General features: G+C 41.7%; 139 protein-coding genes, 1 other RNA gene and 1 riboswitch (1 of these 141 only partly in view). Of the genes, 95 read left to right on the top strand and 45 right to left on the bottom strand.

Annotated elements, in window-relative coordinates; all coding sequences use genetic code 11:
- Nucleotides 1-354 precede the first annotated feature (354 nt).
- Together def and ABWV72_RS04320 are read right to left on the bottom strand one after the other, a co-directional pair.
- Complete coding sequence (gene def, locus ABWV72_RS04325) at nt 355-873, bottom strand: peptide deformylase (protein WP_353368939.1); 519 nt, start codon at nt 871-873, stop codon at nt 355-357.
- Nucleotides 870-1,484 (bottom strand): YehS family protein, encoded by a 615-nt coding sequence (locus tag ABWV72_RS04320; RefSeq protein WP_353368937.1) that lies wholly within the window; start codon nt 1,482-1,484, stop codon nt 870-872. Before ABWV72_RS04320 ends, def begins: the two co-directional genes overlap by 4 nt.
- 256 nt (nt 1,485-1,740) lie before the next feature.
- On the opposite strand from ABWV72_RS04320, the gene ABWV72_RS04315 reads away from it, so the two are divergent.
- Complete coding sequence (locus ABWV72_RS04315; RefSeq protein WP_216047610.1) at nt 1,741-2,220, top strand: acyl-CoA thioesterase; 480 nt, start codon at nt 1,741-1,743, stop codon at nt 2,218-2,220.
- Between the two features lie 100 nt (nt 2,221-2,320).
- On the opposite strand, the gene ABWV72_RS04310 is transcribed toward ABWV72_RS04315, so the two are convergent.
- Nucleotides 2,321-3,484 carry a DcaP family trimeric outer membrane transporter gene (locus tag ABWV72_RS04310; RefSeq protein ID WP_353368934.1) on the bottom strand — a complete coding sequence of 388 codons (1,164 nt, stop codon included), beginning with the start codon at nt 3,482-3,484 and terminating at the stop codon, nt 2,321-2,323.
- A 242-nt stretch (nt 3,485-3,726) separates the two neighbouring features.
- Between ABWV72_RS04310 and acs the strand changes: the two genes are divergently transcribed.
- The 3 genes from acs (at nt 3,727) to ABWV72_RS04295 (ending at nt 7,280) form a co-directional block, all read left to right on the top strand.
- Entirely contained in the window at nt 3,727-5,667 is a 1,941-nt protein-coding gene (gene acs / locus ABWV72_RS04305; protein WP_353368932.1) for an acetate--CoA ligase, read from the top strand.
- A 117-nt stretch (nt 5,668-5,784) separates the two neighbouring features.
- Entirely contained in the window at nt 5,785-6,444 is a 660-nt protein-coding gene (locus ABWV72_RS04300) for a response regulator transcription factor (protein WP_216047607.1), read from the top strand.
- A gap of 122 nt (nt 6,445-6,566) precedes the next feature.
- Nucleotides 6,567-7,280, top strand: a complete 714-nt coding sequence (locus tag ABWV72_RS04295) for a heparan-alpha-glucosaminide N-acetyltransferase (RefSeq protein ID WP_353368930.1) — start codon at nt 6,567-6,569, stop codon at nt 7,278-7,280.
- Here the strand turns inward: ABWV72_RS04295 and ABWV72_RS04290 are convergent.
- Nucleotides 7,255-10,677 carry a PAS domain-containing hybrid sensor histidine kinase/response regulator gene (locus ABWV72_RS04290; protein WP_353368928.1) on the bottom strand — a complete coding sequence of 1,141 codons (3,423 nt, stop codon included), beginning with the start codon at nt 10,675-10,677 and terminating at the stop codon, nt 7,255-7,257. The genes ABWV72_RS04295 and ABWV72_RS04290 overlap by 26 nt on opposite strands.
- A 235-nt stretch (nt 10,678-10,912) precedes the next feature.
- On the opposite strand from ABWV72_RS04290, the gene ABWV72_RS04285 reads away from it, so the two are divergent.
- The 5 genes from ABWV72_RS04285 (at nt 10,913) to ABWV72_RS04265 (ending at nt 16,435) form a co-directional block, all read left to right on the top strand.
- Nucleotides 10,913-11,179 carry a DUF4212 domain-containing protein gene (locus tag ABWV72_RS04285; RefSeq protein WP_216047605.1) on the top strand — a complete coding sequence of 89 codons (267 nt, stop codon included), beginning with the start codon at nt 10,913-10,915 and terminating at the stop codon, nt 11,177-11,179.
- A gap of 10 nt (nt 11,180-11,189) precedes the next feature.
- Complete coding sequence (locus tag ABWV72_RS04280; protein ID WP_342806848.1) at nt 11,190-12,896, top strand: sodium:solute symporter family protein; 1,707 nt, start codon at nt 11,190-11,192, stop codon at nt 12,894-12,896.
- Nucleotides 12,897-12,994: 98 nt separating this feature from the next.
- Nucleotides 12,995-14,809: a DUF294 nucleotidyltransferase-like domain-containing protein gene (locus tag ABWV72_RS04275; RefSeq protein WP_353368925.1), complete on the top strand. Its 1,815-nt coding sequence runs from the start codon at nt 12,995-12,997 to the stop codon at nt 14,807-14,809.
- A gap of 95 nt (nt 14,810-14,904) precedes the next feature.
- Nucleotides 14,905-15,591 carry a 3'-5' exonuclease gene (locus ABWV72_RS04270; protein WP_353368923.1) on the top strand — a complete coding sequence of 229 codons (687 nt, stop codon included), beginning with the start codon at nt 14,905-14,907 and terminating at the stop codon, nt 15,589-15,591.
- 31 nt (nt 15,592-15,622) lie between these two features.
- Nucleotides 15,623-16,435, top strand: a complete 813-nt coding sequence (locus ABWV72_RS04265; RefSeq protein ID WP_353368921.1) for a hypothetical protein — start codon at nt 15,623-15,625, stop codon at nt 16,433-16,435.
- Here the strand turns inward: ABWV72_RS04265 and ABWV72_RS04260 are convergent.
- Both ABWV72_RS04260 and ABWV72_RS04255 read right to left on the bottom strand, forming a co-directional pair.
- Entirely contained in the window at nt 16,351-17,577 is a 1,227-nt protein-coding gene (locus tag ABWV72_RS04260; RefSeq protein WP_216047600.1) for a threonine/serine exporter family protein, read from the bottom strand. The two genes, ABWV72_RS04265 and ABWV72_RS04260, sit on opposite strands and share 85 nt — an antisense overlap.
- 189 nt (nt 17,578-17,766) lie before the next feature.
- Nucleotides 17,767-18,747 (bottom strand): YeiH family protein, encoded by a 981-nt coding sequence (locus ABWV72_RS04255; RefSeq protein WP_353368918.1) that lies wholly within the window; start codon nt 18,745-18,747, stop codon nt 17,767-17,769.
- A gap of 284 nt (nt 18,748-19,031) precedes the next feature.
- Here ABWV72_RS04255 and ABWV72_RS04250 point away from each other — a divergent pair, with 284 nt between their 5' ends.
- Together ABWV72_RS04250 and ABWV72_RS04245 are read left to right on the top strand one after the other, a co-directional pair.
- Nucleotides 19,032-20,198 carry a tetratricopeptide repeat protein gene (locus ABWV72_RS04250; protein WP_353368916.1) on the top strand — a complete coding sequence of 389 codons (1,167 nt, stop codon included), beginning with the start codon at nt 19,032-19,034 and terminating at the stop codon, nt 20,196-20,198.
- Nucleotides 20,179-21,129: a M20/M25/M40 family metallo-hydrolase gene (locus ABWV72_RS04245; protein ID WP_353368947.1), complete on the top strand. Its 951-nt coding sequence runs from the start codon at nt 20,179-20,181 to the stop codon at nt 21,127-21,129. The genes ABWV72_RS04250 and ABWV72_RS04245 overlap by 20 nt, the downstream gene beginning before the upstream one ends.
- An 83-nt stretch (nt 21,130-21,212) precedes the next feature.
- On the opposite strand, the gene ABWV72_RS04240 is transcribed toward ABWV72_RS04245, so the two are convergent.
- The 3 genes from ABWV72_RS04240 to udk all read right to left on the bottom strand — a co-directional run bounded on the left by ABWV72_RS04240 (nt 21,213) and on the right by udk (nt 24,002).
- The gene (locus ABWV72_RS04240; RefSeq protein ID WP_342806852.1) at nt 21,213-22,052 is read right to left on the bottom strand and encodes a 2OG-Fe(II) oxygenase family protein; all 840 of its coding nucleotides are present in this window, start codon (nt 22,050-22,052) and stop codon (nt 21,213-21,215) included.
- Between the two features lie 74 nt (nt 22,053-22,126).
- Nucleotides 22,127-23,335: a NupC/NupG family nucleoside CNT transporter gene (locus ABWV72_RS04235; RefSeq protein WP_342806854.1), complete on the bottom strand. Its 1,209-nt coding sequence runs from the start codon at nt 23,333-23,335 to the stop codon at nt 22,127-22,129.
- A 37-nt stretch (nt 23,336-23,372) separates the two neighbouring features.
- Nucleotides 23,373-24,002, bottom strand: coding sequence for a uridine kinase (udk, locus tag ABWV72_RS04230; RefSeq protein WP_342806856.1), 630 nt, complete (start codon nt 24,000-24,002; stop codon nt 23,373-23,375).
- 414 nt (nt 24,003-24,416) lie between these two features.
- Here udk and ABWV72_RS04225 point away from each other — a divergent pair, with 414 nt between their 5' ends.
- The gene (locus tag ABWV72_RS04225) at nt 24,417-27,530 is read left to right on the top strand and encodes a TonB-dependent receptor (RefSeq protein ID WP_353368913.1); all 3,114 of its coding nucleotides are present in this window, start codon (nt 24,417-24,419) and stop codon (nt 27,528-27,530) included.
- 146 nt (nt 27,531-27,676) lie between these two features.
- Entirely contained in the window at nt 27,677-28,828 is a 1,152-nt protein-coding gene (locus ABWV72_RS04220; protein WP_353368911.1) for an endonuclease/exonuclease/phosphatase family protein, read from the top strand.
- 28 nt (nt 28,829-28,856) lie between these two features.
- Here the strand turns inward: ABWV72_RS04220 and ABWV72_RS04215 are convergent, their stop codons facing one another.
- A complete protein-coding gene (locus ABWV72_RS04215; RefSeq protein ID WP_342806862.1) occupies nt 28,857-30,248 on the bottom strand; it encodes an ATP-binding cassette domain-containing protein in 1,392 nt (463 codons plus the stop codon).
- Nucleotides 30,249-30,351: 103 nt separating this feature from the next.
- Entirely contained in the window at nt 30,352-30,816 is a 465-nt protein-coding gene (gene argR, locus ABWV72_RS04210) for a transcriptional regulator ArgR (RefSeq protein ID WP_216047590.1), read from the bottom strand.
- 305 nt (nt 30,817-31,121) lie between these two features.
- Here argR and mdh point away from each other — a divergent pair, with 305 nt between their 5' ends.
- Nucleotides 31,122-32,057, top strand: a complete 936-nt coding sequence (gene mdh / locus ABWV72_RS04205) for a malate dehydrogenase (protein ID WP_353368908.1) — start codon at nt 31,122-31,124, stop codon at nt 32,055-32,057.
- 85 nt (nt 32,058-32,142) lie between these two features.
- On the opposite strand, the gene ppc is transcribed toward mdh, so the two are convergent.
- Complete coding sequence (ppc, locus tag ABWV72_RS04200; RefSeq protein ID WP_353368906.1) at nt 32,143-34,767, bottom strand: phosphoenolpyruvate carboxylase; 2,625 nt, start codon at nt 34,765-34,767, stop codon at nt 32,143-32,145.
- A 310-nt stretch (nt 34,768-35,077) separates the two neighbouring features.
- On the opposite strand from ppc, the gene bamJ reads away from it, so the two are divergent.
- Together bamJ and ABWV72_RS04190 are read left to right on the top strand one after the other, a co-directional pair.
- The gene (bamJ, locus tag ABWV72_RS04195; RefSeq protein ID WP_252728945.1) at nt 35,078-35,641 is read left to right on the top strand and encodes a BamJ family beta-barrel-assembly machinery protein; all 564 of its coding nucleotides are present in this window, start codon (nt 35,078-35,080) and stop codon (nt 35,639-35,641) included.
- Nucleotides 35,642-35,787: 146 nt separating this feature from the next.
- A complete protein-coding gene (locus tag ABWV72_RS04190) occupies nt 35,788-37,353 on the top strand; it encodes a SulP family inorganic anion transporter (RefSeq protein ID WP_216047586.1) in 1,566 nt (521 codons plus the stop codon).
- 223 nt (nt 37,354-37,576) lie between these two features.
- On the opposite strand, the gene ABWV72_RS04185 is transcribed toward ABWV72_RS04190, so the two are convergent.
- The 6 genes from ABWV72_RS04185 to rutR all read right to left on the bottom strand — a co-directional run bounded on the left by ABWV72_RS04185 (nt 37,577) and on the right by rutR (nt 44,469).
- Entirely contained in the window at nt 37,577-38,197 is a 621-nt protein-coding gene (locus ABWV72_RS04185) for a thiol:disulfide interchange protein DsbA/DsbL (RefSeq protein ID WP_216047585.1), read from the bottom strand.
- Nucleotides 38,198-38,227: 30 nt separating this feature from the next.
- Entirely contained in the window at nt 38,228-38,881 is a 654-nt protein-coding gene (locus tag ABWV72_RS04180) for a thiol:disulfide interchange protein DsbA/DsbL (protein ID WP_353368903.1), read from the bottom strand.
- 147 nt (nt 38,882-39,028) lie between these two features.
- On the bottom strand, nt 39,029-40,894 hold the full coding sequence (locus ABWV72_RS04175; RefSeq protein WP_353368901.1) for a TonB-dependent receptor plug domain-containing protein: 1,866 nt from the start codon (nt 40,892-40,894) through the stop codon (nt 39,029-39,031).
- A 70-nt stretch (nt 40,895-40,964) separates the two neighbouring features.
- A riboswitch (cobalamin riboswitch) is annotated at nt 40,965-41,193 on the bottom strand.
- 41 nt (nt 41,194-41,234) lie between these two features.
- Nucleotides 41,235-42,218: a serine/threonine protein kinase gene (locus ABWV72_RS04170; protein WP_353368899.1), complete on the bottom strand. Its 984-nt coding sequence runs from the start codon at nt 42,216-42,218 to the stop codon at nt 41,235-41,237.
- Nucleotides 42,215-43,645: a cytochrome c oxidase accessory protein CcoG gene (gene ccoG / locus ABWV72_RS04165; RefSeq protein ID WP_353368897.1), complete on the bottom strand. Its 1,431-nt coding sequence runs from the start codon at nt 43,643-43,645 to the stop codon at nt 42,215-42,217. The genes ABWV72_RS04170 and ccoG overlap by 4 nt, the downstream gene beginning before the upstream one ends.
- 146 nt (nt 43,646-43,791) lie before the next feature.
- Nucleotides 43,792-44,469 (bottom strand): HTH-type transcriptional regulator RutR, encoded by a 678-nt coding sequence (gene rutR / locus ABWV72_RS04160; RefSeq protein WP_216047580.1) that lies wholly within the window; start codon nt 44,467-44,469, stop codon nt 43,792-43,794.
- Between the two features lie 335 nt (nt 44,470-44,804).
- Here rutR and ABWV72_RS04155 point away from each other — a divergent pair, with 335 nt between their 5' ends.
- The 3 genes from ABWV72_RS04155 to ABWV72_RS04145 all read left to right on the top strand — a co-directional run bounded on the left by ABWV72_RS04155 (nt 44,805) and on the right by ABWV72_RS04145 (nt 46,543).
- Complete coding sequence (locus tag ABWV72_RS04155; protein WP_342806872.1) at nt 44,805-45,395, top strand: malonic semialdehyde reductase; 591 nt, start codon at nt 44,805-44,807, stop codon at nt 45,393-45,395.
- A 51-nt stretch (nt 45,396-45,446) separates the two neighbouring features.
- The gene (locus ABWV72_RS04150; protein WP_303500899.1) at nt 45,447-45,974 is read left to right on the top strand and encodes a flavin reductase; all 528 of its coding nucleotides are present in this window, start codon (nt 45,447-45,449) and stop codon (nt 45,972-45,974) included.
- Nucleotides 45,975-46,171: 197 nt separating this feature from the next.
- Nucleotides 46,172-46,543 (top strand): hypothetical protein, encoded by a 372-nt coding sequence (locus ABWV72_RS04145; protein ID WP_353368894.1) that lies wholly within the window; start codon nt 46,172-46,174, stop codon nt 46,541-46,543.
- A 34-nt stretch (nt 46,544-46,577) separates the two neighbouring features.
- Here the strand turns inward: ABWV72_RS04145 and ABWV72_RS04140 are convergent, their stop codons facing one another.
- Genes ABWV72_RS04140 through ABWV72_RS04125 form a run of 4 tightly spaced genes read right to left on the bottom strand, consistent with a single transcriptional unit; the run spans nt 46,578 to nt 49,830 of the window.
- Complete coding sequence (locus ABWV72_RS04140) at nt 46,578-47,819, bottom strand: ATP-binding protein (protein ID WP_342806876.1); 1,242 nt, start codon at nt 47,817-47,819, stop codon at nt 46,578-46,580.
- A 30-nt stretch (nt 47,820-47,849) separates the two neighbouring features.
- Complete coding sequence (locus ABWV72_RS04135) at nt 47,850-48,554, bottom strand: response regulator (RefSeq protein ID WP_353368891.1); 705 nt, start codon at nt 48,552-48,554, stop codon at nt 47,850-47,852.
- Entirely contained in the window at nt 48,551-48,910 is a 360-nt protein-coding gene (locus ABWV72_RS04130) for a DUF3019 domain-containing protein (protein ID WP_353368889.1), read from the bottom strand. Before ABWV72_RS04130 ends, ABWV72_RS04135 begins: the two co-directional genes overlap by 4 nt.
- Nucleotides 48,911-48,951: 41 nt before the next feature.
- Entirely contained in the window at nt 48,952-49,830 is an 879-nt protein-coding gene (locus ABWV72_RS04125; RefSeq protein ID WP_353368887.1) for a MipA/OmpV family protein, read from the bottom strand.
- Nucleotides 49,831-50,037: 207 nt separating this feature from the next.
- Between ABWV72_RS04125 and ABWV72_RS04120 the strand changes: the two genes are divergently transcribed.
- The 3 genes from ABWV72_RS04120 (at nt 50,038) to ABWV72_RS04110 (ending at nt 57,479) form a co-directional block, all read left to right on the top strand.
- The gene (locus tag ABWV72_RS04120; RefSeq protein WP_353368885.1) at nt 50,038-52,035 is read left to right on the top strand and encodes a beta-propeller domain-containing protein; all 1,998 of its coding nucleotides are present in this window, start codon (nt 50,038-50,040) and stop codon (nt 52,033-52,035) included.
- Between the two features lie 229 nt (nt 52,036-52,264).
- A complete protein-coding gene (locus ABWV72_RS04115) occupies nt 52,265-52,792 on the top strand; it encodes a DUF3016 domain-containing protein (RefSeq protein ID WP_216047573.1) in 528 nt (175 codons plus the stop codon).
- Between the two features lie 325 nt (nt 52,793-53,117).
- Nucleotides 53,118-57,479: an ExeM/NucH family extracellular endonuclease gene (locus ABWV72_RS04110; RefSeq protein ID WP_353368882.1), complete on the top strand. Its 4,362-nt coding sequence runs from the start codon at nt 53,118-53,120 to the stop codon at nt 57,477-57,479.
- A 93-nt stretch (nt 57,480-57,572) separates the two neighbouring features.
- Here the strand turns inward: ABWV72_RS04110 and ABWV72_RS04105 are convergent, their stop codons facing one another.
- Nucleotides 57,573-59,336 (bottom strand): acyl-CoA dehydrogenase family protein, encoded by a 1,764-nt coding sequence (locus ABWV72_RS04105; protein WP_353368880.1) that lies wholly within the window; start codon nt 59,334-59,336, stop codon nt 57,573-57,575.
- A 101-nt stretch (nt 59,337-59,437) separates the two neighbouring features.
- Nucleotides 59,438-60,124, bottom strand: a complete 687-nt coding sequence (locus ABWV72_RS04100) for an NUDIX domain-containing protein (protein WP_353368878.1) — start codon at nt 60,122-60,124, stop codon at nt 59,438-59,440.
- Nucleotides 60,125-60,318: 194 nt separating this feature from the next.
- On the opposite strand from ABWV72_RS04100, the gene ABWV72_RS04095 reads away from it, so the two are divergent.
- The 4 genes from ABWV72_RS04095 (at nt 60,319) to ABWV72_RS04080 (ending at nt 65,519) form a co-directional block, all read left to right on the top strand.
- Nucleotides 60,319-61,386 carry an efflux RND transporter periplasmic adaptor subunit gene (locus ABWV72_RS04095; RefSeq protein WP_353368876.1) on the top strand — a complete coding sequence of 356 codons (1,068 nt, stop codon included), beginning with the start codon at nt 60,319-60,321 and terminating at the stop codon, nt 61,384-61,386.
- 10 nt (nt 61,387-61,396) lie between these two features.
- Nucleotides 61,397-64,507 carry an efflux RND transporter permease subunit gene (locus tag ABWV72_RS04090; RefSeq protein ID WP_353368874.1) on the top strand — a complete coding sequence of 1,037 codons (3,111 nt, stop codon included), beginning with the start codon at nt 61,397-61,399 and terminating at the stop codon, nt 64,505-64,507.
- 70 nt (nt 64,508-64,577) lie between these two features.
- On the top strand, nt 64,578-64,868 hold the full coding sequence (locus ABWV72_RS04085) for a hypothetical protein (RefSeq protein WP_353368872.1): 291 nt from the start codon (nt 64,578-64,580) through the stop codon (nt 64,866-64,868).
- A 15-nt stretch (nt 64,869-64,883) separates the two neighbouring features.
- Entirely contained in the window at nt 64,884-65,519 is a 636-nt protein-coding gene (locus ABWV72_RS04080) for an esterase/lipase family protein (RefSeq protein ID WP_353368870.1), read from the top strand.
- Nucleotides 65,520-66,347: 828 nt separating this feature from the next.
- Here ABWV72_RS04080 and rpoD read toward each other — a convergent pair.
- The 4 genes from rpoD to rpsU all read right to left on the bottom strand — a co-directional run bounded on the left by rpoD (nt 66,348) and on the right by rpsU (nt 71,140).
- The gene (gene rpoD / locus ABWV72_RS04075; protein WP_353368868.1) at nt 66,348-68,177 is read right to left on the bottom strand and encodes an RNA polymerase sigma factor RpoD; all 1,830 of its coding nucleotides are present in this window, start codon (nt 68,175-68,177) and stop codon (nt 66,348-66,350) included.
- A gap of 287 nt (nt 68,178-68,464) precedes the next feature.
- Nucleotides 68,465-70,249 carry a DNA primase gene (gene dnaG, locus ABWV72_RS04070; protein ID WP_353368866.1) on the bottom strand — a complete coding sequence of 595 codons (1,785 nt, stop codon included), beginning with the start codon at nt 70,247-70,249 and terminating at the stop codon, nt 68,465-68,467.
- A gap of 126 nt (nt 70,250-70,375) precedes the next feature.
- Nucleotides 70,376-70,819 (bottom strand): GatB/YqeY domain-containing protein, encoded by a 444-nt coding sequence (locus ABWV72_RS04065; protein ID WP_216047563.1) that lies wholly within the window; start codon nt 70,817-70,819, stop codon nt 70,376-70,378.
- Nucleotides 70,820-70,924: 105 nt separating this feature from the next.
- Nucleotides 70,925-71,140 (bottom strand): 30S ribosomal protein S21, encoded by a 216-nt coding sequence (gene rpsU, locus ABWV72_RS04060; protein WP_008845199.1) that lies wholly within the window; start codon nt 71,138-71,140, stop codon nt 70,925-70,927.
- Between the two features lie 234 nt (nt 71,141-71,374).
- Here rpsU and tsaD point away from each other — a divergent pair, with 234 nt between their 5' ends.
- Together tsaD and ABWV72_RS04050 are read left to right on the top strand one after the other, a co-directional pair.
- The gene (gene tsaD / locus ABWV72_RS04055; protein WP_353368945.1) at nt 71,375-72,388 is read left to right on the top strand and encodes a tRNA (adenosine(37)-N6)-threonylcarbamoyltransferase complex transferase subunit TsaD; all 1,014 of its coding nucleotides are present in this window, start codon (nt 71,375-71,377) and stop codon (nt 72,386-72,388) included.
- A gap of 235 nt (nt 72,389-72,623) precedes the next feature.
- Nucleotides 72,624-73,454 (top strand): hypothetical protein, encoded by an 831-nt coding sequence (locus ABWV72_RS04050; protein WP_353368863.1) that lies wholly within the window; start codon nt 72,624-72,626, stop codon nt 73,452-73,454.
- Nucleotides 73,455-73,485: 31 nt separating this feature from the next.
- On the opposite strand, the gene plsY is transcribed toward ABWV72_RS04050, so the two are convergent.
- Nucleotides 73,486-74,112 (bottom strand): glycerol-3-phosphate 1-O-acyltransferase PlsY, encoded by a 627-nt coding sequence (gene plsY, locus ABWV72_RS04045; RefSeq protein ID WP_353368861.1) that lies wholly within the window; start codon nt 74,110-74,112, stop codon nt 73,486-73,488.
- 124 nt (nt 74,113-74,236) lie between these two features.
- Between plsY and folB the strand changes: the two genes are divergently transcribed.
- From folB to ABWV72_RS04025, 4 genes are read left to right on the top strand one after another with little or no spacing between them, the layout of a single operon-like run.
- Nucleotides 74,237-74,590, top strand: a complete 354-nt coding sequence (gene folB, locus ABWV72_RS04040; protein WP_353368859.1) for a dihydroneopterin aldolase — start codon at nt 74,237-74,239, stop codon at nt 74,588-74,590.
- Nucleotides 74,591-74,593: 3 nt separating this feature from the next.
- Nucleotides 74,594-75,097, top strand: a complete 504-nt coding sequence (gene folK, locus ABWV72_RS04035; protein ID WP_353368857.1) for a 2-amino-4-hydroxy-6-hydroxymethyldihydropteridine diphosphokinase — start codon at nt 74,594-74,596, stop codon at nt 75,095-75,097.
- Complete coding sequence (locus tag ABWV72_RS04030) at nt 75,094-75,894, top strand: undecaprenyl-diphosphate phosphatase (protein ID WP_353368855.1); 801 nt, start codon at nt 75,094-75,096, stop codon at nt 75,892-75,894. Before folK ends, ABWV72_RS04030 begins: the two co-directional genes overlap by 4 nt.
- Nucleotides 75,895-75,952: 58 nt before the next feature.
- Nucleotides 75,953-76,324, top strand: coding sequence for a histidine triad nucleotide-binding protein (locus ABWV72_RS04025; protein WP_353368853.1), 372 nt, complete (start codon nt 75,953-75,955; stop codon nt 76,322-76,324).
- Here ABWV72_RS04025 and ABWV72_RS04020 read toward each other — a convergent pair.
- Together ABWV72_RS04020 and ABWV72_RS04015 are read right to left on the bottom strand one after the other, a co-directional pair.
- Entirely contained in the window at nt 76,321-78,207 is a 1,887-nt protein-coding gene (locus ABWV72_RS04020) for a putative bifunctional diguanylate cyclase/phosphodiesterase (protein WP_353368851.1), read from the bottom strand. The two genes, ABWV72_RS04025 and ABWV72_RS04020, sit on opposite strands and share 4 nt — an antisense overlap.
- A gap of 229 nt (nt 78,208-78,436) precedes the next feature.
- Nucleotides 78,437-80,122 (bottom strand): dipeptidyl-peptidase 3 family protein, encoded by a 1,686-nt coding sequence (locus ABWV72_RS04015; RefSeq protein WP_303500911.1) that lies wholly within the window; start codon nt 80,120-80,122, stop codon nt 78,437-78,439.
- Nucleotides 80,123-80,394: 272 nt separating this feature from the next.
- Between ABWV72_RS04015 and ABWV72_RS04010 the strand changes: the two genes are divergently transcribed.
- Nucleotides 80,395-81,228 (top strand): HDOD domain-containing protein, encoded by an 834-nt coding sequence (locus ABWV72_RS04010; protein WP_216047556.1) that lies wholly within the window; start codon nt 80,395-80,397, stop codon nt 81,226-81,228.
- Nucleotides 81,229-81,322: 94 nt separating this feature from the next.
- On the opposite strand, the gene rdgC is transcribed toward ABWV72_RS04010, so the two are convergent.
- Together rdgC and ABWV72_RS04000 are read right to left on the bottom strand one after the other, a co-directional pair.
- Nucleotides 81,323-82,222: a recombination-associated protein RdgC gene (gene rdgC / locus ABWV72_RS04005; RefSeq protein WP_216047555.1), complete on the bottom strand. Its 900-nt coding sequence runs from the start codon at nt 82,220-82,222 to the stop codon at nt 81,323-81,325.
- 203 nt (nt 82,223-82,425) lie between these two features.
- Nucleotides 82,426-84,153: a sensor histidine kinase gene (locus ABWV72_RS04000; protein ID WP_353368848.1), complete on the bottom strand. Its 1,728-nt coding sequence runs from the start codon at nt 84,151-84,153 to the stop codon at nt 82,426-82,428.
- 298 nt (nt 84,154-84,451) lie between these two features.
- On the opposite strand from ABWV72_RS04000, the gene phoB reads away from it, so the two are divergent.
- From phoB to ABWV72_RS03970, 6 genes are all read left to right on the top strand, one after another.
- Nucleotides 84,452-85,141 (top strand): phosphate regulon transcriptional regulator PhoB, encoded by a 690-nt coding sequence (phoB, locus tag ABWV72_RS03995; RefSeq protein ID WP_216047553.1) that lies wholly within the window; start codon nt 84,452-84,454, stop codon nt 85,139-85,141.
- Nucleotides 85,142-85,195: 54 nt separating this feature from the next.
- The gene (phoR, locus tag ABWV72_RS03990; RefSeq protein WP_353368846.1) at nt 85,196-86,527 is read left to right on the top strand and encodes a phosphate regulon sensor histidine kinase PhoR; all 1,332 of its coding nucleotides are present in this window, start codon (nt 85,196-85,198) and stop codon (nt 86,525-86,527) included.
- Between the two features lie 14 nt (nt 86,528-86,541).
- The gene (locus tag ABWV72_RS03985) at nt 86,542-87,486 is read left to right on the top strand and encodes a PstS family phosphate ABC transporter substrate-binding protein (RefSeq protein ID WP_353368844.1); all 945 of its coding nucleotides are present in this window, start codon (nt 86,542-86,544) and stop codon (nt 87,484-87,486) included.
- A gap of 36 nt (nt 87,487-87,522) precedes the next feature.
- Nucleotides 87,523-88,359 carry a prolyl hydroxylase family protein gene (locus ABWV72_RS03980; RefSeq protein ID WP_216047551.1) on the top strand — a complete coding sequence of 279 codons (837 nt, stop codon included), beginning with the start codon at nt 87,523-87,525 and terminating at the stop codon, nt 88,357-88,359.
- 271 nt (nt 88,360-88,630) lie between these two features.
- Nucleotides 88,631-91,429: a beta-helix domain-containing protein gene (locus tag ABWV72_RS03975; protein ID WP_353368842.1), complete on the top strand. Its 2,799-nt coding sequence runs from the start codon at nt 88,631-88,633 to the stop codon at nt 91,427-91,429.
- A gap of 153 nt (nt 91,430-91,582) precedes the next feature.
- Nucleotides 91,583-94,234, top strand: a complete 2,652-nt coding sequence (locus ABWV72_RS03970) for a TonB-dependent receptor domain-containing protein (RefSeq protein ID WP_216047549.1) — start codon at nt 91,583-91,585, stop codon at nt 94,232-94,234.
- A gap of 260 nt (nt 94,235-94,494) precedes the next feature.
- Here ABWV72_RS03970 and ABWV72_RS03965 read toward each other — a convergent pair whose 3' ends face one another.
- Genes ABWV72_RS03965 through ABWV72_RS03955 form a run of 3 tightly spaced genes read right to left on the bottom strand, consistent with a single transcriptional unit; the run spans nt 94,495 to nt 99,739 of the window.
- Nucleotides 94,495-96,093 (bottom strand): general secretion pathway protein GspF, encoded by a 1,599-nt coding sequence (locus ABWV72_RS03965; protein ID WP_303500919.1) that lies wholly within the window; start codon nt 96,091-96,093, stop codon nt 94,495-94,497.
- 23 nt (nt 96,094-96,116) lie between these two features.
- Nucleotides 96,117-98,585: a LamG domain-containing protein gene (locus ABWV72_RS03960; protein WP_353368839.1), complete on the bottom strand. Its 2,469-nt coding sequence runs from the start codon at nt 98,583-98,585 to the stop codon at nt 96,117-96,119.
- A 2-nt stretch (nt 98,586-98,587) separates the two neighbouring features.
- A complete protein-coding gene (locus ABWV72_RS03955) occupies nt 98,588-99,739 on the bottom strand; it encodes a hypothetical protein (protein WP_353368837.1) in 1,152 nt (383 codons plus the stop codon).
- 903 nt (nt 99,740-100,642) lie between these two features.
- Here ABWV72_RS03955 and ABWV72_RS03950 point away from each other — a divergent pair.
- From ABWV72_RS03950 to ABWV72_RS03860, 19 genes are all read left to right on the top strand, one after another.
- On the top strand, nt 100,643-103,375 hold the full coding sequence (locus tag ABWV72_RS03950) for an HzsA-related protein (protein ID WP_353368835.1): 2,733 nt from the start codon (nt 100,643-100,645) through the stop codon (nt 103,373-103,375).
- Nucleotides 103,376-103,387: 12 nt separating this feature from the next.
- Entirely contained in the window at nt 103,388-104,128 is a 741-nt protein-coding gene (locus tag ABWV72_RS03945; protein WP_252728916.1) for an SH3 domain-containing protein, read from the top strand.
- Entirely contained in the window at nt 104,098-104,742 is a 645-nt protein-coding gene (locus ABWV72_RS03940; RefSeq protein WP_216047544.1) for an outer membrane beta-barrel domain-containing protein, read from the top strand. Before ABWV72_RS03945 ends, ABWV72_RS03940 begins: the two co-directional genes overlap by 31 nt.
- Nucleotides 104,743-104,779: 37 nt before the next feature.
- The gene (locus tag ABWV72_RS03935) at nt 104,780-105,292 is read left to right on the top strand and encodes a TlpA family protein disulfide reductase (RefSeq protein WP_216047543.1); all 513 of its coding nucleotides are present in this window, start codon (nt 104,780-104,782) and stop codon (nt 105,290-105,292) included.
- 56 nt (nt 105,293-105,348) lie between these two features.
- Entirely contained in the window at nt 105,349-105,594 is a 246-nt protein-coding gene (locus ABWV72_RS03930; RefSeq protein ID WP_216047542.1) for a DUF4266 domain-containing protein, read from the top strand.
- A gap of 13 nt (nt 105,595-105,607) precedes the next feature.
- Nucleotides 105,608-106,750 (top strand): DUF3570 domain-containing protein, encoded by a 1,143-nt coding sequence (locus ABWV72_RS03925; RefSeq protein ID WP_353368832.1) that lies wholly within the window; start codon nt 105,608-105,610, stop codon nt 106,748-106,750.
- Between the two features lie 8 nt (nt 106,751-106,758).
- Nucleotides 106,759-107,295, top strand: a complete 537-nt coding sequence (locus tag ABWV72_RS03920) for a hypothetical protein (protein ID WP_342806920.1) — start codon at nt 106,759-106,761, stop codon at nt 107,293-107,295.
- Nucleotides 107,296-107,346: 51 nt separating this feature from the next.
- A complete protein-coding gene (locus ABWV72_RS03915; RefSeq protein ID WP_353368830.1) occupies nt 107,347-109,266 on the top strand; it encodes a coiled-coil domain-containing protein in 1,920 nt (639 codons plus the stop codon).
- Nucleotides 109,263-112,208, top strand: a complete 2,946-nt coding sequence (locus tag ABWV72_RS03910; RefSeq protein ID WP_353368828.1) for a tetratricopeptide repeat protein — start codon at nt 109,263-109,265, stop codon at nt 112,206-112,208. The genes ABWV72_RS03915 and ABWV72_RS03910 overlap by 4 nt, the downstream gene beginning before the upstream one ends.
- On the top strand, nt 112,195-113,010 hold the full coding sequence (locus ABWV72_RS03905) for a tetratricopeptide repeat protein (RefSeq protein WP_353368826.1): 816 nt from the start codon (nt 112,195-112,197) through the stop codon (nt 113,008-113,010). The genes ABWV72_RS03910 and ABWV72_RS03905 overlap by 14 nt, the downstream gene beginning before the upstream one ends.
- Entirely contained in the window at nt 113,007-113,351 is a 345-nt protein-coding gene (locus tag ABWV72_RS03900; protein ID WP_342806926.1) for a hypothetical protein, read from the top strand. The genes ABWV72_RS03905 and ABWV72_RS03900 overlap by 4 nt, the downstream gene beginning before the upstream one ends.
- A gap of 123 nt (nt 113,352-113,474) precedes the next feature.
- Nucleotides 113,475-114,128 (top strand): MotA/TolQ/ExbB proton channel family protein, encoded by a 654-nt coding sequence (locus ABWV72_RS03895; protein WP_216047536.1) that lies wholly within the window; start codon nt 113,475-113,477, stop codon nt 114,126-114,128.
- 6 nt (nt 114,129-114,134) lie between these two features.
- A complete protein-coding gene (locus ABWV72_RS03890) occupies nt 114,135-114,674 on the top strand; it encodes an ExbD/TolR family protein (protein WP_216047535.1) in 540 nt (179 codons plus the stop codon).
- A gap of 13 nt (nt 114,675-114,687) precedes the next feature.
- Nucleotides 114,688-115,218 carry an ExbD/TolR family protein gene (locus ABWV72_RS03885; RefSeq protein WP_342806928.1) on the top strand — a complete coding sequence of 177 codons (531 nt, stop codon included), beginning with the start codon at nt 114,688-114,690 and terminating at the stop codon, nt 115,216-115,218.
- Nucleotides 115,215-116,219 carry an AgmX/PglI C-terminal domain-containing protein gene (locus tag ABWV72_RS03880; RefSeq protein ID WP_216047533.1) on the top strand — a complete coding sequence of 335 codons (1,005 nt, stop codon included), beginning with the start codon at nt 115,215-115,217 and terminating at the stop codon, nt 116,217-116,219. Before ABWV72_RS03885 ends, ABWV72_RS03880 begins: the two co-directional genes overlap by 4 nt.
- 331 nt (nt 116,220-116,550) lie before the next feature.
- An RNA gene (gene rnpB / locus ABWV72_RS03875) (RNase P RNA component class A) lies at nt 116,551-116,925 on the top strand.
- Between the two features lie 143 nt (nt 116,926-117,068).
- The gene (locus ABWV72_RS03870; protein ID WP_216046952.1) at nt 117,069-117,530 is read left to right on the top strand and encodes a DUF4190 domain-containing protein; all 462 of its coding nucleotides are present in this window, start codon (nt 117,069-117,071) and stop codon (nt 117,528-117,530) included.
- Between the two features lie 287 nt (nt 117,531-117,817).
- Complete coding sequence (locus ABWV72_RS03865; protein ID WP_216046951.1) at nt 117,818-118,447, top strand: hypothetical protein; 630 nt, start codon at nt 117,818-117,820, stop codon at nt 118,445-118,447.
- Between the two features lie 307 nt (nt 118,448-118,754).
- Nucleotides 118,755-119,207, top strand: coding sequence for a hypothetical protein (locus ABWV72_RS03860; RefSeq protein ID WP_353368822.1), 453 nt, complete (start codon nt 118,755-118,757; stop codon nt 119,205-119,207).
- Here the strand turns inward: ABWV72_RS03860 and ABWV72_RS03855 are convergent.
- Nucleotides 119,204-120,400, bottom strand: a complete 1,197-nt coding sequence (locus ABWV72_RS03855; protein WP_216046950.1) for a dipeptidase — start codon at nt 120,398-120,400, stop codon at nt 119,204-119,206. The genes ABWV72_RS03860 and ABWV72_RS03855 overlap by 4 nt on opposite strands.
- A gap of 507 nt (nt 120,401-120,907) precedes the next feature.
- Here ABWV72_RS03855 and ABWV72_RS03850 point away from each other — a divergent pair.
- The gene (locus tag ABWV72_RS03850) at nt 120,908-122,521 is read left to right on the top strand and encodes a glycerol-3-phosphate dehydrogenase/oxidase (protein WP_353368820.1); all 1,614 of its coding nucleotides are present in this window, start codon (nt 120,908-120,910) and stop codon (nt 122,519-122,521) included.
- A gap of 222 nt (nt 122,522-122,743) precedes the next feature.
- The gene (locus ABWV72_RS03845) at nt 122,744-123,520 is read left to right on the top strand and encodes a SapC family protein (protein ID WP_353368818.1); all 777 of its coding nucleotides are present in this window, start codon (nt 122,744-122,746) and stop codon (nt 123,518-123,520) included.
- Between the two features lie 47 nt (nt 123,521-123,567).
- Here the strand turns inward: ABWV72_RS03845 and ABWV72_RS03840 are convergent, their stop codons facing one another.
- Nucleotides 123,568-124,635 carry an aldose epimerase family protein gene (locus ABWV72_RS03840; RefSeq protein WP_353368816.1) on the bottom strand — a complete coding sequence of 356 codons (1,068 nt, stop codon included), beginning with the start codon at nt 124,633-124,635 and terminating at the stop codon, nt 123,568-123,570.
- Nucleotides 124,636-125,123: 488 nt separating this feature from the next.
- Here ABWV72_RS03840 and mraZ point away from each other — a divergent pair, with 488 nt between their 5' ends.
- The 19 genes from mraZ to mutT all read left to right on the top strand — a co-directional run bounded on the left by mraZ (nt 125,124) and on the right by mutT (nt 147,535).
- Nucleotides 125,124-125,582, top strand: coding sequence for a division/cell wall cluster transcriptional repressor MraZ (gene mraZ / locus ABWV72_RS03835; protein WP_216046946.1), 459 nt, complete (start codon nt 125,124-125,126; stop codon nt 125,580-125,582).
- Nucleotides 125,579-126,529 carry a 16S rRNA (cytosine(1402)-N(4))-methyltransferase RsmH gene (gene rsmH / locus ABWV72_RS03830; protein WP_216046945.1) on the top strand — a complete coding sequence of 317 codons (951 nt, stop codon included), beginning with the start codon at nt 125,579-125,581 and terminating at the stop codon, nt 126,527-126,529. The genes mraZ and rsmH overlap by 4 nt, the downstream gene beginning before the upstream one ends.
- Nucleotides 126,526-126,846, top strand: coding sequence for a cell division protein FtsL (gene ftsL / locus ABWV72_RS03825; RefSeq protein WP_216046944.1), 321 nt, complete (start codon nt 126,526-126,528; stop codon nt 126,844-126,846). Before rsmH ends, ftsL begins: the two co-directional genes overlap by 4 nt.
- Nucleotides 126,843-128,582, top strand: coding sequence for a penicillin-binding transpeptidase domain-containing protein (locus tag ABWV72_RS03820; RefSeq protein WP_216046943.1), 1,740 nt, complete (start codon nt 126,843-126,845; stop codon nt 128,580-128,582). Before ftsL ends, ABWV72_RS03820 begins: the two co-directional genes overlap by 4 nt.
- Nucleotides 128,582-130,105 carry a UDP-N-acetylmuramoyl-L-alanyl-D-glutamate--2,6-diaminopimelate ligase gene (murE, locus tag ABWV72_RS03815; RefSeq protein WP_353368812.1) on the top strand — a complete coding sequence of 508 codons (1,524 nt, stop codon included), beginning with the start codon at nt 128,582-128,584 and terminating at the stop codon, nt 130,103-130,105. Before ABWV72_RS03820 ends, murE begins: the two co-directional genes overlap by 1 nt.
- Nucleotides 130,105-131,496, top strand: coding sequence for a UDP-N-acetylmuramoyl-tripeptide--D-alanyl-D-alanine ligase (locus ABWV72_RS03810; RefSeq protein WP_353368810.1), 1,392 nt, complete (start codon nt 130,105-130,107; stop codon nt 131,494-131,496). The genes murE and ABWV72_RS03810 overlap by 1 nt, the downstream gene beginning before the upstream one ends.
- Complete coding sequence (gene mraY, locus ABWV72_RS03805; protein ID WP_353368808.1) at nt 131,490-132,572, top strand: phospho-N-acetylmuramoyl-pentapeptide-transferase; 1,083 nt, start codon at nt 131,490-131,492, stop codon at nt 132,570-132,572. The genes ABWV72_RS03810 and mraY overlap by 7 nt, the downstream gene beginning before the upstream one ends.
- 9 nt (nt 132,573-132,581) lie before the next feature.
- Nucleotides 132,582-133,886 carry a UDP-N-acetylmuramoyl-L-alanine--D-glutamate ligase gene (gene murD, locus ABWV72_RS03800; protein ID WP_353368806.1) on the top strand — a complete coding sequence of 435 codons (1,305 nt, stop codon included), beginning with the start codon at nt 132,582-132,584 and terminating at the stop codon, nt 133,884-133,886.
- A 20-nt stretch (nt 133,887-133,906) separates the two neighbouring features.
- Nucleotides 133,907-135,181 carry a cell division protein FtsW gene (gene ftsW / locus ABWV72_RS03795; protein WP_353368804.1) on the top strand — a complete coding sequence of 425 codons (1,275 nt, stop codon included), beginning with the start codon at nt 133,907-133,909 and terminating at the stop codon, nt 135,179-135,181.
- Nucleotides 135,178-136,266, top strand: a complete 1,089-nt coding sequence (murG, locus tag ABWV72_RS03790; RefSeq protein WP_353368802.1) for an undecaprenyldiphospho-muramoylpentapeptide beta-N-acetylglucosaminyltransferase — start codon at nt 135,178-135,180, stop codon at nt 136,264-136,266. The genes ftsW and murG overlap by 4 nt, the downstream gene beginning before the upstream one ends.
- Nucleotides 136,263-137,717, top strand: coding sequence for a UDP-N-acetylmuramate--L-alanine ligase (gene murC, locus ABWV72_RS03785; protein WP_342806948.1), 1,455 nt, complete (start codon nt 136,263-136,265; stop codon nt 137,715-137,717). Before murG ends, murC begins: the two co-directional genes overlap by 4 nt.
- Complete coding sequence (locus tag ABWV72_RS03780) at nt 137,714-138,661, top strand: D-alanine--D-alanine ligase (RefSeq protein WP_353368800.1); 948 nt, start codon at nt 137,714-137,716, stop codon at nt 138,659-138,661. The genes murC and ABWV72_RS03780 overlap by 4 nt, the downstream gene beginning before the upstream one ends.
- A complete protein-coding gene (locus ABWV72_RS03775) occupies nt 138,661-139,407 on the top strand; it encodes a cell division protein FtsQ/DivIB (protein WP_303500508.1) in 747 nt (248 codons plus the stop codon). Before ABWV72_RS03780 ends, ABWV72_RS03775 begins: the two co-directional genes overlap by 1 nt.
- A 21-nt stretch (nt 139,408-139,428) precedes the next feature.
- Nucleotides 139,429-140,658 carry a cell division protein FtsA gene (gene ftsA / locus ABWV72_RS03770; protein WP_216046934.1) on the top strand — a complete coding sequence of 410 codons (1,230 nt, stop codon included), beginning with the start codon at nt 139,429-139,431 and terminating at the stop codon, nt 140,656-140,658.
- Nucleotides 140,659-140,742: 84 nt separating this feature from the next.
- On the top strand, nt 140,743-141,909 hold the full coding sequence (gene ftsZ / locus ABWV72_RS03765; RefSeq protein ID WP_216046933.1) for a cell division protein FtsZ: 1,167 nt from the start codon (nt 140,743-140,745) through the stop codon (nt 141,907-141,909).
- Nucleotides 141,910-142,177: 268 nt separating this feature from the next.
- Complete coding sequence (gene lpxC / locus ABWV72_RS03760; RefSeq protein WP_216046932.1) at nt 142,178-143,092, top strand: UDP-3-O-acyl-N-acetylglucosamine deacetylase; 915 nt, start codon at nt 142,178-142,180, stop codon at nt 143,090-143,092.
- A gap of 286 nt (nt 143,093-143,378) precedes the next feature.
- Nucleotides 143,379-144,281, top strand: coding sequence for a peptidoglycan DD-metalloendopeptidase family protein (locus tag ABWV72_RS03755; RefSeq protein ID WP_353368796.1), 903 nt, complete (start codon nt 143,379-143,381; stop codon nt 144,279-144,281).
- Nucleotides 144,282-144,368: 87 nt separating this feature from the next.
- On the top strand, nt 144,369-147,089 hold the full coding sequence (gene secA, locus ABWV72_RS03750) for a preprotein translocase subunit SecA (RefSeq protein ID WP_353368794.1): 2,721 nt from the start codon (nt 144,369-144,371) through the stop codon (nt 147,087-147,089).
- 56 nt (nt 147,090-147,145) lie between these two features.
- Nucleotides 147,146-147,535 carry an 8-oxo-dGTP diphosphatase MutT gene (mutT, locus tag ABWV72_RS03745; protein ID WP_353368792.1) on the top strand — a complete coding sequence of 130 codons (390 nt, stop codon included), beginning with the start codon at nt 147,146-147,148 and terminating at the stop codon, nt 147,533-147,535.
- Here mutT and ABWV72_RS03740 read toward each other — a convergent pair.
- Nucleotides 147,507-148,160, bottom strand: a complete 654-nt coding sequence (locus ABWV72_RS03740; protein ID WP_353368790.1) for a hypothetical protein — start codon at nt 148,158-148,160, stop codon at nt 147,507-147,509. The genes mutT and ABWV72_RS03740 overlap by 29 nt on opposite strands.
- A 117-nt stretch (nt 148,161-148,277) precedes the next feature.
- On the bottom strand, nt 148,278-149,741 hold the full coding sequence (locus ABWV72_RS03735; protein WP_353368788.1) for a sensor domain-containing diguanylate cyclase: 1,464 nt from the start codon (nt 149,739-149,741) through the stop codon (nt 148,278-148,280).
- Between the two features lie 362 nt (nt 149,742-150,103).
- On the opposite strand from ABWV72_RS03735, the gene ABWV72_RS03730 reads away from it, so the two are divergent.
- Genes ABWV72_RS03730 through mazG form a run of 7 tightly spaced genes read left to right on the top strand, consistent with a single transcriptional unit; the run spans nt 150,104 to nt 156,681 of the window.
- Nucleotides 150,104-150,382, top strand: a complete 279-nt coding sequence (locus ABWV72_RS03730; protein ID WP_252728775.1) for a hypothetical protein — start codon at nt 150,104-150,106, stop codon at nt 150,380-150,382.
- Nucleotides 150,383-150,393: 11 nt separating this feature from the next.
- Nucleotides 150,394-151,122, top strand: coding sequence for a DNA repair protein RecO (gene recO, locus ABWV72_RS03725; RefSeq protein ID WP_252728773.1), 729 nt, complete (start codon nt 150,394-150,396; stop codon nt 151,120-151,122).
- Nucleotides 151,119-151,850 carry a pyridoxine 5'-phosphate synthase gene (gene pdxJ / locus ABWV72_RS03720; RefSeq protein WP_216046926.1) on the top strand — a complete coding sequence of 244 codons (732 nt, stop codon included), beginning with the start codon at nt 151,119-151,121 and terminating at the stop codon, nt 151,848-151,850. The genes recO and pdxJ overlap by 4 nt, the downstream gene beginning before the upstream one ends.
- Nucleotide 151,851: 1 nt before the next feature.
- Nucleotides 151,852-152,235, top strand: coding sequence for a holo-ACP synthase (gene acpS / locus ABWV72_RS03715; RefSeq protein ID WP_216046925.1), 384 nt, complete (start codon nt 151,852-151,854; stop codon nt 152,233-152,235).
- A gap of 2 nt (nt 152,236-152,237) precedes the next feature.
- On the top strand, nt 152,238-153,692 hold the full coding sequence (gene rlmD / locus ABWV72_RS03710) for a 23S rRNA (uracil(1939)-C(5))-methyltransferase RlmD (RefSeq protein ID WP_353368785.1): 1,455 nt from the start codon (nt 152,238-152,240) through the stop codon (nt 153,690-153,692).
- Between the two features lie 18 nt (nt 153,693-153,710).
- Nucleotides 153,711-155,867, top strand: coding sequence for a GTP diphosphokinase (relA, locus tag ABWV72_RS03705; RefSeq protein WP_353368783.1), 2,157 nt, complete (start codon nt 153,711-153,713; stop codon nt 155,865-155,867).
- Nucleotides 155,845-156,681, top strand: coding sequence for a nucleoside triphosphate pyrophosphohydrolase (gene mazG / locus ABWV72_RS03700; RefSeq protein WP_353368781.1), 837 nt, complete (start codon nt 155,845-155,847; stop codon nt 156,679-156,681). The genes relA and mazG overlap by 23 nt, the downstream gene beginning before the upstream one ends.
- Here the strand turns inward: mazG and ABWV72_RS03695 are convergent.
- A complete protein-coding gene (locus ABWV72_RS03695) occupies nt 156,670-158,763 on the bottom strand; it encodes a trypsin-like serine protease (protein ID WP_342806960.1) in 2,094 nt (697 codons plus the stop codon). The genes mazG and ABWV72_RS03695 overlap by 12 nt on opposite strands.
- 486 nt (nt 158,764-159,249) lie before the next feature.
- Between ABWV72_RS03695 and rplM the strand changes: the two genes are divergently transcribed.
- From rplM to ABWV72_RS03655, 8 genes are all read left to right on the top strand, one after another.
- Nucleotides 159,250-159,678 carry a 50S ribosomal protein L13 gene (rplM, locus tag ABWV72_RS03690; protein WP_216046920.1) on the top strand — a complete coding sequence of 143 codons (429 nt, stop codon included), beginning with the start codon at nt 159,250-159,252 and terminating at the stop codon, nt 159,676-159,678.
- Between the two features lie 12 nt (nt 159,679-159,690).
- Nucleotides 159,691-160,083, top strand: a complete 393-nt coding sequence (gene rpsI / locus ABWV72_RS03685; RefSeq protein ID WP_353368778.1) for a 30S ribosomal protein S9 — start codon at nt 159,691-159,693, stop codon at nt 160,081-160,083.
- A gap of 302 nt (nt 160,084-160,385) precedes the next feature.
- On the top strand, nt 160,386-161,021 hold the full coding sequence (gene petA / locus ABWV72_RS03680; protein ID WP_216046919.1) for a ubiquinol-cytochrome c reductase iron-sulfur subunit: 636 nt from the start codon (nt 160,386-160,388) through the stop codon (nt 161,019-161,021).
- 1 nt (nt 161,022) lies between these two features.
- Nucleotides 161,023-162,291, top strand: coding sequence for a cytochrome b (locus ABWV72_RS03675; protein WP_216046918.1), 1,269 nt, complete (start codon nt 161,023-161,025; stop codon nt 162,289-162,291).
- Entirely contained in the window at nt 162,288-163,022 is a 735-nt protein-coding gene (locus ABWV72_RS03670; RefSeq protein WP_216046917.1) for a cytochrome c1, read from the top strand. The genes ABWV72_RS03675 and ABWV72_RS03670 overlap by 4 nt, the downstream gene beginning before the upstream one ends.
- Before the next feature lie 152 nt (nt 163,023-163,174).
- Nucleotides 163,175-163,807 carry a stringent starvation protein SspA gene (gene sspA / locus ABWV72_RS03665; protein ID WP_342806964.1) on the top strand — a complete coding sequence of 211 codons (633 nt, stop codon included), beginning with the start codon at nt 163,175-163,177 and terminating at the stop codon, nt 163,805-163,807.
- Nucleotides 163,808-163,829: 22 nt separating this feature from the next.
- Nucleotides 163,830-164,237, top strand: a complete 408-nt coding sequence (locus ABWV72_RS03660) for a ClpXP protease specificity-enhancing factor (RefSeq protein ID WP_216046959.1) — start codon at nt 163,830-163,832, stop codon at nt 164,235-164,237.
- Between the two features lie 78 nt (nt 164,238-164,315).
- Entirely contained in the window at nt 164,316-165,137 is an 822-nt protein-coding gene (locus tag ABWV72_RS03655) for a DUF2989 domain-containing protein (RefSeq protein WP_342806966.1), read from the top strand.
- Nucleotides 165,138-165,180: 43 nt separating this feature from the next.
- Here the strand turns inward: ABWV72_RS03655 and ABWV72_RS03650 are convergent, their stop codons facing one another.
- The 4 genes from ABWV72_RS03650 to ABWV72_RS03635 are packed head-to-tail and all read right to left on the bottom strand — an operon-like array spanning nt 165,181 to nt 168,689.
- Entirely contained in the window at nt 165,181-165,756 is a 576-nt protein-coding gene (locus ABWV72_RS03650) for a BON domain-containing protein (RefSeq protein ID WP_353368775.1), read from the bottom strand.
- Nucleotides 165,757-165,760: 4 nt separating this feature from the next.
- Nucleotides 165,761-166,354, bottom strand: a complete 594-nt coding sequence (locus ABWV72_RS03645; protein ID WP_216046913.1) for a phosphoheptose isomerase — start codon at nt 166,352-166,354, stop codon at nt 165,761-165,763.
- A 45-nt stretch (nt 166,355-166,399) separates the two neighbouring features.
- Entirely contained in the window at nt 166,400-166,759 is a 360-nt protein-coding gene (locus ABWV72_RS03640; protein WP_252728771.1) for a YraN family protein, read from the bottom strand.
- Nucleotides 166,746-168,689, bottom strand: coding sequence for a penicillin-binding protein activator (locus ABWV72_RS03635; RefSeq protein ID WP_353368772.1), 1,944 nt, complete (start codon nt 168,687-168,689; stop codon nt 166,746-166,748). Before ABWV72_RS03635 ends, ABWV72_RS03640 begins: the two co-directional genes overlap by 14 nt.
- Nucleotides 168,690-168,774: 85 nt before the next feature.
- Here ABWV72_RS03635 and rsmI point away from each other — a divergent pair, with 85 nt between their 5' ends.
- On the top strand, nt 168,775-169,507 hold the 5' portion of the coding sequence (rsmI, locus tag ABWV72_RS03630) for a 16S rRNA (cytidine(1402)-2'-O)-methyltransferase (protein WP_216046910.1). The gene runs 107 nt beyond the window's last position; 733 of the gene's 840 nt are visible here — the first part of the coding sequence; it begins with the start codon at nt 168,775-168,777; the stop codon falls past the right edge of the window.

Below are 169,507 nucleotides of genomic sequence, written 5' to 3'. Positions count from 1 at the left end.
AAAGCACCCGCCTACAGGGTAGGGGAGATTATCTTTGTAGCATGGTCTTCAGGCCATGGAATCCATGTAAAACGATGCGGGGCTAAAGCACCCGCCTACAGGGTTGGGGGGGATTATCTTTGTAGCATGGCCTTTAGGCCATGGGATGATTGCAAAAAGCTACGGGGTTAAAACACCGGCCTACAGGGTAGGGGGGATTATCTTTGTAGGATGGTCTTCAGGCCATGGAATCCTTGCAAAACGCTGCGGGGCTAAAGCACCCGCCTACAGGGTAGGGGAGATTATCTTTGTAGCATGGCCTTTAGGCCATGGAATCCATGAAAAACGCTACGGGCAAAAACACCCGCCTACAGATTAAGCGTATTTATTCTGCCAAACTTCGTTTGCCATGACATCATCTGCTGATTCGATGTGGTCTAACCAAGTCTTTCCAATCAGGTGATCGTATTCGTGTTGGAATATACGTGCCAGAAAGCCTTCAAACAGTCGCTTCTCGATGTCACCATTTTCCGCTAAGTACTCAATTTCAATCCATGTAAAACGTTTTACCTTGCCCCGTAGTCCAGGAACTGACAAGCATCCTTCCCAATCTTTATTTTGTGTCTCACTACTTGCCAATACTTTTGGATTTATCAGAATTAAAGGTTCCATGTGCGGGGCATCGGGATATCGAGCATTGGGTCTTGAAGCTATGATCATTATCGCTCGGGGATCGAATACTTGAGGAGCAGCAATACCAATACCATTGGCATCTAACATGGTTTGTTTCAAAGCTAGTAAAAACTGAGTCAATTCATTGGTTAACAAATCAGCCGGCGAAACTGCAACAGCTGGTGTTTTTAAAATTGTCTCTCCAACTTGGGCTATTTTCATTTAGGATCAACCTTACCCCAAACCGAATTGGTTTCTTCAGGCGCAGGTTTGGCTTTGTCTTTTTGACTAATTGCTTGTCGAGGTTTATTTGGTTTTTGCGGTTTATGAGTTTTAACAACGGGGGTTGTGGCGGTCTTTACTGCATCTGGACGGTATTTAACTACCATTCCTTTAAGTAAGTTGCGCACTACCTGATCACCACTTTCTTTATAATTTCGATGATCTGCCTTTCTGAACATAGCGTTAAGTTCGCCTTTACTTAAACGAAAATTGGCTAACTTCAATATAGCTAACATATCTTCGTCTCTATAGCTCATGGCAATACGGATTTTACGTAAAATGTCGTTGTTTGATAGTCGTTCACTGCCTTTTAGAACAACAGGTTCAACACCTTCTTGTTTGCCACGTCTTTGAATAATCAAACCGTCTAGAAACAGACTGAGTATCTTATCTCGACAGAGCATAAACCCCGGCTCGTCTTCTTTTTTCATGAGCATTGATAAGTAGTCTTTTTCCATTTCATAGTTAGCTAAACTAAAAATAGCGATAGTCGCAGTGTCATCTAGTCTGAGCGCATAGCGAAGACGGCGTAAAATATCGTTGTGAATCATAAATAAGGCCAAATTTTGTTGATTAAGGTTATTCTACCTGAAACCGAAAAATAAACATCCTATCGACTGTAATTCGATTAATGCTGATGGATGAAGGTGCGTCGACCAATAACTTTAATGGAATATGTGGAGTTATTCGAGGGAGCAATACAAAAAGCCCTAATCCGAGCTGGGTTGGGGCGACAAAAATTAAATTGCACATTTTTTGTCAGCTAAAGTATAGTAAATTAACTATCTGAATTATAAGGCTTTGATTATGAGTGAGAATAGCCAAACTGAGTTTCGGTTTTTAGCAGAACCGACAGACGTTAATTTTGGTGGGAAAGTACACGGTGGAATGGTGATGAAATGGATCGACCAAGCTTCTTATGCTTGTGCGGCGCAATGGAGTAAACATTATTGTGTGACAGTATCTGCCAATGCTATTCGCTTTATTAAGCCAATTTTGGTTGGTCAAATGGTAACGGTCAGTGTGCGCATTGTTCACACGGGAAGAACCAGTATGCACCTTTATGTGGTGGTTCGTGCCTCGGATCCAAAAGAGGAAGAAGTCACAGTTACTAATCGTTGTTTCATTACCTTTATGGCCATCGATGAGTCTGGTTCCCCAGTGGAAGTGCCGCATTTCACGCCGCAAAGTGAAGAAGAAATCTTGCTTGAGCAAGTCGCTATTAGTGGTAAAGATTTCGCTAAAAAGTTAGACAAGCATTTTGAAGAAATGCTGGGCTGGAAATAGTAATAGTGGCTTAAAAAAGCCACTATTTTAGACTGACACTTAGGGGATAGCGTTAAACAACTACTGGTGAAGTCACACCCATGCTCCCCTTTTTGAGACGTTAGAACGCGTATTTCGCTGAAAACTGTAGGCGGCTCATATCGCCGTCAGCGCCAGTTTCAAGTTCACGTTTTGCATAGGCGTACTCTGCTCCAAAGGTAAGCTCTTTGCTTGGAGAGTAGAGTATATTTGCACGAGCGCTATAAGTCTGCTTGGTGGTGGATGTCCCTGTTAACGCGGTATCATTGTCTGCGCTAAAAATGGAATAGGTAAAGTTACTTCTCCACTGCGGATCCCAAATATGTCTGTAGGCAATACTAAAACCGCTTGAATCAATTGCTTCTAATTCATTATCAGCATTCAAAACTGCACCATTAACAGCATTTAGTGCTAAATAACGCCCCAAACCTTGACCATAATTGGCTGCGATTCGAATGTCGTCTTGGCCAAGGTTGAACTTGGCGGTCAAACTAATACCTGCACTAGTTGTTGAGGTATCAATATCATTTTCGCCTTGTTTGTTGACGTAGGATAACTGGCGTAATAGCCCTGCAATTGCAAAGTGCCCCCAATCTCCGTTAAAAGTATATCGTGCTGCCAAATCTGGTACAGGGTTATCGTCAGTGACAATACGAGTACCACCACTTAAAGGTGAAACTGTGGTTTCAGGGTTTTCCAACGAAACTTCAAAGTTTCCCGTTGAGTATTTAACCATGACTTGTCGAACAAATATTGTACCGTCCGTAGAACCGATGAAATCGAGGGTTTCAGGAAGTGCTTTGACATCCATAAAGGTGGTCCATGTCTGCCCAATTAACCAATCGTTATATTTAATAAAAGCGTGTCGTATTCTTGGTTCATAAGAATTACTTACACGTTCATTTCCATCTGGTGTTACTTGGAAGTCAAACTCTAGAACGCCGACAACTTTGTCGCCACTATCCAGATCGGTATTAGTGGTGAACCTAAAACGCGACTGTTTAATATGGGCATCAAATTGAGTCGACTCTTCTTCGCCGCCTACAGGTGTAAGGCTCGGAAGATAGAAGTCTCTACCAATACTACCAGAAGCTAGAGTGCCATCACTATAGCTACTGAACATGGCATCGGCTTTTAAATAGCCGCTAAATTGAACATTTGTTTTGTCTAATAGGTTGGCATTGGTTGCAGTACCATACAAAGTGCCAAGTGCTAGCGTAATTGCTGCTGTAATTTTAGTTTTCATGACTTTTCCTAGTGCAGTTTAATGCTCAGTAAACTTTGCACTAAGATTCACTTTTTACATATAAGCGGATGGTCTATCAGACCATAGTCGTATAGTCTAGAAACTGAATTTTGAATGAATAAAGTGGTAGTTTTTAATTAAGTAAGACCAAAGTCAGCTTCGGTAAGACCAAAGTCGCATTCCACTCTTTAATATTAACGTTACAGTATGTGCAGTTGCTAAAAATTGTGTTGGAGAACCCTATGACAGATTCATTATATCCGGTCCCAGAGACCGCTAAACTAAATTCCCATTTAACCCCTGAATTGCATGCACAGATGTATCAGCAATCAATAGAATCTCCGGATCAATTTTGGAAGGAGCAAGCGGCAAACTTAGATTGGTTTACTTTTCCAACTAAAATAAAAAATACTTCTTTTGCCAAAGATGACGTTAGCATTAAGTGGTTTGAAGACGGCGAGCTTAACGTCAGCTATAACTGCATAGACCGGCATTTACCAGCAAAGGCTAATGATATTGCTATTGTTTGGGAAGGCGATTCGCCAGATACCGACAGCAAAGTTACTTATCAAGAATTACATGACCAAGTGTGTCGTCTTGCCAATGGTATGAAAAAGCTAGGCATTCAAAAAGGTGACCGTGTTGCGCTTTATATGCCAATGGTACCTGAAGCCGCTGTTGCCATGCTGGCATGTACCCGCATTGGTGCTATCCATTCGATTATATTCGGTGGTTTCTCACCTAACGCAATCGCCGATCGAATTAATGATTCAGATGCCAAATTAGTTATTACCGCTGATGAAGGTCGCCGCGGTGGTAACTGTGTACCACTTAAAGTGAATGTAGACGATGCCCTTAAAGATAATCGTTGTCCGAGCATCGAGAACGTTATTGTATTTAAAAATACTGGTAACGATGTTGCTATAGGCGAGAAAGACATTTGGTGGCACGAGTTAACCGCTAAATGTGACGCTCAGTGTGAACCCACTGCAATGAATGCAGAGGACCCTTTATTCATTCTTTATACCTCAGGCTCTACTGGCACTCCTAAAGGCGTTGTGCACACTACAGGTGGTTATTTAGTGTATGCAGCAATGACCCACAAATACGTATTTGACTACCAAGATGGAGAGGTCTATTGGTGTGCGGCTGATGTGGGTTGGATTACTGGACATACTTATATTGTCTATGGACCCCTTGCTAATGGTGCTACAACGTTAATTTTTGAAGGCGTACCAACTTACCCAGATGTGCGTCGAATTTGTCAAATTGTTGATAAGCATGAGGTTAACATTCTGTATACCGCGCCCACAGCGATACGTGCGCTCATGGCCCAGGGGCAATTTGCTGCTGAAGGCACTACCGGTGACTCTTTACGATTATTAGGCTCAGTAGGTGAGCCAATTAATCCAGAAGCTTGGACATGGTATTACGAAACCATTGGCCGCAGTCGTTGCCAGATCGTCGACACTTGGTGGCAAACTGAGACGGGAGGCATCATGATGACTCCTTTACCCAGTATTACTGCCCTTAAGCCTGGTGCAGCTTCTATTCCATTCTTTGGCGTTCAACCGGCCTTAGTTGATGGTGAAGGAAATGAACTTAGCGGCGCCACTGAAGGCAATCTGATCATTAAAGACAGTTGGCCTGCCCAAGCAAGAACGGTTTATGGCGATCATCAACGCTTCGTGCAAACTTATTTTAGTACTTATGACAATGCGTACTTTACCGGTGACGGCTGTCGCCGTGATGAAGATGGTTATTATTGGATTACCGGTCGTGTTGACGATGTACTAAATGTATCAGGACACCGTCTTGGTACGGCAGAGATTGAAAGTGCCCTTGTATCTCACGATGCCATCGCTGAAGCTGCAGTAGTAGGTTATCCTCACGATATTAAAGGTCAGGCAATTTATGTGTATGTTACACCGGTAGCGGGTGTAGAAGTAACGGATGAATTAACGGCTGAAATACGTAAGTGGGTACGCACAGAATTGAGTCCTATCGCGGTTCCCGATTTGGTTCAGTGGACCAATGGATTACCTAAGACCCGCTCAGGTAAAATTATGCGCAGAATACTACGTAAAATAGCCGCTAATGAGTATGAGCAACTTGGGGATACATCAACATTAGCTGATCCCAGTGTGGTTGATAGCCTAATTGAACTAAGGTTAAATCGTTAAACTAGTCAATAAAGGGGCAATATTTGCCCCTTTATTACGTTAGTTCGAGATTTTTTGTTGATTTAAGCGTATTGTCCTGATTCAATTGGATCACTTTTTAGACACGCTGATAACACTATGTTCACATTGCTGATTGCTGACGATCATCCTCTCTATCGCGATGCATTGCGTATTGCGTTAAATCTATCTGAACATCAATTAACTATTTTAGAAGCCAGTGACTTAACTCAGACCCTTGATATCATCCAAAATAATGATGTCGATTTGTTGCTATTGGATTTGCATATGCCCGGTAGTAATGATCTATTTGGTTTGATTCACATTCGCAAACTATATCCTGACCTGCCTGTTGCTGTGGTATCCGGACTTGAAGATAAAAACATAGTATCCAAAGTGATTAATACTGGTGCGATGGGCTTCATTCCCAAAACAACGGGTTCAGAAGATATTGCCAATGCTGTTGAAACCATACTTGATGGTGATACTTGGATTCCTAAATCACTGGTCAACGAAATTGATGAAATTGATAGCGAATTTGCCGCTTTAGCCGACAAGGTATCCAGTTTAACCAATGCCCAATACAAGGTACTGTGTTTTATGCGAGACGGTTTATTAAATAAACAAATTGGCTTTGAATTGGATATTGCCGAGGCCACGGTGAAGGCCCACGTGACCGCTTTATTCAAAAAACTTGGCATCAACAATCGTACTCAAGCAGTATTAATTGCATCGCAACTTGAGCTTACGCCTCCGGCTCCTGATCTGTGTCATAAATAAAGTATTCTTTTTCAGTGCCGGAGTGATTCAAAATTGCGTCACACTTTTTTATGGAAAAGGATTAATCGCGAAATTTTAGCTAAATGCTACTACAATAGACCGACTTACTGTTTTTGAGTGTAATGATGTCTGCTAAACCTGCTTCAAAACGCATTTATACTGTTGATTTAATGCGCTTTTTTGCCATTGTCTTGATGGTTGTTTTCCACTTTATCTATGATCTTAAATTCTTTGGTTGGGTACCTTCAACTATCCCTGATGGCCACGGCTGGCGTGAATTTCGTTATGTCATATTGACCTTGTTTTTCTTATGTGTGGGCTTTTCTTTAGCGGCTGTGCATGGTTCTGGTTTTAAACAGAAGCACTTTATTAAGCGATTTATCCAGCTACTTCTAGCTTCTGCTGCAGTTACTATCTCATCGTTAATAATGGCACCAAATAATTGGATCTTTTTTGGTGTGTTACATTTCATCGCCATAGCCAGTGTAATCTGCGTACCTCTTGCTCGGTTTCCCTACGCCGCTCTTTTCGCTGGAGTCATCATAATAGCGGCATTCAACTTAGGTTGGGTAAGCAGTATTTGGCCATTTCAGCCGATACGTCACTTACTGCCGGGCTACACGAACGACTACGTAGGATTGTTCCCTTGGACGGGCGTGGTGTTTATTGGTATTTGGTTATGTTATCAACAGTGGTTCTTAAACGATCCTGCGCACAGATTTGCGCGCAGTAAAATCGTCTTATTTGCCAGTAAACACAGCCTCATTATCTACCTTATTCATCAGCCAATTATGTTTGCAATATTTGGCCTTATTGGGGTGTTCTGGCAAGCCTAAAGCTATTCAATAAAGCCCGTAATTTCGCAGGTTTAACGGGTTTACTTAAATAACTAATATTTCGTTTTTTACATAAATCTATTATTTCCGTCTGTTGATTTGCGGTCACTAGTACAGCATGCAAATTCTCTCCGTATTGGCTACGAAGTGCGGCAATAACATCGATACCATTTGCATTATTTGCTAAGTGATAATCAACCAGTATGACATCTGGTATACGCGAGTTTAAGTGGGTTATCGCTTGTGTAAGATCTAATGCCGTGATGACATTTACTTGCCATTTGTTCAATACGGTTTGCATGGCATCTAGGTTTTCGTCTTTATCATCAATGCACAAGACTTGCATATCCTTCAAACCCGTATTGTTGGTCGACGTGTTTTCCGGTTGTTGTGAATGTGATTGACCTTGCGGAATATCAAAGCTAAAACAACTTCCCTTATTCGGTGTAGAACGAACACTTACATCAATGGCCAATTTACTGGACATTCTGGATACCACCCCTAAACCTAAGCCAACGCCGTGCTGAGGGCTTCCATCGACCCGATAAAAGTCGTTAAAAATTCTATTTTGTTCTGACGCAGAAATGCCAATTCCGGTATCCCAAACTTGAATTAAAATACGTCCATTTCGTTTTCTGGCGCTTAACAGTACTTTGCCTTTTTTAGTGTATTTCACTGCATTTGAAAGCAAGTTTTGTACAATTCGATACAGGTGAGTTTTATCAGTATTGACCCAATAGGGTGGAATTTGAGTGCGCAGTTGCAACCCTTTTTGCTCGGCCTTCATGGCGAACTCGTCTATCAATGAACTCAATAACTTAGGCAGTAGTACATCTTCTAGGGTTAATTTCATTTCACCTTGATCGAGCCTAGCTATATCTAACAAAGTAGCAATTAGGGTTTCGCTGGAGTTCACACTATCACTAAGTTTTTGCAAAATTTCTTTGGCTTCAATGTCCACATCAATTTCACCCAAGGCTGACAAATATAACTTCGCGGCGTTTAAGGGTTGCAATACATCATGGCTAGCCAAGGCGAGAAAACGGGTTTTACTAGCATTGGCATCTTCTGCTGCTTTTCGCGCTTGTACTAAATCCTCTTCTAATTGCGCTCTTCGTTCTATTTCACTGCGTAGTTCGGCATTAATTGCTTGGACTTCTTCGCCTCTTTTCTCAATTCGACGCTCTAAGTTTATTTTTGATTCTTCCAACGCTTTTTGAATCTCAATATGGGCGGTAATATCGTTGAAACTGGTAACAAAGCCGCCGCCAGGAAGAGGATTTCCCACCATTTCAATCATTCTACCGTCGCTGCGTTGACGAATAAATTTATGTGGATGACCTGCTTTTAAGTGGGCAACGCGCTTTTGCACTAGTGCATCAACTTCACCTACTCCGCATTCACCTCGCTGCGCGTTATAACGCACTAAATCTTCGATGGGGGTGCCAACATTGACAAGGTCCGCGGGGTAATTAAATAGTTCAAGATAGCGCCGATTCCAAGCAACCATATTGAGATTTTTATCGATAACACTGATGCCTTGATCTAAACTTTCAATTGAGGTGAATAAAGCAGTGGTGTTGAATTGAATTGCTTGGGTTGTGTCATCGAAAAAATTAACCACTTCTTCAAAATCTAACTTTTTACCGCCCAGGGCACTATCGATGAGGGCTTTGGCACTTGATGCACCTAAGGCACCACCAAGTGCTCGTTCACAATATTCTAGAAATTCATGATCTGGAGATTGGTGGTCTTGTAGCTTTATTTTGGAACGATTCTCAAAATCCTCCATTAAGATTTCTACTCTGGACTCTCCAAGAAAAGTCGACAATAAAGTGGACAGGTCACCAATAGTGGCGGTTTTGCGCTGTTTTTTGGTCTCTTCAATGATTTCTTCTCTGGGGGAAACAAAGGCTTGCGATTGAATTCGATCGACCAATCTATCTTGAGCGAAGTGAGAAAACAGCAAATAACAACTTGTGTTGGCTAACAAACTAACCATTGCTGCCACACTAATCACTTCTGATTGCAGTTGGGTGGTGTTGACTTCGTTTAACATGGGGAACATAAGCCACATTACCCAAGTTATAAAACCGGCCAGCAAACCGGCGTAAACGCCATGGGCGTGACCTTTTTTCCAGTACAGTCCACCTAAAATAGCGGGTAATAGTTGCACGACTAATGAGAACGCCACTAAGCCAATTGAGAGGAGTGAACGGCTCCCAGTCATTTGTTGATGGTAAAAGTAGGCAAGGCCGATCAAGGTTGCGATCACTAACCGTCTGACTAATAAGATGGTCTTAGCGTAATTAAACTGTGGCGCGTTGTGGTTTTGGCGAGACAGCATTTTAGGCAAAATTACGTCATTGGTCACCATAGTACTTAACGTCAAAGTGGCAATAATGATCATTGCCATTGCGGCGGATAATCCACCTGTGAAGACCAGAATTTTAACCAATAAAGAGTCCGACAATATGGCTAAACTTAATACATAAGTATCGGGTTCTTGTGCTCCTATGAGGGTTTGTCCTGCTGCTGCAATGATAGGGATAACAGCTGCGGTTAAAGCTAAGTACAGTGGGAATAAAACCCGTGCGGTTTTAAGGTGAGATAACTTTAAATTGTCCACTACTGCCACATGAAATTGTCTGGGTAAACAAATAATTGCGGCGGCAGACATGAGTGTTTGAGCAAAAAATGGCAGGGTATAGAACTGCGCGGTGGAGTTAAATTTTGACAGTGCGTCACTAAATTCTTGGGGTTTGTCGGCGACCGCCCAGAAATAAGCCAAAGAAGCCACCACGATTAATGCGATGAGTTTAACACTGGATTCGAAAGCAATCGCTAGCATTAAGCCCCGTCGATACTCAGTCACATCCGAGTGTTGAGTTCCAAAATAAATTGCAAAAAATGCAATGAAAACAGAGGCAATTAACACAATCACTTCACTGTGTTCTTGTTCGGTAATTAATTGAAACGCAGAGCCAATGGCTTTGAGTTGTAAAGCCATATAGGGGATGGTTGCTAAAAGCGCGATAAAGGTGACTAACAAGGCGACAGTTTGACGCTTGCCGTAACGGGAGGAAATAAAGTCAGCAATGGTCGTAATATTTTGTCTTTTACTAACCAAAATTAACTTATAAATAAAGCGATAACCAAAAAGATAAACCAATATTGGCCCTAGCAAAATCGCAATATATTGCCATTGATTACGAGATGCTTCTCCCACCATGCCAAAGAATGTCCAAGCTGAACAATAAATTGCCAAAGCCAAAGAATACACTATTGGATGCGAAGTGATCGCACGGGCCAAAGGTGTGTTTCTATCTCCCCAACGAGCTATCCAAAATAACCCAGTTAGATAAATTAAGGCTAATAAAACCCAACCCAATGTCATTTAATTCTGTACCTAAAACACTATCGATATTAGTAATTTAGCACACTTTTGAAAAATTAATTGTTGTACTACGACCATAGTCTCATTTCACTACTAGTAATACATGGATAGATTAGAAAACGTTCGGAATGGCAGTCATTCTGATTTGAAAAATTCAAGGCTTTGGTCGGCACCAGTTTTTGCGTATGTGCCATTCCAAGGTTAATTGCCAGACTAAAAGCATGAGGAAACGAGCATGGCGTTTAAAACAGAAGAAGATAAAAAAGCCTATTGGCGAGACAATCTCTCGTTAATGTTAAAACTGCTGATTGTATGGTTTGTTGTATCGTTTGGATTCGGCATTCTGCTAGTTGATGTACTAAATGAAGTGAGATTTTTCGGCTTCAAACTTGGTTTCTGGTTCGCACAGCAAGGTGCTATTTACGTATTTGTGGCGTTGATTTTTGTCTACGTTCGTCAAATGAATATTTTAGATAAACGCTACGGCGTAGACGAAGAGTAGGAGAGCTCAGATGGACGTACAAATTTTAACTTTTATCATAGTCGGTGCTTCATTTTTACTTTATATCGGCATCGCAGTATGGGCTAGAGCTGGCTCAACCAATGAATTTTATGTTGCTGGAGGCGGGGTACATCCCATTGCTAACGGTATGGCTACAGCCGCCGATTGGATGTCAGCCGCTTCGTTTATATCAATGGCCGGTTTGATCTCATTTATGGGATATGACGGTGCAGTTTACTTACTCGGGTGGACTGGTGGTTACGTACTACTTGCCCTTTGTCTTGCACCCTATTTGCGTAAGTTCGGCAAATTTACGGTGCCAGATTTTATCGGAGACAGATACTACTCTCAAACGGCTAGAACGGTAGCGGTAATCTGTGCCATCTTTGTTTGTTTCACTTACGTAGCTGGACAGATGCGTGGTGTTGGGGTGGTATTCAGTCGCTTCCTTGAAGTGGATATTGTTTCTGGTGTAATTATTGGAATGGCAATCGTATTCTTCTATACCGTATTAGGTGGTATGAAAGGCATTACCTATACTCAAGTCGCACAGTATTGTGTACTCATCTTTGCATATCTTGTACCTACCATCTTTATTTCAATGATAGTAACAGGTCACATTTTACCGCAAACAGGATTTGGAGCGACACTCGCTGATGGTTCGGGGGTGTATATGCTAGACAAACTCGATGGACTCTCCCTAGAGTTAGGGTTCAACGAGTATACATCGGGTACCAAAAGTATGATTGATGTATTCTGTATCACTGCCGCGTTAATGGTCGGTACAGCTGGATTACCGCACGTTATTGTTCGTTTCTTTACCGTTCCTAAAGTTCGTGATGCTCGTTACAGTGCTGGTTGGGCATTGGCTTTTATCGCAATTCTTTATACTACCGCTCCTTCTTTAGCATCCTTTGGTCGAGTCAATATGATCGAAACCATTAACGGTACTGATCAAATGGGCACTAACTATAGTGAAGCCCCTAGTTGGATTACTAACTGGGAAAAAACGGGTTTGATAGTTTGGGATGATAAAAACAACGACGGTAAAATGTTTTACTCAGGTGATGAACGCAATGAAATGGACGTGGACCGTGACATCATGGTTATGGCTAATCCAGAAATTGCAAACCTTCCTGCATGGGTAATTGCTTTGGTTGCCGCAGGTGGTGTAGCCGCAGCACTTTCGACTTCAGCAGGTCTGCTTTTGGTAATCTCGACCTCAGTTTCCCATGATTTATTGAAACGAAACTTGATGCCGGATATTACCGATAGAAAAGAACTGTTTTATGCACGCTTAGCAGCAGGTGTAGCCATATGTATTGCTGGATACTTCGGGATTAACCCACCCGGATTCGTAGCACAGGTGGTCGCCTTCGCGTTCGGTCTTGCAGCTTCGTCCTTCTTCCCTGCTATTATTATGGGAATATTCATGAAGCGAATGAACGACAAGGGCGCAATTGCAGGTATGTTGGCAGGTATCACATTCACTACTGCTTACATTATCTACTTTAAATTTGTAAACCCAGCGGCAAATGTACCTGAGAATTGGTTATTTAAAATCTCACCAGAAGGAATCGGTACTATAGGTATGTTAGTTAACTTCGCTGTGGCATTAGTTGTATTGAAATTCACTGGCGATTCGCCAGAAGAGATTCAGCAACTAGTAGAAGATATTCGTTATCCGAAAGGATCAGGAGAAGCTTCTGCTCACTAAGTGAGACGGGTAAAACTCAAGATGAATTAAGCCCGATTGAAATCGGGCTTTTTTATTTTAAATTTAACAGTAAATTAAACCTAAAATTGGAGAGTAAAGTGACTAGCATTCCTCAACAATCGCTGGACTTCTTAAAAGCTTCTGCTCCTTTTGACCAGCTACCCGCTGAGAAGATCACTGCATTGGCAAAGCATATTACCGTTGCTTATTTGACCCAGGAAAATGCCAAGCAAATATTGACGGACAGAGATAATAATCTGTTTTTAATTAGTAGCGGCCAATTTACCGTTAAAGACTCCAACGAGGTTGAGCAAAATTTAAGTGAAGGTGACTTTTTTGGGGTTGGGAATTTACTTAATAAGTTGCACCATGCTATTGATATCAAAGTTGATAGTGCGGGTTTACTTTACTGCTTTCCGGCCGAACAGTTTGATATTTTATGTAATGAAAATCCGGCGGTGGCTAAGTTCTTTGAAACTTATCATTCAGACCAACTTTATAATGATGCCGTGTCAGATTCTAAATCTATGTGGTTGTATAAACCTATTAGCGAAGTCATCTCTGAGCGCGTAATCAGTAGTGATACAGATACCTCTATTTTAATTGCGACGCAACAAATGTCTGAAGCCAGTATTTCTTCATTATTGATCACCGAGGGTGACAAGTTAGTTGGCATTTTAACTGATAGAGACATTAGGAATAGGGTCGTTTCAAAGGAGGTAAGTGTTCACTTACCAGTGTCTGAGGTTATGACTAAAGAGCCTTTCAAGATCACTGAAAACAGAACTCTTTTTGATGCTTTATGCATGATGACTGAGCACAATATTCATCATCTTCCGGTTGTTGATAGGATAACTCACATTCCGTTAGGAATGTTAACTTCCAGCGATATGATTCGTCATCAACGAGGCAACATCTTATTTTTAATTGATGAATTGGCAAAGGCCAAAAATCTCTACGAACTCACTCGTCTTAGTTGGCAATTGCCGCATTATTTTGCCAAACATGCTAAACGCTTAGGTGATTTTGATGTGGCTGGCAAAGTGCTGTCTCAAGCCACTGATATTATGACTCGAAAGTTACTGACCTTTTACCAACAACAAAATGGTAACCCGCCATTTGATTTTTGCTGGCTGGTTTATGGCTCTCAAGCTCGTGAAGACCAAAATATGGGGTCAGATCAAGACAATGGGTTATTGTTGGAGCGACGACCTAATCCTCAGGAAGATGAGTACTTTGCGCAGATGTCACAATATGTGTGTGAAGGTTTAGGCAAATGTGGAATTAAACTCTGCGATGGTAACATTATGGCATCTAATTCAGAGTTGCGGATGAGTGTCGAAGATGCCGTGATAGAATCTGAAAAGTGGGTGAATCAACCTACTTTAGAGGCCATTTTACATTTTAATATCTTTTTAGATGTGCGCGCTGTTGCGGGCAATAAAGACTTGTTTTCAGCGCTTCAAGCGGCCCGAAAACCCTTGTTAAAACAGCCATTATTTCTGTCTGCTTTGGCGCGACATGCAGCAGAAGTTGCTGTGCCCTTATCCGTGTTCCAAAAAGGTCATCAACCTGAAGATTGCATAGACTTAAAAGTGCATGCCATTGCTATCATTAATAACCTAGTGCGAATCTATGCGTTAGCAAAAGGATTAGAAATGCCATCCACTTTAGGAAGGCTAGATAACCTAAAAGAAGGTTCGCAACTCACTGAAAGTGATGGCAATGACTTACGAGATATTTGGTTGTTTCTGAATCGGTTGCGATGGCGTCACCAGTTACAAAATAGCGTGACGAATAATTATGTCTCCATAAGTGACTTATCATCTATTCAACGTCACCAATTAAAAGCCGCGTTTAAAACCATTAAGAGAAGTCAGCAAGGTGTTTCAATGAAATTTGCTGGTGGTTAATGGACGCGCTGCGGTTTAGGTTAAAGAAAAGCGTTGAATAATAAAAAATACAGTTGAGCATGGCTAAACAGTCGACAAAATAGGATTAGTAATCAATGTGGCAAACACTGAAAAATTGGTTCGTACCCAAATCAACTATTCCAGAACATTTTCGACATGTGCCTTGGCAACAAATTCCATTTTTGTCGATTGATTTAGAGCTCACCTCACTTGACGCAAAAGAGTCCAATATATTGTCGGTTGGCTGGGTGGAAGGGAAAAAAAGTAGCATTGCATTACGCAGTTGTTATTACAAAGTGATTGCCACAAAAGCTTCTTTGAATCAAAGTCCTGTTATTCATGGTTTGTTGGATGAACATATTGCCCAAGGTGAGCCAGTAAAAGTTGTACTTGAGAAACTAAAACATTATGCCCAATCCCATGTGTGGGTGTTTCATAATACTAATTTAGATATGTCAGTGCTGAACAAGGTTTTTGCAAAACTAGGAATCCCGTTACCGGCAATCGTTACCTTGGATACATTGCAAATAGCCCTCTATCAAATACGTAAATCCAATCACGTGCCAGCGCCCAATGCTGCGACACTGACATCATGTCGACAGCGGCATAATTTACCTTTAGCTCCGGCGCATAATGCGTTAGATGATGCAGTGGCGACCATGGAATTGTTGTTTGCACAGTTAAGTCAGCTAGATCGTAAAGGCAAAGAACCCTTATCAGCCCTAACCGGAACAGGTGCTTTGAAAGTGTTTAAAGGCACCGCATCCACAGCGCGGGGCTAAAGCACCCGCCTACAAATCCAACAACGAAGCATTGCCTTTAGGCCATGGAATATCTCATACACATTGCGCGGCTAAAGCACCCGCCTACAAATCCAATAACGTAGCATGGCCTTTAGGCCATGGAATATATCTAACACATTGCGCGGCTAAAGCAGCCGCCTACAAATCCAATAACGTAGCATGGCCTTTAGGCCATGGAATATCTCAAGCACATTGGGCGGCTAAAGCGGCCGCCTATAAATCCAATAACGTAGCATGGCCTTTAGGCCATGGAATATCTCAAGCACATTGCGCGGCTAAAGCAGCCGCCTACAAATCCAACAACGTAGCATGGCCTTTAGGCCATAGAATATCTCAAGCACATTGCGCGGCTAAAGCAGCCGCCTACAAATCCAACAACGTAGCATGGCCTTTAGGCCATAGAATATCTCAAACACATTGCGCGGCTAAAACAGCCGCCTACAAATCCAACAACGTAGCATGGCCTTTAGGCCATGGAATATATCTAACACATTGCGGGGCTAAAGCACCCGCCTACAAATCCAATAACGTAGCATGGCCTTTAGGCCATGGAATATCTCAAGCACATTGCGCGGCTAAAGCACCCGCCTACAAATCCAACAACGTAGCATGGCCTTTAGGCCATGGAATATCTCAAACACATTACGAGGCTAAAACAGCCGCCTACAAATCCAATAACGTAGCATTGCCTTTAGGCCATGGAATATCTCAAGCACATTGCGAGGCTAAAGCAGCCGCCTACAGGGCTTTTTTGGTGGGCATGACGACGTTGGCAAAAATTAATCCTGCCACTAACGACATTAAAATTAAAAATGTTTCCTGACCGATATGATCTGCCTTAATAAAGTCCTGTCCGGAAATAAAGGAGTTCAAACCTATATACGTTTTTGAACCAGGTACCAACACAATCAAACCATGCATAGCAACAATAGTCGAAGGCGCATTCATGACTCTGGAAAATAAGTTTGAAAAGACCCCTAAAGCAAATGCGCCGACGAATGCACCTAATCCATTCTCTAAATAGGCAGAGCTCCATGTGGAAGCGCCGTATGCGATAAACGTCGATACAATAGCCCAAGGTACATGCTTCAAGCGGGTGCGAAATATCGCTACCAGACCTATGCTTAGCAGCAGCACCCCTAACCAGTTAACCCAAAAGGGTAAGGTATCGGCAACTTGCAATTCTTGTTGACCAAAGAGCTGGTAACCAAGGGTGATACCGATAAATGCGCCGAAATACAATTTGAATAATTGCATAATCGCATCCATCACTCTTGCGGTCCCAGAAACTAAGTTACGCGAGGATAATTCTGCAAGTCCAATAGTTAAGGACAGTCCTGGAACTAAAATAATCAGCGACGACAAAATTATCAGCCATATATTGAACCCTGACTCAAAATAATAATTAATTGCACAGGCGGAAAAACCAACCGTAAAAGACGCCACTGACTCTAACATTAGGTTGACGCGTTTTGAGCGTAGTGCCCAAAGTGTCCAGAAATAGACAATCACACCCAATACACCAGACCATAAAATTTCCGGCCAACCAGCCCCCATTAGCATAGCAAAGGCACTGGTTGAAGTACCAAAAGCTACCCCTGTAAGCGTTTTGTTGTAGGGGCTTTGCATAGTATCAATTTGATCCAAACGTTTGTCCGCATCTTGCAGGTTAATTTCACCTTTTAATAATTGATAAGCTAGTTCATCTGTCAGTGATAACGAATTCATATCCAATTCACCGGGATCAATTCGCGCGGCGTGGTTATATTCTTCTTCGTGTCGGTCGCTCCACAACACTATTGACAATGAAGTCGGGGTAGATATAAACGAAGCGTTTACACCTAAGTGCGCAGCAACTTCACTCAAATACGCTTCAAGTCGAAACGAAGGCGAGCCATATTTATGCAACATTTTGCCTAATTTGAGTATAAATCTGCGTATCTGGATAAATTCCGACTTGTCCACTGCTTTGCCACTTAAACCTTTAGGTTACGAGTATTCTAAAAATACTCAATTGAATCAATATCATAACTAACTTTTGTTAGGCTATGCTTAACTAATTCGCAAATTGTAGAGCCTACAAAGTTCCAACGCAATGGACATTTATTGTACTCTTCGGATAAAAAAAACTAATGCATAACTAGTCAACTTAGCTTACAGGATAAGTAGGCAAATTAAGATCAAGCTGGCAATCCAAATGGTTTCCATTATGAGTAATAAGATAGGTTTAGTTCCTACTTCAACTAATTGTTTTAAATTGGATTTCATTCCAATTGCAGCGATAGAAACGACTAATGCAAAGCGTGAAATATGAGACGCCGATTCTGTGACAGCAGAGGGGATTGAAAACACGCTATTGATGATCATCAGTACAACAAAAATAATCAGAAAACCGGGAATTCCAGGTGCTTTATTGGCACCAACACGTTTAAGTCTTAATTTTAAAACCAGTAGAATTGCAATTACCACAGGCATCAAAAATGCGACTCGTACTAATTTTGTTAGCGTGGCCAGGTCACCGCTTTGTTCAGACACCGAATATCCCGCTCCAACTACCTGGGCCACATCATGAATGGTAGCGCCTAAAAAAATACCGGTTTGTATCTGATCTAAATTAAATTGCGAGGCAATAATAGGGTAGAGAATCATCGAAAGTGTAGACAGCGCAGTGACACCAATTATGGTCAATAAAGTATCACGATCTTTGTGTTTGCTGTCTGGTAGTACAGCGGCGATGGCCATGGCTGCTGACGCACCACAAATACCTACGGCACCGCCTGTTAACACTCCAAAACGTTTTTGCATACCCAATAATCGGGCTAAAACCGTGCCGATTAAAATGGTCGTTACAATCGCGACAATTAACAATAACGCAGTTTTCCAGCCTAATGCCACTAGATCGCCAAAAGCGATGCGAAACCCAAGCATAGCGACGCCAAATCGCAATATATGGGTGGCAGTAAACTCAATGCCTGCTTTGCATTGAGATTCCTCATATAGGAATGACAATGCAATCCCTAACAGCAACGCAAATAACATTGAGGGGGCACCATAATGTTCGCTTAAAAATAGTGCGGCTAAACCAACTATTGTGGCCAGCATCACACCTGGTATCAAGGCTTTTAGTTTGTACATAAGAAGGGGGTTAGTTGGTTATTTGCGATCAAAATAAACTACTTCTAATTAGTGAGAGTTGCGACTAACGATTAGCACCATAAGATAGCATTTTTTGGACGTTTAAAGCCATCGAATTGTAGTAATAGCGTATCGATAGGTTCACATTTTGGATGTTAAGAATATCTATGAAAAGTTGTTTTTTGGGCATGTTAGGGTGGGGTGAATGGCCATTTATTGGGGATGAAAAATGTGGCTAAAATCGATTTTTGTACTATGGTTAAAGTAAGTTTTTGGAGTTATTTATGAAACTTTTTTTAATATTATGTACCACATTAATTGTTATGACTGGTTGTCAAACTACCACCAATCAGATGGTTATCGAGTCTCGCCATTTATTGAATGATAATGCGTTTCCAGATTATCAAGAAATAAAAATTGAAAGTGAAGAGGAGATTTTTGCACTAGACAAAGAGGCCAAAGATTTCATTCAAGAGCAGGTTGCAATTGTTAAAGATCCTGTTGATAGAATGGAAACCTTGGTGCGCCTGATATTTGACCGCTCAGAGTTTAATTTGTTGTATATGGGAAGTGCCAATACTGTGGCCAAAGAAACCTTCCAGCGCCGCGCTGCTAATTGTCTTTCGATGTCTATTATGACTTATGCATTAGCAAAAGAAGCTGGGTTCTCGGTACGTTTTCAAGATGTTCAAATTCCAGAATATTGGACCAGAAGAGCTGGGTATAGCTTACTAAATGGCCACATTAACTTAATGATCATGCCTCGTGAGCCTGGCGTAATTCATCTAATTAATACCGGTCTACAAGTGGATTTTGACCCGCAAAACCCACAAAAGAGCTTTCCGAAACAGATGGTCACTAAACAAGCCGTGACTTCGATGTTTTACAACAATAAAGGCGCAGATGCGTTGCTTTCCAAATCTTATACAAAAGCATATGCGTATTTCAAAAAAGCCGCTATTTTATCTCCCAACTTTATATCTACATGGATAAACCTTGGTATTCTCTATCGTCTAGTGGGCGATTATGAATCTGCCGAGAGCGTTTATCTGTATGCTCTTCAATTAGATGAAGACAACCTAACTGGTTGGGAAAATTTAGCCTTTTTATATGAAGTTACCGGCCGCTCGGAAAAAGCGTCTGCAATTGTGAATCGCATCGAAAGAGTGAGAAGTGATAATCCTTTTCATCATTTTATTCAAGGTGAACAATCATTTGAAAATGGTGAATTTGAGTTGGCTTTAAAACATTATAGAGATGCCTTGAGATTAGATAGAAGTAAACACGAAATTTATTTCGGATTGGCAAAAGCCTATTATGAACTAGGGGATGTACGTCGCAGTCAATTGTATTTTAAAAAAGCTAAAGACCGCGCACGTAGTCATCAAGACCAAGAACGTTACCAAGGGAAATTGGATTTACTCAGCCGTGATGATAGTAAAAAACACTAAGTTAATTGCAAGCTTGAGCTTGCTATGGCCATTGATTAGTTACGCAGATTGCAACCAATTTGAGTTAACCCATAATATCGATGGCGAGCGTTTATGGAAGGACTTTAGCTACTTAGCATCAGATGAAATGCAAGGGCGTAAAAATCAGTCCTCTGGTTCTAAACTCGCTCAACAGTTTTTAGTCAATCGATTCTCTGAAATAGGATTGAAATCTTTTTCAGAGGATCAAAAATATCGACTGCCTTTTCGCTATGAAACAACTTTCTCACACATTGATGGTGTGAATATTGGCGGCTACCTTATGGGCAGAACTCATCCGCAACAATTCATTGTCATAAGTGCGCATTATGATCACATTGGAACGCGCGGTACAAAAGTTTTTAATGGTGCTGATGACAACGCTTCTGGCGTTTCGGCAATGTTGGCGATAGCAGACAAAATTGCTCAGCAAGGATCTGAATATTCGATCATTTTTCTGGCCACCGATGCCGAAGAAAAAGGCCTATATGGCTCTAAAGCATTCGTACAAAATCCGCCCGTTGAACTGCGCCAAATTAAGTACAACCTTAATTTAGATATGCTCTCGCAGAATCAAGGCAAAAATCGATTGTACGTTTCTGGTGCACGATATCATTCACCATTTAAGAAGGTTGTAGCCCAAGCAATTGATGAGGCAGGATTGTGCTTAGTTAATCAACACAGAAGAAAGCAACGGGGCTATTCAATGGCAATGGGTTCAGATTGGCGCAAGGCCAGCGACCATGCTTCGTTTGGTAAAGTAGACATTCCGTATTTGTTCGTAGGTGTGAGTGAGCACGCTTATTATCATACTGAAAAAGACACGGTAGAAACCGTTGATCCTGAATTTTTTCAAGCTGCTGTAGAGACGAGTTTTAACATCTTGAGGTTAATGGATAAATTACCAGAATAGAAAACGGCGCAAAAAAAGGCACTTAACCTGAAAAGAAAAAGTGCCGTTATTTAGCTGCTTCGCGACAGACTATGAAATATATTTTAGGCTACGCCAAGCTCACGTAAACGTTCTTTCAAATAGCTATCCGCGGTGTGACGTTCTGATAAAACCACATCGGGACGAGGGTGTAAAAATAGTGGCAAAGAGATACGAGATTTAGTCATATCTGCGCCCGCAGGGTTAACTACTCTGTGGGTAGTAGAAGGAAAATAACCACCAGAGGCTTCTTGCAACATATCGCCAATGTTGATGATCAGGTTGCCAAAATCACTGGGCACATCAATCCATTCATCGCCAGTGCCTTTCACTTGTAAACCCGGCTCATTCGCAGCAGGCAAAATGGTCAATAGATTAATGTCTTCATGGGCAGCTGCGCGGATAGCATCGGCTTCTTCGTCACCTGTAAGTGGCGGATAATGTAAAATTCTAAGTAAGGTTTGCTCACTGTCTTTTATCATATTGCTAAGTGGTTGACTGTATAGTTTTGCTACATCAGCAGGAGAGTATTTTTCAACCCAAGTGAGTAATTCAGCTGCTAAATTCATGGCTGCCTGATAATAGGCCGCTGCTTCTTGTTTTAATTCCGCAGGGCATTTTCCCCAAGGGTAATAATGGAAATACTCTTTAATATCTTTTTTCTTAAACCCTTTAGCTGTTTCAGATACGCTGGTAGGGAAAAAACCATCTTGAGTTTCTTTATCGAACAAAAAGCTCTGTTTATCTTCGGAATCAAACCATGCTTGCCAATTTTTGTAAATCGACGACACCGATGATTTCGATATTGGATGATTTTTTAAGACTCCGAATCCCGTTTTATGTAACGACTCGACAAATAATTTATCTGCCCCTGGCGTTGTATAATCTACTGCTTCTAATTTCATAATATTTCCTGTGAATTACAGCAAAATCAATGTATTGCTGCAAATTTTGTATATTGTACTGGCGAGCAATTTACCTATAAAGTAACAAACAGACCTGCTAACGCGGCACTCATTAAGTTAGATAAGGTTGCCGCTATCACTGCTTTTAATCCTAAACGCGCAATTTCTTTACGTCGTGTAGGAGCAAGTGCTCCTATGCCACCCATTAATATAGCAATGGAAGAAAAATTGGCGAATCCACAAAGCGCAAAGGTAATAATCGCTTGAGATTTCACTGATAACTCTGCTTGATATTTAATGAAGTCCAAATAGGCAATGAATTCATTTACTACCATTTTTTGACCAATAAAACTGCCTGCCAAATTGGCTTCATCCCATGGCACACCTAATACCCATGCTAAGGGTTGGAATAAATATCCTAATATCACTTGTAAGCTTAGCTCACCTTGTCCAAACCAGCCGCCGATGCCACCAATTAAACCATTTAAGATGGCAATCAAGGCAATGAAGGCCAACAACATCGCCCCAACGTTTAAGGCCAACTGCAGACCTGAAGCGGCCCCCGTTGCGGCTGCATCAAAAACATTGGCGTAGCTGTCGTCATCTTTTTGCAATTCATCTAATTCATTTTTGTAGGTTTCTGTTTCTGGCAAAATAATTTTCGCCATCAGTAAACCACCGGGCGCGGCCATAAAGCTTGCCGCTAACAAAAACTTAATATCTACACCTAACTGGGCATAACCTACCATTACCGCACCGGCAATGGACGCCAAACCACCAACCATAATTGCGAACAGTTCTGAACTGGTCATTTGTGGAATAAAAGGTTTTACCACAAGAGGGGCTTCTGTCTGACCGACAAAAATATTAGCCGCTGCGGACATAGATTCTGGGCGACTGGTTTTTAAGAAGAACTGTAAAAATCCACCTATTAACCGAATAACCCATTGCATTACACCGATGTAATACAGAACCGCGATCAACGAAGAAAAGAACACAATTGCAGGTAATACGTTAAAGGCAAAAATAAATCCTAGTGACTTATTACCCAAAGGACCAAATATAAAATCAATACCTGCTTGACCCATATCCAAAACCCACTGCACGCCGGCAGACATTTTGAGCAGCGCGTCTTTGCCCGCAGGAACGTAAAGAATCAAAGCCCCTACAGTTGCTTGTATAAAAAAAGCTCCGCCAACTGTTCGCCAGTTGATGCTTTTACGGTGGGCTGACAAGCCATACGCTATGGCTATTAGCACCACAATTCCAAGTAAACCGATCATGGGATTTCCTTTTTATTATTATTTTTTTAGTTGATTTTTATTCATTAAGTAAAGCTTGTTGAATATGTGATTTAATCACATCCAACGCAATATAGTTTTCACCACCTTGGGTGACAATCACATCAGCGGTAAATCTACTTGGTGCAATAAACTGATGATACATTGGCTTCACGGTACTTTCGTACTGGTGAGCTACTGATTCTAAAGTTCTGCCCCGTTCTGCAATGTCGCGTTTTATTCTGCGTAAAAGGCAAATATCCAGTGGCGTATCAACAAAGATCTTCACATTGTATAAAGGTTCTAAGTCAGGGCTTGCCAATAACATGATGCCTTCAACAATAATTACCGGCGCAGACTCCAAAACTTCTCGCTGTTTAAGTCGAGTATGGGTTTTGTAGCAGTAAGTTGGGTATTCAATGGGTTTGCCTTCTTTCAAGTCCTTTAAGTGCTTAACCAGCAATTCATGCTCGAATGCTTTTGGATGATCGTAATTGTTTTTTTCACGTTCATGCATAGGCAAATGATCTTGGGCACGATAATAGTGATCTTCGCGCAAAATTTGCACAGGTCGACCCTGTTGAGCAAATTCATTTAGTAGATTTTCTGTAAACAAAGATTTACCAGAACCTGAAGCACCAGCAATCGCGATAATAAGTGGAGAAGCCATTTCGACCCTGAATCAATAAAAAACTTGGCAAAAGATACCAGTCATCGCAAAAAAAGTCAGTCTGAATAAAAAAAATTATACTAATTTGCTCAAAAATTAAGTATAAATTAGTCCTAGACTAAATGGTCTGATTTGTATGTGACTGTTTAGTCTAGATTTTATTGTTTTATACTATAAATTGGATTGACCAAGTGGTCAAGAAAGTAAATGAAAGGTTATAACGGTGTGGCTTTGGGGTTAATTTTAGAATTAAATTTTATTGCTGACACCTTAGTCATAAAAGTGTAATAATTGACCTGATACAATACGCCCGATTTGAAACTTAAGCATCTAAAGTTTCATGACGCAGCGCAACAAGACTGTGAATGAAAACTGGATGGGCAGAAAAGAACACACACTACTTAGGAAAACACAATGTTTAAAAAAACCAAACTGAATCGTATTGCGATTGCAGTGGCTATGTCTGTTGGCATGTCAACAGCAGCAATGGCTCAGGAAACTTCGTCAGGTATAACTGGTAAAATACTTACTCCAGCTGGGGCACCTGCGACTGGAACAACGATTACAATCATTCACGTGCCTTCTGGTACTACTAAGCAAGTACAAGTAAACAGTTCTGGCCAGTTCAGCACTAAAGGTTTACGCGTTGGTGGACCTTACAACATCATTGTCGATTCTAATGTTTATCAAGACACGACAATAAACGATGTTTACCTTAGTCTTGGTGAATTATATGGTATCAATTTATCTCTAGAAGATGACCAGCAATTAGAAAGCATTGTTGTTACTGCTTCTTCAGTCAGTGTTTCTGAGTTCGGTGGCACAGGCCCTTCAGCTAACTTTAACTTAGCTGACTTGGAAAACGCACCGTCAATCAATCGTGACATTAATGATGTTATTCGTGCTGACCCGCGTATTTATATTGATGAAGGTTTCAATGACGCAGTACAGTGTGCTGGTGCAAGCCCTCGTTACAACAGTTTAACCTTAGACGGCGTTCGCATGAACGATAACTTCGGTTTGAACAGCAATGGTTACCCAACTGAAAGAATGCCTTTTTCTTTCGATGCTATTGAGCAAGTTACGGTTGAATTAGCGCCTTTTGATGTTCAATACGGTGGCTTTACAGCGTGTAACATTAATGCGGTTACTAAGTCTGGTACGAATGAAGTTCACGGTAGTGTATTCTTCGATTTCACTAGTGATTCGTTCAAAGGTGATTCAGTTGAAGGTCAAGAACAAGACAATGGTAACTACACCGAAAAACGTTATGGTTTCAACGTTGGCCTGCCACTAATCAAAGACACTTTGTTCTTCTTCGGTTCTTACGAGAAAGTTGAAGGTGTTCAGTTATACAGCTATGACGCTTTAGGTTCACGTATAACACAAGATGAAATAGACCAAGTTACTTCTATTGCACAAAGTGTTTATGGTTACGATGTTGGCGGAACTCCTGGTAGTGCGCCAATTGAAGACGAAAAAATCTTAGCTAAAATAGATTGGAATATTAATGACGATCACCGTGCCTCATTGGTTTATAACTGGAACGATGGTTTCAGCTTAAGTCAGTCTGATGGTGGTTCAAGTACTTTATCTTTGTCAAATCACTTCTATGAGCGTGGCGCTGAGTTAACAAGTGTGGTTGCATCAGTTTATTCTGACTGGACTGAAAACTTCAGTACAGAATTACGTATTGGTTCTTCAAAACTTAAAAATCGCCAGAATTCATTGGATGCTGCATCAGGTTTTGCTGAAGCACAAATAAGTACTGCTGATGGTACTATTTATATTGGTCCTGATGACTCTCGTCAATCTAACGAACTCAACTACGATACAGATACCTTCAAGTTTACTGGTACTTATTATTATGAAGACCATAAAATTATGGCTGGTATCGAATACGAAAAACTAGACGTATTCAACTTGTTTATGCAGCACACCGTTGGTGAATATCGCTTTGACTCTATTGCAGATTTTGAAGCTGGTATTGTGAACCGTATTTATTACAACAACTCTGCTGGTACTAACAACCCTGCTGATGCCGGTGCATCGTTCGCAAACACGACTACTACTTTGTACATTCAAGATGATTTCGATTTGACTGATGATGTTCAAATGATGATTGGTTTGCGTTACGACAAATACAGCACAGATGATACTCCTACATTGAACCAAAACTTCCAATCTCGTTATGGTTTTGCTAATACCGGAACTGTTGATGGTCTTGATTTGATTCAGCCTCGTATTGGATTTAACTGGAGTGTTGCAGACAACCTAGAAGTACGTGGTGGTGTTGGCCGTTATTCTGGTGGTAACCCTAACGTTTGGATCTCAAATGCCTATTCAAATGATGGTGTAACTAACATTGGTGTGCGTGAGAGTGAAATTGAAAACTTTGATACATTGTTTAATACTGCATTGACAGGTCAAGGTCGTCCAATTTATGACATTCCTCAAGCTATGTACGACGCCGTTGCCAATACATCTATCGAAACGGGTGATGGTGGTGTGAATGCAACTGACCCTGATTTCAAAATTCCCCATGAGTGGAAATTTGCAATCGGTGGTACGTATATCACTGACAATGACTATGTATTCACAGCTGATGTAATGTATACCAAGAAAAAAGATTCACCGATTGTAACGGATCTTTCTTTGACTGAATCTGGTGAAGTTGCTCCTGATGGTCGTCCACTATATGCCTCAAATGGTCGTTTCGAAGGATATGACTTAATGCTGACTAATGTAGACGGATCAGACGGCGAATCTAAAGTTGTGTCTTTAGCGGTAAGCAAAGAGTTCGATTTCGGTTTAGATGCAAGTTTTGCATATGCATATACTCGTTCTACAGATGTGAGTCCAATGACGAGCTCTACAGCAGGTTCTAACTTCGGTAACCTTGCTACCTCATCATTGAACAACCCTGGTGTATTTACATCTGATTACGAAGTTCGTCACCGTTTCACATTGAACTTGAGTTATTCTCAAGAGTTCATGGATGGTTACGCAACCAAGTTTAGCTTGTTTGGTACTGCTAATGAAGGTGCGCCAATTTCATATACATATTCTAATTCTTCAAGTATGTTCGCTGATTCAAATGACTACAGAAGTTTGATTTATGTACCATTGGAAAATGATGATAGCGTAGTTTATGGTGATGACTTTGATTTAGCTGCCTTCAATGACTTTATTGCGTCAGAAGGTCTATCTCGTGGCGGTATCATGGGACGTAACTCTGTGAAAGCCGATTGGTGGGTGAAGTTTGACGTTCGCGTTGAACAAGAACTACCTGCGTTTTATGAAGATCATAAAGCCAGCGCTTTCGTAGTTATTGAAAACTTGGGTAACATGTTGAATGACGATTGGGGCATTTTCCGTGAAGGTTCTTTCCCAGCTGATGATATTATTACTGCAAGTATTAACGACCAAAACCAATACGTTTACGAAGAGTACAATGCTTCACCGCAAAGTATTAACCGTGGCGCTTCTCTTTGGGAAGTACGTTTTGGTGTTAAGTACAAGTTCTAAGTAATTAACTACTAGATTAAAAGCCGGTCTTTATGACCGGCTTTTTTGTGTTTGAAGGTAAGATATACTAATAGATTCGAGGTATTTAATATGCGGGTTGATAAAAAATGAAGTTCTTTTCGATAATCTTAGGAGTGCTAATCGCAATGCAATTAGTTAGCTGTGCTAATTCTCAACCAACAATTCGAGTGGCAACCTTTAATGTCAGTATGGAAGCGGACAATTATCGAGGGACAGAAGCGCAGCAAGACCAGCATGATCCGACTTTGTTGTTTAAGCATTTAGCCACAGGCGATAACCAACAGATAAAAAATATTGCACAGATTATTCAACGAATTCGGCCTGATATTATTCTGCTAAATGAGTTTGATTACAGCAGCGATCCGTCGTTGGGTCCTGACGCTTTTATCAACAATTATTTGCAGGTTTCACAGCAAGGACAGCGGGCTATTGATTACCCATATTTTTACTATGCACCGGTCAACACAGGGGTTGCTAGCGGTGTTGACTTAAATAACGACGATAAAATAGAAAATTCAGGTAGTGATGCCTTTGGTTTTGGTCGTTATCCTGGACAATATGGGATGTTGCTATTGAGCCGCTATCCCATTGATTTGCATGGCGCTCGAACTTTCCAAAAGTTCTTGTGGAAAGACATGCCTCACAACACTTTAGGGAAAATTAAGAACACCGATGGTAGTGCTTGGTATTCACCTGAGGCGATTCAAATCTTACGCTTATCGTCTAAATCCCATTGGGATATTCCGATTAACATAGAAGGTAAGACGGTACATGTTCTTGCGAGTCATCCAACTCCTCCGGTATTTGATGGGCCGGAAAATCGTAATGGTTTGCGAAATCATGATGAAATTCAATTTTGGAATGATTATTTAGACGCCGGTTCAAAAGCTGACTATATCTATGATGATAAGGGCAAAAGAGGCGGCTTCAGTGGCGAGCGTTTTGTTATATTAGGGGATTTGAATGCATCTGCAAATGAAGGCGATGGAGAACGCACTATGATGGCTGATTTACTTGCTCATCCCCGTGTTGCTCAACACGAATTACCCAAAAGTGCTGGTGCGAAAGAGTCAAACTTGAATAACCCTAATGCCAAATATCATACCGCAAAGTGGGGCTTAACTGTTGACTATGTGCTGCCATCTAAAGCTGGCCTTTCAATACTCGACTCAGGGGTATTCTGGCCCAGTAAAAGTGAGCCAGGTAGTGAATTAGTTGAAGAACGACAAGCATCATCTGATCATCGCCTAGTGTGGCGCGAAGTTGAGTTGAAATAACCTATATATTGTAGGTTAACCCTTGCGACTATCCAGCCTGCAATTCTTTGTGCTGGGCAAAGATTGGCAAGCGTTCATCTTCACGATGGCTAACCATGAGAATGGTTGCCAACTGTTTTTTAGCAATAGTTGTAATCACATCTAGTACCAAGCGCCGATTAATTTCATCTAAACCTTGTGTGGGCTCGTCTAACACTAAAAGTGATGGGAACTTAACTAAGGCTCGCGCGATCAATAACAAACGCTGTTCACCAAAACTAAGCTGTTTGAAGCTACTGTTGGCCAGTGGCCTAAGACCAATCAAATCTAGCCATGCTAATGCTTGTTGTTTCTGGCTAGAAGTGACGTCTTTATACAAACCAATGGAGTCCATGAATCCTGACAGTACCACGGTTAATGCATTGCAGCTTACTCGATACGAACGGTGGATATCAGGGGAAACTATCCCTAGGTGTTTTTTGATATCCCAGATGGTTTCACCGGTACCGCGCCTATAGCCCATAACAGTGACATCATTGCTGAAACATTGTGGACAGTCACCGGTAACCAATTGCAGTAATGTTGATTTGCCGGATCCATTGGGTCCGGTAATGATTGTGTGCTGGAACGTATCAATACTTAAATTGGCGGCTTTGAGTGCATGATTTTCGGTATAAATAACATTTGCGTTATTGATGCGCACTAGCGGTTTTTTATTGTGGCTATGTTTATCGGATATCATCCGCTCAAGTAATGATTTATCTAGTGCATCAAAAGCAAATATGGTGTCGATAGTGGCTTGCGCATCACTTACTGATAATCCACTCAAATCATGCAAACTATTATTTTCTACCAGCGCGAATGTTGTGATCCAGTCTGGGATGTCTTGACGATTACTGAGTAATATAATCAAGGTGATATCTTGGTGTTTTAGCTGACTTAACACCTGACTTAATTGCGCCCTTGATGATGGATCTAAATCATCAAATGGGTTATCCAAAATAATATAGGTAGCGCCAGATAATATCGCTTTTAAGATTAACAGCTTGCGCGACTCGCCAGTACTAAGCTGTCGAAAACCGGTATCAAGGCGATGTTCTAAGTGGAAGCTGGCAATAAATGGGTGGTCAAGTTTGTCTTGAGGTAAAAAGTCTTTTGCCGGAGTGCCAAAATCAATTTCATCGGTGATATCGGTTTCATCAATCTTTAATTCGTTTTCATATACGGCCTGCAAGGTTTCAAAAGACACCAGTGCAACTAAATCCCTTGCGGGTAAATTTAAGCTGCTGTATTCGGCATTATTTAATTTTCCTAACAGAAGTTGGTCGACAAATTGTTTCCCTGAACCATTTTTGCCTAACACCGCTACGGCGCTATGTTTACAAATTCGCCAAGATTTTACGGCTAATTTAGGATGATGAAAATGCTCGATAGTTATCATTGCTAAACAACTCACAATTATACGAAAGGATCTCTAAAGGGTAATGTCACGTTTTAATTTACAGTTGAAACGGGTAGCTGCCTATTTGTTAGAGTGAAAATCGTTAAACATTCTCAAATAGGGCTTCAACTTTTTTACGGGTTTCTTCAATATTGCTGATGTCAGCAGGTGCGATAAAAATCGTATCGTCTCCAGCAATAGTGCCTAATACACCATCCTTTTGACTAAGGGAGTCCAATAAGCGCGCGATGAGTTGAGCTGCACCTGGACTGGTACGAATGATTACCATGACATTGTTGTGCACAATATCTAATACTAATTGACGCAATGGGCTTTTTGCCGTAGGCATTCCCATCTCTGGTGGCAAACAGTAAACCATGTCACCGCGCGCATTGCGGGTGCGTACCGCGCCAAATTTACTTAGCATACGGGAAACCTTGGATTGACTAATACTGCCAAAGCCTTGTTCCGTTAGTGCATCAACAATTTCACCTTGAGAGCCAAAGCTTTCCGTTTTTAAAATATCTTTAAATGCTTTGACCAATTCTTCTTGTTTTGTATTAGACATGCCACCCTCGCTATTAACTGCTATAGTTTGACACAATCTAAACAGGGTAGGTAGCCTTGTTTACAAGCAGCAAAATACTTTGCATTAATATCATATAGTTAAAGTGTCTGTTTTGAGTTACTACTAAGTATTGAATTCGTAGCATCTAACCCATATATTCTGTTAAGCCTTAAAAACTAACTGAATGTTAGGCTAAAAGAGTTATATTGCAAAACAGATAGTGAACATTCACCACAATAAATTGTTTTTTCATGCGGCTTACTCTATGGTTTGCCGTCAATTTAATAGTCCCACAGGAGACAACTATGAAAGTAGCGGTATTAGGTGCTGCAGGCGGTATCGGTCAGGCCCTTTCTCTTTTATTGAAAACCCAGTTACCAGCTGGTTCCGAGTTAGCTTTATATGATGTTGCACCTGTTGTGCCAGGAGTGGCAGTTGATTTGAGCCACATCCCTACAGACGTAAAAGTTGAAGGTTTTGGTAAAGATGATTTAGCAACTGCGTTACAAGGTTGTGATATTGTTTTGATCCCAGCAGGGGTACCTCGTAAACCAGGTATGGATCGTTCTGATTTGTTCAATATCAATGCGGGTATCGTTAAGAACCTAGTTGAAGGTATTGCGGATAACTGTCCTGATGCATGTACATGTATTATTACCAACCCAGTTAACACTACTGTTGCGATTGCTGCAGAAACGTTAAAAGCTAAGGGTGTTTACAACAAAAACAAATTGTTCGGTGTAACTACTCTTGATGTTATCCGTTCTGAAACTTTTGTAGCTGAATTGAAAGGTTTGAGCTCTACTAGTGTGCACGTTCCTGTTATTGGTGGTCACTCTGGTACAACTATTTTACCTCTACTTTCACAAGTTGAAGGTGTGACATTTAGCGATGATGAAATAGCAAGTTTAACTACTCGCATTCAAAACGCTGGTACTGAAGTTGTTGAAGCAAAAGCCGGTGGCGGATCTGCTACATTGTCAATGGGTCAAGCTGCGGCAAGATTCTGTTTGTCTCTAGTAGCTGCTATGAAAGGCGACAACGTGGTTGAATATACTTATGTTGAAACCAACTCAGACGACGCAGTATTCTTCTCTCACCCTGTAAGACTAGGTCCTAACGGTGTAGAAGAAATTCTACCTTACGGTGAGTTGAGCGAATTTGAACAAAACGCAAAAGATTCAATGCTTGAAGGTTTGCGTGGCGATATTGAGTTAGGTGTTAAATTCGTAAAAGGTTAAGCATTTAACCTATTACCGAACCTAACAAAAAGCCCCTTGTAGTTAACTACAAGGGGCTTTTTTATGCAGGCTAGTTCAGCCAGAATTAACCTGTATTACGCATGCCCACAGCAATACCTGCGATGGTTACCATCATTGCTCTTTCCAATAACGCATCGTGTTGACTGTCATCTAATTTTCTTATTCTAGATAACAATTCAATTTGCAAGAAGTGCAAAGGTTGCAAGTAACCCGCTCTAATACTCATGGATTCTTTTCCTCGCGGATCCGTTTCCATTACAGTCTCTTGGCCTAATAATTTGAGCAAAGATTCAATGCTTTCATCTAACTCGGTTCTCAATGCTTCACCAAAATACTGCAATTCAGCCGGTACAAGACGATCATCATATTCTTTGCTTATTCTGGTGTCTGCTTTATTAAACACCATATCAAGCATCGATAAGCGGGAATGGAAGAATGGCCAATTTTCCAACATATCATCAATGATCTGCTGCTGACCTGATTGGTAGTAATCGGTCACTGCTTTCATTGAACCTAACCAAGACGGTAAAACCAACCGCGTTTGCGCCCATGCGAAAATCCATGGGATTGCTCTGAGACTCTCAATACCACCTGTTGGTTTGCGTTTTGCTGGACGACTACCTAAAGGTAATTTGCCGAGCTCTTGTTCGGGAGTTGCCACTCTAAAGTAGGGCACAAAGTTTTCATCATGACGTACTATTTTACGATAGTTATCACGACCTTCGTTGGCCATAGAGGTAATCGCTTCTCGCCACTCTTGTTTTGGCTTAGGTGGTGGAAACAATATCGCTTCTAGAATCGCACTGGCGTATAAGCCTAGGCTTCCTTTCGCAAGTTCCGGCATACCAAATTTATAACGTATGGTTTCACCTTGCTCAGTAACCCTAAAACCACCGGTGAGAGAACCTGGAGGTTGTGAATGGATAGCAGCATGTGCAGGTAGACCTCCACGTCCGATTGTACCTCCGCGACCATGAAACAAGGTCAACTTGGTTTCAAATTCATCGGCTAATTTAACCAATGCTTCTTGAGACTCGTATTGGGCCCACCCAGCGGCCAACGCACCGGCGTCTTTTGCTGAGTCAGAATAACCAATCATTACGTACTGTTTACCTTGAATATAACCTCGATACCAATCGATACTGAGCAATTGTTTCATCACAATTGCAGCGTTATTCAAATCATCCAAGGTTTCGAACAGTGGTGCTACTGGCATTGGCCATTTAACACCTGTGTCTTTAAGCAGTAACTGCACAGCAAGCACATCTGAGGGCAGACTTGCCATTGAAATAATATAAATCCCAAAACCTTGTTGGCTGTTTTTAGCAATAATGCGGCAGGTATCTAAAACCTCTTGGACTTCTGCCGAAGGTTCCCAGTTTTCCGGAATAAGTGGACGTTTAGATCCCAATTCTTTTAACAAGAACGCTTGTTTGTCTTCTTCGCTCCAATGCATGTAATCACCCATGCCAAAGTAGCGTGTTAACTCGCCAAATACTTGAGCATGGCGTTCTGAATCTTGTCGAATATCTAATTTAAGTAAGTGCACACCAAAACAATGTACACGTCTAATGGTGTCTAATAGTTTGCCGTCGGCGATAACTTGCATTCCACAAGCATGCAATGACTGATAGCAGGTTAACAAAGGTGCCAGTATGTCATCTTGACAAGTCACCCAATTACTATCATCAACTTGATGACCAGCTAAATAATTGTCGATACCTTCTTGCGTCTTTGCAAGTCTATGATAAAGGGGGCGTAACAATGCACGGTAGGGTTCTAGTTGGTCTTCACCGACTATATCTTTAAGCGCTTGATCGCAGTCACCCATAGAGAGTTCTACTTGCAGAGCATCAATATCTTTGGCAAACAGTTTCGCTGCACGTTTTCTGGCAAGCAACAACACCTCTTGGGTAATTTTAGAGGTTACATTTGGGTTGCCGTCACGATCACCACCCATCCAAGAACTAAATTGCACTGGTGAAGCGTCTATTGGTAATGAAATACCAAACTTGCTGTTAACCTTTTTATCCAATGAGCGGATAAACGCAGGAACCGCATCCCATAATGAGTTCTCAATAACTGAGAATCCCCAACGCGCTTCATCTACTGGAGTCGGGCGAACAGAGCGTATTTCTTCGGTATGCCAAGCTTGACTAATCAAGTCGGCAATGCGCGTTTCTATTTCGCTACGTTCTTCGTCTGAAAGCATGCTTTGGTGCATTTCACGTAAACAGCGAGCCAGCTCACCGTGTTTGTGAATTAATGTACGACGGGTAACTTCTGTTGGGTGTGCGGTAAGTACCAAATCGATCTTAAGTTGCTCAAATGCATCAGCAAAGTCACTTTGATCGATTTTTGCTTCATCTAAATGTTCGAATAACTTTTCAACAGGATCATCTGTTATCGAAATACTATTGAATTCCTGTTCGGCTATATTGGCTAAATTAAGGAATTGTGAAAACGCTCTGCCAACGGTCAGAAGATCTTCATTATTGAGTTCAGCAAATAGATCTTTTAATTGCTGAGTTGAGTCTTTATCGCCTAAATGGGATTTCCGTCCGCCGATACGCACTGATTCTATTCGTTCAAGCCACTCTTCACCAAGCTGAGCACGAATTGTGTCTCCGAGAGTCGCTCCTAGAAATCGTACAGATTCCTTCAATTGAACTGCTAGTTGCTCTTTCACACATCCTCCAAACTGAATATACAAATTAGAATTTTTGAGTTAATAAAATATGTTTTAGTTCGGGTACAAAGTTAAATCATACTTAATCTTAAGGTCATTTAGATGAGCTTTTATTATTATTTTGCAGCTTATTCTATGACTTTTATTATTTTACTAATTTTGTATCTAACCAATTAGCTTTTGGGGTACAAGGCAACACGTTAACTATGATACCATTCACTTTTTATCTTTCCCAATCAAAACAGGATATAACGTGTCAGAAAAATATAACAGTGTTGAGCTTCAAGCAAGCTATGGTATTGGTTACCAAATGGGCGAACAATTAGTATCTAACCCATTTGAAGGTCTTGATATTGAAGCAGTAAAAGCTGGTCTAGCAGACGCTTTTGCTAAGCAAACCCCACAAGTTGATAATCAAACTTTGGGAGCTGCATTTAACGAAATTCACCAACGTATGCAAGCTGCAAAAGCAGATCAGCATAAAGGTGCAATCGAAGAAGGCGCAGCTTACTTAGCAGAAAATGCTAAACGTTCTGAAATTACAGTTACACCTTCTGGCTTGCAGTATGAAGTATTGACTGCTGGTGAAGGCGAAAAACCTACTGCTACTTCTAAAGTACGTACACATTACCACGGTACTTTAATTAACGGTAATGTATTTGATAGCTCTTATGAGCGTGGCGAACCTGCAGAGTTTCCAGTAAATGGCGTGATCAAAGGATGGACAGAAGCATTACAAATGATGCCTGTTGGATCTAAATGGCGTTTGCACGTTCCACATGATTTAGCATACGGTGAACAAGGCGCTGGCGGCGCAATTGGTCCTTTCAGTACTCTAGTATTCGATGTGGAACTATTAGATATCGTTGCTTAGTATTTGCAAATATCGTATTTAAAGGTCGGATTTATCCGGCCTTTTTTTGTGTCTTTTAACAAACCGTTAAAAGATCTAAACCTGCTTAGCTGCTAAAATGAACGATTGAATAATTTAATTAATAAAATAAAAATTTGGGGTAGTAAATGATTGACCTGATAACCAACCGTGACAGTAACGTCAAAAATGACGTGCTATCAGGAATAACCGTTGCATTGGCATTGGTTCCTGAAGCGGTTGCATTTGCCTTTGTTGCTGGCGTTGAACCTATGGTGGGGTTATACGCTGCATTTATGATGGGCCTAATAACATCTGCAATTGGTGGCAGACCGGGAATGATTTCTGGCGCAACGGGCGCGATGGCGGTGGTCATGGTTGCCTTGGTCGCTCAGCATGGTATCCAATACTTATTTGCCGCGGTTATTTTAGCTGGAATATTACAGATTTTAGCGGGCATATTCCGACTAGGAAAGTTCATCAGGCTTGTTCCCTATCCGGTAATGTTAGGCTTCGTAAATGGTTTGGCTATCGTCATTTTCCTTGCCCAATTAGGGCAGTTCAAAATAGTCAATGAGTTTGGTGTTCAAGAATGGATGCAAGGCAGCATGCTTTATTGGATGCTTGGTCTGGTTGCATTGACTATGGCAATTATCTATTTTTTACCTAAGCTAACTACCGCTGTACCCGCTTCCCTTGTGGCTATTGTAACCGTAACGCTGTTAGTGCATGGCTTAGATCTAGAAGCTCGCACCGTGATTGATTTTGTACGCGGCATGTTACCTGAAGATCAAAAGGCCACAGCAACTTTAGCCGGTGAATTACCTAGCTTCAGTGTACCTATGGTGCCGTTGAACATGGAAACCTTGTATATCATTTTACCTACTTCAGTCATTCTCTGTTTAGTTGGTTTGATTGAATCATTGTTAACCTTGTCTTTAATCGATGAAATGACTGACACTCGCGGTCGTGGTAACAAAGAATGTGTAGGTCAAGGTGTTGCTAATACCGTCAACGGTTTCTTTGGTGGCATGGGTGGTTGTGCCATGATTGGTCAGAGCATGATTAACATCAACTCCGGTGGACGTGGTCGTCTTTCTGGTATTACCGCTGCACTGGTATTGTTAGGATTCATTTTATTCGCCGCACCGCTGATTGAAATGATTCCATTGGCCGCATTGGTGGGGGTGATGTTTATCGTAGTCATAGGTACCTTTGAATGGGCTTCGTTTCGCATTGTGCGTGGTGTAAACAAAGAAGATGCATTTGTGTTGTTCTTGGTCACGGGGATTACCGTTGCAGCCGATTTAGCGATAGCAGTGGTAGTAGGGGTCATTGTATCTGCGCTGGTTTTCGCATGGAAACACGCCACCCATATTAGTGCGAAAACCCATACAGATGAAGACGGTTGGAAAGTTTACGAACTTGACGGCCCCTTGTTTTTTGGTTCAGTTTTACACTTCAGAGATTTATTCGATCCGCAAAATGACCCACAGGACGTGGTCATTGATTTTAAAGATTCACGTATTTGGGATTCATCAGGCTTAGATGCAATTGATGGTTTGGCTGATAAGTACAAAATTCAAGGCAAGAAGCTACATATTCGGCATATTAGCCCTGAGTGTACTAACCTGTTAACCAAGGCTCAAGGCTACGTGGAAATGAATGTAAATGAAGATCCTCGTTATCGCATTGCCTCCGATAAATTGGGATAAATATATCCTCGGACTGAAGCCCGAGCTACAGATTTTGTAGGCTGGGCTTTAGTCCAGCGAAAGATTTAGGAATCTTAGTTGTGAGCAAGAATTTCATCTAACTAAATTACTAGCTAGTGAAACTGGACTGACACATCATTCAGGTTGTTTATTTAGACGGGTACAAAAAAGCCGGATGATATCCGGCTTTTCAAATGGACTTGAGGTTCTATCAAAGGTTGATTTATTTTTGGGTAGTTAACCAGGTAATTAACTCTACAAATTCATTCGGCGTCATTTTTGAACCGAAAATTGCCTGATATTTATCATTTACGATAAAGGTGGGTACGCTACGAACACCTAAAGTCAATTTATCGTTTTTGCGCACGGCACCGCGGATGCCATAACTATTGGCCAGTTTTTTCAACTTATCACTGTCACCGCCAGCTTCTGCATACACCTTTAAAATGTCTTCCATGGAGGCAATATTTTTGCGATCTTTATGAATAGCTGTAAATAAAGCGGTGTTAAATTCGTCAGCTTTACCTAATTGGCGTGCTGCTAACATAGCTTTGGTCGCTGCATTCTGAGTATCTTTTTCAGCACCTCCCATAAAGTTCACGTGGGCTTTGGTAAAGGTCACGTCACTTGGCAGTTTACTTTTTAAATCTTTGGCAATGCTCTCGAATGTGAAACAGTGTGGACACCAAAATGAAAATACTTCGCGCACCTGCTTGGTTTCACTTGGTATCTCTTTTAATACCGTGTAGTGCTCACCTTCTTCCCACTTAGATTGGGCCATTGCAAGAGTTGGAACTGCGCATACAAATGCTATTAAAAGATTGCGCGTTAATTTAAAAATCATATAAATAAAATCCTGTAAAAAATAAGGTTATTAACGTTGTTTAGATAACCAAACAACTAAATCCGCAATATCATCCCTTGTCATACCTTCTACAATTTGGGCTTGATACTTTCCGTTAACAATGAAATTTGGTACACCGCTCAAATGTTCACGATAGGTCTCTATAATTTGATTATTCTGCTTGAGTAGGTTGTTAATTTGGAAGCTAGATTCCACTTTATCAAACTCGGCAGTATCAACGCCTTTGGCTAGGAAAATATTTCTTAACTCAGGTGTGCCTGTAATAGGTTGACGCTGTAAATGAATATAACTAAAAATAGCACTATTCATTTCTTCTTCTTTGTCCATAGTTCTGCCTATTAACAAGGCTTTTGTTGCGGCATCTTGTATTTGTGTGCTGGTAAAACGCATAAAGTTAACATGCACCTTTTTAAATGTGACATCTTTATCTAACTTTAGTTTTATCTGTTCAACAATAGGTTCGAAGTTATAACAGTGAGGACACCAGAACGAAAAGAACTCTAGTACTTCAGGCTTTTCAGAAACCTCATCATTAATCACTAGGTAATGTTTACCTTCTTTCCATTTAGATGGAATTTCGGCTTGTTCTGATGAGCTCTCTTTGGAGCAGGCTTGCAGAGATAATAGTAAAAATAACGCTAATACAGTTGATAGTTTTTTCATATCAATCAATTCCTTCAAAAATTTATCAAAGGTTATCATAGCTAGTAAAAGATTAGGTATAGTTAATCAGTCAGATGAATACAATCTGTGGATGAAATGCATAAAAAAACCGCTTCTCGAAGCGGTTTTTTGTATCTTGCATTATTTCTACAAGCTAATCGTCGTTGCGACAAAAAAGTTTTGGCCTGCGGTATTGAAGCCATTTACTTCTTGATAGTTCTCATCAAAAAGGTTGTTTACACCCGCTTTGATGCTGACTGATTCAACTATTTGCCAACGGGCAGTTAGGTTCGTAAGTTGATAGTCATCTATTTCCACGCCACCAATATCTACCGCATTTCTGACACTTCTATAGGTCAATTCAGCACTGAGTTTGTCATCTAACCAAGCTTGTCTAATACCTAGGTTGAATTTATTTTTAGGCCTTCTCAAACGAACTTCACCGTCACTGTCTTGTGCATCATTGTAGGTATAATTAGCCCAGACTTTTAATCCGTTAGCGAATACTTGTTCAACGCTTGTTTCAACCCCTTTAGATTCACTTTCACCGAAAGACTGCAAATATCCTTGGTAAGCAGCTAAATCAAATACGATTTCGTTTTCGATGGATTGTTTGAAAAATACCATTTCAGCGCTCAATCCATTATGAGTATCGATGACGAAACCCAGATCCAAACCTTCACTATTTTCTTCGGTCAATTGCAAGCCTGCAGCTTCACCGTATGCATAAGGGCCATCGTTATAACTTTGCTCATACAAACTTGGCGCCCGGAAGCCGGTTCCGTATGTCGTTTTAAATTTTACATCCGCAAAATCAAATGAAACTACTTTGACTGCACCTAAGCGGACGCTATTGTGTTTACCGAAGGTGTCATTGTCGTCGTATCTGTAGCCTAGATTAAACGCCAATTGATTTGAAAACTGACCTAACCACTCAACAAATAGACTTTTCTGACTTCTGTCTAAATCACTGCTTTCGATTTCTTGGGTTTCTTTTTCAAGACCAAATACAAGATCGTGCTGTTTCCAGTTTACACTTCCAATGTATTCAAACTTATCGATAGTGCCTGAATTGGTAAATCCATACTCACCATTATTGATAAAATCTCTTTCAACATCCGTTTTGTTGTAAGCCACTTGGTGTTGACTATGACTGTCTTGATAACTCAAAGCGCCGCGGAAAGTTTGCTGATCCGCTTCCGTTGTGCACTGATTAATTTGTGCAAAGGTGGTGTTGTCGTAACAGCCGTCGTATTGATTTTCTGCATCAACATTACGAAATACCAAAGAAGCTGCAATTTTATCAGTTAATTCCAGTTGGCCTTTAAAGTGAACAGTTTGGTTATCGTAACCATCTTTTTCACCGCTTTCATCGCTAACTTGCGCGTTAAAACCGTCACTTTTAACTTTCGATGCTGACAACGAAAATGAACCGCTGTTGTTGCCGCCAGCAACATTAGCGTTTAATACTTGTGTATCAAAAGACCCTGCTGCAAGTGTACCACTGGCTTCAAAACCTTTGGTTAGTTGCTTGCTGTACATACTTATAACGCCGCCGGCATCTGCGCCGTAGGAAAGACCTTGGGTGCCTCGCAATATTTCTATTCGTGACAACTGGTCAATTAGAACATCATCAAAAATCGGCGCGACTTGAGGAGATGAAGTGTCACTGAGTTCCACGCCATCAATATATAGTTTGGTTCTGAACCCCTCTTCACCACGAATTCTAACCACAGTACTTTTACCCAAACCGCCAGAATTAGACACGCCGACACTTGGCGTTTGACGTAAAATTTCAGTTACATTGAGAGCTGTTTGCATTTCAATATCGCTCTCATCTAATACTGAAACACTGGTGGCTAGTCGATTGGTTGGCAATTGAATACGGCTAGACACAACGGTCATCTTTTCAATGTCTTGTTGATTTTGCTGTTTTTGTGTTTGCGCATAGAGAGAGGGAGATGCCAGTGCCAAGCTAACGCTTAACGCTAAAAGAGTCGTTTTATTTTGCATGTTGTTTAGCCTTGTTAAGTACTCCGCCCGAGTACTATGTCATATGAATTACAGTTTGGAGTTTTGACTACAAACCTATGCTTCTCAGGCCGGTATCCGGGCTCACAAGTGTCCTAATAAAGACTCGATTAATAACCTTCCCATTTTTTCAAACAGTGGTAACTTATTAATCAAAAATACCCTTGAGTATCACTTGCTTACCGTTGCGGGGGCAGCGTCAGCATTAATCAGATTGGTATCTGATTGCACTGTCTTCCCGTTTAACCACCAGTGGTGGCACCTAAGAGGTGTGCATTATATCTATCTGTTCTTAAAAAAATAGGATTTTATAATTTTGTAATTAAAATAAGGTCAAGCTTGGCTCTTGGAGTGCGGAATATTGCTCTTTTAACGCTAATATTTGTTGTTCCCAATATTTGGCGTCGGCAAACCAAGGGAACGCTTGCGGGAAGGCAGGATCTTGCCAACGGCGGGATAACCAAGCCATATAATGGACCATGCGCATAGCTCGCAATGGTTCAATTAAACTGAGTTGGCTGCTGTCAAATTGTGAAAATTCTTCATAGGCTTCTACCAATGTGTCCATTTGGATTCGTTGTTGGTAGGTATCACCAGACAACATCATCCAAAGATCCTGAATTGCAGGTCCCATTCTACAATCATCTAAGTCGACAAAGGTTGGGCCATCTCGCCATAGAATATTGCCAGGATGACAGTCGCCGTGCAGACGAATGGATGAATTCGGTTTATACAAGCTTGCCGCTAATTCAGTAACTTGTCCTAAAATCGTAAAAAAAGCCGTATGCAAACTGCTGGGGATAAGTTCGGTTTTATGCAAGGTTGCGTTTGCATCAAGCAAATGCTCTTGAATACTAAAAGTAGGACGGAAACTAAACGGCTGGCCTTTAGATACTTGATGGATGCGACCGATAAACCGTCCCATCCATTCAAGCTGATCTAGATTATCGACTTCAAATTGTCTGCCACCAACCGATGGGAAGATGGCAAAGTAAAAACCCTGATAACTATGTAATGATTCATTATTGGTGCGTAAAGGTGCAACCACAGGAATTTCATGATCATGCAGTTCTTGTGCGAAGTCATGTTCCTCCTGAATTTGCTCGCGACTCCAGCGCTGTGGTCGGTAAAACTTAGCCACATATCGACGCTTATCATCGCAAATAAATTGATAAACCCTGTTTTCATAACTGTTCAGTGCCAACAAGCCCGAATCTACTAGGTATCCTCGGGATTCAATGGCATCCAGTATTGTATCAGGACCAAGTTGCGCAAAATCAAAGGTAGTCGCAATTGAGTCACTCATCGATATATGAACTTACTAGTTTCACTCATTTGAACAGGATCGTCACTGTCTGTTGAGGTCACCTTAAACTGAAATTCAGTCACGGTTTCATCTAACGCATAGGGATCGATTGCGATGCTAATCGGTAAGTTCAACACTTCCCCGCCAGCAACAGTCACCTGAGTTGGACCGATATATTTATTGCCTTCTAAGCCAACCACATCAATTTTATAGGTGTGCTCAGCTTGGGATTTATTCAGTACTTTTAAGGTATACACATTTTCAATTAGACCATCGTTTGTTTCTCTGAATAACGAATTTCGGTCTCTGATAATGTCTACTTCTAGTGGTACCCGTGCAATAATTTCATAGGCCAAAAGAGAGGTCATGATAAACAGTACTATGGCATAACCAATCAATTTGGGACGGAATATCTTAGTTTTACCGCCGGCCAATTCATGTTCTGACGTAAAGCTAATGAGTCCTTTGGGATAATTCATTTTTTCCATTACCCCATTACACGCGTCTACGCAGGCACCGCAGTTAATACATTCGTATTGCAAACCATTGCGGATATCTATACCTGTTGGGCACACTTGAACACACAAGTTGCAATCGATACAGTCACCAATGCCTTTTTGTTTAATCTCTTCGTGACTGGTTTTTCTGGAACGAGGTCCTCGTTTTTCGCCTCGAGTTGGATTATACGCAACGGTAAAGGTATCTTTATCAAACATTGCTGATTGAAATCTGGCGTAGGGGCATATGTGAGTACACATAATTTCACGCATCCAGCCAGCATTACCGTATGTGCAAACCGTAAAGAAAATGACTGAAAAGCCCGCCCAAAAACTAACGTCAAAGGTAAAGAAATCAATAAATAACTGGTTAATCGGCGTGAAATAACCGACAAAGGTCAATGCTGTTAACAAGGCCACCGACACCCAAGCGAAGTGTTTCAGCGCCTTTCGCCAGAATTTGTCGAAATCCATTTCACGCTGGTCTAATTTAATCCGCTTGTTTCTAGCACCTTCTATTTTTTCTTCAAACCAAATATAAATGAAAGTCCAAGTGGTTTGTGGACACATAAAGCCACACCAAACTCGTCCGGCAAAGGTGGTTACAAAGAATAATGCGAAGGCACCAATAATAAGGATCCAAGCCAATAAGGTTAAATCTTGCGGCCAAAGAGTCAGACCAAATATATTAAAGCGCTGAGCTCCAATATCAAATAGTACCGCTTGATGTGAGTTAAATTGAATCCACGGGATGAGCGCAAAAATGCCAAGAAATATTAAGCCAAAAAAACGTCGAAAGGTTTCTAGTGTGCCTTCAACAGCGCGGACATATATTCGACTTCGTGGGGTGTACGCGTTTTCGTGTTGACTGGCTTCTGGTTGGTGAACTTTTACAGCGGATATATCTTTGATTGGAATGCGTTCACTCATTCATCTTTCCTTTACGGGACTGCTAGAAACTCCGGCTAATTCGAAATTTCTATAGGTTAGTAATTAATCCCCCTATTATCGCACAGACTGCTCGCTAGTTGTTAATCTGGATCAATGAATTAACTGGTTTTTTTATCGATTCAACCCTATTTAGGTCGCACCCCGTTAAGAACAATAGACTGAATGTTATTTAAGGTCGACGCAAAAAATTCCGGGTCATCTAAATTTTGACCGGTTACAGCCTCCACTTGCACACGGAAATCAGCATAGTGTTGGGTTGTTGCCCAAATACTGAAAATTAAATGATAGGGATCGATTGGCGCCAGTTTACCTGCTTCAATCCAACCTGAAATAACTTGAACTTTGGCTTCAACAATTGCCCTCAGTGGTGATTCGAGTTGATTGAACAAAAGCGGAGCACCTTGCACTACTTCCATACAAAATAAACGAGATTCCTTGGGGTTGTCGCGAGATAAAGCTAATTTTACTTCGATATAATTCGAAATGGCTTCGATGGGATCTTGCTCTGAATTAAACCCCTGTAGTGGCATTAACCAAACGTCTAATAATTGCTGAATTACCTCTACATAAAGCTGTTCTTTACTAGCAAAATAGTAGAGTAAGTTTGTTTTCGATACTTTGGCTAAGTCTGCGATCTGTTCAACACTTGTGCCGTGCACACCATTACTCGAAAACAAGTCGAGGGCCGCTTGCATTATCACTTTTCGTTTATTGCGTTTTGCTTCAGTACGCTTACTTTGCGTTTTGGGGCTTGAGACACGTTTCGACTTTTTTTGTGTTTTTTTCACTAATGTTGAACTCATATGTCTACTTATATCCCATTTTAGTTTATTCCCTGTCCTTTATGTTTTAACCAAGATTGAGAAATTAAGCAATCCCAAGAGTTTGTAATTTTTAATAATTAGCCTAATTGGAGTTCTTATGTTTAGCTCTTTGTGCAGCTTCTAAACTGCAAGCTGGTGGAATGATAGATGCCAAATGACAGTTTTTTTGTTTATGCCTAACATAGGTGTAGAGTATAAAACTGACGAGTTTAGTCAGCGTTTATTTTAACCCCTCAATCACCATTTGAATGGATGTTAAATAGAAGCTTAATGTGAAGTGCCTTTAACCCAACCCATTTTTGGAATTTAAAAACATGACAACCCAATTAGATGACACCGCGTTAGCGCAATTATTTACTCATGCCCATACTCACACTGCTTGGCAAGACCAAAACATACCTGAAGAATTATTGTTGCAGTTATATGACCTAGTTAAGTTGGGCCCAACCTCGGCAAATTGTAGTCCTGCTCGTTTTGTATTTATTCGCTCTGATGAGGCAAGAGAAAAACTAAAACCTGCTTTATCTAAGGGCAATGTGGAACAAACCATGAGCGCACCCTGTACCGTAATTGTTGCTTACGATAGTGAGTTTTACGAACAGTTACCTATGTTGTTTCCTTATGCTGATGCTCGCAGTTGGTTTACATCCAGCCCTGATGCGGCCTATGAAACCGCTATGCGCAATAGTTCGCTACAAGGCGCTTATTTAATTAGTGCTGCCAGAGCGCTAGGGCTAGACACAGGGGCAATGTCAGGGTTTAATCCTGAACTACTGAATCAAATTTTCTTCGAAAACAGTACGTGGAAAGTGAATTTCTTGATTAACTTAGGATACGGCGATGGCACAAAAGTGCATAAGCGACTTCCGCGTTTGGGGTTTGAAGAAGCTTGTAAAATTTTATAGTCCTTTGGCTTTACTCTCCAGCTAAAGGCAAATGTACTTAGGAGTGGTCCAGTGGAACCAGATACACAACAGTTATCTTCACAATCTGAAGGGATATCTTGCATTAGCCCCGAGTGTTTTAGAGATAGTATGGCAAGTTTAGCCGGTGCTGTGAACGTAGTAACGACATCTACTGTCAGTGGAGATGTGGGGTTTACCGCAACTGCTGTATGCAGTGTAAGTGATAGCCCGGCGACATTATTAGTATGTTTAAATCGCAGTACATCAGTACATAGTGCATTTGTTGATAGTCCTTACTTAGCAATAAATACACTCTCCGAAGGCCATGAACAACTGTCTAATATATTCGGTGGTAAGGCAACAATGCCAGACCGTTTTGCAGTCGGGAAATGGGAGACACTGAAAACGGGCTCACCTGTGCTCGCTGATGCGGCAGTGAGCTTTGACTGTAAAGTGACTCATATTCAAAGTGTTGCCACACACGATGTCTTCTTCTGTGAAGTGGTAGCCGTTAAACGGGATGAAACGGCTGGGGCGCTGGTGTATTACCAACGCGGGTATCATCATTTACAAGATTAATAGCAACTGTCAGTTTTCCTTTTTTCTATCAGGGTTGTCAGCGCTGATTGCTAATTAACTGTTTGCATTGGTATTAGTTGCAAGACTTTTGTATAGACTTAGATAATACTCAGCGCTTCATTAAATAGACCTATTAGTCTAAGTTAGCCCTTGGTTTTGACTTAAGGCTTAATTTTGTCTTATTTAGATGTGAAAGTATGTTTAGGTATTTAATTGTTTTAGCAGAAATTGTGATTTTAGTGATGACGCTTCGTTCGTCGTTCGCGCAGTATTTGCTGGCTGATATCCAAAATGATTTATCCCAATTAATGACTGAAATATCGATGAAAATGGAAAAAACGCAACTAAATGATGTGCGTTATGCGCTAGCGCCCTATACGGAACAGATGCGCGATTTTCAACGTGATTACATACTTCAAATTACCGATAGTTCTGAAAACCTCGTTAATTTCCACGCTAAATATTGTCTACAACGGGAAATAAATCCCTACGTTAATGGTTCGAATTTAGAGCTGGTTTGTCACACCATTAGTAATTCAACTTTATTAGATGTGAGCGAATCATCTTAGTGTTTTAAGCGACACTTGATATTTAATCGCTCAACTATTTGATCTGCGGTGCTGATTTAAATAGAAGACAGAAACCAGCACCGCCTAAATCTGCATTTTCAACCCAGCATTCACCATCATGCCAATGCATTATCCGTTTAATAATTGCTAAGCCTAAACCGGCTCCTCCACGTTTCCTATCACGGCTATTATCAGGACGGAAAAATGGCTCAAAGATACGCTTTTGATAGATTTCAGGTACGCCTAATCCGTCATCTTCCATGCGCAATAATACGCCCCGTGGGTGTTTGCAAACCACTATTCTTATGATTGAGTTAGCGTATCTGTTGGCATTATTAAATAGGTTGTCTATTACTCGTTCAATAAAGTGTTCGTCTCCCAAAATGGTAAGATCTGAGCCAATAAATTGAATACTGACTTGCGGCTGGCTACTTTTTTGTAAATATTCGATGCGTTGTTTGCACAATGTTAAAAGTGGGATCTCGGATATATTCAACTCTGGCTCTTGCACTTCCATGCTGGTGTAACTCAACATTTCTTGCACTAACTTTTCCAATTCATCAATATCTTTATTCATTTCGCTCCAAGGGCCAGATTGATCATAATCGTGGGCCGCGATTGCGAATTTTAGGCGAGACAATGGTGTTCTGAATTCGTGAGCGACCGCACCTGTTAACTCTCTTTGTGTATTTAACAGTTCGCGCACTCGATTGCCTAAATCGTTTAATGCAATGGCGATTGGGTAAACAACCGAGGTTCGTTCAACATCTATCGGTGGAAATTCACCGCTGGGTCCAATCCGAGTCGCCGTTTGTTTCAATTGAAGCAGGTCTTTCCATAATGGCCATAACCACAGTGCAATTAACCCTGCCAGTAAAAAGAAAAATAAACCGCTGTATAAGACGTATTTACTGGTGCTTGTTTGATTGTGTAGCAAGCTAATTTCGATCAGTTTAGATGGTGGTGTTAGGAAGTAAATTTGAGTGCCATTTTGGCGGTCGAATAAGACCACGGGTAATTTCTGTTGCAATTTAGCAAGTTCTTCAGAATTCCAAGCCATATCAGCGGTGTTCAAGGTTGATACTGAGAATATTTGTTTGTCTAAATCATTGGCAGAGATGCCACCACGTTGATGCAAAGCCGTCAATGCGTCTACAATGGCTGCGTCTCCTTGATTAAAGGCGTCGTCATTAAAAAATACATGATTGAGCAAAGCGCTCAGTGCTACAAGGGATAGCGCAATAAATAGATATAAACTTAAAAATAAACGGGTCATATTATGGCTGGATGATTTTCCAAAATTGCATTATTCCCAAGCATCAGGCACAAAGAAAAACCCCTTCCCCCAAATTGTTTTTATTTTGTAGGGGTTTTGTGGATTATCCCTTAGCTTTTTACGTAAACGGGAAATCCGCACGTCAGCGGATCTGTCTAAACCGTCATACTCTCTGCCAATTAATTCGCTGTATAAGGTTTCTCGTTCAACAAGTTTGGACGGGTTGGTAGCTAATTTCCACAGCATATCGAATTCGTGACTGGTCAGTTGAATCGATTCATCGGATAAAAATACTTGTCGAGAATTGCGGTTGATTTTTAACTGCCCAAAATGCAATTCGTCAGTTTGTTGCATCGCTTCATAGTTGTGTGTGTCACTGCGCCTTAATAATGCATTTATGCGGGCTAACAACACGCGAGGTTCTACTGGTTTAATAACGTAATCGTCTGCACCGAGTTCTAATCCCAACACTTGGTCGAAGTCGGAGCTCTTTGCGGTCACAAACAACAGTGGTCCGGTAAAGGTTTTACGTAATTTTTTGCACAACTCGAAACCATCTTCGCCAGGCAACATGATGTCGAGAATAATAATGTCAGGTTCGAATGTGGCCATGCTTTGAGCTAATTTGATGGAGTCGTATAAACAATGGACTTCAAAATCCTGCTGGTTCAAAAAATTAGCCATTAGTTGGCTTAAGCGTTTGTCATCCTCAATCAATAAAATGCGTTTGTTCAAAATAGACTCCAAGGTTGCCTAACCCGTCTAACCTGTTTTTTGCTAGCCCTGGCTTTAATATCCATTTCATGGGACAGAATGATATTGCCATTTTCGGACTTGAGAAATAATACCGTATCTTCGGTGAAACGAATCACAAGGGTGTTTTGTTGCGCCGTTCCTGACCAGCAACTCAACCGCGTTTGATCTTGATAATAGCAGTAGGTCCCTGGTTGTAAATTGTGAAAATTAAGGGTTAATGCCATTTCGCAAGCGTCACCTAAGTTTTCCACAATGCATACTTTTGGTTGAACACTCCAACTGGGTATCGCTCCCCACACTTTGGGTATGCAGACAATTATTGTCAACACCATCATCAGTAAATAGCCAGTTTTGAATTTGCAGCAGCACTGATTCATCAAAAACGCCGCCCCAAACCAACAAACAAATTGGTCACATTGTTTTCTTCTACAATAGGGCTATTAATCATTGAAGTATGTAGTTTGCGATAGGCAGCATTGGCTATCCAGTGCCAATTTTCATCGAGTTTTTTAGTATACAAAAGTGATATACCGGGTTGCAGCCCAGAAGATACTTGATAGTGATAGTTCGGATTCGCAGTGTCTTTTTTATCAATTCCATAATAATAGTTTGCTAAGTTAGCACTTTTCCAAACTATGCTAGGGCGCACCATAAACTGCCAGTTATCGCCAATCCAGTAATATTGATAAGAAAGATTGGCCTTTTGACCTTGATGCACGTTGCTCGCATCAGTTTCGATAGAAAAACTGATTTCGTGATTACCGTTATAAAAATGGAATCGAGTACCGAAATTAATTGCCCAACTTCGACCGCTGATTTCGTCAACTGAGAGTCTAGCGTCCTCGGAGGTTAGGTCACCATCTGTGTCTTTGTTTGGAGGCTCAATGGAGGGCGAGGAAGGAAATGCGGCGGGCACAGTTACATTGCCAGGATGCCAGAGTTCGAAAAAAGTTTTTTCTCGATCAAGGGTTAGATAGGTTTCAATGCCGGTCTTTTCGGTTTGTTGCCACTGATAACCGATTTCTCCGTTATCAAAGTAAAACTGTTCGCCATACCAAGCCACATCGAACAATATAACGTTAGGGAAGTTATCGCCATCAACTAATGGATTAGAACGAACGCCTATACCAAAGGCGACACCTATATCCCATTCTTCTTCTTGTATGCAATTTTTGGATGTTTCACAGCCTAATAACGGGCTCGCATAGCCAGTTGCAATGAAAAAGATAACGCATATTAGACAGTGTTTTAACACCTCATTCTCGACCTTCAGCTAGCACAATATTGTTGAGCAAATATTTGCTCAATATTGAAAGGTTAACAGACCTTTTGCAAACCTACATCGTAGGGTTACAAATATTCACAATTATTGTCAATTCTTAATAGAAAATAACAACTCCAGTTACTAGGATTAAATCAGTAATGGTATAGATATTAAAAGTTTGAAAGAAAGGTGTGTGCTATGTATGGAAATAAAGCTGCAATGTCTTCTTTGTTTGCCGCCTTACTATTAGGGGCATGCGGTGGAGGGAGTGGGACAGACACAAAAGTGACTGAAAACAAACCGCCTGAAGTCAATCAACCCAGTGGTTTTGTCGGTGCCTTAGTTCAAGACTCGGGGAAAACCGAGCGCTATATAAAAAATGGCATTTATGCCGCATCATTAAGTGAGTCTGATTACACCGCTGGGGGGGATGTGGCGAGCCCGAGTATCGGCAGTAGCCCTTATTCCACAACTAATACCGTAGAAAGTGGTGTCGATGAGGCCGATAGAATTAAATACGATGGTGAAACTTTCTATTTGGCAAACTATCCTATTTGGTCATCTGCAAATCAAAGTCCAGCCGATATTCGAGTTATCCAACGAAATCAGGACGACACGCTAACGAGTCTCCCAAACATTCCGTTAGCACAAGAGAGTGACGACATTATTGGCATATATCTACATCAAAAACGTTTAGTCGCGATAAGTTCTACTATGCCGGTTTATCCCATCGATTTCATCAGCATTGCTCCTTGGGAGCCCGTTGAACAGAAATTCAGCGTGCAATTTTTTAATGTTAGTGATCCGCACAACGCTCTGGCTGAAAACCTCCTGACATTTGATGGCTCGTTACTATCAACCCGTCGAATTGATAACCAATTATATGTGGCCAGTAGTTATGTCCCGTATATTGACGGCCTTCAACCGTATGCAGCTACAGATGAGGAGAAACTAGCGAATTATCAGAACGTTATTGGTGTTTCCAGTGACGATGTAATGCCCCGTGTTGATATCAATGGTCAATCAATGGCAATGAACCTTATGGCTGAGTGTTATGTTCCTGAAGCCGCTACAGAGGATGATGGTTTTGCTCAGATATTAACGGTGACTAGAATCAATATAGATGACCCAACTGATCAACAATCTATCTGCATGAGCGTACAAGCTTATATGCTCTATATGTCAGAGCAATCTATGTACTTAGCAAGCAGTATTGAAGGGCAACAAACAGCGTTTCATAAAATTAGTTTAGAGAATATGAGCTATCAGGCATCGGGCGCTGTTGATGGTGTGTTGAGCTGGCGAAGTGATCCCTTATTTAAGGTTGATGAAAGTGATGGCTACTTACGAGTAGTAACCACTGATAATTCGGTTTCTCCTGCAGTTCATCAACTGACGGTCTTAGCTCAAAGTGGCAATGAGTTGACGACTATTGCAAGTTTACCTAATGAAAATCAACCGCAAGCGATTGGCAAACCCGGAGAAGATATATACGCGGTGAGATTTATCGATGAGCAAGCATATATAGTTACCTTTGAACGAATCGATCCGCTTTATATTATTGATTTAAGTGATAATAGCGCACCTTTCATCGCTGGTAGCCTAGAAATTCCTGGTTTTTCAAGTTATTTGCATCCCCTCAAAAATGGTTTATTACTGGGAGTTGGCCAACAAGTCCAGCTTGATGACTTGCCCAGTAACGGTGATGCAACGCTAGTTGAAAACAGTGCGCAGGTGATGCTTTCTCCACCACCTGTGGAGCCAAATGGAATGAAAGTGAGCTTATTTGATATTCGTGATGCGGCTAACCTAATTGAGCTGACATCCATTATTGCTGCGGATGCATTTACGCCTGTGGAATTCAATTACAAAGCGCTGAGCGTATTGGAAGCGGATGGTTTCTATCGGTTCGCTTTCCCAGTGGAAAAACTTAAATCTTCAACTGATGTAAGCAGCAATGACAATGTGGTTGATGTGCCACAGAATAGTTTGATGTTGTTTGCGGTTGAAACGAAGGATGTATCACCAGAATTAGAATGGCTGGGGAATGTCAAAGCTGATAATGACAGTGCGGAATATATCTTTTCAGGTGAAGATCGCAGCGTTATTCAAGGGGAATATGTATATTACTTCCGAGGAAATCAAGTTTGGCAAGCACTGTGGGCAAATCCAAGTGCAGTTTCAGGACCTTTTTAAGGCCGTCCATTTAAAGCTCTAAGAATTAGGGCACTAGGCCTTTGGGGCCGTCTCTATTGTGACGGCTCTTTTTTATTCGGGAACATTTTAGATAGTTTACCTGTCTACAATATACACGATGAATTATGCTGGGCTTCTTAGTTACAATAGTGCTATTCAGTGGCTGTTCATAATAGTCAGCCTAAACTGTAATTAAGCTGGCTTTTAATTTAAACAAAGGGGATTAACAATGAAAAACCTGTCATTAGCATTGATTGCGACTGTCGCAACAACGGTCTCGTGTTTCAGTTATGCAAAAGCCGATGTGGAAATTACATGGGAAAACCCGAAAGAGTTCCGCGATGTTAAACCCACTCTGCAATCGCGCACTAAATTCAGAGAGCAGACTTTTAGCAAACTTGAGGAATTTATTACTGAATTAGCCGAAGATCTGCCGGACGGCCAAAAATTAACCATGACTGTTACTAATTTGGATTTGGCGGGAGAAGTATGGCCTTCATCTTTCGTAGGAATGGGCAATGCCGGAGGCGAAGTTAGAGTCGTAAAACAAATCGACATTCCGCGGATGACGTTTTCGTACTCATTAATAGATACTAAGGGTAAAGTTCTGCATTCTGCTGATGAGGTTAACCTTAAAGATATGAGTTTTATGGATCACTCGACGATTCGCTTTAAAAACGATTCTTTAAAGTATGAGAAAAAAATGATTGAAGATTGGTTTAACGATGAATTTCCGGATTTAATCGCCAAAAAATGAAAAAAAGACCGCCAATTGGCGGTTTTTTTCTGACCATTTGTTCAGGTTTATTATTTGAATAACCCTTTAAAATCAATATGAAACAATGATTTCATTATTTTTGCGGTGAAATATATTTACCCTTCAAGCGTCTCCATGCCTTTTTAATTCGTTGAATTACTAACCTGTTTCTGACAATATCGATGCCGGAAAAAGGTACAGTTTGTCATTTGAATGTCACACAATGGCAATACCATCCGACCACTAATAAAAAGGGCTACGCCCCAAAAAATAACTAATTATAAGCCATTAAATGGCATTTGAAGTACTCAGGTTAGGAGAGGCTATGAAAATTAAGTATCCAGCGTTGCTGGCGCTTGTGTGTGCATCCTTCGCGCATGCAGAAAGCGTATTCATCAACGAACTTCATTACGATAATGTCAGTACTGATTCCGGCGAAGCAATAGAAATTGCAGGTCCGGCAGACACTGACTTAAGCGGATGGAGTTTAGTATTTTATAACGGAAGTAATGGTTCAGTTTACCAAACCACTTCTCTAAATGGCAGCATACCCAATCAGCAAGACGGTTTTGGTACAGTAGCTGTTTCTTATCCTTCAAACGGTATTCAAAACGGCCCTGACGCAATTGCATTAGTAAATAGTAGTAATACTGTTGTTCAATTTATTAGCTACGAAGGCACATTTGATGCCGTAGGTGGTGCAGCGGATGGAATGACCCCTACCGATATTGGCGTTTCCGAAAGCGGCAGTACGGCTGTTGGTGATTCGTTACAGTTGTCTGGTTCAGGCACCGTTTACGGTGACTTTGCGTGGCAAAGTGCAGCGGCAAATACCTTTGGTGCAGTTAACACTGGGCAAACGTTTGGCAGTGGCGATGATGGCGGCGGCGATGACGGTGGCGGTGATGATACAGGTAGCCTAGAGGGCGTTTGTTTTAACTGCCCAGATTTAGATAAAGTTGCCGATGCCGCAGAGTTTAATGACGCCAGTTATTATGCAACTGTTATTACTGAAGTGGAGAATGGTTCTACTTCTACAATGATTAAATCGGCATTGACTGATGTTATCTCTACTGATCATCGTGTGCTTACTTATGATCAAGTCTGGACCGCTTTAACGGAGTCAGATGAAGATCCAGAAAACGCTGATAATGTGCTATTAATTTATAAAGGCATTTCACTGCCTAAGTTATCTAACGGTAGCGCTGAGCAAAGTTCTGACCCAGACAATTGGAATCGTGAACATGTATGGCCCAACAGCCATGGTTTCCCAGAACGTGATTTTGAAGCGTACACAGATATCCATCATTTACGTCCTTCAGATATTTCAGTTAACAGCTCTCGCGGTAATCTCGACTTCGACAACAGCGATTCCCCATTAGCTGAAGCCCCAAGTAATTCGATTGATAGCGATTCCTTTGAACCTCGCGATGCCGTCAAAGGTGATGTTGCTCGTATGATGTTTTACATGGACACTCGCTACGAAGGCTTAAGTGACATAACACCTGACTTAGTGTTAAGTAACGGTTTGACTAGCGTTGGTGAAGCGCAGCTTGGCAGACTTTGTCGTTTAATTGAATGGCATAATGCTGATCCAGTTGATTCTGTTGAACAACAACGTAACGAAACGATTTACGAATACCAAGGTAACCGTAATCCGTTTATTGATCATCCTGAATGGGTAGCAACATTATACGTTGCAGAAGTTTGTGGTGATGATGATGGTGGTGACGACGGCGGTGATGACGGTGAAGAGCCTGTCGATACCGGTTCAGTGGAAGCTAATGCATTAGTGATTACTGAAATTATGCAAAACCCTAACACTATCAGTGACAATGATGGCGAATGGTTTGAAGTACTTAATACCAGTACCCAAGTGATTAACCTAAATGGTTGGACTATCCGCGACAACGATACAGACTCTTTTGTGGTTGATGAAGATGTCTTTATTGGTGTTGGTGAATATGCCGTATTAGGTAAAAATGCAGATACTAGTGCGAATGGCGGAATTACTTTGGCTTATGCCTATGGTGGTTCTATGGCATTGGCAAACGGTGATGACGAGATAGTTCTGGTTGATCCTGAAGGCAATATCATCGACGAAATCACTTATGATAATGGTGATACATTCCCTGATCCAAATGGCGCGTCTATGTATCTGGTTGACCTTTATGGGGACAACAATGTTGGTGCAAAATGGGCCGCAGATACAACTAATTTCTACGATACCAACAACTCTGGTACACCAGGCAGCGGTGACGCAAGCTTTAGTTTGGTTATCACTGAAATCATGCAAAACCCAAGTGCGGTAAGTGATGCAAATGGCGAATATGTTGAAATACTCAATACTGGCGTTATTGCAGCTAACTTAAATGGGTGGGTGTTACGTGATAACGATAGTGATTCTCACACTATTGTTGGTGATGTATATGTTCCTGCTGGTACTTATGCGGTTTTAGCTATCAATAGTGATTCTGCGACCAATGGTGGCATGGATGTTCTGTATCAATATAGTGGCTTTACCGCAGCAAATGGTGGTGATGAAGTCGTATTAGTGCGCCCTAATGGTGATATCGAAGATATCGTTGAATACGATGGCGGACCAGCATTCCCAGATCCAAATGGGGCTTCAATGACGCTAATTTCAGCGAGTCTAGATAATAACGTGGGTGACAACTGGGTTGCCGAATCAACAGAGACGTTTGGCGATGGCGACTATGGAACGCCAGGTTCTGGTCCTGATGGTAAAACCTATGGCGGTGGCGGAGATGACCCTGTCGACGAAATACCTGAAATTGGTGTTTGTACTGATCCGGCGACGTTAATCAGCGCGATTCAAGGTAGTGATTTTGCTTCCCCGCTAGAAGGACAAGAGCATATAGTTGAAGCTGTAGTCACTTCAGTAACGGCTGACTTTGGTGGTTTCTATGTACAAGAGGAAGATTTTGACGCAGACGCTGACTCAGCTGCATCTGAAGGTATTTATGTTAGTTACTACGATACTGATGCATTACCTGAGATGGGAAATGTGGTTCGTCTAATCGGCACCGTGGCTGAAAACTTTGGTCGTACACAACTAAATGTATCTTCGGCTTATTTGGCATGTGGTACAGGTAGTGTTACGCCAACTGTCTTTACTATGCCGTTTAGTAGTTCTCTTGATGCTGAATCATTAGAAAATATGTTAGTGGTTAACGAATCTCCGCTGACGGTAACAGATACCTACACATTGGCCCGTTTTGGTGAGGTTGGTTTGTCGTTTGGCAGACTATATAACCCTACTAATGTTCATACACCACTTTCACCAGAAGCTATTGCGTTAGCTGCAGAAAATGCGCTTAACTACATTATTATGGATGATGGTTTGGATGTGCAAAACCCAGAAACGGTTATTTATCCTGAAGGTAACCTTTCGGCGCTAAATACATTGCGAACTGGTGATACGGTAGTCAATATTAAAGGTGCTTTGGATTACAGTTTCAGTAACTTCCGAATTCATCCGGTTGAAACACCTACAATTGTCAATTCAAATGAGCGTGAATCTGAGCCCACGATTACTCGCGGAAACGTGACTGTGGCTAGCTTAAACGTATTGAACTTGTTCAACGGTGACGGTCAAGGCGACGGCTTCCCTACGGAGCGCGGTGCTGATTCGTTGTTCGAATATGAGCGTCAAATTGCCAAAACAGTTGCAGCTATATCTACCATGGATGCGGATATCGTTGGTTTGATGGAAATTGAGAATGACGGTTTTGACGAGTTTAGTATGATTGCTGAATTAACCAACCGTTTGAATGCTGAAATGGGTGAAGGGACTTATGACTTTGTAAGCTACTCTGGCCCAATTGGTACCGATGCTATTGCTGTTGCATTGTTGTACAAACCTGCCAACCTTAGTTTAGATGGTGACGTGAAAATCAACTTCGATAGTATTTTCAATCGTCCTCCTGTTGCGCAATCATTCACTGCTGCAAACGGTGCGGATATCACTATTGTGGTAAATCACTTTAAGTCTAAAGGATGTGGCAGCGCAACTGGTGATGATGCAGACCAAGGTGACGGCCAAGGTTGTTACAATGCTAGACGTACACAACAATCTTTAGCCTTGACCAGCTGGTTAGCCACTGAAGAGTCGTTATCTACCAAAGAAAACGTGTTAATCATTGGCGACTTGAATGCTTACGCAAAAGAAGATCCTATTGCAGCTCTTGAAAGCCAAGGTTTTGTAAACTTGGTTGAAACATTCCAAGGTGCTGAAGCCTATTCATATACTTTCAGTGGTGAATTTGGTTATTTAGATCACGCTTTAGCAAGTGAAAGTTTGTTAGCCCAAGCAGTCGATACCATTGAATGGCATATCAACGCTGATGAACCTTTTGCTCTTGATTATAATGTTGAATACAAATCAGATGCTCAAATCAACGATTTCTACTCGGATGATGCATTTAGAGTTTCAGATCACGATCCAGTGATGATCAGCTTTGAGCTTGAGTCTCCAGCGGTACAAGGTGACTTGGATGGTGACATGGACGTAGACTATTATGACATGCGTGCGCTAATGATATTAATTCAAAGCGGCGAAGCGACATTAGCTGAGCATGATTATAATAATGACGGTTTGCTTGACAGTCGTGATGTATCTGCCATTCGCAGCTTATGTACACGTAGAGCTTGTTCAACTCGTTAATTAAAACCTACATAAATAAAAACCGGTAAAACGTCAGTTTTACCGGTTTTTTTATGGGTTGCTTAAATTAGCAGATGAACACAGCTATTTTGTTTATTGATAATCAAATAAATTATCAGCAACGTCGATTAAGTCTTTCGCATCTTCAAGTAAATTCACTTTAAACACTTCTTTGCGGGGTAAAATACGTTTCATGTAAAAATCACAAGTCGCTTTTTTCCCTTGTTGAATAGACTGGTTTTGACTGTGTTTAGCTCGGTCGGCCATACTTAACCAAAGAACGCCTAACAAACAATAAGCACTGTAGTTCATATAGTCGTATGCTGCACCAGCCAGATCTACAACCGATTGCTGTTTAACCTGCAATGACAGTTGATGCCATTCTTGCAAAATAGATTTTGCTTTTGCTTGATTACTAGGATCGGCAATGCCATCCACCATTTTTTCAAAAACGCTATAAGTGGCAGCTAACATGTCGCCGTTATCCCGCGACAATTTGCGACCGACTAAATCGGCAGCTTGAATACCGTTAGTTCCTTCATATAGCTGGGTAATACGACTATCCCGTACATATTGCTCCATCCCCCATTCGCGGATAAAGCCGTGACCGCCGTATACTTGAACCCCTAAGTTACTGACTTCTTGGCCCACATCAGTCATAAAGCCTTTTGCTATTGGGGTTAAAAAAGCCACTACATTGTCGGCGTCCCGTTTACTTTGTTCATCCCTTGCATTTTTCTCTACATCCATTTGACTGGCGTACAAGAAGGATAAAGCACGACAACCTTCGGTAAGCGCTTTTTGGGTTAGCAACATTTTGCGTACATCAGGGTGGGCCAAGATTGGATCGGCTTTGCCTTCTGGATTCTGCACTCCTTGAGGGGCTCTAGATTGCAAACGGTCACGGGCATAGGCAAGGGCACCTTGATAAGAGCCTTCGGCAATACCTAAACCTTGTAATCCAACTTGAAAACGAGCGTCATTCATCATGGTAAACATGCATGCTAGACCTTTATGAGGCGCACCTATAATAAAGCCTGTAGCTTGGTCAAAATTCATTACACAGGTTGGGCAGCCTTTAATCCCCATTTTCTTTTCTAAACTACCCACAGAAAGTGAGTTTGCTTCGCCCAGTTCGCCGTTGTTAGAGACCATGATTTTAGGGACTGCAAATAAACTGATACCTTTTACACCCGCTGGGGCATCGGGCAATCTAGCTAGTACAAGGTGAATAATATTGTCGGTCCACTCTTGATCTCCACCGGAGATAAAGATTTTATTCCCGGTAATTTTATAACTACCGTCTTGTTGAGGTTCGGCTTTAGTCGATAATAGGCTTAAATCAGTACCGGCTTGAGGCTCAGTTAAACACATAGTGCCTGTCCACTCGCCAGAAATAAGTTTTCTAAGATAAGTATCTTTTAATGCTTGGTCACCGTGTTTGTTAATCGCTAAAACGGCACTTTCGGTTAACATGCTGATCAAACGCCAGCTTATATTCGCTGAACAAAGCATTTCCTGTACCGGCACTGCCATGGTATGGGGAAGATCTTGACCGTCGTACTCAGGGTTCCCGAGCATGGCATTCCAGCCATTCGCAATATATTCATGATATGCAGCTGCGAATCCATCAGGTGTGGTAACTTTGCCCTCTTCAAGCTTACAGCTTTGTTCATCACCTTCGCGGTTAAGAGGGGCGATAGCCTGCTCAGCAAATTTAGCGCCCTGGCTAAGTATTTCATTCACTAAGTCTTTGTCGAAATCTTGAAGACCTAAAGACGAATAATGATCTTCTAATTTCAACCAGTCGTGCAAAAGAAATTGCATGTCTGTTATGGGAGCTGTGTATTGCGGCATATATTTTCACCCTTTTGGTTAATTTAACTGTTCAGACCAGTTGTTGGGTGAAGTATACAGGTTCGGCGACCAAAATTTAAATTACGGATAGTAATAGATTATTATTTAATCTGTACAGTTTGCGGTTGTACTGCAGAATCTTCTACTTTATTAAACATATCGCGGACCGCAGTCAACTGCTTTGGGAAACGCCACTGATTGAACTCGGTTGCATAGGGATCCACTAATTGGATTGAAACCACCTCTAAACTGGCCCATTCTGGTACTGGAAATTCGACAAAACTATCATCAAAATCTGCATCCAAATTACATTCGTAAAAACGCATTCCATTGGCACTTGTACCTAGCCACTGACGAACTTCAACATTAAAGCCGGTTTCTTCCCACGTTTCACGATGTGCAGTGCATTTGGCTGACTCAAGGTTATCAGATGTTCCACCGGGTAAATCGAGTTTGCCACTAAGTCGATGAGTTACGGTTATTAACTTGTCACCTAACCTTATTAGACAGGCTGCATTTGCGGTTTGTTGCGGGTATTCGGATTCATCTACTCGACAAACCGGATCGCTTGGGGGCGTTTCGCTGCAAGATGTAAGACAGAATGACGATATTGCTAGGTAGATGACAAATTTATTTTTCGTAATAGAGGGTACAATATTGGCTAACCTGAACTCAGGATAAGGAGCGTATTTTGATAACGCTGTTTTTGAGCCTAGCGTCGTTGTGTTTTTTAGTAATAGCCAGTTATTACTGTCAAAAAAACGCCGTGCTATCCGCAAAAATTTCATAATCGCTCGTTATTCACTCATTTGAAGTCGAGCGACTGTGGATAACGGATTGAATTGTTTATTTAATTTGTGTTGCATAAACACTTTTTATCCCGAGTTTAAGTTGAATAATTTCTCTACCAGCAGTTTACTACTTTATTACGCCAAATAATAACTGCTTAGATTAAACACACTATATTATTCAGGAACTATTCATGACAATAAAAACAATGCTATCACCAGTATTGATAGCCACGCTTGCCCTTATTGGCTTGCTTGTTTTCTTAAACTACCCGGGTTTTAGTGAGCAAGAAAAGACTGCTGGTAAAGGAAGAACGGCAACACCCGTGGCCTATTTTGAAGTTTTAAGAACAGATTTTCCTGTCATTGTTGAAGCATTGGGTACGGCCAGAGCAAATGAAGCAGTTTCGCTTACTCCGTTGGAGTCAGATGTTATCCAAGAACTGTACTTTGATGATGGCGATGTTGTTAAAAAAGGTCAGCTGTTAATGCGCATGAATGATAGAGAAGAGCAGGCGAGATTGAATGAGCTGAATATTAATTTACAGGAAGCTCAAAGACAGTTGAAACGAATAGTGAACCTAGCCAAAAGTAGTGTGGCTTCGCAACAATTATTAGATGAACAGCAAGCCAAAGTAAATACGCTTATTGCGCAGATCGAAGTGGCTAATGCTCAGTTGTCTGAACTGACTTTAAAAGCACCCTTTGCCGGTAAGTTAGGTATTCGTATGGTGAGTGTCGGAGCCTACGTTACACCCAGTGACGTTATTACTACCTTGGATGATCTACGTAAAGTGAAAGTAGACTTTAATATCTCTGAAAGCCATTTACCGTCATTGTCTGAAGGACAGCAAGTAAAGGCACTTTCAGTTGCTTATCCAAATGAAGTCTTTATTGGTGAAATTAGGAGCGTGAATTCACGAGTTGATGCTAATACGCGCTCAATTCAAGTTAGAGCACTAATTGACAATCCAGACTTAAAGTTACGTCCCGGCATGTTGTTACAAATAAATTTACAAAAACAAGTTTTGAAATCTATCGTGGTGCCTGAAAAAGCGATTATTCCCAACGAAGATAAACAGTTTGTATTTGTCATCGAAGGCGATAAAGCCATCTTAAAAGAAGTAAAAGTTGGCATGAGACGTCCTGGTCTTGTGCAGATTCTATCGGGTCTAGAGGAAGGTCAGAAAGTTGTCACTGAAGGTGCATTAAGATTGGTTAATGGATCCTCTGTTTCGCTACTAGAACAAGCGGCTTTGTAGGGGAATTACCATGCTTTTATCTGATATTTCTGTTAAACGTCCGGTCTTTGCGTCAGTTGTCAATTTGTTATTGATTATTTTTGGCGTTGTTGCAATTAGCCTATTATCGTTACGCGAGTTTCCGGATATTGATCCACCCATCGTTTCGATAAATACAAATTATCCTGGCGCATCCGCATCCATTGTCGAAACTCGAATTACGCAGTTGCTGGAAGACCGTATTTCAGGAATTGAAGGCATCAAGAATATTACTTCAACCAGTCGTAATGGTCGTTCAGACATTAGCATTGAGTTTGATCTTTCTAGAGATATTGATGCAGCTTCCAATGATGTGCGTGAGCGAGTTAGCCGGGCGCTAAATAATCTACCTGATCAAGCTGATCCGCCGGAAGTGTCAAAGTCAGATTCTGATGAAGATGTTGTGGTTTGGTATAACTTACGTAGTGATAACATGTCAGTCATGGAGTTAACTGATTACGCTGATCGATTCTTAGTGGATCGTTTGTCGGTGGTCAATGGGATTGCTCGGGTGCAATTAGGTGGTGGTCGCACCTATGCGATGAAAGTTTGGTTAGATCGAAACGCTATGGCGGCCCGAGAGATTACAGTTGCCGACGTAGAAAGAGTAATACGCTCTGAAAATGTGGAGTTGCCTGCTGGTGAAATAGAGTCAAACGATAGAGACTTTGAAGTTCGTGTTGCCAGAAGCTTCCTAACCCCAGATGACTTTGCTGATTTAACCATAAAAGTGGGTGCTGGTGGCTATTTAGTCAAATTAAAAGAGATAGCGATTGTTGAACTAGCCGCTGAAGATGATGAATCCGAGTTTCGTGGTGATGGTGTCAACATGATTGGTATGGGGATTATCAAACAATCCAAAGCCAATACATTGGAAGTTGCCCGTGAAGCACGAAAAGCAATTGATGAAATTTCGGAAAGCCTACCTGACAATATTTTTATTGTGCCAAGTTATGATTCTTCGGTGTTTATCGATGAGTCAATTAACGAGGTTTACAATACCTTAGGGGTAGCAATGGCCTTAGTGGTATTTGTTATTTATATCTTTTTAGGCAGTATTCGAGCAACGTTAATTCCGGCGGTCACAGTACCTGTCTCCCTAGTCGCTGCTTTTATCGTGATGTTTGCGTTGGGCTTTTCGATTAACTTACTGACGCTTTTGGCTATGGTCTTGGCCATCGGGTTGGTGGTAGATGACGCCATCGTGGTGATTGAAAATATTTATCGTCGCTTAGAAATGGGTGAACCGCCTTTGCTTGCTGCTTTTCGAGGAGCAAAAGAGGTTGGATTTGCGGTCATAGCAACCACATTGGTTTTGATTTCTGTGTTTGTACCACTTGTTTTCTTAGAAGGAAATATAGGTCGTTTATTTACTGAGTTTGCTTTAGCAATCGCTGCTGCTGTGGCTTTTTCTAGCTTTACTGCCTTAACGCTATCTCCCATGTTGTCTTCTAAATTGTTGAAACAAAGGTCTCGCAATTCAGGTTTCGGGAAATGGATGGACGATTCTTTTAAGAAAGTAGAAGGGGCCTATTATAATAGTTTAAACCGAACCCTACATCAGCCAATTTTGATTCTAATAATGTTGATCGCTAGCGTAGTCGCTTTAGTGCAAATGAGCCAAAAAATCCCTAGCGAATTTGTACCTAAAGAAGACCGAGGAAACTTCTTCCTTTCACTTCAAGGAGCCGAAGGTGCTAGCTTTGAAAGCAATTCAGTCAACTTAAAGAAGGTTGAAGATTTACTGTTGCCATATCTTGGTGAAGGTGAAATAGAACGAATTATTGTACGTACACCAGGTGGCGGTGGCTCTGCAGGCCGTGCTGTAATAGGTATGGTTCCGTTCGATGAAAGAGAGCGTTCTACTTTTGAGTTAATGGATGAATTGAGTGTTAAATTATCGCAAATTCCCGATGTTCGTGCTTTCGCAATAATGCGTCCTGGCATTGGTGGGCGAGGCTTAGGTCGTCCCGTACAGTTTGTATTGCAAGGCGATACATATGAAGATCTAGTTAAGTGGCGAAATACACTATTAGAAAAAGCGTCTGAGAATCCAAAATTGCTACGCTTAGATTCTGATTACAAAGAAACTCTGCCGCAAATATTGATTAACATTGATAGGCAACGAGCCGCGGATCTTGGCGTTTCAATATCAGATATCGGTAGTACTTTAGAGACCATGCTTGGACAAAGACGTGTGTCCACCTATTTGGATCGAGGGCAGGAGTACGACGTGATCCTTGAAGGACAAGAGGAAGATTACCGGAGTCCACAGAGCATAGAAAACTTGTACGTAAGATCTGCTACTACCAATCAACTTATTCCAATGGATAACTTACTGACTTTCGAAGAACGGGCCACTTCAGCTCGACTAAATCGCTACAATCGTATGCGCAGTGTGACCATTAGTGCAAATTTAGCCAGTGATTACACTGTAGGAGAAGCGTTAGCCTACTTGGAAAACATTGTTGAAACTGAGTTACTCACAGGCGTTTCAATAGACTATAAAGGTGAGTCTCAACTTTATAAAGAAACTGGTAGTTCGATTATTTTTGTGTTTCTTTTGGCACTGGCAATTACTTATTTAGTCTTGGCGGCTCAATTTGAAAGCTGGGTTCATCCGTTGGTTATTATGTTAACGGTTCCATTGGCCTTGTTAGGTGCGTTCATTGGGCTCTATGTTTCAGGTGCCAGTTTAAATATCTACAGCCAAATAGGGCTCGTGATGTTGATTGGGCTGGCGGCCAAAAATGGTATTTTGATAGTGGAATTTGCCAATCAATTACGTGATGCTGGAATCGAGTTTGAAGCGGCCTTAAAAAGAGCTGCAACTCAACGTCTACGACCGATAGTGATGACCGGTTTTACCACTGTTTTCAGCTCACTTCCTTTAGTGGTTGCGACAGGCCCAGGTTCTGAAAGTAGGGCTGTGATAGGTATCGTCATCTTTTACGGTGTTTTGTTATCAGCTTTGATGACGCTTTACGTTGTACCAATTGCTTATTATTGGTTAGCTAGACACACCGGCTCTCCAGAGCAAATTGCTCACGAACTTGAAGAACTAGATGAAAAAATACCTTATACAAAAGGTGACGCAATTTAGTTTGAAATTAGTCTACTAATTCATTTGAGGTTAGACTGTAAAACATTGTTGATAGTGTTTAAGAGCTCAAATGATTATACGGATATGTTTATTAACGCTTTACGGGTTTTATTCTGCGGTTTTGGCCGCCGAACAAAACCTGTTAGATAGTGCCGAACAAGCCATTTTTTATGTTGCTGGCGATGATGTTCAGAAACAACCGTATGAGGCGCTAGATTTACAGGTATTAGAAGACGCTGCCGACATACTCAGCGGAACAATAGAGAATTATGATTTGCCGCTGGAACGAAACCTTTTTGTTCAACAGTTTTTCATTAAAGCTCTCACAATATTAAACTTCGCAAGAATTGATGCGAACTAAAGGTACTTGGTAAAGATGGTGGTTTTGTTTGTTCACGGCATGGGGCGCACGCCAATATCGGCAACCCCTATGTTGTGGCGATTGCGTAGACACGGTCACTCAGTTGACGTGGTAGGCTATTTTACTGGCACAGAAACTTTCGTTGAGATCGTAAAGAGGGTCAGTTTAAAAATTCAAGAAGTGGCGGAAAAAGGAGAATATGTCTTAATTGGGCATTCTCTAGGTGGTGTAATGTTAAGAGCTGCATTACAAAACATGCCGCAATCAGTCAAATTGCCAAAGCATTTATTTCTGTTAGGCTCGCCGGTGACTCCAGCACGATTAGCTCAAAAGAGTCAGCATGAACTGGGATTTCAATTAGTCTCTGGGGATTGTGGCCAACTATTGGCTAGCCCAACGAGGTTGTCAAAAATTAATATGCCTGAAGTGCCTACAACGGCGATTGTTGGTACCCGCAGTTTTCCACTGACCAAAAAGTACTTTCTTGACGAAGAAAATGACGGCGTAGTATCGGTAAATGAATGTGCCCACCAAGATATCCACGAGGTCATTAAAGTTGCTGTAGTGCATACCTTTTTGCCCAGCAGTCGAAAAGTCAGCAGGGTTATTTTGGATAAAATAAATTCGATTCAATCTAATCTATTAGCCTAGTAGCATGGTCTTCAGGCCATGGCATTGGTTGGCTTTTCACGGGGCTAAAGCACCCGCCCACAGGCCGTGGCATTGCGAATCCAAAAGGAGATGTAGCATGGTCTTCAGGCCATGGCATTGATTGGGTTTTCACGGGGCTAAAGCACCCGCCTAGCATGGCATTGCGAATCCAAAAGGAGATGTAGCATGGTCTTCAGGCCATGGAGTTTATTGGATTTTCACGGGGCTAAAGCACCCGCCTACAGGCCATGGCATTGCGAATCCAAAAGGAGATGTAGCATGGTCTTCAGGCCATGGCATTGGTTGGGTTTTCACGGGGCTAAAGCACCCGCCTACAGACCATGGCATTGCGAATCCAAAAAGGAGATGTAGCATGGTCTTCAGGCCATGAAGTTTATTGGATTTTCACGGGGCTAAAGCACCTGCCTACAGGGCATGGCATTGTGAATCCAAAAAGAATATGTAGCATGGTCTTCAGGCCATGGCATTGATTGGCTTATCACGAGGCTAAAGCACCCGCCTATAGGCTTTGGCATTGTGAATCCAAAAAGAATATGTAGCATGGTCTTCAGGCCATGGCATTGGTTGGGGTTTCACGGGGCTAAAGCACCCGCCTACAGGCCCTGGCATTGCGAATCCAAACGGAGATGTAGGATGGTCTTCAGGCCATGGAGTTTATTGGATTTTCACGGGGCTAAAGCATCCGCCTACAGGGCATGGTATTGGTTGGCTTTTTGCGGGGCTAAATCATCCTGCTACACCAAGAGTGAACACAAACAAAAAAGCCGCTATAAAGCGGCTTTTTAAAGGATTGTATCTATGAACCAATTACTCGTCCAAGAAGCTGCGTAATTGTTCAGAGCGGCTTGGGTGACGTAATTTACGTAACGCCTTAGCTTCGATCTGACGAATACGTTCACGGGTAACGTCAAACTGCTTACCAACTTCTTCCAAAGTGTGGTCAGTGTTCATATCGATACCAAAACGCATACGTAATACTTTTGCTTCTCTAGCGGTTAGCCCTGCAAGTACTTCTTGAGTCGCGTCTTTAAGACTGCCACCAGTGGCAGAGTCGAGAGGCTGTACAATTGTACTATCTTCAATAAAGTCACCTAAGTGCGAATCTTCATCATCACCGATAGGCGTTTCCATGGAGATTGGCTCTTTAGCAATTTTAAGTACCTTACGAATTTTGTCTTCAGGCATGATCATGCGTTCTGACAACTCTTCAGGTGTTGGCTCTCTACCCATTTCTTGCAGCATTTGACGAGAGATACGATTCAATTTATTGATCGTTTCAATCATATGTACCGGAATACGAATAGTTCTAGCTTGGTCAGCAATTGAACGTGTAATTGCTTGTCGAATCCACCATGTCGCATAAGTTGAGAACTTATAACCACGACGGTATTCAAACTTATCAACCGCTTTCATCAAACCAATGTTACCTTCTTGGATAAGATCCAAGAATTGTAGTCCACGGTTTGTGTACTTTTTAGCAATGGAAATAACCAAACGTAAGTTAGCTTCAACCATTTCTTTCTTAGCTCTGCGAGCTTTCGCTTCGCCAATCGACATACGGCGGTTGATGTCTTTGATATCAGCAATGATAAGCCCAGTTTCTTCTTCAACTTGGTTCATCTTGCTGATAGCGCGTTCTAATTCTTCTTTAACTTCAAGTAGTGCAGGAACGTAACTAGCACCACTTTCAAGCACTGTTACCAACCAATCAGTGGTGGTTTCATTGCCTGCAAATGCCTTAATAAAGTCTTTCTTAGGCATTTTTGCGTTTACAACGCAGTGTTTCATTACAATTCGTTCTTGCACGCGCACTCTATTCATCATGCCGCGCATGTTTTTAACCATGCGATCGAATTGTTTTGGTATTAATCTGAACTCTTTAAAAACTTCACTTAGTTCATTAATTTGTTTTCTAGAGTCTTTGTGTGAACGCCCCTTAAGAGCGATTACATCGCGGGCTTTAATGTACTGCTTACGCAACTCATCAAATTTTTCTCTAGCCAGTTCAGGATCAGGACCAGTATCTTCTTCTTCCTCGTCCTCATCATCTTCGTCATCATCTTCGTCATCCAGCTCTTCTTCAGATAACTCAGAACCAACGTGGGTTGCGGTAGGAGCAACATCGGTTTCATTAGGATCGACAAAACCAATAATAATGTCACTAAGACGAATTTCTTCAGCTTCGAATTGATCCCATTGATCAAGCAAATAAGTAATTGCCTCTGGGTATTCTGCAACTGAGCATTGAACTTGGTTAATGCCATCTTCAATTCGCTTGGCAATTTCAATTTCGCCTTCACGGGTCAGAAGTTCAACCGTACCCATCTCACGCATGTACATACGGACAGGGTCAGTTGTGCGACCAATTTCACTCTCAACCGTAGCTAGCGCTTGAGCCGCTGCTTCAGCCACTTCTTCATCGGCTGTCGTTTCTTGCATTAACAATTCGTCAGAATCGGGAGCTGATTCGAATACCTGAATACCCATATCATTGATCATTCGAATAATATCTTCGATTTGATCAGAGTCGACAATGTCCTGGGGAAGGTGATCGTTTACTTCAGCAAAAGTTAAATAACCTTGCTCTTTTCCTTTTACAATAAGGAGTTTTATCTGAGACTGCTTGCTTTGCGCCATATAACCTACGTTTCTCAAAATCAGTTGAAAGTGTACCTGGAACTGCCCAATCTAAATTGTCAAATCCAGATAAAATCTGCGTGCACCGAGGCGTTTGCGAATTAGCCAGTATAGCAGAAAACCCGTTAGTCAGGCCAGTTAATTAAGCCATTTTCCGGTATTTTATCGTTAAACCTCACAGTTTCTCTTATGTATGGGTGAATAGTTTTTATTCAAGTGCCATTTGAATAAAACATGCGCTTAAACAGCGTGTTAAATATTTACCATAAGACAGGGTTGTATAATTTTTATTCCGCGCTATAAGTCGCTTTTGTTTGGGTAAGTAATTTCACTTCTTGCATTTCTTCTTTGCTCATCGCTGAACCTTTAGCCATAAGTTGTTGATAGCGAGCTTTAAGCTGTTGTTCAATTAATCGATTAAAACTGTCGATATATAGCTTGTCTGCGCGTTTGTCGTCAGCGTCATGATCAATTTGCAGTAGTTGTTGCAAAAACTTCGCTTCTGGATCGCCTCTGAAGTGTTCCAAAACATGGCCCGTGTTGAGAGTAGATTGAGACGCACAAAACGCCTGCATTTTTATCAACACATGCAAACCTTTTATAAAGTCAGGATTTAATGCAGCCGGTTGGATATCTGGGTGTTGTCTGGCTAAATTAGGGTGCAAAAGTAACAGCCGCAATAATTTTCTAACCGGCGACATGTTATTTTTATTGGGTAATTGGTAGTCAAGCTTTTGCGCTTTACCTACTCGATTTGCTTGTTTAATATCTTCTAAAATATCGGCTTTGTAGCTGTCACCTTTAATCTTTTTACGTAACTCTTCTTTCAATAGAACCACAAGATTTTCAGCATTGATTTGCTCAATATATTCATTCGCGGCTTTGGTTAACGCAGCTTTTCCTTCGCTACTGCCTACGTTGAATTGTTGAATGAGGTTTTCAAAAAAGAATTGAGACAAAGGTACTGATTTTTCTCTTAAAAGCGTTTCAAATTGTTCTTTTCCGGTTTGTCGCACTAGGGTATCTGGATCTTCGCCATCGGGCAGAAACAAAAACTTCATTTCCACGCCATCTTTAAGCTGCGGCAGGGCATTTTCTAAAGCACGCCATGCTGCTTCACGACCGGCACGATCGCCGTCGTAGCAACAAATTATCTCTGGCGCAGCGCGAAATAGCATTTGTATATGCTCTGGGGTCGTCGAAGTGCCTAATGAAGCTACCGCGTAGTCGATACCAAATTGCGCTAACGCTACTACGTCCATATAACCTTCAACAATCATCAAACGTTCAAGTTTTCGGTTAGCTTGCTTGGCTTGGTAAAAGCCGTATAACTCATGTCCTTTATGAAAAATGCGAGTTTCTGGCGAGTTTAAATACTTGGGGCCGCCGTCTTCAAGTACGCGACCACCAAAGCCAATTACTCGGCCTCGTTTATCGCGGATCGGGAACATGATCCTATCTCTGAAAAAGTCATAACGACGGCGATTATCATTTTCTGTGATCAATTTTAAATCAAGCAGTTGCTGTTGTTTTTCTGGCGTAGTGCCAAACTGTTTGTAAATTCCATCCCATTCAGGCGGAGCATAGCCTATGCCAAATGCTTTGACTATTTCACCACTGAGTCCACGTTGCTTTAAATACTCAATCGGTTTGTTTTTTTGCTCGTGCTGCTTGAGTTGATGTTCAAAAAATCGAGAGGCTTGTTCCATTAATTGGTAGTCATCAGCAATTTGTGCTTTTTGCTGTGGCGTGGGCCCAGGTTTGGCACCTTGCTCTCGGGGAACTTCTAAACTATGGAATCTGGCTAGCTCTTCTACTGCTTCTGGAAATTCTAGACGGTCGTATTCAATAATAAACGAAATCGCATTGCCATGAGCGTCACAACCAAAACAGTGATAAAACTGCTTGTCTTGGCTAACGGTAAATGAAGGACTTTTCTCACTATGGAAAGGACAGCAAGCTTGGTAATTTTTACCTGCTTTTTTTAATTTAACGCGACTATCGACTAGCTCGACTATATCAGTACGAGCAATCAGATCATCGATAAAATCTTTTGGAATTCGTCCAGCCATGAATAGGATTCAAACTTGTAAAAAAGGGGTTAAACAATCATTACTTTATCAGTAAGGAGCAGAAACAAACAAGCCGCAATTTTGCAATTGCGGCTTGGGAATAGTTTTGCGAGTGGCTTAAGGTAATCAGGCAAGCTTAGCTTTAATTTGACCACTTAATTTGCCCATATCAGCACGGCCTTGGACTTTTGGTTTTAACCAGCCCATCACCTTACCCATATCCTGCATCCCCGCAGCCTGAGTGTCTTGCATCGCTTGTTGAATCAAATCATCTAATTCCTGTTCCGTTAACGGTTGAGGTAAAAATGATTGAATAACTTCGATTTCTGCTTTTTCGGTATCCGCCAAATCTTGGCGACCCGCATCTTCAAATTGGTTAGCAGCATCTTTACGCTGTTTTACCATCTTGGTTAGCAGTACAATAACATCAGTATCAGTTAACTCAATTCTCTCGTCTACTTCACGCTGCTTAACCGCTGCAAGTGCCATACGTATTGTGCCAAGACGAAGTTTGTCTTTAGCGCGCATTGCATCTTTCATTGCTTGATTTAGTTGTTCAAGAAGGGTCATCTGAAAACTCTAAAACGTAAAACTATTTAGACAGCTTGGCGCTTGAAACTAGGTATTTAAAAAATTTTAAATACCCTTTATATTTCAAGCAACAGAAGCGAGATACTAGTATAACTTGATGCGACGTGCGTTTTCGCGAGCTAACTTTTTCAAGTGACGCTTTTTAGCAGCTGCTTTCTTACGCTTACGTTCCCAAGTCGGCTTTTCAAAAAATTCGCGACGACGAACTTCTGAAAGAACACCTGCTTTTTCACATGAACGCTTGAAACGACGCAGTGCTACGTCAAATGGTTCGTTCTCTCTTACTTTAACGATTGGCATTAAAATCTCACCTCAAAATATTAAATCTGGTTACCAGCCCAAAAAATAGCCGGTGCGGTCAAAAATGGTGCGGAATTTTAATCATTCGCCGGGCGCTTGTAAAGGGAAGATTGAAGATTATTTCACTTTTGCCGCAAGTTTTTTGCTTTTTGCGGTTTAAATTGGCAGAACCCTAGCGTCTTTGAGGGCGCAAAGGTAAACTTCGAGCAATTTTGATACAGAGTATAATTGAATATGCGAATTTTAGGAATTGAAACTTCCTGTGACGAAACTGGCGTGGCCATATTGGATGATCAGTTAGGGCTGCTTTCCCATGAATTATATAGCCAGGTAAAGCTGCACGCTGATTATGGTGGTGTTGTGCCAGAGTTGGCATCTCGGGACCACATAAGGAAAATCGTTCCATTAATTAAAAAGGCGTTGTTGGATGCAAATACGACAGCGCAGCAGATTGATGGTATTGCGTATACTCAAGGCCCAGGATTAATTGGTGCTTTGCTAGTTGGGGCATCTGTTGGCAGAAGTTTAGCCTTTGCTTGGGACGTACCGGCTGTTGGAGTCCATCATATGGAAGGCCATTTGTTGGCACCTATGCTTGATGATCCCAAACCGGAGTTTCCGTTTGTTGCTTTGTTGGTGTCTGGCGGGCACACAATGATGGTCAAAGTTGAGGGTATTGGGCAATACCAAGTCTTGGGAGAATCAGTAGACGATGCTGCAGGTGAAGCATTTGATAAAACCGCAAAAATGATGGGGCTCGATTACCCCGGAGGTCCTTTGTTGGCTAAGTTGGCTGAAAGCGGTACACCGGGACGGTTCCAATTCCCACGCCCCATGACCTCGAAACCAGGGTTGGATTTTAGCTTTAGTGGTTTAAAAACTGCCGCTGCCAACACTATTCGCTCTGAAACCTTAGATGAACGAACCAAAGCCGATATTGCTTATGCATTCCAAGAAGCAGTAGTGGATACGTTGGCTATTAAATGTAGGCGAGCCCTCAAACAAACAAAATTAAAGCGCTTAGTGATTGCCGGCGGAGTCAGTGCCAACACTATGCTCAGAGAGCAACTCGAAGGGATGATGAAAAAGATCAACGGGAAGGTGTATTACCCGCGCTTAGAATTTTGTACTGACAATGGCGCTATGATTGCTTACGCCGGTTTACAACGTCTTAAGGCCGGTCAAGTAGAATCGCTCAATAGTAAAGCCAAACCTCGCTGGTCTTTAGATACGTTGCCTGCCATTTAATTACAAATTTTTAATTGTAATTTGTTTAATATAATTTCCCATGTCCTACAAACAACACTCTTTATTAAGTTGTTGTTTTTGGGATTGGTGTCAACTTTGTTTACAAGTTGTAAACATTTAACTTGCAACTATTTGATTTTCCTACTGTGGCATACTTTGTGCTGTTTAAAAAGTGAGCAGGTGCGTTCTTGCACAGTTGCTCACAATAATTCTTATTTCACAAAAGGAAAAATTCATGAATAAGAGTATTTTAAGAAACAGCATAATTTGTTTAATCACCCTTTTACCTATGTCTAGTGTTCAGGCCTATCTTGTGGGAGGGCCCAATTCATCATTCCAAACAACAAATGGTAGCTATACCTGGGATGGTGGGGTGAATGTGAGTGATTTCAGAACTGCATTGGAGAATCCTTTATATTTTGGTGCTGGAGGGGTCGTTAGTGAGTCAATCACCACCATGGATATAATCCCGGATGCAGCAGGTCTAGCCGGAGTTGATGGTTTTATAGCGCCTTGGTGGGCGGTATCAGAATCGAGCGCTTACCATGCTGATGTAATAGATTTTTTCCTAAATGGTGGAGATTTATGGTTAATGCAGGACAGTTCTGGACGTGATGGTATAGGTGCAGATCTAGGTATCCCGACTATTGGTCAGACGGCAATTTCTCCAGTAAATGGTATAGCGCCTCTATTTGATGGGCCATTTGGTGTGGCTAACAATATTACGCAAGGCGGGGGAGAAGAAGGTTTTTTATCAACCGCTGACGTGCTTAATGCAAATGGCAGTATTATCGGTACAAATACTGAAAATCAAGTAATTGCCGCTGCATGGGGGGCTGGACAATTTGCTGCAGGTGCAGGATCGCTTATTGTTGTTGCTGATATTGATATGTTTACCACTCAGGCACAATTTGACCCGCTAAATGATAACGGTATTTTTGCATTAAATGCATTTGCGTTTCTGGCAACATCAGAAGACCCTATTGGTGTGCCTAATGTACCCACTGTAATGTTGATTATATTGGGAATTGGCTTGTTAAGACGCGGGCGAAAAATAAATAGATAAATGTCTTAAAAAGTACACTAGTTATATAAGACTAGTGTTTTTTTGGGGGCTTAGTTAAACCACTCGCTTTGCCCTTTTCCCATATCTTGCTTTCTTGGCCACGAAATAAACGTATTAGGTTATCTTTGTGACGCAAGATAATTAGTACTGCAAGCATGCTAACGGGCAAGGTATATTCAGGTTTCACGAAGTAGGTAATAATTGGCGATAACGCCACTGCAGATATGGCGGCTAACGAAGAGTATCCAGTAGCAAATACTACTAAACCCCAACACGCTATTAGAGCGCCGGCTAATTCTACACCAATGGGTAACATAGCGCCAAATGCAGTAGCCACTGCTTTTCCGCCCTTGAAGCTGAAAAATAATGGGAAAATGTGCCCTAAGCATGCCGCTATAGCCACAAATCCAAGTATGAGAGGCGAAAATCCAAGATAATAGCTAAACCAAACCGGAATTGTTCCTTTTAAAACATCAAACAACAGCACCAAAATTGCAGGTAATCTGCCGCCTAAACGTAAAATATTGGTCGCGCCAGGGTTGCCTGAGCCGTGCAACCTAGGATTAGGTAAATAAAACAAGCTACTTACCAGCATTGCACTGGATATAGATCCGGCTAAATAGGCTGAAGTGATCATCAATATTGTTAGTGCTGTCATATACTTGGTCTTCCTAACAAGTTAAACTCTCGAACCAGTAAACCGGATAAAGTGATTTTGCGTTAACTTCTCATGTGCGCTGTCACTTTACTGCATTTAGATATTATAACTGCGCGGATCTGTCATGGACAAAATTATTATACAAGGCTTGGAAGTCAAGTCACTAATCGGTGTTTACGATTGGGAAAGAGAGGCAAAACAAGCGTTGTTGATTGATATCGAACTAAGTTTAGATCTTAGTGCCGCTGCAAAGTCGGATGATGTTAAAAACACTATTGATTATGCCGCTTTAGCATTAGCTGTTGAAGAAATCGCCAATAACAGTGAATTCCAGTTGCTAGAAGCGCTAGCTGAGCATGTGATTCATCATACTTTGAGTTATCGCGGTGTTAAAAGTACCAGAGTGTCGGTGACTAAACCTAATATATTGCCAAATGCTAAAGCAGTGACAGTGCAACTTTTTCGGGTACACGCATAAGTAATGTTACATCAAATTTATATTAGCATTGGCAGCAATGTTGAGCGGGATAAGTATACACGTGCCGGATTAAATGGTTTATTTGCTGAGTTTGGTGAACTAACCCTATCTAATGTGTATGAGAGCGAAGCTGTTGGTTTTAGTGGGTCACACTTTTATAATATGGTGGTTGGTGCTAAAACGTGCAAATCAGTACAGCAAGTATGCGAAATTCTTAAATCCATAGAAAATGATAATGGTCGAGTGCGTGGTGAAAAGAAATTCGCGCCTAGAACACTGGATCTGGATTTGCTGCTGTATGACGATGTGGTAACCGAAGATGGTGTCGTATTGCCGCGCCACGAAATTGATTACAATGCCTTTGTACTAATACCGTTATGTGAAATAGCTGGAGATGTCATTCATCCAGTACACCAAATAAGTATTGCCGCAATGTTGGCTAACTATGACCAAAGCCAACAAAAATTATGGACGATTGAATTTAACTGGAGCCCCGCGACACTATGACTTTGTTCGAAATAATAATATTAGCCATCATTCAGGGCATTACCGAATTCCTACCCATCTCAAGTTCTGCACATTTAATTCTTCCATCTGAATTACTCGGTTGGCAAAATCAAGGCTTGGCCTTCGACGTGGCAGTCCATGTGGGGAGCTTACTTGCCGTTATGATTTATTTCCGAGCGGACATTGCTCGGATGTTGGTAGCTTGGGTGCAATCGGGTTTTAGTAAGCAGCAGACCGATGATAGTAAATTAGCGTGGTGGGTCATTTTGGCGACAATTCCTGCTGTGGCTATTGGTTTCTTGGCTAAAGATTTTATTGAAGAATATGCCCGCTCAGCATTGGTTATTGCCTGTACAACCATCGTCTTTGGTTTAGTACTTTGGTATGCCGACGTTACTGGAAAACTAACTAAAAATATTTATCAGCTAACATGGAAAAATGCACTTTTTATCGGTTTAGCGCAAGCGATTGCGTTAATTCCTGGTACATCCCGTTCAGGTATTACAATGACTGCTGGGTTAATGTTGGGAATGAATCGAGAAAGTGCTGCACGTTTTTCATTTTTACTATCGATACCGGTTATTTTAGGGGCTGGATTGTTAGCAACTTTAGACCTATTACAAGCAGATACTTCGGTTGACTGGGAAGCATTATTTTACGGTATTGGTCTGTCTTTCATTAGCGCTTATGCTTGTATCTTTTTGTTCCTGTCTTGGATATCAAAAATTGGTATGTTGCCGTTTGTTATATATCGATTAGTGCTTGGCGTAATTTTGCTAGGCTTTGTTTTTTGGTAAACCTGATTGTTCGGTTTATCCGTTTATTGTTAAAACGTAATTAATGAGGAGCTAGATTGTGTCTGAAACTATTTTTACAAAAATAATTAACCGTGAAATACCTGCAGAGATAATTTTCGAAAATGATAAGGTACTTGCCTTCAAAGATATTAATCCACAAGCTCCCGTGCATTTTCTTGTTATTCCTAAGAAGGCAATAGCAACTATCAATGATATTCAAGCTGAAGATGCAGAGATTGTTGGTCAACTCTACTTAGCTGCTGCTCACATAGCTAAAGAGCAAGGTTTTGCTGAAAGTGGTTATCGCGTTGTGATGAATTGTAATACCGATGGTGGGCAGACAGTTTACCATATTCACTTACACGTTTTAGCTGGAAAACCTATGGGGTGGCCGCCTTATCAAGATACCTTAAAGCAGCAATTACCTTAATCGATTAACGGTAAAGCTAGTCCTTTTAAGTATTTCTTGAGCATTGATGTTTCCAAGGGTTTAGCGAAATAAAACCCTTGGAGATGATTTACACCTGCTTTTCTGAGGATCTCAGCTTGCTGCAAACTCTCAACCCCCTCAGCTACTACATCGTAACCAAAGGCTTTCGCAATTTGCAGTACTGCATTCACAATTGGCATACCATTGGTGTCTAAACTGGCAACAAAAGCTTGGTCAATTTTAACCTTATCAGCGGATAGTTCTTGGATGACAGAAAGTGAAGAATATTCGGTCCCGAAGTCATCAATCGATACTTTGATTCCGCGGTTTTGAAGGCCGGCTATTTTGTCTAGTAAGGTTTCTTTGTCTGCAGCAAATACAGACTCAGTAATTTCAATGTGCAGATACTTGGCGGGTAAGCCAGTTTCAGATAACGCGTTATCTACAATCTCAATAAAATCATTGTCTTGTAATTGAATCACGCTGACATTTACAGCCACCGACAAGGCTTTTTGAGTTTGCCACGATTTAGCAGCTTTGCAGGCTTCACATAACACCCAAGCGCCAATTTTTCTGATTTGACCATATTGTTCAGCAATGGATATAAACTCATATGGCGGAATGCTTTCGTTTACCAGTTGCCACCGTAGCAGCGCCTCAAACGCAACAGGTTGGAATGTTTCGCTGTCGACAATGGGTTGAAATACCAGTCTGAGTTGTTGGTTCTCAATAGCTTCACTCAATGCATCTTTGAGGCGTTGTTCGCGGGCCAGCTGTTTACCAAGGTGCGCAGAAAATACGCCCGCAGTAGAGGGAAATGCTTTTTTCTGGTAATACATTGCAGTATCGGCTAACTGAATAAGTACTTGTTCATTAGTCGCATGTTCTGGATACATGGCAATACCGATAGTGGCACTAATTGATAAGCGATTTTTAAAGAAAATATAAGGTGCCGAAATATGTTTTATCAGGTTATCCGCGATAACGATAGCTTCACTTTGATTGGTATTTTCTAATGCAATTAAAAACTCATCCCCTCCCCAACGGCATATAAGTTGATGGTTTTTATAGTGTTCTTTTAGACGGTCAGCTGTCTGTTTAAGTACCTTGTCGCCAGTTTCATGGCCAATAGTATCGTTGATTTTTTTGAAGCCATCCAAATCAATAAACAATAATGCCATGGGTTTTTCAGCTTTGATGCTACTTTTCAAATCTGCACGCAAGTGATTCAAAAAAGCACTGCGGTTAAACAGTCCAGTTAGTGGGTCAATGTTCGACAGCTCGTAAATCTGATGTGTCCGAGCTGTGACTTCGGCTTCCATATGTTCAACTAAGGTTGCATTGTCATTTTTCAATCTTATTGCGAGGGTCGTGAAATCCGCAGACTTATTCGCTGTAAGCAGCATTATAAAACCAAACGACAAGCCTAATATCCCCAAAATATATTCGTGAAATTGCGGTTCAAGTAGCAATGCAATGGAAAAAGGAATTAACAAAATAGCACTGTATAACATCGCTGTAGCTTTGCTACCGGCTAGCACAGTACTGGCTCCTCCAGCCATTGCTGAGACAATAATTATATTAAAGGCAAGCTCAATAGTATCTATATAGGGGAATAGTATGAGGCAGTAAACACACCACATGGTTGCAGTCGCTATAGTACCAACCGAAAATCGAAGAATTGATCGTTTGCCATCCATTTCTGTGGTTTTGTTTTTTTTAAGCCAAAAGAATGTGTCAGCTAATCGAATTAGCAACAATCCAACCATCGAAACCCACCAATAGATTTTAAAGGTTTGGATTTCTGCATTGGTAAAACCGAAGACGAGAAGAGAAGATGCAACAAGACTAATAACAATGCCCGCATAACCATTACTGTACAATATCTCAGCAGCATCCTGATGATGTTTTGATTTAAGTGCTAAGTGAGATTTAATCGTTTTGCCTCACAATTTGCAATAACGTTAAAGATTGTTGTGATTTATAATATTAGTTAATTAAATGCGATTCGCTAATTAACCTTAAGCGCGTAATTTAACTGCAAGCAACTCATTTAATCACGCTTTGTAGATATTGTGAACACCTGCAAAGCGTTGTTAACTCAATTTTAGACTAAAGTTTAAGAACTTCTTTACCTTGTTTGAAAATGACGTCCACTGGAATATTCGCATCAGTCAATTTTTGCAAATCTTGGGCAAGGACTTCTTTAATGATTCCTTTTTCTGCTACCAATTGGCCAACACCTTGATAATCTCCATCACCTTGCAAGGTTAAGATAACTTCCGACAGCGCAGCTATAGCATCGCCCATCTTTTCCATATTGACTTGATAGAGACCATTTTCGTCTCGGCTAAAGGCACCTTTTTCTTGGAAAAAATTAAATCGAATCATGTTCGCTTTTCCATGAGCACTTGATGCACCAAATCGCACAGAACGGAAAATACCAGCCATAAAGGTGACGTAATAATCTTCAAGTTGGCCCTCGGTTATTGCACCTTTCTTAAGAAGTTGCTCAACCATATATAGACCTAGAATATCGGCTTTGCCTTCTTCTAAAGCTGAAGCATGCTCTTTCAACGCTCCGCGAACGGTTCCTTCACCATCAAGGGTGTTTTTAATACCGAGTCCGTGGGCAACTTCGTGGAACATAGTGTTGGCAAAGAACGCATTAAAGGTAATGTGCTTACGTTGTTCTGGTGTAATCAATAGTTCAGATATTGGCATTAGTATGTGATCAAACTTTGCGCGCATGGCATTTTTGAGCTGTAGCCTGCGTGTACCATTTTTAAGTTGTACTTCTTCATCATTAGGCAAATTAATTGCTATGGTTTTACTGCCAGCATTTGAATGTCCGGCATAGTAGATCACGTCATAAGCATTGAGATCTGCATTGCTGCCAGGCATTTCGGCTTTGTATTCATCTGCAACCGGAAGGCCTTTTTGAAGCTCAGGTAGATACGCCGCATATTTAGCTAAACGTTCGCTCCAACTGAGATCTTTTAATAAAACATAGGCTTCAAAGGCAGCTCGGTAGCCAAATAGTTGATCTTCATAGGTTTCGATTGGTCCAATAACTAGTTCTATTGGATTATCTTTCATTTGCATCCATGCAAAATCAGATGGCTGATAATTGTCGGTGACCAAAGCGTCGGCACGAATTTTTAAATAATTTGCAAAGGTTTGATTGTCAGCTAATTCTGATGCTTGAATTAATAGATCAGCGGCCGCTTCTAATTCATCAGCAAAATAATCTGCATAAGGTATTTCTATTAATTTACCGTTTTGATCCCGGGAAACCATAGAATACAGATTGTCTTTTTGTTTTATATCACTTGCTAAATACTCTTCTTTACTCATATCTTCAGGGTAAAATTGAGCTCCTAAAGGTTTCTCCTCGGTTTGAGTTAGAAATGGTTTATCACCGTTTAATCTATCCCAAGGCCCATAGTTGATGTCAGCAAATGCCCGCACTTTAGGGTCAGTCAACGAATCCAAAAACTCTTGCTTAGGTTGACCAAATGCCTGCATCCAAAACAGCTCGTCCATAATTTTGGACGCATCGATTAACAACGACAACATTTGCTTCTGATTATCACTGTAAGCTGATAAATCTGCTGATAGAGCCACTGGGTAATAAATATCTAAGCGTTCCTCAGCTCCGGCAAGCAATTCAACTTTTTCAGTTTTAGCAGGCGTTTGTTGCTGAGATTTGGTGATTTCTTGCTGATTTGATGAATCTGAACAGGCGGCCATAAAAACCGCGGAAATAGTTAATACGAGAAGTTTTTTTCTAATCATTGCTCATCCTAATTTGTATTTTTTATTGAATGCATAAATAATTGAATTGCAAATTTAAATTGGTATGCGTAGCTTATAAGCTCTGTACATAATCAATTGCAGTATAAATTAGCTTTCGCTGCTTATTAAAAGCAATATAGGTTATAAGCCTTATAGTATCTTTAATTTTACCAATACAATAGAGATGAAGATACTCAACAGACTAATTATTGATACGACTGCCGTCATTTTAAATGTCGAGTAGGTTTCCGCTCAATTATATAGGAAGAAATATGTCCACAGAGAACGCGTTGCTAACCATTCTTGTTGAAAAAATTAAAAATGATACGATTGTTCTGCCAACACTTCCCGCCATCGCCTTGAAAGTTAGGCGCGCTGCAGATGACCCGAAAATTAATCTTAATTCCATGGGGGATATTATTGCTCAGGATCCCTCGTTAAGTGCTCGAATTATCAAAATTTCCAATAGCGCTTATTTAGGCAGAACAATTAAAGTGACGTCGGTTTCTCAAGCCGTAACGCGCATTGGACTTAGTCAAATCAAAAACATTTCAACTGCTTTAGCAATGGAACAACTATTTGTTTCTAAAAATGAATTGGTGAAAAGCTACATTGCGCAGATGTGGGACCAAACTATCGAAAGTCTGTCTTATGCAGTGGCTGCTTTACAGTTTTATTCAAAAAGTAAAAAACGTCATTTAAGCTTAGACACACTGACATTGGCATCGTTAATTCACAATATTGGTGTATTGCCGATTTTGACCGAAGCAGAACGTCATGAAGAAGTGTTTGCGAACCCTAAATTTTTAGATGCTGCGATTATCAAATTGTCCGGACACATCGGTGGTAAAATCATGCGTCAATGGGATTTTGATGAGCAGTTTGTCAAGATTGCAGAAAAGTGGCGAGATATGAGCTACCAAGAAGAAGAGGCCAGTTTCATTGATTTTGTTAGACTTGGAGCTGCGTTAAGTGGTGTGTTCGATAGCCAAAAAGATGCGGTTTTAAAAATATGTTTAGACAAGAAAATTATTGAAGATGTGAGCTTGTTGGAAAGTCCAGAGTTTATCGAGGCCCGTACCAGCGCAAAAGCCGTTTTTGCTTGATAATTAAATAACTTAAACGTTATAAATTTAATGCTGTATTAAGGAGTCCTTAATACAGCATTATTTAAATCAATGACTAAAGATTCAGAACAGACTACTCTTGATCCAAAGCGAAGGTTTTAACTAACCATTGTGAAAAACGCACTATTTCACCAGACATCAATGTAAAGTCGGCATCTAACCGCGCTAATTTGTCTTCTTTGGCAATATCATCGTTTTGTTCTTTTACCACATCGGTAAATTTAAGACGCTTAACTGATAAATCTTCTTCAAGCATAGCTGTTAGGCACTCATCCCACTCAATAGCCAGTTTGTGGACAAATTTACCGGCTTTGATATGGTGCAGAATTTCATCATCCATCAATTCTTGATTTTTGACCCGTACGATGCTGTCTTCTTCCCCTTGCCCGCGGAATTCTGCTTCTTCGAGCAATACCACGTCACTAGGTGCAGAAGAGTCTTGTATCCAGCTTGTTAGCTCGCCTTGAATACTTTTACGGGACAAAGGCACTACCGGCAAAGTCGTCATAGCTTTGCGGATCATTGCTAAAAAGACTTCTGCTTTGCCATCGGCTGAGGCGTCTACTACAACCAAGTTGTCTTTGGTTGAGATGAAGCCATGGGTAAAACTGTTTTTGGTAAACGCTTGTGGCAATAGCCGACGAATTATTTCTTCTTTTAAATCTTGTTTGGCTTTTTTACCTACAGCAGAGCCTGTTTCAGTTTCTATTTGTGCAACTTTTTCGGCAAGTTCAGCATTCACTACAACGGCAGGTAAGATCCGTTCTTGCTTTTTAAGGGTGATCCAAATTCGCCCTTGGGCGCTGTGAAGTAAGCTACTGCCAGACTCGAAAGGAGAGGAGAAGCCCATGGTGGATAATTCTTGGCTATTACACGGACGAAACTTAAACTCCGCCAATTTTTGTTCTATATCATCTTCTTGCCAGTCTAATGTTTGCGTAATGGCAAAGAGTTTTAGATTTTTAAACCACATATTCTCTACTTAATCAGGATTTTTTAATTGGTATTCAAGCCCAGCACTAAGTGTGCCTCTGACCATTAGTTGAATACAATGAAGGGCGCGAAGACTATCATGTTTATAGCTAACGCGTCTCGTATAATAATGGAATATCTCAATGGGTTTTAATCACTTTTTAGCCCATTATTCAGTTTAATTGCAGGCGTTTATAGACAACATTATGCGTGCAATGGGAATATAATCTCATATTTCAAGCCTTCCCCTTCAACGCTGCTAGCTCTAATTTTGCCATCTAACGCTTGAGTGACTAAGTTATACATAATGTGAGTGCCTAAACCACTGCCACCTTTACCGCGTTTGGTGGTAAAGAACGCATCAAAATGCCGATCTAAATTTTCTTCAGACAAGCCTTTGCCATCGTCCGCATATTCCACTACTACTTCATCGTCTTGTTGAGAAACATTAATGGTTATTTTGCCATTCTCTTTTTCATCCAAACCATGAATTAATGAATTCATTATCATATTGGTAAAAATTTGCGCGATGGCGCCAGGAGCACATTTAACCACTAAGTTTTCAGGGCAGTTAACACTGATTGAATGGGAAGTTTTTTTGAAGTTTGGTGCTAATGACTGAATCACTTCATGGATATAGAGTTTAAGATCAACGTCACGAACCGCTTCACTAGTTTGGTCTACAGCCACTTGCTTAAAACTAGAGATGAGTTCTGAGGCGCGATTTAGGTTGCCCAATAGCAGTTCAGTGGTTTGATTAGCCTCCGATAAAAAGTTGCTCATTGTCTTGCCGGTTAAGGTTTTGTCTTCGTAAGCATTTTGCAAATTGTTAATGCGTTCTTGCAAAAAGCTTGCAGCTGTAACACCAACACCTATTGGTGTATTAACATCATGTGCAATCCCCGCGACTAATCCGCCAAGTGAAGCCATACGTTCAGATTCTATCAACTGATCTTTGGCTATTTTAACGGTCTCCATTGATTCGGCTAATTCAGTATTTCGCTTTCGCAATTCGTCTTCAATGTATTGACGATTTTCGTTTTCTTGTCGTAATTCTCGTTGGTTGACAATTAGTTCGTCTTTTTGCTGTTCCAAATCCAACATAATTTTACTTAAAGATGCCGTTTTTTTAGCAACTTCTTGTTCAAGCATTATGTTTTGGTCGTCTAATCTGCGGTTCGCATCCGTGAGTTCGTTTCGAGTGGCTCTGAGTTTTTGTTTGTAGTCGATTAAATCGTCTATTAACTCGTTATAGGAGACTTGTAACACCTTTAACTCATTATCGTCTTCTATGTGCAAATGCAGCTTAGAAGACTCTGGCCGGTTTACATCAAACTCGCTTATTTGTTGGGTTAACTCTTCAAGGGGATCGGTAAGCATTTGCCGAAAGGCATTCAAAAATAGGAAGACTAAAAATGCGGTTTTAATGATGGCGTTTCCAATTAAGAAAAATACCCCAACTTCAATACGCCCAAAAATAATATTCGCACTTGAATACAATGTGACATCACCTACATGCGAGGTTCGTCCAGAAAATTCAAAGATAAGTGGAAACGAATAACCAAAGGTTCCACCAGGATGGTCTCGCATGATACCTGAAGTAATCATTTCTTCGGGTAACGAAGAGGTGCGTCCTTTGTTGGCAATATATTCACCGTTTTCATCGCGAATTTGCACCCCTTCAATAATAGGTAATGCCATTAATCCGTTTGAAATGTCGACAGCTTGTTCATTGTTAAGCTCCCAAATTGCGCGGGTTAAGCTAACGCTAAAGGTGTTTTTGAGTGTTTGTAACTCGCTTTGAATATGATTTTTGGCATTTAAATATTCAGTGAGGATTTGTCCAACAGTGACGATTAACGTCAGTATGAAGTAAACGGACAACACACGGGTCAACAACTTTTTAGACAAACTAGTTTTGACTTTAGCCATTCACGAACCTTAAGAAACCTAATAATTAGAACGTTTTAAGAAAATAAAGAATATGCGGAAAACGTTCAATTAACAAGAAGCACGGAGTAATTGTTTACCTTTCTAAGCAGTTTTTAAATTAAAAATTGGTTTTACACTTGTGCACCGAATGTTTGCAGTTAAATTAGACCGATAATTAAGATAAAACCCGCTTCTTTTGCTTAACATGACTGAAATTTGACATTTATATGATAAGTTTAATAAAAGTGTCACAACCTAAACTAATAATGGCGCCTTTATTATGAGCAGGAAAAAACTAATGGCCAGAAGAATTTTGCTGGTAGAGGACGAAGCGCCGATCAGAGAGATGCTTGAGTTTGTTCTAGAACAATCCGGTTTTGAAACCCAACAAGCAGAAGATTATCAAGTTGCATTGGATTTAGTAAAAGAACCTTATCCAGATTTAATCTTACTCGATTGGATGTTGCCTGGAGGCAGCGGTGTACAGCTCGCTAAAAAATTAAAACAACACGAGTTTACCCGGGATATCCCTATCATTATGTTAACCGCCCGTGGTGAAGAAGAAGATAAAGTACGTGGTCTTGACTCCGGAGCGGATGATTACATCACTAAACCTTTTTCACCGAAAGAATTGGTCGCCCGAATTAAAGCCGTGATGCGCAGAGTGACACCAACGTCGGCTGAGGAACCAATTGCTATAAACGGTCTTGTTTTAGATCCCGTTTCTCATCGTGTTACTGCCGAAGAGGAGCCTCTAGACATGGGACCAACGGAATTCAAGCTACTACACTTTTTCATGACTCATGTTGAAAGAGTATATAGTCGAGAACAGTTGTTAGATAACGTTTGGGGAACTAATGTTTATGTGGAAGACCGAACGGTTGATGTTCACATACGTAGGTTGCGTAAAGCGATTTCTAAGTATTCTCATGATGACATGATTCAAACCGTGCGCGGTGCTGGATATCGGTTCTCAGCAAAAGTGTGATCAGCTTAACGATAAACGGTTGGATTTGACGTTCAACAAAGGATCCATTGATACATGTATTATCCATTTTCATGGTTAAAAAATTTACTCAGGATTGGTGGGTTTTACGTAATCGTGATTTTAATTGGGCTATATTTTGATGCATTGGCAATTGCCATTGCATTTGGCTCAACCTGGTTATTAGGCTTTTACTCTTGGCATATGTACCGATTTAATCGATGGATATGGCATAGTAAAAAAATGACCCCGCCAAAAGTGCCAGGCTTTTGGGAACATGTATACGAGGGAGTTTATTACATTCAACGTCGAAATAGGCGTAAACGTAAAGAACTCACCCGTATGGTCAAACGATTTCGTGAAGGATCTGAAGCCTTGCCTGATGCCACTGTGGTGGTAGATTCAAATGCGTGTATTGTTTGGTGTAATCGGCTGGCACGGATCGAATTAGGGCTACGTTGGCCGCAAGATTCTGGTCGGCGGGTAGACAATTTAATCCGCCATCCAAAATTCATAGAATACTTCCATAGCGGTAAATACGATTATCCTGTGGAGGTACCTTCACCGTCTAATGTTCAAAAAATATTTGAATATAGAATCATGCCTTATGGTGAAGATCACCTATTGCTGATTGCTCGAGATGTGACTCGATTAACCCAGCTCGAACAAATGCGCAAAGATTTTGTTGCTAATGTGTCCCATGAGTTACGTACTCCTTTAACCGTTTTGAACGGTTATTTAGAAATGCTACCCAATACTGAGAATGTGCCCCCTGCGTTTTTAAAAAAAGCCTTAGGTGAAATGCGTTCACAATCTGAAAGAATGCAGAATTTGGTCGAAGAGTTATTAGTTTTATCGAGAATCGAGGCGAGTTCAGAACGGGTCTTTGAAAAACCAGTTAATGTGCCGCAAATGCTGTCTGCGATTCAGGTTGAGGCAAATACCTTAAACAAAGATAAAGGCCATCAAATCGATTTCGATATTGATGCAAGTTTAAAAGTTTATGGCATCGAAACTGAACTTCGCAGTGCATTTTCCAATCTGATTTTTAATGCAATTAATTATACTCCATCACCAGGTAAAATAGTGGTTACTTGGAATAGACAGGATGGTCACGCGCATTTTTCTGTAAAAGATAACGGTGAAGGAATTCCGGAAAAACATCTAAATCGGCTGACCGAACGTTTTTATCGAGTGGATAAAGCACGTTCTCGAAAAACGGGGGGATCTGGATTGGGTTTGTCTATTGTGAAACACGTTCTAACCCATCATAATTCGAAATTAGAAATAACCAGTGAAATAGGTGTCGGAAGTGAATTTTCTTTTTCTTTTTCCAGTGAACTGTCGGTGCAAAACCCGTCTACAGGTAAGTTGGAAAAAACAAATTGATTAAGCGGCTGAAAATGCTCGTTTGGGTGTGGAGTAGCGTCGCTATTTGTGCGTTATTATTGCCAGCGCAAGCGGCGGAAACCTATCAAAAAAAACCCGGAGTGGCAGGTTCTATTACCTCTGTCGGCTCAGATACCATGGCGAATTTAATGACAATCTGGGCGGTTGAGTTTAAGCAACTTTATCCTCAAGTGAAGTTTCAAATTCAAGCATCAGGTTCATCGACGGCACCACCAGCAATTACTGAGGGAACGTCAAATATTGGGCCAATGAGCCGCGAGATGCAATCCAGCGAATTACGCTATTTTAGTGGGCAACATGGGTATCAACCGCTTGCAATTAAAGTGGCTATTGACGCAATCGCGTTGTTTGTGGATGTGAATAATCCTATTTCAAATTTGACTATTCCGCAGATCGATAGCATTTTTGCGGCTACACGGTTTTGTGGCTCCCGCAAAGAAACGCGCTATTGGAGTGAATTGGGAGTAACGGGAAGTTATGCCAACAGAAAAATACAGGTTTTTGGGCGGAATTCGGTTTCCGGTACTTATGGTTTGTTCAAACAGTTAGCTTTATGTGACGGTGATTTTAAAGCCACTGTGAACGAATTGCCTGGATCTGCATCGGTTATTCAATCGGTTGCTTATTCGAATGGCGCTATTGGTTACGCAGGCTACGGCCAAAAGACCGCTGCGGTAAAAGCACTCGCTATTGCTGATTACACTGGTAAGTTTATTCCTGCGACTACACAAACTATTAGCAGTGGTGAATACCCTTTATCGCGGTTTTTATATCTCGTAGTTAACAAGCCACCGAATGAAAGGTTACCATTGTTGGAAGAAGAATTTTTGCGATTTGTGTTATCCAATAAAGGTCAACAGGCAGTGCAGCAAGATGGGTATGTAAGTATGCCCACCAACGTCACAAAACAGCAACTTGAAGTATTATCTTCAAACTAAGTTTCAGGTTTAGTTCATTTTATAAAGGCCACTCAAATGTCATCATTACCTCAAAATTGGAAATCTTGGGTTTTACAAAATCTATTGCAAGGAACCGACAGTATTGAAATTCTGAAGATTCTTCTGCAAAACGGATTTACGTTTGAGTCAGCTAAAAAGGTTCTTGGCAATAATTTACCTGCCGGAACGAGCTGTAATAAAGATGAAGCATTTTATAAAAAAGTATCTCAGCCAAAACTACTAGAGAATCTCGACCATTATGATGCGAAGATAATTGATGATCCTCGAGTGCAGATGCTACAAATTAACAACTTTTTGTCTGCCCAAGAGTGTAATGCCTTAATTGCGCTGACTAAATCTAAATTGCGGCCATCGGAAATTCCTGAAAGGGAAGGGGATTTGTATCAAAACTTTAGAACCTCTTCTACATGTGATTTACCTTTTACCAAAGATCCTTTGGCAAAAGAGATAGATCAAAAAATTATTGATGCTTTAGGCTTGGGGCTTGGTGAAAAAGAAGTGATTCAGGCTCAACATTATGCTGTAGCTCAGGAATTCAAAGCCCATTGCGATTATTTTGCGCCCGGCACCGATGACTTTAAAAATTACAGCAAGGACGGTGGGCAGCGTACTTGGACGTTTATGATTTATCTTAATGATGAATGTGAAGGAGGGGAGACTGAGTTTATTAAACTTGGCCGCAAATTCAAACCTACACAAGGAATGGCTTTAGTCTGGAATAATTTGCGTCCCGATGGTTCAGTTAACGAAGATACAATTCATCACGCTCATCCAATTATTAGTGGCGAAAAAGTGGTCATCACTAAATGGTTTAGAGAAGATGTTTTTGTCCCTAAAACTAAAAAAAGCTAACTTCTTAAGTTAATAACGTCATAACGCGGCGTTTTCCTGACGCCGTAACTCTTCTATATCTACCACCTAGTTAGAAGTTAACTGCGGGATTTCCTTTATTATTCTGACATTTACTTCAGCACCCTCAATTATGAAACTTTTGTGACAGTTCTGTAATGTAACAAAACTGTCATTGAGCTTGGGTAACCTTCTCGCGATTTTACAACTTTCGTTATCAAGTCATTAATAGAAAAAACTTGAAACTATTTAACACTCGCATTTGGAGAGCTCGATGGAAATCAAAAACATCTTTAAAGTAAGCGCTATAGCAACTGCTTTGGTACTTGCTGGTTGTGGTGGTGACATTAATATTAGCGAAGGCGATATTGATAACAGTTCTACCGTTAACAATCCACCTACTACTACACCTACACCAACGCCTACTCCTACTGAAGATGCTCCAGGTGAGCTAGATTCTGCTCTAAGTACAGCTGTTTCCACGGCGCTAGGTGAAACCATCGAAGTGCGTACCTTATCTGGCCGTTTAACTGATGCTGATGAAGATAGCAGCGGAAAAATCACCTTAACCAACGACATCGTATGGGCACTAGACGGTGCTGTTTTTGTTGGTTCTGATAACGCTGATAGCACGGTATTAGAAATTGAAGAAGGTACTATTATTTTCGGAAGCACTGGTAGTGATTACTTGGTAATTAGCCGTGGTTCACAAATTGAAGCCATGGGTACTTCATCTGACCCTATCATCATGACTTCTTATAATGATGTTATCGGTGATGAAATTGGCGCTGGTCAATGGGGTGGTTTAGTACTTCTTGGTAACGCTCCTTCAAACAAATGTCCAACCGATGCTGATTGTGCCTTGCAAGTTGAAGGGGTAGAAGAAGGTGCTGTTTTTGGTGGTGACGCTGAAGACGACAACTCAGGTATTTTGAATTACTTGGTAGTTAAGTATGCTGGATTCGAAATTTCTCCAGATAACGAATTAAATGGTATTACTTTCGGTGGTGTTGGTTCTGCTACTGAAGTGGATTATATCCAAGTCCACGCTAACGCCGATGATGGTGTTGAATTCTTCGGTGGTAACGTGAATGCCAAGCACCTTGTTTTGACTTCTAACCAAGACGACAGTGTTGATTGGGATAACGGTTATCAAGGTAAGTTGCAGTACGTTTATATTGAACAAGATAGCGCTAACGGCGACGCAAACCGCGGTATTGAAGCTGATAATGACGGTTCGCTTCCTGACAATGAGCCACAGTCAAACCCTACTATCGCTAACCTTACCATTATCGGTAACGATTTTGACGGTGAAGATGACTCAGAAGGTGTGTATCTTCGCGAAGGTACTGGTGCGCAAATTTATAATATGGTTATCACTGGTACAGATGGTATGGGTGAATGTTTGGAAGTTGAAGGCACATTAGAAAGCCAAACCAACTTGTCTGACGGAACCATTACTATTGAAAATTCTGTTTTGGCTTGTACTAACGGCGAAAACTTCAAAGATGGTGCCTTACCAGATGGCGCAACTCACACAATTGTTGATCTTGAAGCTTGGTTCTTAGACGAATCTCGCGGTAACCGTGTATCTGAATCAGTGATGCTAAATGCTGATGGCACACCAATGACTGGCTCTTTGCTTCTTGAAGGTGCTGCAGATGTTTCAGAAATAGACGGTTTCTTTGATGCAACTACGTTCGTTGGAGCGGTAAGTTCTGATGATGATTGGCGTCAAGGTTGGGCATTTGGATTTGGCGGTGGAACCGTTAAAGTTACCCAAACAGCCTCAGGTTGTCCTGCTGGAACTACGACTATCGCAGCTGTTGATGGTGTAACCAACACATGTGAATTATCAGGCCGCATTACTTCTGATTTAACTCTTACCGAAGGTAACTTGTATGCCTTATCCGGTGCAGTTTTTGTCGGTGATGACAACGAAGATAGCGCAACTCTAACTATCGATGCTGGTGTAACTGTTTACGGTGCTTCAGGTAACGATTATCTAGTGGTCAGCCGTGGTTCTAAAATTGATGCGCAAGGTACGGCTTCTGAGCCCGTTACCCTTACATCATCTGCCGCTGTTCTTGGTGGACTTGAAGCTGGTGAAGCGGGTCAATGGGGTGGTTTGGTTATTCTAGGTAACGCGCCATCGAATAAATGTCCAAGTGACGCGGATTGTGCTCTTCAAGTTGAAGGTGTTCAGGAAGGCGCAGTATTTGGTGGAACAGATTCTACTGATAACTCTGGTACGCTTCGTTATGTTCGCGTAATGCACGGTGGTTTTGAAGTTGCACCTGATAACGAATTAAATGGTGTTACGTTCGGCGGTGTTGGTTCAGGTACCACTGTTGAGTATTTACAAGTTCACAAAAACGCGGATGACGGTGTTGAGTTCTTTGGTGGAAGCGTTGACGTTAAATACTTAGTGCTAACAGACATCCAAGACGACAGTGTTGATTGGGATAACGGCTTTGTTGGTCGTATGCAATATGTCTTAGTGCGTCAAGCACAAGATAACTCTGATGCGAATCGCGCTATCGAAGCTGACAACGACGGTTCAGTGCCAGATAGTGAGCCTCAATCTAACCCAACTATCGCTAATATGACGATTATCGGTAACGATTTTGACGGCGAAGATGATGCTGAAGGTATCTACTTACGTGAAGGTACAGGTGCACAATTATCTAACGTCATCATTACTGGTTCTGCTGGTATGGGTGAATGTTTCGAAGTAGAAGGTGTATTGGAAAGTCAAACCAACTTAGGTGATGGAACTACCACTTTCACTAACTCTGTTATTGCTTGTGAAAATGACGAGAACTTCAAAGATGGTTCACTACCGGATGGTGCTACTCACACAATCGTAGACCTAGAAGACTGGTTCTTAAACAACCAGGCTGGTAACAGCGTAGCTGCTAATCAAGCTGCGGTTCTAGACGGAATATTCACTATCTCTGAAGTAACGCCTAAAGATTTCTCTGGTGATACATTCTTTGATAATGCTGACTTCATCGGTGCTGTTGATGAAGACGCTGATTGGACGTCAGGCTGGACTGTTGGTCTAGAATAGGGTTCTTTATTAACTCGTTTTTAGATTTGATATGCGCTTTTTTGGAAACGAAAAAGCGCATTTACGATTAAGATAAATGACACAATGTATAAGGCAGTAACATCGTTTTTAAAATGCATTTAGCTGCCAGTTTGTACGACAATGAGGTTAATAATGAATACGCCTTTTAACAGGTTTCCTCTCAAGCCAATTTCTTTAGCCATTTTAGTTGCTGTAACACTGCCAAGTGCGCCGTTATTTGCTCAGGATGCTTCCGAAGAAGACGTGATTGAGGAAGTTGTTGCTACCGGTACGCGCTTGAAAGGAACAGCTTCCGCTGTACTTCAGGAACGTAAAAACCAAGCTTTCGTAGCAGATATTCTCGGCGCTGAGCAAATATCCCGTACTGGTGATAGTGATGCTGCAGCAGCACTTCGTCGTGTAACCGGCCTTACGCTAGTGGATGGAAAATTCATCTATGTACGAGGCTTGGGTGAACGTTACTCAAGTACCCAGTTGAATGGGGCATCAGTTCCCAGTCCTGATCCGACTCGTTCAGTAATTCCTTTGGATTTATTCCCTGCAGATATTATTGAAAGTTTATCGGTACAGAAGTCCTTTTCACCTTCAATGCCTGCTGCCTTTGGTGGGGGGAATGTTGATATTCGCTTAAAATCCATTCCTACTGATTTTGTGTTTAACATCACAGGCAAATTAGGAACTAACACCGATAACTTTGATGATGCATATCAATACAACGGTGGTGGTGATGATTGGATGGGCGAGGATGACGGTACCCGTGCTGCACCGGATTCTTTTGTGGCGCTATGGGATAGCAAACAATTTTTAGACAATATTAGTACCACTGAAGCCCGTGATCTGTTGAAAGAACTATATACTGACTATGATCCGGTTTTACAAAGTGTTGACCCTGATTATGGATTCAATTTGTCTTTGGGCAATAGCTTTGATTTAGATGACGATTGGCGTGTGGGTTTCTTGGTTACGGCAGGCTACGACAACTCATGGAATGTGAGTGAACAGTTTATTGGTGAGCAAGCCCAGCGAAGTGGGGATATTATTTCCTTTCCTCGTTACTTTGATGAAGTGGATGTAACCGAACATAATGTGCGCTTCTCAGGTATGGCAAACTTTGGAATTGACTATAACCGGAATCATCGTATTGATTTTTCTTCAGTCGCGTTAAATGACACTAATGATGCAATTAGTGAAAAAGTAGGTAATACCAACAACATCCAATTGAGTGATGGACAACGAGTTCGAGATTTCGAAGTTGTATACGAAGAGCGTCAGATGTGGTCTAACCAAATTCGTGGTAAACATACTTTTACTAATTTGGATTTTTTAGGCTTTGATTGGCAATATACTAAAAGTCGTTCAAGTCGATACGCACCAGGCACGATCAATACTCGATTCATCTTAACCGATGATAATGAAGACGGTGTGTATGATAAGCAAACTGAAAGTTCACTAACAAACGCAACTACAGCTGCACGTTATCAGTTCCAAAGACTTGATGATCGGGTTGAAAACTTGAGCTGGAATCTTAACTACCCATATACCGTAGACCGTTTTGATATGGAATTTAAAGTGGGTGGCGATTTTGTCAGTAAAGCAAGAACAGCCGAAAACCGCAGATTCGATATCAACACCCGTGGGTTTTCTGATAGCTCTGTACTAGCTGGTGGCGTATTCAACGAGATTCTTAGCGATGAGAACTTAGATGCTGCTGAACTTTCTTCTATTCCGCTGTTGTCAGATACCACCATTGCTGGTGATGATTATGTGGCAGCGCAAAAGGTTGATGCTTACTATTTCGAAGCTGACATTTTCTTCGACAATACGTGGCGTATCAGTGGTGGAGTAAGATGGGAAGACTATCGTCAAGCAGTGGTTCCATTTGATCCCAAAAGCAATCAAATTGATTTGTCTGATGAAGACGACCGTTCTCAATTGGCATTCCAAGAAAGTGATTTCTACCCTGCATTGGCTGTCACTTATATTATGAGCGAGAAAGTTCAATTCAGAGCAAGTTACGGTGAAACCGTCGTTCGTCCTGACACGCGCGAACTGGCGTCATCAACCTATATCGATCCGCTTACTGATTTCCCAATCGGTGGTACTCCTGGATTACGTACAACGCAAATTAAAAACTACGATTTCCGTTGGGAGTGGTACTTAGATCAGGGTGACAACTTGTCTGTGGCGCTATTTTATAAAGACATGGATAGCCCGATTGAATCGGTTCAGTCACCTGCTCAGGATGGTCCGCCATTAGTGCGTATCGCCAATGCAGAGTCTGGTGAGCTGTATGGTGTCGAATTTGAATTCTTGAAAGGACTAGGGTTTATTGGAGATGGCGTTTGGGATAATTTATTTGTATCTGGAAACCTCACGTTAAGTGATTCTGAGATCCAATTAGACGGTCAAAATGTGGTTGAGCAAACTGGTGTCTCTACTTCAGTAACTAACTTAACTCGTCGTTTAACCGGTCACTCTGAATACGTTGTAAATACCCAAATCGGTTTTGACTCTGATAACGGTGAGCATTCAGCGTCTTTGGTTTACAACGTGTTTGGTGAGCGTATTCTAATTCCTGGTATAGATGGATTTGACGACAGCTACGAGCAGCCGTTTCACTCCTTGGATTTAGTTTATACTTACTATCCAAACTTCAACACAACAGTGAAGTTTAAAGTTCAAAACATGCTAAACCAACAAAAAGACATTGAATTCGAGAATACCTTGTTACGTTCAGAAACTAAGGGCTCTAGCGTTAATTTATCGCTTAAATACGAATTTTAAGTTGTTCTTTAAAGCTAACAAAGCCGCTTCTTTAGCGGCTTTTTTATTGGCTATTATTTGTCGTTTGGATTTAGTTTGGTGGGTGTTTTCCATGGCCTGGAGGCCATGCTACCGCCCGATGATAGATCTCCATGGCCTGAAGGCCATGCTACAAGGGGGATTTGGGTAGAATTTGTAGGTCGGGCTTCAGCCCGATGAGAGGTTTTGTGGTTCGATGAACGGTTTCCAAGGCCTAAAGGCAATGCCACAGGTTGCTTACATCAAGACATGGTACCGCTAACAATGGGTTCAAAGGCGGTCAGGCTATCCATCAGTGTGCTATTTCCCAACCCATTAGATGGGAACAAACTACTAAAATTACCTTGTTCACCGTGTAACGCCATGTAATTCAAAATGACGGTTTCTACCAACAAATTAACATTGTTAGCCGCTGGGGTCGCGGCGGTTTCCACAGAAGCATCGCTGCGCATATAACCAATTTGTTGATGTTGTGCTTGTTGTTCAGTGGTTGCGCCTATGAGTTGTGGCGTGCCGTTGGGGTTGTACACCAAAAAGAAAGATGCCGCAGTTGATGAATTATCACCAGTCCAAACTCCTTTGCCTCGGCCGTCCACTGAATCGTCGATCATTCCGTTACTCGAAACTGAGCCGTCACTACAAACGTACATCATTAGCGGCACGCCTACGCGCGCAGCGTACTCCATGCAGGCTCCCATGCAGCGTCCCGCTCGTAAATCTCGTGTTTCACCGACCATGCGATTGCCAGTGTGATAATCAAACCCACCCATAGTAATAGTGCCAGCCCCGGCAAAGCCGTTGATCACTAGTTTCATTACGGCCGCAGTTTTGCGGAATTCACTATCACTGTCGAACTCTTGCTGGGTGAAAATCCCAGATGGACCAACGATATCGCCATCTAATTCAGGATCAAGTGACGACGGATCGCCGAAGCGGTCGGTAATATCTGCACTTTTCACGTAACCACAACGCACCAAATCTTTGATCACATCATCGGTGGTAATTTGCGTGTTCACTCTGCCCAACTTCATGTCACTGATACGTTGAATCGACTCCATGACTGCTACTGAGTCTTGCTGGCTCAATAGTCCAACTAAATCTCCAGTATCCACTAACCCGGTTACATCAGAGGGACGGTCGACTTTAGTTGGACGCTTTGCAGTATCTATCATTGATGCCGGTGACATACTATTGCCACCTGAATCAGAATTACGAGAGCCAATTAAGGTCAATAAAGAACCATCGGCGCCCACTTGGTTAATCCCGTACATAGGATTATGTGGATTATTACCGGTATCGTTTTCGGAACGTGCCGGTATCACTGCACCGTTAATATTGGCGCGATTTGCCGGATTTACTTTTTCTAAGATACCGCGCAAATAGGCACTATCAGCGTGAAAAGCTAAGCCCAGTTCATTGTTGATAAAATCACTTAAACCAGAGGTTGGGTTCATGATTGAAGGCACCATATCACCTGGTAAACCTAATTTACTGTAGCCACCGGTGCTAAGGAAATCCATTTGCCCGCCACGACCGCCAACCAGCACATTGGAGCCTGCGATATTTGCTCCGCCAGCTAGATCGAAACAAATAAACGGAATTTTTCCCGCTCCTTGGGTTGCTATACCACAACTGGCTTTTAATGCCTCTAAATCACTGGATAACGCGGCATTGGCTTTTTTAGGGTTGGCAAACATACTAAATACTGATCCTGCCATTACCGAGCCTAAACCTGCAGTAAAACCTTGAGAAATAAACTCGCGACGCGTAACCGGCTTAGCGTGATCATCGTGCAGCAGAGGAGCATCGGTGGATAAATTGTCAAACTTAGTTTTCTTCATTTTATTTACCTAAAACTCTCTGCTTATTGAATGAGTATCGCTGCGCTACCAATGGTGGCGGCACATGTCGCTTTTACAATAGTTTGGGTGTAAGTGGCGTTACATACTTTATCGCCACTGCAATCGGAAAGAGTGTCGATTAAATTATTTAATTCGTTGCTCACCTCATCTCTTTGCGGCTGGGTAGCAATGTTGTTACCAATTGTTTTGTCTAATAATGGCGTTAGAATAAGGTTGCGATCTTGCTCGATAAAGGCTGTATTTGCAGGTTGAGTGAAATCAAAACCGCTAAAATAGCTTGCCCGTAAACTGCTATTTTCGACTAATTGATCACAGTACTTAATTGCCATTTGTGTCACTGCCATTTGGTTTGATGCCAAGTAGCTATCAATATTTGTGACGCTAGGAAGCTGCTGTTTGAGCTTTTCAAAGGATGCTTTTACTGCGGCGTTACTTGTCGGCACGCCCGTTACCACTGACATGCTGGCATTGATTTCAGCAAAGTTACGCACGCCTATATCAGATTGAGGCTCTAAATCTGCAGGTAATGCCGCTGCAGGCGGATCGGCTTCTATTACTACATTTGTGGCACTGCCAAGTTGCTCGAAAGTCAGGAAAAACTCATCAGCTTCAGGGCTTTTTTCAATTGCCACTGTGGTCCCTAGAGAAGACAGGGCTTGACCTTCACCCGTGATGTAATCGCCATCGGTGATTGTCACATCTAAATTCTGGAAAACCTGACCTGTAGTCGCTTCACGTCCGTTAATACCAATACGCATACCTTGTATAGGAACCGTTGAAATAGTCGCATTGTCATCCAAGCTAATGAAAAACGGTTCTGCAAATAAATAACTGTAACTATCAAATTGACTAACTTCGAGTACCACATAACTTTGTGCTATGCCTGTGTGCTGAGTAACGTTAAATAAGAGGAAAAACTTTTGTCCGATACCGGCTGCGAAATTTTGCGCTATTTGTTCTGATGTCAAGGTTCGATTGTGCACAGCTACCATGCGTATTGAACCCGCCCATGGAATATCACTGGATACTTCGTTACCTAAAACAAAGGCATAGGTGTCGTTCCATTCGTTAAAATTACCTACTTCTACATTATCTGTCACGCCGGAGTGCATGCCATTTACGTAGATTTGGCGACCATTTATTTGATCATATGTAATCACCACATGTTGCAAACTAGATTGCAGTAATTCGTCAGCATCAGCTGTGGATAATGCAGTTTCACCATTGGCGTCAGTATTACTTGTTCTAAGTAAATAATCATAATTGTATAAAGTCTGACCAAGGGTGAAGTTACGTGTTTGAGAGCCACCTGAATAACTGATTATGCGGGCTGGACCTTCTTGGGTTACGTTCGCAGGAACGACCCAAGCTTCAATTGACATTTCACCTGTGGCGGTCAGCAGAGTGTGCAACTTTTTGCTACTAGCAGTGCTTCCTTGGGCTTTGCCATTTACCATTTGTAGCCCCCATCCGCCAATCCATGAAACATCGCCACTGAGGGTTAAATCAATCGCCGGTTCCACGCCACTGGTGTCAAAAGCCGTCGTTCCTGTGCCGGTTTTAAATTCCCACTTGGCAATTAGGTCATTTTCGAATCGTCCACCACCTGTGGCTAAGGTACCTTCGAATAACGTTAGGGCTTGGCTGTTTACTAATTCAGGGGCTAGTTCGGTTATATCTATGCCATCAGCCATGGCTTGGATAGCCGCACTTAACTCACTGGCATCACTGCTACAGTTACTCCAGCAGTTATGGAACTCATCTCTGAGTCGGCCGACAAAACGCGAAGACTCAGGAGTATCTAAACTGATTCTGGCTTTCGAGGCTTGGTAAGCTTCGTCTATATCGCTAGATGCAAAATAAGGTGATATAGGAATCGTTGCTGAATTGGTGTGACAACTGGCACAGTAGGTTTCTAATAATGGGTGCACTGTTGCTGCAAATAAGGCACTGTCTTCAGGAAAGTTTTTATTTGCTCCTGGAGATTTCTGAGCGGGTGCTTCTAGTTTAATCTTATTCGCACTGACATCATTATCGGCCCAATTCGCTATCCAAGTAGTCATAATATCTGCACAGGCAGACGGACTTGCCAACCAACAATTGTGACCACCGGCAACTTTAGTGACCAAGGTTGAGGTTTCTGGCTCGTCTAAATTAACCAACGGGTTAGTGGCGGAATAGGCAAGGTTAATATCATCCGCTCTAACAAATTCCGGTGATTGACCACTTTCAACGTGACAAGCACCGCAGCGCTCTGCGCTACTAATATTGTCCCATAAATTAAGTTTGTAGCGCTGCACATCGTCAGTATTTGCTGGTGGCCCTGAATAAGTCTCGCCGGGTTGAGAAACTAGCGGTGGAGTCGGGTTTTGTTCAACTTTTGCTGCGCTGCCACCACAAGCATTGAGCACTAGGGTTAGTAACGCAGTCAATCCAAGTTGTTGTATTCGGGAGGGAAATAATAACCTCATATTTAGCTCCCTTTACAGTAATTAGCGGCATCGGCAAATACCCGTTTAATCTGATATCCACTTCCTTCGAAGTTATCCACCATTGCATCTACTTGTGCCCAATCTTCACTGTCTTGTGGTGCGCGCAAGCATACATTTTGAAAGACTTTTTTAACCTGACATTGAGAAAATTGTGCGCTGTGGGCAAGTTCTTGGCCCATGCTTTTAGCACCGTATCCACTACCTAGAAGACTCGCATCCCAACCCAAGTTTTTATTTAAACCTGCTCGCCAATAGTTGTCCCATTTGTCATCTTGAATCATAAATCCATAGGGGAAGTTATTGCCATTGATTTGGTGTTTAGCGGTGACTCTTGAACCGGTTTTTGGATCTACTTGACCCTCTGTGTTGTAACTTAAGCTGCCGTTTAAACCGTCAGGGTCGGTTTCGCTATCGTAGTTATATTCATAATACGCAAATGCCTGCGCTAAGGGATCCATTCCAGAGTGACAGCCAATACAGGAATTTAAAAATATTCGGCTATCACCACCGGGGCTTCGACTCACATCCTGTCGAATGCGATCAGGCACGCGGCTGGTGTCTTTCACGCCTTCCAAATCTGTGCATAAATGATTGATCAGGGTAAATCGGAACATGGCCCGATTCGTCCCGTCTTTGAAGAATGATTTTGCCGCAGCCCTGGTGGTTAACACCCCTGCGGTAGCACCTTCTGGTAATCCTGTGACCGCGGTTTGTGTCGTAGCAACTAGGCCGTCTTTGAGGTCTATCTCTTGATCCTCTAATGCCTGATAATGGGCGTTGTTATCTATGCCGTATGCAGGAATATCGAGTGTATTGTCGCCGACGTAAAGAATATTACCGCTTAATAACAAACGAAAATCTACATCATCCCTAGCCATGCCTATAACGGTTGCCGTGTAGTCATTCAAAGGTGCAAAAACGTCAGCTTCTTCATTCGTCCAAGGAGTCACCCAGTTTTTCAGGGTAACATTGTAAAAAGCCGAATTATCCATGGCTAAATAGGCGGCCTCTGAATTTTTTCCTTGCTCAATCAAACTGCTCATCTGTTCGAGAGTATTAGAGGTCGCTGGCACGCCCGTTAGGCGATTGTGCATGCGCTGAGCTTGTTCGGTGGGGCCAGCAAAAACACTCATGCTGAAGCACATAAGGGATAATGAAGCCCAACCAAAAAAGTGTCTAGTTAGTTTTTGCAGGAGGAATCTATACTCTCCCTTTTCTGATATTGCTGTTTCCAAGCTGGCGCTCCTCAATACGATACATCTAAAAATAGTCGAATTTGCCAGCAAGGGTAAATATGACAGTCTACTATTGGGTGTTAATTTTAATACCCAAATTACTTTTGGATTAAACAAGCTCAACAAATTATGAGGTTGTTTTTCAGATGGTCCACTCCTAAATAACCTTACGAATTCAGTTGCTCAACTTCACATCTTGAACCTAAGTTGTTGATCTTAAGCTAAGTAGCAGTTTTTAGGCCAGCTCAGTGATTACCGGCATTTGAGACTATTGTTTAGACTCCACTGGCAGTAAAAGCAATAAATTAGTCTTTATAGCACTACACAAAATATTAAAAGTATTTACTTTATCAACATAGTGCTATGAAAAAATAACAGAAAAACAGTAAGATACTGCATATTGATGACGAGTTTGATGGCGTGTTGAATCCGCTACACTCATTATAGCGTTAGCGCTGCATAGCGTTTTTATTCGTTTTTTATCGCTGTTTTATTCGCCCAGTGGATTCAATTAAGGTATTAAAAACTATCACTATGCATCAATCCTTAAATTGTTTTGTTAATCACTTAATGAAACACTTTAGCCTATAGAATACCGTTGAATTGTGGTTCAAATTAAATTGAACGAAGGATGTATTAACTGGTATCGGCGAGTTGTCGTGAAGCAGAGACAGTTTAAAGTTTTATGCTTACGATGGATAATTAATACTTTTGAGCTCCACAGAGCTTGAGTAAATAGTTAACACTCTAATCCAGTTGCGAAACAGTTAGTTTCCAACAAATGAAGGTTCAGCGATATTTATGTCACGTATTTTTAGCCGCACAGCAACAGAATTGATTCGCAACACTGCACTTTGTGTAGTTATCTGCGTTTTATTAGTGAGTTGTGGCGGGGAAAATCAGTTAATTTCGTCATCTCAAGAGCCCGATCCCGTGGTTATTGATGTACCTATAGCTTATGTCAAACGCCCGTTACCTTTAGATGAAGATGGCGTGTTAATCACTGACGACTTAAGACAACCTTTTGAATTTTTGCCCGGAGCGGCTTTATATATTAAGCCCCGTGCGTCCGCCAGTGCAGTGGAAACTAACATAACGGACCGCGCTTTTTTCACTGCAGAACAAATCGAACAAGCTACAGAACAAAATCCCTTAGCTGGTTACGACGTGAAAGATGTGGATGTGTCTTATGACTCTGAACGATTAGTTTTTGCTATGCGCGCACCGGAAATTGAAGGGCTAGATGATGATCAACAACCAACTTGGAATATTTGGGAATATAACCGTATTTCTGACCAATTGCGTCGCGTGATCAGCTCTGATATTCAAGCCGAAGAAGGGCAAGATACCGGGCCTACCTATTTGCCCGATGGTCGAATTGTATTTAGCTCAACCCGTCAAGCAGGGAATCAGGCAATATTATTAGATGAAGGCAAACCTCAGTATCTTGGTTTAGACGAAGGCTTAGATGAATATGCGTCAGTGATTCATGTGATGGAGAGTGATGGCTCCAACATTCAGCAAATATCTTTCAATCAAAGTCATGATTTGGATCCGGTTGTACTAACGAATGGTAAAATTTTGTTTAGCCGTTGGGATCAGGCTGGCAATAATAACAGCATCAATCTTTATCAAATGAACAGCGATGGCTCCGGTCTCGAGATTCTGTATGGCCGTCATAGTCATGCTAGTGAGCGCACAACCCAAAGTTTGCAGTTTGTAAAAGTCAGAGAATTACAAGATGGCAGCATATTAAGTGCGATCCGTCCGTTTGATAGTGACACTATTGGTGGTGATTTTGTCAGTATCGATTACATGAATTACATCGACAACAACCAAAGCATCGCTTCGCAAACAGGTTTATCTGGACCGGCACAAACCCCAGCCCTTTTTGATAATATTATTATTGATGGCAGCCTTTCGTTGGGTGGCCGATTTGCATCAGTTTATCCGCTGTGGGATGGCAGTGGACGAGTTATTTTTAGCTGGAGTCAATGTCGCGTTTATGATCCAGAGCAAGAAATTGCTGAGGGTGAAGTAGTTGAACGTAAAATTTTACCCTGTGACGATAGCCATCTTGAAAACCCAGATATTCAAGAAGCGCCGCTGTTGTTCGGTCTTTGGATGTATGACGGCAATGAAAATACCCAGCTTCCTATTGGTGTGCCTGTTGAAGGTGAAATGTATACCGAAGCGCTGGCGATGGAAGAGCGTGCTTTTCCTGGCAATGCACAAATAGCGGATGAATATGAACAAGCCTTGGCTGATGAAAATCTAGCAAAAGTGCATATTCGTAGTGTCTACGATTTTGCCGGTGTGGATTCTTCTGCACAGGGAATCGCGGCGATGGCCGATCCTACTCAAACACCGGTATTACAGCGTCCAGTGCAGTTTTTAAGGGTAGTCAAATCGGTTTCGATTCCCGATGACGAGGTGAAAGATTTTAGTAATTCCGCATTTGGTCGCAGTCGCAGTCAATTGATGCGTGAAATTATCGGTTATGTCCCTGTTCAACCTGACGGTTCAACCATGTTTGAAGTACCGGCAAATTTACCACTGGCGCTTAGTTTGGTCGATATTGATGGCAAGCGGGTGGGAGCGCGCCACCAAAACTGGTTACAGTTTGCTCCAGGTGAGGTCAAAACTTGTAACGGTTGCCATACACAACAAAGCACACTGCCCCACGGTCGTTTGAGTGCTGAAGCCGAATCCATAAATTTTGGCGCGACTTCCACAGGCGTTCCTTTCCCGAATACTAATCCAGCGTTATTTGCGGACTTGGGTGAAACCATGGCGCAAACTGCAGCCCGGATTAATGGAGCCGATTATCCACAACCTGACTTAGAATTTGTTGATATCTGGACTGATCCTGCGATAACCACGCCAGCGGAATCATTTACTTATTCCTACGCCGACTTATCCTCACCGTTGCCAATTACTGCAGCCTGCGCGACAAATTGGACAAACCTGTGTCGGATTCAAATCAATTATCCCGAATCTATCCATCCCATTTTTGAGGTAACACGTGAGGTGTTTGCTGATGATGGTGTCACGGTAGTCGAAGATAACACCTGTGTGAGCTGTCATTCGCCAACAGATGAAGCTGAAATGCCTCGAGTGCCTGTTGCTCAATTAGATTTGAGTGGTTCGGTTTCTACCGACAACCCAGATTATCTCACTAGCTATCGTGAACTGATGTTTGCCGATGTTGAGCAAGAATTAAATGAAGGCGCCATTATTGATCGCCTAGTACAGGTGTTTGATGCCAATGGTGACCCCGTTTATGAACTAGATGAAGATGGAGAACTAATTCTTGATGCTGAGGGCAACCCAATTCCAATCTATCGAACGGTAACTGTGGCCAATACTCTAAGCACTAATGGAGCTCGCAGCAGCGCAGCCTTCTTCACGCTCTTCGAGGATGGTGGCAGTCATCAGGGATGGTTAACTAAATCTGAACTGAAACTAATCGCTGAATGGCTGGATATTGGCGCTCAATACTATAATAATCCCTTTGCAGCTCCGGCAGATTAGTTGATGGAAAGTATGGCAAAGTGGATCGCCCTTATCGGGTTAATGTTAATAATAAATACGGCGCATGCCGAAGAACAGTTGCCTGAAGTGCAAATTGTTGAGCCTTATATCGATATGCGCACAGGACCCGCTGTAGGTTATCCAATTTTTCACGTAGCTGAAAAAGGCGAATGGATCAGTATTCTTAAACGTCGCACTAGTTGGTTTAAGGTACGCACTCAAAAAGGCAAAGAAGGTTGGGTGTCGTTAGATGAACTCAAGCTTACTGTGAGCAGTCAGGGTGAGCCTGTACAGATAGAAGATGGCAGTTTTAGTAGCTATCAACAACGTGATTTTGAATTGGGCGCCAGCGGTGGCTCACTAGAAGGTGTGCCGTCGTTAAGTATTTTTGGTGCTTGGGTCGTCACCGAGAATATTGCCGCAGAACTGAGTTATAGCCAAGCATTGGGGGACTTTTCTGAAAACCAATTTGGGTTGCTAAGTGTGACCCACACAACGTTTCCAGAGTGGCGATTATCGCCGTATTTTCGCCTTGGTTTTGGACAAATTAAAACCAAGCCTACAGCTAATTTAGTGCAATCAGGTGAAGAAACTCGAACCAACGATTTATTGGTTGGTGGGATTGGGGTGCGGTATTACCTAGCGCAGAATTTTGTCGTGAAATTCGAATATCAAAACTTACTTGCGCTGACTGAGCGTGATGAAAATGAGGAGCTTGAAGAGTGGAAACTCGGATTTGCAGTTTTTTTCTAGGGGTCATTTTAATTAGTACAGGCAATTTTGCTTATGCGCAGGCAGATGATCGAGCTGCGGTACAAAACGTGATTGAGCCTGATCTAAAACGCAGAGATATAAATGAGTCGAATATTGATACTGAAGATTTCGAAATTGGCTTATTCGCTGGCGTGATTAGCATCGAAGACTTTTCATCTAGCTCATTAGTTGGAGCACGATTAACTTACCACATTAATGAAGATTTTTTTGTGGAGGCTAGTTATGGTCAAGCAACAGCAGGCGAAACGAGTTTTGAGTTATTAAGTGGCGGCGCGCCTTTCTTAACTGAAGACGAACGAGAATATAGTTATTACGACCTGTCACTGGGTTATAACCTCAATGGCGAAGTGTTTTTAAGCCGTGATTGGGTGTTCAACTCTGCCACTTATTTTACGCTAGGCGCAGGTAGTACAGAATTCGGCGGCGATAATCGTTTCACCGTCAGTGTAGGAGCAGGGTATCGGTTGTTATTAACTGACTATTTTGCAGTACATGTGGGGCTAAAAGACCACATTTTTAATAGTGAAATCATTGGCGAAGAAAAAACAACGCACAACATCGAGTATGGACTCGGTGCCACGTTTTTCTTTTGAGCCTAATAAATAACAGAATATTTGACGGAGTATTGTCATGAATTCAAAACCCTTATCTAACTTTGTTTTATTGTTTATCGCTGTGATGTCTTTAACCATACTAACAGCCTTTACCGCAGGAGCTGCCGAGTTGCAATCAGCGCCAGATTTCACCTTGAAAAGTAATAGCGGTGAAAATTTGCGACTTGAAGAGCAGCAGGGCAATGTGGTCATAGTCAATTTTTGGGCTTCTTGGTGTGCTCCTTGCCGTGAAGAGTTACCGCATTTTGATGCTATGCAAAAAGAATATGAAGATCTTGGTTTTACCGTTTTAGCCGTGAATGTTGATGAGTACCCTGAAAAAGCGAATAACTTGCTCAATGACATTCCCGTTAGCTTTCCGGTCTTGTTCGATAATCAGGATCAAGTGAGCAAGCTTTATGATGTAAGAGCAATGCCAACGACTGTGATAATCGACCGTGATGGTAATAAACGTTTAACCCATTACGGTTATAAAAGCGGTGACGAAGCTAAGTATGAGAAGGTCGTTAAAGCGCTACTTCGAGAGTAAGCACTTACTTTTATAATTGGCTAGATTTTAAAAAATAAAATACACAAGGATTGATGATGAAAAAACAACTGCTTCGATACAGTATGGGTGGCTTGATTTTCACCAGCGTGCTGTTTGTCAGCGGCTGTGCAACTTCCATTGAGCCATGGGTGAAGCCCTATGAACGCGACAATTTGGCTGACCCAATTATGAGTGCAAATCGCAATCCTGTATCTTTTAGTTATACAATGCATGCGTTCCAAGCGCGCGAAGGTGCTCGTGGTGCGGAAGGCGGTGCTGGTGGTGGTTGTGGGTGCAACTAGGGTGAACACTAATATGAACAACCCCATGCTGGTTATTTACATCCTAATGCCATTGTTGTTGATGGTTTCTAGTACCAGTTACGCAGCAGTTTTACCGCAAGAACGTGCTGATGTGATGTATCACTCCTATGAAGGCGATGGTATGTCCATTGATGGCCCATCGGTGTTGGTGCGCAAACAAATCGGTAATAAAGTGTCGGTTTCAGCAAACTACTATGTAGACATGATTTCCGGCGCATCCATCGATGTATTAGCCACAGCCAGTCCTTACGAAGAAGAGCGCACTGAACATAGCGTGGGGGTTGATTTCCTTCACAATAAAACCTTAATGAATCTTAACTTTACCAGCAGTTCCGAAAACGATTTTGAAGCTCGGTCGGTGCATTTTGGTATTTCTCAAGATTTTTTCGGCGACTTAACCACCTTAAGCATGGGTTATTCAAAAGGTTGGGATGAAGTGGGCAAACGCGGTGATGACAATTTTCTTGAAGAAGCTGAACGTCAACAATTTCAATTCGGTATAACCCAAGTACTCACAAAAAATATGATTGTTGGTATCAACTTCGAAAACATTTCAGACGAAGGTTACTTAAATAATCCCTATCGTGCAGTGCGTTACGTTGATCCGACCGCCGATCGGGGATATCGTTTCGAAACGGAAGTTTATCCAAATACCCGTACCAGTAACGCCGCCGCAATCAATTTGAATTACTATTTACCTTATCGAGCCAGCATTTATGGTGAAGCGAGAGTCTTTTCAGATACTTGGGGAATAGATGCCAATAGTTACAAAGTTGGTTATATCCATACATTTGGTGACAATTGGATTTTGGATTTACGGGTTAGGCAATATCAACAAGGTAATGCCGATTTTTATCAAGATCTATTTGCTCGCAGCGCTGAATTTAATTTTCGTGCCCGTGACAAAGAAATGAGCTCATTTAAAAATACCTCTGTTGGTTTGAGTGTCACCTATGAATACCGATTTTCTCAGAGTTCTTGGGTGAAAAAAGGTACGATAAATTACGAATTAGACCATCTGCGCTTCCAGTATGATGACTTTAGAAATGTTTTGGCCGATGCACCTGTTGGTGAAGAGCCTTTATTTGAATTTTCTGCCAATGTGACACGCTTATTTGTGTCGTTTTGGTATTAGGGAACGAGATGAAACTGATGACTTTACGCACTTTTATGCTGACTATTTTGTTGTTCTCGATTGCATTTCAAGGCAATGCGCAGCAATCAGATGTCACTGAACAACAGACGGTTGCAAAGCAATTACAACAATTAAGAAAAGAGGTGATTGCGCTTAATCGAGATTTGTTTGTACTTGAGGAGGATTTGCTTTTCCCATCAAGCACTCAAGTTGTGGTGTACCTTTCCGTGGATGTAGGTACTTACTTCAAGTTAGATGCGGTGGAATTGAAAATTGACGACAAAGTCGTAACCGAATACCTCTACACAGACCGTCAAGTCGATGCGCTCTACCGTGGTGGTGTGCAACGCTTACATATTGGCAATTTAGCACAAGGGGAACATCAGATTAGTGCGTTTTTTATTGGCTTAGGTCCACAAGGGCGTGAATTTAAAAGAGCGACTAGCTTAACCTTCACTAAAGACTCCGATGCCAAAGCGTTGGAGCTCAATATTAATGACCAAACTGGGAAGCAGCAACCTGAGTTCACAGTGGTAGAACTTTAGTGATTGGAATTTTGTTCAATGGTTAAAAAGTTTTTAATCCTACGAAATTCAATGTTGTCAGTGTTCGCCTGGCTGATGCTCAGTGGACCGGTTTTGTCGGCACAAAAATGTGACACCGTCTTAGTCGATAAAGCATATCAAGAAATTTTGTATTTCTACTTCCAACACGACTTTTATCAAGCCTTAACCCAATTTGATATACTCCAACAAGCCTGTCCTGACTCGTTATCAAAAATTACTCAGCCAGGAGTCGATCCGCAGCTACTCAAAGGTGGCATTAGCTTAGCTTATGGCCTAGATGACCAAGCGGCTGAGATTTTTAATCAGTTATTGACTAAAGCCGCAACCTTGGAGACACAAACTCAAGCTTGGTTTTTGTTAGGTAAATCATTGTTTGAAAAGCAGCAATACCAAGCTGCATCGACTATTTTGAATAAGATCAATATAGATAATGCTGACCAATATCTACAAACACAAGACAAAGACCAATGGTTATATATGCAAAGTCAGCTGTTCAATTGGCAGACCAGCCAATCTATTACTGTGGCTCGGGACAACAGCTATTGGTTAAATGAATTATCTGATGATTCGGTTTTTCGCCAATACGTGATTTATAATCAAGGTTTGCATCAACTGCAATCTAATCAGTATGCGCAAGGGATTGAAACCTTAGAACAAATTGGCTTATCCGATAGCAGTTTTTTGGACGACTTGCTAGGTGGATGGTGGTCACCGTTAACCGTAGTCGACCAAACTGAAACCGATGCACTGCGAGACCGAGCTAATCTAACAATTGGCTATGCCCATCTTAAAAATCAGCAAGCATTAAATGCATTAGACGCCTTTAATCGAGTTCGACTTGATAGTTTAGATTCTGACTCAGCATTACTTGGTTATGGTTGGGCTGCCGCGCAAAGAGAAGAATATCAAATCGCTTTATCGGCTTGGCAACGTTTACAACAACAACCGCGCAGCAACGAATATGTAATGGAATCGTATTTGGCTTCAGCCTATGCGTTTGAACAGGCATTTGCACCGACTCAAGCATTGGATAATTTACAGCGAGGATTAAAACGCTTTGCCCTAGAAAAAGATTTATTACGTGCCCATCAACAGGAAATTGACGACCAATATTTTATTCAATTGGCGAAGACCAAGGATTGGTCACTGCAAATACCTGCCCATTTATCATCGATAATGCTCAGTAGCGCATTTCGGAATAAAATAGCTTGGCTGGAAGAGAGTTTAACTCTGCAAGCGCGGTTTGAACGCTGGCAACAGCAGCTTGATACATTCAGTCTAATGTTGGATGAGCGTCAACAAGAAGCGCAGTCACGACAGCAGGCCCTTAAACAAAACGATTTATTGTCTAAATTGCAACAATACCAAATGTTACGAGATTCGCTGCAGGCGAAGTTAGTACAATCTTCAACTGAGCCCAAAATATTAGCCGAGCAGCAAGAGCTGGATTGGCAAGCACGACTTGAACGCGCTCAGCAACGACATAAAGATGTTAGTGATGCTTGGTTAACGTTGAATAAAAAACCTTTGAAACCTCTCTATGCAGACCGTCTAAAACGGTTAGAAGGAATAATGATTTGGAATGCTTCTGAGTCTTACTCTAAAAGACGTTGGCAAGCACAGAAATTGTTAAACGAATTGGATGAATTGATTGCGCAAACCGCACAACAGCAAGCACAACTCATCGCTCGACTAAATCAGACACCTGAATACCCTGCGCAGCGACAACGGATCGCACAACTACAAGAAAATCTTGAGGTGCAGCAGCGACGCAATCAATCTATACAAAGCCAACAGTTGGCAAGTTTAAATTTGTTATTTGTGGAACAAATAAATCAACAAATTGCGCAATTGGAAAGTTATGAGTTACAGGCCCAGTTAGCCGTAGTAAGACTTAACGATAAAGCCTATAGAAAAGCCGAAGCTGACAAACAGGGGGCAAAACAATGAGCCAACTTGTTTATTTTTCACGACTATTTTCAGTCCGTACGCTTCGTTCGTTAGTCTTGCTTATCAGTACTTTTTATTTGCTCGCGTGTGCAGGCATGTTTGACGAACCACCAGCGGTCAATTCTGTGGAAAAACGTAAAACGCTGGGAGAATTCTACTTTGAGCCTGTGACTTTGAATCATGACCCCTTGCCCGATCAGGGACTAAAGACATTGCGCGATGCGTACGTGAGTTTACTGGATATCGTCGAGGATCAAGAAACCATAAAAATCGTACAATATCGTCTGGCGGATTTAGAAGTATTGCTCGCTGAGCAACTGCAAGAGGTTGGTTCCGCTCCCATGGATAGGGGTGTTTATGACCTTGCAATTACCCAATATCAATCAATTTTGGAACGTCATCCTGAACAAAAGGAAAATGCAGAGGTTCTTTATCAATTAGCCAAGGCCCATGATTTGCAAGGTGAGTCGCAGCAGAGTTTGCAAGTAATAGATAGGCTTTTAAGTAAATACCCTCACACCCTTTATTTAGCTGAATTGCAGTTCAGACGCGGTGAAATTCTATTCAACAATAAAGATTACAGTGCGGCTATTCAGGCTTATCAGACCGTGCTCGAGCAAGGCCCTTATACTGACTACTTCATGACCGCAGCCTATATGTTGGGCTGGAGCTATTTTAAAGTCGAACTTTATCAAGATGCGTTATTGGCCTTTACTCAACTACTGGATCAAAAATTACCCAATAGCGTGATAGATTTTCAGATGTTGAGACAATTGAATGCTGAACAGCAATTAGAAAAATTGCCGGTTGGAGAAAAGCGGCTAGTCAACGATAGTATTCGTATCATGGCGCTGCTGTTTTCATATCAAGGCGCTGAGCAAAGTATTAAAGCTTTCTATCAGCAAGTAGGCGAACGCCATTACGAAAATTTAGTTTACGACCGTTTAGGCCAACAATTTTTAAACGAAGATCGCTTTAGAGATAGTGCTTTAGTGTATCGAGGTTTTACTGACGTTCATCCAGAGCATAATCAAGCGCCGGTGTTTGCGGTAAAACAAATTGATGCATACATTATTGGTAAATTCCCAACATTCGTATTACCGGCCAAACAAGATTTTGTTGACCAATACGGTATTAACGGACCATTTTGGCAAGATTGGGGACAACTGATTCAAGAAGATGTAAAACCTTTCTTGAAAGCTTATATTCAAGAACTTGCGCAGTACGAACATAGTAAAGCGCAATTGTTAACCAAGGCCGCCAACCAACCAACGGAAGAGCAGTTAGATAAGGTAGATGACAATCTTCAAAAAGCACAAATTGCTTACGCTCAGGCGGCTAGTTTGTACCGCGAGTTTATTGAAACCTTTCCTCACGATGACTTAACACCGCAAATTACCTTTAATTTGGCAGAAAGCTTATTTGAAGCTCAAAATTATCAACAAGCCATCACCGCCTATGAAAGATATGCTTACGAATATCTTAATGAACCCAGAGCTGCAGAAGCAGGTTATGCGGCGATTTTATCATTTAGGGCTCTACGAGAAACCTTGACTGATGTTGCCGCGCAACAACACTGGAAGGATGAACAACTTGCTAGCCAACAACAATTTGTCAGTCGATTTAGTGATGATCCTAGAGCCGTGGATGTGCAGTATGACACCATGCAACAGCTATTTGATTTACAACGTTATTTGCCAGCAATCAAAAGCGCAGAAGTTGTTTTGTCTTGGCAGCCAGAGGTCAGTGAGGAACGAAAAATGGCCGGTCAATTAGTGATTGCCCATAGTGAGTTTGCGCTGCAACAATATCAACGAGCTGAATTGAGTTACGAACAAATTTTGGCTGAATTAAACCAAGATGATCCTCTATATAAGGACATGCTTGAACGATTGGCCGCCAGTATTTATAAACAGGCGGAAGGGAATCTCGCAAAACAATATGTCGCCTTAGCGATCGAAGACTTTTTGAGAGTCATTGCCAAGGCTCCTACCAGTAGCGCTCGTGTCAACGCACAATATGATGCGGCAACCTATTTGATGGAGTTGAAGCAGTGGCCAGAAGCAATAGGGTTGTTAGAAGATTTCAGAGTACGTTTTGCTGCCCATTCGTTAGCTGAAAACATTCAAGATAAACTGATATTTGCCTATCAACAAAACCAAAACTGGCTGCCTGCTGCTAACGAATTAAAACAATTGTGGCAAGCTAATCCAGATTCAGAAGAAGGTCGCGAAGCTCTGTATATTGCTGCCCAATATTATCTTAAGGCCGAGCAACGGGATGCTGCACTTGATAGTTATCGCACCTATGCTCATCGTTATCCGCTGCCATTTGACCAAGTCACTGAAGCACGTTTTCAAATGAGTGAGTTTTATGCGCAAAGCAACGAACAGGCGAAACGACGATTTTGGCTCAAAAAGCTAATTCAAGGTGATGAGCAAGCGAGTGAAGCCCGCACAGACCGTTCACGCTATCTTGCAGCAATGGCTTCTATGGTCTTTGCTGAGGATGACGTACAGGCGTTCAACCGCGTCAAGTTATCCTTGCCCTTGAACAAGAGTTTAACTAAAAAACGCCAAGTATTAGATAAAGCGCTCGATTCTTTAAATGCAACACTGGAATACAAAATCGCTGAATTTAGTACAGTGGCTAATTTTAAAATTGGTGAAATATATGGACAGTTAGCCCGGGACCTAATGGACTCTGAGCGACCTAAAGGCTTGTCTGAGTTGGAATTGGAGCAATATAATATTCTTCTTGAAGAACAAGCCTATCCGTTTGAAGAGCAGGCTATTGGTATCCATGAAGCGAATATTCAGCGCACTTGGCAAGGGGTATACGATCGCTGGGTGAAGGAAAGCTTCGATGCGTTGCGTAAACTGTTACCTGGCCGTTATAACAAACAAGAACAGTTATCGGAGGCCACTAATGCGATCTTCTAACGCGCAGGTAATGAACAAATTTTGGCATTCTGTTGGCTGTTTTTATGCACTATTGGGCTTGATTGTGTTGTTACCTGGTTGTGCCAGTATGGACAGTCTTTTTAGCTCGCCATCGACCTCTGAATCTGCGTCTCAAGAAACGTTGAGTGAGCAACAAACTAATAGCAATGCTATAACCCCAGACGTTGCCCTTTTGGATCCCATGCAGGTCAAGGTATTAGCATTAAAATCCCAACCAAATTTATATTTGTCAGGCTCTACTGCGGTAAAAGCGTCAGTTAAATACCAATTTGACCAAGCCCTAGCCGCGAAGCAGGCGGGAAATCTCAAACAGGCCAACCAGTTATTGCAAAGATTGATTAGCCTAGAACCCACATTATCCGGTCCTTGGGTACAGTTAGGTGATCTGAAAATGCAACAATTTGCAGACACCGAGAATAACCACGAAGAACAAAAAAAAGCCTATTTAGTTGCTGCTAAGGCGGATTATGAAACGGCCCTTGGCTTGAACCAACATAATTATTTTGCGCATAATCGTTTAGCCAAAGTATTCCGAGAAATGGGCGAGTTTGAGCTAGCTGAACAGCATTATCAATATGCTATTAGCAGTTATCCTGCTTATGACAATGCCTATTTAAACTTGGGAATATTGTATGATTTGTATCTGGGTAAAAAGCAACTAGCACTTGAAAACTACGAGCTTTATCAAGCTTTACAGGACAAGCCTAAACGACAAGTTAGGGGCTGGATAGCTGATTTACAGCGGCAGATTGCAAAATCTCAAAATGGAGTTAACAAATGAAAATTAGACGCAAAATGTTAAGCTTCTCATTCATTACTTTGTTCAGTTCTGTTAGTGTGTTTGCGCAATCTGAGCAGCAACCCTTAGATACTAATCAAGACGAGACAAAATCCAATCAAATAGTCACTGAGGTAAACGGAAAAATACTGATCCAAGATACAATTCGAGGTAATAGGGAACAGCCAAGAGTGTTATCAATTGTGCCTTGGCAACCTCCGCGAGATAAGGCATCCCTACCGAGCCCTTTTGTAAAACGAATAGAACAAGACTTTATGCCTTTAGATCGTGAAGAGTTCACCCGCAAAGTGGAACACTTTGAACGCGCTACGGGTAAAAAATAAAACAATAACTGGCTAACACCCGAGTAGTAAGTTATTAAAATGATTAACTGTGTGGATAATCACATACGCTAAAAACAGACAGCAATGCGTAGACTGTCGGTATTGCAAAATTAAGGTAATTTTATGGATATTATAGTTCGCTTCTTTCAAGAAGGTGGTTCCTTTATGTTTCCCATTGCTGTGGTTCTGGCATTAGGAGTCGCTATCGCAATTGAGCGCTACGTGTTTTTAAGCAAGGCGAAAAAAACCAATCAAAAAGCATTCAAGTTAATCGAACCTATGTTGGAATCTGCCAACTATGAAGGCATTTTGAATTTTGGCAAAACGAATAAAGCGCCCATCAGTCGTATCATTGGCGCCGGTATCGCCAGAATGTCGTTGAGCCAACGCCGTGAAGATATTGAATACGCCATGGAAGAGGGCTTGATGGAGACGACGCCGCGTTTAGAGAAGCGCACAGCTTACCTAGCTACATTGGCAAATATATCTACTTTGTTAGGCTTGTTAGGGACTATTATTGGTCTTATCGCTGCATTTTCAGCCGTTGCAACTGCCGATCCATCAGAAAAGGCTAGCTTACTTTCACAAAGTATCTCTGTGGCCATGAATACAACTGCATTTGGCTTGATAGCGGCTATTCCGCTGTTGGCTTGTCATTCTATATTGCAAACTAAAACCACTGAGATTATTGATAGTATGGAAATGGCTGGGGTGAAGTGTTTAAACACCTTGATGGGACGCCAGGCAATTTCTACCCGTTCACGTAACACGGATTAATTCCATATGTTGGGCAGAAAAAAACGTCTGCAAAAGCAGGATGCGGAATTAGATATCACTTCATTTATGAATTTGATGATAGTTTTAGTGCCTGTGTTACTGATGATGATGGTGTTTTCTCGAATTACCGTTTTAGAACTGACGTTACCAGAACTTGGTGAAGCCTCAGAGCAAACTGATTTGGATGAAGAAGACAAACAGTTGGAAATTATCGTGCGTCACTCAGGTCTCGAAGTTTTTTATCCCCAAGGGTATTTAGTTAAATCGATTCCAAACTTGGATCAAGAGTATGATTATGAAGCGCTGCAATATGTGTTAAAACAAATTAAACAAACGCTCAAAAATCAAGAATTGGAAAAGAACCAAGCCACATTGTTGCTAGAACATGACATACCTTATCAGGTCATAGTGGCATTAATGGATACCACCCGTTCATATGAAGACGTCGTAGTGGCATCTGTGGTTCAAGCTGAATTGTTTCCACAAATTTCATTGGGTGATGCGCCACTAGAAGACGTTTCTAACCAATCGAACCAAACCCCATAGCAGAGGATTAGCGATGAAAAAATCAGTACGCGCCTCTCGCATGGAGAGACATCACAAGCGCATGGCACAAACGTCCAAACTAAGTTTGGTATCGTTAATGGATATTTTTACGATTCTGGTATTTTTCTTAATGTTTAATGCATCAGATGTGCAGGTTTTACAAACTGATAAAAGTGTTAAATTGCCAGAATCTACAGCCGATACGGCAGCCCAAGAAACCTTAGTTTTGCTGGTAAATGCCAAGCATATTTTACTGCAAGGTCAAAAAATGGCTGACGTTGCTCAGGTGATGTCACAATCTGATGAGATCATTCCTGCACTCGAAAAAGAGCTAGCCTATCAAAAAAGTCGCACAAAAATTATTGCGGTTGACAGCAGTGAAGAACAAGATCCAAATGAGATTGCTCGAGCGATTACCATAATGGGTGATCAGGCCATTCCTTACAGTTTACTTAAAAAAATAATGCAAACTTGCGCGCAAGCGGGCTATACCAATATATCTCTTGCGGTAGAGCAACAACTACCAGCTGAGGGGGATAAATGAGTTCCCTAAGTCATTATCAGTTTAGAAGCCAGTTGCCCTGGTCTTCTAGTGAGCAGGAAAACAAATTTTTCAGCAAATTAACCATTGGGGTTTTAGCGATTACCTTTATGCTGGCCCTAATCGTTAAATTGCAGCAGTTACCAGAGCAAACCCGAGAAGAAAAGGAGCGGGTTCCGCCCCAGTTGACTAGAATTATCGAGGCTCAAAAAGTTGAACCACCTAAACCTATAGAGCCGCCTAAACCCATTCCGGAAGAGATTCCTGAGGTTAAAAAAGAGCAGCCAAAAGAACCGCCCAAGCCACCAAAGCCAGAAAAAAAGGCAGAAAAACCGAAAGAAAAACCGCAACCTAAAGTCGAGGTGAAAAAACCAACTGACGCAGAATTAGCCAACCAAGCTAGGGAAAAAGCCAGTCAAAGCGGTTTGCTACAATTTACCGATGATTTGAACAGTATGCGTGAGCAAGCCAATATAAATAATTTGGCGGATACCGAAATGATCAAAGGTGCAGGCAAAACTAATGAACAGCAACGTGCTTTTGTGGGCAAAAAAGTGGCAGATAAAAGTGGCGGTTTAAACACCAGCGATTTATCAACTGACGTGGGAGCAAGAGGCCAATTAGCTGGCCGTAAAACCACAGAATTTGATGCCCCCAATGAAGGTTTAGCGTCTCTTGCTGCTAAAGAGCTAGTCACCGAAGATACTGTGCTAGGCAGTCGAGATATTGAATCGATTCGTAAAGGTTTTGATGTCAACAAAGGTGCCTTGTACACCATTTATCGTCGAGCTTTAAGAGATGATCCCAGTTTACAGGGAAAAATTACGGTTAACCTAGAAATCGCCCCTGATGGTTCTGTGACCAAAGTAAAACTGGTATCTAGTGAATTGGACTTTCCAGAGTTGGAAGAAAAGTTACTTAATCGGATTCGATTGATGAACTTTGGTGCTGATCAAGTAACCGCTACGATTTTGGATTACTCCTTAGACTTTTTCCCATTTTAATTCTCAATATCCTGTAGCACGGGCTTTAGCCCGTGGCGTATGCGATTCAACCAATCCACGGCATAAATGCCGCGCTACTAATGTCTGTAGCACGGGCTTTCGCTCGCGGTAAACAATTCAACCTATCCACGGCATAAATGCCGTGCTGCTAATGTTTGTAGCACGGGTTTTGGCCCGTGGTGACCAATTCAACCAATCCACGGCATAAATGCCGCGCTACTAATGTCTGTAGCACGGGCCTTAGCCCGTGGCGAACATCAAATTCCACAACGCTTTTTTTACCGGCGACAAAATATTGTATCTAATCAGCAATCAACGTAAACTGCGCGCCAGAGCTGGTCAAGACAATCGCCGCTTTGTTACCTTTTAGGTTTTCAAAGGGGAGGAAAGTCCGGGCTCCAACGGGCAGGGTGCCAGATAACGTCTGGGCGGCGTGAGCCGACGACAAGTGCAGCAGAGAGGATACCGCCTAAGCGCGTAAGCGCCGGTAAGGGTGAAAGGGTGCGGTAAGAGCGCACCGGGCCACTGGTAACAGTTGGTTGCAAGGTAAACTCCACCCGGAGCAAGACCAAATAGGGTTCCTTATGGTGCGGCCCGCATCGGAACCGGGTAGGTTGCTTGAGCCAGTGAGCGATTGCTGGCCTAGATGAATGATTGTTAATCTCTTTGAGAAATACAGAACCCGGCTTAATGACCAGCTCTAACTTTTCCCGCTTTATTTGTTTTTCCTTAAATAAACCTTCTAAGTACATAAAAATTATAGAGTTATTAAAGTGAATGGGGTAAATTCAGTTAAATGGGTTTATGTCGGCACCTGTATTATTAATTCGCTTTATATTAGGAACGTAAATGAAAGGAACTATTCTCGATTTTCAGCCAGACTCTAAACAAGGTGTGATCTGCGCCGAAAATAAACGTTTTACCTTTAGTATGGATGAATGGAAATACAGTCAGTCGGCTCGTCCTGGACAACATGTTGAATTTAGTGCGCACTTGGGAAAAGCGAAAGAAATCAAGGCACTTTATAAAGCACCAAATGCAATCGTACTAGCATCAGACGCCGAAAATGCAGTTAAACGATCAAAATGTGCCGTGGCGTCTTTACTGTTTGGTATCCTTAGTCTATTTTTCTTTAGCTCTTTATTGGCGGTGATCTTTGGTCACATAGCTCGCTCTAAAATACGTCACAGTCATGGTAAATTGATAGGTAACAAAATGGCTCTGTGGGGGTTATGGTTAGGATATATCGGTATTATTATTAATATTATTTTCTTTATTATCCTTGCCGCACAATCAGGTAGTGGATATTGAAAAAGGCAATATTTCGCCATACTGCCCTATTGTTGCCGTTTTATCAGGATACACAATTGAGCCATCCAAATTGCTGTTAAACAGTCACTATCATTTAATCTAATTGTGTTTTTATGATTATTGATTAACTATCTGAATTTATTAGCTAAATTAACGGTTGTTTAGTTGCTTCTTAATGTGCTCAAAACGTCCGAACAGATACTTGTAGTGCCTGTGATGGTTATCGCTGTTGGCACACAATCTGCTAATTCATTCGCATAATCATCTGTTTTGAATTGACCATTGATATGCAAATATATTCCCAACCACTTTCTTTATTTGATTATATCGGTAATCAAACCCAATCGAATCAAGATCTTGAAAATATTGCCCAAGCTAATAAACAAGATATTAAAGGTGGTTTAGCTGTTTTAAACACTGGCTTAGCTAATCAAGAATTTGAAGAAACCTTAAAGTTACTTGAAAAAGGTGAAATCGACTTAGACTTGAATACTGTCGAAAATTACTATCAATTTAATCAGAATAAATTGAACAAGGAAATCGAACAATTATTTGCCCAGTATGACGGCATAGACAGCCTTAAAATTAGTGTCGAGAACGAAAAGCTAACCGTCATTGGTGACAGCCCATCCGCTGAATCATTACAAGGTTATCTTGATCGCGATAGTCGACTAAACGACTTAGTACAACAAACTTCAAAATTATCCCAGTTTGTTGAATGGGGTAAAGCTAAAGAGCAAGCGGCAGTTTATCAGCAGGAAAATATGCCAGAAGAGACACTTATTGATTATTTAAAAGAAGCCAGAGACGTAGTCAACAATGTAAATGAACTCACTGTGACTGCAACAGGTGGGGATTTTGCCTCTCACGGTCATACCGATATACTAACTAAAAAGTATTCTACCTCTGAAAACTAAATACTTTTAAAAACCAGCACTGATATTCATTAATCCGCTTTTCGTTATCGTTGTCATTGAATTTATGTCGATGCGGGCATTTTTGATTTATATTAATGTTTGCGACATTTTATTCGAATAAAATGCTGTTTAGTCTTTAGTCTAATTGTTAATCAATAAAGAAGTAGGGTAGATTGGTTAAAATATATACCTTTATTCATATTGGTTATCCAAAATTCATTCAGAGGTTGATATCAACAAGACCATTATCCCGACAATACTCGATATAGAGGCCAGTGGTTTTGGGAGCCATAGTTATCCAATTGAGGTGGGCGTTGTGACTTATTTGTCGCAGCGCTATTGTCGATTGATACAACCAGAAGCTGATTGGCATCATTGGACACAGGAAGCTGAGGACCTACACGGTATTTCTCGAGATGTATTACTGCAAAAAGGTACTGCTGCATCCCAAGTATGCGAAGATTTGAATAACCTGTTGAGAGGTCAAACCGTTTATTCTGATGGTTGGGTGGTGGACTACCCTTGGCTGATCAAACTTTTTAGTGCTGGTAAACAGCACATGAAATTCAAATTTAGTCCGTTAGAAAATATTCTGTCTGAAAATCAAATGGAACTTTGGCATGATACCCAAGAGAACTTAGTTAAAAGCATGGATTGTCGACGTCACAGGGCCAGTTGTGACGCAGAGTTAGTTCAGAACGTATATATGCAAACTCAGCACGATACTGAACTGACTAACTCTACTTCATTTCATTTTTAATGTTTAGCTGCGTACTCTTCTACTTCACGCCAAACGCGAAGTAAATTTGTTCCGAGTATTTTAGCAATATCAGATTCGCTATAACCCTTATCCAATAGGCCTTGAACTAAGTTTGGATAAGCAGATACATCTTTCAAACCTATGGGCAATGAATCGCCAACACCATCGTAATCTGAACCAATACCAACATGATCAATGCCAACCAATTTGACAACATGGTCGACGTGCTCTACGACCGTATCAACATTGGCATAGGGGAAAGGATTGTTTTTGAAATACTGTTCTTCAAAATTCTCTAACTCAGCACTGTCTGCACCAAACTCCTCTTCAATGGCTTTACGCTTTTCACCCATAGTGATGCGCCAACCTCTGGACACTTGGTCGACAAAGGTAGAACCGAAATTGATCATGACTACACCGCCGTTTTCGGCCAAGGCCACTAACATTTCGTCGGTCATATTACGTTCAAAACCCGGAGTAAAGCGGCGCAAGGATGAATGGGAAGCAATAACTGGCGCTTTACTCAACTCTATTACTTGGTAAAAGGCATCATCTGAGACATGGGAAATATCTATCATAATTCCGATGTTGTTCATTTCGCCAACCAGTTCTTTACCAAATGGGCTCAGGCCTTTCCATTTTTTGCGAAGATCGTATGAAGAATCGGAAATGTGATTGGCTAATGAATGGGCTAAGGTGATATATCGGATACCGCGGTCATAGAAGGTTTTCAGGTTTTCCATGTCTCCTTGCAGCGGTGAACCATTCTCCATACCCATAGGCAAAGAGATTAAGCCTTGAGCAAATTGTTTTTCAACATCAGCTGGTGATTTTGCTATGGCAAACTTATCTGGGGCTCTACCTACGATGGCTTCAACGTAATCAATTAATTTGTGAGCTAAGGCCGTGGATTTTGGGGAGTCATCTAAAGATGCTGGAATATAAATTGACATAAAAGGAGCGTTTAGTCCGCCTGCTTTAGCTCTAGGGTAATCGAAATCCCCAGAATCAGTGGCGACAGTCACATCTTCCCATTTTTGCTGTAGACGATAAGGTACATCAATGTGACCATCGACTAAAATATATTTTTGAGTCAGTTCAGTGGCTTTTTTTGAAGCATGAAATTCACTATCAGACGCAGTGACACAACCGCTCAATGCCAACGCTATACAAATCCATAAACTCTTTTTCATACTATCTGTTCCTTATTATTTTACGATTAGACGATTGTTCTAAAGACGCGCTGTTTCAAAAGCGTGTGGTTATAAATTTTTGTGCTTCTTTTAACGCTGTAGCACGGTTATTTGGATTTACTTAAATGTCTGCAGCTTTAGTTGTTTCCGTCCAAGGCTAGTTAAACCCCAAGCAACTTCATTGCTTGATTTACCTTATCAATACAGCAAATCACGTTAACTGTACGCAATGTATCAGTGTGACTAACAAAGTGATGGAAAAGTTGAGTGTTAAAGCCTGATTAACTTAAGCCTCACCGAGGTATCTAAAGCTGCGACAAACTATCCCGTATTTTTTAGTTGAAAACAAGGTGATAGGCTAAGCAAGACCTGAGGATTGTTAAATATAGTTTCCAACTTTGGTCTTTTATCGCCTACCATTGTACTGAATATGCTCAACGGTTTACTCATAAACCTGTCCGCGGGGGAAAATTGAATTAATGAATATTATTGATATGGCTCGAAACCATGAACTTACGTAAAAGTAATATTGCAAAACTTCCGCAAGATACTTTCGACGTGCTTATTGTGGGAGGCGGGATCAATGGCGCAGTGTCAGCAGCGGCGTTGTCGGCCAAAGGAGCCAAAGTTGCGTTAATCGATAAAGGTGACTTTGCTGGTTCCACGAGTTCAAATTCATCCAATCTTGCTTGGGGGGGGATTAAGTATCTTGAGAGCTTTGAATTTGGATTGGTTAATAAACTATGTAAAAGCCGCAATCATTTAATGAGGCATTATCCATCCACAGTTCAAGAGATTCGTTTTTTCACCAGCATTCAACGGGGATTTCGTTTCTCACCTGCATTCATTTATATGGGAACCCTTTTATATTGGCTGATGGGGCGCTTTTTCACAAAAATGCCTAAATATTTGTCCTGTGAAAAGATCAAAAAAATGGAAAGTATTATCAATACCGAGCATATATCAGGCGGATTTGAATACTCAGATGCTTATTTACATGATAATGATGCGAGGTTTGTGTTCAATTTCGTTCGCTCTAGCATGAGTTATGGGTGCATTGCCGCCAACTATGTAGGGCTAGAACATTCCCGCAAAGTCGACGGATTATGGTTAAGTGAAGTGACCGATCAGATCAGTGGCGAAAAGATAGAAATTCGCTCGAAGGCTATTATTAACGCAACAGGCCCTTTTGTTGACCAAATAAATCAAATGAATAAACAAACAACGGAGCACCACCATGTATTTTCCAAAGGTGTGCACCTAATCGTCGACAAAATCACTGACAGCCATAAAGTGCTGACGTTTTTTGCTGATGATGGCCGATTGTTTTTTGTGATCCCCATGGGACCCAAAACCTGTATTGGCACCACTGATACACAAGTTCCCAGTCCGAATACGCAAGTCTATGAGCAAGATAGAGAATTTATCTTGTCGAACGTTAATAAACTATTGGCCCTAGCTAAACCGCTGACTAAAAATGACATCATCGCAGAACGATGTGGAGTAAGACCTTTGGCTATCAAAGGAAGCGGAGGGAAAGCCGATTGGGTTAAATTGTCCCGTAAACACGCAATTGATGTTGATAAAGACAATCACTATTTATCTATATTTGGTGGTAAGTTGACAGATTGCCTTAACGTCGGTGATGAAGTCTGTGAGTTGATAGAGTCCTTTAATATTCCATTAGCTTACAAAGATTATAAATGGTACGGCGAACCTGGAGAGGCCGTAAAACGCGAGTTTTTCCATCGGGCTAAACTGATGGGGTTCGATGAGCTTACACCTGCAAGTTCCTCCGAGCCTCTGTCTCAACGTTTTTGGAGGAGGTACGGACGTAACGCGATTAATATGCTGGAAAGCATTCGTGAAAATCCTGCTATGGGTAAGCTATTAATTGAAAACAGCGAGTATCTGCGGGTTGAAGTTGAACATGCCGCTAATCGAGAGATGATAACAACCTTAGATGATTTTTTGCGGCGGCGCTCAAAAATAGCCTTAGTTGTCTCCCAGCAAGATATCTTGCAAGCCCCAGGGCTAAAAGAAGCATGTGAAATTCTGTTTGGCGATGAAGCTGAGGCTAAATTGGCAGAATATATTGGCACAGTCGTTAATTCTGCATAATTTTGCTGGTATGCACAATTTTTAACAAACTATTTCTAATTTAAGCTTTTTGGGTGGTGACTTCCCAGCCCAAATAAAACATACTTGCACACTTTCTGGCACAAGCTGACTTATATTTTACAGCGCTCAGGCAGTGCAAAGAGCAAGTAAAGTGTTTGAAAGTGATTTTAATCTCCGTCGTGTTTTCCCCACGGAGCATCATTTAAAAGAGAACAAGAAGTAATGAAAACGAATTATATTCCACTGGATAAAAATAAACATAGCGCGCTAAAAGTAAAGACGCAGCATAACTTTGAATTTGCCAAAGAGACTCATTTAGCATCAGCTTCCTTACGTGAGTTCGCTCAAATTGCCAGTTGTATGCCTATTGCCTTTATTAAGGATCAACCTTCAGGCAATTTCCATTCAATTGCTATGTTAGGTTTGGAGCAAGGTACTAATTTATATTTCAAAGATGACAAATGGTTAGGCCATGTTATGCCTTTGAATATTCAACGCTATCCTTTCGATGTGCGCCCTGACGGTGACAAATTAGGCGTTTACATCGACGAAAACAGTGTTCTGGTTGGTGAAGAAGGCGAAAGCTTGTTCACAGCAGAAGGCGAACCAACAGATTATTTGAAAAATCGTCAAGACCTTCTGGGTGAAATTACCAATAGTGAATTGGCAACTCAGCGTTTTGTTAAAAAGATCGTTGAATTAGATTTGCTTGATGCTGTGCAATTAAATGTTCAATATGCTAGTGGCGAAAAGCGTGCTGTTACCGGTATTTTCACGATCAATGAAAAACGTCTGAATGAGTTATCTGACGAAATTATTATTGAATTGAAAAACAGCGGTTTTCTTGGTGCTATCTACACGGCAATGTTATCACTCACTCAACTAAACCGTTTAGCCCAATTGTCAGTGAACACCGACAAGCCAATTCGCGCAATTCAAATAAGTTTAGTTGACGATGCTAAAAAAGAGACAGCTAAAGAAGAAGCGCCAAGCGCGTAAAACGTTATCACGTTTTTGATATAGCTAAACAAAAGCCAACAGTACAATTACTGTTGGCTTTTTTGTTTAACTTGGTAACTTGTCCGCGAGACGAAAGGTGTATTGGCTAGCAAAGTCGCACTTGGGAAAGTCGCTTGATTGGGGCTGTTCGGATAGAATTGGGATTCAATACAAAAGCCATGATAGGCAGCGTATTTAGTGTTATTTTTTCCTAGGGTATTCTCACCTAAAAAATTGCCAGTATAAATTTGTGCCCCCGGCATGGTCGTTTCCGTCACTAATGTTCGGCCAGATTTTGGCTCAGTCACTTGTGCGACCAATTGCAGTTTTTGTTGATCTTGTGAGAATCCATCCACACACCAATTGTGGTCAAGACCACTGGCCGCTTTGATTTCTTCATCTTGCTGTTTAATCGCTTTACCAAAAGGAGTTGGCTGACGTAAATCAAAAGCCGTATTATCGACTGATCTAATTTCTCCGGTTGGAATCGCATTTTCATCTGCTGGCGTGTAAAAATTGGAAGATAGGGTAATTTGTTGATCAAAAATACTCCCTGAGTCATGTCCAGCTAAATTAAAATAACTATGTTGAGTGGGGTTGAATACAGTATCTTGATTACAAAGCCCACGGTATTCAATGGTTAATCGGTCTTCTTGATCGAGTGTGAAAATAACATCTACAGTGAGGGTTCCAGGAAAGCCTTGATCACCATCTTCACTTATTAAACTCAAGGTAATACTTGGATCTGGACGCTCAAGCAAATTACTAACTGACCAAATTCGATTATGGAATCCGTCAACCCCACCGTGCAGGCAATTACCTTGTAAATTTGTGCTGACCGAGTATTGCTTTTCAGCTATTTTAAATAGCCCTTTTTCGATTCGATTTGCATAGCGACCTACTGTTCTGCCTAAATAACTTTGATCAGATAAATAGTCATCCACACTATCAAAGCCTAAAACAATATCTACGTTGGGATCGGTAGCTAATGTCCACGATCGAATAATTGCTCCTAAGGTCAATATTTCAACTGACATACCGTTTTTGTTGGTCAAAATGTAACTATCTACTACTTGGCCATCGGGCATTTTTCCAAATTGATTTGTATCGATCATACTTCATCTCTTCCTGCTTAGGTTGGTTGATCAACGGCTTGCCTTAGTTAGCCAATCACTATTCTATTGGGACACGAAATTCTCAATAAACTGCGTAATACTGAGTATCTTAATATAAGTTGACGCCTAGCTTATTATAAAAAAAACTATCCTCATGATTATTTTGCGTTTTTTAGAATAAGAAGGAAATTTCAAGTAAGATTTTTTAGCTTATTTTAAATCTAATGGATCCTCGATTTTCACTGTACATAAAAACAGCTTTGAAGGCTTTCTTTATATATATCAGCCGCTTTCGTCTAGCCCTTAGTTTAATTGGTATTCGCGGCTTCTCTTTAACCCGTTTTTTGTCCTTGACAATGGGGTTAGTGGAAACCTAAACTCTCATTTGTGGGTAATTGTGGCAGAAAGTGGATCAAAGTGATCTTAATGTGTTGCAAACTGATGCTAAAAAAATAATAAAAGCAAACTAATAACAAAGGCTAGGGGATATGTTCCGCGGCGCTAACGCAATCAATCTAGACGTAAAAGGCAGGGTGGCGATACCTACACGGTATCGGCAGTTGTTGCTAGATGATTGTCAGGGACAACTGGTTTGCACAATCGATACACAGCAAAGCTGTCTGCTACTTTACCCACTTCCTGAATGGGAAGAGATTGAGCTTAAACTTAGTAAACTTTCTAGCATGATACCTCAAGAACGCCGCTTACAGCGACTTCTTTTGGGTTACGCGATGGAAGGCGAAATGGACAAGAATGGTCGCTTTCTCTTGTCGGCTCCACTTCGTCAACACGCCAACTTGGGCAAAGAAATTATGCTAGTAGGACAACTTAATCGCTTCGAAATTTGGGATGCGCAAATATGGCAGCAACAGGTTCATCAGGATATTGAAACTGAAAAAGGTGGCGAATTTGAATTGACTGAGCGTTTACAGGACTTCTCACTTTGATTACTGAAAACCAATCGTCACAAACTTTGCACCGCTCAGTGTTGCTGGATGAATCCATTGAGGGGTTGGATATCAAGCCCGATGGCATTTATATGGATGCCACTTTTGGACGTGGTGGTCACACTGAAAAAGTGTTGCAGAAGTTGTCGGCCAATGGACGCTTGATTGCACTTGACCGTGACCCTTACGCGATTGAAGCGGCAAAACGTTTTGCCGATGACAGCCGTTTTTGTATTGAACATGTGGCATTTTCGAATATCGAAGAGGTGGCACTCAAACATCAGGTATTGGGCAAAGTCGACGGTATATTGATGGATCTTGGGGTGTCTTCGCCGCAGTTAGATGACGCGCAACGAGGTTTTAGTTTTATGCGCGAAGGTCCATTAGATATGCGCATGGACACCAGCAAAGGTATTAGTGCAGCTCAATGGCTGGCAAAAGCCGAAGAAGATGACATTACTCAGGTTATCAAAGAGTTTGGTGAAGAAAAATTTGGTAAACGAATTGCTCATGCAATTGTCAATAGCCGTGATGAATTTCCGTTAACGACAACATTGCAATTAGCAAAGTTAGTCGATGAAGCGGTGCCGGTTAAAGATAAATATAAACATCCTGCGACCCGTACTTTTCAGGCAATTCGTATTTATATTAATAGCGAATTAGATGAAGTTCGGGACGGGCTTAAAGGTGCATTAGCGTGCCTTTCTTCTGGAGGACGACTGGCAGTGATCAGTTTTCATTCGTTAGAAGATCGATTGGTAAAACGCTTTATGCGCGAACAAAGTCGCGGCATGCAGGTTCCAGCCCGTATGGCAATTACGCAGGCACAAATAGATGCAACACGGGCAATGAAATTAATAGGCAAGGCGACTAAGCCCAGCGAGTATGAAATTAAAGTGAATGCGAGGTCGCGAAGTTCGGTGTTAAGGGTGGCTCAGAAGCTGTGACAGAGACTAGGACCAACTTCAATTTGGTCAACTTAATCTTCACCGAACTAGCCCGTCACCCGATACGGGTTTTGTTGTTTTTAATGGTATTGATAAGTGCGTTCGCAGTGATCATGAGTGCGCACCATAATCGGCAGATGTCGATTGCTTTAGAGCAGTTGATGCAAGAACAAGATCAATTAGATATCCAGTGGCGTCATCTTATTTTAGAACAGGGTGCACTAACGGATCATAACCGCATTGAAGTGGCGATGAAAAAGCAACTTAATATGCACAGACCAAGTCCAGAAAATGAAATTGTGGTGCGCTTGAAATGACGAAGGCTAGGACTAAACAAGCTAAGAAAAACATTGCTCCAAGTATGGTGCAATGGCGTTTCATAGTGGTTGTTGGTGCCATATTAGCCGTGTTTGCAGTGTTAACTGTCAGAGCCGCTTATATTCAGGTAATTAATCCTGACCAACTAATTGAAGAAGGCGATAACCGTACGCTTCGAGTACGAAATAATGAAGTTTATCGTGGCTTGATCACTGACAGAAACGGTGAGCAATTAGCGGTAAGTGTGCCTGCAAAAGCGGTATGGGCACATCCACCTACAGTCACAGATCCAGAAAAAGGCGCACTAGCTGACACTCGCAGATGGCAAGCACTTGCAGAGGTGTTGGGTCAGGATGTGGATAAGTTGATTAAAAAAGCCAGCAACGAAAATAGCAAATTTGTTTATTTGCAACGCCAAGTGTCTCCGGCAATGGCAACGTTTGTGAAGAAGCTAAATATTCCCGGCGTATACCTTGTCAACGAATCTCGCCGTTATTATCCAGCGGGCGAAGCTTCTGCTCATGTGGTCGGTTTCACCAATGTGGATGATCAGGGAATTGAGGGGATTGAGAAGTTATATGATGAATACCTTTCGGCAACCCCAGACTCCAGAACGATCCGTCGAGATGCTAAAGGCCGTCAAGTTGAAATTCTTGAACAAGAAGAAGGAAAAGATCCCCAAGATATCCAACTTACTATTGATCAACGGATTCAAGCGCTTGCATATCGTGAATTAAAATCAGCAGTGCATTTTTATCGTGCTACATCTGGCTCTGTGGTGGTTGCGGATGTAAACACCGGTGAAATATTAGCGATGGTAAATAGTCCATCTTTCAATCCAAATAATCGCCAAGGTGTATCCCCTCGAAAAATTCGAAACAGAGCCATTACCGATACCTTTGAGCCAGGTTCCTCAGTTAAACCTTTGGCTGTAGTGAGCGCCTTAGAGTTTGGTTCTGCTGATACTGAGACGATTATAGATACCTCTCCAGGCTGGCGACGTCTTGGCGGAAGTATTGTTCGTGATTCCCGTAATTATGGCAAATTGACGTTGCAGCAAATCATTCAAAAATCCAGCAATATCGGTACATCCAAGCTGGCTTTATCGGTGCCTAAAGAGTTCCTGCTAGATACTTATTACAACATGGGATTGATGAGTGAAACGGGAACTAATTTAATTGGTGAACAGGGGGGGCTTTTCAACGAACAGCGGAGATGGTCAAAATTTGAATTGTCTACGTTGTCGTTCGGTTATGGATTATCTGTTACCACTATGCAATTAGCCCGGATGTACTCCATCTTAGGTAACGGCGGCATTAAGCAGCCACTAAGTATTGTCATGTCAGATGAACAGAAAATGACAGAAAGAGTCATTAGTGAAGAGAATGCCCATCGTGTATTAATCATGATGGAGAGTGTACTTGAAGACGGCGGCTCTGGTCGCAAGGCTCGAGTACCTGGATATCGCGTTGCAGGTAAAACAGGCACAAGCCGCAAAGCCATTAAAGGCGGATACGGTGAGCAATATGTGAATATTTTTGCTGGTGTAGCGCCTGTATCGGATCCACAACTGGCCGTGGTTGTGCTAATTAACGAGCCGAAAGGTGATTTGTATTATGGCGGCGACACTGCTGCCCCTGTTTTTAGCACTATTATGGCAAATACATTGCAATTGTTGAATGTGCCGCCCGATGCCAAAAACGTCTCCTCAATCGCTAAACGAGGAGAGCAATAATGCAGCAGTTTCAGGCAATTAATAATATTAAAGCGGTACTCGCTAAATTTCAGATTGATGCACCCGATGTACAAGTCAGCGAGCTAGTATTAGACAGTCGTGAAGTGGCGGTTCACAGTGTTTTTGTGGCAATAAAGGGACATCAATTAGACGGACGAGATTTTATCCCGCAGGCAATTAGCCTTGGTGCAAAACTGATACTGCAAGAAGTTGAGCAACCGCAACTTCATGGCGAAATTGAAATGCGCGAGCAAAGTATTTTGATTTCGTTTTATCAGTTAGGTCAAAAGCTATCTTTGCTAGCCGCCGCATTTTATGGTTCACCGGCTCAATACTTAGATGTGATTGGCGTAACGGGCACAAACGGTAAAACTTCGGTTGTACAATTAATCAGTCAATTGCGTTTCTTATGTGGCGACGTATCAGCTTCGATTGGTACTTTGGGCGCGGGATTGTACAGCGTAGACAACTATCAATTAGAAAAAACCCTTAACACCACGCCAGATGCCTGCCAGGTACAAAAATTATTGGCTAAGTATGTGGGTTTGGGTGCCAAACAAGTTGCCTTAGAAGCGTCCTCTCATGCATTAGTTCAAGATCGCATTCAAGGGCTTAAAATGGACGTGGCGGTATTTACTAATTTGACTCGTGACCACTTGGACTATCACGGGGACATGACCGAATATGCCAAGGCAAAACGCCAATTACTTAATCAGCCAGAACTGAAAAATCTGGTGTTAAATGCAGATGATCCAGAAACCGCTAATTGGATTAGTGCTGCTTCAAAACAACAAAAAATCACGTTGTTTTCGACCCAATTGAGTGCCGAAAATGTGGCCGATACACAGCAATATTGTTTCGCCAGTAATATTCAATACGATCAACGCGGATTGTCTTTTCAATTGAATTCATCATGGGGAAATGCGGACATCCATTGTGGTCTATTAGGTAAGTTCAATGTAGCCAATTTACTGGCCGCAATCGCTAGCCTTCTAGTCTTAGGCTTATCGCTGCTAAAATTAGCGAAGTTGTGTAAAAAATTAAAACCCGTCGCTGGACGGATGGAGTTATTTGAACACCCTAAGGCTGGCAATCTCATCGTCGACTTCGCACATACTCCAGATGCGTTAGAGCAGGCCTTGAAATCAGCGAGAGTACATAGTCAAAAGCAACTTATTTGTGTGTTTGGATGTGGTGGCGACAGAGATAAAGGTAAACGCCCATTAATGGCAGCGGCAGCCGAGCAATATAGTGATCAAATTATTATCACCTCAGACAATAGTCGCTCTGAACCTTCTTCCTCAATTGTTGCCGATATACTTGCCGGAATAACGGACCAAAGCAAAGTCAAAGTAGAAACGGATCGTAAAAAAGCGATTCAATTAGCTATAGCGCAGAGTCAGAAAGGCGATCTGATTGTGGTTGCTGGCAAAGGACATGAAACAGAACAAGTCATCGGCCAACAGAGTCTGCCATACGATGAACGAAACTACGTTAACACTCTGTGTGTGGGGGAAATGTAATGATTGAAGTATCTCTTGATTGGATAGCACAACAAACAAGCGGACAGCTGGTTGGAGATAACGCAAATGTGTCTGGCGTAAGCACAGACACAAGAAGTTTAGTGCAAGGGGATGTTTTCATTGCTTTGGTCGGCCCTAATTTTGATGGTCACAAATTTATTGATGAAGCAGCCAAAAATGGTGCGGCAGCGTTTATCGTGTCACAAAATATCGACACCCATTTACCCTATATTTTAGTCGAAGACAGCAAACTTGCTTTAGGCGCATTGGGCGCTGCGGTAAAACAAAAAGTTGCACCCAAAACTGTGGGAATTACCGGTAGTAGCGGCAAAACAACCGTGAAAGAAATGGTTGCCGGAATTTTGTCTCGGATCGGAAACGTATTGGCCACCAACGGAAACTTCAACAACGATATTGGCGTGCCTCTGACATTATTAAGATTGCAACAGAATCACGATTTTGCAGTAATCGAAATGGGTGCTAATCACTTAGGTGAGATTGCCTATACCACTAATTTAGTGAAGCCCGACGTGGCGACAATCGTCAATGCAGCTGCGGCTCACCTAGAGGGTTTTGGTAGTTTACTGGGCGTTGCCCGTGCTAAAAGTGAAATTTTTAGAGGGTTGAGTAGTAAAGGTACAGCAATCATTAATCGAGATAGCCAATTTAGCGATTTTTGGACTGGTAAGTTGAAAGAGTGCCATATTCAAGGTTTTTCAGTAAGCCAAGAAACCGACTTTTATGCACAGGATGTCACTTTGGGCATCGATGGTTGCGCGCAATTTATGTTGTGTACACCTAAAGGCAAGATTCATCTTAGCTTAGCATTACCCGGAATTCACAATGTTGGCAATGCGCTAGTGGCAGCTGGATTGGCCATGAATGTTGGCGCCAATTTAGAAGATATTAAATTTGGTTTGCAAAATATGCAGCAAGTCAGTGGTCGACTGCAAGTCAAACAATTAACTAACCAAGTTAAAATTCTTGATGATACCTATAACGCCAATGTGGCATCGGTAAATGCAGCAATTGATTTACTTAGTAGTTTCAGCGGTTACCGTATTTTGATCTTGGGTGACATGGGCGAGTTAGGTGAAAAAGCTCGTTATTACCACGAACTTGTTGGCGAATATGCTAATAAAAAAGGCATCGATAATTTAGTTACCTTAGGGGTTTTGAGTCAGGCTGCGAGTGACGTATTTGGCGGTAAACATTTCAGTGATATTAATTTGTTAGTTGAACATATTAGTGCTTCTTTAGCGTCTGAGCAGCGAGATATTACCATTTTAGTAAAAGGCTCCAGAAGTGCCCGAATGGAAAGAGTCGTTAAAGCATTGGAGGAATCTCCTGTGGGAAAGTTTGAAAGAGTTAGGGAGCGAATTGCATGCTAATTTGGTTGGCTGAGTGGTTGCAGCAATATGATTCTGGGTTCAACGTATTCTCATACCTTACGTTGCGCGCAATCCTTAGCACACTTACCGCGTTATTGATGGCCGTATTAATTGGACCAAGCATGATTCGCTGGTTGCAAACGATGCAAATAGGTCAAACGGTGCGTGATGATGGGCCGCAAAGCCATTTGTCTAAATCCGGCACACCTACTATGGGTGGTTTGTTAATTTTAGCTGCAATTCTAACGAGTGCGTTGTTATGGGCAGACTTGAGCAACCGCTATGTTTGGGTTGTATTGTCGATTGTCGTCGGTTACGGGCTAATTGGATTTGTCGATGACTACCGCAAAGTAGTGCGTAAAGATCCCAAAGGTCTGATTGCCAAATGGAAGTACTTTTGGCAGTCAATTATTGCCATCGCGGTAGCGGTTTACTTATACGCAAATAGTCAAGATCCTGCCGAGACAGCTCTGCTAGTGCCTTTTTTCAAAGAAGTCATGCCCCAGCTTGGTATGTTTTTTATGGTAGTGGTGTATTTCACTGTGGTAGGCACCAGTAATGCGGTAAATCTTACCGACGGCCTAGATGGATTAGCAATAGTACCCACTATTTTGGTCGCTGGGGCACTCGCTATTTTTGCTTATACCACCGGCAATATTAACTTTTCAGCGTACTTAAATATTCCCTATATTCCAGAAACCAGTGAATTAGTGATTGTTTGTACCGCCATTGTTGGTGCTGGATTAGGGTTTTTATGGTTTAACACCTACCCAGCCCAAGTGTTTATGGGAGATGTAGGTTCATTGGCGTTAGGCGGTACCCTGGGAATTGTGGCGGTACTTGTTCGCCAAGAAATAGTGTTGATTATTATGGGGGGGGTATTTGTAGTTGAAACCTTGTCGGTGATATTGCAAGTGGGATCCTTTAAGTTGCGTGGCAAACGCATATTTAGAATGGCCCCAATACACCACCATTTTGAACTAAAAGGTTGGCCTGAACCAAGAGTCATCGTTAGGTTTTGGATCATTTCATCGATTCTAGTGCTAATCGGATTAGCCACATTGAAGTTGAGATAAATAGACATTATGCAAACCCCTGATTTGAAAAACATGCAGGTTGTTGTGGTTGGTTTAGGACTGACCGGCAAGTCTTGCGTGAAATTTTTACAGGGGCAAGGGGCGAATGTAATCGGCATGGATCGTAATCCTGTTGAAATGCCAGTTGGGGTAAAAACACTCAGCGGTGATTTCAGTCAAGAGGTCTTACTCAATGCCGATTTGGTCGTATTGAGTCCAGGGGTTAATCCAAATGGTAGTGTCTTCCAAAACGTGCAAAAAGCGGGCGTGGAGGTGATAGGTGATGTGGAATTATTCGCTCGCTTTAATACTACTCCAGTCATTGCTATTACCGGTTCTAATGGAAAATCGACAGTAACTTGTTTGGTTAATGAAATGCTTAACTGTGCGGGTATGAAAGCGCAAATGGGCGGAAATATAGGCACTCCGGTGTTGGACTTACTCAATACTGATGCCGATTATTTAGTACTCGAATTGTCCAGTTTTCAGCTTGAATTATTGCAATCATTAACCCCAGTTTGCGCAACCATTTTGAATGTGAGTGAAGATCACATTGATCGTCATCAAACATTTTTGGCTTATACCGACGCCAAACAGCGTGTTTATCGCAACGCTGAATATACTATCGCCAACCGTGATGATGTTAAAACTTGGCCAAAAAATTATGTGACCACAACCAGTTTCGGCTTGAGCCTCTCTCCTGTAGGAATTAGCTGGGACGCGACAACGGAAATGATTTTAGTCGATGGTGAAGGGTTTATTTCTGCACAACAGTGCGCTTTGCAGGGGCTGCATAATATTTTAAATATTCAAGCCGCTATCGCCTGTGTTATTCCACTTGGTGTTGAACAGCCTGCAATAACTAAAGCGGTAAGCTTATTTACTGGTTTAGCACACAGATTTGAAGTGGTCAGCGAACAGCACAATGTACGTTGGATAAATGATTCAAAAGCCACCAATATTGGGGCCACTATTGCTGCTTTACAAAGCCTTAAAAATAGAGGCGCGAGTAAACTTATATTGATTGCTGGTGGCGATGGTAAAAAAGCCGATTTCACACAGCTACAACCAATGTTGCTAGATGATGTAGATTTATTAATAACCTTAGGTAAAGACGGTAGGGAAATAGCGTCGTTAAAACCGGGCAGTATTGAAGTGGCCGATTTGATGGAAGCGGTTACCTTTGCAAACGGTATCGTAGAAAGTGGGGATATCGTTTTATTGTCCCCAGCTTGTGCAAGTTTGGATATGTTTGACAACTATCAACATCGCGGTGATGTTTTCAAACAAGCTGTTTTGGAGGTCGCTCAATGACTCAAAGCAGGACAACCACTATGAGCACGCAAAGTGATTCGCTATTGCGCAGCATGTTTTCTCAACGCCATGATGGAAAGCAAGTCAGTGGCAGTGTGTTTGATGTTAACTTTATTTTGATCAGTATCGCGTTAATGGCGATTGGTTTAGTGATTGTTACCTCTGCTTCTATGCCGGTGGCTGCGCGACTATTTGATAATCCATTTCATTTTGCGATTCGCCACGGTATCTATTTGTGCTTGGCCTGTGTTGCAGCATGTATTGTGATGCAAATTCCAATGCAATGGTGGCGAGTAAGCAATCCTTGGCTTCTTTTATTAGCCGTAGTGTTGTTGATTTCGGTGCTCTTTGTTGGCCGCACAGTAAACGGCAGTCGTCGCTGGTTGGCGATAGGCCCCATCACTATTCAAGTGGCTGAGTTAGCAAAGTTATTCTTCTTCTGTTATTTGGCTGGCTACATGGTGCGCAGATACGAAGAAGTAACCGAAAATCTCAAAGGCTTTATTAAGCCGCTAGCGGTGTTTTTTGTGTTGGCTTTATTAATTCTATTGCAACCGGATTTAGGCACCGTTGTGGTGATGTTTGCCACCACTCTTGGATTATTGTTTTTAGCGGGTGCAAAACTTTGGCAGTTTTTCGGCTTGGTATTCACTGGATTATCAGCGATTACGGCCTTGATTTTGACCGCAGATTATCGAATGGAGCGAATGAGTTCGTTCTTGAAACCTTGGGATGATCCCTTTGGTGCTGGTTATCAATTAACCCAGTCATTAATGGCTTACGGAAGAGGTGACTGGTTTGGTCAAGGATTAGGAAATAGTCTTCAAAAGCTCGAATTTTTGCCGGAAGCTCATACCGATTTTATTGTGGCGATACTCGCCGAGGAGTTCGGCTTTTTGGGCGTCGCATGTGTTTTAGGCTTGTTATTTTTTTTGGTCTTCAAAGCCCTAAAATTAGGTAATTTAGCGTTGCTTGCAGAACGTCCATTTGAAGGTTATTTAGCCTATGCCATCGGCATTTGGTTTAGTTTTCAAACGGCGGTCAATGTTGGTGCTAGTGCTGGCATACTTCCTACCAAAGGTTTGACTCTACCACTGGTCAGTTACGGCGGTTCAAGCTTAATTGTAATGGCTGTCGCGGTAGCGATTTTAATTCGAATTGATTTTGAAATCCGGGTTGATGGTGTTCAAGCCATGAGCAAGGGGACAAAGAAAAAAGCCAGTAAGGGTAAGTCTAAAGTGAAAAAAATGCTTGCTGAAGCAGCCCAGAAAAATAGTGAGGCCGTGGCAGAATGAATGACATGAGCAGAACTATTTTGATTATGGCTGGCGGCACGGGAGGACATGTTTTCCCAGGCATAGCGGTGGCAAAAGAATTACAACAACGTAATTGGCAAATCCATTGGTTAGGCACAACTGCTCGTATGGAAGCTGATATTGTTCCTAAAGCTGGTTTCGACATCAGTTTTATTGATGTGGCGGGTGTTCGCGGTAATGGAATCGTACGTTTGTTAAAAGCTCCGTTTCAAGTGATTCATTCGGTTTGGCAAGCTTTAGCTGTGATCAAACAAGTTAAACCTGATGTGGTATTGGGCATGGGTGGTTTTGCTAGCGGCCCTGGCGGTATTGCGGCGTGGATTCGTGGAGTGCCTTTGGTTGTTCATGAACAAAATGCGTTGCCAGGTTTAACCAATAAAGTATTGGCTAAGTTCGCTGCCCGCGTATTGACCGGCTTTAATCAGGCATTTGGAAAGCAGTCTGAAAACAAATATAGCTGGGTGGGTAATCCGGTGAGAAGTGATTTTGCCGACCTACCTGCTAAGCAGCTCAGTGATGATAAATGCAATATTCTTATTGTTGGTGGTTCGTTGGGCGCCAGTGCCCTTAATAGCTATGTTCCGCCCGCTTTATCTGGTATTGCCAACGCACAAGTACGTCATCAAACGGGCAAAGGACAGCAACAGATAGTTGCTGATACCTATCAAAAGTTATGGCCTGACAGCACGAATTGGCAAGTCATGGAATTTATCGATGATATGGCTCAGGCCTATGCATGGGCAGATGTGGTCATCTGTCGAGCGGGGGCGTTAACCGTTGCTGAAGTCGCAATGGTTGGCGTGGCAGCTATATTTGTTCCTCTTCCACATGCTGTGGATGACCATCAAACAATGAATGCAAGGGCATTAGTGGATCATCATGCAGCCGTTTTATTACCTCAACCTCAATTAGAAGAAGGTGGTTTGAAAGTTATTATTCAACAACTTGTTAACGACGCACAAAGTCGAATTAATATGGGCCAAAAAGCCAAATCTTTAGCTAAACCTCTAGCCACCAAAACGGTTAGTGACATCTGTGAATCGTTGGCAGGAGTGGCGTCATGATTAAGCCTGATAAAGCTAACTACCACGTACCGGAAATGCGTCGCATTAAACAAATTCATTTTATCGGAATTGGCGGAGCGGGTATGGGCGGTATAGCCGAAGTTTTGTTAAATGAAGGTTACGCAATTTCAGGTTCGGACCAACAAAATAATGGTATGACCCAGCGTTTGCAAAGCAAAGGTGCCAAGGTCTTTATTGGTCACCGTGAAGAAAACATTAAAAATGCCAATGTGGTGGTAGTGTCCAGTGCGATTGATCATACCAATCCGGAAATTATCGCTGCTAAAGAAGCAAGAGTACCTGTTATTCGTCGAGCTGAAATGTTAGCGGAACTAATGCGCTTTAGACATGGCATTGCGGTTGCGGGAACCCATGGGAAGACCACAACTACCAGTTTACTGGCGACAATCTTTGCTCAAGCCGAATTAGATCCTACATTTGTGATAGGTGGTCTATTAAACAGTGCTGGCACAAATGCCAAATTAGGTAGCAGCCGGTATTTGATTGCTGAAGCGGATGAAAGCGACGCATCTTTTGTGCATCTGCAGCCAATGGTATCCATAGTGACCAATATTGAACCTGATCATATGGAAACTTATGACGGTGATTTCCAGCGGATGCAAGACACCTATTTGGATTTTTTGCACAACTTACCCTTCTATGGTTTGGCGGTAATGTGTATAGATGATCCTGTAGTTCAAGCACTATTGCCACGTGTGGGACGTAAAGTAATGACCTACGGTATAGACGAGCAAGCTGATGTGCGCGCGGTCAATATTGAGATGGGCTTCAATCAAAGTCGTTTTACCGCGCAGCGCTCAGGACGTTCGGATTTGCAGGTGACCTTAAATATTGCCGGCAAACATAATATTTTAAATGCGTTATCGGCCATTGCTGTCGCCACAGATGAAGGCGTTGAAGATCAGGCTATTGTCGATGCGTTAGGTGCTTTTGAAGGAATTGGTCGTCGTTTCGAACAACTAGGTTGTTTCGACACCGGAGAGGGCGAAGTGATTTTGGTTGATGATTATGGTCATCATCCTACGGAAGTGGCAGCGACCATTGCAGTTGCTCGTAATAACTGGCCTGATAAGCGATTAGTGATGGCCTATCAGCCCCATCGATTTACTCGTACTCGTGACTTATATGAAGACTTCGTGCGGGTGCTATCACAAGTTGACTGTTTGTTATTACTCGAAGTGTATTCTGCTGGAGAAGCGGCGATTGAAGGTGCTGATAGCAAGGCTTTATGTCGCTCTATAAGACAACGTGGGCAAATCGAGCCAATTTATGTGGCGAACAAAGATGAGTTGCCCAAATTACTTTCAGAAGCGTTAAGAGATCAAGATGTTTTGATGACGCAAGGAGCTGGAAATATTGGCCAGATTGCCAAATATTTGCAGTCGATTGAATTAAGCAAAGAACGAATGAATACAGGGTTTGCCGAATGACACTTGGATTAAACATTGATGTAAAACAGTTTGGTAAAGTGGCCGTCTTATTTGGTGGTCATTCAGCCGAACGCGAAGTTTCTTTGCGTTCCGGAAATGCTGTTCTTAAAGCGCTGCAAAGTGCTGGCGTCGATGCTCATAAATTTGATCCTGCTGAACATCTGATAACAGAGCTTGTGGAACAAGAATTTAAGCGTGTGTTAATTATGCTGCACGGTCGTGGCGGCGAAGATGGCAGCATGCAAGGGGCGTTACAAGTTCTGCAATTGCCTTACACTGGCAGTGGGGTGTTAGGTTCTGCCCTAGCAATGGACAAAATTAAAACTAAACAAATTTGGCAAACATTGGGCTTACCAACCGCAAATTATCAGATTGCTGAGAAAAGTAGCTTTGATGCAGGATCTTGCAGGGTTATAATGCAAGAGTTGGGGGACACAGTCATGGTTAAGCCTGCGCAGGAAGGTTCCAGCATAGGTATGACCAAAGTGACGAATGCTGCACAATTAGACGCTGCCATTCAAGACGCATTTAAATACGATAATAGCGTCTTGCTAGAGCGCTTCATTCATGGTCCAGAATACACAGTTACTATTTTAAATGGTAAAGCTTTGCCATCAATTCGTATGTCTACCCCACATACTTTTTATGATTATGACGCAAAGTATCATTCTGATTCTACAGAATATTTTTGTCCTAGTGGGTTATCTATTGATGATGAAAATAGGCTTGGTGAGCTAGCTCTCCAAGCCTTCGATGCTGTGTCAGGTATCGGTTGGGGACGGATTGATTTTATGCGTGACCAAAGTGGGCAGTTTTATTTATTGGAGGCCAATACTGTACCAGGCATGACTGAAAAAAGTTTAGTGCCAATGGCAGCGAAACAGGCAGGAATGACCTTTGAGCAATTAGTGTTGGCAATATTGCAAACGGCGGATCAGCACTAGTGCAACAATTAGCCGACAATAGCCAGACTAATCGCCGCTATCAATTAGCTGGCATGGTCTTTTTGGCAGTTGTTTTGCTCAGTCTAGTTTATGCCATTTGGTGGTTAGACAATTGGTTGGAAGATGCGCAAAGAGCACCAATAAACCAGGTTATTGTTAGTGGAAAAAGAGTAAATATTAAAGATGAGCTGATCGAAAATACCATTCGTTCAAAACATCCTGAAAGTTTTTTCGAAGTAGATGTGGATCGCCTTCATCGGGAAATTGAAGCTTTACCTTGGGTTCATCGCGCATCCGTTCGCAAGCGTTGGCCGAATAGCTTGAATATTCATGTAGTGGAAGAGATCGCCAGTGCAAGATGGAATCGCGATTCGCTATTGAATCAATACGGTGAAATGTTTGATGCGCAGTTACCAGATGCAATGTTGCCTGCTTTGTTCGGTCCCGGTGGCAGTGAGCAAACAGCATTGGATGGTTATCGTGATATGCAAACTTTACTTAACTCAGCCAGTTTGAGTATTGATGAATTATATCTAAGTGAGCGTTTTGCATGGAACTTACGTCTAAAAAATGGCATTCGACTTAACCTCGGACGCTCAGAATATGTAGATAGATTGCAACGTTTTGTCGACGTTTATCCACTGCTTAAAAAGCAAGATAAACAAGTAGATTACATTGACTTGCGCTACGACACGGGTTTAGCCGTGGGATGGAAAAGCGCATCAACAAATGAACAAGAGAGTTAGTTAAAGTGGGTAGCAAATAATATGTCTAAGGTGGCAGAAAGAAATCTAATCGTTGGCTTAGACATGGGCACAAGTAAAGTGAAAGCTGTGGTCGGAGAGATTCTTGACGACGGTGATATCAGCATTGTCGGTGTTGGCACTCATTCAGCCAAAGGTATGGATAAAGGTGGCGTCAACGACTTGAACTTGCTTGTACAGTCTGTGCAACGAGCTGTAGGCGAAATGGAGTTGATGGCTGATTGTCGCGTATCTTCTGTGTTTATGTCGATATCTGGTCGTCATGTGAAGTGTCAAAACGAAAGCGGCATGGTACCGATTAATAATCAGGAAGTGACCCAAGATGATGTTGACAACGTCGTACATGCGGCTCGTTCAGTGCCTATTGCATTAGAGCGTCGTTTGTTACATGTGCTTCCTCAGGAGTACACCATCGATGTGCAAGAAGGGATAAAAAACCCTATTGGTATGTCTGGTGTTCGAATGGAAGCCAGAGCACACATTATTACTTGTGCTGATGATATGGCGAAGAATTTAGTCAAATGTGTTGAGCGCTGTGAACTCAATGCAGATCAAATGATATTTTCAGCATTGGCCTCGAGTTACGCAGTTTTAACTGATGATGAAAAAGAATTGGGTGTTTGTGTTGTTGATATCGGTGGTGGAACCATAGACATGGTGGTGTACACCGATGGTGCTATTCGTCATACCGCGGTTATACCGGTGGCAGGAAATCAAATCACTAGTGATATCGCTAAGATATTTAGAACCCCGATTAATCATGCTGAAGAGATAAAAATTAACTATGCCTGCGCGCTGCGCGACATGGTGAGTATGGAAGAACAAATACAAGTGCCAAGTGTCGGTGGGCGTCCATCAAGAATGATGTCTAGACACACTTTGGCTGAGGTGATTGAGCCTCGTTATCAAGAATTGTTTGAATTGATCCATGAAGAGATCAAAGCCAGTGGGTTGGAAGAGCAAATTGCCGCTGGAATAGTGTTAACTGGCGGCTCGGCCAAAATGGAAGGTGCCGTTGAATTTGCTGAAGAATTGTTTCAAATGCCAGTTCGAGTTGGAGAACCCATTGGCATGAAAGGATTATCTGAATACGTTGAAGATGCGAGTTTCGCAACTGCAGTGGGATTATTGCAATATGGCAAAGAATCCATGCAATCGAAATCTGCGCAAAAAGCCGGCTCCAGTGAAGGATTATGGCATCGTGTTCAAAGTTGGTTTAAGGGGGAATTCTGAGGATGGAAATATCTCGGGATCTTAAAAAATTGAACGTGGGTGTTAACGGCTCATGTTTTATCGCGCAAAAATCGGAGAAAAATAATGTTTGAATTAATGGATAGTCACAGCGAAGAAGCTGTCATCAAGGTTATCGGCGTCGGTGGCGGCGGTGGCAATGCAATTGAGCACATGGTTTCGCAAAGTATTGAAGGTGTAGAGTTTATTGCGGTAAACACTGACGCCCAAGTTTTGCGCAGTTCATCTGCCAACCTCACTTTACAAATCGGTTCAGGTGTCACTAAGGGTCTAGGCGCTGGCGCTAATCCAAATATAGGTCGCCAAGCTGCAGAAGAAGACCGAGAAAACATTCGTCAAGCTCTTGAAGGTGCTGACATGGTATTTATTACCGCTGGAATGGGCGGCGGAACAGGAACTGGTGCTGCACCAGAAGTGGCTAAAGTGGCTAAAGAATTAGGCATTTTGACAGTTGCAGTTGTGACCAAGCCGTTTCCTTTTGAAGGTAAAAAACGTACTGAGTTTGCTGATCAGGGTATTGAAGAGTTATCAAAATACGTTGATTCTTTAATTACGATTCCTAACGAAAAGTTATTGAAAGTAATGGGACGTGGCACGCCATTGCTTAAAGCATTTAGCGAAGCCAATGATGTGTTACGTGGTGCGGTTCAGGGGATTGCCGAGCTAATTACGCGCCCAGGTTTGATAAACGTTGACTTTGCAGACGTGAAAACTGTGATGTCTGAAATGGGTACAGCGATGATGGGAAGTGGCTCTGCTAAAGGTGAAGACCGTGCAGAAGAGGCATCTGAAGCGGCTATTGCTTGTCCATTGTTGGAAGATATCGATCTATCTGGTGCCCGCGGTATTTTGGTTAATATCACTGCTGGTCCTGACTTTGCGATTGATGAGTTTGAAACAGTTGGTAATGCAGTTAAAGCCTTTGCCTCTGAAAATGCGACCGTCGTAGTAGGTACCGTTATTGATATGGATATGAGTGATGAATTACGTGTAACTGTTGTGGCTACAGGCATTGGTGCAGAACGTAAACCAGATATCTCATTGGTTAGCAGTCAAGGCTCACGGGTATCAGCGGAAGCAAAACAATTCAAATTACAGCCTGATGGCGGTGATCGAATTGGTAATACAGCCACTGATATGAATAAAGCTGTCGCAACCGAAGAAAAAACGGAAGCCAATACTGATTATGAGTATTTGGACATTCCTGCATTTTTACGCAAGCAGGCAGACTGATTTTTCGCCGAATTTGAATTTTTTGGCGAATTAGTGGTCATAGCTAGATAGATAATTACGAATTTTTGAAAGCTTAAAAAACGCGAAGGGTTATACTGTGCTTGGTCATAAGGTGATAAATGTCGATTGTGAAAATGACAATATTACTGACTAGATGTGAAAGTGCGGTTTAACCAATATGACAGAATTTTGACATTAGACCAGTTGGTCAGTATAATACGCGCCGGTTTTTAGCTGAATTAATGTTTTTGGGATAGGCAACAGTTAGATGATAAAGCAACGCACAATCAAACATGCTGTGCAAGAAACAGGGATAGGTCTGCACAAAGGTGAAAAGGTCTCCATGACTCTCCGGCCTGCGCCGGCAAATACTGGTATTGTATTTCGCCGCATAGATCTTGAGCCCCATGTAGATATTCCTGCCAAAGCGAACGCTGTAGGCGACACAGTGCTGTGTACCTGTTTGAGTAATGAAAACGGGGTATCAATCTATACTGTTGAGCATTTATCCTCAGCTTTAGCTGGTTTAGGCATCGATAACATTATTGTTGAAGTAGACAGTAATGAACTTCCGATTATGGACGGCAGCGCGAGTCCGTTCATTTTCTTGCTGCAATCAGCGGGTATTGAAGAGCTAAATGCACCCAAAAAGTTCATTCGTATTATTAAACACATACGTGTTGAAGACGGCGATAAGTGGGCGGAGTTCCATCCTTACGATGGTTTCAGAGTGGATTTCAAAATTGATTTTGAACACCCTGTTATCAGTCAAACTCGTCAACACATAGTGATGGATTTTGATGCATCCTCATACGTTGATCAGGTAAGTCGAGCCAGGACCTTTGGTTTTATGCGCGACTTCGAATACATGAATGCCAATAACTTGGCCTTGGGCGGCAGCATGGAAAATGCAGTTGCTCTGGACGAATACCGAGTGCTGAATCCAGAAGGTTTACGTTATCAAGATGAGTTTTTAAAACATAAAATTCTTGATGCAGTAGGTGATTTATACCTAGGAGCTCACAGTATTGTTGGTGAATTGAAAGCATACAAATCAGGCCATGGTCTAAATAACAAGCTACTCAATGCGATGTTAAATGACCAGACTTGTTGGGAATATGTAACGTACGAAAATCAAGATGAAGTCCCCATTCATTTTGCATCTGCAGTTTTAGCAAATTAGCCATTAAACATCAAAATGCCGCATCTGCGGCATTTTTTAGTTTAGCATCTGGCTAAAAGAACAAAACACTTCATATAAATACCTTGATAACCTAATGTTCTACAAGGTATTGTTTGGGGTTAGAAAAAAACGAAATGCAGGTTGGCGAAAAATAACGAACAAAAAGCCAATGAAACTGTATGAAGAGTAATCGGTTGGATTGTTTCTAGATACCTATTAGAGCTATTAACCTAGGGCTAACAGGTTTAGTATCCATTCCAGCTAAATAATCACGAGAATACCTTACATGAGTTTAACACTACATTATAAAGGCAAATCGACGGAGTTTTCCTATCACATCGGAAAGCGGCGATTGGTTGTCGGCTTTGTTTTGGTATGCGGGCTGGTGATGCTTTCAAGTCGCACTAATCATAAGATTGATGAATCTCATGCTCGTATAGAGTATGCAAAAAGTGGCTTTATTGAGCAAAAACGAGACGTATCAGAGCTAAAATCAGCAACAGAACAACAATTAGCTGGCATTATGCTTAATTTGGCAGACGTGCAAAGCCAGATTCAACGTGTCAATGCGTTAGGGGCAAGGTTGGTAGAACAAGCTGGTTTAAATCAAGATGAGTTTGGGTTCCAAGAGTTGAGTAGTGTTGGTGGTCCAATCACCGATTCAGTTATTACTATTCAAGGCAGTAATGAGTTACTGGAGCGCATTGATTCGATGCTTGCAAGCTTAGATAGTAAAACTCAACAACTTGCAGCCCTTGAATCCATCATGATGAATCACCATATAGACGATCAGACTCATTTAGAAGGGCGTCCAATCACCTCAGGGTGGTTATCTTCATACTATGGTGTGCGGAAAGACCCATTTAGTGGCTTGCCGACAATGCATAAAGGTCTCGATTTTGCTGGCAAACAAGGTGACGCTGTTGTGTCTACCGGAGCTGGCTTAGTAACATGGGCGGGGGAGCGATATGGTTATGGTCAATTAGTTGAGATTGATCATGGCAATGGTCTTGTCACACGTTATGGTCACAATCAAGGCATAAGTGTTAAGATTGGGGATGTGGTAACCAAAGGCCAAGAAATAGCCCTTATGGGAAGTACCGGACGGTCAACAGGCGTTCATGTGCATTACGAAGTGATTAAAAATGGCAAGCAGCAAGATCCGCTGCCGTTTGTTTATCGAAAGTGATAAGTGATTTAACCACGTAAATTTGAAAATCGGCTCCATTGGGAGCCGATTGTTTTATCTCTCTATTAGATTGGAAGCTGTAAATCGATGTTTTCGAGTATATTCAGAAAAATTTTCGGTAGTCGTAATGACCGCCTGCTAAAAAAACTTAACAAACGTGTTGTCGAAATTAACGCCTTAGAGCCTGAGTTCGAAGCCTTGGATGATGAGCAGCTTAAAGCTAAAACGGTTGAGTTTAAGCAACGCATTCAAGATGGCGTTAGTCTAGATGACATCATGGTTGAAGCTTTTGCTGTTGTAAGAGAAGCCAGTAAACGGGTTTTCTCGATGCGTCATTTTGATGTGCAAATGGTCGGTGGCCAAGTGCTGCATGAAGGTAAAATTGCTGAGATGCGTACCGGTGAGGGTAAAACCCTTACTTCTACGTTGCCTGCTTATTTGAATGGTTTATCTGGTAAGGGCGTGCATGTTATTACCGTAAACGATTACTTGGCTAAACGTGATGCTGATTGGAGTCGTCCATTATTTGAATTCCTCGGTTTGACAGTGGGGTGTAATGTTCCTGGTATGTCTCATGCTGAGAAAAAAGAAGCCTACGCAGCGGATATTACTTACGGTACTAACAATGAATTTGGTTTCGATTATCTTCGCGACAATATGGCGTTTAGTCCCAATGACCGAGTGCAAAAGAAACTGTATTTTGCAGTAATAGATGAAGTTGATTCCATCCTGATTGATGAAGCCAGAACACCACTTATTATATCTGGTCAGGCGGAAGACAGTTCAGAGTTATATCGCCAAATTAACTTAATTATTCCACATTTAGTGCAGCAAGCTGACGAAGATAAAGAAGGCGATGAAGCGGGCCGTGAAGGTGAAGGTGATTTCACCATCGATGAAAAAGGTAAGCAAATTCACTTAACTGAACGTGGTCAGATTCACGTTGAAGAAATACTCAAAGAAAACGGTATCTTGCCGCAGGATGAATCATTATTCGCAGCTTCAAATATTTCTTTACTGCATCACGTTAATGCTGCTTTGAGAGCCCATAAATTATTTAATAAAGACGTTGACTACATAGTCAATGGCGACGAGATAGTCATTGTTGATGAACATACCGGCCGTACTATGGAAGGACGCCGTTGGTCAGAAGGTTTACATCAGGCTGTTGAAGCTAAAGAAGGTGTGAAAATTCAAAACGAAAACCAAACACTTGCATCAATAACGTTCCAGAACTACTTCCGACTTTATGAAAAACTGGCAGGTATGACGGGGACAGCTGATACTGAAGCATTTGAGTTTAACCATATTTATGGTTTGGAAACTGTGGTTATTCCAACCAACAAACCTATGCTTCGTGACGATAAAGCAGACTTAATTTACCTAACTGCCGAAGAGAAATACGAAGCGATAGTTGAAGACATAAAAGAATGTGTTAAACGTGGTCAACCAACTTTGGTGGGTACAGTTTCCATTGAAAATTCAGAGTTGCTTTCGCGAGTCTTGAAAAAAGCTAAGATTCCCCATGAAGTATTGAACGCCAAACAACATTTGCGTGAAGCCGATATTGTCGCACAGGCAGGTCGTCCTGGTGCGGTGACAATAGCGACTAACATGGCTGGTCGTGGTACAGATATAGTGTTAGGGGGTAACTGGCAATCTGAAGTTGCAAAAATACATGATCCTAAACCTGAAAAAGTAGCCAAAATCAAAGCTCAGTGGGAAGAAGATCACAAGAAAGTTATTGAAGCTGGTGGACTACATATCATAGGTACTGAGCGTCACGAATCAAGACGTATCGATAATCAGTTACGTGGTCGTTCTGGTCGTCAAGGTGACCCAGGCTCTTCTCGTTTCTATCTATCGTTAGAAGATGCACTGATGCGTATTTTTGCTTCTGAAAAAATGGGCAATATGATGAAACGCTTAGGCATGGAACACGGTGAGGCTATTGAACACCCTTGGGTGACTCGTGCCATCGAAAATGCGCAACGTAAGGTTGAAGGACGCAACTTCGATATGCGTAAACAGCTTTTAGAATATGATGATGTAGCCAATGATCAACGTAAAGTAATTTACGAACAACGTAATGAGTTGTTAGATGAAGGTGAAATCAGTGAAACCATTCAGGCAATCAGAGAAGATGTGGTCGATAGTGTTATTGACGACTACATACCGCCTCAATCTCTTGAAGAAATGTGGGATGTTGCCGGTTTAGAAGAGCGTATTCAAGGTGACTTTTTATTGGAATTACCCATCCAGAAGTGGTTAGATGAAGACGACAAATTATTCGAAGAAAAGCTACGTGAACGTATCCATGCTGGTGTAAATGACGCCTACAAAGAAAAAGAAGAGGCGGTTGGTGCAGATGTTATGCGTCAATTTGAAAAAGCGGTCATGTTGCAAAATCTGGATAGTTCGTGGAAGGAACATTTGGCTGCGATGGATCATTTACGCCAAGGTATTCATTTACGAGGTTATGCTCAAAAAAATCCAAAACAAGAATACAAGCGTGAATCTTTCCAACTATTTTCTGAGATGTTAGAGAATTTAAAAGTCGAAGTGATCAACATTCTTAGCAAGGTACGGGTTAAAGCCGAATCTGATGTTGAAGCAGTTGAAGAACAACGTAGGCAAGCCGATGAAGTTCAAAAGAGTTACGAACATGAATCGCCAAATGAGCCAGAGCAAAGTGCTAACGCTGGACCCACAACAACAGTCCGTGAAGGCGCTAAAGTTGGCCGTAATGATCCCTGTCCTTGTGGTTCAGGTAAAAAATACAAGCAATGTCACGGTAAACTAAGTTAACCTTATTTGAATATATAAAAAGGGCATTTTTGCCCTTTTTTTGTGGAAATAATCGAATGAAAATTGTAGACGTGGCGGTTGGCGTCATTAAACGGGATAATCTAATCTTTATTAGTAAGCGAGCGGACGATTTGCATCAAGGAGGGTTATGGGAGTTTCCTGGTGGCAAGATTGAAGCAAACGAAACCGTTGCGCAAGCCACAGCGCGCGAGTTACATGAAGAGGTGGGTATCGATGTGGTTTCGCAGTCTGAATTTATGTTCATTGAACATGATTACGGAGATAAACAAGTTCGTTTACATATTCAATTAGTTGAACAATTTAGCAATGAGCCCTGCGGAAAAGAAGGTCAACTAACTCAGTGGGTGGCTATTGATAGCCTTGCTAGCTTGACCTTTCCGGCAGCGAATCAAGCCATTATTGCGAAGCTTGAATCCGACTTTTAAGTTTATCTGCATAGTCTTTTTGTTTTATTACAGTCGCTAATTCTTGGTTGATTGAGCGAATTAAAATGATTAATTCTCTGTGTTCCTTGGTGTTGCTTTTGAGCAACTGATCAATTTGCGAAAGTTGATTCAAGCAACAGTCTTTCACATCCTGGTTATATTGTTTACCAAGGAATTCGACTAATTGCGCCGTGTCATTCCCTCTGGCGCTGAACGGTTGGTTTTTGGCTTCTTCAATCTGTTTACGTAATTCAGATGTGCGATCAACCACTTGATTGAGTAGAGATTTGGCTCTGTCTACCAGGTTTGGTTCCAACGCTTGAATTATCCCTTCGAGCTCAGTTAATTTTTCATCTTGATAATGGGTAATATTATTTTTAGCATAAACTTGGCGAGCATCGCGCAACCCTTGGTTGGCAATAATTAAGGTATCTAGATTTGCCATAGGGGCATTTCTGACTTCAGGGGTTAATAACAACAAGGCTTTATCGAGGGGGATTTGTGCTTGCGTAACAGTTGCTTCTCGGTACAACATTGCATCCGTTTTGGCTGGCTCTTGCTGGCAGCCTACTAATATTTGCAAACAACACAGTAAAACCACATTACACCAGATCGTTTTAACCACTCTACAGCCTTAAAAAATGAATAGTTTTAATTGCAAGGGAGTATAGCAAAGGGCTTAGGCAACTAATACTACTCAGATGAAGTGATCAGGTGAACTGCAGGCAGCCTAAGTCAAAGGTTATCCGTGGGCATAGGACTTTTGTGGATTACTACGTACGGGCTGTTTCACTGAGCATACTTTGTTACGCCCGCTATTTTTGGCATCATACAAAGCTGCGTCTGCACTGTCGATAAGTTGTGTTAAATTAGATGTCTCCGTATCTGCGCTTACCCCAAAACTAGCGGTAATTTGAATCACTTTTTTATCTGCAACAAAGATATGTTTGGCGATAACTGTTCGCGCCCTGTCTGCGATGTGATTAGCAATCGTAATATCCGCTGCAGGGAGCAGAATAACGAACTCTTCTCCGCCCCATCTAGCGACAATATCAATATCCCTTAGAAAAGACTGAAGTAAAGTGGCGACTTCGCACAATGCCTTATCACCAGCGCTATGACCGTAAGTATCGTTTATATCCTTAAAGTGATCTAAATCCACCATTATCACAGCAATGGATTTATTCATTCTGGCTACTTTTTCATAGTGCCAAGCTAAATGTGCCCTATTGGGAAGCTGAGTTAATGGATCTCTTTGATGGCGTTTTGCAAATTCACCTTGTAACGACTTGCCAATTAACCAAATAATTAAAATTGCAGTAAAAATTGCGATAGTGATGTAAACGGTTTGAATTGCAAAGTCTTCAGTTGCAGCAATCTGCCGAACTTTCAAAGGGTTGATTAAAAACATTTTCCAATTTAATGACTCGAAATCTGCTTCTGCAATGAGTAAGTCTTCTCCTGCTACTTCAACAAGATAATTGTTATAATGATTGATATTATTTCGTCTAGAAATAAAAGGGGCATACCAAGGAAGTTGATTTAGCTGCAAGATGCGCTTGCCGTCAGCTACCAAGTTTGTGTCAGAAGACAATACAATGTTGTCATTGTGATCAACAAAAACAAAATCGTAACCATATTGCCTTTTAAAATCGTCGAAGGCATTGATGAAAGTAGTTAATTTTTTGTTTAGCCCTATGAACCCAAGAAACTCACCTTCGTCATTATGTACTTTTACATCATAATAAATGCGTATATCTTGGCGATTGCCTAATATGCCGACGATTTTATGCTTGGTTTTTTTGGCGCGAAAATACCATTCAACTTTATTTTCGTCCAAAGCCAATGATGGACCATCGGAATTATATTGAGTTCGGTTGCTTTCGTTGGCAACAAAAAACTCCATTTTGAATTCTTTCGATAAATCTTTGAGCTTCTGTTCAATTGCAGTTTGATCGATAACTGTGTCATTCATCAACGTTTTCAGGCTTGATGCCCGCGCTATTGTTTCAGCGATAAACAAAGGTTTTACGATTTCTTCGGAGACTAAATTGAAGGCAGGTGTAAGGCTCTCTTGCTCCAATAGACTTTGAGTTTCTACTGACTTCAAAAGTGAAATAATTGCGCTTAGGGCCACTGCAAAAATGAATGCAACTATGGCAACTATAACTTTATTCTTGAAGTATCTTCGCCATTTTTGAACCATTACTTAAACCTATATTTACTGAGCGTAGGACTTTAACAAACCAGCCAATAAACACCATTCAACTTTAGTATAAAAATTAGGCGGAAAAAATACTAAGAAATCTCTTTGCGGTTACGTTTAGAGGCTAAAGGTCGTGCTAAATCAGGGGCTTGTTATCGGACAATATAATTTAGACTCAGGGGCTTAATCCGTAACTAGGAAGGAGGATTGTGCTTTATTGTCCATTTTCACACGGTAAATGTTATTATACAGAAGCTGCAACCATAGAAGAGATGAATAAAGAGGTAATATTTCGTCTTTAAGTATATTTACTTAGCTTTGGTTACCTTAAATTTACCTTAAACATTTAGACTAAGAAGATTATGGCCAAATCCAACATTTCCAAATTACTGGATAAACATGACAACTTGATTCATTCCGAGATGATGAAAGTAGTTTCTCATGTACAACGCAAAGATGAAGACTGGATCATGAATACAGTGATGGTTGAAGGACAAGACGTGCCTTTTAAATTTCGTCGTAAGAAACAATACAAAAACCTCAATGGTTGTCAGGTGAATCTTACTTATTACCCAATAGTTGAAACTGTTGCGGGAATAGAATTTGAAGCGATGAAAGTGGTTAGAATCAAAATAGCTTAGGAATTTTGGCGATGGCTGAGCACAATGCAATGCTCAATGGGTTAGTTCTTCATCGACGACAATATCGGGAAACCAGTTTTCTTGTAGATTTTTTCACTAAGCAACAGGGGCGTATCTCTGCCGTGTGCCGCGGAGTCAGAGGCGGTAAAAGCGCCAAGTCGAATGAAAAAAAGAGTCTTCTACAGCCATTCCAACCCCTGAGCCTAACGTTCAGTGGAAGGCATGAATTGAAAAACCTTGCACAAATTGAAGGAAATGGCAGAGCTTTTTTGTTGCAAGGTGCAGTATTATTTTCCGCAATGTATTTGAATGAACTGCTTAATCGAGTATTGCCAAAAGAAGTGTCATATCCTGAAGTGTTTGACCTTTATATGGCCAGCCTGCTTCGCCTTGCTAACAATGAATCAATTGAAGTTGTATTACGGGAATTTGAAATCAGTCTGATTCACAATATTGGTTACGGATTCGATTGGCAATCTGATTGTCATTCTGGCGACAAATTAGAACCCAATGGCTATTATAGTTTCATTAGTGATCGCGGTTTTTATCGTCTTAATCAGGTGGAGCAAACCGCTAATTGTTTTCTAGGAACAGATTTAGAAAATGTTGCTAGTTTTCAGTGGGACAAACAAAGTTTACTAGTTGCCAAGCGTGTTACACGGATGGCTTTTAAACCTATTATCGGTGATAAACCGTTAAAAAGCAGAGAGTTATTTATTAAATTGGAGCGAACTGAATGAGTGATATCTTCTTGGGTGTGAATATTGATCACATCGCCACATTGCGAAATGCGCGAGGAACCCAATATCCTGATCCTGTGCATGCCGCCGATATTGCAGAGCGCGCAGGCGCTGATGGGATCACAGTTCACTTGCGTGAAGACCGCCGGCACATTAAAGATCGCGATGTGAGACTGCTTCGAGAAACCATCAATACTCGCTTAAATTTAGAAATGGCAGTGACCGAAGAAATGCTCGCGATAGCTATCCAGACTAAACCAGAGTTTTGTTGCTTGGTGCCTGAAAAAAGACAGGAGCTTACCACTGAAGGTGGTTTAGATGTTGCGGGTAATCTCAGTAAATTAACAGAGGCTTGTTCGCGATTGGGCGAACAAAATATCCAAGTGTCGCTATTTATCGATGCGCAAAAGAATCAAATCGATGCTGCGCTAAAAGCGGGCGCGCCGTACATTGAAATACATACAGGTCAATATGCCGAGGCGACTACCGAAGCTCAAATGTTAGTAGAGTTGGAAAAGCTTAAAACTGGGATAAGTTACGCCCATTCTTTGGGATTAAAGGTTAACGCCGGTCACGGTTTGCATTATCACAACGTCAAACCGATTGCTGCATTGGATGAAATTATTGAATTGAATATAGGCCATGCGATTATTGCCCGTGCTGCGTTTGATGGATTAGCCACTGCGGTTGCCGATATGAAACGACTGATGTTAGAGGCGAGGGCATAAGTTGGCGGTTTTAGGTCTGGGTACAGACATTATAGAAATAGTGCGATTAGAGAAACAACTTGAAAAATCAGATCGATTGCCTTTACGTATTTTAACGTCCACTGAAATGCAGATTTATCGTGAACACCCTTATCCTTCACGATATTTAGCGAAGCGATTTGCCGCTAAAGAAGCGGCAGTTAAAGCCTTAGGTACGGGGATTGGGAATGGTGTGGGTTGGCAACAAATCGAAATTACCAGTGGTGAGTTGGGTGAACCTATAATTCGCTTTAGTGGACACTTTGCAAAATTGTGTGAGCAGCGTGGTATTGATAATGCCTTGGTGTCTATTTCAGATGAGCAGCACTATGCAATGGCCACAGTGATTTTGGAGCAGAGTAAATAACCATGGTTAACTTCTATTCACCGAAAAAGAACAAAAGTAGTGATGCTTCCAAGAGTCAGTTGATTGGTCGGCGTGTTATCGTGACGATTTCTCACTTAGATCATTTGGCCCAAGGTGTTAGTGCAGATCACGACCCGCTTATTTTTATCGAAGGTGTTTTACCTGGCGAAACCGTCGAAGTTGAAATAACAGAAGATCGTGGCAAAGTCTGTAATGCTCGTTTACTCAACATTCTTCAGCCATCGGAATTTAGACAGCTTCCTTTTTGTGAACATGTTGATGTCTGTGGTGGATGCCAAACCCAACATTGCCAAACCGATGCGATGTTGCAATTTAAGCAAGCCGCGATACAAAACCTAATCTTACACACCGCGTTGGATACTAATCAATCTTCGCCACCGGCGAAAAGGGTGCTTAGCAAAGCCACTCGCGGAGGCAAAAATAAAAAGATGCGCAAGTTCAGCGATAAACAATCCAATTTAGATTGGCAAGCTGCACTTCACTCTAGTCCAACGGGGTATCGACGTAAAACACGGTTGTCTGTCGATGCGAGAAATCCAGATGCGTTGAAGCTTGGTTTTCGAACCAAAGGCAGTAATAAAATATTTAGCTTGCAACAATGTCCTGTGCTTAACCAACAACTTGAGCAGTTGATTGAGCCATTACAACAAATGTTCGCTAAGTTGCAAACACCTTCAAATATAGGTCATGTTAGTCTGCTAAACTCTGATAATGGTGTACAAGTTTGTATCCGCACGATTCACTCCTTGAGTCACCAAGATTGTGCGTTATGTGCTGAGTTTGCTGAAAAATATGGTCTACAGTTAATTTTAGAAGATAAGCAAAACAGACAAGAGTTTGTTACCCAGCCCGATAAGCAGTTGGCTTATGAAATTAATCCTAAGTTGAGTCTGCAGATCCACAATGATGATTTTGTGCAGGTAAATCCGCAGGTTAATCAGAACATGATCAAGCAAGCAATGGATTGGCTAGAGTTAGACAAATCTGACGCTGTTTTGGATTTATTTTGTGGAATTGGTAATTTTAGCCTGCCCATTGCGGCTCAATGCGACCGTTTAGTTGGTGTCGAAGGTGTACCTAAAATGGTGCAAAGAGCCCAACATAATGCAACTATCAACAAACTCAATAATTGTCATTTCATTCATTCTGATTTGAATAGCACAAAATTATCTGAGCATGAGCAAATTGAAACCTGCAATAAAGTGTTACTTGATCCTGCCCGAGAAGGTGCACTGGCTGTTGTTAAACAGCTAGCTACTTTAAAGCCATCTCATATTCTTTATGTGTCCTGCAATCCTGCCACTTTCGCCCGTGATGCAGCACAATTAATTGAAAAAAATTATAGACTCGATAAATTATGTGTAATGGATATGTTTCCACAAACTGCACACACTGAATTGATGGCATTATTTGTGCCTCTGAATAAACGAAAGTAACTCTACTGGGCTATTATTATGGTTTCTATCCGAACAGTTCATCAACCAGAACGACCTACATTTGATAAATGGCTTGATTGCCTGAACCTGTCGGAGAGCACCAAACAAAAACTACGAGACACATCTGAATCACCGGAAATCTTGCTTGTTGGCCAAGAAATGGTGGAAATTCTACATGAATTAAATATGGATGATGAAACGCTTCAAGCGTCTTTAGTCTATCCATATTGTGAAGTGCATGGTTTAGATGATGATCAAATCGAAGAAGAGTTTGGCAAGGGCGTGCGTCACTTAATCAGTGGTGTGCGTCGTATGGATGCGATTAAGACCTTACATAGCCGCAGTAGTAAAAAGGCTGATGAAGCGCAAATAGACAATATCCGGCGCATGTTGCTAGCCATGGTCGAAGATGTTCGCACGGTATTAATCAAATTAGCTGAGCGAATTTGTACGCTTCAGAAAATGAAAAAAGCGGATGAAGAAACCCGTGTCATTGTTGCGCGCGAGTGTTCAACTATCTACGCTCCCCTTGCTAATCGGTTAGGAATTGGTCAGCTTAAGTGGGAGATAGAAGATCTATCGTTTCGTTATTTACACCCAGAAACATACAAACAAATTGCTAAATTATTAGATGAAAAGCGTACAGACAGGCAGCAATATATCGAAGAGTTTGTTACCAATTTACAAACTGAAATGGATAATGCCAATATCAAAGTTAAAGTCTACGGCCGGCCAAAACACATTTACAGTATATGGAAGAAGATGCAGAAAAAGCATTTGTCTTTCGAACAACTGTTTGATATTCGAGCGGTCCGAATCATCGCAGAAAGACTGCAAGATTGTTATAGCGCATTGGGTATAGTCCATTCTTTGTTTAAACATATTCCCAATGAATTCGATGACTATATTGCCACTCCTAAACCTAATGGATATCAATCAATACATACCGTGGTAAGAGGGCCAGAAGAACGCCCAGTTGAAATTCAGATCCGTACTGAGCAAATGCATCAGGATGCCGAGTTGGGTGTTGCAGCCCATTGGAAATACAAGGAAGGGGTAAGTTCAGAGCGCTCAGCTTACGAAGATAAAATTAATTGGTTGCGTAAAATTCTGTTATGGCAAGAAGAAGTCGCAGAATCAGGCGATTTGGTGGAGGAGTTACGCAGTCAGGTTTTCGATGACAGGGTTTATGTCTTTACCCCTAAGGGTGATGTTATTGATTTGCCGCTGGGTTCAACTCCATTAGATTTTGCATATTACATCCATAGCAATGTAGGTCACCGCTGTAATGGTGCCAAAGTAAATGGCCGTATTGTTACCTTTACTTATCAATTGCAAACTGGCGATCAGGTTGAAGTATTGACCGGTAAGAATTTAAATCCTAGTCGTGACTGGATGCACCCTAGTTTGGGTTACGTGCATTCTTCAAGAGCACGAGCAAAAATTCATACTTGGTTTAAAAAACAAGACAAAGAGAAAAACCTACAAGCCGGAAAAGAACTGCTAGACCGTGAACTCTCCAAAGCTAATTTGGTTTTGAAAGATGCCGCTAAGGCGTGTGAACGATTCAATGTGAATCAGGTTGAAGATTTATACGCTGCCATTGGGGGGGGGGATCTGCGCATTATGCAGGTGGTTAATTATTTACAACAATTAGACGCGCCACCACCGGAAATCGATCCTCGCGTTAAAACCACTCAAAGTAAACCTGCAAAAGGTACCACGGATACCATAGTCGTGGAGGGGGTTGGCAATCTCATGAGTCAAATTGCTAAGTGTTGTCAGCCATTACCCGGGGATTCAATACAAGGCTATATCACTATGGGACGAGGTATTAGCGTGCATCGAGAAAATTGTGATCAGCTAAGCCATTTGTTAGACCAACATCCTGAACGGGAAATAGAAGTAAACTGGGCGAATGATTTAAGAGGCAGCTTCCTAACCGACTTAGATGTTCACACTTCTGACCGCGATGGCATTTTACGCGATATTACTACTGTGTTGGCCAACGACAAGGTCACTTTGTTGGGAGTTAACAGCTTAAGTAACACTAAAGACCAAACAGCTAAAATCAAGATATCTCTGGAAGTTAAAGATCTTGCTAGTTTGTCTAGAACCATTGCCAGATTGCAACAAGTTAAAGGAGTCACTGATGTCGTCAGGCTCGACAAGTGAGTCAGGTGGACTAAGCCATTATCCACAAGTAGAGCGCTTGCTTAGCATCATGGCACGCCTGCGTGATCCTGAAAATGGTTGTCCGTGGGACAAACAGCAAAGTTTTGAAACTATAGTGCCTTTTACCATCGAAGAAGCCTATGAAGTTGCTGATGCAATAGAACATGGCAGCATGCAGGATATTCAAGAAGAACTGGGCGATTTGTTATTTCAAGTAGTGTTTTATGCGCAATTGGGGAAAGAGCAACAAGCGTTTGATTTTGAAGGGATAGCGCAAACAATCTGCGATAAGCTTATACGTCGTCACCCCCATGTATTTGCCGAGCAACAACAGACTTCAGTAGAACAAGTAAGCCTGACTTGGGATGCGATTAAACAGCAGGAACGAGTACAAAAGGGGGGGCATCCACAAGCCAGTATTTTGGATAATATTCCAATCGGAATGTCGCCATTGATGCGAGCGCAAAAAATCCAAAAAGAGTGTGCCAAAGTGGGATTTGATTGGCCTGATGTTGCTCCTGTGGTTGATAAAGTGGAAGAAGAGATCGCTGAGGTAATGGAAGAGGTGAAGCAAGATCCCCAGGATCATCAACGTATTGAAGAAGAAATGGGCGATTTGTTGTTTGCGGTGGTGAATCTATCTAGACATTTAAAGGTGAACCCTGAAACAGCACTTAGAAAAGCCAATCGAAAATTTGCTGGGCGCTTTGCCAAAGTAGAGCAACATTTTGCTGCACAAAAAACCGATCTCAGTGATGCTACCCTAAGCCAGATGGAAGCCATCTGGCAAAAGGTTAAACATTTAGAAGGTTAGTTTTCGCGCGCCTAAACCAGCAAGTAATAGCAGTAGCAACCAAGTCATAGAACCACCCCCTCCAGAACTACTATCAGTTGGAGTCGTTGGGTTGCTAACTGGCGTTGTCGGAGTGAATACAAAGTTACGCACTTTCCCTTGGTCGTCGCCTTCTGAAACACTCAAGTCTTTGCGATAGGATATTTCTATTAAGTGATTACCTTCAGCAAGCGATATGCTCTGAGTCGTAAAATCCACTTCACCGGAAATAAATTCTTGTTCTTCACCATTTACCAGCAGATAAAGAGCGTCAAAAGGCTCTGTTGGTTCATCTTCGTTTTCTTCTGATGAAACTGCCCACTCAAAATTCAATGTGCCTTCGCCTTCAATCAGGGCGATCAAAATACTCTCTTGATTACTTGAAATATTGCCACTTACAATACCTCCCAAAGAGCTACTTCGCCAAGCCGCGTCGCCACCACTGTATATCGTCACTGCTGCGTTTGCTGTGCCTATTGAACTAGCCAAATTAGTAGCTTGGTCAACCGCATAACCTTGAATACTAATATTGCTAGTGGGAATATCTTGTACATCAGATGTAATCGAAATTGTAGCTGACTTAAGCCCTTGAGATTGTGCATTAAAGGTGAGCAAAAGCTGACAGCTCTGTTGTGCCGTTAAGCTCGTGCATTGACTGCTATCGATACTAAAGTCGTTGCTATTAGACAGGCTAATAGTTGGCATAATCGTACTGTTCGAATTATTAGTCACTGTATATTGCTGTACAAAATTTACGTTGACTGGTGTGTTGGTGATCTTCGCTTCTCCTGTAATACCAACGCCATAGCGAGTGGCGTTAATGAAGCCGAGCAAAGCGCCGACTCTGGCATATACACCAGGATAACCTTCAGCTGCACAGCCTATGCCCCAGCTGGTGATACCCACTTGCATGGGGCCTGAACTCGTTTCAACAAACAAAGGCCCGCCACTATCGCCTTGACAGGCACTTGCTCCACCTGAATCCAGTGCTGCACATATCATTTGCTCGGTAATACCAGTAGCTGATTGACTTACCCCTTGTGAATTAGCTAATTCACTGCGACATTGGGTATTGGTGAGCAGGGGAAGTTCCACTTCTTGCAGTATATCTGGGAAGTTGCCAGTAGGTCCCTCGTTCGGCAGGTAACCGGTGCGGCCACCCCAACCAATAGATGTCGCAATCGTATTCTCGATAGCGAGTTGGTCTGTGGTGCTTGAGTCTGCAAGTTGAATAGCCGTGTTTTCAAGACTCTGCTCTAATTCTATCAGCGCCACATCGTTATCGAAGGTTTCTGAATCATAATTAGGATGGGAATAAATCCGCTTAATGGCTAATGCTTGATCTGCACCATCTCTGAGATCGTATTCACCAACGTTAACTCTGTATTGATCTGCAAATTCAGAGTCTACACAATGGGCTGCGGTTAATACCCATTGCTCACCTAAAAATGTTGCTCCGCAAACGACATCTTGAACCGAACCTTGCAAAGTCGTAACAGCAATGCTGGCGGTGGCATTTTCTAATTGGATGAGTGCTTGTCCGTCTTCTTGAGTAATACCCACAATTGGGATGCTGCCATTGAAGTCGTCGCCCAGTGTTCCTGATTCTAAGGGCCCATCGACGTTGTTATAGATAATCGCGCCAATTCCACCACCGGATTCACAATTGAGCGCTTTTTCGGAAAAATTAATTTCACCACGTTCGATTAAACAAATATTATTTGTTACGCCTTGGCATTGTGCATCGCCGATACCACAGTCGACTATAATACCTGTCGCTTCGCCGTCTGGTCCAAATCCGAATGGATCAGATTGATAAGCAGTATTATTTACCGTAACCGTAGTTTCCACTTCTGTACCCACTACCACTAATGCCGACATAAAGGGATACTCTCCCTCATCAGCAGATGAGCCTCCAACAATCAGAGGGGTAATAGCCGAGTCTTTTTTTTCGCTACTTTGCTGTTTGCTCAACGCTATTTGCTCTGAACGTAAACTGGTAGCAGAGGCTAAGTTAAATTGTATGGCTGTAACAACCAACAAAAACCACTTAATATACTTCATCTAACTGACTCCAATAGAAAATTGTATTCGCGCATAACAGACAAATGATATCCCAGACAGTGCGCGTTATGACCATAAAAATGACCTATGGTTTACATTGTTGGGCAATATATCTCAAACAAGGCTAATTAACTAATTTAGTGTTTTCAGGTATCTCAACTTGATACGGCTGTAATAAATACCAATATTTTCGCTGCAACTTGCCTTTACAATGGATCAAGTTAGATGAATAGAATATGAATTGATTGGCTTAATTGCCTAAAAAACTTGCAATATACTCTCGCGTTTTATGAAAACTTCTGTATAATTCGCGCCCTGCCCAGTTACGCCCACTTTGGGAAAGTGGAAGAATCAATCGACTCGAAGGGGTCAATATGTTGATTTAAGAGGTTTTCTGGATTGTTGAATATAAGATGTTAAACATCGGATATTTGGCTAGAGCAGAAAATTAACCAGTAACAATTTATATATTTCGGGTATTTTAAAATGAAAACTTTTGTTGCAAAACCAGAGACGGTAAAACGCGACTGGTATGTGGTTGACGCCGCAGACAAAACACTAGGCCGTTTGGCCACAGAGATCGCGATACGTTTACGCGGTAAGCATAAGCCAGAGTACACACCTCATGTTGACACTGGTGATTACATTATCGTAATCAATGCTGAAAAAGTAACTGTTACTGGCCGTAAGGCACAGAACAAAATCTATTATTCCTACACTGGTTACCCAGGTGGATTGAAAGATACAACATTTGAGAAACTTCAAGCTCACAAGCCTGAAATGATCATTGAGAAAGCGGTAAAAGGTATGTTGCCTAAAGGTCCTCTTGGACGTGCTATGTTCCGCAAAATGAAAGTGTACGCTGGTACTGAGCATTCACATGCTGCTCAACAGCCTCAAGTTCTAGACATTTAAGGAGCGAGAAAAATGGCAGATACTCAATACTACGGCACTGGCCGTCGCAAAAGCTCTACCGCTCGTGTTTTTCTACGTCCAGGTAGTGGCAACATTTTAGTTAACAAACGTCCTTTGGATGTTTTCTTCGGTCGTGAAACAGCACGCATGGTTGTTCGTCAGCCACTTGAGCTAGTTGAAATGACTGATAAATTTGACCTATACGTCACCGTAGCCGGTGGTGGTATTAGTGGTCAAGCTGGCGCAATCCGTCACGGTATTACTCGTGCTTTGATGGAATATGACGAAACACTTCGTCCAGCTCTTCGTAAAGCCGGGTTCGTAACTCGTGATGCACGTAAAGTTGAACGTAAGAAAGTGGGTCTTCATAAAGCGCGTAAGCGTCCTCAATACTCAAAACGTTAATTTTTACGTTACGAATATTTCAAAAAACCCAGCAACGCTGGGTTTTTTATTGTTAAAAATTTGATGTTTTTATGTCTATTAAATTTGATTGAGTTGTCCTAAGACAAATTAATCCCACAAAACATAGGTTTATTTACTTAATTCCTTGTCTTTATTAGGGGTTTTCTTTTATCATTTCATGTTAATAGATAAATTCAACAAAACCGTAATTTCTTGTGACAGTTAGCTGCTAGCAAATCGCTATCGGAACCAACTAGTTATGTTCAAGAAGTATCACTAAATCCGAACTTGGAGAAGAGTGGATGAGCAATGTGTCTGTCGATACAAATGATTCGTCAAAGAATGACAATCAGCCCCAAGACAACCCTAGACGCCGATTCCTCACTGTAGCTACATCAGTGGTGGGTGCAGCAGGCGTTGCAGGTGTCGCAGTACCTTTTATTGGTTCTTGGAACCCGAGTGAAAGGGCGAAAGCCGCTGGAGCTGATGTGCAAATTGACATTGGTAAAATTCAGCCGGGGCAAATGATCCGTGTTATCTGGAGAAGTAAACCAGTTTGGGTTGTAAGGCGGACGCCAGAACTGCTAGCTTCATTGGCAAAACACGAAGATATACTCAAAGATCCAGATTCTGAGCAAGAGCAACAACCAGCTTTTGCCAAAAATCGTTACCGTTCTCTGAAGGAAGAATACCTAATACTCGTGGGCATTTGTACGCATCTTGGATGCTCTCCACAGCATTTGGCTGACGGCGCATTTGCCGAATACGTTGAAGGCGTAGACGAGGGATTCTTCTGCCCTTGTCATGGTTCCAAATTTGATATGGCTGGCCGCGTGTTTGATGGAGTACCTGCACCACTGAATTTGGTTGTTCCGCCTTATCAGTATGTTGATGACAATACCGTTATTATCGGTTCAGAAGCCGAGGGGGCAGCATAAGATGTTTAAAAGTCTTTTAGATTGGATTGAATATCGTATTCCGATGATGCGCGTTGCTAACATGCACGCGATTCAATACCCTGCACCAAAAAATATGAATTTTTGGTATATATTTGGCTTCTTGGCCACAATTGTACTGATAAACCAAATTGTCACCGGTGTGTGGCTAACCATGAATTTTGTACCTTCATCTGAAGGTGCTTTTGCTTCTGTAGAATACATCATGCGTGATGTGCCTTACGGAGACGTACTTAGATACATGCACTCTACAGGGGCTTCGGCTTTCTTTATAGTGGTGTATTTGCACATGTTCCGCGGAATGATGTACGGCTCTTACCAAAAGCCTCGTGAACTACTGTGGTTGTTTGGTATGTTCATTTACCTTGCGCTAATGGCTGAAGCCTTCATGGGTTACGTACTTCCTTGGGGACAAATGTCCTACTGGGGGGCGCAGGTAATTGTATCCTTGTTTAGCGCTATCCCTGTGATTGGTCCAGACTTAGTTGAATGGATTCAAGGGGACTACGTTATCTCTGGTGCTACCCTCAATAGATTCTTCGCCTTGCATGTTATTGCATTGCCACTGGTCATCGTCATTCTAGTGTTCTTACACATAGTTGCGTTGCATGAAGTAGGTTCAAATAACCCTGATGGCGTTGAAGTTAAGCGCAAAAAAGGTTCATTGACTGAAGATCAAAAAACCAAATTTGAAATGCACGAATACTACACTAAAAAATACGACATCATTGATGACGTAGTACCTTTCTTCCCACATATTGTGTTGAAAGACATGGTTGCATTTGCTGCATTCTTATTTATCTTCTGTTACATCATGTTCTTCGCACCTGGAATGGGTGGGTACTTCCTAGAACATCCTAACTTTGAAATTGCTAACCCGTTGAAAACTCCTGAACATATTTTCCCTGTTTGGTATTTCACACCCTTCTACGCAATCTTAAAAGCCGTTCCTGATAAGCTCGGTGGTGTTATCGGTATGTTCGCTGCAATCATTGCTTTGTTCTTACTACCTTGGATTGACCGCGGTAAAGTGAAATCTTGGCGTTATCGTTGTGGTTTACATCGCTGGAATCTATTGGTCTTTGCAGCCGTGTTTATCTTCTTAGGTTACTTAGGTGGTACACCACAAGAAAATTGGAAAATAATTGCGTCTCGAATCGCAACTATCATGTACTTTGGATTCTTCGTTTTAATGTTTATTTACAGCAGAAATGAGAATACTAAGCCGGTACCAGAGAGGATCACGAAATGAAAAAGTTTGTATTAGTGTTAACTTTATTGTTTTCGGGACTTGCTGGTGCAGCCGGTGGTGGAATCGAAAACGACCATATAGATATTGATTTGAACGACAAAGCAGCATTACAAAATGGTGCTAAGTTGTTCAATAACTACTGCTTAGGTTGTCATAACATGCAGTACCAACGTTATGAGCGCAGTTTCAAAGATTTAGGGATTCCTAATGAATTGGGACAGGAATATTTGCAGTTCACCGGTGAAAAAGTATCTGACCATATAAAAAGTGCTATTCCTGCTGAGAATGCCGCTAAATGGTTTGGCGCTCCACCACCTGACCTGACGCTAGTAGCGCGGGTGAGAGGTGCCGACTGGTTGTATACTTATTTGCGTACTTTCTACGTAGACGAAAGCAAAACCTTTGGGGTTAACAATAAGCGTTTCCCTGATGTAGGTATGCCTCACGTATTGCAAGAATTGCAAGGCACACCGCGTGAAACCCATGAAGAACGAATGATCGACGGTGAAATGAAAGAAGTTTACGTTGGCATTAAAACTGATGGTAATGGCGAGCTTAACGCTGAAGAATACGATAAGGCTGTGGGTGACTTAGTCCATTACCTTGTCTATGTTGGTGAGCCTGGTCGTTTGAATCTTGAAGCGACTGGTAGATGGGTTCTTGCCTTCATCGTTGTGTTGTTTATCTTTGTTTACTTACTTAAGAAAGAATATTGGCGTGATGTTCACTAATTCACCCAAAATTAAGGTATAATCCGAAAAGGGGCGAGTCTGCCCCTTTTTTTAATGAGTCTAATACCTTGGCGGTGTTAGGCAGCCAATCAATTTTGTGGTTTAAAACAAAGAATTGGTTGACCTGTTTTGTTGATTCTGGAGGATAGTTAATGGCTGTAGCCGCGAATAAACGTTCAATCATGACGTTGTTCTCAGACACAAGTGATATTTACAGTCACCAAGTGCGTATTGTACTTGCGGAAAAAGGAGTGGGTGTTGAAATCAGCTATACTGATCCAACCAACCTTCCTGAAGATTTACTTGATTTAAATCCCTATGGCACAGTGCCTACGCTGGTCGATAGAGAACTTGTTTTGTACAAGTCCCATATTATTATGGAATACTTGGATGAGCGTTTCCCACATCCTCCTCTTATGCCAGTTTATCCTGTTTCTCGCGGCCAAAGTCGTTTGATGATGCACCGTATAGAACAAGATTGGTATTCAGTAGCTGAAAAGATTCTTTCTGGTAAAGGTGATTTGGATGCAGCACGCAACGAATTGCGCGAAGCGTTACTTAGCCTAGCTCCATTATTTGCTGAAACTCCATTCTTTATGAGCGAAGAGTTTAGTTTGGTTGACTGTTACTTAGCTCCGCTATTGTGGAGGTTGCCTGCACTTGGTATCGAATTAACCGGTGCTGGCAGTAAAGAAGTATTAGCCTATATGAATCGCATATTTGCTCGTAGCTCCTTTAAAGCTTCGTTGACTGATCAAGAAAGAGAGATACACGATCCACTATAAGTGGTTTAGGTAGCATATTATGATGACTTCAAATCAACCGTATTTGTTAAGAGCATTTTACGAATGGATCGTAGACAACGACTTAACACCTTATTTAGTTGTTGATGCAACTGTTCCTGGTACTAACGTGCCACAGGAGCATGTGCATGATGGACAAATTGTTCTTAATGTATCACCAGGTGCATGTGTTAAATTAAATCTCGGTGATGCAGATGTTAGTTTTGAAGCTCGCTTTGGTGGTGTTGCACGGCAATTAGTCGTGCCCACTCATGCTGTTTTGGCTATATATGCTAAAGAAAATGGTGCTGGTACAGTATTTACTCCTGAAGAAAATTTAACTGATGGAGATAAAGGCGGAGTCGCATCTAAACCTAAAGCGACACCTAAGCCTGAGAGAAAAGGACCACCCAATTTAACGGTTGTTAAATAATCAATAAGAGGCGCTGTTTAGCGCCTTTTTTGTCATTTAGTAAAATTAATCAGTTCAACATTTCTAGGAAAGGTATACATGCGTTATTGGCTCATTTTGGTAACTATTTTGATTACCGGTTGTGAAAATGATGGAGTAGCAGATGACTCCATGTGGCAAATTTGTGATACCTATAAAGATATCTGTGATAACACTCATTCCGGAGCCTTGTGTTCAATACCTCGCAGTGAAGTCATTCGAGATCTAGCGCGTCAACGTGAGCAACTTAGCTCTATCAATACTTATGTTGCCCTCAAAACCTTAGATGCGTATCGCAGTTGTCTGGAGGATGCTTTTGTTTCTGAAGCGGTGAGAAATAAAGATGACAAACAATCACAAATCATAACCATCAGAAAGATTCCCGAAATACAGAAGGAATTAATTGCCAGTACTCGCGCTATAGCTCGTCCTGAAGTCAATCTATGGTTATGGACAAACTCTCAGAATGACGACAACTGGGAGTCTATGGTAAATGGCTTTGAGACAGCTAAAGACGTTCACGTAGATGTTTATGTTGCGTTGATGACCCGATACGCTAAATACAACAAAGAACAAGGTCTAGAGTATGCTCGTCAAGCACTCAAAAAGGCAGACGTAATTAAAGATATTCAGCCGTCAGTATATGAATTTTATGTTGGCTACTATCTGGATAAAAATGAACTAGAGAAGGCCGCTATTTGGCAAGGTCTATACAGTGCTTTAGACAAAAGTAAAGCTGAGGTGAACGCGCATTATTTTAAATTATTTGAAAAAATGTCACCGTCTCAAATACGCGTTGCTCAGAGCAAAGTGAATGATTTATTATTCGACGCTAAATGGTTATATAAAGATATGGACTCGTTTCCCAAAAACTTACAGTGAGTAACCTTACACAGCGGTTCCCGAGTCCAATCTAAAAAGATACCTATTTGTATTCAAATGCTTTGATGACTCGGGCGACACCATTTACGTTTCTGGCCACTTCAACCGCGATATCCGCTTCGTTGCTATCGACTAAGCCCATTAAAAACACTTCAGAGTCTTCAACTTCGACAATGATATTTAATCCATCCACACGTTTATCGCCAATCAGGGCGGTTTTCACCTTGCTGGCTAACCAAGTGTCATTTGCTATCACTGTGGCGGGTATAGGCTCAGCAACGCGCATTTGATTATGAATTTTACGCAAATTCTCAACAGTTTGTGCGGTTGTAGAAATCTCTGCTTTGATTGATTCTGTTGGTGCTTGTCCTACCAATAAAGCGATGCCATTGAATACTGTTATGTCGATTTTGGCAGAATCTAAATTCGAATTATTAGAAAACTTGGATGCTAACCGTGCCGTGGCGGTTTTGTCATCTATTTGCGTGCCCAAAGTGCGTCTGTCATGGGCTGCTGAAGCTGCGCCCACACCTGCACCGACTACCAGCGCTGCACAGCCCTGCATAAACAATGAGGCCACAACCATTAGAATCAGTAAACGGGAAGACTTAGTCAACATTTAGTTACTCCGCGCCTTGCTCAGGAAACAAACTGTCATCAATACACTCACATAGATTGTGTATCACCAATAAGTGTACTTCTTGGATGCGAGCGGTACGACTAGATGGAACTCGAATTTCGACATCATTTGGGCCAAGTAATCCGGCCATTTCACCACCGTCTTTACCGGTTAGGGCTACTATGGTCATATCTCGACTCAACGCAGCTTCCATCGCATTGATGACATTTCTTGAATTACCACTGGTGGAAATTGCTAGTAAAATATCACCGGCTTGACCAAGGGCGCGAACTTGCTTGGAGAAGACTTCGTCATAACTGTAATCATTGGCGATAGAAGTGATGGTTGAAGAATCTGTGGTTAAAGCCATTGCAGGTAAACTTGGGCGGTCGCGTTCATAGCGGTTGAGAAGTTCTGATGAAAAGTGCTGTGCGTCTCCTGCTGAACCACCATTACCACAGGATAATATTTTATTGCCGTGAATTAATGCATCAACCATCATTTGCGACGCTTTAAAAATAGACTCTGGAAGTACTTCTCCTGCAGCGATTTTAGTCTGGATACTTTCAGTGAAATTAGCTTTTATTTGTTCAATCATGACAATCTCAATAGTGTTTTAAATAGAATTTCAATGGCGTTTCTTTCAGACCGACTTAAACCATTGGATTTGATCCCCGTCAATCGCAACTAAATCGATTCGATGCGCTACCATTGCGGGGTTTAGACGGTGAAAGTGCATAAAATGTTTCACTGCCTGCGTAAATTTTTTTCGTTTAGCAGCATGAAAATATTCCGCTGCCGTACCGTAGTCAGATCGACTCCGAAATTTCACTTCAACAAATACCCATTCTTGGTCATCTTGCATCACCAAATCTATTTCACCTGTGCGGCAGTGATAATTGCTTTGGAAAAATCGGAGTCCGTTTTCTTCCAAGTATTGGCGAGCTCGATTTTCAGACAGCAGCCCTGTTGTTCTGGAAAAGCGCTGCTTAATCCATTGCAAGCAAAATAACCTCGCTTTCGGTAATCTTTCCAAATGGCAGTACACGAATAATATTGCCATTTTGGTCTACTGAAAGGGTTCCTGTCAGGCCCTTAATAGAAACTTGTGGTAATGCTTTTAAACCGGGTAAGAAAGGTACCAGAGTATACGCATCATAACCTAATGCAAATAAACGTTTTAACGTGTCGTCTTGTTTAGGCCAAATTTCAGCAACTTCATTTTTAAGTGACTGGTGCGCGCCATCAGGCAACATCCAAGGCATGTCAGTAAATGTGATATTACGCAGATCTCGTAAGGTATTATTACTGAAGTTCTGACTATAACTCCGTGATGAAGCATATACGGGCACAGCTTTATCATTAAATGGACTTAAACTTGTTTCAACAATAGGGTTGAGTAATTCGGTTTGTTCTGGAGATGCAAATAATACTATGGCATCAACATCTCGACGGTTTCGTGGTACCGAATATATCTTCTCGCTTGTGATACTTTCCAACTGATCAATGCGGGTTTTACTTTGGGATACATCCAGCAAAGAGGTTAAGCTGGTTCGCATACTTTTATTATCGGTAAAAGTCGCTAATCCCGGTGACACATCATTGTCTTCGGTTAAAATTTGCCAAGTTTGCAGAAACGTATTGGCCATTCGCATAGGGGCACCGCTTTGCTGGGTTACCACTATTGGACTTACCGCTCCAGTTTTGAATACTTTGTTGGCCAGTTGCACCGCCTCATCTTCTGGTGATAATGCAAAGTAAATTCGAATCCCAGGAGGGGCTGCTTGCTCAGCTAGCGCTAATTTCTGATTTTCATCGATGGGCTGTGTATCTATTATTCCAGGTTCTGCGACTAAGTTTGTTTCGTCTAATCGGTTCAAGCCAATTATATTCAGTTCTGGAGGAGCAAGCTGACTGAACTCAGCCAATTTATCTTTTACTAGAGGACCGATAACCACATCATAATCAGAAACTTCTGCCACTAATTCTGACATTGGTTTACTTTCTATATCGAAAAAGTGTAGCGCTGGAAAAGCATCCTGAGAATCACTTGAAACAGATTTCTGTTTTAAATAGTAGGCGGCTAAGAGGCCTTGTTTTATGGCTTCTCCTTGTTGCGATAACCTGCCTGAAAGCGGCAGTAAGACTGCAATTTTTTGCATTTGTAATTGACTGATCTGCATGGCTTGCTGTATTTCAGCAGGCAAATTAAGGCTTAACGGGTGAGCTTGAAAACGTGTTTGCCATTCGGCTACGGCAGTTTGTAATTGCCCTTGTTGCAGACCAAAACGTTTAACAATCAAACTCAGTTGTAACCAAGCAGACAAATCTGCATGTTTGCGCAGTGCATTCTCTAACTCTTGTTCATTCAGTCTTTGCAGCAGATACCATATATCTTCACTTTGCTGTTGTTCTGTCGGTTCAATTTGATTCAAGGATAGTGCCGCATTTAGCCATTGTTTTAAATGCACAAACTGCGCATATTGGATACGAAGAGCGCGTTTCTTATGACTAATATCTTGATTTATTTGGCCTTGCAGTTTTGCGATTTTTTGCCAGTCAGTAGCGGGCTTAGATAACTCACATTCCGCTAAAATTATTTGACTTTGATTGCGTAGGGCTGGATCAGTAAATTCACGGATAGATAAATGTACAATTTTTTCACTTTGCAGACATGCGCCTTGCTGTTTATAAGATTCTGCGGCACGGATTATCCATTGATTACGCAGATTTTGGTCTCCGGTATTGGCATAAACACGTTTAGCTTCATCTAAATAAAAGATAGGATCTTGCGGTAGCGTGTTTTGTTCATCTTGCTTAACCAGATCTGTTGATTGATTATTGCTCGCCGTATCGTTCTTCACAGGTGTTGAACCACAACCAATTAATGCCGTGATCGCACTGCAAGCAACTAGCCATTTTAACTTACCCATCGATACTCTCAAAATTTTCCAACCCATTTACCTTTAGGTAGTTTAAAATGCCTAATGACGTAAAACAATCAAAGGCTGATTATAAGTGGTAAAAACTGGCACATTGTTCATTGTTTCAACACCAATTGGAAATTTGGATGATATTACGCACCGCGCAATCAAAGTATTAAATGAAGTGGATTTGATTGCCGCCGAAGATACTCGACATAGTCAAAAGCTGTTGCAGCATTGGGGAGTGAAGACCCGAATGACAGCAGTTCATGATCATAACGAAAAACAAATTTCTAATCGCTTGATAGAACAGTTGAAAGAAGGACTGAATGTCGCGTTGATTTCAGATGCAGGCACACCTTTAATTAGTGATCCTGGATATAACTTAGTCAATCGCTGTAGAGAGCAAGAGGTGACAGTAGTGCCTATCCCAGGCGTTTGTGCGGCTATTGCTGCCTTAAGTGCATCTGGGCTTCCCACAGATCAGTTTCTATTTTACGGATTTTTGCCTGTAAAGCAGGTCGCTAAACATAGCGTACTAGAACGTCTCAATAGCGAAACAGCAACCACTGTTTTTTACGAATCTCCCCGTCGTATTGCAGATACAGTAAAAGCTATAATTGAAGTCTTGGGTGAGGATCGTAAATTATCCATCGCCAAAGAAATCACTAAAACCTTCGAAACATTTTATTCTGCAAGTGCCGTTGAGGTCTTGGCGTGGCTTTTAGAAGATGCTAACCATCAGCGCGGAGAATTTGTGTTGATGGTTGCAGGCGCACCGAAAAACGATAACGAATTGCCAGCTGAAAGTTTGCAACTGCTCAAAA

This window comes from Aliiglaciecola sp. NS0011-25 (assembly GCF_040370605.1).
Lineage (GTDB): Bacteria > Pseudomonadota > Gammaproteobacteria > Enterobacterales > Alteromonadaceae > Aliiglaciecola > Aliiglaciecola lipolytica_A.
The sequence above is the reverse complement of the archived record's forward strand: the minus strand, read 5'-3'. Positions and strand labels throughout refer to the sequence as shown.

Bases quoted from the DNA above. Each gene is read 5' to 3' on its own strand.
- def (WP_353368939.1), bottom strand. From the start codon at position 873: ATGAAAATAGCCCAAGTTGGAGAGACAATTTTAAAAACACCAGCTGTT.
- ABWV72_RS04320 (WP_353368937.1), bottom strand. From the start codon at position 1,484: ATGATTCACAACGATATTTTACGCCGTCTTCGCTATGCGCTCAGACTA.
- ABWV72_RS04315 (WP_216047610.1), top strand. From the start codon at position 1,741: ATGAGTGAGAATAGCCAAACTGAGTTTCGGTTTTTAGCAGAACCGACA.
- ABWV72_RS04310 (WP_353368934.1), bottom strand. From the start codon at position 3,484: ATGAAAACTAAAATTACAGCAGCAATTACGCTAGCACTTGGCACTTTG.
- acs (WP_353368932.1), top strand. From the start codon at position 3,727: ATGACAGATTCATTATATCCGGTCCCAGAGACCGCTAAACTAAATTCC.
- ABWV72_RS04300 (WP_216047607.1), top strand. From the start codon at position 5,785: ATGTTCACATTGCTGATTGCTGACGATCATCCTCTCTATCGCGATGCA.
- ABWV72_RS04295 (WP_353368930.1), top strand. From the start codon at position 6,567: ATGATGTCTGCTAAACCTGCTTCAAAACGCATTTATACTGTTGATTTA.
- ABWV72_RS04290 (WP_353368928.1), bottom strand. From the start codon at position 10,677: ATGACATTGGGTTGGGTTTTATTAGCCTTAATTTATCTAACTGGGTTA.
- ABWV72_RS04285 (WP_216047605.1), top strand. From the start codon at position 10,913: ATGGCGTTTAAAACAGAAGAAGATAAAAAAGCCTATTGGCGAGACAAT.
- ABWV72_RS04280 (WP_342806848.1), top strand. From the start codon at position 11,190: ATGGACGTACAAATTTTAACTTTTATCATAGTCGGTGCTTCATTTTTA.
- ABWV72_RS04270 (WP_353368923.1), top strand. From the start codon at position 14,905: ATGTGGCAAACACTGAAAAATTGGTTCGTACCCAAATCAACTATTCCA.
- ABWV72_RS04255 (WP_353368918.1), bottom strand. From the start codon at position 18,747: ATGTACAAACTAAAAGCCTTGATACCAGGTGTGATGCTGGCCACAATA.
- ABWV72_RS04250 (WP_353368916.1), top strand. From the start codon at position 19,032: ATGAAACTTTTTTTAATATTATGTACCACATTAATTGTTATGACTGGT.
- ABWV72_RS04245 (WP_353368947.1), top strand. From the start codon at position 20,179: ATGATAGTAAAAAACACTAAGTTAATTGCAAGCTTGAGCTTGCTATGG.
- ABWV72_RS04240 (WP_342806852.1), bottom strand. From the start codon at position 22,052: ATGAAATTAGAAGCAGTAGATTATACAACGCCAGGGGCAGATAAATTA.
- ABWV72_RS04235 (WP_342806854.1), bottom strand. From the start codon at position 23,335: ATGATCGGTTTACTTGGAATTGTGGTGCTAATAGCCATAGCGTATGGC.
- udk (WP_342806856.1), bottom strand. From the start codon at position 24,002: ATGGCTTCTCCACTTATTATCGCGATTGCTGGTGCTTCAGGTTCTGGT.
- ABWV72_RS04225 (WP_353368913.1), top strand. From the start codon at position 24,417: ATGTTTAAAAAAACCAAACTGAATCGTATTGCGATTGCAGTGGCTATG.
- ABWV72_RS04220 (WP_353368911.1), top strand. From the start codon at position 27,677: ATGCAATTAGTTAGCTGTGCTAATTCTCAACCAACAATTCGAGTGGCA.
- ABWV72_RS04215 (WP_342806862.1), bottom strand. From the start codon at position 30,248: ATGATAACTATCGAGCATTTTCATCATCCTAAATTAGCCGTAAAATCT.
- argR (WP_216047590.1), bottom strand. From the start codon at position 30,816: ATGTCTAATACAAAACAAGAAGAATTGGTCAAAGCATTTAAAGATATT.
- mdh (WP_353368908.1), top strand. From the start codon at position 31,122: ATGAAAGTAGCGGTATTAGGTGCTGCAGGCGGTATCGGTCAGGCCCTT.
- bamJ (WP_252728945.1), top strand. From the start codon at position 35,078: ATGGGCGAACAATTAGTATCTAACCCATTTGAAGGTCTTGATATTGAA.
- ABWV72_RS04190 (WP_216047586.1), top strand. From the start codon at position 35,788: ATGATTGACCTGATAACCAACCGTGACAGTAACGTCAAAAATGACGTG.
- ABWV72_RS04185 (WP_216047585.1), bottom strand. From the start codon at position 38,197: ATGATTTTTAAATTAACGCGCAATCTTTTAATAGCATTTGTATGCGCA.
- ABWV72_RS04180 (WP_353368903.1), bottom strand. From the start codon at position 38,881: ATGAAAAAACTATCAACTGTATTAGCGTTATTTTTACTATTATCTCTG.
- ABWV72_RS04175 (WP_353368901.1), bottom strand. From the start codon at position 40,894: ATGCAAAATAAAACGACTCTTTTAGCGTTAAGCGTTAGCTTGGCACTG.
- ABWV72_RS04170 (WP_353368899.1), bottom strand. From the start codon at position 42,218: ATGAGTGACTCAATTGCGACTACCTTTGATTTTGCGCAACTTGGTCCT.
- ccoG (WP_353368897.1), bottom strand. From the start codon at position 43,645: ATGAGTGAACGCATTCCAATCAAAGATATATCCGCTGTAAAAGTTCAC.
- rutR (WP_216047580.1), bottom strand. From the start codon at position 44,469: ATGAGTTCAACATTAGTGAAAAAAACACAAAAAAAGTCGAAACGTGTC.
- ABWV72_RS04155 (WP_342806872.1), top strand. From the start codon at position 44,805: ATGACAACCCAATTAGATGACACCGCGTTAGCGCAATTATTTACTCAT.
- ABWV72_RS04145 (WP_353368894.1), top strand. From the start codon at position 46,172: ATGTTTAGGTATTTAATTGTTTTAGCAGAAATTGTGATTTTAGTGATG.
- ABWV72_RS04140 (WP_342806876.1), bottom strand. From the start codon at position 47,819: ATGACCCGTTTATTTTTAAGTTTATATCTATTTATTGCGCTATCCCTT.
- ABWV72_RS04130 (WP_353368889.1), bottom strand. From the start codon at position 48,910: ATGATGGTGTTGACAATAATTGTCTGCATACCCAAAGTGTGGGGAGCG.
- ABWV72_RS04120 (WP_353368885.1), top strand. From the start codon at position 50,038: ATGTATGGAAATAAAGCTGCAATGTCTTCTTTGTTTGCCGCCTTACTA.
- ABWV72_RS04115 (WP_216047573.1), top strand. From the start codon at position 52,265: ATGAAAAACCTGTCATTAGCATTGATTGCGACTGTCGCAACAACGGTC.
- ABWV72_RS04110 (WP_353368882.1), top strand. From the start codon at position 53,118: ATGAAAATTAAGTATCCAGCGTTGCTGGCGCTTGTGTGTGCATCCTTC.
- ABWV72_RS04105 (WP_353368880.1), bottom strand. From the start codon at position 59,336: ATGCCGCAATACACAGCTCCCATAACAGACATGCAATTTCTTTTGCAC.
- ABWV72_RS04100 (WP_353368878.1), bottom strand. From the start codon at position 60,124: ATGAAATTTTTGCGGATAGCACGGCGTTTTTTTGACAGTAATAACTGG.
- ABWV72_RS04095 (WP_353368876.1), top strand. From the start codon at position 60,319: ATGACAATAAAAACAATGCTATCACCAGTATTGATAGCCACGCTTGCC.
- ABWV72_RS04090 (WP_353368874.1), top strand. From the start codon at position 61,397: ATGCTTTTATCTGATATTTCTGTTAAACGTCCGGTCTTTGCGTCAGTT.
- ABWV72_RS04085 (WP_353368872.1), top strand. From the start codon at position 64,578: ATGATTATACGGATATGTTTATTAACGCTTTACGGGTTTTATTCTGCG.
- ABWV72_RS04080 (WP_353368870.1), top strand. From the start codon at position 64,884: ATGGTGGTTTTGTTTGTTCACGGCATGGGGCGCACGCCAATATCGGCA.
- rpoD (WP_353368868.1), bottom strand. From the start codon at position 68,177: ATGGCGCAAAGCAAGCAGTCTCAGATAAAACTCCTTATTGTAAAAGGA.
- dnaG (WP_353368866.1), bottom strand. From the start codon at position 70,249: ATGGCTGGACGAATTCCAAAAGATTTTATCGATGATCTGATTGCTCGT.
- ABWV72_RS04065 (WP_216047563.1), bottom strand. From the start codon at position 70,819: ATGACCCTTCTTGAACAACTAAATCAAGCAATGAAAGATGCAATGCGC.
- rpsU (WP_008845199.1), bottom strand. From the start codon at position 71,140: ATGCCAATCGTTAAAGTAAGAGAGAACGAACCATTTGACGTAGCACTG.
- tsaD (WP_353368945.1), top strand. From the start codon at position 71,375: ATGCGAATTTTAGGAATTGAAACTTCCTGTGACGAAACTGGCGTGGCC.
- ABWV72_RS04050 (WP_353368863.1), top strand. From the start codon at position 72,624: ATGAATAAGAGTATTTTAAGAAACAGCATAATTTGTTTAATCACCCTT.
- plsY (WP_353368861.1), bottom strand. From the start codon at position 74,112: ATGACAGCACTAACAATATTGATGATCACTTCAGCCTATTTAGCCGGA.
- folB (WP_353368859.1), top strand. From the start codon at position 74,237: ATGGACAAAATTATTATACAAGGCTTGGAAGTCAAGTCACTAATCGGT.
- folK (WP_353368857.1), top strand. From the start codon at position 74,594: ATGTTACATCAAATTTATATTAGCATTGGCAGCAATGTTGAGCGGGAT.
- ABWV72_RS04030 (WP_353368855.1), top strand. From the start codon at position 75,094: ATGACTTTGTTCGAAATAATAATATTAGCCATCATTCAGGGCATTACC.
- ABWV72_RS04015 (WP_303500911.1), bottom strand. From the start codon at position 80,122: ATGATTAGAAAAAAACTTCTCGTATTAACTATTTCCGCGGTTTTTATG.
- ABWV72_RS04010 (WP_216047556.1), top strand. From the start codon at position 80,395: ATGTCCACAGAGAACGCGTTGCTAACCATTCTTGTTGAAAAAATTAAA.
- rdgC (WP_216047555.1), bottom strand. From the start codon at position 82,222: ATGTGGTTTAAAAATCTAAAACTCTTTGCCATTACGCAAACATTAGAC.
- ABWV72_RS04000 (WP_353368848.1), bottom strand. From the start codon at position 84,153: ATGGCTAAAGTCAAAACTAGTTTGTCTAAAAAGTTGTTGACCCGTGTG.
- phoB (WP_216047553.1), top strand. From the start codon at position 84,452: ATGGCCAGAAGAATTTTGCTGGTAGAGGACGAAGCGCCGATCAGAGAG.
- phoR (WP_353368846.1), top strand. From the start codon at position 85,196: ATGTATTATCCATTTTCATGGTTAAAAAATTTACTCAGGATTGGTGGG.
- ABWV72_RS03985 (WP_353368844.1), top strand. From the start codon at position 86,542: ATGCTCGTTTGGGTGTGGAGTAGCGTCGCTATTTGTGCGTTATTATTG.
- ABWV72_RS03980 (WP_216047551.1), top strand. From the start codon at position 87,523: ATGTCATCATTACCTCAAAATTGGAAATCTTGGGTTTTACAAAATCTA.
- ABWV72_RS03975 (WP_353368842.1), top strand. From the start codon at position 88,631: ATGGAAATCAAAAACATCTTTAAAGTAAGCGCTATAGCAACTGCTTTG.
- ABWV72_RS03970 (WP_216047549.1), top strand. From the start codon at position 91,583: ATGAATACGCCTTTTAACAGGTTTCCTCTCAAGCCAATTTCTTTAGCC.
- ABWV72_RS03965 (WP_303500919.1), bottom strand. From the start codon at position 96,093: ATGAAGAAAACTAAGTTTGACAATTTATCCACCGATGCTCCTCTGCTG.
- ABWV72_RS03960 (WP_353368839.1), bottom strand. From the start codon at position 98,585: ATGAGGTTATTATTTCCCTCCCGAATACAACAACTTGGATTGACTGCG.
- ABWV72_RS03955 (WP_353368837.1), bottom strand. From the start codon at position 99,739: ATGAGTGTTTTTGCTGGCCCCACCGAACAAGCTCAGCGCATGCACAAT.
- ABWV72_RS03950 (WP_353368835.1), top strand. From the start codon at position 100,643: ATGTCACGTATTTTTAGCCGCACAGCAACAGAATTGATTCGCAACACT.
- ABWV72_RS03945 (WP_252728916.1), top strand. From the start codon at position 103,388: ATGGCAAAGTGGATCGCCCTTATCGGGTTAATGTTAATAATAAATACG.
- ABWV72_RS03935 (WP_216047543.1), top strand. From the start codon at position 104,780: ATGAATTCAAAACCCTTATCTAACTTTGTTTTATTGTTTATCGCTGTG.
- ABWV72_RS03930 (WP_216047542.1), top strand. From the start codon at position 105,349: ATGAAAAAACAACTGCTTCGATACAGTATGGGTGGCTTGATTTTCACC.
- ABWV72_RS03925 (WP_353368832.1), top strand. From the start codon at position 105,608: ATGAACAACCCCATGCTGGTTATTTACATCCTAATGCCATTGTTGTTG.
- ABWV72_RS03920 (WP_342806920.1), top strand. From the start codon at position 106,759: ATGAAACTGATGACTTTACGCACTTTTATGCTGACTATTTTGTTGTTC.
- ABWV72_RS03915 (WP_353368830.1), top strand. From the start codon at position 107,347: ATGTTGTCAGTGTTCGCCTGGCTGATGCTCAGTGGACCGGTTTTGTCG.
- ABWV72_RS03910 (WP_353368828.1), top strand. From the start codon at position 109,263: ATGAGCCAACTTGTTTATTTTTCACGACTATTTTCAGTCCGTACGCTT.
- ABWV72_RS03905 (WP_353368826.1), top strand. From the start codon at position 112,195: ATGCGATCTTCTAACGCGCAGGTAATGAACAAATTTTGGCATTCTGTT.
- ABWV72_RS03900 (WP_342806926.1), top strand. From the start codon at position 113,007: ATGAAAATTAGACGCAAAATGTTAAGCTTCTCATTCATTACTTTGTTC.
- ABWV72_RS03895 (WP_216047536.1), top strand. From the start codon at position 113,475: ATGGATATTATAGTTCGCTTCTTTCAAGAAGGTGGTTCCTTTATGTTT.
- ABWV72_RS03890 (WP_216047535.1), top strand. From the start codon at position 114,135: ATGTTGGGCAGAAAAAAACGTCTGCAAAAGCAGGATGCGGAATTAGAT.
- ABWV72_RS03885 (WP_342806928.1), top strand. From the start codon at position 114,688: ATGAAAAAATCAGTACGCGCCTCTCGCATGGAGAGACATCACAAGCGC.
- ABWV72_RS03880 (WP_216047533.1), top strand. From the start codon at position 115,215: ATGAGTTCCCTAAGTCATTATCAGTTTAGAAGCCAGTTGCCCTGGTCT.
- ABWV72_RS03870 (WP_216046952.1), top strand. From the start codon at position 117,069: ATGAAAGGAACTATTCTCGATTTTCAGCCAGACTCTAAACAAGGTGTG.
- ABWV72_RS03865 (WP_216046951.1), top strand. From the start codon at position 117,818: ATGCAAATATATTCCCAACCACTTTCTTTATTTGATTATATCGGTAAT.
- ABWV72_RS03855 (WP_216046950.1), bottom strand. From the start codon at position 120,400: ATGAAAAAGAGTTTATGGATTTGTATAGCGTTGGCATTGAGCGGTTGT.
- ABWV72_RS03850 (WP_353368820.1), top strand. From the start codon at position 120,908: ATGAACTTACGTAAAAGTAATATTGCAAAACTTCCGCAAGATACTTTC.
- ABWV72_RS03845 (WP_353368818.1), top strand. From the start codon at position 122,744: ATGAAAACGAATTATATTCCACTGGATAAAAATAAACATAGCGCGCTA.
- ABWV72_RS03840 (WP_353368816.1), bottom strand. From the start codon at position 124,635: ATGATCGATACAAATCAATTTGGAAAAATGCCCGATGGCCAAGTAGTA.
- mraZ (WP_216046946.1), top strand. From the start codon at position 125,124: ATGTTCCGCGGCGCTAACGCAATCAATCTAGACGTAAAAGGCAGGGTG.
- ABWV72_RS03820 (WP_216046943.1), top strand. From the start codon at position 126,843: ATGACGAAGGCTAGGACTAAACAAGCTAAGAAAAACATTGCTCCAAGT.
- murE (WP_353368812.1), top strand. From the start codon at position 128,582: ATGCAGCAGTTTCAGGCAATTAATAATATTAAAGCGGTACTCGCTAAA.
- ABWV72_RS03810 (WP_353368810.1), top strand. From the start codon at position 130,105: ATGATTGAAGTATCTCTTGATTGGATAGCACAACAAACAAGCGGACAG.
- mraY (WP_353368808.1), top strand. From the start codon at position 131,490: ATGCTAATTTGGTTGGCTGAGTGGTTGCAGCAATATGATTCTGGGTTC.
- murD (WP_353368806.1), top strand. From the start codon at position 132,582: ATGCAAACCCCTGATTTGAAAAACATGCAGGTTGTTGTGGTTGGTTTA.
- ftsW (WP_353368804.1), top strand. From the start codon at position 133,907: ATGAGCACGCAAAGTGATTCGCTATTGCGCAGCATGTTTTCTCAACGC.
- murG (WP_353368802.1), top strand. From the start codon at position 135,178: ATGAATGACATGAGCAGAACTATTTTGATTATGGCTGGCGGCACGGGA.
- murC (WP_342806948.1), top strand. From the start codon at position 136,263: ATGATTAAGCCTGATAAAGCTAACTACCACGTACCGGAAATGCGTCGC.
- ABWV72_RS03780 (WP_353368800.1), top strand. From the start codon at position 137,714: ATGACACTTGGATTAAACATTGATGTAAAACAGTTTGGTAAAGTGGCC.
- ftsA (WP_216046934.1), top strand. From the start codon at position 139,429: ATGTCTAAGGTGGCAGAAAGAAATCTAATCGTTGGCTTAGACATGGGC.
- ftsZ (WP_216046933.1), top strand. From the start codon at position 140,743: ATGTTTGAATTAATGGATAGTCACAGCGAAGAAGCTGTCATCAAGGTT.
- lpxC (WP_216046932.1), top strand. From the start codon at position 142,178: ATGATAAAGCAACGCACAATCAAACATGCTGTGCAAGAAACAGGGATA.
- ABWV72_RS03755 (WP_353368796.1), top strand. From the start codon at position 143,379: ATGAGTTTAACACTACATTATAAAGGCAAATCGACGGAGTTTTCCTAT.
- secA (WP_353368794.1), top strand. From the start codon at position 144,369: ATGTTTTCGAGTATATTCAGAAAAATTTTCGGTAGTCGTAATGACCGC.
- mutT (WP_353368792.1), top strand. From the start codon at position 147,146: ATGAAAATTGTAGACGTGGCGGTTGGCGTCATTAAACGGGATAATCTA.
- ABWV72_RS03735 (WP_353368788.1), bottom strand. From the start codon at position 149,741: ATGGTTCAAAAATGGCGAAGATACTTCAAGAATAAAGTTATAGTTGCC.
- ABWV72_RS03730 (WP_252728775.1), top strand. From the start codon at position 150,104: ATGGCCAAATCCAACATTTCCAAATTACTGGATAAACATGACAACTTG.
- recO (WP_252728773.1), top strand. From the start codon at position 150,394: ATGGCTGAGCACAATGCAATGCTCAATGGGTTAGTTCTTCATCGACGA.
- pdxJ (WP_216046926.1), top strand. From the start codon at position 151,119: ATGAGTGATATCTTCTTGGGTGTGAATATTGATCACATCGCCACATTG.
- rlmD (WP_353368785.1), top strand. From the start codon at position 152,238: ATGGTTAACTTCTATTCACCGAAAAAGAACAAAAGTAGTGATGCTTCC.
- relA (WP_353368783.1), top strand. From the start codon at position 153,711: ATGGTTTCTATCCGAACAGTTCATCAACCAGAACGACCTACATTTGAT.
- mazG (WP_353368781.1), top strand. From the start codon at position 155,845: ATGTCGTCAGGCTCGACAAGTGAGTCAGGTGGACTAAGCCATTATCCA.
- ABWV72_RS03695 (WP_342806960.1), bottom strand. From the start codon at position 158,763: ATGAAGTATATTAAGTGGTTTTTGTTGGTTGTTACAGCCATACAATTT.
- rplM (WP_216046920.1), top strand. From the start codon at position 159,250: ATGAAAACTTTTGTTGCAAAACCAGAGACGGTAAAACGCGACTGGTAT.
- rpsI (WP_353368778.1), top strand. From the start codon at position 159,691: ATGGCAGATACTCAATACTACGGCACTGGCCGTCGCAAAAGCTCTACC.
- petA (WP_216046919.1), top strand. From the start codon at position 160,386: ATGAGCAATGTGTCTGTCGATACAAATGATTCGTCAAAGAATGACAAT.
- ABWV72_RS03675 (WP_216046918.1), top strand. From the start codon at position 161,023: ATGTTTAAAAGTCTTTTAGATTGGATTGAATATCGTATTCCGATGATG.
- ABWV72_RS03670 (WP_216046917.1), top strand. From the start codon at position 162,288: ATGAAAAAGTTTGTATTAGTGTTAACTTTATTGTTTTCGGGACTTGCT.
- sspA (WP_342806964.1), top strand. From the start codon at position 163,175: ATGGCTGTAGCCGCGAATAAACGTTCAATCATGACGTTGTTCTCAGAC.
- ABWV72_RS03660 (WP_216046959.1), top strand. From the start codon at position 163,830: ATGACTTCAAATCAACCGTATTTGTTAAGAGCATTTTACGAATGGATC.
- ABWV72_RS03655 (WP_342806966.1), top strand. From the start codon at position 164,316: ATGCGTTATTGGCTCATTTTGGTAACTATTTTGATTACCGGTTGTGAA.
- ABWV72_RS03650 (WP_353368775.1), bottom strand. From the start codon at position 165,756: ATGTTGACTAAGTCTTCCCGTTTACTGATTCTAATGGTTGTGGCCTCA.
- ABWV72_RS03645 (WP_216046913.1), bottom strand. From the start codon at position 166,354: ATGATTGAACAAATAAAAGCTAATTTCACTGAAAGTATCCAGACTAAA.
- ABWV72_RS03635 (WP_353368772.1), bottom strand. From the start codon at position 168,689: ATGGGTAAGTTAAAATGGCTAGTTGCTTGCAGTGCGATCACGGCATTA.